Annotated in this window: 223 protein-coding genes, 4 tRNA genes, 1 other RNA gene and 2 pseudogenes (2 of these 230 cut by a window edge); 109 read left to right on the top strand and 121 right to left on the bottom strand. The window is 68.4% G+C overall.

The features are described 5' to 3' along the window. Window positions 1-1126 carry the 3' end of a transglycosylase domain-containing protein gene (locus AB0E69_RS13800; RefSeq protein WP_360143988.1) on the top strand. Its footprint begins 1259 nt before the window's first position, so the window shows 1126 of its 2385 coding nt (coding positions 1260-2385); its start codon lies off the left edge, out of view; its stop codon occupies window positions 1124-1126. A gap of 39 nt (window positions 1127-1165) precedes the next feature. On the opposite strand, the gene AB0E69_RS13795 is transcribed toward AB0E69_RS13800, so the two are convergent. Then, the gene (locus AB0E69_RS13795; protein WP_360143985.1) at window positions 1166-1633 is read right to left on the bottom strand and encodes a GatB/YqeY domain-containing protein; all 468 of its coding nucleotides are present in this window, start codon (window positions 1631-1633) and stop codon (window positions 1166-1168) included. 26 nt (window positions 1634-1659) lie between these two features. Between AB0E69_RS13795 and AB0E69_RS13790 the strand changes: the two genes are divergently transcribed. From AB0E69_RS13790 to AB0E69_RS13745, 10 genes are all read left to right on the top strand, one after another. Continuing rightward, window positions 1660-2604 (top strand): metallophosphoesterase, encoded by a 945-nt coding sequence (locus AB0E69_RS13790; protein ID WP_360143982.1) that lies wholly within the window; start codon window positions 1660-1662, stop codon window positions 2602-2604. Between the two features lie 23 nt (window positions 2605-2627). Then, window positions 2628-2704 (top strand) — tRNA-Pro (locus tag AB0E69_RS13785). A gap of 49 nt (window positions 2705-2753) precedes the next feature. After that, entirely contained in the window at window positions 2754-3383 is a 630-nt protein-coding gene (lipB, locus tag AB0E69_RS13780) for a lipoyl(octanoyl) transferase LipB (protein WP_360143979.1), read from the top strand. 9 nt (window positions 3384-3392) lie between these two features. After that, window positions 3393-3878, top strand: coding sequence for a hypothetical protein (locus AB0E69_RS13775; protein ID WP_360143976.1), 486 nt, complete (start codon window positions 3393-3395; stop codon window positions 3876-3878). Beyond that, the gene (locus tag AB0E69_RS13770; RefSeq protein WP_360143974.1) at window positions 3871-4569 is read left to right on the top strand and encodes a carbohydrate-binding family 9-like protein; all 699 of its coding nucleotides are present in this window, start codon (window positions 3871-3873) and stop codon (window positions 4567-4569) included. Before AB0E69_RS13775 ends, AB0E69_RS13770 begins: the two co-directional genes overlap by 8 nt. Window positions 4570-4612: 43 nt before the next feature. Next, on the top strand, window positions 4613-5545 hold the full coding sequence (locus tag AB0E69_RS13765; RefSeq protein ID WP_360143971.1) for a hypothetical protein: 933 nt from the start codon (window positions 4613-4615) through the stop codon (window positions 5543-5545). A gap of 112 nt (window positions 5546-5657) precedes the next feature. Further along, complete coding sequence (locus tag AB0E69_RS13760; protein ID WP_360143968.1) at window positions 5658-6416, top strand: CoA transferase subunit A; 759 nt, start codon at window positions 5658-5660, stop codon at window positions 6414-6416. A 2-nt stretch (window positions 6417-6418) separates the two neighbouring features. After that, a complete protein-coding gene (locus tag AB0E69_RS13755) occupies window positions 6419-7048 on the top strand; it encodes a CoA transferase subunit B (RefSeq protein ID WP_360143965.1) in 630 nt (209 codons plus the stop codon). Window positions 7049-7118: 70 nt separating this feature from the next. After that, window positions 7119-7316 carry a hypothetical protein gene (locus AB0E69_RS13750; RefSeq protein WP_360143962.1) on the top strand — a complete coding sequence of 66 codons (198 nt, stop codon included), beginning with the start codon at window positions 7119-7121 and terminating at the stop codon, window positions 7314-7316. Window positions 7317-7419: 103 nt separating this feature from the next. Next, window positions 7420-8316 carry a carbohydrate kinase family protein gene (locus AB0E69_RS13745; protein WP_360143959.1) on the top strand — a complete coding sequence of 299 codons (897 nt, stop codon included), beginning with the start codon at window positions 7420-7422 and terminating at the stop codon, window positions 8314-8316. A 112-nt stretch (window positions 8317-8428) separates the two neighbouring features. Here AB0E69_RS13745 and AB0E69_RS13740 read toward each other — a convergent pair whose 3' ends face one another. Both AB0E69_RS13740 and AB0E69_RS13735 read right to left on the bottom strand, forming a co-directional pair. Continuing rightward, window positions 8429-8944, bottom strand: a complete 516-nt coding sequence (locus tag AB0E69_RS13740) for a hypothetical protein (RefSeq protein WP_360143956.1) — start codon at window positions 8942-8944, stop codon at window positions 8429-8431. A 64-nt stretch (window positions 8945-9008) separates the two neighbouring features. Continuing rightward, on the bottom strand, window positions 9009-9716 hold the full coding sequence (locus tag AB0E69_RS13735) for an NUDIX domain-containing protein (RefSeq protein WP_360143953.1): 708 nt from the start codon (window positions 9714-9716) through the stop codon (window positions 9009-9011). Between the two features lie 81 nt (window positions 9717-9797). Between AB0E69_RS13735 and AB0E69_RS13730 the strand changes: the two genes are divergently transcribed. Both AB0E69_RS13730 and AB0E69_RS13725 read left to right on the top strand, forming a co-directional pair. Then, window positions 9798-10796, top strand: coding sequence for an SPFH domain-containing protein (locus tag AB0E69_RS13730; RefSeq protein ID WP_360143950.1), 999 nt, complete (start codon window positions 9798-9800; stop codon window positions 10794-10796). A 103-nt stretch (window positions 10797-10899) separates the two neighbouring features. Further along, the gene (locus AB0E69_RS13725; protein ID WP_360143947.1) at window positions 10900-11775 is read left to right on the top strand and encodes a hypothetical protein; all 876 of its coding nucleotides are present in this window, start codon (window positions 10900-10902) and stop codon (window positions 11773-11775) included. A 1-nt stretch (window position 11776) separates the two neighbouring features. On the opposite strand, the gene AB0E69_RS13720 is transcribed toward AB0E69_RS13725, so the two are convergent. The 15 genes from AB0E69_RS13720 to AB0E69_RS13650 form a co-directional block, all read right to left on the bottom strand. After that, complete coding sequence (locus tag AB0E69_RS13720; RefSeq protein ID WP_360143944.1) at window positions 11777-12682, bottom strand: hypothetical protein; 906 nt, start codon at window positions 12680-12682, stop codon at window positions 11777-11779. A gap of 76 nt (window positions 12683-12758) precedes the next feature. Then, window positions 12759-13895, bottom strand: coding sequence for a glycosyltransferase (locus tag AB0E69_RS13715; RefSeq protein ID WP_360143941.1), 1137 nt, complete (start codon window positions 13893-13895; stop codon window positions 12759-12761). 12 nt (window positions 13896-13907) lie between these two features. Then, complete coding sequence (locus tag AB0E69_RS13710) at window positions 13908-16526, bottom strand: glycosyltransferase (protein ID WP_360143938.1); 2619 nt, start codon at window positions 16524-16526, stop codon at window positions 13908-13910. Further along, window positions 16523-17824, bottom strand: coding sequence for a nucleotide sugar dehydrogenase (locus AB0E69_RS13705; RefSeq protein WP_360143935.1), 1302 nt, complete (start codon window positions 17822-17824; stop codon window positions 16523-16525). Before AB0E69_RS13705 ends, AB0E69_RS13710 begins: the two co-directional genes overlap by 4 nt. A 25-nt stretch (window positions 17825-17849) precedes the next feature. Beyond that, window positions 17850-19052: an acyltransferase gene (locus AB0E69_RS13700; protein WP_360143933.1), complete on the bottom strand. Its 1203-nt coding sequence runs from the start codon at window positions 19050-19052 to the stop codon at window positions 17850-17852. 4 nt (window positions 19053-19056) lie between these two features. Beyond that, window positions 19057-20118, bottom strand: a complete 1062-nt coding sequence (gene wecB / locus AB0E69_RS13695) for a UDP-N-acetylglucosamine 2-epimerase (non-hydrolyzing) (protein WP_360143930.1) — start codon at window positions 20116-20118, stop codon at window positions 19057-19059. A 2-nt stretch (window positions 20119-20120) separates the two neighbouring features. Further along, window positions 20121-21122, bottom strand: a complete 1002-nt coding sequence (locus AB0E69_RS13690; RefSeq protein ID WP_360143927.1) for a Gfo/Idh/MocA family oxidoreductase — start codon at window positions 21120-21122, stop codon at window positions 20121-20123. A gap of 3 nt (window positions 21123-21125) precedes the next feature. Then, window positions 21126-22217, bottom strand: coding sequence for a DegT/DnrJ/EryC1/StrS family aminotransferase (locus AB0E69_RS13685; protein ID WP_360145913.1), 1092 nt, complete (start codon window positions 22215-22217; stop codon window positions 21126-21128). Next, window positions 22214-22849 (bottom strand): acyltransferase, encoded by a 636-nt coding sequence (locus tag AB0E69_RS13680; RefSeq protein WP_360145910.1) that lies wholly within the window; start codon window positions 22847-22849, stop codon window positions 22214-22216. The genes AB0E69_RS13685 and AB0E69_RS13680 overlap by 4 nt, the downstream gene beginning before the upstream one ends. After that, complete coding sequence (locus AB0E69_RS13675) at window positions 22822-24015, bottom strand: hypothetical protein (protein WP_360143924.1); 1194 nt, start codon at window positions 24013-24015, stop codon at window positions 22822-22824. The genes AB0E69_RS13680 and AB0E69_RS13675 overlap by 28 nt, the downstream gene beginning before the upstream one ends. Then, window positions 24008-24793 carry a hypothetical protein gene (locus AB0E69_RS13670; RefSeq protein ID WP_360143921.1) on the bottom strand — a complete coding sequence of 262 codons (786 nt, stop codon included), beginning with the start codon at window positions 24791-24793 and terminating at the stop codon, window positions 24008-24010. Before AB0E69_RS13670 ends, AB0E69_RS13675 begins: the two co-directional genes overlap by 8 nt. Then, a complete protein-coding gene (locus AB0E69_RS13665; protein WP_360143918.1) occupies window positions 24790-26112 on the bottom strand; it encodes a glycosyltransferase in 1323 nt (440 codons plus the stop codon). Before AB0E69_RS13665 ends, AB0E69_RS13670 begins: the two co-directional genes overlap by 4 nt. Beyond that, window positions 26109-27200: a glycosyltransferase gene (locus AB0E69_RS13660; RefSeq protein ID WP_360143915.1), complete on the bottom strand. Its 1092-nt coding sequence runs from the start codon at window positions 27198-27200 to the stop codon at window positions 26109-26111. The genes AB0E69_RS13665 and AB0E69_RS13660 overlap by 4 nt, the downstream gene beginning before the upstream one ends. A gap of 3 nt (window positions 27201-27203) precedes the next feature. Beyond that, window positions 27204-28022 carry an ABC transporter ATP-binding protein gene (locus tag AB0E69_RS13655; RefSeq protein ID WP_360143912.1) on the bottom strand — a complete coding sequence of 273 codons (819 nt, stop codon included), beginning with the start codon at window positions 28020-28022 and terminating at the stop codon, window positions 27204-27206. Next, entirely contained in the window at window positions 28009-28875 is an 867-nt protein-coding gene (locus AB0E69_RS13650) for an ABC transporter permease (protein ID WP_360143909.1), read from the bottom strand. The genes AB0E69_RS13655 and AB0E69_RS13650 overlap by 14 nt, the downstream gene beginning before the upstream one ends. A 1177-nt stretch (window positions 28876-30052) precedes the next feature. Here AB0E69_RS13650 and AB0E69_RS13645 point away from each other — a divergent pair. After that, on the top strand, window positions 30053-31042 hold the full coding sequence (locus AB0E69_RS13645; RefSeq protein WP_360143906.1) for a helix-turn-helix domain-containing protein: 990 nt from the start codon (window positions 30053-30055) through the stop codon (window positions 31040-31042). 39 nt (window positions 31043-31081) lie between these two features. Here AB0E69_RS13645 and AB0E69_RS13640 read toward each other — a convergent pair whose 3' ends face one another. The 3 genes from AB0E69_RS13640 to AB0E69_RS13630 form a co-directional block, all read right to left on the bottom strand. Then, window positions 31082-32188: a hypothetical protein gene (locus AB0E69_RS13640; RefSeq protein WP_360143903.1), complete on the bottom strand. Its 1107-nt coding sequence runs from the start codon at window positions 32186-32188 to the stop codon at window positions 31082-31084. Window positions 32189-32289: 101 nt separating this feature from the next. Continuing rightward, the gene (locus AB0E69_RS13635) at window positions 32290-33393 is read right to left on the bottom strand and encodes an aspartate-semialdehyde dehydrogenase (RefSeq protein WP_360143900.1); all 1104 of its coding nucleotides are present in this window, start codon (window positions 33391-33393) and stop codon (window positions 32290-32292) included. Then, window positions 33390-34658: an aspartate kinase gene (locus AB0E69_RS13630; RefSeq protein ID WP_360143897.1), complete on the bottom strand. Its 1269-nt coding sequence runs from the start codon at window positions 34656-34658 to the stop codon at window positions 33390-33392. Before AB0E69_RS13630 ends, AB0E69_RS13635 begins: the two co-directional genes overlap by 4 nt. Window positions 34659-34815: 157 nt before the next feature. Between AB0E69_RS13630 and AB0E69_RS13625 the strand changes: the two genes are divergently transcribed. Together AB0E69_RS13625 and AB0E69_RS13620 are read left to right on the top strand one after the other, a co-directional pair. Continuing rightward, complete coding sequence (locus tag AB0E69_RS13625; protein WP_360143894.1) at window positions 34816-35142, top strand: metalloregulator ArsR/SmtB family transcription factor; 327 nt, start codon at window positions 34816-34818, stop codon at window positions 35140-35142. A 60-nt stretch (window positions 35143-35202) separates the two neighbouring features. Continuing rightward, window positions 35203-35787, top strand: a complete 585-nt coding sequence (locus AB0E69_RS13620) for a dihydrofolate reductase family protein (protein ID WP_360143891.1) — start codon at window positions 35203-35205, stop codon at window positions 35785-35787. Here AB0E69_RS13620 and AB0E69_RS13615 read toward each other — a convergent pair. Beyond that, window positions 35676-36881, bottom strand: a complete 1206-nt coding sequence (locus AB0E69_RS13615; protein WP_360143889.1) for an MFS transporter — start codon at window positions 36879-36881, stop codon at window positions 35676-35678. The genes AB0E69_RS13620 and AB0E69_RS13615 overlap by 112 nt on opposite strands. An 81-nt stretch (window positions 36882-36962) precedes the next feature. On the opposite strand from AB0E69_RS13615, the gene dinB reads away from it, so the two are divergent. Then, on the top strand, window positions 36963-38168 hold the full coding sequence (dinB, locus tag AB0E69_RS13610; RefSeq protein ID WP_360143886.1) for a DNA polymerase IV: 1206 nt from the start codon (window positions 36963-36965) through the stop codon (window positions 38166-38168). Between the two features lie 16 nt (window positions 38169-38184). Here the strand turns inward: dinB and AB0E69_RS13605 are convergent, their stop codons facing one another. From AB0E69_RS13605 to AB0E69_RS13575, 7 genes and pseudogenes are all read right to left on the bottom strand, one after another. Beyond that, on the bottom strand, window positions 38185-38658 hold the full coding sequence (locus AB0E69_RS13605) for a GNAT family N-acetyltransferase (RefSeq protein ID WP_360143883.1): 474 nt from the start codon (window positions 38656-38658) through the stop codon (window positions 38185-38187). 10 nt (window positions 38659-38668) lie between these two features. Then, window positions 38669-40081: a serine/threonine-protein kinase gene (locus AB0E69_RS13600; protein WP_360143880.1), complete on the bottom strand. Its 1413-nt coding sequence runs from the start codon at window positions 40079-40081 to the stop codon at window positions 38669-38671. Window positions 40082-40102: 21 nt separating this feature from the next. After that, window positions 40103-40759, bottom strand: a complete 657-nt coding sequence (locus AB0E69_RS13595) for a hypothetical protein (protein WP_360143877.1) — start codon at window positions 40757-40759, stop codon at window positions 40103-40105. 69 nt (window positions 40760-40828) lie between these two features. Then, a complete protein-coding gene (locus tag AB0E69_RS13590; protein WP_360143874.1) occupies window positions 40829-41476 on the bottom strand; it encodes a DUF5063 domain-containing protein in 648 nt (215 codons plus the stop codon). Next, on the bottom strand, window positions 41469-42068 hold the full coding sequence (recR, locus tag AB0E69_RS13585) for a recombination mediator RecR (RefSeq protein WP_360143871.1): 600 nt from the start codon (window positions 42066-42068) through the stop codon (window positions 41469-41471). Before recR ends, AB0E69_RS13590 begins: the two co-directional genes overlap by 8 nt. Window position 42069: 1 nt before the next feature. Beyond that, on the bottom strand, window positions 42070-42579 hold the full coding sequence (locus AB0E69_RS13580; RefSeq protein WP_360143868.1) for a YbaB/EbfC family nucleoid-associated protein: 510 nt from the start codon (window positions 42577-42579) through the stop codon (window positions 42070-42072). 1891 nt (window positions 42580-44470) lie between these two features. Next, window positions 44471-46549 (bottom strand): annotated as a pseudogene (locus AB0E69_RS13575) (DNA polymerase III subunit gamma and tau); the annotation flags it as partial. A 67-nt stretch (window positions 46550-46616) separates the two neighbouring features. Between AB0E69_RS13575 and AB0E69_RS13570 the strand changes: the two are divergent. Continuing rightward, window positions 46617-47432 (top strand): nucleotidyltransferase domain-containing protein, encoded by an 816-nt coding sequence (locus AB0E69_RS13570; RefSeq protein WP_360143865.1) that lies wholly within the window; start codon window positions 46617-46619, stop codon window positions 47430-47432. 2 nt (window positions 47433-47434) lie between these two features. Here the strand turns inward: AB0E69_RS13570 and AB0E69_RS13565 are convergent, their stop codons facing one another. From AB0E69_RS13565 to AB0E69_RS13555, 3 genes are all read right to left on the bottom strand, one after another. Beyond that, complete coding sequence (locus AB0E69_RS13565) at window positions 47435-48526, bottom strand: helix-turn-helix transcriptional regulator (protein ID WP_360143862.1); 1092 nt, start codon at window positions 48524-48526, stop codon at window positions 47435-47437. 2 nt (window positions 48527-48528) lie between these two features. Further along, a complete protein-coding gene (locus AB0E69_RS13560) occupies window positions 48529-49011 on the bottom strand; it encodes a hypothetical protein (RefSeq protein ID WP_360143859.1) in 483 nt (160 codons plus the stop codon). A 930-nt stretch (window positions 49012-49941) separates the two neighbouring features. After that, window positions 49942-51564 carry a long-chain fatty acid--CoA ligase gene (locus AB0E69_RS13555; protein ID WP_360143856.1) on the bottom strand — a complete coding sequence of 541 codons (1623 nt, stop codon included), beginning with the start codon at window positions 51562-51564 and terminating at the stop codon, window positions 49942-49944. A gap of 165 nt (window positions 51565-51729) precedes the next feature. Here AB0E69_RS13555 and AB0E69_RS13550 point away from each other — a divergent pair, with 165 nt between their 5' ends. Genes AB0E69_RS13550 through AB0E69_RS13540 form a run of 3 tightly spaced genes read left to right on the top strand, consistent with a single transcriptional unit; the run spans window position 51730 to window position 53495 of the window. Continuing rightward, window positions 51730-52209, top strand: a complete 480-nt coding sequence (locus AB0E69_RS13550) for a MarR family transcriptional regulator (RefSeq protein WP_360143853.1) — start codon at window positions 51730-51732, stop codon at window positions 52207-52209. Window positions 52210-52211: 2 nt separating this feature from the next. Further along, window positions 52212-52610, top strand: coding sequence for an SRPBCC family protein (locus tag AB0E69_RS13545; RefSeq protein ID WP_360143850.1), 399 nt, complete (start codon window positions 52212-52214; stop codon window positions 52608-52610). A 33-nt stretch (window positions 52611-52643) separates the two neighbouring features. Then, complete coding sequence (locus tag AB0E69_RS13540; protein ID WP_360143847.1) at window positions 52644-53495, top strand: alpha/beta hydrolase; 852 nt, start codon at window positions 52644-52646, stop codon at window positions 53493-53495. On the opposite strand, the gene nadE is transcribed toward AB0E69_RS13540, so the two are convergent. Beyond that, complete coding sequence (gene nadE / locus AB0E69_RS13535; protein WP_360143844.1) at window positions 53488-54306, bottom strand: ammonia-dependent NAD(+) synthetase; 819 nt, start codon at window positions 54304-54306, stop codon at window positions 53488-53490. The genes AB0E69_RS13540 and nadE overlap by 8 nt on opposite strands. Before the next feature lie 63 nt (window positions 54307-54369). Next, window positions 54370-54466, bottom strand: an RNA gene (gene ffs, locus AB0E69_RS13530) — signal recognition particle sRNA small type. 75 nt (window positions 54467-54541) lie between these two features. Between ffs and AB0E69_RS13525 the strand changes: the two genes are divergently transcribed. Beyond that, a complete protein-coding gene (locus AB0E69_RS13525; RefSeq protein ID WP_360143841.1) occupies window positions 54542-55357 on the top strand; it encodes a TIGR03620 family F420-dependent LLM class oxidoreductase in 816 nt (271 codons plus the stop codon). Here the strand turns inward: AB0E69_RS13525 and AB0E69_RS13520 are convergent. Further along, the gene (locus tag AB0E69_RS13520; protein WP_360143838.1) at window positions 55334-55855 is read right to left on the bottom strand and encodes a GNAT family N-acetyltransferase; all 522 of its coding nucleotides are present in this window, start codon (window positions 55853-55855) and stop codon (window positions 55334-55336) included. The two genes, AB0E69_RS13525 and AB0E69_RS13520, sit on opposite strands and share 24 nt — an antisense overlap. Window positions 55856-55915: 60 nt before the next feature. Here AB0E69_RS13520 and AB0E69_RS13515 point away from each other — a divergent pair. After that, window positions 55916-56003: transfer RNA gene (locus AB0E69_RS13515), tRNA-Ser, on the top strand. A gap of 217 nt (window positions 56004-56220) precedes the next feature. Here AB0E69_RS13515 and AB0E69_RS13510 read toward each other — a convergent pair. The 4 genes from AB0E69_RS13510 to AB0E69_RS13495 form a co-directional block, all read right to left on the bottom strand. Next, window positions 56221-56778 (bottom strand): hypothetical protein, encoded by a 558-nt coding sequence (locus AB0E69_RS13510; RefSeq protein WP_360143835.1) that lies wholly within the window; start codon window positions 56776-56778, stop codon window positions 56221-56223. A 20-nt stretch (window positions 56779-56798) separates the two neighbouring features. Beyond that, complete coding sequence (locus AB0E69_RS13505; RefSeq protein WP_360143832.1) at window positions 56799-57728, bottom strand: hypothetical protein; 930 nt, start codon at window positions 57726-57728, stop codon at window positions 56799-56801. A gap of 242 nt (window positions 57729-57970) precedes the next feature. After that, the gene (locus tag AB0E69_RS13500; protein ID WP_360143829.1) at window positions 57971-59242 is read right to left on the bottom strand and encodes a hypothetical protein; all 1272 of its coding nucleotides are present in this window, start codon (window positions 59240-59242) and stop codon (window positions 57971-57973) included. A gap of 37 nt (window positions 59243-59279) precedes the next feature. Continuing rightward, on the bottom strand, window positions 59280-60152 hold the full coding sequence (locus tag AB0E69_RS13495; protein WP_360143826.1) for a class I SAM-dependent methyltransferase: 873 nt from the start codon (window positions 60150-60152) through the stop codon (window positions 59280-59282). A 106-nt stretch (window positions 60153-60258) separates the two neighbouring features. On the opposite strand from AB0E69_RS13495, the gene AB0E69_RS13490 reads away from it, so the two are divergent. Both AB0E69_RS13490 and AB0E69_RS13485 read left to right on the top strand, forming a co-directional pair. Continuing rightward, a complete protein-coding gene (locus AB0E69_RS13490) occupies window positions 60259-60999 on the top strand; it encodes a class I SAM-dependent methyltransferase (protein WP_360143823.1) in 741 nt (246 codons plus the stop codon). Window positions 61000-61011: 12 nt separating this feature from the next. Then, window positions 61012-61545 (top strand): TetR/AcrR family transcriptional regulator, encoded by a 534-nt coding sequence (locus AB0E69_RS13485; RefSeq protein WP_360143820.1) that lies wholly within the window; start codon window positions 61012-61014, stop codon window positions 61543-61545. A gap of 250 nt (window positions 61546-61795) precedes the next feature. Here AB0E69_RS13485 and AB0E69_RS13480 read toward each other — a convergent pair whose 3' ends face one another. The 4 genes from AB0E69_RS13480 to AB0E69_RS13465 all read right to left on the bottom strand — a co-directional run bounded on the left by AB0E69_RS13480 (window position 61796) and on the right by AB0E69_RS13465 (window position 66323). Next, window positions 61796-62722 carry a carbohydrate ABC transporter permease gene (locus tag AB0E69_RS13480; RefSeq protein WP_360143817.1) on the bottom strand — a complete coding sequence of 309 codons (927 nt, stop codon included), beginning with the start codon at window positions 62720-62722 and terminating at the stop codon, window positions 61796-61798. Further along, the gene (locus AB0E69_RS13475; RefSeq protein WP_360143814.1) at window positions 62715-63653 is read right to left on the bottom strand and encodes a sugar ABC transporter permease; all 939 of its coding nucleotides are present in this window, start codon (window positions 63651-63653) and stop codon (window positions 62715-62717) included. Before AB0E69_RS13475 ends, AB0E69_RS13480 begins: the two co-directional genes overlap by 8 nt. After that, a complete protein-coding gene (locus AB0E69_RS13470; protein ID WP_360143811.1) occupies window positions 63650-64924 on the bottom strand; it encodes an extracellular solute-binding protein in 1275 nt (424 codons plus the stop codon). The genes AB0E69_RS13475 and AB0E69_RS13470 overlap by 4 nt, the downstream gene beginning before the upstream one ends. A 316-nt stretch (window positions 64925-65240) precedes the next feature. Continuing rightward, window positions 65241-66323: a substrate-binding domain-containing protein gene (locus AB0E69_RS13465; RefSeq protein ID WP_360143808.1), complete on the bottom strand. Its 1083-nt coding sequence runs from the start codon at window positions 66321-66323 to the stop codon at window positions 65241-65243. A 74-nt stretch (window positions 66324-66397) separates the two neighbouring features. On the opposite strand from AB0E69_RS13465, the gene AB0E69_RS13460 reads away from it, so the two are divergent. Both AB0E69_RS13460 and AB0E69_RS13455 read left to right on the top strand, forming a co-directional pair. Further along, a complete protein-coding gene (locus AB0E69_RS13460; RefSeq protein ID WP_360143805.1) occupies window positions 66398-67015 on the top strand; it encodes a DUF624 domain-containing protein in 618 nt (205 codons plus the stop codon). A gap of 62 nt (window positions 67016-67077) precedes the next feature. Further along, window positions 67078-68571 carry a DHA2 family efflux MFS transporter permease subunit gene (locus tag AB0E69_RS13455; protein WP_360143802.1) on the top strand — a complete coding sequence of 498 codons (1494 nt, stop codon included), beginning with the start codon at window positions 67078-67080 and terminating at the stop codon, window positions 68569-68571. 7 nt (window positions 68572-68578) lie between these two features. On the opposite strand, the gene AB0E69_RS13450 is transcribed toward AB0E69_RS13455, so the two are convergent. Beyond that, the gene (locus tag AB0E69_RS13450) at window positions 68579-69010 is read right to left on the bottom strand and encodes a hypothetical protein (protein WP_360143799.1); all 432 of its coding nucleotides are present in this window, start codon (window positions 69008-69010) and stop codon (window positions 68579-68581) included. 128 nt (window positions 69011-69138) lie between these two features. Here AB0E69_RS13450 and AB0E69_RS13445 point away from each other — a divergent pair, with 128 nt between their 5' ends. Both AB0E69_RS13445 and AB0E69_RS13440 read left to right on the top strand, forming a co-directional pair. Beyond that, window positions 69139-71664: a Tex family protein gene (locus tag AB0E69_RS13445; RefSeq protein ID WP_360143796.1), complete on the top strand. Its 2526-nt coding sequence runs from the start codon at window positions 69139-69141 to the stop codon at window positions 71662-71664. A 59-nt stretch (window positions 71665-71723) separates the two neighbouring features. After that, on the top strand, window positions 71724-72263 hold the full coding sequence (locus AB0E69_RS13440) for a dihydrofolate reductase family protein (RefSeq protein WP_360143793.1): 540 nt from the start codon (window positions 71724-71726) through the stop codon (window positions 72261-72263). Between the two features lie 25 nt (window positions 72264-72288). On the opposite strand, the gene AB0E69_RS13435 is transcribed toward AB0E69_RS13440, so the two are convergent. The 4 genes from AB0E69_RS13435 to AB0E69_RS13420 all read right to left on the bottom strand — a co-directional run bounded on the left by AB0E69_RS13435 (window position 72289) and on the right by AB0E69_RS13420 (window position 75308). Beyond that, window positions 72289-73311 carry a hypothetical protein gene (locus AB0E69_RS13435; RefSeq protein WP_360143790.1) on the bottom strand — a complete coding sequence of 341 codons (1023 nt, stop codon included), beginning with the start codon at window positions 73309-73311 and terminating at the stop codon, window positions 72289-72291. 14 nt (window positions 73312-73325) lie between these two features. Then, complete coding sequence (locus tag AB0E69_RS13430) at window positions 73326-73835, bottom strand: SigE family RNA polymerase sigma factor (protein WP_360143787.1); 510 nt, start codon at window positions 73833-73835, stop codon at window positions 73326-73328. Window positions 73836-73904: 69 nt separating this feature from the next. Then, window positions 73905-74681, bottom strand: coding sequence for a GNAT family N-acetyltransferase (locus tag AB0E69_RS13425; protein WP_360143784.1), 777 nt, complete (start codon window positions 74679-74681; stop codon window positions 73905-73907). A gap of 147 nt (window positions 74682-74828) precedes the next feature. Then, complete coding sequence (locus AB0E69_RS13420) at window positions 74829-75308, bottom strand: helix-turn-helix transcriptional regulator (RefSeq protein WP_360143781.1); 480 nt, start codon at window positions 75306-75308, stop codon at window positions 74829-74831. Window positions 75309-75347: 39 nt separating this feature from the next. On the opposite strand from AB0E69_RS13420, the gene AB0E69_RS13415 reads away from it, so the two are divergent. From AB0E69_RS13415 to AB0E69_RS13405, 3 genes are all read left to right on the top strand, one after another. Beyond that, window positions 75348-76565: an MFS transporter gene (locus AB0E69_RS13415; protein WP_360143778.1), complete on the top strand. Its 1218-nt coding sequence runs from the start codon at window positions 75348-75350 to the stop codon at window positions 76563-76565. Between the two features lie 269 nt (window positions 76566-76834). After that, entirely contained in the window at window positions 76835-77017 is a 183-nt protein-coding gene (locus tag AB0E69_RS13410) for a hypothetical protein (RefSeq protein ID WP_360143775.1), read from the top strand. Beyond that, window positions 77014-77379, top strand: a complete 366-nt coding sequence (locus AB0E69_RS13405) for a hypothetical protein (protein WP_360143772.1) — start codon at window positions 77014-77016, stop codon at window positions 77377-77379. Before AB0E69_RS13410 ends, AB0E69_RS13405 begins: the two co-directional genes overlap by 4 nt. Before the next feature lie 204 nt (window positions 77380-77583). On the opposite strand, the gene AB0E69_RS13400 is transcribed toward AB0E69_RS13405, so the two are convergent. From AB0E69_RS13400 to AB0E69_RS13380, 5 genes are all read right to left on the bottom strand, one after another. After that, entirely contained in the window at window positions 77584-78336 is a 753-nt protein-coding gene (locus AB0E69_RS13400; RefSeq protein ID WP_360143769.1) for a hypothetical protein, read from the bottom strand. A 479-nt stretch (window positions 78337-78815) separates the two neighbouring features. Continuing rightward, window positions 78816-79610, bottom strand: coding sequence for a methyltransferase domain-containing protein (locus AB0E69_RS13395; protein ID WP_360143766.1), 795 nt, complete (start codon window positions 79608-79610; stop codon window positions 78816-78818). Between the two features lie 117 nt (window positions 79611-79727). Then, window positions 79728-80474, bottom strand: a complete 747-nt coding sequence (locus AB0E69_RS13390) for a phytanoyl-CoA dioxygenase family protein (RefSeq protein ID WP_360143763.1) — start codon at window positions 80472-80474, stop codon at window positions 79728-79730. A 41-nt stretch (window positions 80475-80515) separates the two neighbouring features. Beyond that, window positions 80516-81928 (bottom strand): alpha/beta hydrolase, encoded by a 1413-nt coding sequence (locus tag AB0E69_RS13385; protein ID WP_360143760.1) that lies wholly within the window; start codon window positions 81926-81928, stop codon window positions 80516-80518. A 79-nt stretch (window positions 81929-82007) separates the two neighbouring features. Beyond that, window positions 82008-82370, bottom strand: coding sequence for a nuclear transport factor 2 family protein (locus AB0E69_RS13380; RefSeq protein ID WP_360143757.1), 363 nt, complete (start codon window positions 82368-82370; stop codon window positions 82008-82010). A gap of 113 nt (window positions 82371-82483) precedes the next feature. On the opposite strand from AB0E69_RS13380, the gene AB0E69_RS13375 reads away from it, so the two are divergent. Both AB0E69_RS13375 and AB0E69_RS13370 read left to right on the top strand, forming a co-directional pair. After that, window positions 82484-83278, top strand: a complete 795-nt coding sequence (locus tag AB0E69_RS13375; RefSeq protein ID WP_360143754.1) for a helix-turn-helix transcriptional regulator — start codon at window positions 82484-82486, stop codon at window positions 83276-83278. Next, a complete protein-coding gene (locus AB0E69_RS13370; protein WP_360143751.1) occupies window positions 83275-83784 on the top strand; it encodes a DinB family protein in 510 nt (169 codons plus the stop codon). Before AB0E69_RS13375 ends, AB0E69_RS13370 begins: the two co-directional genes overlap by 4 nt. Before the next feature lie 42 nt (window positions 83785-83826). On the opposite strand, the gene AB0E69_RS13365 is transcribed toward AB0E69_RS13370, so the two are convergent. Together AB0E69_RS13365 and AB0E69_RS13360 are read right to left on the bottom strand one after the other, a co-directional pair. After that, window positions 83827-84912, bottom strand: a complete 1086-nt coding sequence (locus tag AB0E69_RS13365; protein WP_360143748.1) for a hypothetical protein — start codon at window positions 84910-84912, stop codon at window positions 83827-83829. After that, a complete protein-coding gene (locus tag AB0E69_RS13360; RefSeq protein WP_360143745.1) occupies window positions 84912-85427 on the bottom strand; it encodes a SigE family RNA polymerase sigma factor in 516 nt (171 codons plus the stop codon). The genes AB0E69_RS13365 and AB0E69_RS13360 overlap by 1 nt, the downstream gene beginning before the upstream one ends. 166 nt (window positions 85428-85593) lie before the next feature. Between AB0E69_RS13360 and AB0E69_RS13355 the strand changes: the two genes are divergently transcribed. After that, window positions 85594-86799, top strand: coding sequence for a hypothetical protein (locus tag AB0E69_RS13355; protein WP_360143742.1), 1206 nt, complete (start codon window positions 85594-85596; stop codon window positions 86797-86799). Between the two features lie 90 nt (window positions 86800-86889). Here AB0E69_RS13355 and AB0E69_RS13350 read toward each other — a convergent pair whose 3' ends face one another. The 6 genes from AB0E69_RS13350 to AB0E69_RS13325 form a co-directional block, all read right to left on the bottom strand. Beyond that, entirely contained in the window at window positions 86890-87834 is a 945-nt protein-coding gene (locus AB0E69_RS13350; protein ID WP_360143739.1) for a hypothetical protein, read from the bottom strand. A gap of 66 nt (window positions 87835-87900) precedes the next feature. Then, window positions 87901-88809: a hypothetical protein gene (locus AB0E69_RS13345; protein ID WP_360143736.1), complete on the bottom strand. Its 909-nt coding sequence runs from the start codon at window positions 88807-88809 to the stop codon at window positions 87901-87903. After that, window positions 88806-89348 carry a SigE family RNA polymerase sigma factor gene (locus AB0E69_RS13340; RefSeq protein WP_360143733.1) on the bottom strand — a complete coding sequence of 181 codons (543 nt, stop codon included), beginning with the start codon at window positions 89346-89348 and terminating at the stop codon, window positions 88806-88808. The genes AB0E69_RS13345 and AB0E69_RS13340 overlap by 4 nt, the downstream gene beginning before the upstream one ends. A gap of 26 nt (window positions 89349-89374) precedes the next feature. Next, window positions 89375-90715: a GGDEF domain-containing protein gene (locus AB0E69_RS13335; RefSeq protein ID WP_360143730.1), complete on the bottom strand. Its 1341-nt coding sequence runs from the start codon at window positions 90713-90715 to the stop codon at window positions 89375-89377. A 155-nt stretch (window positions 90716-90870) separates the two neighbouring features. Next, the gene (locus AB0E69_RS13330; RefSeq protein WP_360143727.1) at window positions 90871-92418 is read right to left on the bottom strand and encodes a helicase HerA-like domain-containing protein; all 1548 of its coding nucleotides are present in this window, start codon (window positions 92416-92418) and stop codon (window positions 90871-90873) included. Window positions 92419-92644: 226 nt separating this feature from the next. Next, window positions 92645-93349: a murein L,D-transpeptidase gene (locus tag AB0E69_RS13325; protein WP_360143724.1), complete on the bottom strand. Its 705-nt coding sequence runs from the start codon at window positions 93347-93349 to the stop codon at window positions 92645-92647. 161 nt (window positions 93350-93510) lie between these two features. On the opposite strand from AB0E69_RS13325, the gene AB0E69_RS13320 reads away from it, so the two are divergent. Together AB0E69_RS13320 and AB0E69_RS13315 are read left to right on the top strand one after the other, a co-directional pair. After that, on the top strand, window positions 93511-93804 hold the full coding sequence (locus tag AB0E69_RS13320; protein ID WP_360143721.1) for a type II toxin-antitoxin system VapB family antitoxin: 294 nt from the start codon (window positions 93511-93513) through the stop codon (window positions 93802-93804). A gap of 28 nt (window positions 93805-93832) precedes the next feature. Further along, a complete protein-coding gene (locus AB0E69_RS13315) occupies window positions 93833-94396 on the top strand; it encodes a LytR C-terminal domain-containing protein (protein ID WP_360143718.1) in 564 nt (187 codons plus the stop codon). Here AB0E69_RS13315 and AB0E69_RS13310 read toward each other — a convergent pair. After that, window positions 94393-95904 (bottom strand): potassium/proton antiporter, encoded by a 1512-nt coding sequence (locus AB0E69_RS13310; RefSeq protein WP_360143715.1) that lies wholly within the window; start codon window positions 95902-95904, stop codon window positions 94393-94395. The two genes, AB0E69_RS13315 and AB0E69_RS13310, sit on opposite strands and share 4 nt — an antisense overlap. A 44-nt stretch (window positions 95905-95948) precedes the next feature. Further along, window positions 95949-97046 (bottom strand): hypothetical protein, encoded by a 1098-nt coding sequence (locus AB0E69_RS13305; RefSeq protein WP_360143712.1) that lies wholly within the window; start codon window positions 97044-97046, stop codon window positions 95949-95951. A 198-nt stretch (window positions 97047-97244) separates the two neighbouring features. Here AB0E69_RS13305 and AB0E69_RS13300 point away from each other — a divergent pair, with 198 nt between their 5' ends. Continuing rightward, complete coding sequence (locus tag AB0E69_RS13300; RefSeq protein ID WP_360143710.1) at window positions 97245-97538, top strand: hypothetical protein; 294 nt, start codon at window positions 97245-97247, stop codon at window positions 97536-97538. A gap of 42 nt (window positions 97539-97580) precedes the next feature. Here the strand turns inward: AB0E69_RS13300 and AB0E69_RS13295 are convergent. The 4 genes from AB0E69_RS13295 to AB0E69_RS13280 form a co-directional block, all read right to left on the bottom strand. Beyond that, window positions 97581-97671, bottom strand: a tRNA-Ser gene (locus AB0E69_RS13295). 13 nt (window positions 97672-97684) lie between these two features. Beyond that, window positions 97685-98113 (bottom strand): nucleoside deaminase, encoded by a 429-nt coding sequence (locus AB0E69_RS13290; protein ID WP_360145907.1) that lies wholly within the window; start codon window positions 98111-98113, stop codon window positions 97685-97687. A 31-nt stretch (window positions 98114-98144) separates the two neighbouring features. After that, entirely contained in the window at window positions 98145-98642 is a 498-nt protein-coding gene (locus AB0E69_RS13285; protein ID WP_360143707.1) for a tRNA adenosine deaminase-associated protein, read from the bottom strand. A gap of 74 nt (window positions 98643-98716) precedes the next feature. Beyond that, complete coding sequence (locus AB0E69_RS13280) at window positions 98717-98908, bottom strand: hypothetical protein (RefSeq protein WP_360143704.1); 192 nt, start codon at window positions 98906-98908, stop codon at window positions 98717-98719. Between the two features lie 107 nt (window positions 98909-99015). On the opposite strand from AB0E69_RS13280, the gene upp reads away from it, so the two are divergent. Beyond that, window positions 99016-99657, top strand: coding sequence for a uracil phosphoribosyltransferase (gene upp, locus AB0E69_RS13275; RefSeq protein WP_360143701.1), 642 nt, complete (start codon window positions 99016-99018; stop codon window positions 99655-99657). 23 nt (window positions 99658-99680) lie between these two features. On the opposite strand, the gene AB0E69_RS13270 is transcribed toward upp, so the two are convergent. From AB0E69_RS13270 to AB0E69_RS13260, 3 genes are read right to left on the bottom strand one after another with little or no spacing between them, the layout of a single operon-like run. After that, window positions 99681-100352 (bottom strand): SGNH/GDSL hydrolase family protein, encoded by a 672-nt coding sequence (locus AB0E69_RS13270; protein ID WP_360143698.1) that lies wholly within the window; start codon window positions 100350-100352, stop codon window positions 99681-99683. 57 nt (window positions 100353-100409) lie between these two features. Continuing rightward, window positions 100410-101312, bottom strand: a complete 903-nt coding sequence (locus tag AB0E69_RS13265) for a 1,4-dihydroxy-2-naphthoyl-CoA synthase (RefSeq protein WP_360143695.1) — start codon at window positions 101310-101312, stop codon at window positions 100410-100412. A gap of 14 nt (window positions 101313-101326) precedes the next feature. Then, window positions 101327-102307, bottom strand: coding sequence for a LacI family DNA-binding transcriptional regulator (locus AB0E69_RS13260; protein ID WP_360143692.1), 981 nt, complete (start codon window positions 102305-102307; stop codon window positions 101327-101329). Between the two features lie 177 nt (window positions 102308-102484). Here AB0E69_RS13260 and AB0E69_RS13255 point away from each other — a divergent pair, with 177 nt between their 5' ends. Then, complete coding sequence (locus AB0E69_RS13255) at window positions 102485-104422, top strand: Xaa-Pro dipeptidyl-peptidase (RefSeq protein ID WP_360143689.1); 1938 nt, start codon at window positions 102485-102487, stop codon at window positions 104420-104422. A 447-nt stretch (window positions 104423-104869) separates the two neighbouring features. Here AB0E69_RS13255 and AB0E69_RS13250 read toward each other — a convergent pair whose 3' ends face one another. Then, entirely contained in the window at window positions 104870-105796 is a 927-nt protein-coding gene (locus AB0E69_RS13250; protein ID WP_360143686.1) for a helix-turn-helix domain-containing protein, read from the bottom strand. Between the two features lie 49 nt (window positions 105797-105845). Then, on the bottom strand, window positions 105846-106283 hold the full coding sequence (locus AB0E69_RS13245) for a DUF4240 domain-containing protein (protein WP_360143683.1): 438 nt from the start codon (window positions 106281-106283) through the stop codon (window positions 105846-105848). 87 nt (window positions 106284-106370) lie between these two features. Here AB0E69_RS13245 and AB0E69_RS13240 point away from each other — a divergent pair, with 87 nt between their 5' ends. Both AB0E69_RS13240 and AB0E69_RS13235 read left to right on the top strand, forming a co-directional pair. Further along, entirely contained in the window at window positions 106371-106700 is a 330-nt protein-coding gene (locus AB0E69_RS13240; protein ID WP_360143680.1) for a PadR family transcriptional regulator, read from the top strand. Beyond that, a complete protein-coding gene (locus tag AB0E69_RS13235; protein ID WP_360143677.1) occupies window positions 106697-107977 on the top strand; it encodes a hypothetical protein in 1281 nt (426 codons plus the stop codon). Before AB0E69_RS13240 ends, AB0E69_RS13235 begins: the two co-directional genes overlap by 4 nt. On the opposite strand, the gene AB0E69_RS13230 is transcribed toward AB0E69_RS13235, so the two are convergent. After that, window positions 107955-108977 (bottom strand): GNAT family N-acetyltransferase, encoded by a 1023-nt coding sequence (locus AB0E69_RS13230; RefSeq protein WP_360143674.1) that lies wholly within the window; start codon window positions 108975-108977, stop codon window positions 107955-107957. The two genes, AB0E69_RS13235 and AB0E69_RS13230, sit on opposite strands and share 23 nt — an antisense overlap. A gap of 54 nt (window positions 108978-109031) precedes the next feature. On the opposite strand from AB0E69_RS13230, the gene AB0E69_RS13225 reads away from it, so the two are divergent. After that, window positions 109032-109475, top strand: coding sequence for a MarR family transcriptional regulator (locus AB0E69_RS13225; protein WP_360143671.1), 444 nt, complete (start codon window positions 109032-109034; stop codon window positions 109473-109475). On the opposite strand, the gene AB0E69_RS13220 is transcribed toward AB0E69_RS13225, so the two are convergent. Genes AB0E69_RS13220 through AB0E69_RS13195 form a run of 6 tightly spaced genes read right to left on the bottom strand, consistent with a single transcriptional unit; the run spans window position 109464 to window position 114256 of the window. After that, window positions 109464-110183, bottom strand: coding sequence for a GNAT family N-acetyltransferase (locus tag AB0E69_RS13220; RefSeq protein WP_360143669.1), 720 nt, complete (start codon window positions 110181-110183; stop codon window positions 109464-109466). The genes AB0E69_RS13225 and AB0E69_RS13220 overlap by 12 nt on opposite strands. A gap of 36 nt (window positions 110184-110219) precedes the next feature. Next, complete coding sequence (locus tag AB0E69_RS13215) at window positions 110220-111206, bottom strand: adenylate/guanylate cyclase domain-containing protein (protein WP_360143666.1); 987 nt, start codon at window positions 111204-111206, stop codon at window positions 110220-110222. Next, complete coding sequence (locus AB0E69_RS13210) at window positions 111196-111594, bottom strand: cyclic nucleotide-binding domain-containing protein (protein WP_360143663.1); 399 nt, start codon at window positions 111592-111594, stop codon at window positions 111196-111198. Before AB0E69_RS13210 ends, AB0E69_RS13215 begins: the two co-directional genes overlap by 11 nt. Window positions 111595-111630: 36 nt before the next feature. After that, on the bottom strand, window positions 111631-113022 hold the full coding sequence (locus AB0E69_RS13205; protein WP_360143660.1) for an FAD-dependent monooxygenase: 1392 nt from the start codon (window positions 113020-113022) through the stop codon (window positions 111631-111633). After that, window positions 113019-113654: a VC0807 family protein gene (locus AB0E69_RS13200; RefSeq protein ID WP_360143657.1), complete on the bottom strand. Its 636-nt coding sequence runs from the start codon at window positions 113652-113654 to the stop codon at window positions 113019-113021. Before AB0E69_RS13200 ends, AB0E69_RS13205 begins: the two co-directional genes overlap by 4 nt. A gap of 5 nt (window positions 113655-113659) precedes the next feature. Further along, on the bottom strand, window positions 113660-114256 hold the full coding sequence (locus AB0E69_RS13195; protein ID WP_360143654.1) for a helix-turn-helix domain-containing protein: 597 nt from the start codon (window positions 114254-114256) through the stop codon (window positions 113660-113662). A 172-nt stretch (window positions 114257-114428) separates the two neighbouring features. Between AB0E69_RS13195 and AB0E69_RS13190 the strand changes: the two genes are divergently transcribed. Continuing rightward, on the top strand, window positions 114429-115955 hold the full coding sequence (locus AB0E69_RS13190; protein WP_360143651.1) for a DUF4185 domain-containing protein: 1527 nt from the start codon (window positions 114429-114431) through the stop codon (window positions 115953-115955). 52 nt (window positions 115956-116007) lie between these two features. Here AB0E69_RS13190 and AB0E69_RS13185 read toward each other — a convergent pair whose 3' ends face one another. The 11 genes and pseudogenes from AB0E69_RS13185 to AB0E69_RS13135 all read right to left on the bottom strand — a co-directional run bounded on the left by AB0E69_RS13185 (window position 116008) and on the right by AB0E69_RS13135 (window position 126693). Beyond that, window positions 116008-117351: a threonine/serine exporter family protein gene (locus AB0E69_RS13185; protein ID WP_360143648.1), complete on the bottom strand. Its 1344-nt coding sequence runs from the start codon at window positions 117349-117351 to the stop codon at window positions 116008-116010. Continuing rightward, a complete protein-coding gene (locus AB0E69_RS13180; RefSeq protein ID WP_360143645.1) occupies window positions 117341-118318 on the bottom strand; it encodes a sugar-binding transcriptional regulator in 978 nt (325 codons plus the stop codon). The genes AB0E69_RS13185 and AB0E69_RS13180 overlap by 11 nt, the downstream gene beginning before the upstream one ends. 27 nt (window positions 118319-118345) lie before the next feature. Beyond that, window positions 118346-119560 carry a DUF4038 domain-containing protein gene (locus AB0E69_RS13175; RefSeq protein ID WP_360145904.1) on the bottom strand — a complete coding sequence of 405 codons (1215 nt, stop codon included), beginning with the start codon at window positions 119558-119560 and terminating at the stop codon, window positions 118346-118348. A 78-nt stretch (window positions 119561-119638) separates the two neighbouring features. Then, window positions 119639-119890, bottom strand: a pseudogene (locus AB0E69_RS13170) (DUF5060 domain-containing protein); the annotation flags it as partial. Further along, window positions 119887-120843, bottom strand: a complete 957-nt coding sequence (locus AB0E69_RS13165) for a transketolase C-terminal domain-containing protein (protein WP_360143642.1) — start codon at window positions 120841-120843, stop codon at window positions 119887-119889. The pseudogene AB0E69_RS13170 and the gene AB0E69_RS13165, both read right to left, overlap by 4 nt. Next, window positions 120840-121730, bottom strand: coding sequence for a transketolase (locus tag AB0E69_RS13160; protein WP_360143639.1), 891 nt, complete (start codon window positions 121728-121730; stop codon window positions 120840-120842). The genes AB0E69_RS13165 and AB0E69_RS13160 overlap by 4 nt, the downstream gene beginning before the upstream one ends. Next, window positions 121727-122722: a sugar phosphate isomerase/epimerase family protein gene (locus AB0E69_RS13155; protein ID WP_360143636.1), complete on the bottom strand. Its 996-nt coding sequence runs from the start codon at window positions 122720-122722 to the stop codon at window positions 121727-121729. Before AB0E69_RS13155 ends, AB0E69_RS13160 begins: the two co-directional genes overlap by 4 nt. A gap of 9 nt (window positions 122723-122731) precedes the next feature. Beyond that, the gene (locus AB0E69_RS13150) at window positions 122732-123622 is read right to left on the bottom strand and encodes a carbohydrate ABC transporter permease (protein WP_360143633.1); all 891 of its coding nucleotides are present in this window, start codon (window positions 123620-123622) and stop codon (window positions 122732-122734) included. Next, window positions 123619-124518, bottom strand: coding sequence for a sugar ABC transporter permease (locus tag AB0E69_RS13145; protein WP_360143630.1), 900 nt, complete (start codon window positions 124516-124518; stop codon window positions 123619-123621). The genes AB0E69_RS13150 and AB0E69_RS13145 overlap by 4 nt, the downstream gene beginning before the upstream one ends. 3 nt (window positions 124519-124521) lie before the next feature. Beyond that, on the bottom strand, window positions 124522-125733 hold the full coding sequence (locus AB0E69_RS13140) for an extracellular solute-binding protein (RefSeq protein WP_360143627.1): 1212 nt from the start codon (window positions 125731-125733) through the stop codon (window positions 124522-124524). Between the two features lie 72 nt (window positions 125734-125805). Next, window positions 125806-126693 (bottom strand): nucleoside hydrolase, encoded by an 888-nt coding sequence (locus AB0E69_RS13135; RefSeq protein ID WP_360143624.1) that lies wholly within the window; start codon window positions 126691-126693, stop codon window positions 125806-125808. 94 nt (window positions 126694-126787) lie between these two features. Here AB0E69_RS13135 and AB0E69_RS13130 point away from each other — a divergent pair, with 94 nt between their 5' ends. Beyond that, window positions 126788-128212, top strand: coding sequence for an FGGY family carbohydrate kinase (locus AB0E69_RS13130; protein ID WP_360143621.1), 1425 nt, complete (start codon window positions 126788-126790; stop codon window positions 128210-128212). On the opposite strand, the gene AB0E69_RS13125 is transcribed toward AB0E69_RS13130, so the two are convergent. Then, the gene (locus AB0E69_RS13125) at window positions 128199-129050 is read right to left on the bottom strand and encodes a hypothetical protein (protein ID WP_360143618.1); all 852 of its coding nucleotides are present in this window, start codon (window positions 129048-129050) and stop codon (window positions 128199-128201) included. The two genes, AB0E69_RS13130 and AB0E69_RS13125, sit on opposite strands and share 14 nt — an antisense overlap. A gap of 238 nt (window positions 129051-129288) precedes the next feature. Here AB0E69_RS13125 and AB0E69_RS13120 point away from each other — a divergent pair, with 238 nt between their 5' ends. The 6 genes from AB0E69_RS13120 to AB0E69_RS13095 all read left to right on the top strand — a co-directional run bounded on the left by AB0E69_RS13120 (window position 129289) and on the right by AB0E69_RS13095 (window position 135483). Further along, a complete protein-coding gene (locus AB0E69_RS13120) occupies window positions 129289-130017 on the top strand; it encodes a cupin domain-containing protein (protein WP_360143615.1) in 729 nt (242 codons plus the stop codon). Between the two features lie 11 nt (window positions 130018-130028). Beyond that, window positions 130029-131189 carry a Gfo/Idh/MocA family oxidoreductase gene (locus AB0E69_RS13115; RefSeq protein ID WP_360143612.1) on the top strand — a complete coding sequence of 387 codons (1161 nt, stop codon included), beginning with the start codon at window positions 130029-130031 and terminating at the stop codon, window positions 131187-131189. Continuing rightward, window positions 131189-132337, top strand: a complete 1149-nt coding sequence (locus AB0E69_RS13110) for a dihydrodipicolinate synthase family protein (protein ID WP_360143609.1) — start codon at window positions 131189-131191, stop codon at window positions 132335-132337. The genes AB0E69_RS13115 and AB0E69_RS13110 overlap by 1 nt, the downstream gene beginning before the upstream one ends. Beyond that, window positions 132334-133149: a sugar phosphate isomerase/epimerase family protein gene (locus AB0E69_RS13105; RefSeq protein WP_360143606.1), complete on the top strand. Its 816-nt coding sequence runs from the start codon at window positions 132334-132336 to the stop codon at window positions 133147-133149. The genes AB0E69_RS13110 and AB0E69_RS13105 overlap by 4 nt, the downstream gene beginning before the upstream one ends. Before the next feature lie 16 nt (window positions 133150-133165). Beyond that, on the top strand, window positions 133166-133921 hold the full coding sequence (locus AB0E69_RS13100; RefSeq protein ID WP_360143603.1) for a sugar phosphate isomerase/epimerase: 756 nt from the start codon (window positions 133166-133168) through the stop codon (window positions 133919-133921). Between the two features lie 125 nt (window positions 133922-134046). Further along, window positions 134047-135483, top strand: a complete 1437-nt coding sequence (locus AB0E69_RS13095) for a diguanylate cyclase (protein WP_360143600.1) — start codon at window positions 134047-134049, stop codon at window positions 135481-135483. A 3-nt stretch (window positions 135484-135486) separates the two neighbouring features. Here the strand turns inward: AB0E69_RS13095 and AB0E69_RS13090 are convergent, their stop codons facing one another. Continuing rightward, window positions 135487-138492, bottom strand: a complete 3006-nt coding sequence (locus AB0E69_RS13090; protein WP_360143597.1) for an ATP-binding protein — start codon at window positions 138490-138492, stop codon at window positions 135487-135489. A gap of 92 nt (window positions 138493-138584) precedes the next feature. Here AB0E69_RS13090 and AB0E69_RS13085 point away from each other — a divergent pair, with 92 nt between their 5' ends. Both AB0E69_RS13085 and AB0E69_RS13080 read left to right on the top strand, forming a co-directional pair. After that, window positions 138585-139292, top strand: a complete 708-nt coding sequence (locus AB0E69_RS13085; RefSeq protein WP_360143594.1) for a phosphotransferase — start codon at window positions 138585-138587, stop codon at window positions 139290-139292. Beyond that, window positions 139280-140365 (top strand): hypothetical protein, encoded by a 1086-nt coding sequence (locus AB0E69_RS13080; protein ID WP_360143591.1) that lies wholly within the window; start codon window positions 139280-139282, stop codon window positions 140363-140365. The genes AB0E69_RS13085 and AB0E69_RS13080 overlap by 13 nt, the downstream gene beginning before the upstream one ends. On the opposite strand, the gene AB0E69_RS13075 is transcribed toward AB0E69_RS13080, so the two are convergent. Both AB0E69_RS13075 and AB0E69_RS13070 read right to left on the bottom strand, forming a co-directional pair. Next, entirely contained in the window at window positions 140346-140828 is a 483-nt protein-coding gene (locus tag AB0E69_RS13075; RefSeq protein WP_360143588.1) for a GNAT family N-acetyltransferase, read from the bottom strand. The two genes, AB0E69_RS13080 and AB0E69_RS13075, sit on opposite strands and share 20 nt — an antisense overlap. A 41-nt stretch (window positions 140829-140869) precedes the next feature. Beyond that, window positions 140870-141631, bottom strand: a complete 762-nt coding sequence (locus AB0E69_RS13070; protein ID WP_360143585.1) for an SDR family oxidoreductase — start codon at window positions 141629-141631, stop codon at window positions 140870-140872. An 86-nt stretch (window positions 141632-141717) separates the two neighbouring features. On the opposite strand from AB0E69_RS13070, the gene AB0E69_RS13065 reads away from it, so the two are divergent. The 13 genes from AB0E69_RS13065 to AB0E69_RS13005 all read left to right on the top strand — a co-directional run bounded on the left by AB0E69_RS13065 (window position 141718) and on the right by AB0E69_RS13005 (window position 153712). Then, window positions 141718-142569, top strand: a complete 852-nt coding sequence (locus AB0E69_RS13065; protein ID WP_360143582.1) for a helix-turn-helix transcriptional regulator — start codon at window positions 141718-141720, stop codon at window positions 142567-142569. Window positions 142570-142657: 88 nt separating this feature from the next. After that, entirely contained in the window at window positions 142658-143533 is an 876-nt protein-coding gene (locus AB0E69_RS13060) for an aldo/keto reductase (protein WP_360143579.1), read from the top strand. A gap of 349 nt (window positions 143534-143882) precedes the next feature. Beyond that, window positions 143883-145118, top strand: coding sequence for a M48 family metalloprotease (locus tag AB0E69_RS13055; protein ID WP_360143576.1), 1236 nt, complete (start codon window positions 143883-143885; stop codon window positions 145116-145118). 7 nt (window positions 145119-145125) lie between these two features. Beyond that, window positions 145126-146511, top strand: a complete 1386-nt coding sequence (locus AB0E69_RS13050) for a type IV secretory system conjugative DNA transfer family protein (RefSeq protein WP_360143573.1) — start codon at window positions 145126-145128, stop codon at window positions 146509-146511. Beyond that, complete coding sequence (locus AB0E69_RS13045; RefSeq protein WP_360143570.1) at window positions 146508-146885, top strand: hypothetical protein; 378 nt, start codon at window positions 146508-146510, stop codon at window positions 146883-146885. Before AB0E69_RS13050 ends, AB0E69_RS13045 begins: the two co-directional genes overlap by 4 nt. Beyond that, window positions 146882-147367: a hypothetical protein gene (locus tag AB0E69_RS13040; protein WP_360143567.1), complete on the top strand. Its 486-nt coding sequence runs from the start codon at window positions 146882-146884 to the stop codon at window positions 147365-147367. The genes AB0E69_RS13045 and AB0E69_RS13040 overlap by 4 nt, the downstream gene beginning before the upstream one ends. Further along, the gene (locus AB0E69_RS13035) at window positions 147364-149280 is read left to right on the top strand and encodes a hypothetical protein (protein WP_360143564.1); all 1917 of its coding nucleotides are present in this window, start codon (window positions 147364-147366) and stop codon (window positions 149278-149280) included. The genes AB0E69_RS13040 and AB0E69_RS13035 overlap by 4 nt, the downstream gene beginning before the upstream one ends. Before the next feature lie 2 nt (window positions 149281-149282). Further along, the gene (locus tag AB0E69_RS13030) at window positions 149283-149702 is read left to right on the top strand and encodes a hypothetical protein (protein WP_360143561.1); all 420 of its coding nucleotides are present in this window, start codon (window positions 149283-149285) and stop codon (window positions 149700-149702) included. Window positions 149703-149728: 26 nt separating this feature from the next. After that, on the top strand, window positions 149729-150700 hold the full coding sequence (locus tag AB0E69_RS13025) for a hypothetical protein (RefSeq protein ID WP_360143558.1): 972 nt from the start codon (window positions 149729-149731) through the stop codon (window positions 150698-150700). After that, window positions 150697-151377: a hypothetical protein gene (locus AB0E69_RS13020; RefSeq protein ID WP_360143555.1), complete on the top strand. Its 681-nt coding sequence runs from the start codon at window positions 150697-150699 to the stop codon at window positions 151375-151377. Before AB0E69_RS13025 ends, AB0E69_RS13020 begins: the two co-directional genes overlap by 4 nt. Before the next feature lie 13 nt (window positions 151378-151390). Beyond that, window positions 151391-151885 carry a hypothetical protein gene (locus AB0E69_RS13015; RefSeq protein ID WP_360143552.1) on the top strand — a complete coding sequence of 165 codons (495 nt, stop codon included), beginning with the start codon at window positions 151391-151393 and terminating at the stop codon, window positions 151883-151885. Window positions 151886-151988: 103 nt separating this feature from the next. Then, the gene (locus AB0E69_RS13010) at window positions 151989-153113 is read left to right on the top strand and encodes an LLM class flavin-dependent oxidoreductase (protein ID WP_360143549.1); all 1125 of its coding nucleotides are present in this window, start codon (window positions 151989-151991) and stop codon (window positions 153111-153113) included. Continuing rightward, window positions 153110-153712, top strand: a complete 603-nt coding sequence (locus tag AB0E69_RS13005) for an FMN reductase (protein ID WP_360143546.1) — start codon at window positions 153110-153112, stop codon at window positions 153710-153712. The genes AB0E69_RS13010 and AB0E69_RS13005 overlap by 4 nt, the downstream gene beginning before the upstream one ends. On the opposite strand, the gene AB0E69_RS13000 is transcribed toward AB0E69_RS13005, so the two are convergent. Further along, the gene (locus AB0E69_RS13000; RefSeq protein ID WP_360143543.1) at window positions 153709-154476 is read right to left on the bottom strand and encodes a TetR/AcrR family transcriptional regulator; all 768 of its coding nucleotides are present in this window, start codon (window positions 154474-154476) and stop codon (window positions 153709-153711) included. The genes AB0E69_RS13005 and AB0E69_RS13000 overlap by 4 nt on opposite strands. 95 nt (window positions 154477-154571) lie before the next feature. On the opposite strand from AB0E69_RS13000, the gene AB0E69_RS12995 reads away from it, so the two are divergent. From AB0E69_RS12995 to AB0E69_RS12985, 3 genes are read left to right on the top strand one after another with little or no spacing between them, the layout of a single operon-like run. Beyond that, complete coding sequence (locus AB0E69_RS12995) at window positions 154572-155522, top strand: ATP-binding cassette domain-containing protein (RefSeq protein ID WP_360143540.1); 951 nt, start codon at window positions 154572-154574, stop codon at window positions 155520-155522. After that, entirely contained in the window at window positions 155519-156310 is a 792-nt protein-coding gene (locus tag AB0E69_RS12990) for an ABC transporter permease (protein ID WP_360143537.1), read from the top strand. The genes AB0E69_RS12995 and AB0E69_RS12990 overlap by 4 nt, the downstream gene beginning before the upstream one ends. A gap of 17 nt (window positions 156311-156327) precedes the next feature. After that, on the top strand, window positions 156328-157209 hold the full coding sequence (locus AB0E69_RS12985) for an FkbM family methyltransferase (RefSeq protein ID WP_360143534.1): 882 nt from the start codon (window positions 156328-156330) through the stop codon (window positions 157207-157209). Here AB0E69_RS12985 and AB0E69_RS12980 read toward each other — a convergent pair. Continuing rightward, window positions 157199-157966, bottom strand: a complete 768-nt coding sequence (locus tag AB0E69_RS12980) for an SDR family NAD(P)-dependent oxidoreductase (RefSeq protein ID WP_360143531.1) — start codon at window positions 157964-157966, stop codon at window positions 157199-157201. The two genes, AB0E69_RS12985 and AB0E69_RS12980, sit on opposite strands and share 11 nt — an antisense overlap. A 95-nt stretch (window positions 157967-158061) precedes the next feature. Between AB0E69_RS12980 and AB0E69_RS12975 the strand changes: the two genes are divergently transcribed. Continuing rightward, complete coding sequence (locus AB0E69_RS12975) at window positions 158062-158601, top strand: GNAT family N-acetyltransferase (RefSeq protein WP_360143528.1); 540 nt, start codon at window positions 158062-158064, stop codon at window positions 158599-158601. A gap of 5 nt (window positions 158602-158606) precedes the next feature. On the opposite strand, the gene AB0E69_RS12970 is transcribed toward AB0E69_RS12975, so the two are convergent. Genes AB0E69_RS12970 through AB0E69_RS12945 form a run of 6 tightly spaced genes read right to left on the bottom strand, consistent with a single transcriptional unit; the run spans window position 158607 to window position 165349 of the window. Next, on the bottom strand, window positions 158607-159422 hold the full coding sequence (locus AB0E69_RS12970; protein ID WP_360143525.1) for a bifunctional allantoicase/(S)-ureidoglycine aminohydrolase: 816 nt from the start codon (window positions 159420-159422) through the stop codon (window positions 158607-158609). Beyond that, window positions 159419-160753, bottom strand: a complete 1335-nt coding sequence (gene allB, locus AB0E69_RS12965) for an allantoinase AllB (RefSeq protein WP_360143522.1) — start codon at window positions 160751-160753, stop codon at window positions 159419-159421. The genes AB0E69_RS12970 and allB overlap by 4 nt, the downstream gene beginning before the upstream one ends. 22 nt (window positions 160754-160775) lie before the next feature. After that, window positions 160776-161858, bottom strand: a complete 1083-nt coding sequence (locus AB0E69_RS12960) for a glycerate kinase (RefSeq protein WP_360143519.1) — start codon at window positions 161856-161858, stop codon at window positions 160776-160778. After that, entirely contained in the window at window positions 161858-163633 is a 1776-nt protein-coding gene (gene gcl / locus AB0E69_RS12955; protein WP_360143516.1) for a glyoxylate carboligase, read from the bottom strand. The genes AB0E69_RS12960 and gcl overlap by 1 nt, the downstream gene beginning before the upstream one ends. Then, window positions 163633-164517, bottom strand: a complete 885-nt coding sequence (locus AB0E69_RS12950) for a 2-hydroxy-3-oxopropionate reductase (RefSeq protein ID WP_360143513.1) — start codon at window positions 164515-164517, stop codon at window positions 163633-163635. Before AB0E69_RS12950 ends, gcl begins: the two co-directional genes overlap by 1 nt. 19 nt (window positions 164518-164536) lie before the next feature. Further along, the gene (locus AB0E69_RS12945) at window positions 164537-165349 is read right to left on the bottom strand and encodes a TIM barrel protein (RefSeq protein WP_360143510.1); all 813 of its coding nucleotides are present in this window, start codon (window positions 165347-165349) and stop codon (window positions 164537-164539) included. A 187-nt stretch (window positions 165350-165536) separates the two neighbouring features. Between AB0E69_RS12945 and AB0E69_RS12940 the strand changes: the two genes are divergently transcribed. The 6 genes from AB0E69_RS12940 (at window position 165537) to guaD (ending at window position 175074) form a co-directional block, all read left to right on the top strand. Beyond that, a complete protein-coding gene (locus AB0E69_RS12940; protein WP_360143507.1) occupies window positions 165537-167069 on the top strand; it encodes a helix-turn-helix domain-containing protein in 1533 nt (510 codons plus the stop codon). Window positions 167070-167191: 122 nt separating this feature from the next. After that, window positions 167192-169105 (top strand): 2-oxo-4-hydroxy-4-carboxy-5-ureidoimidazoline decarboxylase, encoded by a 1914-nt coding sequence (uraD, locus tag AB0E69_RS12935; RefSeq protein ID WP_360143504.1) that lies wholly within the window; start codon window positions 167192-167194, stop codon window positions 169103-169105. Continuing rightward, the gene (locus AB0E69_RS12930) at window positions 169102-170583 is read left to right on the top strand and encodes an FAD binding domain-containing protein (protein ID WP_360143501.1); all 1482 of its coding nucleotides are present in this window, start codon (window positions 169102-169104) and stop codon (window positions 170581-170583) included. The genes uraD (AB0E69_RS12935) and AB0E69_RS12930 overlap by 4 nt, the downstream gene beginning before the upstream one ends. After that, window positions 170580-172919 carry a xanthine dehydrogenase molybdopterin binding subunit gene (gene xdhB / locus AB0E69_RS12925; RefSeq protein ID WP_360143498.1) on the top strand — a complete coding sequence of 780 codons (2340 nt, stop codon included), beginning with the start codon at window positions 170580-170582 and terminating at the stop codon, window positions 172917-172919. The genes AB0E69_RS12930 and xdhB overlap by 4 nt, the downstream gene beginning before the upstream one ends. Beyond that, window positions 172907-173800 carry a xanthine dehydrogenase accessory protein XdhC gene (gene xdhC, locus AB0E69_RS12920; protein ID WP_360143495.1) on the top strand — a complete coding sequence of 298 codons (894 nt, stop codon included), beginning with the start codon at window positions 172907-172909 and terminating at the stop codon, window positions 173798-173800. The genes xdhB and xdhC overlap by 13 nt, the downstream gene beginning before the upstream one ends. Beyond that, window positions 173797-175074, top strand: coding sequence for a guanine deaminase (gene guaD / locus AB0E69_RS12915; RefSeq protein WP_360143492.1), 1278 nt, complete (start codon window positions 173797-173799; stop codon window positions 175072-175074). Before xdhC ends, guaD begins: the two co-directional genes overlap by 4 nt. Window positions 175075-175093: 19 nt before the next feature. On the opposite strand, the gene AB0E69_RS12910 is transcribed toward guaD, so the two are convergent. Further along, window positions 175094-175660, bottom strand: coding sequence for a TetR/AcrR family transcriptional regulator (locus AB0E69_RS12910; RefSeq protein ID WP_360143489.1), 567 nt, complete (start codon window positions 175658-175660; stop codon window positions 175094-175096). Window positions 175661-175803: 143 nt separating this feature from the next. On the opposite strand from AB0E69_RS12910, the gene AB0E69_RS12905 reads away from it, so the two are divergent. After that, a complete protein-coding gene (locus AB0E69_RS12905; protein ID WP_360143486.1) occupies window positions 175804-177273 on the top strand; it encodes a DHA2 family efflux MFS transporter permease subunit in 1470 nt (489 codons plus the stop codon). A 724-nt stretch (window positions 177274-177997) separates the two neighbouring features. Here AB0E69_RS12905 and AB0E69_RS12900 read toward each other — a convergent pair. The 7 genes from AB0E69_RS12900 to AB0E69_RS12870 all read right to left on the bottom strand — a co-directional run bounded on the left by AB0E69_RS12900 (window position 177998) and on the right by AB0E69_RS12870 (window position 183093). After that, window positions 177998-179341, bottom strand: coding sequence for an 8-oxoguanine deaminase (locus AB0E69_RS12900; RefSeq protein WP_360143483.1), 1344 nt, complete (start codon window positions 179339-179341; stop codon window positions 177998-178000). Between the two features lie 2 nt (window positions 179342-179343). Continuing rightward, window positions 179344-180237: a factor-independent urate hydroxylase gene (pucL, locus tag AB0E69_RS12895; protein WP_360143481.1), complete on the bottom strand. Its 894-nt coding sequence runs from the start codon at window positions 180235-180237 to the stop codon at window positions 179344-179346. Window positions 180238-180242: 5 nt separating this feature from the next. Continuing rightward, complete coding sequence (gene uraH / locus AB0E69_RS12890) at window positions 180243-180560, bottom strand: hydroxyisourate hydrolase (protein WP_360143479.1); 318 nt, start codon at window positions 180558-180560, stop codon at window positions 180243-180245. Further along, window positions 180557-181051 carry a 2-oxo-4-hydroxy-4-carboxy-5-ureidoimidazoline decarboxylase gene (uraD, locus tag AB0E69_RS12885; protein ID WP_360143477.1) on the bottom strand — a complete coding sequence of 165 codons (495 nt, stop codon included), beginning with the start codon at window positions 181049-181051 and terminating at the stop codon, window positions 180557-180559. Before uraD (AB0E69_RS12885) ends, uraH begins: the two co-directional genes overlap by 4 nt. An 87-nt stretch (window positions 181052-181138) precedes the next feature. After that, a complete protein-coding gene (locus AB0E69_RS12880) occupies window positions 181139-181648 on the bottom strand; it encodes a helix-turn-helix domain-containing protein (RefSeq protein ID WP_360143474.1) in 510 nt (169 codons plus the stop codon). Continuing rightward, complete coding sequence (locus AB0E69_RS12875) at window positions 181641-181880, bottom strand: thiamine-binding protein (RefSeq protein WP_360143471.1); 240 nt, start codon at window positions 181878-181880, stop codon at window positions 181641-181643. The genes AB0E69_RS12880 and AB0E69_RS12875 overlap by 8 nt, the downstream gene beginning before the upstream one ends. 10 nt (window positions 181881-181890) lie before the next feature. Further along, window positions 181891-183093, bottom strand: a complete 1203-nt coding sequence (locus tag AB0E69_RS12870) for an aldolase (protein ID WP_360143468.1) — start codon at window positions 183091-183093, stop codon at window positions 181891-181893. A gap of 115 nt (window positions 183094-183208) precedes the next feature. Between AB0E69_RS12870 and AB0E69_RS12865 the strand changes: the two genes are divergently transcribed. After that, window positions 183209-183970 (top strand): IclR family transcriptional regulator, encoded by a 762-nt coding sequence (locus AB0E69_RS12865; RefSeq protein WP_360143465.1) that lies wholly within the window; start codon window positions 183209-183211, stop codon window positions 183968-183970. A 907-nt stretch (window positions 183971-184877) separates the two neighbouring features. Here the strand turns inward: AB0E69_RS12865 and AB0E69_RS12860 are convergent. Next, window positions 184878-185456, bottom strand: a complete 579-nt coding sequence (locus AB0E69_RS12860; protein WP_360143462.1) for a GNAT family N-acetyltransferase — start codon at window positions 185454-185456, stop codon at window positions 184878-184880. A 64-nt stretch (window positions 185457-185520) separates the two neighbouring features. Continuing rightward, window positions 185521-186525 carry a glucose-6-phosphate dehydrogenase (coenzyme-F420) gene (fgd, locus tag AB0E69_RS12855; protein ID WP_360143459.1) on the bottom strand — a complete coding sequence of 335 codons (1005 nt, stop codon included), beginning with the start codon at window positions 186523-186525 and terminating at the stop codon, window positions 185521-185523. A 118-nt stretch (window positions 186526-186643) separates the two neighbouring features. On the opposite strand from fgd, the gene AB0E69_RS12850 reads away from it, so the two are divergent. The 3 genes from AB0E69_RS12850 (at window position 186644) to AB0E69_RS12840 (ending at window position 188646) form a co-directional block, all read left to right on the top strand. Beyond that, window positions 186644-186967, top strand: coding sequence for a hypothetical protein (locus AB0E69_RS12850; protein ID WP_360143456.1), 324 nt, complete (start codon window positions 186644-186646; stop codon window positions 186965-186967). A gap of 202 nt (window positions 186968-187169) precedes the next feature. Continuing rightward, window positions 187170-188114 (top strand): carbon-nitrogen hydrolase family protein, encoded by a 945-nt coding sequence (locus AB0E69_RS12845; RefSeq protein ID WP_360143453.1) that lies wholly within the window; start codon window positions 187170-187172, stop codon window positions 188112-188114. A 37-nt stretch (window positions 188115-188151) separates the two neighbouring features. Continuing rightward, a complete protein-coding gene (locus AB0E69_RS12840; RefSeq protein WP_360143450.1) occupies window positions 188152-188646 on the top strand; it encodes a methylated-DNA--[protein]-cysteine S-methyltransferase in 495 nt (164 codons plus the stop codon). Here the strand turns inward: AB0E69_RS12840 and AB0E69_RS12835 are convergent, their stop codons facing one another. Beyond that, on the bottom strand, window positions 188647-189093 hold the full coding sequence (locus AB0E69_RS12835) for a hypothetical protein (protein ID WP_360143447.1): 447 nt from the start codon (window positions 189091-189093) through the stop codon (window positions 188647-188649). Window positions 189094-189112: 19 nt separating this feature from the next. Beyond that, complete coding sequence (locus AB0E69_RS12830; RefSeq protein WP_360143444.1) at window positions 189113-189955, bottom strand: DUF72 domain-containing protein; 843 nt, start codon at window positions 189953-189955, stop codon at window positions 189113-189115. A 19-nt stretch (window positions 189956-189974) separates the two neighbouring features. Between AB0E69_RS12830 and AB0E69_RS12825 the strand changes: the two genes are divergently transcribed. From AB0E69_RS12825 to AB0E69_RS12815, 3 genes are read left to right on the top strand one after another with little or no spacing between them, the layout of a single operon-like run. Continuing rightward, the gene (locus tag AB0E69_RS12825) at window positions 189975-190913 is read left to right on the top strand and encodes a phosphotransferase (protein WP_360143441.1); all 939 of its coding nucleotides are present in this window, start codon (window positions 189975-189977) and stop codon (window positions 190911-190913) included. A gap of 22 nt (window positions 190914-190935) precedes the next feature. Continuing rightward, the gene (locus AB0E69_RS12820) at window positions 190936-192237 is read left to right on the top strand and encodes a glutamine synthetase family protein (RefSeq protein ID WP_360143438.1); all 1302 of its coding nucleotides are present in this window, start codon (window positions 190936-190938) and stop codon (window positions 192235-192237) included. A gap of 46 nt (window positions 192238-192283) precedes the next feature. Next, a complete protein-coding gene (locus AB0E69_RS12815) occupies window positions 192284-192658 on the top strand; it encodes a hypothetical protein (protein ID WP_360143435.1) in 375 nt (124 codons plus the stop codon). On the opposite strand, the gene AB0E69_RS12810 is transcribed toward AB0E69_RS12815, so the two are convergent. Beyond that, window positions 192655-192978: a hypothetical protein gene (locus AB0E69_RS12810; RefSeq protein WP_360143432.1), complete on the bottom strand. Its 324-nt coding sequence runs from the start codon at window positions 192976-192978 to the stop codon at window positions 192655-192657. The two genes, AB0E69_RS12815 and AB0E69_RS12810, sit on opposite strands and share 4 nt — an antisense overlap. A 165-nt stretch (window positions 192979-193143) precedes the next feature. On the opposite strand from AB0E69_RS12810, the gene AB0E69_RS12805 reads away from it, so the two are divergent. Continuing rightward, the gene (locus tag AB0E69_RS12805; protein ID WP_360143429.1) at window positions 193144-193896 is read left to right on the top strand and encodes a DinB family protein; all 753 of its coding nucleotides are present in this window, start codon (window positions 193144-193146) and stop codon (window positions 193894-193896) included. Window positions 193897-193993: 97 nt separating this feature from the next. Here the strand turns inward: AB0E69_RS12805 and AB0E69_RS12800 are convergent, their stop codons facing one another. Continuing rightward, window positions 193994-194182 carry a hypothetical protein gene (locus AB0E69_RS12800; protein ID WP_360143426.1) on the bottom strand — a complete coding sequence of 63 codons (189 nt, stop codon included), beginning with the start codon at window positions 194180-194182 and terminating at the stop codon, window positions 193994-193996. A gap of 317 nt (window positions 194183-194499) precedes the next feature. Here AB0E69_RS12800 and AB0E69_RS12795 point away from each other — a divergent pair, with 317 nt between their 5' ends. From AB0E69_RS12795 to AB0E69_RS12770, 6 genes are all read left to right on the top strand, one after another. After that, on the top strand, window positions 194500-197409 hold the full coding sequence (locus AB0E69_RS12795; RefSeq protein ID WP_360143423.1) for an AAA family ATPase: 2910 nt from the start codon (window positions 194500-194502) through the stop codon (window positions 197407-197409). A gap of 25 nt (window positions 197410-197434) precedes the next feature. Beyond that, entirely contained in the window at window positions 197435-199957 is a 2523-nt protein-coding gene (locus tag AB0E69_RS12790) for a caspase family protein (protein ID WP_360143420.1), read from the top strand. A 57-nt stretch (window positions 199958-200014) separates the two neighbouring features. After that, a complete protein-coding gene (locus tag AB0E69_RS12785) occupies window positions 200015-200260 on the top strand; it encodes a hypothetical protein (protein ID WP_360143417.1) in 246 nt (81 codons plus the stop codon). 167 nt (window positions 200261-200427) lie between these two features. Continuing rightward, window positions 200428-201447, top strand: a complete 1020-nt coding sequence (locus AB0E69_RS12780; protein WP_360143414.1) for a hypothetical protein — start codon at window positions 200428-200430, stop codon at window positions 201445-201447. Between the two features lie 53 nt (window positions 201448-201500). Beyond that, the gene (locus tag AB0E69_RS12775) at window positions 201501-203951 is read left to right on the top strand and encodes a CHAT domain-containing protein (RefSeq protein WP_360143411.1); all 2451 of its coding nucleotides are present in this window, start codon (window positions 201501-201503) and stop codon (window positions 203949-203951) included. A gap of 64 nt (window positions 203952-204015) precedes the next feature. After that, entirely contained in the window at window positions 204016-206913 is a 2898-nt protein-coding gene (locus tag AB0E69_RS12770) for a CHAT domain-containing protein (RefSeq protein ID WP_360143408.1), read from the top strand. A 255-nt stretch (window positions 206914-207168) separates the two neighbouring features. Here the strand turns inward: AB0E69_RS12770 and AB0E69_RS12765 are convergent, their stop codons facing one another. Then, entirely contained in the window at window positions 207169-207603 is a 435-nt protein-coding gene (locus AB0E69_RS12765; RefSeq protein ID WP_360143405.1) for a VOC family protein, read from the bottom strand. Between the two features lie 94 nt (window positions 207604-207697). Here AB0E69_RS12765 and smpB point away from each other — a divergent pair, with 94 nt between their 5' ends. Together smpB and AB0E69_RS12755 are read left to right on the top strand one after the other, a co-directional pair. Continuing rightward, window positions 207698-208177: an SsrA-binding protein SmpB gene (smpB, locus tag AB0E69_RS12760; protein WP_360143402.1), complete on the top strand. Its 480-nt coding sequence runs from the start codon at window positions 207698-207700 to the stop codon at window positions 208175-208177. Window positions 208178-208281: 104 nt separating this feature from the next. Next, a complete protein-coding gene (locus tag AB0E69_RS12755; protein WP_360143399.1) occupies window positions 208282-208641 on the top strand; it encodes a YciI family protein in 360 nt (119 codons plus the stop codon). 1267 nt (window positions 208642-209908) lie between these two features. On the opposite strand, the gene pip is transcribed toward AB0E69_RS12755, so the two are convergent. Further along, on the bottom strand, window positions 209909-210844 hold the full coding sequence (gene pip, locus AB0E69_RS12750) for a prolyl aminopeptidase (protein WP_360143396.1): 936 nt from the start codon (window positions 210842-210844) through the stop codon (window positions 209909-209911). Window positions 210845-211510: 666 nt separating this feature from the next. On the opposite strand from pip, the gene AB0E69_RS12745 reads away from it, so the two are divergent. Then, the gene (locus tag AB0E69_RS12745; RefSeq protein WP_360143393.1) at window positions 211511-211654 is read left to right on the top strand and encodes a hypothetical protein; all 144 of its coding nucleotides are present in this window, start codon (window positions 211511-211513) and stop codon (window positions 211652-211654) included. A 555-nt stretch (window positions 211655-212209) separates the two neighbouring features. Here the strand turns inward: AB0E69_RS12745 and AB0E69_RS12740 are convergent. Continuing rightward, window positions 212210-212836 (bottom strand): GNAT family N-acetyltransferase, encoded by a 627-nt coding sequence (locus AB0E69_RS12740; protein WP_360143390.1) that lies wholly within the window; start codon window positions 212834-212836, stop codon window positions 212210-212212. Continuing rightward, a complete protein-coding gene (locus tag AB0E69_RS12735) occupies window positions 212833-213621 on the bottom strand; it encodes a GntR family transcriptional regulator (protein WP_360143387.1) in 789 nt (262 codons plus the stop codon). Before AB0E69_RS12735 ends, AB0E69_RS12740 begins: the two co-directional genes overlap by 4 nt. A gap of 127 nt (window positions 213622-213748) precedes the next feature. On the opposite strand from AB0E69_RS12735, the gene AB0E69_RS12730 reads away from it, so the two are divergent. Genes AB0E69_RS12730 through AB0E69_RS12685 form a run of 10 tightly spaced genes read left to right on the top strand, consistent with a single transcriptional unit; the run spans window position 213749 to window position 220210 of the window. After that, window positions 213749-214162 carry a hypothetical protein gene (locus AB0E69_RS12730; RefSeq protein WP_360143384.1) on the top strand — a complete coding sequence of 138 codons (414 nt, stop codon included), beginning with the start codon at window positions 213749-213751 and terminating at the stop codon, window positions 214160-214162. Between the two features lie 14 nt (window positions 214163-214176). Then, window positions 214177-214557 carry a hypothetical protein gene (locus tag AB0E69_RS12725; protein WP_360143382.1) on the top strand — a complete coding sequence of 127 codons (381 nt, stop codon included), beginning with the start codon at window positions 214177-214179 and terminating at the stop codon, window positions 214555-214557. Further along, the gene (locus AB0E69_RS12720; RefSeq protein WP_360143379.1) at window positions 214557-214826 is read left to right on the top strand and encodes a hypothetical protein; all 270 of its coding nucleotides are present in this window, start codon (window positions 214557-214559) and stop codon (window positions 214824-214826) included. Before AB0E69_RS12725 ends, AB0E69_RS12720 begins: the two co-directional genes overlap by 1 nt. A gap of 5 nt (window positions 214827-214831) precedes the next feature. Continuing rightward, window positions 214832-215107, top strand: a complete 276-nt coding sequence (locus AB0E69_RS12715) for a hypothetical protein (RefSeq protein WP_360143377.1) — start codon at window positions 214832-214834, stop codon at window positions 215105-215107. 7 nt (window positions 215108-215114) lie between these two features. Beyond that, window positions 215115-216527: an FtsK/SpoIIIE domain-containing protein gene (locus tag AB0E69_RS12710; RefSeq protein WP_360143374.1), complete on the top strand. Its 1413-nt coding sequence runs from the start codon at window positions 215115-215117 to the stop codon at window positions 216525-216527. Continuing rightward, on the top strand, window positions 216524-216907 hold the full coding sequence (locus AB0E69_RS12705; protein WP_360143371.1) for a WhiB family transcriptional regulator: 384 nt from the start codon (window positions 216524-216526) through the stop codon (window positions 216905-216907). The genes AB0E69_RS12710 and AB0E69_RS12705 overlap by 4 nt, the downstream gene beginning before the upstream one ends. Continuing rightward, complete coding sequence (locus AB0E69_RS12700) at window positions 216904-217104, top strand: hypothetical protein (protein ID WP_360143368.1); 201 nt, start codon at window positions 216904-216906, stop codon at window positions 217102-217104. Before AB0E69_RS12705 ends, AB0E69_RS12700 begins: the two co-directional genes overlap by 4 nt. Then, window positions 217101-218654, top strand: coding sequence for a replication initiator (locus tag AB0E69_RS12695; protein ID WP_360143365.1), 1554 nt, complete (start codon window positions 217101-217103; stop codon window positions 218652-218654). Before AB0E69_RS12700 ends, AB0E69_RS12695 begins: the two co-directional genes overlap by 4 nt. 18 nt (window positions 218655-218672) lie before the next feature. After that, entirely contained in the window at window positions 218673-218849 is a 177-nt protein-coding gene (locus tag AB0E69_RS12690) for a helix-turn-helix domain-containing protein (protein WP_360143363.1), read from the top strand. Beyond that, complete coding sequence (locus AB0E69_RS12685; RefSeq protein ID WP_360143361.1) at window positions 218849-220210, top strand: site-specific integrase; 1362 nt, start codon at window positions 218849-218851, stop codon at window positions 220208-220210. The genes AB0E69_RS12690 and AB0E69_RS12685 overlap by 1 nt, the downstream gene beginning before the upstream one ends. Window positions 220211-220295: 85 nt before the next feature. On the opposite strand, the gene AB0E69_RS12680 is transcribed toward AB0E69_RS12685, so the two are convergent. Next, window positions 220296-220368, bottom strand: a tRNA-Arg gene (locus AB0E69_RS12680). 81 nt (window positions 220369-220449) lie between these two features. Here AB0E69_RS12680 and AB0E69_RS12675 point away from each other — a divergent pair. The 5 genes from AB0E69_RS12675 to AB0E69_RS12655 form a co-directional block, all read left to right on the top strand. After that, window positions 220450-221004: a hypothetical protein gene (locus tag AB0E69_RS12675; RefSeq protein ID WP_360143359.1), complete on the top strand. Its 555-nt coding sequence runs from the start codon at window positions 220450-220452 to the stop codon at window positions 221002-221004. Between the two features lie 939 nt (window positions 221005-221943). Then, window positions 221944-222339 (top strand): hypothetical protein, encoded by a 396-nt coding sequence (locus AB0E69_RS12670; protein ID WP_360143357.1) that lies wholly within the window; start codon window positions 221944-221946, stop codon window positions 222337-222339. Beyond that, entirely contained in the window at window positions 222336-223748 is a 1413-nt protein-coding gene (locus AB0E69_RS12665) for a hypothetical protein (protein ID WP_360143355.1), read from the top strand. Before AB0E69_RS12670 ends, AB0E69_RS12665 begins: the two co-directional genes overlap by 4 nt. A 324-nt stretch (window positions 223749-224072) precedes the next feature. Beyond that, the gene (locus AB0E69_RS12660) at window positions 224073-225959 is read left to right on the top strand and encodes a phosphoenolpyruvate carboxykinase (GTP) (RefSeq protein WP_360143353.1); all 1887 of its coding nucleotides are present in this window, start codon (window positions 224073-224075) and stop codon (window positions 225957-225959) included. Between the two features lie 117 nt (window positions 225960-226076). Beyond that, a protein-coding gene (locus AB0E69_RS12655) for a PPOX class F420-dependent oxidoreductase (protein ID WP_360143351.1) crosses the window boundary here: on the top strand, window positions 226077-226298 show its 5' portion. 195 nt of this gene lie beyond the right edge of the window; the window shows 222 of its 417 coding nt (coding positions 1-222); it begins with the start codon at window positions 226077-226079; the stop codon falls past the right edge of the window.

Below are 226298 nucleotides of genomic sequence, written 5' to 3'. Positions count from 1 at the left end.
GAAGGGTATCCCGCTCACCTACAAGATCAACTCGCCGAGCCCGTTGCCGCTGGGCGGGACGAAGTTCCAGACCTGCAACGGCACGGTGAAGACCCCGGACGACTACACGCCGAAGAACTCGACGACGAACGTGCCGGACCCGACCATGATCCAGGCGGCGCAGAAGTCCACCAACACCTACTTCCTGCAGCTCTCGCAGCGGACGGGCCTGTGCTCGATCGCCAGGATCTCGGCGGCCCTGGGCATGTACAACGCCCAGTCGCTCGGCCCGCTCCAGCAGGTGCCGTCGATGACACTGGGCGTCGACAACGTGACCCCGCTGCAGCTGGCGAACGCGTACGCCGCCTTCGCCGCGCGGGGCATGTACTGCACGCCGTGGGTCATCACCTCGGTGAAGAACGCGGCCGGCAAGTCGATCAGCACGCCGGGCGCGGACTGCAAGCAAGCGCTGGCCCCGGAGGTCGCGGACGGCGTGAACGCCGTACTGCACCAGGTGATGGAGACGGGCGGTACCGGTCAGCACCTGAAGTTCGGCAACAGCGACCTGGCCGGCAAGACCGGAACGATCAACGAGGCCAAGGCCGTCTGGTACTCCGGCTACTCGACCAAGCTCGCGGCCGCGTCGGTGGTCGCGGATGCCTCGCTGCCCTACAAGCCGCTGCACAACCAGACCCTGAACGGCGAGCACATCGACGACCCGACCGGTTCCGGTACTGCCGGCCCGATCTGGGAGACCGCGCTCCAGGGCGCGCTGCAGGGCTACCCGACCACGCACTTCGTCGCGCCCTCCGACAAGGTCCAGCGCGGTGACGTGAAGGGCCTGCCGTTCGTGAACGGGATGAACCCGGACGACGCCGCCAACAAGCTGAAGCAGGCCGGGTTCGAGACCGCGATCGCGCCCGGCACGGTCAACTCCGAGGAGACCGCCGGCACCGTCGCCTACACCGACCCGCGCCAGCGCGACGGCGCGCCGGAGGGCTCGCTGGTGACGATCTACATCTCCAACGGCAGCAAGAAGGGCGGCCAGCCCACAACGCCGCAGAACACGACGAAACCCCCGGGCCATGGCGGCAACACCTGCCCGCCCTGGAATCCCAAGTACCCGAACTGCGGGCCGAACCGCTAAAGAAAAGGGGCCTCGACCGAGGCCCCTTTTCTCTTGCGGTCAGGCGCCGAGCTGGCGCTTCACCTCGGCGGAGACGACGCCGCCGTCTGCCTTGCCCTTGACCTTGGGCTGGAGGGCGCCCATGACCTTGCCGATGCCGCGCGGGCCGAGCTCGGCGGCGCCGGTCGCGGCGATGGCCTCGGTGACCAGGGCCTTGATCTCGTCCTCGGTGAGTTGCTCGGGGAGGTACTCCGCGAGGATGTCCGCCTCGGCCTGTTCCTTGTCGGCGAGCTCGGCGCGGCCGGCGTCGCGGTAGGCGACGACGGACTCCCGGCGCTTCTTCGCTTCCGAGCTCAGGACGTCGACGATCTCCGGGTCGCTGAGCTCCCGGGCCTCCTTGCCGGCCACCTCCGCCTTGGTGATCGCGGTGAGCGCCATCCGCAGGGTCGACTTGCGGATCTCGTCGCGCGCCTTGAGGGCGGCGGTCATGTCGTCGTGCAGGCGCTGCTTCATTCCGGAGTTGGACATGACCATGATTGTGGCAGGCTGGAGAAATGAGCTTGCGCAGCATCGCCACCACCACGCTGAAGACCACTGCGGTCGTCGGTGCCATCGGCGCGGCCTGCGTCGCCTACGCGGCCGGTATCGAGGTGCGCTGGTACACGCTGCGCAGGGTGACCGTGCCGGTGCTCCCGGAGGGTACGGCGCCGCTCCGCGTGCTGCACCTGTCCGACCTGCACCTTTGGCCGACGCAGGAGAAGAAGATCCGCTGGGTCAACGACCTGGCCGCGCTCGAGCCGGACCTGGTCGTCAACACCGGCGACAACCTCTCCCACGAGGACTCGGTCCGCCCGCTGCTCCGTGCGTACGGCGATCTGCTCGACGTACCCGGCGTGTTCGTCTTCGGCTCCAACGACTACTGGAAGCCGCATTTCAAGAACCCGGGGAAGTACCTGCTGCCCGCGCACAAGCAGCGGCACAAGCCGCACGGCCCGGACCTCCCGTTCGAGGAGATGCGCAAGGCGTTCACCGGCGCCGGCTGGACCGACCTGAACAACGCGAAGGCGACGCTCAAGGTCAACGGCCTGCGGCTGGACTTCGCCGGCACCGACGACCCGCACATCAAGCGCGACCGGTACGACGAGGTTGCCGGTGAGATCGACCCGATGGCCGACCTGTCGATCGGCGTCACGCATGCGCCGTACCAGCGCGTGCTGAACGGTTTCGTCGGCGACGGCTACCCACTCGTGCTGGCCGGCCACACCCATGGCGGTCAGCTCGCGGTCCCGGTGTACGGCGCTCTGGTGACGAACTGCGACCTCGACACATCCCGGGTGAAGGGCCTGTCCACGTGGGGCCACAACGGCCGCCAAGCCGCTCTCCACGTGTCCGCCGGCCTCGGTACGTCCCCGTACGCCCCGGTCCGTTTCGCCTGCCGTCCGGAGGCGACGCTGCTCACGCTGGTGCCCCGGCTAAACCCGATTTCGTCCGGGCGCTGAGCCCATGTAAGCTAACGGCGATTCGGGCTGTGGCGCAGCTTGGTAGCGCGCTTCGTTCGGGACGAAGAGGTCGCAGGTTCAAATCCTGTCAGCCCGACCACCCATGAGGGCGGTGACTCCGGTCACCGCCCTCGTGCTTTGCTGGACGCGTGCAACGCGTTGATCTGGGTGAGGTCGAGTACGAGGTCGCGGCGAAGGACATGCGCGGCTGGGTCGAGGAGCGGGTCGAGGGGAAGGCCGAGGACCGGCTGTTCTTCCTGAGCCATCCGCCGGTGATCACCTACGGGCCCCGGACGGTGCTGGACGACCTGCCGGCGGAGACGGCCGGGATCCCGACGGTCGCGGTCGATCGGGGCGGGTTCGCGACCTATCACGGGCCTGGGCAGCTGGTGGGGTATCTGGTCATCGACCTGAAGCAGCGCGGGCCGGTGGACGTCGTCCGCTGGGTGGAGAACGGACTGATCGCTGCGCTCGGCACGCTCGGGTTCCCCCTGGTACGGCGGGACACGCCGAAGGGTGCCAGCAGCCTGGTCGGGGTATGGACCGCGGACGGGCGGAAGCTGTGCTCGATCGGGATGCGGATCCGGCGCGGCGTCACCAGTCACGGGTTCTCGGTGAACGTCGACCCGGAGATGGGGATCTTTCACACGTTCACGAGTTGCGGCCTGCATGACGTGACGATGGTGTCGCTGCGGGAGCTCGCCGCGGAGTACGGCGTACCTGCTCCGACCGACGCGCAGGTGCGGGACGCGATCGCGAAGTCGCTGGGAGCCCGATAGCCTGCGGCAATGAGTCAGGGTCAGGACGACGATCGGATGCCGGACGATCTGGAGGCCGTCCTGGAGGCCGCCGACGAGGAAGAGGCCGCGGAGCGCCCGGGGCGGTACGACGCCCCGCCGTTGCCGCCGCTGCTGATCCTCGCCGTGGTCGGCCTGCTCTGCGGGTTCGCCGCCGTCGCGCTGGTCTGGCTGAGTGAGCGCAGCTGCGACCGGTTCCGCGACACCACGAACTGCGGCGCGCTCGGCCTTCCGTTGCTGGTGGTCATCATCGTGGTCACGATCGTCCTCGGCGCGCTCGCGCTGGGCCGGCTCGCGATGCCGCACCCGAAGCTGGTCCCGTTCCTCGGGATCGCGTTCATGGCCGCGGTCGTGCTCGCCTTCCTGACCGGTCACCTGGACTCGCCCTGGATCCTGGCCGTGGTCCCGGCGCTGACCGCCCTCACCTTCCTGCTCGCCAACCTCGTCGCCCGACTGCTGGAGCGTGCCGATGCCTGACCTGCCCGTCTACGAGTGCCCGCGAACCGCCACCGCCCCGAACCTCGACGGCACCCTGACCGACCCGGCCTGGGCGGCGGCGCCCTGGACGAGCGACTTCGTCCCGATCGCCGACGGCCCCACGCCGCGGTTCCGGACCCGGGCGAAGCTGATGTACGACGACGAGTACCTCTACCTCGGCGCGCTGCTCGAGGAGCCGCACGTCTGGGCCACGATGACCGAGCACAACAGCAAGCTGTTCCACGAGAACAACTTCGAGCTGTTCCTCGACCCGGACGGCGACGGGCAGAACTACTACGAGTTCGAGATCAACCCGCTCGGCACGATCTGGGAGCTGACCCTGCCCAAGCCGTACGTCGACGGCGGCGTACCGGTCGACCCGACCAACCTGCCCGGCCTGCGGACCGCGATCCACGTCGACGGCACGGTCAACGACCCGGCCGACACGGACACCGGCTGGTCGGTGGAGCTCGCCGTACCGTGGGCCGACCTGGCCGCCTACAACGAGGACCGGGCGGCCCCGCCCGCGCCGGGTGACGAGTGGCGGATGAACCTGATGCGGTGCGAGTGGCCGCACGAGGTGGTCGACGGCGCCTACGTCAAGGGCGAGGAGATCGAGTTCTGGGTCTGGTCGCCGCAGTACGTCGAGGACATGCACCGTCCGGACCGCTGGGGCGTCCTGCGTTTCTGACCCGGTGATCCAGCTGTAACAGTCGCGAGCAACAATGAGGCACGTGAACTTGGGGGGATCGGACGACCTGCACAGCCTGGAGGCTGAGCAGGTCGTGCGTGCGATCGAGCGGGCGTGCGAGAGCGACCTGCGGACCGCATTGCGGCTCGTCGCGCGCTACTCGGCGTACTGGTGGTCTCGCGGGCTCCAGGACGAGGCTGCGGCGGCGGCTGAGCGCGTGCTGAGCATGCTCGGCCGGACCGTTCCCGTCGGGCTCGACGAGGAGTACCTGCTCGCGGTCATCCACGGTGCCGCGTCGGCGGAGCAGGAGCAGGTCGAGCTGGCCCAGCAGATCGTGCTGACCACCACCGGCCCGTTCCGGTACTCCGTGACCGTCCTGCTTTGGTCACTCGTCTTCGGCCCCTTCGAACCAGCCGAGGTGGTCGAGGAGGTGCTCGAGCGGAACGAGGCCGGTGACGCGTGGACACGGGCAGCCGTTGAGCTGTGCCGTGGCTACCCCGGGCTCACGTCAGCTGCACCGGCCGACGCGGCAGACGCCCTACGTACGGCGCTGGGCCGCTTCCGGATGCTGGAGGACCGCTGGGGCATGTTCCTGGCCGTCACGGCGCTCCGGTACGTAGTGGACGAGCCGCTGGACCTCACGACCGAGGCGCTCGAGTTGGCCGAGGAGCTGTGCCTGGCGGAGGAGACAGGGATCCTCCTGTGCGAGCGGGGCGACCAGTACCGCGCGCTGGGCAAGCTGGAGGACGCTCACAACGACTACCTGCAGGCCCTGTCCATCGGCGAGGCCGCTGAGCTCCCTGAGACGGTAGCGGCCGCTCGGATCGGTCTGGCGCGCACCGCACGCGGCTCTGGCAAGCACTCCACGGCCCGGCTGCACCTGTCCGTCGTACTGGCGCTCCCTGACCTCGAGGACGCCCACTTCGAGGCACTGCACGAGCTGTCGGCGCTGAACGCCTCCGAAGCGAGCGCGTAGGACGGGACCACACCACGCTGTGGTCCCGCCCACATCGCGAGACACCGATCGGCTGGTTAGAGTCGGGAGCGACCTGGCTTCCGGCCTGATCAACTCTGCAACGGAGCAGCTGATGGACAAGACGTACGCGTCGCCGCAGGATGCGGTGGCGGACATCGAGGACGGTGCGAGCCTCGCCGTCGGGGGCTTCGGGTTGTGCGGCAACCCGATGCAGCTGATCAGCGCGCTGCACGACAAGGGCGTCACCGGCCTCCGCGTGGTGTCGAACAACTGCGGCGTCGACGACTGGGGTCTGGGCATCCTTCTCGCCGACAGGCGGATCGCCAAGATGACCTCGTCGTACGTCGGGGAGAACAAGGAGTTCGCCCGGCAGTTCCTGTCCGGTGAGCTCGAGGTCGAGCTGACCCCGCAGGGCACGCTGGCCGAGAAGCTGCGGGCCGGCGGCTGCGGGATCGCCGCCTTCTACACCCTGGCCGGCGTCGGGACCCAGGTCGCGGACGGCGGGCTGCCGCAGAAGTACAACCCGGACGGCTCGGTCGCGAAGGCGTCCGCGGCCAAGGAGACCCGGGAGATCGGCGGCACGACGTACGTGCTGGAGGAGTCGATCACCACCGACTTCGGGCTGGTACACGCGCTCAAGGGCGACACCCACGGCAACCTGGTCTTCGACCGGAGCGCCCGGAACTTCAACCCGCTCGCGGCGATGGCCGGCCGGGTCACGATCGCCACCGTCGAGGAGCTGGTCCAGCCGGGCGAGCTGGACCCGGACTCGATCCACCTGCCCGGCGTGTACGTCCAGCGGGTCGTTGCTGTTGGCAAGGATATTGAGAAGCGGATCGAGAAGCGCACCGTCCAGCCGAAGGAGGCCTGAGCATGCCACTCACCCGTGAGCAGATGGCCGCCCGGGCCGCCGCCGAGCTCGAGGACGGCCAGTACGTGAACCTCGGGATCGGCCTGCCGACGATGGTGCCGAACTACATCCCGGACGGCGTCACGGTGGTCCTGCAGTCCGAGAACGGGATCCTCGGCGTCGGGCCGTACCCGGTCGAGGGCGCGGAGGACCCGGACCTGATCAACGCCGGCAAGGAGACCGTCACCACTTTGCCGGGGGCATCGTTCTTCGACTCGTCGCTGTCTTTCGGGATGATCCGCGGCGGGGCGATCGACGCGGCCATCCTGGGCGCGATGCAGGTCTCGGCCAAGGGCGACCTGTCCAACTGGATGATCCCCGGCAAGATGGTCAAGGGCATGGGCGGGGCGATGGACCTCGTGCACGGTGCCAAGAAGGTGATCGTGCTGATGGAGCACGTCGCCAAGGACGGCTCGCACAAGATCCTCGAGGAGTGCGACCTGCCGTACACCGGGCGCGGGGTGGTCGACCGGATCATCACCGATCTCGCCGTCCTCGACGTGACCGAGGACGGGCTGCGGCTGGTCGAACTGGCCGACGGAGTCACGTTCGACCAGTTGCAGGCGAAGACCGGGGCTTTGATCAAACAGTAGTCATCGCCGGGCGTGAACATCATCAGATCTGTGGACGCGCCGGACCGGTCGGTCCGGCGACGCTCGGATCATGGTGGATTACGCCGCGCACGCGATGCGCAATCAGGCCGGGCACTGCTGCCCGAGGGTGGTCACGGACGGGCCGTACGCCGAGTCCAAGGAGTACTGCCTCAGCGTGCCGGACGACGAACGTCGTCTCCGGCAGCGCCCGCCGCCGGAGCGCGGGGGGAAGCTGGTGGTCGACGAAGTGCGCGCTGAGAGCGCGTAGGACCTGACCGGCGTCCGCCGTACCGACGGGGTTGCCGGCAAGTCCTCGTTCAGCTCCCGGAGGACATCTGTATTACCTGCCGAAAGTCGGGTATACGGGACGGGTGGAGCTGGATGTGCTGGTGGTGGGCGGAGTAGGCATCGACACGATCGCGCGGGTGCCGGGCCTGCCGTTGCCCTCGGGCGCGGAGACGATCCCGGTGCCGCCGGTCGAGTCGTACCTCGGCCACACCGGGCACGGCGTCGCGCTCGGCTGCCACCTGCTCGGCCTGCGCGCCGGCCTGGTCGACGTGATCGGGACCGATCCGGAGGGGGACCGCATCCGGCGGACGTACGGCGAGCTCGGGCTGCCGCTGCGCGTCGTACGGCACCCCAGCGGCACCCGGCGGTCGGTCAACCTGGTCGCGCCGGACGGCAGCCGCCTCTCGCTGTACGACGCCCGCCACCCGCCCGGGCTGCGCGTCGACCCGGACCTCTGGCGGACGAACCTGCGACAGACCGAACATGTGCACGTTTCGATCATGGACTTCGCCCGGCACGCGCTCGGTGATGCGATCGCGGCCGATCGTTCGATCTCCACCGATCTGCACGACTGGGACGGCCGGAACGACTACCACAAGGACTTCGCGACGGCCTCCGACATCGTCTTCGTCTCCACCAGCGCGCTCCCGCCGGACGCCGTCGACTGGATCTTCGCGAACGGCCGCGCCGACGTGGTCGTCGCGATGGCCGGCGCCGACGGCAGCTACCTCCACGTCCGCAACCAGCCCGCCCGCCACATCCCCGCGATCACCTTCCCCGACCGCCCGGTAGTAGACACCAACGGCGCCGGCGACGCCTACGTAGCCGCCTTCCTGGCCCGCTACCTGGACGGCGTCAACTGGTACGACGCCGCCCTAGCCGGCACCATCGCCGGCGCCTGGTCCTGCACCTCCCCCGGCACCCACACAAACCTCATCACCGCCGAACAACTAGCCCTCCAAACCCGCAAGCACCTGTGACCGCGGGGTGCGAACACCAGGGCGTGTAGACTCGTGTACAGCTCGGGGCAGTAGCCCTTGGGAAGTGAACCCGGCAGTCATCCGGACGGTTGGCGAGCCGGGTTTCGCGCGTCTAGACCCGGATGAGAGTTGAGTACGACGCCACCAGGTTGCGCCACTCGCCGCCTTTGACCCATGACCAGGCCACGGCGTCCGGGACCCAGAGCAGCGGGTCATCGTGAGCGGCGAGCAACTGGTACTGCAAGCTCTCTGAGCACCCGTGCATGCGCGCCGCGTGGAACAGAACCTGCTTGTCGAACGTCGTCGTACTCTCGTCCCGCTCAACAACCAACCGCTCGGCCGATCCCGCGATGTCACCCACCACGGCGTCCAGGCACGCCTTGCGGCCCGCAGCATCGTTCCTGTCCGCCTGGTAGAGGCGAACACCGAGGCCGAACTCGGTGATCACCCCGAGAATCTTCCGCCGCCTCGCCGGAGACTCCTTGGTGAAATGGATCCGCCGCTCACGAGGCATCAGCAGACTGGCCATTGTTCGCCGGTGAGCGTTGACCTCCGATGCGTCGCAGGTCGTCGCCGCCATGAGCAGGCCTCTGGCCTTGCTCTCGTCGACGAACACATGCGCAGGCATGGGGAGCACTGTAGAGGTCTTCCCCGACAGGCCCAATTCTCATCCACACAAGGTGTTCCGGAGGTCAGGTGCGGGTCATTGGGGGGTGGAGGGTGGTGGCGGTGCCGCGGTGGAAGAGTTGGGCGGGGCGGCCGCCGTCGCGGGTGGTGGTTTGGCCGGTGGGGGTGACGAAGTTGGTGGTCTTGGTGACTTTTCGGTGGAAGTTGCGGGGGTCGAGGGGGGTGCCCCAGACGGCCTCGTAGACGCCGCGGAGCTCGGAGATGGTGAAGGCGTCGGGGCAGAAGGCTGTTGCGAGGGGTGAGTACTCGAGTTTGGCGCGGGCTCGCTCGACGGCGTCGGTGAGGATGCGGTGGTGGTCGAAGGCGAGCCGCGCGGGATCGGCCAGCACGTCGCTCACCTCGACCCAGCTCGCGGCGGCGGCGTCCGAGCCGGCGACCGGTGCGGGGAGGTCGGGGACGAGCGCCAAGTAGGCCACGCTGACCACTCGTCCGCGCGGGTCGCGGTCGGGAGCGCCGTACGTCGCCACCTGCTCGAGATGGATCCGCCCGCCCTGCTCGCCGGGTAGACGCTCGCCGGTCAAGCCGGTTTCCTCGGCGAGTTCGCGGCGGGCGGTTGTCTCGAGGTCCTCGCCTGGGCGGACGAAGCCGCCCGGGAGCGCCCAGCGGTGCTGGTACGGCGGGATGCCGCGGCGGATCAGCAGCACCTCGAAGCGGCCGTCGCGAACGGTCAGGATGACCAAATCGGTCGCCAGGCCAACCGGCTCGTAGTCCATGCGACCGATTCTAATCGTCACCTTGACGAGAAGTCTGCATCGGGCTTATCGTCAAAGTGACGACAAAGAGGAGAGTACGAGATGGCAGACATCACCCGGTTCCGGTTCATCAGTCACCTGCGGGCGAATCCGACGACCCACGTACGGCACCTGCGCAACGGCAAGGTCGCGCACGACGGCGCGGGCCAGGCGTTCTGGTTCCGGGCGCTGAACTCGTCGCTGAGCGAGATCCCGGTCGACGACCGCGAGCAGCCGCTGCTGTTCCACGGGCGGACGCAGGACTTCCAGGACGTGGCTGTGCAGGCGACCGTGACGTACCGCGTGACGGATCCGGCGCTGGCGTCCAGCCGGCTGGACTTCGGGATCGACCCGGACACCGGGTTGTGGCGCTCGACGCCGCTGGAGCAGCTAGGTGGATTACTGACCGAGCTGGCTCAGCAGACCGCACTGGATCTGCTCGCTCGGATGACGCTGACGGAGGCGCTGTCCGAGGGCATGACGGCTCTGCGGCAGGCGGTCGGCACCGGCCTGCGCGAGGACCAGCGGCTGACCGGGCTCGGTATCGGGGTCGAGGACGTGCGAGTGGTCGCGGTCCGGGCCGAGCGGGACGTCGAGAAGGCGCTGCAGACTCCCACCCGCGAGATGGTGCAGCAGGCCGCGGACAAGGCGACGTACGAACGTCGCGCGATTGCGGTCGAACGTGAACGTTCGATCGCGGAGAACGAACTGCAGAACCAGATCGAGCTCGCCCGCCGCGAGGAGCAGCTGGTCAACCAGCGCGGCCAGAACGAACGCCGCCGCGCGACCGAGGCCGCCGCGGCGGGATCGATCGAAACCCAGGCCGCGGCCGCCCGTCAACGCTCTCTGGCCGAAGCAGAGGCCGACGCCAAGCGCGTCATCGGCGCCGCGGAAGCCGTCACCGAGAAGGCGCTCCTGGAGGCCTACGCCGACCTGGACCAGGGCATGATCCTGGCCTTGGCCATCAAGCAAGGTGCCCTGCCGGAGATCGGCACCCTCAACCTGACCCCAGACTTGCTGACCCCGCTCCTCACCAAGCTCACCTCAGGAGACCCAGCATGACCCGCCGCCGAGCGGCGAAGGTGCCGAACAGGAGAAGGGCCGCACGGCGCAAGGTAAGCGGGTGCCGGGTGCGGTGCGGTGGGTGGACGGCGAGGGTACTCCCGTGAGTCTTCCGCCGCGGGCGGTGATCGTGCACCGGGCTACCGAGTTGACCGAGCTCGTCGCGCGGCACGGGACGCGGCAGCAGGCAGGGTTCTTCCTGGCGGGGCGAGGGCGGGATCTCGCCGAGCTGGACGAGCGGCACCAGGCACAGCAGGAGGCGTTGGCGACGGTGTCGGCGGCCATCCCGCTGGACTGGCGTCGAGCCGTTGCCGAGCGCAACGATCTCGATCGATTCGGTTTCGGGCCGGAGGACGTGGTGATTGCCGTCGGCCAGGACGGGCTGGTGGCCAACGTGGCGAAGTACCTCGACGGGCAGCGGGTGATCGGGATCAATCCCGAGCCGGCGCGCAACCCCGGCGTACTCGTCCCGCACGAGCCCGACGCGATCGCCGACCTGCTCACCGCCCAGACCGTCACCGAGCGGACGATGGTTGCCGCGAGCACCGATGACGGCCAGCACCTGATCGCTCTGAACGAGGTGTACGTCGGCCACCACTCGCACCAGTCGGCGCGCTACAAGCTGAGCACACCCGACGGCCTTCCCGAGCGGCAGTCCTCGTCCGGGATCCTGGTCGGCACGGGCACCGGCTCGACCGGTTGGTGCCGGTCGGCGTGGCAGGAGCGGCGGAGCCCGCTCGCACTCCCCTCGCCCACCGACCCGATGCTCTGCTGGTTCGTCCGTGAGGCCTGGCCGTCACCCGCGACCGGCACCAGCCTCACCGAGGGCCTGCTCAAGTCTCCCGACACCCTCACCGTCACCGCCGAGTCCGACCTGGTCATCTTCGGTGACGGCATGGAGTCCGACACCATCACCCTCACCTGGGGGCAACGAGCAGAGCTCGGGATCTCCCCGGTGAAGTTGCACCTGGTCGTCTGAGTCAGCCGCCGTTCAACGGGTCGTACGCCGGCGCGAACCGGAAGTACGGCCAGACGCTGAAGTCCATCGGCACCTTGCCCAGGCTCTTGATCACGGTCTTCGCGCCGGCCGCGTGACCGACGGCGTACAGGTAACCCGTGTGCGTGTCGTCGTCGATCCCGAGCAGGATCGAGCCCGTCCGGCCGCACGGCGCCGCGATCAGCCGCTCGAAGATCTGCCAGCTCGACGTACGCACCGGCGTCAGCACCGGCTTCAGCGGCACGCTGGTCGGGATCTTGACCGTGTACAGCTGCCCGGACCGGTTGTTCGCCAGGAACAGGTCGTACGTCGGCGTCGCCGCGATCAGCGCGAACGACTTGATCGAGCTCATCCCGGTGACGTATCCGGTGTTCCGGATCCCCCGGCCGACATCGGTCCAGCGCCCGAACTTCCCGTACATGTCCTGGTCGTACAGCATCGTCCGGGTCGGCTTGCTGGTCGCGGACGCCTTGTACTGCGACTGAATCAGGAACCGCCCGCCCCAGCCGTTGCCGATCCGGGTGAACGTGGGCTTGCCGATCATCTTGCCGGTCGAGTCGACAGTGACCGTGCTCTGCATCAAGTAGCCGGAGCCCCACACCACCTTGCCCGTACGAGTCGTCCGGCCGGAACCGGCCGGCGTCGCTGTGAACGTGGTCGGCTGACCGACGTCGTACGGCGGCGTGTAGATGTTCGGCGTCTTGATCGGGGCGCTCACGCTCGGCGGCGCGGTCGCGGAGATGACCCGGCTCTCCTGTCCCCACTCCTGGGTCAAGGAGCCGAGCCCGAGCGCACAGGCGGCGGTCACCGCGGACTGTGAGCTCGGCGCGGCCTGCGCCGGCAGGAGCGCCGTACCCAGGCTCAGTGCCAGTCCCACTGCAGCGGCCATCCGTCGCTTCATGGTCCCCGGTCCCCTCTGTCGGCTTCACAGATCTTGATACCAGCCGGGTACCGAAAGTTGCGGGTTAGCCGGCCAGCTCAGCGTAGGCGGCGAGCAGGGTGGCTGAGTCCGTCTCCCAGTTCAGCTCGGCGGCTGCGGTGCGGACGCCGTCCGTGTAGGTCGAGTAGTTTTCGATCAGGTCGCGGACCGCGGCGGCGAGGGACTTGGGGTTGCCGGGCTCGTAGAGAGTGCCGAGTTTGTGGCTGGTGACGACGGCGTGGAGCTCGGGGAGGTCCGCAGCAACGACAGGGACGCCGGCGCGGACGGCGTGGAAGAGTTTGTTGGGGAGCGCCAGGCGGTGGTTCTCGCAGGTGTTGGTGAGGGTCACCAGCGAGATGCCGTACCGGCGGAGGGTGTCGTCGACCTCGTCGATCGAGCGTTCGGGGACGGTTTCAACCGGGCCGAGGTCCAGGCGGTAGTTCGGGTCTACCGAGCCCATCAACACGGTCCGGAAGGGAGCCAACTGACGAGCAGCGGCGACCACCGTCGAGAGGTCGCGCCCGGCGCCTATCCGCCCGGCGTACAGCAGACCCTCAGGACGATCGGGTGCGGCGGGGACCGAAGCGCGCGGGAAGGTGTTGCGGACAACGCGCACATCCGCCAGCCCACGAGACCGTAGGCGGTCCGCGATGCCGTCGGAGACTGTGATCACGAAGCGGGCCTTCGAAGCCAGCGTGACCTCGTACCGGCGACCACGAGCTCGCCACAGCGGCGTCGGCCGCCCCGGCAGCGCGCGGTCGAACCACAGCTCATGGGTGTCATACACCAACGCAGCCGACCACTTCTCTGCAAACGAGGCGGCCAGCTCGAGCGTGTTGAAGTCGTGCGCGTGCACGACATCGAACGGACCGGCCGCGGCCACCCGAGGCGCCGCGGCCGTCCGCCAGTGCTTCTCGGTGCGATTGCGGTGCTCGGGCAGCAACAACCAGCGTCCGAACCGCTGGACCAGCACCTTCGGCCCGCTGCGGCCGTGTCCCACCGCAAGTCCACCGGAGCGGAGACCCGATGAGCGGGAGACCGACTCCACCGTGACGCCCGGCCCGACCTCGAAGCCGTCCGGAACATCCCGGCCGATCACATGCAGCTCGTGACCGGCCGCGGCGAGCGCCGTCGCCTCCCGCAGGATCCGCGAGTCCCCGGCGATCGGGGACTGCGCGATCATCAGAATCCGCACTTACTCGCCGCGCCCCTCGAGCTCGTTGTTCAAGAAGGGCAGCAGTACGTCGACGGACGCCCGCCCGTCGTGCAGCTCGCGCACGTACGACGGTCCCGCGTCGGCGATCTTCCGCGCCGTGTCGCGCTCGGCGACCAACCGCTCGATCACCTCGGACAGGTCGTCCGGGGTCGCCTCCGCGATCGGCAGGTCGGTCGGCAGCAGGTCCCGGACCGGGTCCGCGATGTGTCCGACCGTGACGCGGCCGGCCGCCATCGCCTCGCAGGCGAAGACGCCGTACGAACCGAGCAGCAGCTGGTCGACCACGATGTCCGCGCTGCGCACCATCTCGGCGAGCTCCGCGTGCGGCACCCCCTGCACCCGCTGGTACTCGATCAGCCCCCGCGCGTCCAGATCGGTCAGCACCGGGTCGACGTACGCCGAGCCCTTGAGCGCGCTGGCCGACGGGGCGTGCAGCACCACCGGCACCTCCCGCTCCAGCACCGGCTGGCTCGACTGGAACTCCGCCGCGTCGACCGTCAGCGGCAGCCAGATCCCGTCCTCGACGAACTCGAGCAGGTCCGGCGTGGTGACGAAGACCGGACCCTCGTACCCCTCGAGGTGCCGGCGCATCAGGTCGTTCGCCGCCTGCAGCCGTGTGGTGAGCTCGTCGTCCGGGTTCCGGAACGGCGACCAGCGGTAGTTCGCCCGGTGCAGCGCAGGATCGCGGATCTCCGACCCGTGGAAGACCAGGCCGTGCTTGATCCCGGCCTGCTCCAGCATCGGTACGTCGGTCGTCCACATCTGCCCGCGCTGCTGCCCGAACATCGGCCGCCCGGCCTCGAACAGCACGTGGGTGACCTCGCGCAGCACGTACGCCGTGAGCTCCAGCTGCCACCGCAGGTCCGACCGGTACTGCCGGTAGGTCCCGGTGCGGTGCACCCGGAAGTCGAACGCGCCACTGCCCGTGGTCAGCGACTCGGCCTTGACGTCCGGTACCTCACGCTCGAGCGCCGTCGCCCACAGCCACGCCTGACCGGCGCTGTTGACCGGTCCGAGCAGCAGGTGCCGCCCGGTCCTGGCCGACCGGCCGCCCGGCGTGACGATCTCCAGCTGACGACCGGTCAGCTCGCCGTACAGCTCGCGCAGCTTGGTCGCCTGCCCGGCCCAGGACACCTCTTGCTGGTAGCCGGGGTCGGCCACCCGCTCGCGGTAGTTGTCCAGGTCGCCGAGCACCATCCGCACCTTCGCGGCCAGGCTGTGCGCGTCCGCCGCGGTGAAGACCTCGCCGATCCGGGTCTTCTCGACGAACTCCTTCATGCTCGGCATGTCGCTGACCACCACCGGCAGCCCGGCGAAGGCGTACTCGAACAGCTTGTTCGGCAGCGCCATCTCGTGGCTCGGGTAGCGCAGGATCGGGATCAGGCCGACGTCCGCGGTCCGCAGGAACGCGACCACCTCGTCCGGCTTCACCGGGTCGAGGGTGTGGAACCGGTCCTGCACCTCGAGCGCCACGGCCTGCGCCTGCAGCTCCCGGACCGCGTCCGTCGCCACACCGGGCACGCAGACAACCGCCAGGTGCACGTCCGGCAGGTCGACGAGCGCCTGGACCGCGGTCTGGATGCCACGCGCCCGGGTCACGCCGCCGCCGTACACCATCAGCGGTACGTCGGAGGCGAGGCCGAGCTCGCTGCGAATGTCGGACACCTCGACCGACACGTCAGCGGGGTTCGGCGTGTTCATCACCACGGTCGGCAGTTGCTTCAGCCCGTGCTCACGCTTCAGCCGACTGGCGATCGCCGGGCTGACGGTGATCACCCGGTCCGCGTCGCCGATGTACTCCGCCTCGTGGTTGGCCCACGCCGCGATCGAGCGCCGGGTGCGGGCGCCGTACCTGGACAGGCCGGCGACGTACTCGTGCGCGTCGTACACGACCTTGAGGTCCCGGCCGCGCAGCTTGGCCCGGCCGGCGGCGCGGGTCGCGACGCCGATCACGTGCATGTCGTGCGCGTGCACGACGTCCGGCTCGAGCCGGTCGATCAGGTCACCGAAGGCGATCTCCAGGTCCAGCGCCTCGGGGTGCAGCTTGCGCCACGGCGCCGGCCAGCCCAGCCGGTGGATGACGCCGTCGTACGCGCGCCAGCCGAACTTGAACGGGATGTCGGCCTTGTTGCCGACCCCCTTGCGCACCCAGGAGGCGCGCTTCGCGGCCTGCCAGCGGGCGCGGCGGAGCAGCCGGGTGGCGACGCCGGCCTTGAACTTGAGCGGATTGCCCTGACCGCCCTTGGCGCGCGCGATCGCGTGCCCGGAGTCGGCCTTGAGTTCCTTGAGCTCGGCCTGGATCCGCTGACTGCGGGCCACGTAGGTCGAGCGGTACTTGTACCCCACCAGCGGCGGCCGCCAGTCGCGGCGTGCCGTCCGGCTTCGTTTCCGTTCCTCACGCAGTGCGAAGGGCACCGCCACCCGGACGATCAGCGCACCGTCGAGCATTTCTCTCGACGGCAGGCCGCTGGCCGAGACCCCGAGCACAGTGACCTCTGCTCCGGTCTCGGCCAGTGCTGCGGCCTCTTTGCGGACCCTACTGTCGTTGGTGACGTCGTTGGCGACCATCATCACGACCCGCAGGTCGGCATTTGTCACTGGCTGACCGACCTTCCGATCACGATCCGCCGGACACCCGCCCAGCGAGCCGGGTCGGTCCGGTCACGACCGTCGACGAGCACCTGCACACCCGGCAGCTCCGCCGGGGTCAGCTGGGCGTACTCCGCGTGGTCGGCCTGCAGCACGGCCGCGTCCACCGGCGAGCCCAGCGCGTACGGCGTGAAGCCGAGCCCCTGGAGCTCCTCGTCGGTGTACATCGGGTCGTGCACGAAGACCTCCGCGCCGCGAGACTTCAGCGCCTCCACGGCCGGGAACACCCCGGAGAACGCGGTCTCCTTGACCCCACCACGGTACGACGCCCCGAGCACGACCACCTTCGCGCCCTTGAGGTCGCCGTACGCGCCCTCGAGCAGACCGATGGTGTAGTCCGGCATGCCGGCGTTGGCCTCGCGGGCCGCGCGGACGACGGTGGCGCCCGGGTCGGTGTACAGGTACAGCCGCGGGTAGACCGGGATGCAGTGCCCGCCGACCGCGATACCGGGCCGGTGGATGTGGCTGTACGGCTGCGAGTTCGACGCCTCGATGACGGCGTGCACGTCGATGCCGTTCTGGCCGGCGAACCGGGCGAACTGGTTCGCCAGGCCGATGTTCACGTCGCGGTAGGTGGTCTCCGCCAGCTTCGCCAGCTCGGCCGCCTCGGCCGACCCCAGGTCCCAGACGCCGTTCGCGCGGGCCAGGTCCGGGCGCTCGTCGAAGTCCAGCACGGCCTCGTAGAACGCGGTGGCGCGCTTGGCGCCCTCCTCGGACAGGCCGCCGACCAGCTTCGGGTACTTGCGCAGGTCCGCGAAGACGCGGCCGGTGAGCACCCGCTCCGGCGAGAACACCAGGTGGAAGTCGGTGCCCTCGGTCAGGCCGGAGATCTCCTCCAGCATCGGCTTCCACCGGTTGCGGGTGGTGCCGACCGGCAGGGTGGTCTCGTAGCTGACCAGCGTGCCCGGGCTGAGGTGCTCGGCCAGCGAGCGGGTCGCGCTCTCCATCCAGCCGAACTCAGGCTGCCCGGTGTTCTGGTCCACGAACAGCGGCACGACGACGACCACGGCGTCGCTGCCGGGGATGGCGTCCGCGTAGTCCGTGGTCGCCCGCAGGCGGCCGTCGGCCACGGTCTCGGACAGCAGCTCCTGCAGGTGGGCCTCACCCGGGAACGGCTCCTGACCGGCGTTCACCAGCTCGACGAGCTTCTCGTTGACGTCGACACCGACGACCTGATGACCCTTGGCCGCGAACTGGACCGCCAACGGCAGGCCGATCTTGCCTAAGGCAACAACACTGACACGCACAGGAACTCCACTAGGTAGTGATTCTTCATCGGGGGCCTCGGAGCTTCCGTTCCAGCGGGTGCTCGACGAACTTGTAGAGCAGCCACGAGGCGAAGATCGAGATGACCAGGACGCCGGCGTACCAGGTCAGGTTGGACCAGCCGATCGGGCCGGCGATGCCGTGGTACTCCTTGATCGCGTACAGGATGGTCGCGTGGACCAGGTAGAACGCGTACGACCACTGGCCCAGCGCGACCAGCGGCTTGCTGCGCAGTACCGACCGGCCACCGCGGACGTCGCGGGCCGCGACCGCCAGGATCAGGAAGCCGTACAGCAGCGTGAGGATCTCCTTCTGGCACAGGCCCATGGTGACCGCGCCCGGGAAGTTCGCGGGGTGCGAACCGGAGTACCAGAGCACGTACAGGCCGCCGCCGGTGACCAGGAACGCGAACCAGACCGGGATCCGCGGCTTCCAGCCGGACCGCAGCGCGATCGCCAGGCCGATCCCGAACAGGAACGCGACCGAGTGCAGCACCGGTTGCGGCAGCACGGGTACGTCGGCCTTGTAGTGGAACAGCGCCAGCCGGTACGCACCGCCGAGCACGATCACCGACACGCAGAGGATCAGGCCGCCGGCCGTCTTCAGCCGCTGCGTGGCCCGCCAGACGAACGGGAAGTACGCGTAGAAGAACGCCTCGACCGACAGCGTCCAGCCCGCCGGGTTACCGCCGTACAGGATGGTCGGGTTGTTCGACCAGCCGTGCAGCAGCAACGCCGAGAGCACCAGCACGGTGATCGAGATCGGCTTGATCCAGGACATCCCGGCCGGCGGGTCGACCCGGTAGAAGACGAAGAACGCCGCCACCAGGGTGAGGAAGTACAGCGGGAAGATCCGGGCGAACCGGCGCCGGTAGAAGGTCCGGATCTTGGTGCCCGGCTGGGCCGACCAGGTGAGCACGAAGCCGGAGAGCACGAAGAAGAACGTGACGCCGGAGGTGCCGTACTTCAGGAAGTCGAAGATCGGCAGCGGCGCCAGGTTCGTCATGTGGTGGCAGAACACGAAGAAGGCCGCCCACCAACGCAGACCGGTGAGCGACTCGACTCGTGGCAACCTCTTGCTGGGGGAGCTCGGCGGTGCGCCGGACTCCCCCGGGAAGGCACTGACCGGCGCGCCGGGCGGCGGGGTCGCCGCATCAGCCGCCGGGGCGTCCGGCGACTGCGTCTGGTTCTCTTCGGCGGCCTTCGTCATGTGGTTACTCCGCAAGTGTGGCGACGACACGCTCAGCAGCGTGGCCGTCACCATAGGGCATTGGGCGGTCCCCCGTGGGAGCAGGCCGGGCGGCCAACTCCGGCAGCTTACTCACGTCGGATGTCAGCACGTTCCAGCCGGCCTCCAGCGTCTCCACCCACTCGGTCTCGGTGCGCAGCGTCGTGCACACCCGCCCGAGCAGGAAGGCCTCCTTCTGCAGGCCCCCGGAGTCGGTCACCACACCGGCCGAGCCGAGCACGGCCGCGACCATCTCCGGGTAGGCCAGCGGCTCCCGGACGTGCAGCGAACCGTCCGGGCGCTCCAGCTTGATGCCGTGCTCCGCGCACTTCGCGACCAGCCGCGGGTGCGCCAGCAGCAGCACCGGCTGCCCGGTGTTGTCCAGGCCGTCGACGATCGCGGCCAGCCGCTCCGGGTCGTCGGTGTTCTCGGCCCGGTGGATGGTGGAGACGACGTACTCACCGCGGGCGAAGGGCAGGTCCAGCGGCTTGTCCTGCACCGCGTCGCGGACCCGGAAGCATACGTCGGTCATCACGTCGCCGACCAGGCGCGACTTGTCCGTCAGGCCCTCGTTCGCCAGGTGGTCCATGGCCACCTGGGTCGGCGCGAGCAGCAGGTCCGCCGCGTGGTCGGTGAGCACCCGGTTGTGCTCCTCCGGCATCAGCCGGTTGAAGGAGCGCAGACCGGCCTCCAGGTGCGCCACCGGTAGGTGCATCTTCACCGCCGACAGCGCACCGGCCAGCGTCGAGTTGGTGTCGCCGTACACCAGCACCCAGTCCGGCTTGTGCTCGTCCAGTACGGCGTCCATCGCGGCCAGCATCGCGCCGGTCTGGACCCCGTGGCTGCCGGACCCGACGCCCAGGTGAACGTCCGGGTCCGGGATGCGCAGGTCGGCGAAGAACACGTCGGACATGTTCTTGTCGTAGTGCTGGCCGGTGTGCACGATCACGTGCTGGTGCCCGTGCTCCTGCGCGGCGGCAAACGCTTCCGCCACCGGCGCCAGCTTCACGAACTGCGGCCGGGCGCCGACGACACTCAGAACCTTCATGACTACGCGGACTCCCCGGCGATCGTGATCGTGCGGTCCTCGGCAGCCGACTGGATGACGGCCTCGGCCACCTTGACGGTGGTCAGACCCTGCTGCAGCGTGACGATGTCCGCCTCCTTGCCGAGCACCGCGTCGCGGAAGGCCTCGTGCTCGGTGCGCAGCGGCTCCGGCTTGCTGATCGCGTACCGGATCATGTCACCCTCGCTGACACCGCGGAAGTGCGCGACGTCGTCCCAGGCGGTGGCCACGGTGCCGTTGGCGTGGAAGGACAGGTCGGCCGTCAGGGTGTCGGCGATGAACGCGCCCTTCTCACCGGTGACGACGGTGAGCCGCTCCTTCATCGGGGACAGCCAGTTGACCAGGTGGCTGGTGACGGTGCCGTTGGCCAGCTTGCCGGTGACCGCGATCAGGTCCTCGTACTGCCGGCCGGACTTGTGCGCGCTCTGCGCGGCCACGGTCGCGAACGGCGACTGGGTCACCCACGCGGTCAGGTCGATGTCGTGGGTGGCCAGGTCGAGCACCACGCCGACGTCGGCGATCCGGGCCGGGAACGGGCCCTGACGGCGGGTGGTGATCTGGTAGATCTCGCCCAGCTCGCCGTTCTCCAGCCGCACCCGGAGCGCCTGCAGCGACGGGTTGTACCGCTCGATGTGACCGACCGCGCCGACCACACCGGCCGCCTCGAACGCCTTGGCGATCTCGGTGGCCTCGGCCGACGAACCGGCCAGCGGCTTCTCGATCATCGCGTGCACACCGGCCTCGGCCAGCGCCTTGGCGATCTCCGCGTGGTACTGGGTCGGCACCGCGACCATGCAGTAGTCGATGCCTTCGGCAATCAACTGCTCGATGTTCTCGTGCACCGGGCGACCGCCGGCGACGCCGAACTTGTCACCACCCGGGTCGGCGACGGCGACCAGGTCGACGCCGTCGAGGGAGGCCAGCACGCGCGCGTGGTGGCGGCCCATCATGCCGAGGCCGATCAGGCCTGCCTTCAGGTTTGCCATGGTTCACGCACCAGCCTTCGCCACGGTGTTCACCGCGGCCACGATCCGGTTCAGGTCGTCCTCGGACAGCGAGGGGTGGACCGGCAGCGAGAGCACCTCGGCCGCGGCCTTCTCGGTCTCCGGCAGGTCCAGCTCGCGCTGGAACGACGGGAGCCGGTGGTTCGGGATCGGGTAGTACACGCCGCAGCCGACGCCGTACTCCGTGCGCAGCGCGTTCGCGAAGCCGTCGCGGTCCTCGGTCACCCGGATCGTGTACTGGTGGTACACGTGGCTCGCCTCGGCGGCCACCGCCGGGACGGCGACACCGGTCAGGTTCGCGTCCAGGAAGGCCGCGTTCTCCTGCCGCTGCTTGGTCCAGCCGCCGACCTTGGTCAGCTGCACGCGGCCGATGGCGGCGTGCAGGTCGGTCATCCGGTTGTTCAGGCCGACGACCTCGTTCTCGTACTGCTTGAGCATGCCCTGGTTGCGGAACAGCCGCATCCGGCGCTCGAGGTCGGCGTTCGCGACCGAGTTCATACCGCCCTCACCGGACGTCATGTTCTTGGTCGGGTACAGGCTGAACATCGCGAACTCGCCGAAGGTGCCGACCGGCGCGCCGTTCCAGGTCGCGCCGTGCGCCTGCGCGGCGTCCTCGAAGATCTTGATGCCGTGCTTGTCGGCGATCGCCTGCAGGGCGGTCATGTTGGCCGGGTGACCGAACAGGTGCACCGGCATGACGGCCTTGGTCTTCTCGGTGATCGCGGCCTCGACCGCGGCCGGGTCCAGGCAGAAGTACGTCGGCTCGATGTCGACGAAGACCGGGGTCGCGCCGGTCAGCGCGACGCTGTTCGCGGTCGCGGCGAAGGTGAAGGACGGGACGATGACCTCGTCACCCGGACCGACCCCCGCGGCCAGCAGGCCGAGGTGCAGGCCCGACGTCCCGGAGTTGGTCGCGACGCACGCCCGGCCGGAGACCAGCGCTGCGCCGAACTCCTGCTCGAACGCCGCCACCTCGGGGCCCTGGGCCAGCATGCCGGACTGCATCACCCGGTCGACGGCCTCGCGCTCCTCCTTCCCGATGATCGGCTTCGCGGCCGGAATCGGCTGCACCATCAGTTCTCCTCCTGAGTTTCTTCGGCCGGCCGCAGCCGTCCGTCGGTTTCGATGTACATCTCGCCCGTGTTCGGGCACTTCCACTCGCCGTTCCCGACGTCGAGCAACGGGACCCCGGCCTTGCCGACCCACCTGATCCGGCGGGCCGGAACCCCGACGACCAGCGCGAAGTCTGGCACGTCCTTGGTGACCACCGCACCCGCGGCGACGGTGGCCCAGCGACCGATGGTCACCGGCGCCACGCAGACGCTGCGCGCACCGAGCGAGCAGCCCTCCTTCAGGGTCACCCCGACCATTTCCCAGTCGTGCCCGCTCTTCGGCGACCCGTCCGGGTTCACCGCGCGCGGGAAGTAGTCGTTGGTGAGCACCACGGCGGGACCGATGAAGACACCGTCCTCGAGCGTCGCGGGCTCGTACACCAGCGCGTAGTTCTGGACCTTGCAGTTGTCACCCATCGTCACGCCGGTACCGACGTAGGCGCCGCGGCCGATGATGCAGTTCTTGCCGAGAACCGCGTTCTCACGGATCTGGGCCAGGTGCCAGACCGACGAGCCGTCGCCGATCTGGGCGCTGTCGTCGACGTCGGCGGACGGCGCGATGCGGGACGTCACAAGATCTCCTTCGAAATAAGCCAGTTCCTCAGTACTTCGGCCGACCGGCGTCCGTCGTGCAACGCGGCGACGAACCCGGGGCCCTGCGCCGCCTGCTCGGCGGCTGCGTCACGATCAGCGATCAAACCGAGGACGGCGTCACCCAGCGTGCCGGGGTCCGCCTCCACGATCGGTACCTCTCGCCTAGTCAGACTACGCACCCGGTGGCGCACGCCGTCACCGACGTACGAAACCACGATCCGCCCGGCGGCCAGCGCTTCCGCGGCGGCCACGCCGTACAGCCCGATCCGGAGTTGGTCGACAACGATGTCGGCGTCGCCGATCACGCTCGCCATCCGCTCGTGCGGTACGCCGGTGATCCGCCGGTACTCGATCCGGCCGCTCGCGTTCAGCCCGGTCAGCACGGCGTCGATGTCCGCGGTGCCCTTGAGCGCCGCGTTCGACGGTACGTGCGCGACGACCGGCTTCTCGTGCGAGAACAGCGACCGCGCGGCTGCTGCCCACGGTGCCGGATCGATCGCGACCGGGAGCCACTGCGCGTCCGGCACGTCTTCCAGCAGGTCGACCGTGGAGACGAAGACCGGCAGCTGCAGCGACTCGACCAGTTCGGCGTGCCGGCGGGCCTGCTTCTCCAGCCGGTCGGTCAGCTCGTCACCGGGGGTGAACGGCGACCACGGCTCGCGCTTCGCGTGCCGGCTGGGCAGGCGGATGTCGGAGCCGTGGAACAGCAGGGCGACGTTGATGCCCTGGTCACGCAGGTCGTTGATGTCGGCCTCGGCGTCCGGGTAGCCGCGGGCGCCGAGGACCGGCCGCAGCGACTCCACCAGGACGTGGGAGTAGCTCTTCAGGATGTGCTCGCGCTGGGCGCGCTGCCAGCGCGGCTGACCGAACCAGGCCAGCGGTACGCCGTAGTCGTTCCGGAACTGGAACTGTCCCTTGCGGTGCAGCGCGAACGAGTCGGCAGACACCCCGTCGATCGTCCTGGCCGCCCGTGCCCAGGCGTGGCCCTGACCGGCGGAGTTGGTCGGGCCGACCAGCACCCGCACCGGGGTGGTCGCTGCCGGCGGGAACGCCGGCAGCTGCGCGTACGAGTACCGCAAGCCGCGCAGGCGCCGCCGGACCGCTCCCGCGGTCCGGGCCAACGGCGCCGGCAGGTGCTCGCGCATCGTCACGGCCGTCTTGTCACCCATGTACCTTCATCATGTCCAGCTCGCGGCGCGCGGCGGGCAGGCCGAGCACGACCGGCGTGCTCGCCCGGCGCTGGCCCAGGTTCCAGCCGGCCCAGATCGCGCCGGCGTCCAGCGCCACCACGACGTCGGCCTGCTCGATCGTGGCCAGCACGTCGCGCCGGGACAGCACCCGGTTCCAGTAGTTCTTGCCGAGGTCGCTGGTCGCCCGATGACCACGCAGGAACTTCACCGGCGCCGAGGTCTTGATTGCCTTTGGCAACATCTTTCCGGCCACCTTGCGGGCCTTCCGGGCCCGCCACTCGACGGCCTTGACGACCCGCTTGGCACCGGTCGGCCGCGGCTTCGCAGCAGGCTTGGCTGCAGCGGCCGGCTGGCCTGCAGGCGCGGCTGCGGCGTCGGCTGCTGCTCCGGGATCGGCTGCGGTGTCGGCTTCCGCTGCCGGCCCGGCGTCCGCGACCTGTGCGGCAGCCGGAGCTCCGGTGGCGTCGTCGGCAACGACGGTCTCCGGCTCGGCGACGGCTTCCGGCGCGATAACGGCGTCCGGCGCCTCGTCGGTCGGCTCGCCGACCGGCTCCTCCGCCGGCTCGGGCTCCGGCGCGGCCGGCATCCGGCCCGGGCCGATCAGCGTGAAGGTGTTGACCTTGTCGGCCACCCACGCGGACGGCGCGACCCAGCCGACCACGTCGATGGTGATGTCCGGGTCGCCGAGGTCCTCGCGGACCTGGTCGAAGTACGTCGGCGGGAGCTTCCGCGTCGACAGCAGGACGACGTTGCTCATGCCGCCACCGCCTTCACCGACGCGGCCAGCGACTCGATCCGCGGGTCCAGCTGCAGGTCCCGCCGGTACGACGCGCCGAACTCGCGGGCCTTCGCCCGGATCCCCTCATCGGCCGTACGGGCCCCGTGCGCCGCCTCGATCAGCGCCGCCGCGATCGCCTCCGGCGTGACCTCGGCGACCGGGAACCAGAGCGGATGCCCACGCAGTACGTCGGACGCCGCGTTCTCCGGGTCGTGCACCGAGACGACCGGCAGACCGGTGGCCAGGTACTCGAACACCTTGCCGCTCGTCACGTACCGGCCCTTGCCCAGCATCAGCAGCTGGGCGTCGAACTCGTCGTACGCCTTGGCGATCTCGGCCTTGCCGACCGGGCCCTCGTAGCTGACGCCGGCCTCGGCCGCGCTGTTGATCGTCGCGAGCATGTCCGCCCGCGGCTGCGCGTAGTACCCGAGGTAGCCGTAGATCTTGGCGCGGGCGCCCTCGAGCTCCGGCGACTGCTCCTTGGCCAGCTTCCAGCCCTCGACGAACTCCTTGAGCGGCACCTTCGGCGAGACGGTGCCGACGTACCCGAAGACGAGCGGGCGGTCGGTGACCGCGCCGCGGTTCTGGGTGTCCGGCACCAGGTCGGGGTCGAAGCCGTTGGCGACGGTGTGCATCTTGCCGGCCTGGGCCGGGTAGAGCTTCTCGTGCCAGTCCTTGATCGGGTCGTTCACGAACCAGACCTCGCGGGCCGACTCGACCAGCTTCTTCTCCCAGCGCGCGGCCCGGCTGTTCGGCTCGTGCAGCCGGTCACCGGTGAAGACATCCAGCAGCCAGGCGTCGCGGTAGTCCATCACGTACGGCACCTGGAACTTCTTGTGCAGGTGGTACGCCGCGGTGAACGCGACGTGCGGGTTCGCGGTGGCGACCGTCAGGTCGACCTTGTGCGCCTTGTGGATCCGCTCCGCGGCCTTCTCGATCACCGAGCGCCAGGGACCGTAGCCGGTCTCCGGGAACGGGATCTGGTCCTGCTTGGTGCGCCACTTGGCCCAGACCTTCGGGTTGGCCGCCCGCCGCTTGGACCAGCGGCGCAGGTCGGCCTCCAGGATCGGCCACTCGAACGGGACCCGGACGACCTCGATCGACGGGTCGATCCGCTCCTCCAGCGTCAGGTCGGCACCGGTGAACCGGTGGAAGGTCTCGCGGTCGGCCGTCAGCACGGTCACCTTCCAGCCGAGCGCGGCGAACCGGTTGGCCGTGGCCAGGGCCCGGTAGACGCCGCCTCCTCGGCAGGGCGGGTAGCCCCAGGCGACGTACAGCATGTGTGGGCGGTCGGTCATCCACTTCCTCTTAACAGATCGAGAATCGCGTCGGCCAGTTCGTCGTACGGTGTCGCAGGCAGATGGCCATCCGCCCACTGCAGCGCGTGGTCGCGCAGCTTCTCCAGCTCACCGGGATCCGCGGACCAGCGCCGCAGCGTCTCGGCCGCCTCCGCCACCGAGTCCACCAGGACTCCGCCACCGGACTCCTCGATCACCTTCGACTGCCGGGGCAGCCGGGTGGACAGCACGGGAAGACCGCTGGCGAGGTACTCGTAGATCTTGGACGGCATCGCTTCCACGAACGCCGGTGTCGGCTGCAGCATCGCCAGGCTGGCCCAGGCGCCCTTGGTGAGCTGCCAGGACTCGGCCGGTGGCTGCCGCCCGTGCAGGCGGACCCGGCCGCTCAGGTCGGGCCGCTCGATCCGGGCTTCCAGTGCGTCCCGGTCCGACGGTGCGACCGGGCCGACGAGGTCGAGAGACCAGTCCGGCGCCGCGGCGACGGTCTCGACCATGTCGAACAGTCCCCGGCTGGCCCGGAGGTCACCGACGTACACGGCGCGGGGCGCCCCGGACGGCGGCACCGGGGCCAGGAACGGGAGGTAGGGCAGGTTCTGCACGACCAGGCGGCGCTTGGCCTGGTGCGGTGCCAGGTGCGAGTCGGCGACGACGGTGAGGTCGGCACCGGCGGCCAGCTTGGAGGCGGACCGGACGATCATCCGGGCCGGCAGCCCGGCCGGGCCCTTGGCCCAGGCGCGGTCGGCCAGCAGCCGGGTGTAGTCCTCGTGGACGTCGGCGACCATCTTGCGTCGCCGCAGGGTGGTGACGAGGCGGGTGACCGGGATCATGTCCGGGTCGACCGTCATCACCACCTTGGCGTTGGTCCGCCACGGCAGCACGACGGTCCGGGCCAGCCGCTGGACCATGTTGCCGCGGGGGCCGGCGTGCACTACCGCACCCGACGGGCCACCGTCGGCGTCACCGAGACCCCACAGCTCGACACTGAGGTCGCGGTGCTGCAGCGCCGCGGTGATCTTGTGCAGGCGCGCATCGGCCACGTCGTGACCGGTCGTGATGATCCCCACGTCCGGCGCCGTGCTGCGTGACATCGGTCAGAGGTCCTCGAGTGAGACAGCTTCTGCTTCGCCGACCTGCAGGAACTTCGTGTAGGCCGTGATCACTTCGTTGGGCTCGCCACGCATCATCAGCTTGCCCTTGTGCAGCCAGATGCAGTCGTTGCACATCTCCCGGACGCTGCTCATCGCGTGGCTGACCAGGAACATCGTCCGGCTGTTGGTGACCAGCTCGGACATCTTCGCCGCGGCCTTGGTCTTGAACGACGCATCACCGGCGGACAGCGCCTCGTCGATCAGCAGGATGTCCGGGTCCATGTGCACCGCGACCGAGAACGCGAGCCGGCTGAACATGCCGGACGAGTACGTCCGCATCGGCATCTCCATGAAGTCGCCGAGCTCGGCGAAGTCCGCGATCTCCTCGTACCGCGCCTCGATCTCCTTGCGGCTGAGTCCGGCCGCCAGACCACCGAGGACAACGTTCTCCTTGCCGGACAGCGCGGCGTTGAAGCCGACGCCCAGCGACAGCAGGGTGGAGACCCGGCCGTGCACCTCGATCCGGCCCGAGGTCGGCGGCAGGATGCCGGCCACCGCGCGCATCAGCGTCGACTTGCCGGCGCCGTTCGCACCGATGATGCCGATCGTGGTGCCGTGGTTGACGTCGAAGGACACGTTCTGGACGGCCTTGACCTCGCGGATCGCGCGCTCGCCGCGGCCGAACCGGACGATCGCGCTCTTGAACGTCGGCACCCGCTCGAACGTGGTCCGGTAGGTGATGGAGACGTCCTGCACCTTGACGGCCGGTACGTCCGACGGGCTCTTCTGCATCGGCTTCTTCTCGGTGTCAGAGACGGACAACGAACTCACGCTCCCTCGACATGAAGAACAACGAGCCGATCACGAAGGCCAGGACGGCCCAGAACGCGCCGCCGATCCACATCTCGATGTTCGGGATCTTGCCCTTGACCAGCAGGTCGGTCCAGCCGCCGATCAGCGGGTAGAGCGGGTTGTACTGGATGAAGCCCTTGAACTTCGCCGGCGCGAACTCGGCGAACCACAGCACCGGGGACATGTACAGCCAGATCCGGGTGAAGTACGGCAGGAAGCTCGTGGTGTCGCGGAAGTACACCTGCAGGGCGGCGAAGATCATCCCCATCCCGGCCGCGAAGACCGTGAGCATGACCAGGAATGCCGGCGCCAGCAGCATCTGCCAGCGCAGCGACAGCCCCATCAGCAGGTGGATCGCGAGGTAGACGACCAGTGTCGGCAGGAACCGGAAGAACGCCGTCCGGACCGCCGACAACGGCAACAGCATCCGGGGGAACGACTGGTTCATCAGTAGCTTGCCGCCACCGACCACGCTGGCCGCTCCGGCCGTCATCGCACCGGAGAAGTAGTAGAAGACGAACAGGCCGCCGCACATGTGGGCGAACCGCATGCCTGCGTCCACCTTCGAGCCACCGCCGCCGATGATGTCCACCAGCAGGTAGTAGACCGCCGCCAGCAGCAATGGGTTCAGAACGAGCCACACCTGGCCGAAGAAGGTGTTCGTGTTGGCCGCCCGGATGTTCGTCCGGGACATCTCCGCCGCGAACTCCCGCCGCTGCCACAACGCCTTGAAGTAGGGGCGCATGGCCGGCAGGCCGACCTTGTGGGGTTCGTACACGTGCACCGACGGGTTGAACTCCTCGTCGACGCTAGTCGCGTTCATTCAGGCAATGCCTCTCTCTGCCGGAAATTGGATCCACCGTGACGGGGCCACGCAGACCGGGAAGCAGAGTAGCGGATCGGCTTCCATGCCGACGACACAGTGGTCCTCCTTAGTGAGCAACGACGTACGGACGGCAACCAAACGCCGTACGACATCGCGTCCGCAACACCAGGGTCGTCCCTCGCCGATCGTTATCCGGAATATACATTTGACAGCCAGCCGCGGCCAAAACGCCTTCCAGAAGGTCAAATCGGGGTCAAATCAACGGTACGACGCCGACGCCCGGGCGAAGGTTGACGTGACGTCGCCCACCCGCGGCGTGACCAGTGTTGTCGAGGTTATCGGTGGGACCCCAGAAGATGCCTGGTGGCCGGGGCGAGCCGGGCGGTCGGCACGACACGCAACATCGTGGCACCGCTCGCCGTGGACAGCCTCACCATCCACGGATCACCAACCGGCACCCTCCGGGGCCTCACCACACCCGATCCGGCGACGCGTCCGCTTCGGGCGGAGACGGACGTCACTCGCAACAGACCGGCCGGCACGATGACCAGGGCGGCGGTCATCGCACCTCGAGTCCGTCCCCAGAGATGCTGCGTACGCCGGCAGGTGCGCGCAGCAGGTGTGGGGACGGACCGGTGAGGGCGTCCGGGGCCGGAAGGACCCGGACGCCCTCGGAGACCGGAGGGGGACAGCGCACCACGGCATCCCTGCAAAGATGCCCGGGGGCTGGGGACGGCAGCACCGGTACGAGCGGCGGCGGCACACGGCGGGACCGGTCGCATCGGGCTCTCCTCCTCATCGGCCTCACGATGGAGATGCACAGTTTGTACACCCTCCAGCACAGCCGGTGATGGCACGGAAGTGCGAGGGCACCGATGCGCCGGGATCGAGACCCAACCGAAACGGGCCCCGCTGACGAGACAGCGAACAGAGGCCAGAATTGGAACAGCAGCCCGGCGGCGCTCAGGTGGTCCGTCGCCGGGCTGCTGGACCTCAATTCTCGCTCACAACTGCGCGGAAATGGTGGCCAGATGGTGACACGGCACAAGAATGCTGACAGGACAACAAATATCGCTGCGTGCATACACGTCGCCACGGACAGTGCGATCGGCACTCGCCTACCCTGGAGGGGCGGTCGCGGTCGGTGACAGCAGTGGGAAGGGAGGGGCGAGCGGTGAGCACATCGGACACGGAGCGTGCCGGTCATCTCAAGGTGCTCGGGCTCAACGACGACGAGATCAACGTCTACCAGCACCTGCTGCGGACCGGACCCTCGTCCATCACCGAGCTGGACGCGGCGGTGCCACACCGCACGGCCGGGATCGACACCACGCTCAGCGGCCTGGTGCAGGCGGGTCTGGCCCGCCGGTCCGGCTCGGACCACTCCCGGTACCTCCCGGTGCCCCCGGACGCGGGCCTGGAGGCCCTCACGCTGCGCCGCGAGTCGGAGCTGAAGCAGGCCAGCATCGATGTCCTGAACGCGTACGACGAGTTCCGCCGGACCGTGCACAACGAGTCCACCACGCACCTGATCGAGGTCGTCACCGGCAGCGCGATCGTCGAGCGGATCCACCAGATCAAGGGCGGCGCGCAGCGCGAGATCCTGGCCATCGACTCCCCGCCGTACTACATCGGCGGCCCGAACCAGGAGGAGATCGACCACCTGAAGCGTGGCGTCGCCTACCGGGTCGTGTACTCACCGGAGTCCGTCGAGGTGCCGGGGTACCTGACCGAGAACATCCTGCCCTGCGTCGAGGCCGGCGAGCAGGCCCGCGTGCTGCCCGACGTACCGGCGAAGCTGACCATCATCGACGGGTCGATCGCCTACGTCTCGATGTCGGTCCGCGACACCGAGGTGAACCGCTCGCTGCTGATCATCCGGCCGAGCAGCCTGCTGACCGCGCTGATCGGCATGTTCGAGCTCTGCTGGCGCAACGCCCTTCCGTTGCACGCATCCGTGGGGACCGAGGACGATCGCCTGGAGCCGATCGAGCGCCGGCTGCTGGCCCTGCTGGCGACCGGTGCCGCGGACGACACCATCGCCCGGACGCTGGGGATCAGCCGCCGGACCTTCTTCCGCTACCTCGAGCGCCTGATGAACCGCACCGGCGCCAGCACGCGTTTCCAGCTCGCGCTGCACGCGGCCCGCGAGAACTGGCTGTAGGTCGTCGTCCACGAGCGAGCTCGTGGACGACGAATTCCGCTACCGGTAAAGGGCTGTGGACGGTACGACGTGGTCGCCGTCGGTCCGGCCGCCAGCAACCCAGACGCCGCCACCCGGGGCCGCGCTGAATGTAGAGCGGACCTCGGTGAAGAAGACCCGGATGGCCGGCTTCGGCAGTTCGGACCAGCCGCTACCGGTCCACCTGAACAGTCCGTCCCGGCCGCCGCCGTACCAGGCCTGCGTCTTCAGCAGCACTGAGCCGCCGACGTCGTACAACTGCGACCCCCAGCCACCTGTCGGTACGGCGAGCCGCGTCCAGGCGGACCCGTCCCAGTGGGCGAGGTAGCCGCGTTCGCCCTCCCGGCCGGTGATCCAGACGTCGTTCGGCGCCAACGCCACCACAGCGTCTGGATACACGTAGGAGCCTGCTGAGACCGGCATCGTGTGGTCGACCCACCCGTCGCCGTTCCACTGCGCTACGAGGGTCCTGTTGGCTGCTGTGCGCGTTCCGACCACCCAGGTGCTGGCTGCACCCGCCACGTCCAGGTCGAGAAGCTCGTAGCCCAGGTTGGTCTGTGGTGGGTTCGGTACGACCTGCCACTGGCCACTGACCCACCTCATGATGCGGTACTGCAGCGGTCCGGCACCGTAGATCGACTCCGTTGCCGTAGTGCTCCACGCCGTACCACGGGCGTCACTGACCAGGTTGCCTGTGCTCACGTAGAGCTGGTCCGATGGCGGGGGTGGCACCGGCAGCACCGTCCAGGCAGAGCCGTCCCAGTGCATGTTGGCCGACCCTGTCCCGATCCAGATGTCGTCGGCCGCCGTACCTGCGATGTCACCGCCGACAGCTGGTGCAGGCACCACCCGCCAGCGACTGCCGTCCCATCGGCCGACCACGGGCTGTACGCCGGCCCGGCCGATCGACCAGGCATCGGTGGCTGAGGCGGCGTAGATGCCCTCGACCCGCTGCTCGAGCGTCGGCTCGTCGCGGTGCGGGAAGTCGTAAACCGTCCATGCACCCGCGGCTCGGGCGCTCGCTGCCAGTGCTCGGCTTGTCGTCACTCGGCCGGCGACTAGCGGCGCCGCCGCCAGCGTCGCGAGGCCGGTCAGAACCGTCCGCCGGCTCGTTCTCGGTGTTGTCATTCGCACTCCTCACTCGGGGAGAAATCGATCTCTCTCCCCGAGCAACGGAGTCACCCGGCACCGAGTTCAAGCTTCGACGACGGTTGAATGGCCTCGCGGGCTCAGGCCTTGGCGACCGCGAATTCCTTGGCGACGACCTCGGCGATCTGGGCGGTGTTGAGGGCCGCACCCTTGCGCAGGTTGTCGCCACAGACGAAGAGCTCGAGCGCGTTCGGGTCGTCGAGCGACTTGCGGATCCGGCCGACCCAGGTCGGGTCGGTGCCGACGACGTCGGCCGGCGTCGGGAACTCGCCCTCCGCCGGGTTGTCGAAGAGCAGCACGCCCGGGGCATCCCGCAGTACCTCGCGAGCGCCGTCGGCGTCGACCTCCTGGACGAACCGTGCGTGCACCGACAACGAGTGCGTGGTGACGACCGGGACCCGCACACAGGTCGCGGAGACCTTCAGGTCGGGCAGGCCGAGGATCTTGCGCGACTCGTTGCGCACCTTGAGCTCCTCGGACGACCAGCCGCCGTCCTTGAGCGAGCCGGCCCACGGTACGACGTTCAGCGCCAGCGGGGCCGCGAACGGGCCGAGGTCGTTGCCGACGACCCGCCGTACATCGCCCGGCGAGCTGCCGAGCTCGCGGTTGCCGGAGACCTTGGCGAGCTGGTCGTACAGCGCGTCGATCCCGGCCTGCCCGGCGCCGGACGCGGCCTGGTACGACGCCACCACCAGCTGCTCGAGCTCGTACCGGTGGTGCAGCGCGCCCATCGCCACGATCATCGACAGCGTCGTGCAGTTCGGGTTGGAGATGATGCCCTTCGGTCGGTTCCGAGCCGCCTCGGCGTTCACTTCGGGCACCACCAGCGGCACGTCCGGGTCCATCCGGAACGCGCCGGAGTTGTCCACCACGACGGCACCCTTGGCGGCCGCGACCGGCGCCCAGTGCGCGGACACCTCGTCCGGTACGTCGAACATCGCGACGTCGATCCCGTCGAAGGCGGCCTCGCTGATCGCGACGACCTCGACCTCCTCGCCACGGACCTTGAGCTTCTTCCCCGCGGAGCGCTCGGAGGCGATCAGCCGGATCTCTCCCCAGACGTTCTCCCGGGTCGAGAGCAGGGTCAGCATCACCGACCCGACGGCACCGGTCGCACCGACCACCGCCAGGGAAGGGAGACCGGTCCGGTCGATCGTGTTCTCCACAGCGCTCACAGGGGTCACCGTCCAGTTCCTCCGTACACGACGGCCTGGGTGTGCTCGTCGTCCAGATCGAATGCGGTGTGCGCCGCGGTCACGGCAGCATCCACCAGGTTTTCGTCCACCACGACCGAGATCCGGATCTCGGACGTGGAGATCATCTCGATGTTCACGCCGGCGTCGGCCAGCGCGGAGAAGAACTTCGCGGAAACGCCCGGGTGCGAGCGCATCCCGACACCGACCACCGAGACCTTACCGATCTGGTCGTCGTACAGCAGCTGCTCGTAGCCGACCTCGTCCTTCATCCGGGCCAGCGCGGACATCGCGCGGGCGCCGTCGGCGCGGGGCAGCGTGAACGAAATGTCGGTGCGGTTGGTCGCCACCGCCGACACGTTCTGCACGATCATGTCGATGTTGGTCTCGGCACCGGCGACGGTCTCGAAGATCCGGGCCGCTTCACCCGGCTTGTCGGGTACGCCGACGACGGTGATCTTGGCCTCACCGCGATCGTGGGCCACACCGGAGATGATCGCCTGTTCCATTTGATCCAGTTCCTTCGCATCGACGACCCAGGTGCCTTCCTTCTGCGAGAAGGAGGAACGCACATGGACCCTGACGTTGTAGCGCCGCGCGTACTCGACGCAGCGCAGGTGCAGCACCTTCGCGCCGCAGGCGGCCATCTCGAGCATCTCCTCGTAGGAGATCTTCGGGACGTGCCGCGCGGCCGGCACGATCCGCGGGTCCGCGGTGAAGATGCCGTCCACGTCGGTGTAGATCTCGCAGTAGTCCGCGTCCATCGCGGCGGCCAGCGCGACCGCGGTGGTGTCGGAGGCGCCGCGGCCCATCGTGGTGATGTCCTTGGTGTCCTGGGCGACGCCCTGGAACCCGGCCACGATCGCGATGTGGCCCTCGGCCAGCGCCTCCTCGATCCGGCCCGGCGTGATGTCGATGATCCGCGCGTTGCCGTGCGCCGAGGTGGTGATCACGCCGGCCTGCGAGCCGGTGAAGCTGCGCGCCTCGTAGCCCAGGTTGGCGATCGCCATCGCCAGCAGCGCGGCGGAGATCCGCTCGCCCGAGGTGAGGAGCATGTCCAGCTCCCGCGGTGGCGGCAGCGGCGAGACCTGCTGGGCCAGGTCCATCAGTTCGTCGGTGGTGTCGCCCATGGCGGAGATGACCACCACCACGTCGTTCCCGGCCTTCTTGGTTGCGACGATCCGTTGGGCCACACGCTTGATGCCATCGGCGTCGGCGACCGAAGAACCGCCGTACTTGTGCACGACGCGTCCCACAGCTGTGTCTCCTCAAACCACTGGTTGCGGTACGCCGTGCGGCGTTGCACCAGGCGTAGTCTCGCGGGTCATTCTAGCCGTGACCTTCCCGTTGCCTACCGGCTGACCAGCACCTGGGCCACTTGTTCGTATAAGTCATCACTGAAATACTGGCTCCGTGCACGCGTTCGACATCCTCGGCGACCCGGTCCGGCGGCGGATCCTGGAGCTGCTCGCCGACGGCCGGCTGCCGGCCGGTTCGATCGCCTCGACGATCGGCGCGGAGTTCGGGATCAGCCAGCCGGCGGTGTCGCAGCACCTGCGCGTCCTGCGCGAGAACGGGTTCGCGACCGTGACCGTCGACGGCACCCGGCGGCTGTACGCCGTCGATCCCGGGCCGCTGCGCGAGATCGACACCTGGCTGGACCGGTACCGGAAGTTCTGGGTCAACCGGCTGGACGCGCTGGAGACCGAGCTCCGGCGCGGCCGAAGTGCGAACTCCTGAAACATTCGGTGCGGTTCGGGCATCTGGGTTGGTAGAGGATCACCCCCAGAGGAGCTGCGGATGCGCAACATCGTCGCCAGGCTGTGCATGTCGGAGGACGGCATCGTGGAGCGGCCGGAGCAGTGGCTGACCGACCCTCGCCAGGCTCTCGGCCAGGCGGTCCACGGGGCAAGCACGGTGTTGCTCGGCCGGCAGACGTTCGAGCGGTACGGCGGTGCGCTCGACCTCGCCGACGTACGGAAGCTGGTGATCGGGTCGCGGCCCGTCATCGCCCGTCCGGGCACGGAGATGCTGCAGGGCGACACGCGCCGGGTGCTGGGCGCGCTGAAGGACGTGCCGGGTGAGGACCTGCACGTGTTCGGCAGCTTGACGCTGGTCCGGTGGCTGCTGCGCTGGCGGCTGATCGACGAGATGTCGCTACTGATCCACCCGGTCGCGGCCGGCCGCGGCACCCTGCTGGACCGCCGCCCGCTCCGGCTGATCTCGATGTGCGCGCGAGAGGACGGCGTACTCGAAGCGAACTACCGCGTGCACTACGCGGCGACCTCTTCGACGGCGCTGATTTCGACCGGCCGGTGGGGTGGCACTCGGAGCAGGAAGACCGTAGCGAGCGCTGCCAGGGCAGTCGTGAGGACCCAGGCGTAGCGAACGCCGAAGGCCTCGACCAGAGCACCGGCAACGGCCGCACCGACTGCGGAGCCGACCATGCCACCGCTCTGCATCCAGCCGAAGATCTCGGCGTGTACGGACGTGGGCGTCAGGGCGCCGACGCGTTCGTAGAGGGCTGCGACCGTCGGTGCGATCAAGCAGCCGGCCGCGAACATGGCCACTGCCAGCGCGACCACCGAGCCGGTGACGAAGATGCAGACGGCGACCAGGACGGTGAACACCAGCATCCGCCGCCAGACGGCAGACGTACGGCGACCGGGCAGCGCGCCGCCGACGATGCCTCCGGTCACACTGCCAACGGCTGCGACCGTTTCCAATACGCCGGCGATGAGGCGGTTGCCGTGCTCGTCGGCAACGGCCACCATCCCAAGCGACAACGACGCGAAGCCCATGACGAGGCAGGCCCACGCGATGAGCATCGCCGTACGGTGCCGGTGCAGCAGGAGCTGCTTCGCGGTCGGTCGAGGGCCACTGGCTTCGTTGTGCGGGACTGGCGGTTGCTGGTTGACGCCGAACCACCAGACCGATGCGGCGGCTGCCACAGCGCACGCCAGCAGGCCGATCCGTGGGCTGGCGAAGCTGACCATCAGCGCACCGGCCAGGGGACCTACCAGGAAGAGCAGCTCCTGCGCGGTCGCGTCGAGCGAGTAGACGGCTCGCAACTGCCTGCCCTGGACGACTCGCGGCCAGTTGGCGCGCAGGGCCTGAGTGACCGGCGCGACGAACATGCCGGTGAGCGCTGCGGCTAGCGGCAGGACCCGAAACCAGCTGTTGGGGAGCAGCGCTGTTATTGCCATGCAGAGTCCCCAGGCCATACCGGTGCCGATGACTACGTTGCGCGCGCCACGGCGGTCCGCCATGCGGGACCAGACCACGCTCGCTACCGCCGTACCGATCGAGTAGCCACCGGCGACCACGCCGGCCCAGCCGAAGTTGCCGGCCGCGTCCTTCGCGAGGAACGAGAGCGGGACCATCGTGGCCAGCACCGGCAGCCTGGCGACAAGAGCCGAGGCGAGCAGCGCCACCACGCCGCGGGTCTTCCAGAGCTCGCGGTACGACGTCAGGTCCATAGCCTGCATTCTGTCCTGACATATCGGCTCACCGCGTCGGGAATTCTCCCTATCTGCATTGTCGGTGGGATATGCGAACATATGTTCGTGTCGGTCCCGGCGGGTGGTGCGAACATCCTGCATGCCGATCTGGACGCGTTCTACGCGTCGGTCGAGCAGCGGGACGACCCACGCCTGCGCGGGCGGCCGGTGATCGTCGGCGCGGGGGTGGTGCTCGCCTGCAGCTACGAGGCGAAGGCGTACGGCGTGCGGACGGCGATGAACGGGCGGCAGGCGCTCCAGCGGTGCCCGGGGGCGATCGTGGTGGATCCGCGAATGTCGGCGTACTCCGAGGCGAGCAAGGCGGTGTTCAAGGTGTTCGAGGACACCACGCCGCTGGTCGAGGGGCTGTCGATCGACGAGGCCTTTCTCGATGTCGGTGGGCTGCGGAAGATCCGCGGGACGCCGGTGGAGATCGCGCGCCGGCTCCGGGCCGAGGTGATGTCGCGGGTCGGGCTGCCGATCACGGTCGGGGTGGCGCGGACGAAGTTCCTGGCCAAGGTGGCGAGCGGAGTCGCGAAGCCGAACGGTCTGCTCGAGGTCTTGCCCGAGGGGGAGCTCGACTTCCTGCATCCGTTGGATGTCTCGCGATTGTGGGGCGTCGGCGACGTGACCGCGGAGAAGCTGCGGAGCCGCGGGCTGACCAAGGTCGGCGACGTGGCTCAGTTGCCGGAGGCCGCGCTGATCGCGATACTTGGGCGGGCGTCCGGGCGGCATCTGCATGCGCTGGCGCACAACCGCGACCCGCGGCCGATCGAGGTCGGCCGGCGTCGGCGGTCGATCGGGTCGCAGCGGGCGCTGGGCCGGTCGCCGAAGTCACCGGCGACGCTGGACGCCGTGCTGGCCGGGCTGGTGGACCGCGTGAGTCGGCGGATGCGGTCGGCGGGGCGGTCGGGGCGGACCGTGACGTTGCGGCTGCGGTTCGACGACTTCAGCCGGGCGACCCGGTCACACACGTTGCCTCAGGCAACTGACCAGACGCGGGCGATTCTGGTGACCGCACGCGCCTTGCTCCGAACCGCCCAGCCGCTCATCACGACCCAGGGCCTCACGATGATCGGCATCTCCGTCGGCAACTTGGAGAACGAGGCTGCCTTGCAATTGGCATTGCCGTTCGACAAAGCCGCGAACAACGAGCTCGACTCGGCGCTGGACCAGGTGAAGGACAAGTTCGGCACCAACGCAATCACCCGTGGTGTCCTGCTGGGCAAAGACCAGGGCTGGACGATGCCGATGCTGCCGGACTGAGCTCTGCTGCGGCCAATTAGAGCAAGAGTTCCAGGGTGAGTTCGTCGTGCAGCGGGATGCCGTACGCGCCGGTCTCGGGGATGGTGGGCTTCAGCGTGCGCGAGTGATCCACCGCCCCGGGGCTGACCGCAACGATGCGCATCCCGCGACGCTGGTAGAAGCGGAGGGCGTCCAGGTTGTCGTTGGTGGTGATGAGCCACAACCGCCGGCAGCCTGCTGCACGCGCCAGGTCCGCCGCAGCTGACAGCAGTTCACTGCCGACGCCGAGCTGCGGGATCGGCGCGTCGAGCGTGACGACCTCCAACTCGTCACCTTCGATGGTGTACGTGAGGAGGCCGACGATCCGGCCGTCCTCCTCGGCAACCAGCGCCGGCAGAGCGGTCGCGTCGTACGCCGTCCCGTGCGCGACGGCGATGTGTCCGCCCCACGCCTCGGTGAGGATTGCGCTGATCGCCGTACTGTCCGCGGCGGTGGCTGGTCGGACGTTCATGGACGGGACGTTAGTACGAGTTGTCGTGGAGGTACCCGGCGTACCAGTTGAGGGCGGCGCGGAGCTCGTCGACCTGACGAACGCGGCTGTTGCCTGTGGCGCCATGGCCGATCGGGTAGAGCCGGCGTCCACCGTGATGGCTGCGGCGCGATACCGGCAGGGCGGACTGGTACTGCGGAGTCAGCCAGGCGATCAGCCACGGTCTCCTGGCCGTTCCGCCGACTCTCAGTCGCGTGACGCCTGCCCAGGGGATGGTGGCGGAGCGGTAGCCGCGTTCGACTGTCACGCCGTCGGGTGACAGGTGCAGGACGACCTTGCGCCGGCAGACGAGGATCCAGTAGCGGATCGCGACGTACAGGAAGTAGAGCGCGATCAGGGCGGAGAGGCCGGACCAGACCGGGTGCAAGGCCTTGAGGTCCGGGTCGCGCGGGACGAAGCCGAAGGACAGGAAACTCGCGAGGACGGCGATGACGACCGGCCGGGCTCTACTGGTCCTGAACGCGGCACCAGTCGGTCCAGCAGGCTGCGGCAGGTGGAGCGTGTGGAGGGTTTGCGGCGGATGGACGATCGGGTCAGGTGGCGGGAGGAGCTTGGTCGGCGCGGGCATCGGTGGCGGCATGAAGGCTGTGTTTGCACCTTGACCGAGCAGGCGAAGTACGTCGGCGGGCGTCGGGCGCTGAGCCGGGTCGCGCGCCAGACACCGGCGTACGACGTCGTCGAGCGGACCGGGCAACAGCGGGATCTCGGGTCGCTCAATCCTGTGCAGGAGCGACACCGGCGGACCGGAGGCGAACGGACCACGACCGGACGCGGCGAACACCAACACCGCACCAAGCGCGAACACATCGCTGGGTGGCCCGAGCGGCGCGCCGGTGATCTGCTCGGGCGACAGGTAGCCCGGCGTACCGATCACCAAGCCGGTTGCCGTCAGGCTCGAGTCCTCCAGCGCGCGGGCGATGCCGAAGTCGATGACGCGCGGCCCGTTGTCGGTCAGCACGATGTTGGACGGCTTGAGATCGCGATGGATCAGACCGCTCGCGTGAATCGCCATCAACGCCTCGGACAACCCCGCCGCCAACGCCTGCACCGCAGCCGGCGCCAACGGACCAGACTGCTCAACCGCCTTCTGCAGCGTCGGTCCAGGCAGGTACTCCGTCGCCAGCCACGGCCGCGCCGCATCCGGATCGGCATCAACAACCGCGGCGGTAAACGCCCCGCTCACCTTCCGCGCCGCAGCGATCTCCCGAGCGAACCGTGCGCGGAACGCGTCGTCTCCGGCCAGTTCGTCGCGCACCACCTTCACCGCGACCAACCGTCCACCCGGTGACCGCGCCAGGTAGACCGCACCCATCGCGCCACGACCGAGCCGGCCCTGGATCGCGAACGACCCGACCATCACCGGATCCTGCGGGTGCGTTGTCATCGGGCGTCACGCTAACGCGGTTCAGGACCGCGGGTAACCGATCTCGGCGATCCCTTCGGCGAGATCGGCCAGCCGGCGCCGCGGGTTCAGCGAGGTGACGACGTACTCCGTCAACGGCATCAATGCGTACACGTGCCGGATCGGCTCGAGGTCGAGCGCGACCTCGTAGTAGTCCTCGGCGAACGTCAGGTACGCCTCCGGCCGGCCGTCGGCGACGAGCTCGAACAGCCAGTCCGCACCGTCTTCGCCATCGCCTTCGACCGGACCACACTGCCAGGCGGTGTCACCGGTCGTCCGCCAGAAGCACACCGTCGCCCGCGGCGCCCCGAGCGGATCCCAGAACGCCTTGTCGTCGCGCGCTCCGTGGAACACCTCCGGCACGCGGTCCAGGAGGCCAGGCCACGGCTTCATGTCATTCCCGTACGGCGACATCGGCGACTCGTGGTCGAACCCGTACGCGAACACGCCGTCCGGCGAGAACACCATCGAGTACTCGTTTCCCGACCCGTCCCGCATCAGCGCGGCCTCTTCGGTGTCCGACCATCGCCCGTCGAACGAGAAGTACCGCAGCTGGTCCTCGTTGTCGTCGAGCACGAGATCGAGCACCGCCAGCGCCCGACTGACCCGCAACACGACGGCGGGATCAGGCATCCGCCGAAGCACCTCACGAACTGGCATCCAGCCATTCAACCGGCCGCCCGGGGCACCGTAGGTGTTGGGGACCCCGCGTGAGCAAGTTGTGGATAACTACCGGCGCTGCTGGACCGCTTCCTCGGCGACCTCGACGAGCTCGCGATCGGTGGCCTCGGTCTCGGCGTCGTGGGCCGGCTCGAGGCGATCGTGCGCGATCAGCGACTGGATGGCCCGCAGTACGGCGCTCGCTGCGGCACCCCACGTGGAGACGTAGGAGAACTGCCACCACCACAGCGCCTCGAGGACCCGGCCGTCCTCGTAGTGCGCGAGGCCGTGCACGAGGTCGGTCGCGATCGCGGTGAGGTCGTCGGAGAGCCGGTTGACGGTGATCTCCGGCGGAGCGGCGTACGGGTCGAAGACCTCGGCGTACTCGTCCAGGCCCTCGAACAGCACCGCCAGCCGGTCCCGCATCGCGTCGAGGTCCGGGTCCGGCCCGGCGTCGCTCTCGAACCGCTCCTCCGGGACGAAGTCCTCGAACGCCCCGAGCCGGCCGCCGGCCAGCAGCAGCTGACTGACCTCGAGCAGCAGGTACGGCAGCGAGGCGAGGCCCTCGTCGACCCCGTCCTCGTCCGGCTGCGCGGCGATGTCGCGCACCGAGATCAGGAAGCTCCGGACCTGGTCGGCGATCTGCTCGGCGAACTCGGTCAGGTCCTCGTTGTCGGTGGCCAAAGCCCGTTCCGCAATATCTGTTGGTTCAGTCATCGATCGATCGTCGCCCTTCAAACGCCCGTCCGAGAGTGACCTCGTCGGCGTACTCGAGGTCACCGCCTACTGGAAGTCCACTAGCCAAACGGGTGACGCGCAACCCCATGGGCCGCAGCAGGCGGCTCAGGTAGGTGGCCGTCGCCTCACCCTCCAGGTTCGGGTCGGTGGCCAGGATGATCTCCATCACTTCGCCGCTGGCCAGCCGTTGCATCAGTTCCTTGATCCGGAGCTCGTCCGGCCCGATCCCCTCGATCGGCGAGATCGCCCCGCCGAGCACGTGGTACCGGCCGCGGAACTCGCGGGTGCGCTCGATCGCGACCACGTCCTTGGCCTCTTCGACCACACAGATCAGGCTCAGGTCCCGGCGCGGGTCGCGGCAGATCCGGCACTGCGGCTCCTCCGCGACGTTGCCGCAGATCTCGCAGAACTTGACCTTCTCCTTGACCTGCACGAGCACGTGCGCAAGCCGCCGTACGTCGGTCTCGTCGGCCGCGAGCAGGTGGAACGCGATCCGCTGCGCGGACTTCGGCCCCACTCCGGGCAACCGCCCCAGCTCGTCGATGAGATCCTGAACGGCACCCTCGTACACGTCAGCCCGGGTTCTGACCGGCGTCGCCGGCCCCGCTCCCGGGGTTCACAAACCCGACGTTGCCGCTGGTCCCGCTGGTGCCGCTGGTGCCGCTGGTCCCGCTCGTCCCGCTGGTGCCCTGGCCCGGCTCGTCACCGGACTCCACGGCCGGTGGCGCACTGGGCAGGCCGAAGCCGGTGGGGGCACCACCAAAGCCAGAGCCGCCACCGTCGCCACCGAACGCACCACCAAGCCCGCCGGCGAGCGGACCCATCGCCGCAGCCGCGGCCTGCTTCGCGTTCTCCGAGGCGTCCCGGACCGCGGCGACCACCAGGTCAGCCAGCGTCTCCGTGTCGTCCGGGTCGACCGCTTCCTTCTTGATGTCGAGGCTGAGCAGCTCGCCCGTGCCGGACACCAGCGCCGTCACCAGACCGCCGCCCGCCGACCCCTCGATCTCCTGGGCCTCCAGGTCGGCTTGCGCCTCCATCAACTGACTCTGCATCGCCTGCGCCTGCGCGAGCAGATTGGACATGTCGAAGCCCCCAGCACCGCCACCGTCGAACACTGCGATCTCCCGTCCAACCCGCTCTCTCGAGCCGCCTAAAGCCGGAGCCTCAACCCTAGCCGGTCCCCCCGACAACCCCACCCCCACCCAGAAACCGACCTGTCTCCCCAAATTATCCACACCCCTGTGGACAACCCAACCCACACCCCTGTGAATCCTGTGGATCCCACCCACCCCCATCCCCACCCCCTGTGCAAAAACAACCCCACACCAACGGGATGCAGGGCCTGCCTGAGTCTCACCAAGGTGCCACCTGGCCCGCGCCGAGACGCCGCCTGAGGTCTCACACAGGCGGCGCGCGGGCCGCGCCGCGGCGCAGTCTGGAGTCCCACCGAGGTACGCGCGGGTGCCGCCGGAGGTCTCACCAAGGCGAGCCCCGGGCCGCGCCGAGGCGCGGCCCGGGGCTGTCTGAGGTGTTGCCGAGGTGCTATGTGGGTGGTGCCGAGGTTGCGCCGAGACGCTGCCTGGGTTCTTGCCGAGGTGGTCCTTGAGTCTCGCCAAGGTGCTGTGGGTCTTGCCGAGGTGCCGTGCGGCTGCCACCGGGGTGCCGCCTGGGGTTCTTGCCGAGGTGCCGCGCGGGTGCGGCCGGGGGTCAGTTGGGTTCTTCGGTGATGATCTGAGCGCCGAGGGTCTCCATCAGCAGATCGGTGTGCGACCGCGAGTCCTCCTCCAGCAGCACGTCATCCTCACCGATCGAATCAGCTTCTTCCTCCGGCGTCAGCGGCTTCTCCGCCGGCACCTGAGCCGCCTCGGCCCGCCGAGCCTGCTCAGCCGCAACCGCAGCCTCCGCCGCCCGCCGCTTACTAGCCGCCTGCTCCCGCCGATCCACCCCACCCTGAGCCGGCGCCTGACCCGGCCCCTGACCTGGAGCCGGAGCCTGCTGACGCCCCGACTCCCAAGGATCCACATCAGGCGGCACGTCGTACTCCGACTCCGGCGGCTCCTCCACAACCACCGCCGCCCCACCCGCAGCCGCCCTCAAACCACCCCGCCGACCACCCGCGCCGGCCGAGCCGCCCGGACCACGCGAACCGTCCGCGCCACCCGCACCACCCGGACCGCCCACGCCACGCGAACCAGCCAATCCATCCGCGGCACCCGAACCAGCCGCAGCAGAGCCACTCGAGCCACCCGCCCCGGAGCTGGCCGCACCTGCTGAGCCACCCGACCCACCGTCGCCGATTCCGCCCACTCCACCACCCTGGTTCGCCGGATCTCCGACCCCAGCAGAAGTCACCGAACCCCCAGGACCACCAGGTCCACCCGCACCGGGGCCACCCGGCCCACCCGCACCAGAGCCACCCAGCCCACCGGCACCAGTCCCGCCCAGTCCACCCGGGTTCGCCGGATCCCCGACCTCGGCGGAAGCCGCCGAACCCCCAGGACCACCCGGACCACCAGCACCCGAGCCACCAGCGCCAGTCCCGCCAAGTCCACCACCCGGGTTCGCTGCATCCGCAACCCCAGCAGAAGCCGCCGAACCACCAGCGCCACCGACACCCGGCGCACGGTCGGCAACTGCGCCCCCGGCCCCGCCGGCTCCAGACCTACCGCCAGCAGGTCCGCCTGCCGAGCCCGCACCGCCTCCCGGCGTCCCGTCCGGAGACCCGGGTCCACCGAACTGCCCGCCACCAGCCTGAGGTGCAGGCGGTCCCGGCCGGTGAGCCGGAGATCCTCCGGCCCCCGGATCCGTCGACGGATCCACCACCGCCTCGACCCGCCGGTTCACACCAATGGTGTCGATCATCGCCTGCCGCAAAATCTCGTCACTACCGGACCGCGCAAAACTCTCCCGAGCTCCAGCGTTCACCAGCCCAAGCGTCAGCGTCTGGTCGTCGATCGCGATCACCTGAGCGTTCTGGCTCAGCATGATCCAAGCAAACCGCCGCTTGCTCTTCACAGCCTCCAAAACCTCAGGCCACAACCGCCGAATATCAGCCAGCCCGACCGACCCACCACTTGGCGCCCCCGCAGCCGCACCAGACGGCACACCAGACGGCACACCAGCACCGCCACCAGCCCGCACATTGCCGGCCTGAGCACCTGGGGCGTCCGCACCAGGTGGCACACCGCCGCCACCCGACCCACCGGCCTGAGCATCGACGCCACCTGCAGCGCCTCCAGCACCGGCCGACGCACCACCGGCATCACCCGCCGCCGGCTCGTCACCCCAAGCACCCGTACGCCCAGCACTCACGCCACCCGCGCCAGACACCGACCCGCCTGCCGCGGCACCAGCCGCAGCACCAGTCGCCCGCTCCCGCCCGGCAGCAGACCCATCGGCCGCCCCAGACCCCGCAGCAGCGCCAGATCTGCTGGCTGTCCCAGACCCGCCAGCCACGCCGTCCCGTCCGACCCCGACCCCGGTCCCGCCGGAACCGTCGCCCTGCGCAGACCCACCCGCCGCTTGACCCGGCTCACCAGCAGACCCACCAGGCGCCTGCGCAGAGCCAGACTCACCAGCCCCATGCGCGGAAGCAGATCCACCACGCGCGTCAGCGGAACCACCAGCTACCTGCTCGCCGCCCGCTGCACCACCAGAACCACCTGCACGACCACCAGCGTCCGCCGTACCCGCAGCACCGCCCGAACCACCCGCATGACTGCCGGCGTCCGCGACACCCGCGCCAGCCCCACCCGGCGGCTCACCGCCTCCAGCGAGCGACGCAGTACCACCACCACTGGAGGCAGCAGCGCGAGCCGCAGCTCGGCTGGAGCCGGCATCCGGTGCAGCTGCGGGAGCGACCTCCGCAGTACCAACCTGCCCGCCAATCGTCAGCCGGCGCTCCATGCGGTCCAGGCGCGCCTGGATGCCGTTGGTGGAGTCGTCGGCGCCGGGGAGCAGCACCTTCGCGCAGATCAGCTCGAGCTGCAGCCGTGGAGCCGTCGCACCACGCATCTCCAACAGCCCGGCCGCCACGATGTCTGCAGCCCGAGTGAGCTCAGCCGACCCGATACCAGCCGCCTGCGTCTGCAGCCGCTCGCCCTGGTCCTCAGCGGCCTCGATCAGCCCGGACGCAACCGCGTTAGGCACCGCAGACAGCACCACCAGATCCCGCAACCGCCGCAGCAGATCCTCCGCGAACCGCTTCGGGTCCTGCCCGGTCTCGATGACCTTCTCAACCGTCTCGAACACCGCAGCGCTGTCATGCGCCGCGAACCCGTCCACACAGGCATCCAGCAGCGAGTCCGGCGTGAACCCGAGCAGCGCAACCGCCAGCTCGTACGTCACCCCATCCGGCCCCGCCCCACCGATCAGCTGGTCCAACACACTCAGCGAGTCACGCACCGAACCAGCGCCGGCCCGCACCACCAGCGGCAGCGCGGCCGACTCGATCGACACGCCCTCGGCCTGGCAGAGCTTCGCCATGTAGTCGCCCAGCACCTTCGGCGGCACCAGGCGGAACGGGTAGTGGTGCGTCCGGGACCGGATCGTCCCGATCACCTTGTCCGGCTCGGTGGTGGCGAAGATGAACTTGAGGTGCGGCGGCGGCTCCTCGACCAGCTTCAGCAGGGCGTTGAAGCCCTGCGTGGTCACCATGTGCGCCTCGTCGATGATGTAGATCTTGTATCGGCTCTCGACCGGCGCGAAGAACGCCCGCTCGCGCAGGTCCCGGGCGTCGTCCACACCACCGTGCGACGCCGCGTCGATCTCGATCACGTCGATGCTGCCCGGCCCGCCGCGGGCCAGGTCGGTGCACGACTTGCACACCCCGCACGGCTCGGCGATCGGGCCCTTCTCACAGTTGATCGCGCGGGCCAGGATGCGCGCGCTGGTCGTCTTGCCGCACCCCCGCGGTCCCGAGAACAGGTACGCGTGATTGACCCGGTTGTTGCTCAGCGCGTTTCGCAGCGGAGCGGTGACATGGTCCTGCCCGATCACCTCCGCGAAGGTCTCCGGGCGGTACCGGCGATACAAGGCAAGGGGTGCTTCCACGCCGCCACCCTAGCGCTGCCCCCAGACATTTCCCGTCCCTGGCCGAGCGACGGCTTAGAGTGCTCGGGTGTCGGCCGAGGACGAACGGCAGCAACGCGTGATCGCACGAGCCCGCGACCTGCTGCCCACGGACGAGCGGGTACTCGCGGTCTACCTGATCGGCAGCTACGGGACCGGCCAGGCGGACCGGTTCAGCGACGTCGACGTACATCTGGTGGTGACGGACGACAGCGCGGACTGGTTCACGGCGCACTGGGACGACGTACTGCGAAAGCTCACCGGCCCGACCGTCCTCGCCGACGCGGTCCCCGGCCTGATCGGCGGACTCGGGATCACCGCCGACTGGCTGCACGTGGACCTGATCGCGCACCCACTCGCATCCTTCGACCGCTTCCAGTACGACGGCGTACGGGTGCTCTTCGACCGCGACGGCACGCTCTTCCCCGACGGCGACATCCCGCCCGCGGGCGGCCGGTCTGGCGAACCGTACTGGCCCACTCGGACGGTCAACCTCTTCTACTACTTCATCGGCAACCTGGTCACGGTCCTCGGTCGAGACGAACGCATCGTCGCCAACCAAGGCGTCGGCGCGGTCCGCGACCAGCTGATCGACCTGATGCTCGCCGAACGCGGAGTACGCCGCACCAGCGGAGCCAAACGCCTCAACGCTCTCCTTTCCCCCGAACAACGCACCACCCTCGAAGCAATCCCGCCAGTCGACGCCACCCCGGCCACGATCATCGCCGCCAACCGCTACATCTCCCACCAGTTCCTCACCCGAGCCACCACCCTCGCCAAACTCACGAACACCCCGTGGCCAACCCCCTTCGTCGAGGCGACCCTCACTCACCTGCAGACCCACTTCAGCACCGACTTCCGCTGAGTTCAGTCCACCTTCGACGCGGTCTCGACGGAGAGCTTGGGCAGGAAGATGATCCGGGCGTTGGAGACCTTCAGCTTTCGGGCCATGTCGTACGTCAGGGTCAGCTTGCGAGCCGCGGCACCCAGCGCTTCGGGACCGTCCTTCGATGCACGCGTTGACCTCACTGCGAGCTCCCGCTTCCGCATCGCCACGTCGAGCGCCGACGGCGCCTCCGATCCACGGACTGCGGCGCCGACCGTGGCCGGGCCCTCCAGCTCACCACCGTCGGGATTACCCAGCGCGCGGGCCAGCTCCTCGATCCGGTCGCGGGCCCGGCTCAGCTCGACGCCGGTATCGGCCCGGTGTCTGCCCGCCGGCCGCTGCGCGAACGTCGGCCGCTCCTCGGTGTTCCACGTGCTGAGGGCGCTGTCGTTCTCGATGCGTTGTTCGCTGGCGTCGACCAGTGCTCTGGAGATCTGCCAGGTCTCCAGAGCATCGGCAGTGGTGTCCTCGAGGTCCCGGAGGCTCGCGAGCAGGGCGCCCGCCGTACTGCGATCGCCGGCCTCGCGGGCGAGCCGGTCGCGGACCTGGCGAAGCTCCGTCTGCTCCCGCTGAGTGGCTCCGAGCACGCCGGCGAAGTGGTAGAGCCGAGCGACGCTGGGCAACCGGGCTCCGGTGAACCATTCGCCCAGCGTGCTCTTCCCGATGCCGGTCTTGGTCTGGAGCTCTCGCAACGTGTGCCGCTGGTGCCGGTTGCTGAAGTCCCGGAGGTGTTCGCCGAACCCCGCTGCGGTGGTGATGTGCCGCAACGATCCGCCGATCCTGCGGTTCAGGTTGCTCGCCTCGGTCTTGGCCGCGGCGATCCACAGCTGCTCCCAGAGCTTCAGGTTCTGCGGGCCGGTCACCCCGCAGGCAGCTAGGTAGGCGCGGGCGACCAGCCAGCTCGGGAGCTGGTCACCCTTGGCGGCACGCACCAGGTGCGCATGGCTGTACGGCGTACGGTCGGCCAGCTCGCGGTACGTGAGGCCGGACCGTCTCCGGGCCTGCCGAAGCCGGTAAGCGAACTCCGCGACCGGACCGACCGACGGGTCGATCTCGCGTTCCCTGCGGGGCATGGTCAGACCTTCTCCGGCGTCGTGGCGGGTGGTTCGGTGGCCGAACCGTCGAACTGCTCGCCGGGCTGGGCCGCCGCGGCGATCTGCGGCCGAAGTCCCCCGAGGACCTCGGCTACGGCTCCGGACTCGTACCCGGGACTAGGCCCGGGCCTGCGTCCGGCGCCCGGTTCGAGTCCGGCGCTGGACTCGCGCTCGCGTCCTGCTCCGGTCCCATCGGGTACGGCGTCGGGCTCGGGTGCCTTGGGCGTGACCACGCCGGCCAGCGCCAGCACGCGGGCGCCGATGCGGTCGGCGAGGATGACGACGCCGGTGATGAAGGTCCCGCCGACCAGGACCCCGGCGCCGGCGTTCAGGACGAAGACCGCGAACGCCAGCACGACCACGAAGCCGGAGCCCCAGATCGCGATCCGCGCCGCCGCGCCGGTCTGCTTCGCCGGACGTGGACCCGACCGGCCACGCTGGGGGATTTTGGGTACGTCGAACAACCGAGTGCTCCTTTCGAGGAGGCGATCGACCACCAGAGGTGTGACTGGTCCCTCCCCGGGAGGGCGAGAGCCGGACCAGTTGCGAATGGACTTCAGCAGGAGCTGCGCAGGCACCGCGGTTGGAGTCCGGCTGGTACCTCTGCGCGCACCTTCTACTGGCGGCCGAGCCTACTTCTGCACGCTGCGCTCAGCGCAAGCCGAGTTGGCACCGGATCGGACAAGCGATTGGTCCAACCGACGAAAAGCCGGGTCCTCTGCTCCAACAGAAGACCCGGCGGGTCCCTCGGCGGCTGCCATTCGCGGTGGTCGATCGCCTCGGGAGTTTTCGAAGGGCTCAGCGGGGACCCCACCCCGCGAGCGACGGTGTTTAGTTGACATCGTCCCCGCCTGAGCGGTCAAAGTCCTGGGTCACGCTGTCCGGTAGACCCGTCCGCGCACCCCGGACGGAGTCGGACACGATCGCCGCCAAAACCCCCGGTCAGGCCGAGGATCGACGACCACCCGAGGTACCAACGCCCGCACCAAACCGAGGATGCCCTTAGCACCAAACTTACGCGGAACGATCGGCGAGGGATCCCGCTCGCCGGTTCGGACCGGCACTCTCGTTGTCATACCGTTATGTCTGCCTACGGTTCCGTACCGTAGCGGGCGGTTTCTGTTGCCTCAGGCAACTAAGTCTCTTGACGTCGTGACTCTCCGTTGGTGAACCCTACGTACCAACGGAGACGCTGGTCGGGCCAGCGCGTTAAGACTCTGGAAAGCCCGCCGATCGGGCCGTAACTCGAACCGCCACGCCTGGTAGCAGATCGCGATTTCGGCTAGGTCCGCATCAGGTCCGAGCCGGGTCCTCGCCGGTAGCTCCCACCAGTCGATAGTTGCCACCGGCATGCAGTTCGCGGGCCAACAGCAACCAATCTCCGGTCATGCGACTTACTCCAGGTGGTAGTTGGCGAAGCGCGTGCGCAGGTCCTTCTTAGAGAACTTCCCTACCGAAGTCTTCGGAACCTCGTCGATGAACTCGACCGCATCGGGAAGCCACCACTTCGCGACCAAGGGAGTGAGGTACTCGAGGATCTCTTCGCCAGTCGCGGTGGAGCCCTCTTGGAGGACGATGCAGGCGAGGGGACGCTCGTCCCACTTCGGATGCGGAACGCCGATCACCGCGGCTTCTTTCACCGCCGGGTGCGCCATCAGCAGGTTCTCCAGCTCGACCGAGCTGATCCACTCGCCGCCGGACTTCACCAGGTCCTTCGTGCGGTCGACGATCCGGACCGAGCCGTACTGGTCGATCGCCGCCACGTCTCCCGTCTTCATCCAGCCGTCTTCGGTGTTCAGCTGGACCCCGGCATCCGGACGGTAGTACTCCGCCGCGATCCACGGCCCGCGGACCTGGAGCTCGCCGGTCGCCTCGTCGTCCCACGGCAGCGGCGTGATCGACCCCGGCTCGACGATCCGAACCTCGACCCCAGGCAGCGGCAGCCCGGCCCGCGCCCGCAAATGCGCTTGCTCCTCCTCGGGAAGATCCTTGTTTCGCTCCGGAACGTGCGCCGCGGTCGCCACCGGGCTCGTCTCCGTCATCCCCCACGCCTGCAGAATCGGCCGCCCAAGCTTCGCCCGGAACGCCTCCGAGAGCGCCAGCGGTACGGCGGATCCGCCACACGGGATTCGTCGCAGCTTCGGCAGCTCCACCCCCTCCAGCAACGGCAGCAACCCCTGCCAGATCGTCGGTACGCCGGCCGACAGCGTGACCTCCTGCTCCTGCAAGAGCTTGAGAATCCCCTGCGGCGTCATGTCCGGCCCCGGGAACACCAGCGACGCACCAGCCATCGGCGCCGCGTGCGCGAGACCCCACGCGTTCGCATGGAACATCGGGACCACCGGCATCACGGTGTCCGTCTCGTCCAGCCCGATCCCCGCGTTGGTCAACACGCCGATCGAGTGCAGCCACGTAGACCGATGGGAGTAGACGACCCCCTTCGGATTCCCCGTCGTACCGCTCGTGTAGCACATTGCAGCGGCCTGGTTCTCGTTCTCGACGTGGAAGTCGACGGGCTCCGCCGCGGCCAACAGCTCCTCGTAGTCGAGGAACCGCGGGTCGTCCGGAAGCTCCGCCGGCGTCCCGGGTGGCAGGTCGTCCATCACCACGACGTGGCGCAGCAGCGGCAATCGGTCGAGCAGTGGCAGGAAGAGCTTCAGCAGCGACTTGTCGACGAAGACGACCTCGTCCTCGGCGTGGTTCGCGATGTACACGATCTGGTCGGGGAAGAGTCTGATGTTGAGCGTGTGCAGGACCCGGCCGGTGCAGGGAGCGGCGAAGTACAGCTCGAGGTGGCGCCCGGAGTTCCACGCGAAGGTGGCGACGCGGCCGTCCGTACTGATCCCGAGCGTGTCCAGGACCCCGCCCAGGCGTCTGGTGCGCTCGGCCCACTCGCCGTACGTCAGCTTCATCGGCGCCGGACCGCCGGTGTAGACGGTCTTGTCCGGGTAGAACTGCTCGGCGCGGCGGAAGATCGTGTCCAGGGACAGCTGGTAGTTCTGCATCAGACCCTTCATGCACACACTGTGCCAGCCGCGATGTCCCCTTGACCATGACCTTGACCGGACTTTTCCGGCACTCTTCCGGAACCCGGGCGCCCAGGGCAACAGCCGATCGGCAGCAACCACAAACCTCCGGCGCAGGTAGATGACATGACATACGTGTCGTGTAATATGTCGGTCATGAAGGACGTCGAAGAGCTGCGGTACCTCGTGCTGGCGATCCAGCGCGAGGGCAGTCGCCTGCTCGCCGCCGAGCTGCGCCCGCTCGGCGTTACGCCTTCCCAGGCAGAGGTTCTGCGGGTCCTGCGCGACCACGGACCGCTAACTCTCAACGCCCTCGGCGGCCTGCTCGTCTGCGAGACCGGCAACAGCCCGAGCCGTCTCGTCGACCGCCTGGTCGCCCAGGGACTGGTGAAGCGCGGAGTCGACAAGGTCGACCGGCGCTACCTCGCGCTCAGCCTGACCACACAGGGCCGAGCGCTGCACCGCCGCATCGTCACCGCGGAGAACAGGGTGCACCGCACCCTGCACGGTCTCGTCGACGCCGAGGCACTGGGCGAGACCGTCAGCACGCTGCGCACCATCGCCGACGCATTTCCCTCCGGGGCAGCACTGGCCCGCCGGCGGGACCCCGAGTACGCCCACGCCCAGGAGAGGTAGTCATGGAACAGGCCACCGAAACCATCAACGCCGGTCCCGCGGCAATCCGACAGGTCCTACTGGACGCCCACGCGCTCCCAGAGTGGAACGAGGCGTTCCAGGCCATCGACGGACCGCACACCGCCGACCTGGGCTCGCAGTACGCGCTGCGCGTCCGCCCAGGCTTCGCCGGCGAGCTGCACTACACCGTGGTCGAGCCCGACCGGATCCAGATCATCTGGCAGGTGCCCGGGTTCCGCGAGGTCGGCACGTGGACCATCTCTCCGGACAGCCAGGTCACGCACACGTTCGAGCAGTCCGGTCCGCTGGCGACCGTCCTGCGCCCGGCGTACCGCAACATCGCCACCATCCGCCTGGCCCGCCTCGCCAACCGCCTGCGCCAGCTAGCCCACGCAGCCTGAGCGCTGGACCTGCACGGTCGTAGTCTCCGGGCCATGCGCATGGAGATCCGTGGCACCGGCTTGTACGTCGACCAGCGCGGCCCGGAGGACGCACCGGCCTTGCTGTTCATCCACGGCGGCCCGGGCGCCGGGTCGTACGACTTCATGGCGTTCCAGGGCGACCAGCTGGCCCGCAGGTTCCGGCTGATCGGTGTCGACCAGCGTGGGGTCCAGCGGTCCGATCCGCTGACCGGTCCGGTCGACGAAACCGACCTGGTCGCCGACTACGAGGCAGTGCGCGAGGCGCTCGGCATCACGAGCTGGTCCATCCTCGGCCACTCGTACGGCGGCCGCATCGCGCTGCGGTACGCCGTCTCCCACCCGGACACCGTGACCAAGGTGGTCTTCGAGAACCCCGCCTGGGACATGGTGCTCGCCACCGACACCCTGCTCGCGGCCGCACTGCCGCTGCTGCCTGGGGTAGAGGTTCCAGAGCACTCCGGTCCGGCGACGAAGGCCATGTGGGACGAGCGGATCGCCGTCCTCGGGCAGCTGGGTGAGCGCCGCACGGACATCTACCTCGGCCCCAACTCGCGAGGCCTCCAGCTCCCTGCCGACACGGAGATCGCTGACGAGTTCCACGCCCGGTCCGGTCAGTTCAGTGAGCAGATCACCCGGAGCCCGCAGTTCGGTGACCTGGTGCTGCCACTGCTCGCCCAGCTCACGCAGCCGGCGCTGCTGATCAAGGGCGAGTACGACCCGGCCACCAGCCAGGATGAGATCGCCCGGTTCCAGTCCGACGTACCGGACGGCACCTACTACTACGCGACCGGAGCTGGTCATTTCGTACATGCCGAGCAGCCAGACCGCTACACCGAGCTGGTCACCGGCTTCCTGCTCAGCTGAAGGCCAGCGGTACTGCGCGCTTGTGAGCGGTCCGGTGGTGCGTGGCGATGATCGTGGCCGCCACCTTGTCGTCCACGTCGTGGCCCTCGAGGAACGCGTCGATCTCGTCGTATGTCACGCCCAGCACGGCCTCGTCGGGTACGCCGGGGTTGTTGGTCTCCAGGTCCGCCGTCGGGATCTTGCCGGTGATCTCGTCGGCCGCACCGAGCCGGGAGCCGATCGCACGCACCCTGCGCTTCGAGAGACCGGACAGCGGGGTGAGGTCGCACGCACCGTCGCCGTACTTGGTGTAGAAACCCATCACGGCCTCGGCCGCGTGGTCCGTGCCGACGACCAGACCGCCACGCGCGCCGGCGACGATGTACTGCGCGATCATCCGCTGGCGGGCCTTCACGTTGCCCACGTGGAAGTCCTCGCGGTCACCGAGCCCAGCGTGCCGCACTGACTCGACCATGGCGTCGGTAGCCGGCTTGATGTCGACCACCAGCGTCTCGTCCGGCTTGATGAACTCCAGCGAGCGCTGCGCGTCCGCCTCGTCGGCCTGCACGCCGTACGGCAGCCGCATCGCGATGAACGTGGCCTGACCGCCCTCGGAGCGCACCCGCTCCACCGCGAGCTGACAGAGCCGTCCGGCCGTCGCAGAGTCGACGCCGCCGCTGATGCCCAGCACGTACGACGTCGCCGCGGTCCGCCGGAGGATGCCGGCCAGGAACTCGACCCGCTGCTCGACCTCCGCGTCCACGTCGAACGACGTGGGCACACCGAGCTCGGCAATGATCAGTTCCTGCAGGTAGCGGCTCTCGAGGTTCATCGGGCTCCCTCCCGGCGGTGGTCACAGCTGCACCAGCCTAGGCGGTGGGCGGAAGGGCCCGGACATGAGGATTCCCCGCGCACCCGGAAGAGCTCACTTACCCTTGCTGCCTTCCGGCCCTGGGGGGTTTGGGCGAGATACCGCCACGCGGGGAACCAGCCATGAGTGTACGGGATCGGCGTACCTCGACCGAAATCCACCTTGAGCGAGCCGGGGCGGCTGGCAAGCTAGGGGTGTGACGGATCATCGGTTCGGCCCGTTCGGAATCACCACCGGGCTCGACAGCAGCGCTGACTCGCTAGCGGCGGCGCAGGCCGCGGAGGAGCTCGGCTACCAGGCCATCTGGCTGTCCGGCGGACCACTGCCCGGTCTGCAGACCATCACTGACCTGGTGGGGGCGACCAAGACGATCAAGTTCATCAGCGGCATCTTGTCTGTGACGACGTACCCCGCTGCAGACGTCAGCGCGACGTATGCCGCACTGGAGGCGTCTGCACCGGGCCGGTTCACCGTTGGCCTCGGTGGAGCGCACGGACCCAAGCCGTTCGCCACGCTCAACGCGTACCTCGACGAGCTCGACGTACCGCTGGACCGGCGAGTACTAGCCGCACTAGGCCCGCAGATGCTGACGCTGGCTCGAGACCGCTCCGCCGGCGCCTACCCCTTCCTGGTCAGTGCGGCCTACTGCGCCGAGGCCCGCCAACTGCTGGGTCCAGACAAGCTCCTGGCCGTCAGCCACCTGGTAGTAGTCGAGTCAGACGCCGACCGGGCCCGAGCTATCGCCCGCGACACCATCAGCTTCTTCACCCAGATCCCCGGCTACAACGCCTCTCTGAAACGCCAGGGCTTTACCGACGACGACCAGGCTGCCCTCCCCGACCACATGATCGACGCCCTGGCCGCCTGGGGCACCCCGGCCGACATCAAGGCCAAGCTGACCGACCACCTGACGGCTGGCGCCGACCACGTAGCCATCAACGTGATCACCGGCGTCACCGGCCCGCAGCCGGTCGAGCAGTGGGAGGCTCTAGCTCCGGCCCTGCTCACGTAGCGGCTTCTCGTAGAGCCGGGCGGTGGTCTCGAGCTTGTCGTACCGGTAGGCGCGCTCCTCGCCAGTCGCCGCGAACCCCTGCCGCAGCCAGAACTTGGTAGCGATGTGGGCATTGGTGTCCACCACAGCCAGGCGCAGCTTCTCGATCTCAGGCCACGCAGCGACGTGCTGCTCGACCAGCCGGTACGTCGCTCTACCGTGCCCCAGCCCCTGGTGGTTCCAGCGCACCTGGAGGAGTCCGATGAACGCGGTCCGCTCGTCCGGGTACCCACGGAGCAGGTCGACCACGGCCAGCAGCCGGCCTGCAGTGAACGCCCCCAGGACCACCTTCGCCTGCTCCGGCAGCCCCTCCGGCCGCATCATCAACAGACTCTGCGCATCCGCCGCCCCCGGCGGATACCCGGTGACCCGCTCCGCATACCCCGGATCAGCCTCGATCAGCTCCTGCACCGCCCCGACATCCCCCGCCTCGACCGGCCGCAGCACCAGCTCATCCACACCCCCGACCCTAAACCCCGATTTCCAGAACCCCCGCCCCGTCCCGTATCCTCTCCGCTTGGAGGATTCGCCTAGAGGCCTAGGGCGCACGCTTGGAAAGCGTGTTGGGGGCAACCCCTCACGAGTTCGAATCTCGTATCCTCCGCCACTCCCCCGAGTGAAGAAATCGCAGGCCAGAGCACGATTTCAGCTCCCGGTGATGGACATGAGAAGAGGGCCCGTCGCTTCCGCGACCGGCCCTCTCATCGTTCAGCGTCGCAACGGGGGTCTCAACGATCCCTCAAACGGGATCCAGCGGACGCTCCGTCGTGCTTGCTCCATGGCCAACCCACAGGCCGTCGGCCGGAGCGTACCGGCTGTCTGTCTCAGCCAACTGCCTTGCCTTTGCCCGCCCACCGTGGGTTGAGATCCGGTGCCGAAGCGTGCACTTGATCCGTTTGGTCGCGATCAGTTAGGGCCATGAGTCGATCGAAGAGCCAGGCGAGCCGAACAAACCGAGCGATCGCCAGCAATACGGCGAACTCAAGGATCACGAGACCTAGGCGCCGGCTAGCGACGGCGTGGACCAGAAGCCCAGCGATGGATAGCAGCGCAGCCACGACCGTACCGACGAAGACTGCCCGCCAGTTGCGGCGCAGCTGAACCGAGTTGGCGCGCTTCGCAGCTACGGCTCTCTGCCCGCTTGCACCCATATAGACGGAGATTGCCACGGCACCCAAGCCCCCAATGATCGCGACGAGGCCCGCAACGCCGCCGTACACCGCTGAGGCGAGGTCAGGCTCATAAAGCCTCAACGTCACCCATCGATACGATGCCCAGCCGAACCGCACGTGCGCCGCTGTCACGACAGCAGCGAACCCCAAGTCGACCACCGGCCGCTCAGAAATCCACCCCGTCACCGACGCAGCAATACTCCCCGCCACTCCACCATCCTTGCTCTCTGTCACCCCAGATCGGCGATGAGCCGGAGATCGGACTCATACTCGTCCGCTGCGTTCAGGATGGCACGCGCTGCCCCCGCGATCCGGATCGACTTGCCTTCTTCATCGATCGCCGGAACTCGACGCTTCGCGGTGATGTGATGCTCGACGAGCTCCGCCAGCTGCGCCTTCCCCTCGACGTCCGTGTCGCCAAAGATCAGTCCAGCCCGCGCAACGTCTGCACTTCCCGGGACGACGTCCGACAGTTCATTGAGATCGTTCAACAAGGCAATTCGATCCTCATGCCTGGATTTGCCACGCGGCACAGATATGCGGAGCTGAACACGGACATCCCCGTAGTCCTCACTCAGTTTCCGAAGCGCATTCGCGAGACGCCCGGTCTTACCGGCCAATGCCGCAGCCTTGGACTGCCCAAGCCGTATTTCGAGCGTCGTAATCCCGGTTGCACGCTTCAGTTTCTCAATCGCGGCCTGCACCAAGACGGGCCGAACAACGAGCAGTGCGCTACTGAACGGCTTCATGCCGTTCAGCCAGTTCTGAAGAGCCTTGTGGCTCGGCGATGCGGGTGCGCCTTGAATCATTCCCACTAAATTTCCATATCCGAGAAAACACGCGACGCTCGTATCTAAATAGCCCTCATTGGCTTGCTGTTCAATGTCTTCGAACTGTTCGGTTTCAAAGTTGACACGACTCAACCATTCGCCTGGATCTTTGACCCGATGGACTAGCAAATGATATTGGTCATCGAGTGGGTAGGTCTGGCCAATGATCTGACGATCACTCTCCATGGTTCGCTCAGCGAGCGATGCGCCTGCGACGCCCGAAAGGAAGCCTTCCCAATTAGCTTGCTCGAACCGCACTTGCTCGCCAGATTCCTCCACCACGACCTCATAGAAACCGACAGTACGTTCCTTCATTACCTGCTTGGCCACAAGCCCCCCTCAGTTGAACACCTCAACGCACGATGCTTGAACAGTTGGTGAACTGTGCGCATCCCCTCCGTATCGAACCAGAGCAACTCCGAGTAGCCCAGATCCCAGCTAGTCACGTTTCCGTCAAGCTAGTTGACGCTAGGTGACACCAGGTCAGCGGCTTTCGCAGGCGGTTCCCGGTTCGGAGGCCGCCCTTCTGTCCGTTGTCGGGGCCGTCGCCGGGACACAATCTGGGGCTTGGGTTAGGAGGACCAGGTGGTGGCGATGCGGGTTGCCAGGGCGGGGGCTGGGGACGGCGGGGTGTAGTGGCCGTTGGTGATTTTGCCGAGGGGTTTTATGTCTAGGGAGTCGGGGTCGGGGGAGGTGTAGAGGTTGAGGGGGGTGAGGGTTTTGGTGGCGGCGTGGGCGGCGGTCAGGTCTTGGTTGGTGATGGTTTCGGCCAGGACCAGGTTGCTGAACGAGTCGCCTACCTGGACTTTGACTACGCCTGCGTTGTCGGCGAGGGCGCTGTGGACTCGGTAGGCGGTGCTGTCGTCGGAGGTCCAGCCCTCGAAGACCCAGTTGCCCTCTCGGCCGACGTACTTGGAGCGGTGGCGGACCAGGTCGACGCGGAGGGCTGGGCCGGAGCCCAGTTGTTTGACGACGGCGACGTACGCAGCGCCGGTTCGTACGGTGATCTGGTGGGGGCCAACGGTGGCCAGGTCCAGCCGGGCGACGCCGGGGATCTTGTCGAGAGTTGCGGTCAGCCGGCGGACAGCGGGGGTGAAGGCGGTCGCGAACTCCGCGGCTGGGGCTCGGGCCGGGCCCCAGCCGAGCTCCAGCTTGCCGAAGCCCGACGGCAGGTGAGCCAGGAGCGCGTCCAGCGAGATATCACGAGCAGCGAAGTACACGCCGGCCTGCTTGTTGGAGGCGTCGATCCAGCCGGTCAGGCCCGGGTACCGCTTCTGGAGATCGGCGAACTGCTGCGCACCGGGCCGGTCCAGCCGGAAGCCGAGGCTGGGGCTGTCGGTCCATTCGATGACGACCGAGCGGTCCACGGATTCGACGCGGTGGGTACGGCGGCCGTCCTCGGTCGGTGACACCTGGTCGAAGCCAAGGGCGACCGCTGCCGCGTCAACGGCCGGCGTAGTGATGACCAGGCCGGACGAGCCGTACGTCGACTTGAGCGCGCGGCCGTCCTGACGGAGCCAAAGGGTTCGGTCGAGGTCCTGGTCTACCTTGCTGGTTGGTGCCGGGTAGATGCGCGCCCGGAAGGCGTCGACGGCCAGCTCGACAGCGTCGTAGTACCCCTTGACGTGGCCACCCAACTCCCGCTTGAGCTTGTCGACCAGCGAGCGCACCTGGTCGTCCGGCAGCCGTTGGGTCAGCGTCAGCACGTACTTGCCGTCGACCAGCGACGCCTTCTCGACGCCGTCAAGCGACCCCAGCCACTCCAGTGGCGCCTGCCGGCTGCAGCCGCTCAGCAGGACCACGCCGGCGGCCAGAGTCACGAAGGCACGACGACTGACAACCATGCCGGCGATTGTCCCGAGCAAGCGGGTCAGCGCCAGTTCAGTCCTGGCGTACGGCGATGACTCGCATCGACCCGCTCGTCACCCGGATGCGCCGCTCGCGCAACAGACGCGACCGCTCCACCGGTGGCACGATGCGGGACACCGGTTGCAGCAGCTCCCGCACCCGCGACGCCACGAACGGCAGCGCGTAGTACTGATACGCACTGTCCACCGCACTCACCGAGAACCCGGATCGCTTCAGCAGTTCGGTAATCGTCCCCGGGCTGTAGTAGCTGACGTGTTCGGGGATCTTGTACGAGACCCACCGCTTGCCGGACGCCTTCGACAGCAGGCTCTCCACGTTCGGCGTCACCATCACGATCAGGCCGCCCGGGCGGAGCAGTTTTGCTGCCTGCTCAAGGAACTCGCCGGGTGCCGTGATGTGCTCGATGAGGTGCGAGCCAAAGATGACGTCGTACTGCTCGTCCTGGATCTCCGGTACCTCGTCCAGCAGGCCACAGAAGACGCGGTTCGGGAGGCGCTCGGAGGCCCACTTCACCGCAGCGGGTGACAGGTCGATGCCGTAGGCGTCGTAGCCGGCGTCCACCGCGCAGCGCAGGAAGTAGCCGTAACCGCAGCCGACCTCCAGGACCTTGCCGGTCGGCACGAACTCCTTGATCCGGCGCACGTCCTCGCGGAACGTCGAGAGGTACTCCGACTCCTGGCTCTCGTACTCCGAGTAGCCGGAACCCTCGCCGTCGAAGTACGCCTCCGTCTCGTAGAGAGCCCTGAGCGTCTCCGGCGAAGGTGTCGGCATCAGCTGCACCAGACCGCACCCTGGGCAGTCCGCGATGCCGTAGCCGTCCTTCTCGAAGCGTCGCCGGAACGGTCCGGGCGACGAACACAGAATGCATACCGACTCGTCACGCATGGCAAGTAGTCCCCCACTCGGTGAGACCCGCGAATGTAATTGACAAAGGAGTCACCGGGCAATGATTTCAGTGGAACCCGAGACATCGAGGTGGTCAGATTGCCCGATGAACAGCAATCGGGCGGTCTGGGAACAAGCATCGACCAAGCACATCCGCGAGTACGACGACCTGCTGGCCCAGGCCCGCGGTAACGGGTTGCTGTTCCCCAGGGAGCTCCAGCTGCTCGAGCCCGTACTCAGGACGCGGCCCACAGTAGTGCATTTCCAGAGCGGACACGGGCTGGACGATGTAGGGCTCATCAAGGCCGGCGCCAAACGAGTAGTGGGCGTCGATTACAGCTCAGTGGCAGCAGGGGCCGCGCAGCGGCGAGCGGTCGAGCTAGGGGTCAGCTGTCGGTACGTCGTAGCCGAGGTGCCCGGCGTACCGCTGCGGGACGGCTGTGCGGACCTTGTATACACGGGCAAAGGCGCACTGATCTGGATGCGCGACATCGACGTATGGGCGCTCGACGCCAAGCGGGTACTGCGGCCAGGTGGTTCGCTGTTCGTCTACGAGAGCCACCCAGCTGTCCCGTTGTGGACCTGGGACGCCGACGAGCCACGGATCCGCCCCGACCGCAGCTACTTCGCCCGCACGCATATCAACGACACCTTCCCGGCCAACGGCGCCCAGGAGTGGCAGTGGACCCTCGGCCAGATCGTCACGGCGATCGTCAACGCGGGCCTGGAGCTCCAGGTGCTCGAGGAGTACGCCGAACCCTTCTGGCGGCCCGAGGACGACACCAACGCCGCAGCCTGGTCCGGCCGGTTGCCGAACGCCTACGCACTTCTGGCGCAACGACCGTAGACAATGGCACCCGTGGGACTGGCAGACCGGCTCGTCGAGACCGGGGTCGAACTCCTCGAGGAGGACGGCCTCGGCAACCTCACCCTGCGCGCGATCGCCCGCCGCGCCGGCGTCTCCCACGGCGCACCCAGGCGGTACTTCGCCACCCACAACGCCCTGCTGGCAGCAATTGCCGCGACTGGCCTGGCCGACCTCAACAACCGGCTCGAGCCGACCGCGGAAGAGCCGGAGGACCTGCTGATCGAGGCGGCCGAGCGCTACCTGCAGTTCGCCGAGGACCGTCCGGAGATGTTCACCCTGCTCTTCCGCCACGACCTGCTGGCCGGTGCCGGAGGCAACCTGCGCGCGACCTCGCTCCCGCTCTTCCAGACGTTCGTCGACGCCATCGCCCGGCAGCACCCTGAAGACGCCCAGCTCAGAGCCACCGCTCTCTGGACCAACATCCACGGCCTGGCCACGCTCCGCGCCACGAACGCGCTGAGCCTCCTGGGTACGACGGACCTCACGCCCGTCATCCACCACGTCGTACGGGCGCACCTCGGCTAGCTCCCGCATCGAGGGTCAGCGCCGCGACCGGTACCCAGCGTTATCGGATGATCGCAAAACGCGCAATGATCACAGGAAGCAGCGAAAAAACCTCACGAACGCTGTAACGGTCAGCGCACTGTGCCGATAAACGGGTGAGCGACCCAGCGGGGGGCCGAGTGGGGAGCTCCGGTGCTTCTTCGGGACCACCGTTTGTGGAGGGGGCCTCGCAGGTGCTCACCCGGGGCGGGGTGAGCACCTGTTCGAGGATCTAGCCCTTGATCCCGACGTTCGCCATTCCTTCGACGAACCGTTTCTGCGCGAAGACGAACAATACGATCATCGGCAGCGTCGCCAGGGCGGTGCCAGCCATCAGGTAGGGCCATTGGATCTCGGCCGGGTTCTGGGAGAAGATCGCCAGCCCCAGCTGCAGCGGCCGCATCGAGTCCGACGTGGTGATCATCAGCGGCCAGAGGAACCCGTTCCAGGCCGCCTCGATCTGGAACACCGCGATCGTGATCAGGGCCGGCTTGATCAGCGGCGTCATGATCCGCAGGAAGATCCCGAACTCGCTCAGCCCGTCCACCCGGGCCGCCTGGGCCAGCTCTTCCGGCAGCGACACGTAGAACTGCCGGGCCAGGAACGTGAACAGCGGCGCCGCGCCGAGCGGGATGATCAGGCCCCACCACGAGTTCAACCAGCCGATGCCGCCGTGGCCGACGATGTTGTTGCCGCCGAACAGCGGGATCGACTTCACGATCATGAACAGCGGCACCAGGATGATCTGGAACGGCACCAGCAGCAGCACGATGAAGTAGTTCAGCAGCGTCTTGCCGCCCCGGATCGGCGCCTTGGCCAGCGCGTACCCGGCCATTGTGCAGACCACGAGCGTGAACGCGGTCTCGCCGACCGCGATGAACAGGCTGTTCCGGAAGTACCGCAGGAACGGAGCGGTGTTCATCGCCTCGACGAAGTTGTGCCAGCGCAGCTCCCCCGGCAGCCAGGAGAACTGCTGCACCTCGAGGTCGCTCTTGAACGATGTCAGCAGCATCCACAGGAACGGCGTGATCATCAGCAGCGCGCCGATGATCAGTACGACGTACAGGATGATCCGGCCCGGCCGGAGCGCCGACGGCCGGCCGCTCGACGCCGTACCCGACGACGCCGTACCGGCCGAAGGCAACGCAGCGCTAGTCATTGGTGTCCGCCTTCTGCAGGAAGCGCCCGACCCCGATGAAGACCGCGATGACGATCATCATGATCACGGTCTCGGCGGACGCGTAGCCGAGTTTCAGGTCCTGGAACGCGTTCTGGTAGATGTCCAGCACCAGGACGCGGGTATCACTGCCGGGTCCACCGCGGGTCATCACGTAGACCAGGTCGAAGACCTGGAAGGTGCCGACGATCGACGTGATCAACACGAAGAACTGCACCGGGCCGAGCGCCGGCCAGGTGACATTGACGAACCGTTGCCAGCGGCTCGCGCCGTCCAGGTCGGCCGACTCGAGCAGGTCGCGGGAGACGCCCTGCAGCGCGGCCAGGTAGATGATGATCTTGGTACCGAGGCCCTGCCAGATCCCGACCACCATCAGCGACGGCAGCGCGGTCGCCGGGTCGGCCAGCCAGCGGTTGGGCGCGAACCCGAACAGGCCGAGGAAGCCGTTCGCCAGGCCGGAGCCCGGGTTGTAGATCCACAGCCAGATGGTGGCGATGGCCACCGTCGCGGTCACCGTCGGGATGTAGAACGCGGTCCGGAAGAAGCCGAGGCCGTGGATCTTCTGGTTCAGCCCGACCGCGACCGCGAGGGCGATCGCCATCGAGATCGGGATCACCACGATCGCGTACAGAACCGTGTGCCACAGCGAGGCCAGGAAGTCGACGTCGCGGAACAGCTCGGAGTAGTTGCCGAGGCCGACCCAGGACCAGGTGTCACCGAAGCTGTAGTTGGTCAGGCTGAGGACCAGGACCGCGACTACCGGGATGACGATGAAGATGCCGGAGTGCAGCAGCGCCGGTGCGAGCAAGGCCCACCCGGTGCGCTTCTGGCTCTTGAGCAGCGTGCCGGTGTCCTTGGCCGTCGCGACCTTGCGCGTGGTGTCCAGTGCTGGACGTTCAAGAGTTGTGCTCATCGGGACTGTCCTGCCAGGTTGTGCAGCACCTTGGCGGGATCCTTCTGACCGAGGACCGCCTGGGTGAGCTGGATGTCGAAGTTGCCGCGCATCTCGAGCCAGTTGGACGGCACCTCGTTCTCGTTCGCGGCGTACTGCAGGCCGTTCGCGGTGAAGTGGCTCAACGGGTTCGACTGCGCCTGCGGCGAGTTGCCGGCGTCCTTGTAGGCCGGGATCTTCTTGTTCAGCTTGGCGATCGCGTCGAGGGTCGGCTTGTTGACCATGGTCTGGATGAAGGTCCAGGCCGCGTCCTTGTGGTGGCTCCGGGACCCGATCGAGGCCAGGTCACCCCCGACGTACTCGATCTCCTTGCCGCTGTTGAAGCGGAAGAACTTCAGGTCGTCGCAGTTCTTCTTGCCGATGCCCTTGTCCGAGCAGTCGATCGCGCCGTTGACGATGCCCATCGCGGCCTCACCAGTCAACACCAGTGGCTGCTGGGCCGCGTTGGTCTGCCCGTACGGCTGGACGTGGTTGATCATCGACTTGATCCACAGCAACGTGTCCAGGCCGGCCTTGTTGTCGAAGTTCGGTTCGCCGCCGACGTACAGCGGCGTACCGGTCGAGGCCAGGAAGGTGGTGAACGACTGCCGGAAGCCGGTGGCCGACGCGAGGTCGAAACCGCTCCGGGTGATATTGCCGTTCTTGTCCCGCTTGGTCAGCTTCTCGGCCGCGACCTTGATCTCGGCCAGCGACGTCGGTGGCTTGTCCGGGTCGAGACCGGCCTCGACGAACGCGCTCTTGCGGAGCGCGACCGCGCGGGCGTCGGCGAGCAGCGGGTACGCGTACAGCTTCTGGTTGTACGTGACCGCCGGAATCAGCGCCGGGGTGCTCTTCTGCTTGATGAAGTCCGGCGTCACGCCGTACTTGCCCAGGTCCTCGAAGATGTTCTTGGAGGCGAACGGCTGGACCCAGCCGACACCGGTCACCATGACGTCGTACGGGATCCCGGCGGCGATCGAGGTGGCCAGCTTCTCGTTCAGGTTGTTGTACGTCGCGAAGTCCGGCTCGACCTTCATCTTCGGATAGGTCTGGTGGAACTCGTCGACGACGTGCTGGAACGCGTCCCGGCCCTTGGTACTGGGCGGGAACGACGGGATCAGCACCCGCAGCGTCCCGGTCGCCTCGGCCGGCGGCACGCCGTCCGTGCTCTTGTCGATCACCCCGTTGCCACAGCTGCTGACCACAACGCCGATCGCTGCGGCCAGCAGAGTCAGTCCCACACCACGTCTCACAGGGGTACTCCTTCGCTGACTGTTCAGCCGGGGTCAACGACCCCACCCAAGTGCAGCGAAGGTATGGGAAAGGGCTTTCCTCGTCAATACCTCATAGCTCGAATGATCACATTCGATCAGGATCGGAACCGAAGCAATCAAAGTTCCGACCGACGGATCGCCAGGGCCGGGTCAGGACCGGGTCAGGACCAGGTTCGGGGCGGGTTCGGGGCCGGGTTCAGAGCCGGGCTGGGGCCGAGTTCCGGCCGGAGCCGGGTTCAGGGCCGGGTTCAGGGCCGGGTTCGGACCGGAGCCGGGTTCGGAGCCGGGGCTGGGTTCAGAGCCGGGTTCGGGCCGGCTCGAGGGCGCGGTCCGCGGTGCCGCAGGAGGTGCGGATGCTCAGGGTCGGGAGGAGGCTGAGGTGCTGGGTCGGCGCGTGCGGTGCCTGCAGCCGGCGGAGGAGAAGATCGCACGCGGTCTCGCCAAGCGCGCGGCGGTCGGGGCGAATCGCGGTCAGCGGTACGACGGCCAGCGCGGCGGTCACGTCGTTGTACGCGATCACGGCAAGGTCCTCGGGGACCCGCATCCCGCGGTCCAGGGCGCGTTCGACCAGGCGGGCGCCGTGCTCGTCGGAGTGGACCAGGACGGCCTTGAGCCTGAACGAGCGACACTCGTCGAGGAACGCGTCCAGCTGGGCGATGCCACCGGGGTCGTCGCCGCGCATCGGCAGCTCGGTACCGGACAGGTACACGTCGACGTCCAGAGCCTTGGCCGCCGACTCGACGCCGCTGCGCAGCCAGTACGCCGTCACCGTCGGCGCCAGGCTGATCGCGATCCGTCGATGACCGAGCGATACGAAATGCCGCAAAGCGATCATCGCGCCGAACATATGATCAGTGCGAACATAATCGATCTCGCGCTCGACGTGCGGGAACGAGAACGCCCGCTCCATCAGCACGACCGGTACGTCGATCTCGTCCAGCCGGTTGTCGAGCCGGCCCGCGTCGCCGTCGCCGAGCGCCGTGCTGATCAGCAGGCCGGCCACGCCGATCCCGAGGACCTTGTCGATCCGCTCCCGCTCGGTGGCCACGTCGTACCCGGAGACGCCGAGCACGAGACGGGCTCCGTACCGGTCGGCCATCGCCTCGGCGCCGCGGATCACGTCGGAGTAGTACGTCGCCGCACTCGGTACGACGATGCCGATCGTGAGCCCGCTGCCCGGACCGTCGGAGCCGACCGGGCTGGTCCCGAGCGCGCCGCCGTGCACGCGACGGAGCAGGCCGGCCGAATCCAGTTCCGCCAGGTCCCGGCGTACTGTGATCGCGGAGACGCCGAGCTCGGCGACCAGGTCGGCCACCCGGAGCCGGCCGTGCCGGCGCAGGCTCCGCAAGATCAGCTCGTGGCGCTCTGGTGCAAGCATGCATATCCCCTGGTTGAGTGATTGTTTGTGATCATACGATCAAGACCGGTCCGTACGGAACGAGGAGGCGATCGGTGCAGAACGCCGGCCGGACGAACGCGGTGCTGTCGAAGTTGTCGGTGGTCGGTGACCTGTTGCTGCTGCAACTGGTCTTCCTGGTGCTCGGGTTCGGCATCGTCACGCTGTTCCCCGCGGCCTTCGCGATGCAGCGGGTGCTGCCGGACGCGATCAGCCAGGAGCGGCCGAGGCTGATGGGGCGCTTCTTCGGCGAGTTCCGCTGGGCGATGAAGCGGTTCTGGCTGTCCGGGTTCGCGCTGTACGTCGGGTCGGTGATGCTGGCGTTCGGTCTCTCGTTCTGGGCGTTCGCGAGCGGTCCGGCGCGGATCTTCGCGCTGGTGGTGCTGATTCCGCTGACCGGGATGATTCTAGGGCTCTACCTGAGTGGGCTCGCTGTTTTTCCACAGGCACCCGAGGACGCCAGTATGAAGACGGTGTTCCGGTCCGCGAACCTGTTCCTGCTCCGCAAGCCGCTGCCGGTCGCGGGCGGGGTCGTCGTACTGCTCACCTGGTTCGCGCTGGCGTCGCAGGTGCCGACGCTGCTCGTTGTCGGGTCCGGCCTGGTGCCCGCGCTGACGGCGTACGCACTGGGTCGAGAGCCTCGGAAAAAAACTTCTGAGGACGTGTCAATCTGAGGTCCTCCAGTTCGACGTAGAGGTGTAAGGCCACTACGACGAACTTCAAGGAGAACCCCGAAATGCACGCGACGACCGACTCCCAGGCGACGACGCCGGCCGCTGCGCCGGGCGGTCGCTCGCGCTGGCTGGCTCTCTACACCCTCTGCGCCGGCATGCTGATGATCGTGCTCGACGTCACCGTGGTGAACGTGGCCCTCCCGGCCATCCAGGACGACCTCGGCTTCACCAGCTCCTCACTGGCGTGGGTTGTGAACGCCTACCTGATCGCCTTCGGCGGTCTGCTCCTGCTGGCCGGCCGCCTCGGCGACCTGCTCGGCCGGCGGAACATCTTCACCGCCGGACTGATCGTTTTCACCGCCGCCTCCGTGCTGTGCGGGCTCGCTCGATCACAAGAGGTTCTGGTGATCGCGCGATTCATCCAGGGTGTCGGCGGCGCACTGACCTCCGCGGTGATCCTGGGCATGATCGTGACGCTGTTCCCCGAGCCGCGGGAGCAGGCGAAGGCGATCGGTATGTTCGCGTTCGTCGCGTCCGCCGGTGGTTCGATCGGTCTGCTCGCCGGTGGCGTGCTGACGCAGGCGATCAGCTGGCACTGGATCTTCTTCGTGAACCTGCCGATCGGTGTCCTGACCGCGCTGCTGTCGGTGAAGGTGATCGAGAAGGACAAGGGCCTGGGCATCGGGCGGGGTACCGACGTACCTGGTGCGGTGCTGATCACCGCCGCGCTGATGGTCGGCGTGTACACGATCGTCAAGCCGGCCGCTGAGCTGGGCTGGACCGCAGGGCAGACGGTGGCGCTGGCTGTGGTGACCCTGGTGCTGCTGGCCGGGTTCATCGTCCGCGAGGCGACCGCCGCCAACCCGCTGGTGCCGCTGCGCATCTTCCGCTCCCGCACGCTGACCGGTGCGAACCTGATCCAGGCACTGTGCAGCTCCGGGATGTTCGGCATCTTCTTCCTCGGGTCGCTGTACCTGCAGCGGGTGCTCGGGTACGACGCCCTGGAGATCGGGCTGGCGTTCCTGCCGACCACCGCGGTGATGGGGCTGCTGTCGATGAAGTACTCCGACAAGCTGGTGATGCGGTTCGGCCCGCGCCGCCCGCTGATCGTCGGACTGGTGCTGATCGCCGTCGGACTGGCGCTGTTCACGCAGGCTCCGGTCGGTGGCAACTACGTCGTCCACGTCCTGCCGGTGCTGGTGCTGCTGGGGCTGGGCGGTGGCATCTGCTTCCCGGCGATCATGGGCCTGTCGATGGCAGACGTGAAGCCGGAGGACGCGGGCCTGGCGTCCGGCCTGATCGGCACCATGGGCGAGGTCGGCGCCGCCCTGGGCCTGGCCGTCCTGGCCACCCTCTCCGCCACCCGCACCGCCTCCGTAAGCGCCACCAAGCCGGCGCTGGAGGCCCTGACCTCCGGCTACCACCTGTCCTTCGCCATCGCAGCAGTGATCGTCGCCGCCGCGGTAGCTATCGCCCTCACCGTGATGCGCCCCGCAAAGGCCACCGCAGAGGTCGAGCCCACCGAGGACGACACCGTCGCCCTCGAGGCCGCCTAACCCCGCTTCACCGAACTCCCCGCGGCCCAGGTGGTCGCGGGGAATTCGTCGTACCAGCGGAGTTGGGATTGCGTCTGCGGCGGAGGGCGGCGGTGAGGGCGAGGACGACGAGTGTCGCCGCGGCTGCGGTGGCGAGGCTGGGGAGGGGATGCAGGACGTTCGTCAGGACGCCGAAGAGCATGGCGGTCAGGATGACGAACATGAAGCAGTTGCCGGCCAGTGGGTGAGCGTTCAGGCGGTTCAGGAACGACTTGTAGCGCGTGGGCGCGATGCCCGCCGGCAGGATGAAGAGGGTGAAGGACGCGGCCAGCGCTATATCGCCCATGGAGCGGGTGCTCGCAGCCTTGGCGATCCAGACCACCGGCAGCAAGACCTGGACCGCGCGCACCGCGCGTGGTGACGGCGCGGCGTGCTCGACGTACTTCGAGAACTGCCCCATTGGTTCTCCCCCCCGAGGCGATGATCGTACGGGAGTTGTCCACAGGGTGGGTGGTGTGGTTTTTGGGGTGGGGGTGGGATGGGGAAGGATGTGGGGCCTGAAGGTTTGGACGTAGAGGGGAAGTACACGTGGTGCTGCAGTCGATCGAGCGGCGGATTGCGGATGAGCTGGAGGTTGGGGAGGGCCAGGTGCGGGCGGCGGTGGGGCTGCTCGACGAAGGGTCCACCGTTCCGTTCATCGCGCGGTACCGCAAAGAGGTCACCGGCGAGCTCGACGACGCGCAGCTGCGGACGCTCGAGGAGCGGCTGCGGTACCTGCGGGAGCTCGAGGAGCGCCGGCAGACCGTGCTGGACTCGATCGAGAGCCAGGGCAAACTGGACGATGCGCTGAAGGAGCAGATCCTCGCCGCGGACACCAAGTCGCGGCTCGAGGACATCTACCTGCCGTTCAAGCCGAAGCGCCGGACCAAGGCGATGATCGCCCGGGAGAACGGGCTCGAGCCGCTCGCGGACGGCCTGATGGCGGACCCGGACGTCGAGCCGTTCGCCGCGGCCGCGGTGTTCGTGAACGCCGAGGTCCCCGACCCGCAGGCCGCGCTCGACGGTGCCCGGGCGATCCTGGTCGAGCGGTTCGCCGAGGACGCGGACCTGATCGGCGAGCTGCGCGAGCGGCTCTGGTCGCAGGGCCGGCTGGCGTCGACGGTGCGCGAGGGCAAGGAGACCGACGGCGCGAAGTTCTCGGACTACTTCGACTTCGACGAGCCGTTCACGAAGATGCCGTCGCACCGGATCCTCGCGCTGTTCCGGGGCGAGAAGGAAGACGTACTCACGGTCTCCGTCGAGCCGCTGCCCGCGGGCGTCGAGGTCGACGGCCCGACGGAGTACGAGACCACCATCGCCCGCAAGGTCGGCATCGAGAATCAGGGCCGCCCGGCCGACAAGTGGCTGGTCGAGACGGTCCGCTGGGCCTGGCGGACGAAGATCCTGGTGCACCTCGGCATCGACCTGCGGATGCGGCTGCGGCAGATCGCCGAGGACGAAGCGATCCGGGTGTTCGCGGCCAACCTGCGCGACCTGCTGCTGGCCGCCCCGGCCGGCACCCGCGCGACCATGGGCCTCGACCCGGGCTTCCGGACCGGCGTGAAGGTCGCCGTCGTGGACGCGACCGGCAAGGTGGTCAACACCGGCGTCATCTACCCGCACGTCCCGCAGAACCAGTGGGACAAGTCGATCGCGACCCTGGCCCAGCTGGCCGCCGCGCACAACGTCGAGCTCATTGCCATCGGCAACGGTACGGCGTCGCGCGAGACCGACAAGCTGGCCGCAGAGCTGATCGCCAAGCACCCGGAGCTCAAGCTCACCAAGGCCGTGGTCAGCGAGGCGGGCGCCTCGGTGTACTCCGCCTCGGCGTTCGCGTCCCAGGAGCTGCCCGGTATGGACGTCTCGCTGCGCGGCGCGGTCTCGATCGCGCGCCGGCTGCAGGACCCGCTGGCCGAGCTGGTGAAGATCGACCCGAAGTCGATCGGCGTCGGGCAGTACCAGCACGACCTCCCGGAGAACTCGCTGTCCCGCTCGCTCGACGCGGTCGTCGAGGACTGTGTGAACGCGGTCGGCGTCGACCTGAACACGGCGTCCGCGCCGCTGCTCACCCGGGTCTCCGGCATCACGCCGGGGTTGGCCGACAACATCGTCCAGCACCGCGACGTGAACGGCCCGTTCAAGAGTCGTACGGCGTTGAAGGAGGTCGCGCGGCTCGGGCCGAAGGCGTTCGAGCAGGCGGCCGGGTTCCTCCGGATCCCCGACGGTGACGACCCGCTGGACGCGTCGAGTGTGCACCCGGAGGCCTACCCCGTCGTACGGCGGATCCTCGACGCGACCGGGTCCGACGTGAAGGCGCTGATCGGGTCGTCGGAGCTGAAGCGGCTGAAGGCGGCGGACTTCGTCGACGACATGTTCGGCCTGCCGACCGTGACGGACATCCTGGCCGAACTGGAGAAGCCGGGGCGGGACCCGCGGCCGGCGTTCAAGACCGCGGTGTTCGCCGACGGGGTGGACAAGATCGCGGACCTGAAGCCGGGGATGCGGTTGGAGGGACAGGTCACGAACGTTGCCGCGTTCGGAGCGTTCATCGACATCGGTGTGCACCAGGACGGGCTCGCGCACGTGTCGGCGCTGTCGAAGAACTTCGTCAAGGACCCGCGCGAGGTGGTCAAGCCGGGCGACATCGTGATGGTGAAGGTGCTCGAGGTCGACATCCCGCGGCAGCGGATCTCGCTGACGCTGCGGCTGGACGACGAGGTCGGCGGCGGGTCACGCGCCGGCGGCGGCCAGGGCAACCGGGGAGCCGGCGGCGGAGGTCAGGGCCAGGGACGCGGCGGCCAAGGAGGCCAGGGCCGTCAGGGCGGTCGCGGTGGTCAGGGCGGCGAGGGTGGCCGCGGGCCTGGTGGCCAAGGCGGACGCGGACCCGGCGGCCAAGGACGTGGGCCGGGCGGCGCAGGCGGTCGCGGCGGTCAAGGTGGTCAGGGCGGCCGTGGTGGCCAGGGCGGTCAAGGCGGTCAGGGTGGGCGCGGCAGTCAGGGTGGCGGCAAGGAGACTCCGATGGACGAGACCTCCCTCGCCGACGCGTTCCGTAAGGCCGGGTTCACGGTCCGCTGATGTCGAGCGGTGCCGATCGGGTCCGACGTACCGGCTGAAACCTGCGAGAGGACAGTTCGATGCGCGACCTGATCGTCACCCAGAACATCACTGTCGACAGCGTCATCGAGGCCGGCGACTGGTTCGGCCCCGCGGACGGCGGGCCCGAAGTACTCGAAGCGCTCCGCGACCAGATGGAACGCGCCGATGCGTTCCTCACCGGCCGCGTCACCTTCGAGCAGCTGCGCGGCTTCTGGCCGGAGCAAACCGACGACGAGAGCGGCGTCTCGGCATACCTCAACCAGGTCCATAAGTACGTCGTGAGCTCCACCCTGCACGACCCGCAGTGGGAGCCCACGACGATCTTGCGCACTCTGGACGACGTACGCCGCCTCAAAACCACCCCGGGCCAGGACATCGTCTGCACCGGCAGCATCACTCTGACGCACGAGCTCATCGCCGCAAACCTGGTAGACGAGTACCGCCTCTTCACCTACCCCACAGTCGCCGGCCCCGGCCAACACCTCTTCCAGGATGGCGTCCCCCGCCCTCTCACCCTCACTACCTGCCGCCAATTCCCCAGCGGCGTAGTCCTCCTCACCTACCGCCCCACCACCTGACGAGACCGCGCCGCTCGAGTAGCTGTCAGGGGTGGCCCGGGATGACTTTGAGGATGTGGCCGTTCTTGTCGTAGGCGGTGAGGGTGTAGGGCGCGGACGTGTGGGGCTTGGGTTCGAGCCAGCTGACTGTGTACCAGCCGTCGTGGACCGCGAAGTCGTGGAGCGACTTGCTGCCGTTGGGATGGATGCGGATCTTCGCGACGTTGGAGTCGGTTCGGCCGGCACCGCCGTACAGGGTTGCGCGGGAGTTACTGCCGGTAGACGGGTTCGCGATGATGTACTCCGCGAAGCCCGGACCGAACGGCTCCCGGTGGTAGACCGCCGCTGGCCAGAGGCCCGGCCCGCTGCCGTCGGGTGTGCCGTTGACGTTCGGGTCGGCCGTGGGCACCAGCTCGCAGAATGCGACGTGACGGCCCGACGGCGACAGCGCGACCAGGCTGGTCTTCCGGCCGGGTGCCGTGTCGGACGCTACGACCCGCCAGTTGGTCAGGTCGCTCCAGACCTGCACCGAGCAGTTCCGCAGCTGGTCGGCCTCCTTGGTGGGCATCGGGTCGCGCCGAGCGGCGGCCTGCAGCGCAGCGGGCGGCCGGTCACCACCGGGGATCGTGCACATCGAGCTGTCCGCGGTATCGCCGCGCCGGAGGTCGCGCATGACCGTCAGTGTGGGCCGGTAGGGATACCCGCGCTGCAGTGGCGACTTGTACTTCGGGAACCGCACCGTACAGAGCCGCATCGCCTGGGCGAACGAGAGCTTCACATCGAGAGCAGCTTCGCCGCGCGGCAGACCCGGTACGCCGGTGAAGTCCGCTACCGCAGTCACCGCAGTGCCACGAACCGGCGGTGCTGCGTGATCAGGTACGGCGCCGACGTTCGGCAGCATGCTCGCCGCGATCGCCACCACCGCAACCCCGGCCACCCCACCACCCGCCGACAGCAGCATCCGGCGACGGCGGTTGCGCCGGCCGCGGGCGACCAGTGCGTGTGCGTCGATCGGACCCAGCGGGTCCGTGCCGGCCAGGCGGCTGAGCTCGGCGCCGATCTCCTCCATGTCGTTCTTCTCCTTCACCGGGCCGGGCCGATCGGCCGGACCTGATCGCTGGCGTTGCGGAGAGTGTCGAGACCACGCGAGGCCTGGCTGCGGACCGTCCCTTCGGAGCAGCCGAGGATCTGGGCGGTCTGCTCGACCGACAGGTCCTCGTAGTACCGCAGTACGACGCAGGCGCGTTGGCGGGCCGGGAGCAGGTCGAGGGCGGCGAGGACCTCGTCGCGCTCGGCATGGGTCTCGGCGTGGTCGCCCAGCCGGACCTGGTCGGCCGGTAGCTCAGCGGTCGGCACTTCCCGGCGCCAGGGGCGCCGGCCGCTGTCCACAGCCTGGTTGACCACGATCCGCCGGGCGTAGGCGAGCGGGTTGCCCCCGCGATCCACCTTCGCCCAGTGCCGGTAGAGCTTCAGCAACGCGTCCTGCACGATGTCGTCGGCCCGGTACCAGTCACCGCAGACCAGGAACGCGGTACGCCGCAACGCAGCACCCGCTACCTCGACGAACTCGATGTACTCCTGGTCCCGGTCCACGATCACTCTCCTCTGTCCCCTTCGATACGAAAGGGGACCGGCCCGGCGTTGCATCCGCCGGGCATCAGGTCAGCGAAGGTCGGCGAGGTGTCCACCCGGGTCGCCAAGGTGAGCAGCAGTCGCTCGTGGGGCGAAGCCGAGACGGCGGTAGATGCGATCGGCGCCGTCGTCGCCAGGCGTCAACCACGCGAGCGTCGCACCGGCGCGCTCGAAGGCCGTCGAGGTCCCGTACGCCGTGGCGATCGCGCCGAGACCGCGCCGGCGATGGGTGTGGATCGTGCCCACCCCAGCGACCTCGGTGACGCCGTCAGCAACCGCAGTCCACGCGGCAGTCGCAGCCGGTACGCCGTCCACTCGGATCAGCACTGCGCCGCCGTCGGCCGGGTCCGGCCGGTAGCTGAAGCCGGTGGTGTCCATCTCATACGCATCGGCGGAAACCGCGTTCGCCAGCTGCTGCTGCTCGTCCGACTCCACCACCTCGACCGTCACACCGGCGGGCAGACTCGGAACCTGCAGGTCCACGGGCTCGACGACCAGCAGCGGCGGCCGCGATACAAGAGTCATCCCAGCCGTGACCAGTGCCTCGACCAGCCCGGGCGAAGCCTCCTCCACCAGCTCCGCACTCAGCCACCGCCCCGCCGCGGCGAACTCCTGACGGATCGTCTCCACGGCAGCGGGTACGGCAGCCGTGTCGAACGGCTCGCCTGGCGCGGCCGCGACCATCCCCGACAGGAACCAGTCGTCCTTCTCGTGCAACAGACCCACCAACGGGCCGGCGACGACCTTCCGCCGCGACCTCGTCAGCCCCGCCAGCTGCGCCCGCGCGATCCGCGCCCCGATGTTCATGTCGCGGACCCTACGACCGCCCACCCAACCCCCTCGACTGCTTTTCGCCCAACCAGGACAGCCCGGCAGACCCGGCGAACCCGTCGGACCCGTCGGACCCGTCGGACCCGTCAGACCCGCCCGACCCGGCAGACCCGGACAGCCCGCCTACCCGCCCGACCCGGCGGACCCGGCGGGTCCGGCGGGTCCGGCGGGTCCGGACAGCCTGGCCAGTTCCAGTAGGTCCAGTAGCCGGCTCAGGTCGGCTGGAGAGGGAACCCGGCCCAAAAGCGCACCCAATGCATCAACGGTCGCCACCAACTGCCGCCGAGTCGCCGTCCGCGACCGCTCACCGGCCAACTCCGCGATCACTCGACCAACCCGATCATCAGCGTTCACTACCGAAGCACCAGCCAGCGCCGAAGCGCCGACCGTCGGCGGCTCGACCGATTCCTCCGCCGCGAGCCGGACCTCGAGCTCAGCGCCCAACGCAGCCGCCAACCGATCCAGCGCCGCGACGGTCGGGTTGCCGCGGCCGTTCTCCAGGTTCGCGATGTACGGCACCGACAATCCCGCCTCGACCGCCACCGACGCGATCGTTCGACCAGACGCCTTCCGACGCTCCCGGAGTACCTCTCCCAGCTCCATCTGGTTATTCTGTCAGAACACTCTATCCTGTGGGGAAACATGAGAGATTTCCGGCGCGTCTGGCTCAGCGGCGCCGTCTCGGGCGTCGGGTCCTGGCTGCTGATCGTCGCACTACCGGTCCACGTCTTCGCCATCACCGGCTCGACGGTCGCCACTGGCCTGACCCTGGCCCTGGAGGCACTGCCCCCGCTGCTACTCGGCCCGTGGGCAGGCGCCTTGCTGGACCGATGGAATCTGACCAAAGCCATGTGGATCGCCGACCTGATCAGTGCAGCCGCCGTGGCGCTAATCCTGTTCGCCGACCACCTGGCGCTGATCCTGTCCGCCGACCACCTGGCCCTGATCTACGTCGCGATCCTGCTCGAGAACGCCGCGAGCACGGTCTTCCGTCCCGCGGCCCGCGCCCTCGTCCCCGCGATCGTTGGCACCGGCAACGAACTGGCGAGAGCGAACGCTCTCACCGCCGGCACCGGCAGCGCGATCCGCCTGGTCGCGCCGCCGCTCGGCGCGCTCCTGCTCGCCGGACCTGGGATCGAGTTCGTTCTGATCGCCGACATCCTGAGCTACCTGCTCTCGGCAGTGATCATCGCGACCATTCGAACCCATCCGCTCCGCGATCGCACAAACAAGCCACACCCGATCAAAGGCATGCAAACGATCAGAGCCCACCGAGGACTCCGCGGCATCCTCCTCGGCCAGACCGCCTTTCTCACCGCCAACGCCGGCCTGACCGCCCTCCTCGTCCCGTTCACCGTCGACCGCCTGCACGCCGAGGGGTATGTCGTCGGCTACCTGATCGCCGGCCTCGGCGCGGGCTACCTGATCGGTGCCGCACTGAGCACCCACGCCGCCCGCGCACTCCACACCCGCGAACTCCTCGTCGCCACCCAGTTCGCCACGGCCGCGGCGTACTTCGCGCTCTTCAACGCACCCAATGTCCCGATCGCGATCGCCACCGCCGGGCTGATCGGCGTACCAGGCAGCATCCTGCTGATCACCGCCGAGACGGCGATCCAGCGTGCCACCCCCGCGGCCGTCCTCGCCGGCGTCGGCGCACTCTTCTTCGCTGCCGACTCACTGGCCCTGTTGGTCGGCGCTCTCGCCGCCCCGGCGGTGACCTTGCTGGTCGATCTCCCGCTCACGCTCAACCTGCTCGCGGCCTTGGCAGTGGTTGCAGCCGCCGCCACTCTGATCGTCGTACCGCGGCATCCGGCGGCCTTTCTGCCGATGCGTGACCGACCGGCCGCAAAGGGTTAGTCGGATGTCATAGATTTCGGCCTGGTTCGAAAAGCCGAATCGTTATTGGCAAATCCCTGCAAACACCATTGACAGGGCTTTCCAGGCCCCTCCGAGGACCTCGCGGAGACCGCCCTGACCTGCACTTTCGAAGGATTCCCTACTGAGCGTTAGGTGTCTGTAAAGGTCCCTTCCAAACTGTTCCGGATGGCCCCGCGGGTGCGGTGTTCTTTACTCAGCACCGGACAAAGCCGTTCGGGGCACCGACCGAGACTGCCGAAGGAACCGCGATGACCGAGACGCTCGAAACCCCCGCAACGCACCACCGGGTGCGGGTCTGGTTCGGAGCGCACCCGATCGCGGACCACACCGCCACAGCGGACCAGGCAGTGCAGTACGAGGAAGCCATGCGCCGCCGCTTCGCCTCCCTCCGGGTGACGAGCGAGCCGGTGTTGGTGGACGCCGAGCGATGACCACCCGGCCGACGCTGCTCGGGTACGTACGGGCCGACGCGCTGAGCTGCGCGGAGGAGCTGGCCGCGGCGACGGATTCCCTCGCCCGGTTCGCCAGCGTCGAGGGATTCACCCTCGGCACCGTCTACACCGAGCGCGACGCGGCCGAGAGCGCGGCCTTCCACGCACTGCTCGAAGAGGTGAAGCGGTCCGACGTCCGGGCGGTCGTCGTCCCGACGCTGAACCACCTCAGCTCGGTCGGTACCCCGGCGGCCCTGAGCCGGCTGGAGCTTCACCAGGCCCAAGCAGTACCAACACAGGCATTAGCAACACAGGCATTAGCAACACAGGCATTAGCAACACAGGCAGTACCAACTCCATAGACAAGCGGAGCTGACGTCTTGACCCCTGCATCGGCGTCGGTTCCGCTCTCCACCTCCACAGCTGCACCGGGGATGCCCGGGCGGTAGTGGACCAACCAAGGCCCCACCGGCTGCTACCGGTGGGGCCTTGTCGTTCACCCACGAAGCTCAGGCCGCGAAGCTCAGCCAAGCATCCTCAGCCCACCAAGCTCAGGCCAACGAAGCTCAGGCCACGATCTTGTAGCCGTACCGCTTCATCACCGTGGCCACCGAGGTATCGAAGACCCCAGTCGCCTTGAGCTTGAAGTGCAGCTGCACCTCCCGGATCACCCGCTGGAAGTGCAGGTGCCACGGTACGCCGGCCGGCGGCACAGTCTCCGCCTTCGTGATCGCGCCGACCCGCGGATGCGCGGCCCAGGCGATCACCCGGGCCCGGTCCGCACCCCAGACCCCGACCATCGCGTCATGGGTCCGCGCATACGCCATCGCGGCCAGCGAGATCGTCGAGTCCGGTACCGGCTGCTTCGGCGGGTGTGCCTTCAGGTACAGCTCCCAGGTCATCCCGTAGAAGCCGGGTGGCCCGTCGTCGGCTCCCCGGTTGGCCAGCCCGTTCCGCTTCCGGTGGTACTCCACGACCTGCAGCGCCGCGCCCCGGGACAGGTCCTTGTCGCCGACCGCGATCGCGTGCACGTGGAACGGCCAGTTGCCCTGCGCCGGCGTCCGCAGCCAGGCCGCGAACCCGACCTGCCGCATCGCCTTGACCACAGCGACCCGCTGAGCGGCGCTCTTGGTCCGGACGTCGATGTCGACCGCACCACCGCCGTCGTGCGTGCCGGCCGAGGCCTCGACCCCACCTTTGTTGTATGACCCCTGCAGAATCGCGAACTTGGACTTGTACAGCTTCTCCGCGGCCTCGACCATCGCCTCGGTCCGCCGATTCACGGTGACGCCCCGCCACGCAATCCTTGCCTCAGGCATCGGCGTCCTCGGGTATCCCGGCCAGGATCAGCTCCGCGTCCTCGGCGGCGCCGAGCGCCTCCAGCTGGTCCAGGTCGGCCTCGGACAACTCTTCGTCGAACATTTCAGGCATTGCGATTCCTCCCCCTTGACGTCCGCGCGCGTCCCCGGGCGCGCGGCACATCGCCGTCCAGCGTAGGTCGCTGCCGGGTCAGGGTCTACGTCCGTTCGGGCAGTCAAGGTTTGAGGAACGTGAAGTTTTCCGGACACCCGCGCGCCGGAGTGTGTGAGTCCGGAGCGGGTGGGGTACCTGTAAGTGGTCCCGCGGTTCGGTCAGTGCCATTCGGGCATGGGTGGTGTTCACCGAGCCGCGAGTTCTCCCACTGAGGGGCGGGAGAACGACCGGCCCGGCGGGTGCGTCTCTCCCAGGATGCACCCGCCGAGACCGAAATCTCGGCCCGCCTCGAAATCTTGGCCCGCCTCCGAAAGCTTGGCCGGCCTCAGAGCGCCGACGCGACGAACAGATACCGGTTCAGGCTGAAGAAGTAGCTGTCGCCGAGGCCGCGCAGGTCGTCGGCCCAGGCGCGGGCCTCGTGCTCGGCCACTCCGGCATGCCCCGGGACGAACGCTGACACGATGTCGATCAGCCCGGCACTGTACGTGTGGTCGTCGTACCCCGCGTTGAGGATCGGCACCACGGACTGGTGCGTGACCGTGAAACCGGACTTGACCAGTACGTCGGCCAGCGTCCGGGGCAGATGCGGATCGACCAGGTGGTCCTCGAACGCGGTCAGTACCCGTCCCATCCGTTCGTCGTCGCTCGACCGCCACACCACCGAGCCCCAGTCGGTGTCCAGCAGTACGACGCGACCGGCCGGGCGGAGCACCCGCCGTACCTCGTCCAAGGCGCCCGCGACGTCGTCGACGTACTCGAAGACCTGGGTGGACACGACCACGTCGAAGCTCTCTGCCGGGTGTGGGATCCACGCGGCCGAGGCGAGCTCGAGCTCAACCCCAGGCCCGGCGTCGGCCCGGGTCCCGGCGATCGCCAGCATGCTCTCGCTGATGTCGATCCCGCAGATCCGCCCCGACGGCCCAACCTCCTCGGCCATCTCGGCCGCCAGCAACCCCGGCCCAACTCCCACATCGAGCACCCGGTCGCCCGCCCGCAAGGCGAGCGCGGTCCGGACCACGCGCCGCTGCTCGATCACGTCCGGCGTCGTGTACACCAACTCGATCTGCCGCGACACCTCAGGATCGAACCGCAACCCGTCCACCTCGACCTCTCCGCCCATGCCCAACATCATGGTCCTCCGAAGCCCCGCCGGGGAGGGCATTCGACGACCTGCCCCGAGATGCCCCGCTATGGTCGCCGGGTCATCGAGCTGCCCCAGATGTTTCTCCGCATGCCCTCAGTGGGCTTTCCAGATGAAGCGGCTGCGCATCATGCGTGGGGTGGATGCGGCGTTCGGGGCGATCGAGTGCAGGGTCCAGGGGTGGGTGAAGTAGACGTCGCCGGCCTGGCCGGTGAGCTCCAGGACCCGGACCGGGAGCCCGTCGATCTCGGACTCTTGCAGTGGGTCGAGTGAGCGGTCGGGTGAGGTGAGTTCGCGGAGCCAGGCGTGTGAGCGGAGGACGCCGTCGCGGACGGTCGTGAAGTCGCGTTCGTCGGTGGTCGTCAGGTAGCGGGCGATCACGTGGTGCGATCCGGCGACCTGCGGCGTACCGCCGCCGCCCGGCGCGAGGTCGTCCAGCAGGGACCAGATCTTGACAGCGGGCAGGTCGTCGACCGGGAGATCGAAGCCGACGTCGACGTGCCACTGGCGGTGGGGCACCGACCAGGGCACGCCCTCGGGCATCGTGACCAGGACCTGCCCCTGGTGGGGCGGCTGGATCCAGGCGCCGAGCAGGCCGTCGAGGGCCGATCGGACCACCGGGCTGAGGATCGCGTGCGCCACGCGGTGGGTCTTGGTGGTCTTCAGTCCGGTCGGCCTGGTCGGTGTCCAGGTCGTCGGGTCGTCGCGGGACATGCCGTGCCTGGTGGAGAGCTCTTGCCACAGCACGTCCCGCATCCGCTCGGCGTCCGCGGCGGAGAACGCGGCCGGGAGCTTCACGATCCCGTCCCGCTCGAAGGTCTGGAGCTGCTCGGCGGTCAGCATTCGTCCATGCTCCGTCCGACCGCCGAGCGACGGCCACCGAATTAACAGTTCTCGGTCGGCATCTTGCCGGTGAGCAAGTAGTCCGTGATTCGGTCCCGGGCGCACTGGGAGTTGAAGTACGCCGTGTGGCCGTAGGTGTCTGCGGTCAGCAGATGACTGTTGTCGATCTGGTGGGCCAGGCTGCGGGCGCCGGGCAGCGGGGTCGACGGGTCGTGGATGGTTGACGTGATCAGGATCGGGGCAGCCCCATGGACCGGGGTCCTGCCCCACGGGTTGCTCGGTGGGATCGGCCAGCCGGAGCAGGCGGCCGTGATCGTCCAGGCCTCGACCGCGGCGCCGACGCGCGGTGCGACGGCCTTGGCCAGGGCGAGCCGGGCGCGAGCGTCGGCGTACCCCTTGAGCTCACCGGGGAGGTCCATGCAGGACACCGCAGCGTACGCCGTCTCCGGGTTGCCGATGTAGCTGAGGTTCGCGAAATCGGTCCCGTCACCCTTCGCCGCCTTCGCCAGTGCGGTCGCCAGGGCGGTCCAGTTGTCGCTGACCATCCGCGTCAGCGGGAGGTACGTCGGCAGCGCCATCCGCATCACGTCGCCGGTCACCGGCCGCGGTCCGCTCAGCGGGTGCTTGTCCGCCTTCCGCACGGTCGCATCCCAGACCTTGCCGACGTCCTGACCGTGCAGCGCGCACGCCTCGTCCTTGTCGCACCACGCCGCGAACTGGTGGAAGCCGTACTCCATCGTCCTTGCCTCATCGAGCATGAACTTCACCGGACCCTGCGCGTGGTCGACGATCCCGTCCACCACCATCCGCCCGACCCGCTTCGGGAACTGCTGCGCGTAGATCGTGCCGAGGTACGACCCGTAGGACAGCCCGATGTAGTTGAACTTCTGCTCGCCCAGCGCACCGCGGATCGCGTCCATGTCCCGCGCGACCGTCGTGGTGTCGAGGTTGCGCATCAGGTCACCGTGCTGCTTCAGGCACTGCTGCCCGGTCGCACGGCTCGACGCCACCATCGCGTCGTACTGCGCCTTGTTCTTCGGGAATGCGGGTACGCCGGGACGCAGCACCGGCCCGCAGTCGAGCTGGCTGCTGCTCCCGGTACCACGCGGGTCGAAGCTGATCAGGTCGTACTTGTCCCGGAACTGCGGGAAGACGAAGTCGGCCAGTCCGGCCGCGAAGATCGCACCGCCGGCGCCGCCCGGTCCGCCCGGGTTGAAGAACAGCGCCCCGAGCTTGTGCGCCTGGTCGCGGGCCGGGACCTTCGCGACGAAGACCTGCGTGGTCCGGCCGGACGGCTTCGAGTAGTCGAGCGGCACGGTCAGCTTCGCGCATTGCTCGACCGCGCCTGGTTTGCATGCTTCCCAGTCCAACCCTGCGGCGGCCGCCGTACCCGCGGGAACGGCGGCTGCCAGCAGGGCTCCTGTCACGGATGCCGCTGTCAATGATTTCCACATGCCGGCCAACCTAGGCGGTCGGCGTCGCACCCGGCATCCGTCGAAGGACGACGCAGAATCAGCCGGAAGGTGGACGCGCTCAGTGCTCCGGGGCGAAGTCGTGGAACCCGATCAGCTGCCGGATCTTGCCGTCGTCGGTGAGTACGACGATGTCGGTCCCGCCAGCGACCGGCTCCTGGCCCTCGGCCTTCAGGTGCCAGGACCAGCGCAGGTACCCGTGGTGCTCGTCGATCGCACCGATCCGGAAGAAGGACAGCCCGGGGAACATGTGCTGCGCGGCGCCGACCAGTTTGTTCAGCTCGTCGTGCCCGTTCGCTTCGAAGCTCGGGTCGACGAACGTTGCCCCTTCGGCCCAGGATCCGGCGATCAGCTCGGCCCGGCGGGCGCTGTCGGCCTCGTTCCACATCGCGAAGTACTGGTCGGCGAGAGTCGTTGCGTTCATGGTGCTTCCTCCAGAGTCGGTTCGGATGACCAGAACCTTGCCGCCGGTGGTGGCGAACGGTCGATGACGTCGGAGGTAATGGCGCTGTCTACGCGAGCGGTTACGGTCGGACCATGGCAGCCACGATCGACGAAACGTTCCAGCGCCCGGTGGGCGAGCTCCTGCGCGGCTGGCGGGAGCGCCGCCGGCTCAGCCAGCTCGAGCTGGCGAACCGGGTCGAGGTGTCCACCCGGCACGTGAGCTTCGTGGAGACCGGCCGGTCGAAGCCGAGCCGCGAGATGGTGCTGCGGCTCGCCGAGCATCTCGACGTACCGCTGCGGGACCGGAACCAGCTGCTGCTGGCCGGTGGGTTCGCGCCGATCTACACCGAGTCGTCGCTGCACTCACCGGCGATGCTGGCGGTCCGGACCACCCTGCGCCGGCTGCTGAAGGCCCACGAGCCGTACCCCGCGCTCGTGGTCGACCGCTGGTGGAACATCGTCGAGGCGAACCACGGTGCGCGATTGTTCACCGATGATCTCGACGAAAAGTTGCTGCAGGCACCCATCAACGTACTCCGGCTGAGCCTGCACCCGGACGGGCTGGCCGGCCGGATCGACAACATCGCCGAGGTCCGCGCCGCCGCCTTGGCCAGCCTGCAACGACAGATCACCGCCACCGCCGACCCCGAACTACAGGACCTGTACGACGAGCTCCGCGAGTACGCCGTCAACGACAAACCGCTGCAGCCGGGGCCGACCGACGTCGTCATCCCGTTCAACCTCACCCACAACGGGTACCAGTTGTCCCTACTCACCATGATCGCCACCTTCGGCACCCCGCTGGACATCACGGTGTCCGAACTGATGATCGAGTCCTTCTACCCCGCCGACGACAAGACGGCGGAGTACCTCCGGGAGCTGGGATGAACGATCGACCATCACTCGCCGAGTCCGACACGACCGCGCTTCATCTGTGGTGGCTCGATCATTACCGATCGATCATCGAAGGGAAGTTGCGCGGGCTCAGTGACGCTGACCTGCGGAGCAGTCGGTTGCCGTCAGGGTGGTCGCCGCTCGAGCTGCTGAAGCACCTGGTGTTCATGGAGCAGCGATGGCTGCTTTGGGGGTTCGGCGGTCAGGCGGTCGAGCATCCGTGGGGAGACTCGGGCGACGATCCGGACGGCCCCTGGAAAGTCGGCGCGGACGAGACGCTCGACGACCTGCTCGGCCAGTTGCACGAGCGCGGCGAGGTCACCCGGCAGCTGGTGGGCGGCGCGCATCCATCGACGTTCGCCGCCGCGGGTGGCCGCTTCGGTCCCGACGAGCGACCCACCTTGAACTGGATCCTCTTCAATGTCCTGCAGGAGTACGCCCGCCACGCGGGCCACCTGGACGTGGCGCGCGAACTGGCAGATGGAGCCACCGGCGAGTAGGCCTTGCAGGAAGGGAGACCTGCTCGCCGGTGGCTGGGAGCCCTACCGGTTTGAGGAGGGGTGACCGGTGGGGAACGTGGTCGGGATGCTCGGCGTCGGGAGCGTCGGCTTCGTGGTCGGGAAGGTCGGCGTCGCCGTCGGGATCGTCGGCAAGGTCGGCTCGGTCACGTGCGGCCGCGCGCTCGGGTCGATCGTGACCTTCACGCCGCCGGTGACCTTGACGGTCGGGACCGCGGGCTTCGGCAGCGACGGCTCGGTCGTCGGCACGTTCGGCAGCGTGGGCTTTCCGGGCAGGGTCGGCTGCGGTGCGGACGGGTGCGTCGTCGGTACGCCGTGCACACAGTCCGCCGGCAGGGTCGGCAGGGTCGGCTTCGGCAGCGGCTTGCCCGGGACCGTCGGTACGGCCGTCGGCTTCGGCAGCGACGGTTTGGTCGTCGGCACCTTCGGGAGCGTCGGCAGGCTCGGCTTCGTCGTCGGCACCTTGGGCAGGGTCGGCAACGTCGGCTTCGTCGTCGGTACCGTCGGCAGGCTCGGCTTGCCGGTCGGTAGCGAAGGCTTGCCCGTCGGCAGCGTCGGCTTGGTCGGTAGCGAAGGCTTACCGGTCGGCATGGTGGGCAGCGTCGGCTTGGCCGGCAGCGAAGGCTTGCCGGTCGGCAGGGTCGGCTTACCAGGCAACGAGGGCCGGGTGGTCGGCAAGGACGGCTTGTTCACCGGGACCGACGGCAGCGTCGATTTGCCGGGAAGGCTCGGCTTGGTCGTCGGGACCGACGGCACGCTGTTCGGGTCGATCGTCTTGTTCACAACGATCTTCGGCAGCTTCGGCTTGCCCGTCGGCACAGCCGGCAGGCAGGTCGGGTCCACCGACGGCACCTGCGCTGCGCTCGGCAGCACCACCGGGACCGATGGTTTCCCACCGCCCGCCAGCAGGTTCTTCACCGGAAGGGTAGGACCCCCGACCGCGGCGGACACCGTCGCAACGGTGCCGGCGAGCGCGGTCACGCCCGCCGCGGCCAGTCCACGGCGGAGCCAGGTCAGGCGCTTGCCACGCTTCATCAGGGCCGCGGTGTCCGGCTGCCACGGCTCCATCTCGTACGTGAGAGCGTCGCGTACGCGCTTCTCGTCACTCATCAGTTTCCTCCAACTACGCTGTCGATCAGGTCGGGTGCCAGACGCAACTTGGCCAGCGCCCGGGAGGCCGTGCTCTTCACGGTCCCGGCCGCCATGCCGAGAAGTTCGGCGGTCTCGGCCTCGGAGAGATCCTGCGAGTAACGCAGCGCGACCACGGCTCTCTCCCGGACGGTGAGACCTTCGAGTGCCGAGAGCACGGCCTCTCTGGTCTGCACCTCCCCGGCGAAGTCCGCTACCGCTCGCTGGTCCCAATCGTTCTGCACCGGGTCACTGGGTACTTCGTTGTTCCAGCGCCGGCGGGCCTGGGTGAGGAACCGGTTGACCAGCACCCGCCGGACGTACCGCAACGGGTCGCCCTCCAGCCGGTGCCACTTGGGGTAAGACCGCATCAACGCTTGCTGCACCAGGTCCTCGGCGTTGTGCCGATCGCCGCACAGCATCTCCGCGAAGCGGAGCAAGGGTGTCGACTGCGCCACTACGAAGTGCTCGAAGTCGGCGTCCGCGGTCCGGGTCATCGATTCTCCTCTGCCTCTGTCACACCGGTCCAAACCCGCTGAGTGACCGATCGGGTTCTGTCCCGTCATCAATTGCTTAGGAGAAATTTATTGACGGGCTAGCCAGGGGCGATGTTCATGAGTCACATTGAGGAGGAGCACGCACCTTCACCGCCCCGGAGGTCTCATGCGTACCACCCGTCGTGTCCAGCTCGCCGCCTGTCTGGCGGCGACGGCCGCGATCTTTACCGCGACCTTGCCCAGCGCCGCATCCACACCCGATCCGCTCGCCATCACCCAGGTCGCCGGTGGCTCGACCAACATCGCCAACATCACCGTCGCCAACGGCCGCTACACCCTGGGCCCCGCCCCAGCCGCCATCGGCTCATCGGAGATCAAGCAACGCTCCGGCCTCGCCGAGCTCACGCCGGTCCACTTCGCCGACCCCACTTCAGCCGTGATCGTTGGCTACACCGCTGGTACGCCGGACGGCTCGTCGGCGGAGGTCGACGTACGTGCATTCCTCAACGACCGCTGGTCGGAATGGACCGCAGCCAAGGCCGGTACGCCGGTCGCGCTGGCCGCGGCCGGCAACCAGGTGCAGGTCCGGATCATCGTCAGCGCCCCGCCGACCGGCGCGAAGCCGTGGGTCGGTGACGTGACCGTTCAGCCGACTGACAAGGTGGCGGCGAACCGGATGACTATCCAGGCCGCGCCGTTGAAGTCGCACGTGTTCGCCACCCGCGAAGGCCTGGTCGGCGGTACGACGGCCAACGGCCACGTGATCGCCAGCCGCGACCACTTCGTCGCCCTCCCCTCCCGCCGCGGCCTGGCCGGCAACGGCTCCGGCACTTACTCGGTCAAGGTCTGTACGGCGTCCCGCTGCGCGTTCGAGCCGGTCTGGGACGTCGGCCCGTGGAACACCAAGGACGACTACTGGAACCCGAGCGCGACCCGCGAGATGTGGAAGGACCTGCCGCAGGGCAAGCCCGAGGCGCAGGCGGCGTATCAGGACGGCTACAACGGCGGCAAGGATCAGTTCGGACGGACGGTCGCGAACCCGGCCGGGATCGACCTGGCCGACGGCGTCTTCTGGGACGCGCTCGCCCTGCCCGACAACAGCTTCGTCGACGTCACCTACCTGTGGACCGGCGACGGCGGCCGCGGCACGGTCGCGATCTCGTCCGGGTACCTCAACATCCGCAGCTCGGCCAGCTCGTCCGGCGCCGTCGTCGGCATGGCCGGAAAGTCCGCCCAGGTCAGCGTCGAGTGCCAGACCACCGGCCAGTCGGTCAGCGGCTCCCAGGGCACCAGCAACATCTGGCTCCGCGTCAACGCCGGCATGTACGTCGCCAAGGCCTGGATCTCCGCCGGAACGTTCGGCACCTGCTGAACCCCAGGCCCATCACAATCCTGCCGGCCGCGGCGCCGCACGCGTGGCAGTGCATCGGTCGGCGGATTGTGATGGCCTGTGGATCCGCTCTCAGCAGCCGTGGCTCATCTGGGCGCAGGTGTCCTCGCCCCAGACCAGCAGGAAGTCGCGAAAGGCGTGGCCGTTCGCGCCGTACAGCGTGACCTTGATCAGCGTGGTGGGGGCGGGGTCGCCGTCCTTCACCGGCGCCGGAGCCCGGTGCTGCATGATCCAGTACTTGCCCTGCACGACCGCATTCGTGGTCCGTCCGTCCGGGAAGGCGTACGAGATCTTGCTGACACCGGCAGGAACCCGGCCGGCCGACCAGTAGTACTCGTACAGCTTGCCGTTGATCGGGATGACGTTGTTCGCGACGGTGAAGGCGGCCGCGTCGCCAGGCGCGACCCCGGTGACCGCGTCCGGCCGCCGGATCGAGCCTCCGTCACCGCCGCGTGCGTAGGCGGTGTCGCACCCGGCCCAGTACTTGCTGTCGGCAAGGATCAGGACAGTGCCGGGCGCGCCGTCGACGCGGGCAACCGGCTTCGCGCCGCGACCCGGCTTGGCGACGTCGAGGTCCTTCAGCCAGGACTTGCAGGCCGCGACCGGGTCCGCCGGCGGCGGCTGCACGGTCGGCGTCGGGGCAGCGCACTTGCCGGACCGGGTCGGCGGCATCGGCGTCTGCGTGACCGGCTCGCACGGGGTCTGCCGCGGCGTCTCGGGCGGCGGCGCAACGCTCGGGACACGTGAGGTCGGCGGCGCTTGCGACGGCGACGGCGTGTTCGCCGGCGGCCGGCCGGGGGTCGGCGGCGCCTGCGACGGCGGCTCGGCGGCGGTGTCGGTCGGTGTCGGCGCGGGTGTCTGTGATGCCGGCCAACCACCCGCCGCCGCGGTGTCGGTCGACGAGTCCCGGCTGCGGGCCAGCGCCGTACCCGCGACCGCGACGCCGGCCACCGCTGCGATCGCGACCCCGCTGACCAGGATCGCCGTGAACCGCCGTTTCCGGCCCTGTTCGATCATTCGTGCCCTCCACACTTCGACGTTGTCGGACGGAAGGACGCGGCCTGGGGCGCAAAGGTTCTGGACTCAGCAGCCGTGGCTGACCTGGGCACAGGTCTGGGTGCCGGGGACCAGCCGGAAGTCGTTGACGAGGGCACCCGACGAGGACAGCAGCCGGACCCGGACCCGGGCGCCGCCCTCGGCCTTGACGGACAGGTGCCGCAGCAGCCAGAAGCCGTCCTGGATCACCGCGTCCTCGGTCGCGCCGTCGGGAAACGTGTAGCGGATCGTGGCAACCCCGGCGGGGACCATCCCGCCGGCCCAGTAGTACGCCCGCATCCCGGCAGTGCCGACGATCGCGTCGCCGGCCACCGCGAAGGCATCCGTGTCCTGCGGGCTCGGACGCTTGAGCCGCTCGGGCCGCCGGGCCGCGACCGCCGGCGGAACCGTGTTGTCGCAGACGGTCCAGTACCGGCTGTCCGCGATCAGGGCCGTCGTCCCGGACCCGTCGCTGAGCTGTGCCCGTCGGGTCGCCGTCGGCCCAGGCGCGGGACCTCCACCGTCGACGACGGTTGCGACACACGCCGGGACCGTCAACTGTGCTCGGGGAGGATTCGACGTCTGACTTGGCGGCGCGGCTGTCTGGTTCGGGGCGGGCGTCTGGTTCGGCGTTGGGGGCGTCGGCCGGTGTGGCGGCGTCTGGCTGGTAGGCGACTGCTGCTCGGACGGGGTTGGCGGCTCGGGGGTCGACCGGTGCGGCACGGTCTGAGCGGGTTGCGGCGGCTCGCCGACCGACCGTCCGCCGGCCAGGAACCCGCCGGCCGCGATCCCGGCGACCAGCACCGCCGCTGCGCCGGCCGTGGTCAGGTTGCGGACCTTGCGGCGCCGCCGCGCGCCGGCGATCACCAGCGCCGGATCGAGCGGCGCGATGTCGCCGGACGGCGCCAGCGCGTCCCGGAGGTTGTCCTCCGGCGTACGACTGCCTGTCTCGTTCATGCGCGCTCTCCTACGAAACTGCCGCTCAGCTCGGGGGCCGCCCGGAGCTTGGCCAGCGCTCGCGCGTTCGCGCTCTTCACCGTGCCGACCGCCACCCCGAGTACGGCCGCGGCCTGCTGCTCGGTGAGGTCCTCGACGTACCGCAGTACGACGACCGCCCGCTCGCGCCGGGTCAGTGCCGACAGCGCGGCGCCGACCGCGATCCGGCGTTCGACCGCCCCCGACGGATCGGCCGTGAACAGCCGCGACCGGTCCGCCTCGGGTACGTCGTGCAGATCGATGGGGTCGCCGCTGGGACGCTCCCGCCACAATCGCCGCCGTACCCAGGACAGGTGCTGGTTGACGACCGCCTGCCGCACGTACGCAAAGGGGTCGGCCATCTCGATCCGGTCCCAGCGTAGGTATGCCTTCTCCAGGGCGGTCTGCACCAGGTCCTCGGCCAGGCCGGCGTCGCCGCACAGCATCCGGGCGAAGTGCACCAGCCGGGCGGACCGGGCCAGCACGAAAGCCGTGAAGTCGTCGTCACGACTCGATGCCACCGCCCGGCCTCCTCCTGGTCGCCCTCTCAGGCAACAGGACGCCGCACCGAAGTCAAAGGTTCTGTCGCGTCGTGGATCTTTTCCGAGCCGTTCAGCTGGGGCATCGTGACCGTGTCCGCGGCCAACCGGACCCGGTTGCGCCCGGCGGCCTTGGCGGCATACATCGCCCGGTCGGCGCGGAGCAGCAGGTCGTCGACCGTTGCACCGTCGCCCGGGTGGACGGCGACCCCGATGCTCACGGTCAGGCGGAAGGTGTCCGGGTCGAGGTCCGGGTCGTCGAGAACACCGGCGCACATCGCGGCCAGCGGGCTGTTGGCCACCGCGTTCCGCAGCCGGTCCGCGGTGACGGTGGCTTCGTCCAGCCCGGTGTCCGGGAGTGCGATCACGAACTCCTCGCCACCGAACCGGCCGATCACGTCCTTCGCCCGGATCGCGCTGCGCAGGATCGTCGCGACCGCGCGGAGCGCCTCGTCGCCGACCAGGTGGCCGTGCCGGTCGTTGACCTGTTTGAAGTGGTCGATGTCGATCAGCAGCACCGCCATCGGCTCGCGCTGGGTGCGCGCGTGCCGGAGCATCTCCTCGGTCCGCCGCCGCCACCAGTCGACCCGGGTCAGGCTCGTCTTCGGGTCGGTCTGCGCCTCCGACTCGAGTTGGCCGAGCAACAGGGCCCGCTGCGCGGTCAGCGTGATCGGGATCGCCACGAACGCGAACCACGGGCTGATCAGGCAGGCCGCCGCGAGCAGGCAGCCCAGGGTCGCCGCGGTCGCGTCGGTGCAGAGGTCGTCGAGCCCGCCGACCGCCTCGCGCCGGCTGCTGCCCGGGATGATCAGGGAGATGGCCAGGCCACACAGCACGGTGTCGGTCGCGACGTACGCCGCGGCGCCGGCCACCATCGAAATGGCCAGGCCGAGGCCGCTGTCGCCGGTCACGCCGCGGATCGCGACGAAGACCGCGTGTCCGGCGCCGACCGCGAGGACGTGCACCGCGGTCGAGAAGGCCCAGCGGTACGGGATGCACTTGCCGGCCCGGATCCGCCACCAGATCCGCAGCAGCACCGCGACCAGGATCGCCAGCGCCGGGTGCAGGATCACCGCGGCGGCGATCATCCAGGCCGGGGCCAGGTCCTTGTGCAGCGCGCCGCCGTTGCGCCGGCGGCTCTCCACCCGGCGGGCACCCTCGACCGAGACCAGCGCGGAGACGGTCAGGGCGAGCACCACGTCCAGCCCCCGCCAGCCCGGCCCGTCGGCGTACGCGTGCACGGCGTACCCGATCGCGGCCAGGTCGACGAGCACGACAACGGCGAACGCCGGGACCGTCAGGGTCCACAGCGCCCAAGCCCGAACCGCTCGCCTACTCTGCGCAACCATCACCTCACACGGTACGACGTGTGAGCGTCAGGTCCCAATTCGTGACGGCGCGCTGTGGATAACCAGTTGGAAACGAATCCCGAATCCTTCGAAATTCAGTCGTTTGATCAACAATCAAACGGAGGATTTCCCTTGCCGGGCAGCGAATTCCAGCCCTACCGGCGTTTCCGCGCGGCCCCGAAGAGTCCGCGCACGATCTCTCGCCCGGCCGACCGCGCGAACTGCTTGAACGCCGACGAACCGATGACCTGCTCGACCATCGACTTCTCCGGCCTGGCAGCTCGCTGTCGCGGTTCGTGCTGTTCCTGCTGCTGGGCCTTGGCCTGCTCCTCGGCCTGCGCCTGCTCGGCCCCGGCCTGCACCTTCGCCGCGAGGATCTCGTACGCCGACTCGCGGTCGAGCGTCTGGTTGTACTTCGCGTTGTTCGCCGAGGCCTGCACGGCGGCCGTCAGCTGGTCCGCGGACGCCGGCGCCATCAGCGACAGCGGCGCGCGCAGCCGGGTCCACGCGACCGGAGTAGGCGCTCCCTTCTCGTTCATCACCGTGACGATCGCCTCGCCGATCCCGAGCTGCGTCAGCACCTCAGCGAGGTCGTACGACGAGCTCGGGAACGTCGACACCGTCGCCTTGAGCGCCTTCGCGTCGTTCGGCGTGTGCGCCCGGAGCTGGTGCTGCACGCGGGAGCCCAGCTGCGCCAGGACGTCGTCCGGCACGTCCTTCGGCGTCTGGGTCACGAAGAACACACCGACACCCTTGGACCGGATCAGCCGGACCGTCTGCGCGATCGAGTCCAGGAACGCCTTCGACGCGTCGTTGAACAGAAGGTGCGCCTCGTCGAAGAAGAACACCAGTTTCGGCTTGTCCGCGTCGCCAACCTCGGGCAGGTCGTGGAACAGGTCGGCCAGCAGCCACATCAGGAAGGTCGAGAACAGCGCCGGCCGGTCCTGCAGGTTCGGCAGCTCGAGCAGCGAGATGACGCCCTTGCCGTCGCGCTGCTGCATCAGATCCGCGGTGTCGAACTCCGGCTCGCCGAAGAAGGCCTCCGCACCCTGGTCGGCGAACCCGATCAGCGCCCGCAGGATCACCCCCGCGGTCGCGGCGGACAGGCCGCCGAGCTCCTTGAGGTCGCCCTTGCCCTCTTCGGAGGTGAGGTGCTGGATGACCGCGCGCAGGTCCTTGAGGTCGAGCAGGGTCAGGCCGGCCTTGTCGGCGTAGTGGAAGATCAGGCCGAGCGAGGACTCCTGGACGTCGTTCAGGCTGAGCACCTTGGACAGCAGGACCGGGCCGAACGAGGTGATCGTGGCGCGGACCGGGATCCCGGTGCCCTGCCCACCGAGCGCGTAGAACTCGGTCGGGAAGCCGGTCGCGGTCCACTCCTGACCGATCGTCTTGGTCCGCGCCAGCAGCTTGTCGTTGCTCTGCCCCGGCTGCGAGATCCCGGACAGGTCGCCCTTGATGTCGGCCGCGAACACCGCGACGCCGGCCGCGGACAGCTGCTCGGCCATCAGCTGCAGGGTCTTGGTCTTGCCGGTACCGGTGGCACCGGCGACCAGGCCGTGCCGGTTCATCATCCCGAGCGGAATCCGGACCGCCGCCTCCGGTTTCGGCTCGCCGTCGACCAGCAGCGCACCCAGCTCGAGCGCCGGCCCGTCGAACGCGTACCCCTGCTTGACCGTCTCCACGACGTCGGCATTCTCGGCCATGTCAGCGTGCCTTTCCCCGGTTTGGACGAAGTACCCCGGGGTGATGCTAGGGCATGTCCGGCGGTTCCGCGCCGTAGCGAGCAGGTGCGCGGTGCGGTGCATCGCCGCGCGGGGGCGAAGGGTTAGATGCGGAGCATCTTGCCCTTTGCACCCGTGCGGCGAGGTGCCGTGCCGCGTGCCGCGCAGTAGGCGGGGAACCGCCGGACATGCCCTTGGTCCTCTGGAGTCACGGCATGACCACTACACGCGTTGCGCCGGCGGCGAAGGACCAGATCGTGGCCGACATGGCGGCGGAGACCCGGATGCAGCCGTGCGAGGCCTTGTAGTTCGTGCCGAGCAGCCAGTCGGCGTGGATCTGCCGGCCGTTCGACTTGTACGTCGGGATCTGGTGGAAGCCGACGCCGCAGGGCGCGAACCGGACGAAGTTGTTCAGGTACAGGCTGGCCCCGTCGGTGTTCTTCCGGACCCGGGCCGGTCGGCCGCACTTGGAGCCGCTGACGTAGCTGCCGGCCTTCAGGAACCGCGGGTTGTCGATGATCCCGCCCTGCCGGACGACCGTGCCGCGGGCGTCGACCAGCCACACCCAGTTCTGCGTCTGGCTGATCACGATCCGGCGGCCGGTGCCGGAGCGGTGCGGTACGGCGCGGATGTCGCAGCGTTTCGCGGTCGCGGCCATCAGGCGGGCGTACGTCGTACTGTTCAGCGCGCCGGTCTGGCTCAGGACGTTGGCGGACTGGAACCGGACCGTGGCCGCCTGGGTCATGGCGCCGGCCTGACCGTCGACCGGGCCGGCGATGCAGCCGAGCCGGTTCAGGCGGGTCTGCGCGGCTTTGGTCTGCGACACCGTGATCGCGTCCGCGCGTACCGTCGTACCGAAGGCAACAAGACCGAGCACGGTCGCCGCCAGGCCGAGTTTGGGCAGAATTCGCATGCGGTTCACCCCCCTTACGTATGGGCGCGCCGCACGCACCCACAGCTCCCTATCCAGCTAGGACGCCAGGACGGGCCGAAAGGTTGAGTCCTCGTACCGGTCTGTTCCAGTGACATTCATGACCTCCTCTTTGGACCTTTTACCCCGCTAGACTTCGGTGGGTGATCTTCAAGCGCGTCGGGGACGATCGGCCGTACCCGGACCACGGGCTCCAGCCGAAGGACTGGTCGTCGCTGCCTCCGCGGCAGGTGCGGCTGGACGAGCTGGTCACGACCAAGGGCACTTTGGACCTGGGCGCGCTGCTGGACGAGGACTCGACCTTCTACGGCGACCTGTTCGCGCACGTCGTCGAGTGGAAGGGCGACATGTACCTCGAGGACGGCCTGCACCGCGCGCTGCGTGCCGCGTTGCAGCAGCGTCAGGTCCTGCACGCCAGGGTCCTGGTCGTGGACTGACCATGCTTGTTCACTGGGGGTGGGGCAAGTGACCGCGATTCATCCGCAGCCGAGGCCGCACTCGCGGATCCACTGGCGGACGCCGATCACGATGGTGATCCTGCTGGGGATCCTGGCCGGTGGTGGCTGGTGGGGCTGGAAGTCGCTGATCAGCAGCAGCGCCGAGCAGACCTGCGTCGAGCAGCAGCTGCCGAACAACCGTCTGGTCCCGAAGCAGGTCGTGCTGAACGTCTACAACGGCGGCGCGCGGGCCGGTTCGGCGCAGCGGGTGGCGGACGCGCTGAAGAAGCGCGGCTTCAACATCGGCAAGGTCGCCAACGAGCCGAAGGGCAACAAGGTCGACGTCGCCGAGCTCCGTGGCGCCACGGCCAACGCCCCCGAGATCACCCTGGTGGCCGGTCAGCTCAACCAGAAGGCCGTCCCGGTCCCGGACAGCCGCACCGACCACACGGTCGACCTGGTCATCGGCGCCGGCTTCGGCTCGGTGAAACTCAAGGGCCTCCCCTCGGTCCAGGTCCCACCGGGCACCAAGGTCTGCCTCCCGGTCGTCCACTCCACCCAACCGATCCCCTCCGGCCAGAACCCGAACTAGTTCTGTTCGCGGCCCCGTTCACCGAACCAGCCGGCCAGGCGGCCGGCTCGGGAGACGGCGCGGAGGCGGCGTTCGGTTTGGTCGCGGAGGGGGCTGGGGGCGACGACGAGGAGTGAGTCGGCGGCGCGGAGAACCGTACGGCGGTCCGGGACGAAGGCTCGGTCGTCGCGGATGATCAGCGAGACCGAGACGCCAGGCGGTAGCCGCAGTTCGGCGATCTCGACGCCGGCCAGGCGGGACTCGCTGGGGACGTGGACCTGGAGCATGTCGGCGCCCAGGGACTCCAGCGGGGCGACGTCGATGTCGACCTCGACCGTCGCGTTCTCGTCGAGGACCTTCAGCCGGCGCGCCAGCCAAGGCAGCGACGGGCCCTGAAGGAGCGTGAAGAGGAAGACCAGGACGAAGACCACATCGAAGACCCGGTCCGCCTGAGGGACCCCGGCCGCCAGCGGGATCGTCGCCAGCACGATCGGCACCGCCCCGCGCAACCCCGCCCAGGCGATGAAGGTCTGCTCGCTCCAAGGCAACCGGAACGGCGCCGCCGACAGAGCCACCGCCGCGAACCGCCCCACGACGGTCACCGCGATCCCGATCACCAGCGCGATCAGCGCGTCGTCCCACCCGATCCGCCCCGGCGATGCGAGCAACCCGAGCATGATGAACAGCCCGATCTGCGCCAGCCAGGCGATCCCGTCCACGAACGACCGCGTCGCTATCCGGTGCGGCAACTCCGCCCGCCCGAGCACCAGCGACGTCACGTACACCGCCGCGAAGCCGGAGACGTGGAGCAGGACGGACCCACCGGCGTACGAGATGATCGCCAGCGACAGCACCGCGAGCGGGTAAAGCCCGGCCGACCCGAGCGCGACCCGTCGGAGCGCGCCCACGCTTGCCCAACCGATCACGAAGCCGAACAAGGCACCAACGACAAGCTCGTAGGCCACTAGGCCCGCGAAGCGCAGGATGCCCTCGTCACCGATCCCGCCTGAACTCACGAGGGTGACTAGCAAAACGGTCGGGGCATCGTTCAGACCGGATTCGGCTTCGAGCGCGCCGCGGAGACGAGGTCGAACGGCCACACGACGCAGTACCGAGAACACAGCCGCCGCGTCGGTCGGGGACGTCACGGCTCCCAGCAGTACGGCGAGCTGCCAGTCGAAGCCGAGCAGGTAATGCGCCACGCAGGCGACCACCGTCGTACTCATCGCGACTCCGACAGTTGCCAGCACGACCCCCAGCGGCAGGACCGGACGTACTTCGTGCCACCGGGTCGTCAACCCGCCCTCGGTCAGGATGATCACCAACGCCCCGAACCCCAGCGCATGCGCCACCTGCGCGTCCGAGAAATGAATGTGCCCGGGCCCCGACTCGCCGAGCACGAGCCCGATCCCGAGGTAGATCAGCAGCGACGGCAACCCGAATCGTCCGGTCAACCGGACGGCAACGATAGTGACCAACAGGACACCGGCCCCCACTAGCAGAACCCGGTCGAGCACCTCAACGTCCATGGGGTCCTCTTCTGCGTCGGGTTCGGCGCCGGTAGGACAGCAGCCTACAAGTCGAGGTCCCCGAGTCCGGTGAATACAGCCCCCGACAAACAGTCGGCGAGACGATAGACCGCTGGCTTATCGAAACCCTGTGGTTCGGGTTTCAACTGGTATGGGAGAGGACTGAACGCGTGCCCGTCGGCCTCGTACTGGGCGCGCTGCTCCTCCGTAGGTGGCCGGAACTTTCCCTGGCGCCGCGTAGGCATTGGGTCGTGCACGCTGATCACCCCCAACTCCCACAGGAGGTGAAGGGATCCGTAGGTCTCACCGCTTACCCCGTACTCCTCCCACCGCTGGCTCTGGGTGAGCGGGACACCGTTCACCATCCAGTCCTCATGCTGACCGCCGTACCGCTGATACGCGTGAAAAACGGTCAGCAACATCACAATCTCGCGTGGTCGTAGCACCAAGTGCCAGCCGTTGGTGAAGAACGAATCTGGCAGGACGATGGTCTCGTCCTGTGGGCCGGGTGGGGCGTAATCCTCGCCAGAGCCGTCTTCGGCCAGCAACACGAACCCTTCGATCGTCCGCTGCCCACCAGCGCTCCCCAGCCGGACGAGCCCTGCGGTCTCGAGGGCCTCCAGATCCCGCCACATTCGCTCGCGCCGGGCCCGTGCCGTACCGCGCCCGCGACCGCAGAGAACCGACCACGGGACCTCACCCCGGTATTGGCCGGAGGCCGTGCGCCGACCGTTCTCGAAGGCCCGGGACTCTTGCGCGTTGAGGGTGTACAGCACAGAGAGGTAGGTGTTCAAGCTGGAACCCCCCTTGTGAGCCACCAAGCGACCGAGTGGCCGTCGGGTCCTCAGGTCGTAGGCGAACTGCTCAACCCGGTCCCATCCGGGCGGCCAGGGATTACCGCCCAGGCTCGGCGGAAGGGGCCGAGGCGGATCGATGTGAATGCCGGTTGCTCGCAACCGTACGTCGGGTATCTCACGGAACTTCCTGTACTCATCCAGCGCGTCCAGGATGGCCGGCTGGCTTTCGTCCAGCTCGCGCTGGCGGCGAGCCCGAATCTCCTGAGCTCGCCGATCGGCTTCGCGCGCATACACCGCCTGCTTCTGCAGCCGAGTCTCGGCATCAACCCGAAGACGTCTCGACACGCTTCCTCCATCGACAATTTCCCTCGATGTAGCGGGCCATGACGTGGCGGGACACCGATAGTCGATATTTAACACGATGCTAGATGTGTCCCGCTACCTCGAGTCGGACGCTCCGGCATCTCACGTCATAGGCAAGTTTGTCGCCAGCTCGATCCAGGTCGACAGTTGCTCACGGAGCGACGAACGAGGGAGAGAGCAGTGGGCTGGACGGGAGACGTGTGCCGAACCATCGGCAAGGCGATCGAGGAAGAGAAGCGGACTCCACGGCTGATCGCGATCATCTGCGCAATCACCGCCTGCCTTGCGCTGCTGGTCATTGTCTGGGCTATCGCGCGGTCGATCGCCGGCCCAAACCCTTACCCCACGCAGACGAAAACCCTGACGCATCACACGGCATCAGGGTCTTCGGCCTGGCTCCGTCCCGAAGAACGGTTGGCGGTGGCGGAGGGAACCGTCGCAGGCTCCTCCCAAATCCCACAGCACTTGATATGAGGTTGAATGATCCCACACTGCGTGCGGGATCATTCAACCTCATGGCGGTGGCGGAGGGATTTGAACCCTCGGACGGGGGTTGCCCGTCACGCGCTTTCGAGGCGCGCTCCTTCGGCCGCTCGGACACGCCACCGCCGAGGACACTATCAAGGTCTGTGGCTGAGGAAGAAATCGCGCAGCCGCGCACCCGCCTCGTCGGCCATCACACCGCCCACGACCTCGGGCCGGTGGTTCAGCCGGCGGTCCCGGACGACGTCCCACAACGAGCCAACCGCGCCGGCCTTCTCGTCGTACGCCGCGAAGACCAGCCGCTCCAGCCGGGACAGCACGATCGCCCCGGCGCACATCGTGCACGGCTCCAGCGTGACGACCAGCGTGCACCCGGTCAGCCGCCACTCGCCGACGTACCGGGCCGCCGCACGGATCGCGACCACCTCGGCGTGCGCCGTCGGGTCCCCGGTCGTCTCGCGCTCGTTGTGCCCGCGCCCGATCACCTCGCCGGACTCGTCCACCACCACGGCCCCGATCGGTACGTCGGGCAGCGCCTTCTCGCCCTCCGCCAGCGCGAGGGTCATCAGCCGCGACCACTCGCGCCGCAGCACCGGGCTAGCCAATGGCTTCGATCGCCTCGTGGAACTGGTTGCCGAAGCCGAGGGCGTCCGCGACCTCCTCGAGCATCTCCTCCGGGTACAGGTCGACGTCGTCGCACAGCGCACCCAGGTCCATCGCGCTCATCCCGAGGTCGGCGATGATCGCCAGGTCCCCGGCCGGCACCTGCTCGTCGTCGTCATCGGCGAGCGGGATGTCCAGCTCGTCGACGATCTGCCGGGCCAGCGGCCACTCGGTCGCGGCGGTGACGTCGGAGATCAGCAGCCGGGCCCGGCCGCCGAGCACCCGGACCAGGACGAAGAAGTCCTCGTCGACCGAGATCATCCCCAGGACGCCGGCCTCACCGGGGTACCGCAGCAGCGCGGACACGAGCGAGGACAGGTCCGGCTCGCCGCGCAGCACCAGCGGGGTCACGGTCCAGACCCCGTCCTCGGTGTAAGCGGCGACCGCGAAGTCGAGGTCGGTGGTCAACGGCCCTGCCATGGCATCGGACACCGGAACATCGTCCCAGACCCAAGGCTGCCAAGCGATCTCGGAGGGATATCAGATACGCCAACACCGGTCAACAGTCAGTGATGGTACGTCGCTCTCCGCATTGCCTCGCGCAACCGGCGGACCCGGGCCCGCCGCGGCGCGATCCGGTCGCGCAACGCCTTCGCCTCGTCCAGCTCGCGGAGGAACTCGGCGCGCCGGCGCAGCCGGTCGAGATCCCGGCGGGGGACCACCAGCCGCGGCTTCGGCTCAACGGACTTCTCGGTCATCGGCGGACTCCCTGCGGGGCGAGTTCAGGGCAGATTCCAATGCACTTTTGATTCTTCCAGGCGGCGACGTTTCCGGTGGCGAATCGCCGACGGTAGCGTTCGGGCTTATGCAGATCCTCGTCGTGGACCACCCGCTCGTCGCTCACAAGCTCACCGCGCTGCGGGACGAGAACACGGACTCACCCACGTTCCGCCGGTTGACCGAGGAGCTGGTCACGCTGCTCGCCTACGAGGCGACCCGCGACGTCCGCACCGGTCCGGTCACCGTCCAGACGCCCGTTGCCGAGGCGGAGGGCGTCAAGCTGACCACCCCGAAGCCGCTGGTCGTGCCGATCCTGCGGGCGGGCCTGGGCATGCTCGAGGGCATGTCGCGATTGCTGCCGACGGCGGAGGTCGGCTTCCTCGGCATGATCCGCAACGAGGAGACGCTGACGGCGTCGACATACGCCGAGCGTCTGCCGGAGGACCTGTCCGGCCGCCAGTGCTACGTGCTGGACCCGATGCTGGCCACTGGTGGCACGCTCGCCGCCGCCATCCAGTTCTTGGTGGACCGCGGCGCCGACCACATCACCGCCATCTGCCTACTTGCCGCTCCTGAAGGCGTGGAGCGGGTGGAACGCGAGCTGACGCACCTCGACGTCCCCTGCAACCTGGTGATCGCCGGCATGGACTCCCACCTGAACGACAAGGGCTACATCGTGCCCGGGTTGGGCGATGCAGGAGACCGGCTGTACGGCGTCGCTCAGTAAAGAAGACGGAGCTGGCTCGGAGGTTAGTTGAGCTTGGCCTCGGCCAGGTCGGCGAGTGCGGCGTAGCCGGTGTCGGACGGGTGGGCGTCGCCGTCACGGCACAGGAGCGTATACGTGCACAACGCCGTACCGCCTCCGGCGTCGAAGACCGGCATCGGGTCCACGAACTGCGCGCGGGCAGCGGCCAGCCTGGCGATCGCCGCCGGCGCACCGTCGACGATGCACTGCACGTTGCCGTTGCAGGAGGCAACGAAGTCGTTGGCGTCGTTGCCCCACAACGACACGGTGACCAGGTCCACCCGCCCGCGGTGCGCCCGCAGGAACTCGGTCGCCGCGTCGAGCTGCGGCGCGGAGAACGTGTCGTGCAGAGGGAATCCGGCGGCGCTCCACGGACACGATCCGGAGGCGAAACTTGCGGTCGTCTCTCCCGGGCAGCCGTAGTTCACCAGCTCAGGAAGCCGGCCGGCGTGCCGCAGCCGCGCTGCGAGCAGGTCGGCGTACCCCGTCCGGAAAGCGCTCGGCGGCTGTCCGACCTTCACCCGCTGGAAGCCGTACGCCAGCGAATCGCCCAGCGCGAGGTGGTACCGAAGCGCCGGAGCCGCGGACGCCGGCACAGCTGTCACCGTCGCCAGCACCCCAGCCAGCACAGCAGCCAGTACAGCGACCGATGCCTCGACCCACCGTGATCGTGCCATCGTTGCCCCCTCACCCGTTCCGCCTATGGTCGGGGAACGAGGCAGGTCCGGCAAGGGCTAGAACGCGTACGGGAACTGGGACCAGTCGGCTGGGCGCTTCTCCAGGAACGAGTCGCGGCCCTCGGCGGCTTCGTCGGTGCCGTAGGCGAGGCGGGTCGCTTCGCCGGCGAAGATCTGCTGGCCGACCAGGCCGTCGTCGATCAGGTTGAAGGAGTACTTCAGCATCCGCTGCGCGGTCGGGGACTTCGCGCAGATCCGCTTGCCCCAGTCCAGCGCGACCTTCTCCAGCTCGGCGTGCGGGACGACCCGGTTCACCATGCCCATCCGGTACGCGTCCTCGGCGGAGTACTCCTCGGCCAGGAAGAAGATCTCGCGCGCGAACTTCTGCCCGACCTGCCGGGCCAGGTACGCCGACCCGTAGCCGCCGTCGAACGACGCGACATCCGCGTCGGTCTGCTTGAACCGCGCATGCTCCGCCGAGGCCAGCGTCAGGTCCGCGACGACGTGCAGGCTGTGGCCGCCACCCGCGGCCCAACCCGGGACGACGCAGATGACGACCTTCGACATGAAACGGATCAGCCGTTGTACTTCGAGGATGTGCAGCCGGCCCGACTTCGCCGGGTCGATCGACTCCGCGGTCGTGCCCTCGGCGTACCGGTAACCGTCCTTGCCGCGGATCCGCTGGTCGCCGCCGGAGCAGAACGCCCAGCCGCCGTCCTTCGGCGAGGGCCCGTTCCCGGTCAGCAGCACGCAGCCGACGTCGGTCGACATCCGCGCGTGGTCGAGCACCCGGTACAGCTCGTCGACCGTGTGCGGACGGAACGCGTTGCGCACCTCCGGCCGGTTGAACGCGATCCGCACCACACCGGCGTCGACCGCACGGTGGTAGGTGATGTCGGTCAGGTCGAAGCCGTCGACCGGCTTCCAGGCCGACTCGTCGAAGATCTCGGAAACGGTCACCTGTGGAGCATATTTCAGCCGCGGGCGGTGCTGTCCCGCAGGACGACCTCGGCCTTGAACGTCTCGGTGGTCGCGTCGCCGCCCTGGATCGCGAGCTCCAGCGCCCGGCGGCCCATCTGCTCCAACGGCAGCCGCACGGTGGTCAGACCCGGCCACACATCCCGCAGGGTGGCGATGTCGTCGAAGCCGGCCACCCCCAGCTGCCCGGGTATGTCGACGCCGCGCACGCGCAGCGCGGAGATCGCGCCGACGGCCATCACGTCATTCACCGCGAAGATGCAGTCGATGTCGGCGTGCCGGTCGATCAGCTGCAAGGCCGCGGCGTGACCACCGTCGCGGGTGAATTCGCCGGTCTCGATCGCGACCGGCCGCAAACCCGTCTCGGCCAGGCCGGCCACGAACCCGTCGCGCCGATCCCGTGCGGTCGCGAGACTCTCCGGGCCACCGAGGACGGCGAACTTGCGCCAGCCGAGCCCGACCAGCTCGCGGGCCAGATCGGCCGCACCGGCCCGGTTGTCCGGCTCGACGGTGTGCGCGGGCATGCCGGACTGGCTCACCAGCGCGAGACCGGCCCCGGAGTTGAGGAAGCTCTCGACCTCGGCCGCCGTACGCCGCAGGCTCTCGGCGTCGGTGCGCCGGCTGCCGATCATCACCGCGGCTCGCGCTCGCTGCGCGCGCAAAGATGACAGGTAAGCAATCTCACGGTCGGCGTCACGGAACGTGCTGGCCATCATCACCAGCAGGTTGCGTTCGTCCGCGGCGCGCATCACCCCGTTCGCAATCGCGGCGAAGTACGGGTCCTCGATGTCGTGCACCAGGATGCCGACCACGTTGGTGGAGGACTTGGCGAGGGCCTGCGCCTGCGCGTTCGGCGTGTATCCGAGCTCGTCCGCGGCGGCTTTCACCCGCTCCTGCAGTTCCGGGCGGGGTACGCGGTCCCCGCCGTTCAGCACGCGGGAGGCGGTCGCGACCGACACACCCGCACGCTGTGCCACGTCCAGCAATGTCACCGGTGCTCGCAGATTCACTGGCCTACCCTTTCGTGCGCTCCCCCGGGGCGGTGGCGGTCACCATATCGGACCTGTCCATCATCACGCTGAGTGGCGGGCAAGTCGCTGCCAATCTCGGTAGAACCTGGCTTTGCGGCCCGGGAGTGACTAGCCTTCCGAGCCATGACGTCCGTCCGCGCCAGGGTGACGATCCTGGTCTCGTCCGCCGTGCTGAGTCTCGGGTCTGTGACCGTCAGCGGTGCCGCCGTGGCTGCCCCGGTCCCGGACGGATCCGGCGCGCCCGGCCCGGCCGTCACCAGTGTGCCGCAGCACGTCGACCAGCGGACGAAGAGCACCCAGCCGGTGTACGACTACGCCGCCGCGATCCGCGAGTCGGTGTACGTCGACACCACGATGGACACCGACTCCGACGGCAAGAACGACGTGATCGCGGTCGACATCGTCCGGCCGAGCGAGACCGCGCTGACCGGCGTGAAGATCCCGGTGATCATGGACGCCTCGCCGTACTACACCTGCTGCGGACGCGGGAACGAGAGCGAGAAGAAGACGTACGACGCCGACGGCGTGATCCGGAAGATGCCGTTGTTCTACGACAACTACTTCGTACCGCGCGGGTACGCGATGGTCGGCGTTGACATCGTCGGCACCGGCCGGTCGACCGGCTGCGGTGACGTCGGTGGCCCCAACGAGATCCAGTCCGTTGTCGACGTCATCGACTGGTTGAACGGGCGCAACACCGCACACACTGCCGACGGGCAGAAGGTGTCGGCGTCGTGGACGACGGGCGCGGTCGGGATGATCGGCAAGTCGTACGACGGGACGCTCGCCAACGGCGTCGCGGCGACCGGCGTGAAGGGCCTGAAGACGATCGTGCCGATCTCGGCGATCTCCTCCTGGTACGACTACACGCGGTCGGGCGGAGTGCCGTACTCCGACGACTACATGCCCTGGCTGGGCGCGTACGTCGGTCATGACAGCCCGGCGTGTGACGACGTACGTGGGGACCTCGGGGACAACGACGACGACGAGACCGGGAACTACACGTCGTTCTGGGCGGCCCGGGACTATTTGAAGAACGCGTCGAAGGTGAAAGCTTCGGTCTTCATGACGCACGGGCTGAGCGACTACAACGTGCAGACGAACCACTTCTCGCAGTGGTGGTCGGCGCTGTCGCGGAACAAGGTGCCCCGGAAGCTGTGGCTCGGGCTCGAGGACCATGTGGATCCGTTCGAGTTCCGGCGGGACGAGTGGGTCGACGAGCTGCACCAGTGGTTCGACTACTGGCTGCAGGGCCTGCAGAACGGGGTGATGAAGGACCCGATGGTCTCGGTGGAGACCTCGCCGGACGTGTGGCGGAACTACCAGACCTGGCCGGCCGTGAACCGGCCGCTGCCGGTGCCGCTGGCCGCCGGGAAGTTGGGGGCCCTGGGCAAGGGTTCGGTCACGGTGACGGACGACCCGGACCTGACCGAGGACGACATCGTCGCGGATCCGTCGGAGGTGATCGCGGGGCGGCAGATGTTCCTCTCCGCACCACTGCCGGCGCCGGTCCGGATCAGCGGTACGGCGTCGGTGACGCTGAAGGTGAAGTCGGACTCGGCCACCACCCCGATCACCGCGCGGCTGATCGAGTACGGCGATGCGGAGCGGTACTCCGGGATCCGGCGTACCGACGACAGCACCTGTGAAGGCTCGAGCACCGACTACGACGACAGCTGCTACTTCACGGTCGAGAAGCTCACGACCGAGTCCGACCACGGCATCGTCAGCCGCGGCTGGATCGACGCCGCCCACTCGAAGTCGCTGTCGAACCCGACCCCGCTGACGCCGGGCAAGTGGACGACGGTCAACGTCCCGCTCCGGGCCCAGGACGAGGTCATCCCGAAGGGCCGCATCCTCGGCCTCGCAGTCACCCTCTCCGACACCGAGTGGACCTCCCCCAACGACACCGGCGCCACCATCGACATCGACCTGACCGCCAGCAAACTCAACCTCCCGGTCACCTCAGGCCACCTGACGGCCCCCACGGCCCCCCAATCCATCCAGGTCAAGATCACCACCCCCACCCAACGCCCCAACCTCCACGACCCCAAGAACTAAAGGGTTTGCTGGGTAGCTGAGGTCGCCCCACGCGCCCACTACGCGCGGCTCCTTCGTCGCCGTGCTACGCAGGCGCTCCCACCCACCCCGCGCTGAGCGCGCGGAACCTGCGGGCTGCCGCCCGCGACCTGAGCGCTGCCGCGCTCGAGTGAAAGCGGGTGGTCACGCCGAGCCGAATTCACTTGCGGGGCTGCTCGTCGCCGGGCGGAGTGGTGCTCGCGTCCGCCTGTCATCCGTCCGAGCTGCGCCTGCCTGACGTGGAGCGACGGCGCTCACCACCCTCGCCACCCCGACCCCACGTGCCCCCGTCCGCAACCCCACCCTTGTCGTCACCGGACTCCACGTGCCTCGCGCTTGCAGCTCATCCTTGTCGTCGCTCGGGTCAGGATGCCTGGTCGTGCGGAGGCCGCCCCTTGTCATCGCACCTCGGGTATCAGTCCTTCGGGACTACTTGCCTTCGGCTACGAAGTGCATGGGGTCGCCGAAGCCTAGGTCGGTGATGCCGGCGGTGTAGAAGGCGCCGATCAGGAGTGAGCGGCGGTGGGCGGCGAAGGTCAGGACGTGGGCGATCATGCCGCCGTAGGTGAAGACCCGCGGCGGCTCGCAGGTCGTGTCCACGAAGCTGTCGTCGAAGCGGCCGTCGGTGTTCAGTTGGTGGACCAGGGCAACGAACCGGGAGCCGGCGTCCGCGTGCCGCGTGCGCAGGTCGGGGATCGGGGTGGTGACCGACGTACCGCAATCAGGGACCTGGAAGGGGCGGTCCTCCACCGAGGCCAGCCACATCTCCTCCTGCCAGACCAAGCGGTCCAGCAGGTAGCGGATCGAGATGTCGTCGTCGATGCCCTCGACCGACAGCTCGATGGGCCGGTCCAGCGTTGCCGCGTCCAACCGGGCGCCGCGTTCGATCATCTCGCCGGTGAGCCACACGTGATGCTCGACCATGCGTACCAGTACGTCCATTCCTCTGACCTTTCGACGGGCCGGCAGTCTGAGGCCGGCCGGGGGCTGGAAGTGCACTCCGCTGGGCGCCGCGAGGAAGAAGACCCGCGACGGCTCCCGCCGCCACTCCCGCGGCGACATCCCATAAGCGCGGACGAACGCGCGCGTGAACGCCTCGTGCGAGCCGTAGCCCGCCTCCACCGCCACGTCGAGGACGGCGATCTCCTCGGCCAGCAAGCGGTACGCCGCCCGCTCCAGCAGCACCCGCCGCCGGAACGCGAACGGCGACTCGCCTGCTACCGCACCGATCACCCGATCGAAATGGAAACGCGACAGGTGCACCCGCCCGGCGAGCTCGGCACCGTTCACCGTCTCGCCCGGGCCGGCCATCCCGGCCGCCACCACCCCGACAAACTCCTCGAACACGTCCGCCATGCCCACCACTCTCCCGCGCCGCCCCCCGATCGCACTTGATCGAAATTGCTCAACCGTTCAGGTGCGGCCATCCGTCAGCATTCGAGAACGACTCGTACGAGTACTCCGTACCGCGGTCCCACTCCTCCCCGGTCAACTCACGGAACGCCTCGTCCGGCACGGTCAGCAACGACTCGGCCCACACGTCGTCCTCGGCGTACGGCGTGAACGCGACCCGATCCCGCAGTACCGACTCGTAGACCTTCCGCCCCGCCGCAACGACCGCGGCCCGCGTGTACAGGAAGGCGTCCCCCGACATCTCCTTGCCGTACTCCTCCCGATCAAGCTGGTACAGCAACCGCGACAGCTGCTCGGCGAAGCCGGTGACGAGTTCGACCGGTCCGCGCGACAACCGATCGACCAGCGCCTGCGCCAGCTCTTCCCCCTCCTCGTCCGCACCCTCCGGACGGCACTCCTCGATCAGCTGCCAGAACTCGTTCTCATCCATGCCCGACAGCATGCCGTATCAGGCTGCCTACTGGAGTACTCCGCATTGTGTAGTACTCTTCTCACCAGAACACCAGAGGAGGGTTTGATGGATACCAGTCAGCTGCTCAAGGGTGTCCTCGATCTGGCGGTGCTCGCAGTACTGCGAGACGCGGACGGCTACGGGTACGACGTACTCCGCCGGCTCCGCGCGGCCGGGCTCGAGGACGTCGCGGACGCATCGGTGTACGGGACACTGCGCCGCCTGTTCGCGGCCGGCGCGCTGACGACGTACGTCCAGCCGAGCGAGGAAGGCCCGCACCGGAAGTACTACGGGCTGAATCCGGTCGGCCGTGACCTCCTCAAGCGGTCCACTCAGACCTGGAATCACTTCGCCGACACGATGTCGGTCCTACTGCTGGAGAAGGAGGCCGCGTGAACAGCACTCTGACCGGAGCGGTCGCGATCTACCTGGCCCAGGTCCGGGCCGAGCTCAGCGACCTCCCGCCGGGTGAGCTGGAGGACGTGCTCGAGGACGTCGGCAGTCACCTCACCGAGGTGGCCGGCGAGCTCGGCGAGGACCCCTCGCTCACGGCTCTGCAGGAGCGCCTCGGCACCCCGCGGCAGTATGCCGACGAGCTGCGTTCCGCGGCCGGCTACCCGCCCCGCCCCACCCCGGTCAATGCGGACAACCTGGACGCCGGCCGGAAGGCCCTGCGCTGGGGCCTGATCGCCGCCACCGTCGGACCGTTCTTCATCCTCATCGGCCTGCTCGCCTGGAACCGGGAGCAAACCTCGTTCTTCGGCCTGCTCGGCATCGCGGTGGTGTTCGTCGCCGCCTTGATCGGCGTCCAGTCTCTGCGCGGCCAGGATCCGCGGATCGTTCTCGACACCCCGCGCGGCGCCCGCGGCGCAGCCGGTATCCGCGGCTGGATCGAGCAGATCCCGCCGAACATCCGGCAGGACCTGGTCGCGATCGGCCAGCCGGTCTGGTGGGTGGTGCGCGGTGTGATCGGCGCCGGCGGGTTCTTCGCGCTGTTCGGCTCCGCACCGGTCGCGGTGGTCGCGTCGATCGCCGGCGCCGCGGTGTCGATCTGGATCGGCCGCAAGACCCAGCGGGACCGCCGCTGGCTCTGGTACGTCGTACCGCTCAACGTGGTCGCCGCGATCGCCGTACCGGCCGTCCTCGCCGCCGCGTACGTCGGCGCGGCGCCGGACCTGTTCGCGAACTACAACGGCTACCGCGGCAGCTCGAACTATCAGCCGTCCCAGGACGGCCTGTTCCTGAACGGGAACCGGATCGACAACATCTACCCGTTCGATGCCCAGGGCAAGCAGGTCGACGTCCGGCTGTACGACCAGAGCGGGAACCCGATCGAGCTCAACCTGCAGGACTGCGCGGCGAACTACGGCCAGCCGTCGGGGCAGACAGTCAGCAACCTGTTCCCGCAGGCCGTCGTGGTGCCGGACGAGAACGGCGCCACCGACGAGACGAACTGCAAGGACAGCACCAAGGCGCCGTTCGTCCCACCGCCGGCCCCGGCCACCCGGATCACACCGACCCCCACGCCGGAGCCGTCGGGAAAGCCGAGCGCCACGCCGCCCTCGGCCACGGCGTCGATCGTCCCGCCGGCGTCGGTCCCGCCGACCGCCCGGCCGTCCGGGCCACCGACGCCGCGCTCCGGCGCGACCCTCACCGTCGAGCCGACCCGCTGAGCTCCTTCGTCAACCGCACAGCACCGGCCGGTGCTGGATCGTCGGACAGCACGAAGCCGGCCTTCTCGTAGAAACGGATGTTCCGCTCGCTGCGCTCTCCCGTGAAGAGTGCGGCGGTCGGAACCCCCGCGGGCGTCTGACTCTCGGCGTACTCCAGCAACCGCCGCCCGAGTCCCGTGCCACGCTGATCCGGCGCCACCATCAACCGCCCGATCTCCCAGGCCTCCCCATCCCGCCGGGCCCGGACCGAACCAACCAAACGACCGCGTGACCGAATGATCCACGTCGACCACTCGGTCAGCCCGGCGCGCACCTGATCTGCGGTCTCCGTCAGCGCCGGCAGATCGAGCCGCTCGTTCGCGATCGCCTCGTCGACCCAGCTGCACCGCTGCAACACCACCAACTCGTCCACGTCGTCGGCGGTCGCGGCGACGATCGACTCGGCCCGATACAGCGGCCGCAGTACGTCGGCCACCTGCACAAGCTCCCGTACGGCGTCCCGCACGCGCTCGTCCAGCGCGTCCGACTCAACCACCGCACCGTCCCGGATCGCGTCCGGGATCCGCAGGAAGATGTCGTTGCCGGTCGACAGCATCCGGAGCGACGCAGCCACGCTCCGCGCCATCTGCACGCCGCGCGTCCCCGCCGATGTGTTGCCGTACCCAACAAAGACGCACGGCTTCCACGCCCACTCGCTGTCCAGGTAGTCGAACGCGTTCTTCAGCGTCGCCGGCATCGAGAAGTTGTACTCACTCGTCACGAACACGAACGCGTCCGCCGCCGCGACCTGGCGGCTCCACGCGCGACTGTGCTCGTGCTGGTAGACGCCGGTGGACGGGTGCTCCGGCTCGTCCAGGAACGGCAGGTTCACCTCGGCCAGATCGGCCACCTCTAGCTCGACATCCTCGCCCGCGGCCGCGCGGACGAACCAGTCGCCGATCGCCGGACCGAGCCGTCCCGGCCGGGTGCTGGCGATCACGACAAGAATTTTCTTTGACATGTCAAAGAGCGTAGCTCGCTTCTTTGACATGTCAAAGAGAGGTACGATCGGGGCGTGACGGAATGGTTGACGGCCGACGAGGAGCGCTCGTGGCGGGCGGTCCGGCGGCTGCTGACCGTCGTACCGTCGCGGCTTGCGCGCGACCTCAACCAACTCGGGCTGTCGATGGCCGACTACGAGGTGCTCAGCACGCTGTCGGAGAAGCCGGACCGGCGGTGGGGGCTGAAGGACTTCGCGGAGAAGATGCAGTGGTCGCGGAGCCGGTTGTCACACCACGCGGCGCGGATGGAGGCGCGCGGTCTGATCGACCGGGAGCCGGATCCCGACGACGCGCGCGGGTCGATCTACCACCTGACCGACCACGGCTTCGACGTACTCGCGGAGGCGGCGCCGGGGCATTTGGACTCGGTACGGCGCCGGCTCGTCGACCACCTGACGCCGGAAGAGCTCGCGGTCCTCGAGCGGGTGGCGACCCGGATCGCCGACCTACCCGACTGACGCAGCAGCCACCGAACGGTAGGTGTAGCCGAGGCGGCGGTAGACCGCGATCGCGGCATCGTTGGTGCGGTCAACCATCAACGCGGCCTGCCCGTGCTGCTTCACCAGCTCGGCGGTGACGAAACCGCACACCTGCCGCGACAATCCCTTGCCTCGGGCAACTGGTTTGGTGGCGACGCCGGCCAGGAACCCGACCTCCGGAGCACTCCACGCATCGGCCGCGATACTCAGCAACTCGCCGTCCGCACCGGTCAGCGCGGCCCACCGCCGTACTGCGGGATGCCCCGGCCAGGCGTACGACGCCGGCGACGCCTCTACGAGCAACTCCTCGACCCCGGCGTCCCCGTCCATCCAGGTGGCGCTCGTGGTCACCTCTGGAACCTCCGCCGTGTCCATCCACCCGAACGCGGCCGCGAACTCCACCCCCGGCACCCGCTCCGCCAGCTCGCGCACCAGTTGCTCGTCACCGAACGGCCGGTACGACGGACCCACCTCACCCAACACGTCCCGCACCAACCCAGCCGCGTGATCAATCGGTCCGGCCACCGACAGCCGATCACGCTTCGAGAGATTCGGCGCCGCAACGGCAATCGCCTCGCCGGCGGTCCACGCCCGCACACCCGGCCCGAATCCTTGCGCGGCCCAGACGATCAATCGATCGCCCCCGCTCACCCGGATCAACTCAGCCGTGGTCCCGATCGCGCGCACACGCCCAACCGTATGTCAGCGGGGGGCGGCCGCCGCTTAGTGGGGATCGGCTCGTTGGACGGCGTACGGGGAGAGGTGGCGGTAGCCGCGGACCGAGACCCGGCGGAGGCGGTGGAGGTCGTAGTCGGGGTGGCCGTCGAGGGCGGCGGCCAGCTCGCGGTCGGCGAGGACCCGGCCGGGTTTGCACTCGGTGGTGAGGCGGGCGGCGAGGTTGACGACTTCGCCGTACACGTCGCCGAGGCGGATCAGAATCGTGCCGTACGCGAGCCCGATCCGGAGCTCGGGCAGGTCCTCGGCGGCGCTCATCGCGTCCTGCAGGGCGAGCGCGATGGCAGCGCCCTGCGCGGCGGTGTCCGCGACGAACAGGACCTCGTCGCCGATCGACTTGATCACCCGGCCGCCGTTCAGTGCGACCACATCCGCGGCGGTGCCCTCGAAGCGTTCGATCAGCTGGCCGAGCTCGCTGTCGGTCAGCCGCCGCGTCATCCGCGTGTAGCTGACGATGTCGGCGAACCCGACCGCCCGCACCCCGCGCGCCATCTCGCTCGACCCGGCCACCGACCGCCCGGCCGCCGCGGCCAGGTGCCGGCGCCAGACGTACGTCTGCAACCGCTCCATCGCCGGCAGCAGCAACCCGGCGACCTCGATCGCCTCGTCGGCCGCCAGCTTCGACCCGCCGAGGAACTCCAGGAACATCGCCGACTGCCACGACGCCAGCCGCGACTGCGTCTGCCCGAGCTTGCGCGCCAGCGACGACTCGACCTCCGGCTGGATGAACCCGTCGTCCTCGAGCGCCGCGACCAGCCGCAGCGCCTCGACGTCGTCGTCGGTGAACGCGATCTCGTCGTCCGGCACGGTCGCGAACCCGAGCGCGTGCCACATCCGCTCGGCGCGCGCGATCGAGATCCCGGCGCGCTCGGACACCTCGATCCGGGTGAACTTGCGCTCCCCGCCGAGCAGCGTCCGCTCGAAATCCGCGGCGAGCGCCGTCAGATCCGGCACCGCCTCCCGGTCAGCGGCCACCGCGGCGCTCGGCGATGGTGGCGTCGATGGCGTCCCGGAAGGCCGGCAGCCGGGTGGTCAGCTCCTCGAACTTCTCCCGGGTGAAGTGCAGCAGCTGCAGCCGCGACTTCGCCGTCACGGTTGCCGTCCGCAACTGGTTCTTCCGGACCCCGACCTCGCCGGCGATGTCACCCGGACCGAGCTCGGCGATCTCGGTGCCTTTCTCCCGGACCGCCGCCGTCCCGCTCAGGATCAGGTACGCCGCGTCCGGCGCCGTCTGCTCGAGGATCAGCGACCAGCCGGCCGGGACCGAGACCTCCTCGCCGGCCCGGAAGATGTCCCTGATGTCCTTACCGGACAGGTCCGCGAACAGCGGCAGGTCCCGCGGTGACGTCCTACCCAGTGCCACGTCGCTCCTCCGAGCCCGCCGGGGCCAGCCCGGCGATCAGCCGATGTTTCCAGTCAGTAACTCTAACGGCTCGCTCCCGCCGGGGTCACCCGGTCCGGCGAAATGCCCTGGAACGGCCGGTGGAACCGCCGCCGGATCATCCGTTGCCCACTGCACGTACCCGTCGGGGCGCAGCAGCACTCGCCCGCCGTCGACCTCGACCAGCAGGTACCGTCCGGACCGCAGGTGCTCGGCGATCGTCGTTCCGTCGGGCAAGTCCAGGTCCGGCATTCGTTGCCCTACCAACGGGTGGTCGCCTGGGGCGTACGCGAGCCCCAGACCCGACACCACGCCGGCCAACCGCCGGTTCGCCTCCGGTACGCCGAGCAGGTCGACGAAGGTCTCCCGCAGACAGGCGACGTCGTCGTCCGGCACCATCAGCACGCCTTGGGCCCGTGTGTTCGCGAGCACCGCGGCGCCGGCCGGGTGCCGCTCGTCGTGATAGCTGTCCAGCAGCGCCTCGTCACCGTCGCCGCGGACTACGGCGCCCAGTTTCCAGCCGAGGTTGAACGCGTCCTGCAGTCCGAGGTTCATCCCCTGGCCACCGGTCGGGGAGTGAATGTGCGCGGCATCTCCGGCAACGAACACCCGCCCGACCCGGTACTGCGCCGCCAGCCGGGCCGCGTCAGTGAAGCGCGAGCCGTAGCGGAGCTCACGCAGTACGACGCCGTCGCCGTACCAACCTTTAAGCGCCGCGGCGACCTCGGCATGCGCGACCGGCTGGTTCTTGGGCAGGTGCTGCTGGTCTGGGCCGGTGAAGAGCACCCGGTGTACGCCGTCCTCGAGCGGGACCATCGTGAGGACCCTGCCGTCCTGCGGCACGAGCGACGGCAGCTGCCAATCTGGATCGATCCCGGCCACGACCACGTCGGCGACGACCGCGCTGAAGCGTCCGTCGCGGCCGGGGAACTCGATCCCGGTCAGCTTCCGCACCGCACTGTGCGCGCCGTCGCAGCCGACGACCCAGTCCGCGCGGATCGTCGTACCGTCCGCAAACACCGCCTCGTCTTCGTGGAGCGCCGTCAGCTCGAGACCACGGCGTACGACGACGCCGTGGCGAGCCAGGTGATCCTCGAGGTACTGCTCCAGGCGGAGTTGGGGAATCCCTAGCTGGTAAGGGAATCTGGTGTCCCAGGCGCTGTAGTCGAGCGGGACCGGCAGCCCGGCGAAGTGACCACCGGGGAGCTCGCGGGCTTGGCCGCGCAGCGGGTCGAGGAGCCCTCGGGAGTGCAGGATCTCGACCGATCGGGGCTGCAAGGACAGGGCCTTCGACTGGCCGGACCGCTCGGCGGCGCGATCCACGATCGTCACGTCCGCGCCGGCGAGCGTGAGCTCCGAGGCCAGGAGGAGTCCGGTCGGGCCGGCGCCGACCACGAGGACGTCGGTCATGCCAGCAGGTCGTTCTTGCGCGAGTAGATCATCATGAAGCCGTAGAGCAGGACGAACACGACGATCCACTGGACGGTGGTCACGCCGGGGACGGCGTCGAGCGGCAGGGCATACGCGATCACCACTCGGACGACCGCGTCGAACACCAGGCCGACGCCCCAGACGATCGTGATCAGCCGGATGCCGTGCCGGAAGGGTGGCTCCTTGTCCCAGCGGCCGGCCCAGACCTCGCCGCCACCCTTGCCACGTTTCGCTTCTGCGATGCCCCGACCGATGGCCAGCAGCAACGGCTTGCCGAGGGCAACGGTTGCCAGCAGCCAGCCGCCGCAGAGCGCGGTGATCACGCCGTCCTTGGCGAGCAGCATCCGGGGGCTGTGCATGGCGAGCGACGCGATCGTGCCGACCGCGAGCGCGACGATCATGAAGACCGCCATCCAGTCGACCTTGCGACCGCGGAGCAGCGAGTACGCCGTCCGTAGGACGGGGATCACCGAACCGGCCAGGGTGGCACCGACGACGCCAACTCCGGACTGACGCAGACCGTAGAAGATCAGCAGGGGAAGGACAAGGTCGATCAGGGCCGGGGCCAGGACGGCACCCCAGCGGGCTTTCGGCTTGAGGTCATTCGTCATGGTGGTCACCGCTGCACCCTTGTCGCTCGATGGAAGATCTCGGTCAGTTCCTCCGCGCAGTGCGCGGCGTCGGCACCGGCGACCAGCCGGCCGGCCGCGGCGTCGATGGCCGCGCGGAGGGTGACGGCCATCAGCACGGTGTCGAACTTGCGGAAGACGCCGGTGCGCTGGCCGTGGTCGAACAACGCGACCAGCCGGGCGAGTGCGCCATCAGCCTCCTCGGCCGGCACCGGCGCACCGCCGGACACGATCTGCTGCACGGCGCGGACATGGTCGGGCTGGGCGGCGATGAACTCGAGGTTGGATCGGATGTACGCGGCCAGCTTCTCGTCGGCGCCGTTCGCCGCCTCGATCGCCGGGCGCATCACCTCGGCCGCGTCAGTCGTGACGCGACGTAGTACCTCGGCGAGGAGCTCGTCCTTGGTCTTGAAGTGGTAGGAGATCAGCCGCTTGCTGCTGAGCCCGGCGGCCGCGCAGATCGCGTCGTATGAGGTCGCGGCGTACCCGCGCTCGGCCAGCACCGCGATAGTCGCCGCGACGATCTGGTCGCGGCGGGCCGCCGTACTCCCGGCGCGGTCCGATGCCTGCTGAGTTATCCGCATGAGTAAAAGTTACACATTTGGATAACTTGCCGTCAAGCCCAGCCCGGGACGGTGTCCGTCACCTGGAGGCGGCCAAATCCGCCCCCGCCACCCGGTTGACCCCCGCCAACTCCCGCCGTACGTTGGCTCGGAAATCGATTTCTACCTCCAGCCCGCCCAAGGAGAAGCCCGGATGCGGAAACGATGGCTGCTCGTCCTCCCTGCTCTGCTCGGCACCGCCGTGCTGCCCACCGGCCCTTCGGTCCCGGCGCAAGCCCAAGCCGTACCGTCACCCGTCGACCGGGTCGCGAAGCTCACCGGGCCGGGGTCCATCAACGACACCGAGGCGCGGTTCGCCCTGAAGGCGACCGATCTCGGCATCCTGTGGGACAACGGGTCCGGCGAGATCCTGACCGCGTTCGGCGACAGCTACGGCAGCGGCTGGACCGGGCCCGGTGGCGGCGCCGGCGACCAGGCAACGATCGACTGGCGCTGCAACCTGTTGCTGCGCAGCAAGGACCACAACCTGGCCGACGGTATGACGCTCGATTCGGCCGCCGAGGATCGCCCGGGGCATGCCAAGGAGTTCCTGCCCTGCAAGAAGGTCGACCGCGACGAGCACACGGTGATCCCGACCGCGGGGATCTCGGTGGGCAGGCGCCAGTACGTGCAATACATGTCGGTCAACTACTGGGGTCCGGCCGGGAGCTGGTTCACCAACTACTCCGGTTTCGCGTACTCCGACGACAACGGCGAGACCTGGACCAAGGACGCGGGCGCCCGCTGGCAGAACACCAAGGCCTGGGACGACAACTTCCAGATGACCGCCCTGGCCCGCCGCGGTGGATACGTCTACATGGTCGGTACGCCGAACGGCCGGTTCGGCAACGCGCATCTGGCTCGCGTCCCCGAGCAGCAGGTCCTGCAGAAGAAGGCCTGGCGGTACTGGGACGGCCGGACCTGGTCGCCGCAGGAATCAGCCGCCGTACCGATCGCGGTCGGCCCGGTCGGCGAGGTCTCGATCCAATGGAACGCGTACACCGGCAAGTGGCTGATGATGTACCTCGACGAGCACCGCGCCTCGATCGTCCTCCGCTCCGCCAAGGACCTCACCGGACCGTGGAGCGGCGAACAGGTCGTTGTCAAAGGCACCGAGTACCCGGGTCTCTACGGGTCCTTCATGCACCCGTGGTCGCAGGGCCCGGACCTCTACTTCACGATGGCGCAGTGGGACCCGTACAACGTGTTCCTGATGCACACCAAGCTCACCGAGGACGGCCAGGCGACCAACCTGGTCACGGACCCCGCCTTCGAGGCGCAGACCAGTGGTACGCCGCAAGCTCCGTGGCAGCTGAGCGGGACCGGCGGGATCGATCGATCGAACCTCGGTCACACGGGCACGAACAACGCGTTCGTCCGTGATTCCATCGGCACGCATCAACTCCAGCAGACCGTCGCCGTTCGGCCCAACCACCGCTACAAGCTCTCTGCCTGGGTCCGGACCGCGGACAACAACTCCGAGACGATGCTCGGCGTCCGCACCCTGCGCGGCCGGACGATCGCGCAGCAGACCGGCGGCGCGCATCCGCAGTACACGCAGGTCACTCTCGAGTTCAACTCCGGCAAGGAGTCACTGATCCAGCTGTACGCCGGCTTCTTCGGCCACGGCCAGGACGTGTGGCTGCAACTCGACGACGTGGTGCTGGAAGAGGTCCGATGAAACGGCAGGGCGGGTAGCGCGTCAGGCGGTACGGCGTTAGGTGGTACGGCGTTCACGCCGTCCGGCGGCGTCGGCGCGGTCGGGGCGAGCGGCGTCGTACCGGCCGGCGCGGGCCAACGAGGCGGGGACCGGCCAGCCGGTCCTCCAGGCGTCTCGCCTCGCGGCGGATGGGCTGGGCGACGTACTCGCCGAGAAGAACGCCCGAGGCGAGCGCGACACCGATCGCGACCGCCGTGGCCAGGCTGACGATGCCGATCAGTTGGCCGAGGCCCATCAGCTCATAGAGGCCCTTGTAGATCGTCAGGCCGGGCAAGAGCGGGATCGTGCCCGACACGACCACGACCAGCGGAGGTACGCCGGAGCGGCGGCCCAGAGCGTAGCCGCCGACGCCCACCACGAAGGCCGCTGCGGCCGTCGACCAGGCCGGACCGAACGAAGCCCGGCTCATCAATGTGAACGCCAGCGAACCGAGCGCACCGAGTATCGCGACCGGCAACAGCGCTCGCAGTGGTGCGTACGACGCGTACGCGAACGCGACCGCCATCAGTGCACCGGACCCGACCATCACCGGCAGGTTCGCCAGCTGGATCGTCTGTGCCTCGATCCCGACGTGCAGGCCGAACTTCAACCCGAGCGCGAGGCCTAGCGACACCCCGGCGATGATCCCGCCGGTCAGCAGCATGGCTTCGAGCAAGCGGGCGGCCGCGGTCACGTAGTACCCGGTGATCGCGTCCTGGACGGCGCCGGTGAGCGCGATCCCGGCCAGCAGCATGATGATGCCGGCGGCAACGACCAGGGATGGTTTCACCGGCGCGCCGGTCGCGTACAGGATCAGCGCGACCGCGGACGCCACGAACGCACCCGCCACCTGCTGGTAGAACGCGGGCAGCCGCTGACTGTTGAACCATCGATTGATCAAATCGATCACCATCGCGGTCACGACGGCGATCAACGTGATCAACCAACCACCACCGAGCAGCAACGTCGCCCCACCGGCCATCACGCCCCACGCCACGACCGCACTCCACCGCGGGTACGGCGGTCCCGCGGACGTGAACCGGGCCAGCTCGCGCGACGCCTCCTCGCGGGTCACCTCACCACGGGCGTACCGCCGTACCAACTGATCGACGTCGGTCAGACGGGAGAAGTCCTGCGACCGGTACCGGACCAGCCGGATGTGCGTCTCCGGCGCGACGTCCGGCGCGGCCTGGTACGAGACCGCCATCGAGGTGAACGTGATGTCGACCTCGCAGCCACGCAGCCCGCCGGCCGCGGTCACCCCCAGGATCGTCGCGGTCGCATCCGCCGTCCCCGCACCGCTGGACAGCAGCACCTCCCCGACCCGCAACGCCAGGTCGATGGTCGCGTAAACCTCCCGCTGCTCGTCAGGCTGCATCGACGAGCTTTTGAGCCATGGCTAGGTCGGTGATCAGGATGTTTACCCAGCCGCCGAGCATGGCGGCGCGGATCGCGGAGAACTTCCGCTCGCCGCCGGCGACGCCGATCCGGCGCGGGACCGCGAGTAGTTCCTTCGCGGTCACCCCGATGACCCGCTGGTCGAACGTCGATCGCACCAACTTTCCCTCTTCGTCGAAGAACCGGAAACAGACGTCCCCGACGGCACCGAGCCGGCGCAGCTCGTCCTGGTCGGCCTCGGCGACCGCGTTCCCGCTGCGCTGCAGCAGCGGCGAGGGCTCGAGGCTGCCGATCCCGACCAGGGCGTCGGTGAGCTGCCCCCACGTGCCCAGAACGTCCCGAACCGACACGTCGTTCATCATCGCGCGCCGTACGGCGGGCGTCCCGACCAGCCCAGGAGCGGGCAGGTAGACCGGCATCCCACCGGTCAGCTCGGCGAACCGCGCGGTCAGCCGCGTCGCCTGCATCTGCACCGCGGCGTCACCGAGCCCGCCGACGATCTGGACCACCTTGTCGACCACCGGCACGCTCTTCCGCGGCATCCGGTCGACCGCGCTGATCAGCGTCTCGCTCCAGGACGAGATCCCGATCACGTGCCCGCCGGTCAGCGTCATGTCGATGTACGCCGCCGCGCCCGAGCCGAGCGCGGGCAGCACCTCGTCGCCGACGCCCGCGGTGTCGACGACGACCGCGTCCCGCAGCCCGTACTTGCCCTGCAGCTCGTCCTCGAGGTCGCTGTGCACCCCGCTCGGCATGGTGACCACGGTGTGCACGATGCCGACCTCGATGGCCTGCTTGAGCATCCGCGACACCCGCGCCTGGGACAGGTTGAGCTCAGCGGCGATCTGCGGCTGCCGGATGCCCTTCTCGTGGTACATCCGCGCCACCTTCGCCAGCAGCCGCAGCTCGTCCAGACCCGGCTGGCGCACACTACGTTCGCGGTTCATGCCGACCCCTTCCCCGACCTCCCCGGACTATATGCAGAGGTAGACCCGGGGTGCGCCACCAGGATCGGGCAACGGGGCCTGCGGCGTGTCCCGGGTGCCGGTCGCGACGACCGAACCGTCCCGCGGATCGACGATCGCGTAGGTCAACGGAACGGTGTCGTCGAACACCATCACCGGGCCACCGTTCTCCCGGTAGACGATCAGCATGCCGCCCTTGCCGGTGAGGGCGCGGCCGCTGATCACCCGGGTCCAGTCCGGCCGCATGTCGGTGGTCGGGAGGCCGCTGAGGATCTTCCCGAGGAGTCCGACGTACGTCGATCCCTCGAATCCGACCGCTTCGCGCCAGCCGGCGCCCGGCGCGAGGAAGAACTCGGAGTGGCCGGGCTCGTCGGGGTGGAGCCGCCACTGCCACAGGCTGCCGGCTCCGTAGACGACACCCATCGTGCCGCCGGCGCACAGGTTGCTCCAGGCCTCGTGGCCCTGCCACCAACCCTCAGCGACTCCGGTCCGGCCGGTGTGTTCGTAGGTCGGCTCGCCGTTGGCTACTGCCTTCACCGGCTCGTTGCGCCACATGTCGGCGACTCGCTCGGGCACGTGTTCGCCGGTGTGACCGGTCTGGCACCACTGGAAGTCGAGCCAATCGGCGCCCTGGTGGGCTTTGGCCTGGATGTGCGGGCGGTAGTGGATACCGGTCGGCTGGGCGTAGCAGTCGGCGGCGTGTACTTCGATTCCTCCGGCCTCGGTCTGCGGCTCGTCGCCGGAGCCGTCGCCACCGACCAGGTAGATGGCGGGGCGCGCGCCGTACCTGGCGACGAGGTAGCGGCAGTAGGCGGCGTACTCGTCCGGCGGTACGACGGTGCCGGCGACGTCGAGGCCCTTCCAGCCGAAGCCCTGGAAGACCGGCTGGAGAACCGGAACCAGGCCGTGCTCGACCAGGATCTGCAGGAGGTTGTCGAGGTACTGGAAGTACTCGACGTTCAGCTGCCGCAGATGCCCGTCCGGCAAATCTTCGAACGCACGCGCGAAACCCTCGTCCTGCGTGCGGTCCCGCGGCCCCTCCGCGCGCATATCCGGCTGCACAGTCATCAGCAGGACGGCGTTGAAACCTTTCGACTGCCGATCGGCCGCATACTCGCGCACCTGCTCCGGAGTAGCCCGCCAAGGCAACGCCCAAGCAGTGTCAGCCACCAGAATCGCCGACGTCCCATCCGCATGCACCAGACTCCGCCCACCAGCAGACATCCGCCAAAACCCATGCCGATACAACGGATTCTCCCCCTCACCCGCCCCCACCTGAAACGATCCACCCACCCACGACCACCGCCCAGCCTCAGGCGCAGCAAACCGAACGCGGTAGGTCGTGCCCCCGTCCCAGAAGGTTGGCCGTCGAAGCCGCCGCCCACTCTCATGCTCAAACTCAACCCACGCAGCCGCCGGCTCCGCGTCCCACGAGCCCCCGGGCTCCCCACCCGACCCGGGACGCTTGCCCTCGGCACGTCCGTCTTTCGGGCCGGTGGCCGACGTGTCTGATCCCGGGATCGTGAACTCGAGTTCCCGCCAGGCTGCGGTCACAGGAGGCGCCGGGCTGCGTCTGCGATCCCGTCCGCAGACAACCCGTAGCGGTCGAGTAAGTAGGCGGCTGAGCCGGTGGGGGCGAACTCGGGGAAGCCGAGGATTTCCACGCGGGTCGGATGGTGGCGGACGACTGTCTCGGCCACCGCCCCGCCAAGCCCACCACCAACTACCGCTTCTTCTGCGGTGACGATTCCGGCCGTCTCCCGCGCGGCCGCGATCACGGCTTCCGTGTCGAGCGGCTGCACCGTCGGCATCGAGACCACCCGGGCCGAGATCCCTTCCTCGGCCAGCCGTTCGGCCGCGGCGACTGCGCGCCACAGCACAGTCCCGTTGCTGATCAGCGTCACGTCGTCCCCGTCCCGGACCGTGACCGCCTTCCCGAGCCGGAACTCGTAGCCGTCCGGGTAGATCTTCGGCACGCTCATCCGGCTGACCCGGATGAACACCGGCCCCTCGGACCCGGCTGCCCACCGCAGCGCCGCGGCCGTCTCGACCGGGTCGGCCGGCACGATGATCGTCATCCCGGCGATCGCCCGCAACCAGGCGATGTCCTCGACCGAGTGGTGCGTCGGCCCGAGTTCGCCGTAGGCGACGCCGGGGCTCATCCCGCAGAGCTTCACGTTGGTGTTCGAGTAGGCGACGTCCGCCTTGATCTGCTCCAGCGCCCGTCCGGTGAGGAAGCACGACGCCGCCGACACGAACGGGATCCGGCCGCCGTTGGCCAGCCCGGACGCGACCCCGACCATGTCCTGCTCCGCGATCCCGACGTTGATCAGCCGGTCCGGGAACGCCTTCCGGAAGCTGTTCAGCTTGCTCGACCCGACCGAGTCGTTGACCACGCCAACGATCCGGTGGTCGGCCTCCGCGAGCTCGGCCAGCGTCTCGACATACGCGTCTCGGCAGTCGTACCGCGGCTGGTCGGCGATCGAACGGGTCTCGATGACTGTCATGCCAGCTCCTTCAGCGCCTGCTCGAACTCGGCCACGTCCGGCACCCGGTGGTGCCAGGCAACGTTGTTGCTCATGAACGAGATCGGGTGGCCCTTGTGCGTGTGCGCGATCACGAACGTCGGTTTGCCCGGCCGGAACGGTACGGCGGACAGCACATCGAGCAGCTCGCCGTGATCGTGCCCGTTCACCTCGACTACCGCGAACCCGAACGCGGTCGCCTTGTCCGGCAACGGGTCCAGGTCGTTGGTCTCCTTGGTGGTGGCGCCCTGCTGCAGCCGGTTCCGGTCGACGATCACGGTCAGCCGGTCCAGCTGGTACTGCGAGGCCGCCATCATCGCCTCCCAGTTCGACCCCTCCTGCAGCTCGCCGTCGCCGACCAGCACATAGGTACGGCGCAACGAGACGTCGAGCTTGGCCGACAACGCGTGCCCGACCGCGACCGGCAGCCCGTGCCCGAGCGGGCCGGTGTTGGCCTCGACCCCGGCGACCTTGTTCCGGTTCGGGTGGCCGTTGAGCGCGGACAGCGGCTTGAGGAACGTCGCGAGCTCCTCGACCGGCAGGAACCCGAACGCGGCGAGCGTGGTGTAGAGCGCACCGGCCACGTGGCCCTTGCTCAGGATGAAACGATCCCGCTCAGGGTCGTCGACGGTCGCGGGCGAGATGTCGAGCACCGCGCCGTACAGCGTGGCCAGGATGTCGATCGCGGAGAAGTCGCCACCGATGTGGCCGGCGCCGGCGTGGTGGACCAGCTTGAGGTCCTGGATCCGGATCTGCCGCGCCGCCTCGGCGATGTGGACGATCTGCTCGGCGCGACTGCTGTGCGCCGGCAGCCGGCCGAGCACCGGCATCGTCGTGTTCGTGACGGTCAGCGTCATGCGATCACTCATGCCAGCTCGGCCATCGACGTCAGCAACACCTTCTGGACCAGCTTCTGCGCGGCCAGCGCGTCGTGCGACCGCTGCGCGGCGGCGAGGGCATCGTCGTCCAGTACGTCGAGCGCGTGGTGGACCGCTTTCAGGAAACGGATCGCCTGCTTGGCTGCCTCGACGCTGTCCTCGCGGAACGGGAACTGGTCGAGCTGCCAGACGCCGTCCCAGTTGTTCTTCCGCAGCGTGTGGAAGAATTCGAACGTTTCAACCAGGTGCACGGAGCCGACGACCATGTCGTCGTCCCAGCCGCGCAGGTTGTCGTTGACGTCGATCGCGAACAACCGGTCGTAGTCGATCGCGAGCTGGGCGGCGTCCGCCGGCGTCTCCTGGCCGTACAGCGAATGGCCGAAGTCGAGCAGGATACCGAGGTTGGGCAGGCCGATCTTCTCGATCCCGAGCAGCGTCCGGGCCACGTTCGGGAAGATGATCTTCACCCGTGGCTCGCGTGGCTTGTACTCGATCACGAAGTTGATGTCCGGGTGCGCCGAGACCAGTTCGGTGAGGCCGTCCAGGGCCAGCTTCCAGATGTCGTGGTAGTCGACCTGGAACGGGTAGTCCCAGCCGTCCTGGCCCGGCCAGAGCTTCACGTACGAGCAGCCGAGGTCCTTCGCCAGTTCGGTTGCCTGGTGCAACAGCTCCATCGCCTGCCGGCGGACGGCCGGGTCCGGGTTGGTGAACGAGCCCTTGACGAAGTCCCGGGTGTAGATCTCCGGAGTGATCGCGATCGCCTTCAGGTTGTTACGTTTCAGCGCGTCCTTCACCTCGTCGAGCGTCCCGTCGTACCCCGCGAACGGCCAGTTCAGGTCGACGACGGAGAGGTCGCCGACCGCACCGGCGCGGTCGATCTGCTCGAGCAGGCCGACCGGGTCGCCGTACCCGTCGGTGGCGTAGCGGTCCTTGTAGGTCGCGAAGTGCCAGATACCCGCGCCGAAGACCGGCATGTCAGTCATAGGTGGTTCCTAACCCTTGAGGGAGCCGGCGGTCAGGCCGCCGACGATCCAGCGCTGGAGGAGGGTGTACGCGATCAGGATCGGCACGACGGCGATCAGGATGCCTGCCGCCAGGCCGGTGTTGTTGTTGGCGAACTGGCCCTGGAAGTTGAGCAGCCCGACCGGGATCGTCTTGTGCGCGTCGGAGTTCAGCAGGATCAGCGCGAACAGGAACTCGTTCCAGGTCGCGACCGCGTCCAGGATCGCGACCGTGACGAGCGCCGGCACCGACAGCGGCAGGATCATCGTGAAGAACACCCGCCAGTCGCCGGCGCCGTCCACCGTGGCCGCCTCGATGATCTCGTCCGGGATCTGCCGGAAGAACGACTGCAGTACCAGCACCTCGAACGGGATGCCGAACGCGAGGTACGGTCCGATCAGCCCGAAGATGCTGTCGGTGGCGCCGGCCGAGCGCATCATGATGAAGACCGGCACGATCGTGATGTAGATCGGGATCGTCAGCCCGAGGAACACCGTGAACATCACCGTCCGGCGGAACCGCATCCGCAGCTTGGCCAGCGCGAACCCGAGCATCGCCGACAGCAGCACGCCGAGCGGCACCTTGAGCACCGCCAGGATCGCGCTGTTGCGGTACGTGGTGGCGAAGTTGCCGATGTCCCAGGCGTCCTTGAAGTTGCTCCAGGTCAGCTGGTCCGGCCAGGACAGCGGGCCGTTGCCGATGAAGTCGGCCAGCGGGCGGATGGCGGTGATCACGAGCAGCGCCAGGGGTGAGATCCAGAAGATCGCGATGACGGCGAGGACGAGCGTCATCACCAGACCTCGACGCCCCTTCGGGCCAGGACTGGCGGGCTGGACGGTGTCGACGTGCAGGTCTACTGGGGCTTGGGCCGTGAGCGTCATGACGCCTCCTTCGTCTGCGAGCGGACGTAGGGGATGCCCACCGCGATCGCGACCAGCGTGATCACGACGGCGATCGCCGTACCGTAGCCGGCTTGGTAGTACTGGAAGACGTTGAAGTACATCCACGTTCCCATCACCTGCGTCGAGGTACCAGGACCGCCGTACGTCATCGCGTAGATCAGGTCGAAGACCTTGAACGAGTCGATCAGCGACAACGCGAGCACGATGTAGTGCGCGGGCCGCAGGCTCGGCATCGTCACGTGCCAGAACTGCTGCCACTTGGTCGCGCCGTCGACCGTCGCCGCCTCGTACAGCTCGTTGGGGATGCCCTGCAGCGCGGCCAGGTAGAGCAGCATCGGGAAACCGGTACGCAACCAGATGGCGGGCACCATCACCGCCCACAGCGCGGTCGAGTCCTGCCCGAGCCACGCCTGCGCCAGCCCGTCGAGCCCGATCGCCCGCAGCAGCGAGTTGATCGCGCCGTACTGCGGGTTGTAGAGCCACCCCCAGATGCTCGCGATCGAGACCAGCGGCAGGACGGCCGGCGTGTAGAAGATCAGCCGCAGGACCGGCTTCCCGTGCACCTTGCCGTTGAGCGCGATCGCCAGGGCCAGCCCGATGACCGTCGGTACGGCGATCGTGACCACGGTCCAGATCAGGTTGTTCTTCACCGCCGTGACCACGACCGGATCGTGCGGCAACTTGAAGTAGTTGCTCAATCCAACGAACTTGTAGGTGGCACTCAGGCCGTCCCAGTTGGTCAGGCTGAAGAACAGCGACGACACCGCCGGGTACACCAGGAACCCGACGTAGACGACCAGGGCAGGCAGGGCGAACAGCCACGGTGACCAGCGGCCACCACGCTTCGGTTTGAGGACAGCGACGGTTGTTGCCATCGGCTAGCTCTTCGCCCAGGCCGAGACGATCTCCTGCATCTTCTTCGCCGCCGCGTCCGGCTTGACCGAGCCCTGCAGCAGGTTGCTCTGCACGCTGAAGTACTGGTCGGCCTGCTTCTTCGGGAACGCCTGGTCCTGGATCGTGTAGAACGGGTGATCGCCGGCCTTCGTCGCCCACTCCGCCGACAGCGGCAGCGCCTTCGGGTCCGGCTCGGCGCCCTTCACCGTCGAGGCGGTGATCTGGAGTGCCTTCTGGGTCTCCGGCTTGGCCAGGAAGTCCAGCAGTTCGGCTGCCTTGTCTGCGTTGCCGGTCTTGGCGTTGATCATGTAGCCCTCGACGAAGCCCGAGTGCCGGACGGGCGTCTGGTCGGTCGGCAGCTCGAAGTTCCCGAACGCCGCCGGGCTCTTCTTCGCCGCCAGGATGGCGGCAGCTTCCGTCCACGGGCCGACGATGGTGTACGCCGTCTTGCCCTGCACGTACCACGGCTCGACGTCAGCCGGGTCCAGCCCCAGCGCGCCCTGAGGGAGCCACTTCTTGTCCTGCCACTTCTTGAAGAGCGTGAACGCCTCGACCACCTCTGGCCGGTCCCAGTTCTCGGCGCCGGTCAGCAACTTGTCGTGCAACTCGGGGCCGGCGGTGTGCTCGAGCAGGTACTCGAACAGCCGCATGATGTCCCAGCCGTACTTCCCGCCGAGCCCGCACGGGGTGACACCGACAGCCACCAGCTTGTCGTTCACCTGCTCCAGCTCGGCGTAGCTCTTGGGCGGTGCGCTGACCCCGGCCTTGGCGAACAGCGACTTGTTGTACCAGGCCCCCAATCCGAGGGACAGCAGTGGCAGCCCGGCCTTCAGGCCGTCGAACGTCATGCCCTCGACCGCCTGCTTGTTGACGGAGCTGTCCCAGCCGTACTTGTCGTAGTACTTGCTCAGGTCGAGGGCCTGCTTGGCCTTCGCGAACGGCGCGCCGATCTGGCCGCCCCAGATCCGCCAGATGTCCGGGCCCTTGCCGCCGAGCAGCTGGGTGCGCAGCTTGTCCGGGTACACCGCGGCCCCCGAACCGGGCAGGCTCTCGACGGTCGTCGTCGTACCGGCCTGGGCATCGAACTTCTTCAGCTGCGCCTTCAGCAGACCGATGGTCTCGTCACCTTCGTAGGTGAACAGGCGCAGGTTGTTCGTCGCCGCCTGGGTTGCGCCCGCCGCCCGTCGACGTACCACCGCCGGTGCACGCGGATAGACCGGCGCCGAGCGCGGCGGCGGAGGTGAAACCGAGGAATCCTCTGCGGGTGATCATGAAGTGCTCCTTTGCCGGCCGAAGCGGCGGATCTTGGCGAACATGTCCTCGAGCAGGAACCGGACGTCGACCTGCTCGCAGACGTGGATCGGGTTGTCGGTGCCGGGCAGGTACCAGCCGTCGACACCGAAGCGCGGCGCCGGACGGACCCGGAAGTTGCCGCTGTGCGGGTAGAGCATCAGCGAGATCGCCGGGGAGTCGCCGAGGGAGCGGGACTCGATCGGCTCGCCGTGGTACGTCGCGTTCCACGCGACCAGCTGGTCGATCAGGTACCGGCCGAGCGGGCCGGCGTCGCCGATCTTCTCCTCGAGCTCGGCGTAGCTGACCGAGACCTTGGTGTAGACGTCGCTCGGGACCTGCCACACCGTCAGGCCGGAGCCGAAGACGACGTTGGCGGCGTGGATGTCGTTCGAAAGGTTGAACTCCAGCCGGTGGTCGGCCGCGTAGCCGTTGTACCCGCGGCCGCCGATCCAGATCACGATCACGTCCCGGTGCACGATGTCCGGGTCCAGCAGGATCGCCGACGCCATGTCGGTGATCGGGCCGAGGAAGGAGACGAACAGCGGGTCGTCCTTCGAGGCCAGCTTCGACTCCTGGATGATCAACTGCGCGCCGGGCGAGTCCAGCGGGGTCTGCTCGTCCGGGATGCCGGTCGGGGCGCCGTTCGCGACGGTCACCTGGCCGGTTTGGCCGAGAAGGTTGAGCAGCAGGTCGATCTCCTCCCGCGACTCCTCCATGCTGCGGTCGGAGCGGTGGGTGCCGAAGTGCGCGGGGATCAGGCCGCGTACGTCGAAGGTCGGCGACAGCAGCCCGTGCACGATCGCGAACTGGTCGTCGGCCTCGTTCTTGGCGTCGGTGTCGATGATCACCCTGCGTCTACTCACTGGCTATCCTCTTGAATAGATATTCAGTAGTGCATAACCTGTCGCCCTGAGTGTCACCACGGAGCTAGAGTCACGTCAAGGGTTCAGTTGAAAGTTGGAGGGCGACGCGATGCTCGTACTGGCGATCGACCAGGGCACGACGAACTCCAAAGCAGCCCTGGTCCGAGCCGACGGAACCGTCATCGCCACCGGCTCCGCACCGGTCGGAATCTCCACCCCGCGCCCAGGTTGGGTCGAGCAGGACGCCGAGGCCCTCTGGGAAAGCGTGCTACAGGCAATCACCAACTGCCTCGCAGCAACGCCCGCGGCCGGCGCCACCTCCACCGGCTCCGTCGGCTCCGCGCCGGACATCGTCGGCGTCGCACTGTCCACCCAACGCGAATCCGTCGTCGGTTGGAACCACATCGGGAGAGCCATCGGACCGGTCCTCGGCTGGCAGGACATTCGTACAGCTGATTGGTGCACCCAACTACCCGCCTCCGTCGACGATTTGGTCCGCCAACGAACCGGCTTGCGGGTGGATCCAATGTTCTCGGCTCCCAAGATGCATTGGCTCGGGGCCGACCGCGTTGGCACCGTCGACTCCTGGCTCATCCACCGCCTGACTGGTTGCCAAGAGCACCTGACCGACGCCGGCAACGCCTCCCGCACCCTGCTGTACGACGTACGAAAGCTCGAATGGTCCGCGGAACTCCTGGAAGCCTTCGAGATCCCCCGGACCGCACTACCCGAGGTGCGACCCTCCAACGCCGGGTTCGGGGTGACCAAAGGCGTACCGGGTCTGCGGGACGGGATCCCGATCGTCGCCACGCTCGCCGACTCGCACGCAGCGCTCTACGGCCAGGGCTGCACCCGCCCCGGCATGGTGAAGGCGACGTACGGCACCGGCTCCTCGGTGATGACCCCGGTCGACGGCTTCCTGGAGTCCGGCTGCACCCTCGCCTGGCTGACCGACAGGCCGGTCTACGCGATCGAGGGCAACATCGTCTCGTCCGGCGCCGCGCTCGCCTGGACCGCGGACCTGCTCGGCCTGCCGAATGTCGGCGCGTTGACCGAACTCGCCGCGACCGTCCCGTCCGCGGACGGCGTCGTACTCGTCCCCGCCTTCGCCGGCCTCGGCGCCCCGCACTGGAATCGCGACGCTCGCGCCACGCTCACCGGCATGTCCACGTCCACCACCCGCGCCCACATCGCCCGCGCCGCCGTCGACGCGGTGGCGCACCAGATCTGCGACATCACCGACACGATCCCCGGCGAGCTGACCACGCTCCGCGCGGACGGCGGCGCCACCGTCTCCGACCTGCTCATGCAGACTCAGGCCGACCTCCTCGACCGTACCGTCGAGGCGGCCAGGGTCGCCGAGATCTCCGCTCTCGGTGCGGCCGAGCTCGCCTGGACCACGCTCGGCGAGACCACGGATTGGGCTGCGCGGCGGGCGTTCCGCCGGTTCGAGCCCGATCCGGGCGCGGCGCGCGAGTCCCGCCGTACCGAATGGGCCGCGGCGGTCAGGCGAGCCTGATACGGAAGATGGCCACGCGAGCGTTGTGGTCGTCGACGTTCATCGGTACGACGCTGGTGCCGAGCAGGTCGAGCTGGACCGAACCGTCACCGGGCAGCCAGTCGATGCGGTCGATACCGGTCGAAACCACCTTGCCCTCGTTGGGCTGTCCGGTCGCCTGGTCGTAGGTGGGGTTGTTGGTGTCGGCGGTCCAGATGACCAAGTGCCCCTTGTCGTGGTGCGCCATCACGCGCTCGCGGTGCGTCTTCTTGTGCAGGTCCCACTCGTCGCGCAGGCTCGGGTCGTTGTCACCGTTGTAGGCGCCGTGCAGGTAGTGCGTGTTGATCAGCACGAACTTGAGCCCCGGCACCTGCCCGTGCTCGACCACGACCTCGTTGATCCACCGCGGCGGTGAAACGTTCGCAATCCCACCGTGCACGAAGGTCTTCTGCGAGTTGATCACGTGCCACGGCGTCGGCACCGAGATCGGCACCCGGTAACTGCTCGCGTCGGCGAGAAACGCATTGTCGTACGCCTCCCCGAACGCCTGGGAAATCATCGCCGGCTCCCCGGTGTCCCCCTCGCTGATCTCCTGCCACCCCACAAACGGCCGATTCCCCGGATCCCCCGCCCGCACGGCTTGGATGGCCCCCTGCCGAGCCCCGAGGTTCTTCCGCCCGATATTCGCGGTGATCACCGGCAGCCGGACCCACGCACCAGCCTGCGCCTCCGCGCTTCGCTGTGCAGCTGTCGCCGCCGACGCCGATCCGGCCCCGACGACCGTTCCCGCCGCACCGGCCCCGGCCAGCAGGCCTCCACCCAGGAGCAGCGCCTGCCGTCGACTGATCCTCTGCGTCACTGCTGCCTCCACGAGAACATGGCCGGTGCGGCCGGGCGGGTGTCCTGTCGATCGCTTACGACGTACCCCACCGCATCCGGGTTCCTGCCGTGTGACCAGCAGATGACCGCCAGGTGTGACTGGGGGTAGTTGGCCGGGTGTGGTCGGAGATCGCTTTCCATTGCTGGTTGACTGGGGGTGACAGCCCCCTTATCGTTGCGGTCACGAGCGTTGGAAAGCCCTTTCCAAGGGAGGTTGGATGGCGGCGACGGAGGCTGGACCGGCAGCACCGCTGCCGGGCGGGATCGGCATCTCGAAACTGACCGTGTACGACGCCGCGGCCCCGGACGGCCTGGTCGGTGGCTCGCCGCACGTCCACCTCGCCTGCTCCGAGGGGTACTACGTGACCGCCGGCACCGGCTCCGTCCAGACCCTCACCCCGAAGGCCTATACCGAGACCCCGCTGCGGCCCGGCACGGTGGTCTGGTTCGACCCCGGCACGATCCACCGCGCGGTCAACGGCGGCGGCCTGCAGATCCTCGCCCTGATGTCGAACTCCGGTCTCCCCGAGGCCGGCGACGCCGTCATGACGTTCCCACCCGAGCACCTGACCGACCGCGCGACGTACCTCGACGCCTCCGCCCTCACCGGCGATGACGTGACGGCGGCAGCGCTCGCCCGGCGCGACCTCGCGCTCGAGGGGTACGCCGTACTCCGCGACCGCTACGAGGCCGAAGGCCCGTCCGCCCTCGACGACTTCTACGCCGCCGCAGTCGGGATCGTGCGGCCGCAGATCGCGGCCTGGCGTGCGCGCTGGGAACAGGGTGCCCGTCGGCTGGCCGACGAGACCGGTGCCGCCCTTGACGCCCTCGAGGCAGGTACGGCGCCTCACCTGGCGACGGCTGAGCTGCACGAAATCCCCGCCCCGATCGAGACCGGCCGGCACGGTATGTGCGGCCGCCTCGACATCTACGAACGACCAGCGTGAGAGGCAAGAACGTGAACGAGCGACGCATCGGCATCGTGATGAACGGCGTCACCGGCCGGATGGGGCTGCGCCAGCACCTGGAGCGGTCCATCGTGGCGATCCGCGAGCAGGGTGGCGTGCAGGCCGCGGACGGCACGATGATCATCCCGGACCCCATCCTGGTCGGCCGGAACGAGCTCAAGCTGCGCCGGATTGCCGAGGAGTACGGCCTGACCCGCTGGACCACCGACCTGGCCGGCGCGCTCGCCGAGCCGGACGTGGAGATCTACTTCGACTCGCAGCTCACCCAGTTGCGGGAGAAGGGCGTCCGCGCCGCGGTCGAGGCGGGCAAGGCGATCTACTGCGAGAAGCCGATCGCCGAGGACCTCGAGTCCGCGGTCGACCTCGCCCGGCTGGTGCTCGACTCCGGGCTGAAGAACGGCGTCGTGATGGACAAGCTGTCGCTCCCCGGTCTGCGCAAGCTGAAGCGGCTTGTCGACGGCGGGTTCTTCGGGCGGATCCTCTCGGTCCGCGGCGACTTCGGGTACTGGGTGTTCGAGGGCGACTGGCAGGAAGCGCAGCGCCCGTCGTGGAACTACAAGGCCGAGGAGGGCGGCGGCATCATCCTCGACATGTTCTGCCACTGGCGGTACGTGCTCGACCAGATCTTCGGCGCGGTCAAGTCGGTGTACTGCCAGGGTGCGACGCACATCCCGACCCGGGTCGACGAGCAGGGCAACCCGTACGCCGCCACCGCCGACGACGCGGCGTACGGCGTGTTCGAACTCGAGGGCGGGATCGTCGCCCAGCTGAACTCGTCGTGGGCGACCCGGGTCTTCCGGGACGAGCTGGTCGAGTTCCACGTCGACGGGACCGAGGGTTCGGCTGTTGCCGGGTTGCGGAACTGCCGCGTGCAGCATCGCTCGGTCACTCCCAAGCCGGTGTGGAATCCCGACATCCCCGTCACGGAGAAGTTCCGCGACCAGTGGGCGACGGTCCCCGACAACGAAACCTTCGACAACGGTTTCAAGGTCCAGTGGGAGATGTTCCTCCACCACGTGGTCGACAACGCCCCCTTCAGCTGGGACTTCACCGAGGCCGCCAAGGGCGTGCAGCTGGCGGAACTCGGCCTGAAATCCTGGCACGAAGGCCGCAAGCTCGAAGTCCCCGACCTGGACCTGAAGGCGAAGTGATGGAGCTCCGTCTTCCTGCTCAGGGGCGGCTTGAAACCTACCAATTGGTGGGGGAACCGGTTGCTCATGGCACCTACTCGCCGGCGGCAGCTCGGGTGGCCTTTGCGGCGGCTCATGTGGTGGCGGATCCGTTGGGAGACAACTCGCCGGGGGCCTCGGCTGTCATCGATTGGGAGCACACGCTTGCGTTCCGGCACCACCTCTGGTCGCTCGGGTTGTCGGTGGCTGAGGCCATGGATACGGCTCAGCGCGGGATGGGGCTGGACTGGGCGGCTACCCAGGAGTTGATTCTGCGGTCGGCCGCCGAGGCGCCTGACGGGCGGATCGCGGTGGGTGCGGGGACGGATCAGCTTGCTGCCGGCAATCACTCACTGGAGGCCGTCGTCGAGGCCTACGAAGAGCAGTTCGCGGTAGCGGAAGCCGCCGGCGCCCAGCCGATCATGATGGCCAGTCGCGCGCTCTGTGCCGCCGCGCAGTCCCCCGACGACTACCGCAAGGTCTACGACCGCATCCTCACCCAGTCCACCCGGCCGGTCATCCTGCACTGGCTCGGCCCCATGTTCGACCCTGCCCTGGAAGGCTACTGGGGCAGCGACTCGTTCGACTCTGCCGTCGCATTTGTCGTCGCCCTGATCAACGACCACGTGGACAAGGTCGACGGTATCAAGATCTCGTTGCTCGACGCATCCAAAGAAATTGCTCTCCGCAACCAACTCCCGGACGGCGTCCGGCTCTACACGGGTGACGACTTCAACTACCCCGAGCTGATTCTCGGCGACGGCAGCGAGCACAGCGACGCACTCCTCGGGATCTTCGCGGCGATCGCCCCGGCCGCAGCCGCCGCACTGAAGGCCCTGGACGAGGGCGACACCGCCGAGTACGAGCGCGTGTTCGCGCCGACCGTCCCGCTGGCCCGGCAGATCTTCTCGGCGCCGACCTACTACTACAAGACCGGGATCGCCTTCCTGGCTTGGCTCAACGGCCATCAGCCCGGCTTCACCATGGTTGGCGGCCTGCAAACCGGCCGCGCCCTGCCTCACCTCGCTGAAACGTTCCGACTGGCCGACCAAGCCGGCGTACTCACCGACCCCGCGCTCGCCGTCGACCGCTTCCGCCAGCTGCTTCGCGTGAGCGGGGTCGACGCATGAATCGTTACAGCCTGAACCAGGCGACCACGAAGTACTGGCCGCTCGAGGACGTCGTGGCGGCCAGCGCCGACGCCGAGCTCGAGTGGATCGGCCTCTGGCGCGAGCCGATCCAGGAGTACGGCGTCGATCAGACCGCCAAACTGGTTGCCGATGCCGGCCTCAAGGTCTCCTCCCTCTGCCGCAGCGGCTTCTTCACCGCGACCGACCCAACCGAACGCCAGGCCAGGCTCGACGACAACCGCCGAGCGATCGACGACGCCGCAACCATCGGTACGTCGGTTCTGATCCTCGTCAGCGGCGGCCTGCCACCCGGTTCACGCGACCTCGACGGCGCCCGCGCCATGGTCCGCGACGGCCTCGCCGAGCTCGCGCCGTACGCCTCCGAAAGAGGTGTGAAGCTGGCGGTCGAGGCCCTCCACCCCATGTTCTGCTCGGACCGTTGCGTGGTCTCGTCGCTCGGCGGCGCGCTCGACCTCGCCGAGCAGTTCCCGGCCGACCAGGTCGGGGTGGTCGTCGACGCCTACCACCTGTGGTGGGACGCCGACGTCTACCAGCAGATCGAGCGCGCCGGCGAGCGGATCCTCTCCTACCAGGTGAGCGACTGGGTCGTCCCGCTCCCCGCGGACACCCTGCTCGGCCGCGGCATGATGGGCGACGGTTCGATCGAGCTGCGCCGGCTGCGAGCGGCCTGTGACGCGGCCGGGTACGACGGACCCGTCGAGGTCGAGATCTTCAACCAGAAGCTGTGGGACGCGCCGGGTCAGGAGGTCTTCGACCTGGCGCTGGCGCGGTACCAGGAACACGTCATCTAAAAGGAGCTGTGTCTGTATGACTGACCGGACCATTCCCGCCGACGGCATCGGCATGCACCTCTACACCATGCGCGAGGTGTTGGCCGAGGACTACCCCGGGACGCTGCGGCGGCTCGCCGGGATCGGGTACCGCACGGTGGGGGTGAGCGGGCGGTTCGACCACAGTGCCGAGGAGATCCGCGGCTTCGCCGACGACGCCGGCCTGAAGATCGTGCTCGAGCACGTCGGGTACGCGCGGATGAGCGACAACTGGGCCGGCGCGCTGGCCGACGTACGGACGCTCGGCGCACAGTGGGCCGTCGTACCGTCGATCCCTTCCGAGCAGCACTCGTTGGAAGGTTTCAAGGCCGCAGCGGCCGCGTTCACCGAGGCCGGCAAGGCCGCGCGGGACGCCGGGCTGAAGCTGCTGTTCCACAACCACGGCCGCGACTTCGACAGCATCGACGGCCAGGTGCTCTACGACATCCTGCTGGACGTCGACCCGGAGTTGCTCGGCTTCGAGCTGGACCTGTACTGGGCGGTGGACGGCGGCCACGACCCGGCGAAGCTGTTCCAGGACCACCCGGGCCGGTTCCCGGCGCTGCACGTCAAGGACATGGCCGAGGACGGCTCGTGGGAGGACGTCGGCGCGGGCAAGCTCGACTTCGGCGCGATGTTCCGGCACGCCGAGTCGGGCGGCGTGGAGCAGTACCTGGTCGAGCACGACAAGCCGGCCGACGCGTGGAAGTCGGCCGAGCGCAGCTACCAGGGACTGACCGAGCTCCGCTACTGAGGCGGCTCTGAGCCGGTTCTGAGCCGGTACCGGGCCGGCTTTGGGAACTGTGAGAACGAGCGCTTAACCGGGTCAATTCTGTTCGCAACCGCTCACCCCGGGTGAGATCGACCTATTCTCGACACGTGCCCAACGAGCCAACGGTCCGTTTGACCGCCGTCCGACGCCTGTACGAGGTCAGTGCGCGGATGGGGGCGGGGCGCAGCCTGGCCGAGACGCTGCAGGCCGTCGTCGACGGTGTCGTCGACGGCCTCGGGTTCGGCATCGCGGTGCTGAACCTGCGGCTCCCGGACGGCAAGTTCGAGGTGTTCGCGGTGGCCGGCTCGCCCGAGGCACGCGAGGCGCTGCTCGGCACGGTCAGCGCGGCGGACATCTTCGACGCAGAGTTCGCGATCGCCGACGCCTGGGGCAAGCTCCGGTTCGTGCCGCACGAGCGGCTGCCGGAGGGAGACGTGGTCGGCTGGGTGCCCGACGTACCGATCTCTGATGCTCCCGAGGCGTGGCATCCGCTGGACGCGTTGTTCGCGCCGCTGTACTCGTCGGACGGCGAGCTCGTGGGGATGCTCGCGGTCGACCTGCCCGAGGACCAGCGGCGGCCGGGGCCGATCCACCGGGAGCTGCTGGAGATCTTCGCGACCCAGGCCGGGTTGGCGATCGACAAGGCCCGGCTGACCGACCAGTTGGTGGCCGAGAAGACCCGGCTGGAGGCCAGCGAGGCGACGTTCCGGCTGGTCTTCGAGCGCGCCGGCAACGGGATGGCCACGATCGCCTTCGACGGGCCGGACCGCGGCCGGATCGTCCGGGTCAACGACGCCTTCTGCCGGATCACGGGGTACGACGCCGACCAGCTGCTCGGCGCGCGACTCGTCAGCTTCCTGCGCGACGAGGAGTCCGACCAGACTCGGCGGGAGCTCGAAGAGGTTGCTGCCGGCAACAACGCGTACCGGTTCGAGCGGGTGTTCACCCAGCCGAACGGGAACGAGATCTGGCTCGACGGTACGGCGGCCGTGGTCGAGCAGGGGCCCGGTCAGCCGCGGCTGCTGCTGATCCAGATTGACGACGCTACCGCGCGGAAGGACGCCGAGCGCGAGCTGCAGCACCACGCGGCGCACGACGAGCTGACCGGTCTGCCGAACCGGCGGCTGCTGCAGCACCGGTTCGCCTCAGTGCTGGAGCGGACGCGGGCGTCCGGCCGAACCGGCGCGCTCCTGTTCTGCGACCTGAATCATTTCAAGCTGGTCAACGACGGCTACGGCCACGAGGCCGGCGACCGCGCGCTGCGCGAGATCGCGAACCGCCTGGACGCGGCCGTCCGCCACGGCGACACCGTGGCCCGCCTCGGCGGCGACGAGTTCGCCGTACTCGCCGAGGACATCGCCGACGACGCCCTCAAGACCCTCATCTCCCGCCTCGAAGCCGCCGTCAGCCGCCCCCTCCCCAACATCACCGTCCAGGTCACCGCCAGCATCGGCACCGTCCCGATCACCCCCGCCTCCACGTCCCTGGACGCCCTCCTGCACGCAGCAGACCAGGCCATGTACGCGGTGAAGCACCGGCGGTGAGGGTCAATCGGCACCGGTACGGACAAAGATTCCGAGCTTCTCGGCTTCTTCTACCGAGAAGGCCAGGAACGCACGCCACGCCTCGTTGACATTCTCTGCCGGATCGAAATGAGGACTCTTCAGCAAGTCCAGGAGTAGATCGGCAGCCACCTGGCGGTCGGCGTCCGCGATGGACACCACGAGTTCGAGCAGCTTGAGTTTCTGCTGCGCCGGTGCCGGCAACTCATCGCGGACGCGGTCGGCGATCTGGCAGACCCGCCGCAAGGCTTCGATAGCACCACGATCCTGGGACCCCAGCCACCCGCAGCCACAGGCAAGTCCGACGTTCTGCATCACGAACCCCGCCCACGAGACGGCCGGCGGCCGGTCGTCGAGGCTCAGCCCCACCTTGTCGGTCTCCTCCAACAGACCGCTCCAGTTGCCTTGCATGGCCAGAGCTTCCATCAAGAACCTCCGCAGCTCGTGGCGGAGCTCGATCGGGACGTGGTCGACCTCGAGAGCTTGGCGACAGACCTTCTCCGCGGCCACCACCTCGTCCGCGGCAAGGAGGGAGTTTGCTGCCCGGAGCGCGTGGAAGGCCTGCGTCGGCGCGGCGGTCGGTACTGCGGCCAGTACTGCATCGAACGCCGCACGCAGACCACCTGCTCGTTGGACGACGGACTCTTCGAAAGCGATCGCATCGAGACCGAGGCAGGCACAGACCGTCATCGCGGCCGCGTGCCACTCTCCGGCCTCGGGATCGTCCTGAGCAGCTGCCTCGCGGAGGATCTGATGCACCGCGGCCAGGGCATCCTCGAGCAGCCGGAAGTACTCGTCGGCTTCCCCGGCGGACGGTCGGCTCGCCAAACCGTTGAGGGCAAGTTGCAGCGAAGCCTGCTCACGCACGAAGTTGTTGGGCTGCGGATCCCTGGCGAGCATGCTCATTTCCGCGCGCAGCAACGCCGCGGCGCGCGCACGGTCCGCCTTCTCCAGGTGCACCTTCGCCAGATTCCCCAAGAGCAGCGCGGACCAGTTGTCGGCCACGTCCAGCTCGAGCAGATAGTTCGCCAGCACGTTGGCGTGCACCTCGATGACCGCAAGGCGCCCGTACTCACCCCGGTCGATGGCGCCGGTGAGCCAACGCTCGAGATGGAACGAAAGCCGGCGGAGCGAGGTGTGCTTCGCCGGACTCTCCACTATCCGGGAGCGGACGATGTCTTGGAGCACCCGGTTGGTCGATACGCACACCGTCGCGAAGGGCAGGTCTGGTTTCGACGGCGGTAGTGGGCGATCGAGGCGGACCAGAGAAGCAGTCGAGAGCAACCGCAGCAGCTCCGGCACCGGAACGTCATCGCCGTGCGGGATGACCGGGCTGAGTTCGGACGAAGGGATCGACTCCGGCTCGAGATGAGCCGCGGCGAGTAGCAAACTCAGCGGGACTCGGGTCTCTGCCAGGAAGGCAAGCGGAAGCAGAGCACCGAGGGCAACACTCGACAGGTCCTCAGCAGCAGCCGTGCGCACACTGCGGATGGCGAGGTCGAAGGCTGCTACCAAGGTCCGCGGATAGCCTGCCGGAACCGAGACGGCATCGTCGAGGGAGCGAATCTTCAGTTCTTCCAGGTACCAGGAAACCTCGCTGGGGCCGATCGAACAGCTGTTGATGTAACCGGCCGCAAGTTCCAGAGCCAAGGGCCAGCTGCCCAACTCGGTCGCCAGCCTGCCGAGGGCCTGGTTCCACTCTGCTGCCTCGCCGACGTCCAGGCGGACCCTCAGCAGATCTGTCGCCTGATCATCGGTCATCGCCTCGACCCGGACCGCGCTGATCGATTTCCAGGGAACTCCGCTGTTGATCGACGTGGCCAGTACGTCGCCGTTCCCGAGCTGAGGTGTCCATCGGTGGATGAGCTCGGGCCCTCCCACGTTGTCGACGACCAGGAGCCAGCGCCCGATCCGGGTCGTCAACGTACGTCTGACCAGTTCGGGCAGCTCTGCGTTCGACGTCTCAGCCAATTGACCAGTGTCGAGGCCGAGAGACGAACCGACCGTCCGGAACGTGTTGGCCATGGTCGCTTCATCTGTCGCGTCCAGCCAGATGACAAGGTCGTAGTCGTTGAGGTGCTCGCCTGCGTAGCCCGCGGCGAGACTGGACTTTCCGATACCCGACAATCCGAGCAACACGCAGCGCTGCACCCGGTCGCCGGGTGGCAGATCGGGACGCAGCGCTTGTTCGACCTCGGACAACACATCCGGCCTCGCCACGTCTGGAAGCGAAGCCATCGGCCCCGCAACCACACTCCAGTCCCGGTGCAGCATCAGCTGCTGAAGCGTCTGGTTGTCCAGCGCGAGTGCCCTGACGAACTCGTCCGCCGTCCAGTTCGCTGCAGCTGGATCGGCGGCCCTCCTGTGCACCTCGGACAGGAGGTAGCCGAGGAGGACGCCGGAGGAGTGGTCGCCTGCCCCCAGCGAGCGCCGGGCCCGGGCGAGCTGAACGCTGCGCTGCACTTGCTGACGAACCTCGCCCGGGGCGCGGGTATCGATGACGATCTCGGCTTGCAGGAGCGCATGCAGGTCGGCGGCCGAGAGCTCGGCGACGTCGGACTTGCGGCTGGGCGCGTTCTTGAACAGATCGAGCAGGGCCTGCTTGGCGGTTTCGGGACTGCCAGATCCGAGGATGCTTCGAAGCTGCACGAGCGTGTCCGACGGACGGCAGTTCACGAGCAACTGGTACTTGTCGGCGGTCACCCGCCTGACCAGGCTCGTCAGCACCTCCCAGGCGTCGGTCGCCGGGTAGGGGTTCCGATGATTCCTCGTCTTCACCTGGGCAGCGAGCAGAATGCGTCCCTCAGCGGTGACCAGGTCGAAGTCGACGGCGTCGGACTCCTCTTCCCACGGCGGGGCGCCCTCGATCCGGCAGGCGTGGAAGTTCGGGGTCGACGGCGGGTCGAGCATCGCTTCAATCGTGCGCAGGTACTGGTACTCGAACCCTCGCGCTGCCGTGCGTCCCCCGTCGAGCCGCTCACTACCTGCCACCCCAGTCTCCTTCTCCCTGCGGACGGCAAGCCTATGTTCGGCCACAGACAATTCCCGTGCGGGTGCGTGTCTGACGCTCGTAGGCTGCCCGCGTGGACGAGAAGCTGCTGGGCGGGTTTATCAACGGCGTGGTGCGGCGGGAGGATGAGGTACGGCGTACTGCTGGTGAGCGGGCCGGGTTCGTCCATGAGCTGTTGGGTGTGTTGGTCGACTGGCCGGGATCGCCGACGTACCTGGGGTTGGATGAGGACGGGCGGGAGCGGTTGAGTTTCATCGACGGCTACGTGCCGTGGGATCGGCCCTGGAAGGCCGCGATCACTACACCTGAGGCGCTTCGGTCGGTTGGGCGGTTGGTTCGCGAGTTCCATGACCTGACTGCCGGCACCGCTCTGGCCGGCGACGAGGAGGTCGTTTGCCACAACGACCTCTCGCCCAAGAACACTGTTTACACACCAGACGGCACCAGGGCCATCGCCTTCATCGACTGGGACATTGCTGCGCCTGGACCGCGGATCCACGACATCGCCTTTATCTGCTGGCAGTACGCGACTGACACATCGCATTGGCAGGCCTTGCTGAGCGGCTACGGCTCGACTGACCTGACGGCCCTCGTCCCTACCGTTCTCTGGTGGCAAACGAGGGCTGCCGACGGCATCGAAGCGCGCGCGGCCGACGGAGATACGACCATGCAGCACCTCGTCGACCTCGACGTCCCTGCCGACATCCGCCGCTCTCGCGCCTGGGTGGAAGTACACGCCGACGAACTGCAACGTCTCCTGGGGGGAAGATGCGCACGCTGATGACCGGCCCGGCCTGGGTGGCCTACGGGCAGATCTACGTGGAGAGCACGCTCGACGACAGCTCCAGTCTCGAGGACTGTTTCGCGGGTCAACAGAACGGCCTGTGCGGGGCGGCGGTCCCCGGGAAGTTGTTCCTGATCACCGGGCTGCACACCGGTCACGTCGGCTTCACCGTCGAGCTGTACGACGAGCAGCCGCCGCTCGACGACACCTGGGAGGAGATCGTCGAGGCGTCGTACCACCCGCTCGGCAACGCCGCACTGGTCACCTGGGCCAGCGACGGAGGCTTCTGGGAGCTTGACCTCGACCCCTTCGACTACCGGCTCAGGTACTGCGCTCAGGGTATGGACGCCGGCCACCAGGGCGCCCCACCGATGGACGACCAGCCACTGATCGACCACTACCTCCTGCAGCTCTGGCCGGCACCACCAGCGCCAGACCAGGTGCTCAAGCAGACGAGCGCCCAGGCGGCGTACTGGCACCGCTCCGTCCGCGAGATGCCACCGCAGCCGTCCCCGGCCGAGCGCGCAGCCGCCGAGCAGGAGCGGCAGCGGCTCAACGCCCTCGCCCAAGAGGCTGCGCGAAAGGAAGCACTCCTGCAGACCTGGGGTGGCCGGCTGCCGAGTGAGCGTGTTCTGGCCACCTGGCACACGCAGGAGCTCGCACAGCTCGACCGAGACCTGGTGGACGAGCTAGACGCCGCCGACGCCGACCTGCTGTACACGGTCGCCCGCTGGTCGGCCCGCCGAGCCTGCGCCGCCGCAGGCCTCGACCAAACGCCGTGGGTCGCCGCGGCTCTGGACCTGATGGACCGCGGTGGCGACTACGTTGCTGTCATCAATCCGCCGGCCGGCCTGCGACCCGGGGGCAGCTTCGTCACCAGCACCGACTGGGATCCTGAGCTGAGTCCCACGCTCCAAGCCATGCAGGTCCTCAACTCGACCTACTGGAACGACCCGCTGCACGCGGCAACAGCCACCCTGTGGTTGGCAATCGGCGCTGCAGGCAACGACTCGGTGGTGATCGCCGAGCTCCGCCTGGCCTTTCCACAGCTCACGAACCGAGCTTTGTGAGCGCGTCGTCGGTCAGTCGGTACACGGTCCACTCGTCCTGCGGACGCGCGCCCAGCGACTTGTAGAAGTCGATCGCGGAGGTGTTCCAGTCGAGGACTGACCATTCGAGGCGTTCGTAGTTATTGGCGACGCATTCCTGCGCCAGTGTGGTCAGCAGTGCCTTGCCCAGACCGGTGCCGCGGGCGGTGGGGCTGACGAAGAGGTCCTCCAGGTAGATGCCGTGGACGCCGCGCCAGGTGGAGAAGCTGAGGAACCAGATCGCGCAGCCGACGATCTCGCCCTCGTGCTCCGCCACGTGGCAGAAGACCGCGGGCGCCGGGCCGAACAACGCGGTCGAGAGTTGCTCGGTGGTCAGCCGGCACTCGTCCCGGGCGCGTTCGTACTCGGCCAGGCCCTCCACCAGGCTCACGATGGCGGGGACGTCCTCCGGGCGGGCGCGGCGTACGCGTTCGTCGGTCTGCATGGGGACATCTTGCCCGCCAACCGACCTACTAGGTGCCCGGATCACGCGGCCAAGCCGCCGTCGACCTGCAGCACAGTGCCGGTCACGTACGACGACCGGTCGCTCAGCAGCCAGGCGGCAGCCTCGGCCACTTCTGCGGGTCGCGCCGCCCGCCGGAGCGGGGTCTGTCCGGTGATGAAGTCGATGATGCCCGGCGTGGCAGCGTCCCAGTCATGCAGCATCTCGGTCAGCGTCGCACCGGGAGCGATCGCGTTCACCCGGATGCCCTCCGGACCGTACGTCTTCGCGGCCGACTCGGTGAGACTGTTCCCGGCCCGCTTCAACGCGCCGTACGCCGGGAGCGCCGGGTTGCCGCGGAGGCTGCCGACGCTGGAGGTGTTCACGATGCTGCCCTGTCCGGGCCCGGTGCGGATCGCGGCGACCTCGGCGGCCATCGCGACCCACAGCCCCCGCAGGTTCACCGCGTACAGCTGGTCGAGCGACTCGGTCGTGAGCTCCTCTATCGAACCGGGCGGCTGGCCCGTGGCGCCGTTGTTGAAGGCGCCGTCCAGCCGTCCGTACTCCGCTACCGTCGCGGCGACCGCGCTGCGGACCGCCTCCGGGTCGGCGAGGTCGCAGCCGACGTACGCCGCCGTACCGCCGGCGGTCTCGATCTCCTTCGTGACGTCTGCGAGCTGAGCCTCGGTCCGCGCGGCGAGCATCACCTGCGCACCTTCCGCGGCGAACAGCCGTGCGGCGGCGGCGCCGATGCCGCGCCCGGCGCCGGTGACGAGGATGACTTTCCCGGTGAGCAATGTGTTCATGTGCTCCACCCTGTGGACCGGCTAGCGGCCTAACCAGACACCAGGTGTACCTGGATACCGTCCGGCGGAGGGGCAGACTGGAGGACATGGACAAGGCAGAGCTGGCGGCGTTCCTCCGCAGCCGGCGGGAGCGCATCACTCCTGCGCAGGCCGGCCTGCCGGCCGGGCGCCGCCGCCGTACGCCGGGCCTCCGCCGGGAGGAGGTCGCGCAGCTCGGCTACATCTCGACCGAGTACTACACCCGCCTCGAACAGGCGCGAGCGCCGCATCCGTCGAGCGAAGTCCTCGCCGGAATCGCCCGGGCGCTGCGGCTGTCGGATGCCGAGCGCAACTACCTGCACCAGCTCGCCGAGGTGCCGCTCGCTCCGCCCGGCCCGTCGCGGGTCGTTCGGCAGAGCATCCTCGACCTGATCGACCGCCTGCCGACGACGGTCGCGATGGTGCTGTCGGCGACGTACGAGGTCATCGCGTGGAACCCGCTCGCAGCGGCGCTGCTGGAGGACTTCTCGCAGCGCTCCCGGCAGGACCGGAACCTGTTGCGGCGCGTGTTCCTGGGGCCGCGCAGCGCCGACGGCAAGGTCTTCGGAGCGTCCGGGGACAAGGAGTTCGCCGTCCATGCCACCAACTACCTGCGCGCGACCGCCGCGCGGTACCCGGACGACCCCGAGGTGCGGGAGCTGATCGGCGACCTGCTGGCCGGGAGTCCGCGGTTCGCCGAGTTGTGGGCGGCGCACGACGTCGCCGCCGAACCCACGTTGTGCAAGACGTTCGACCACCCGCTGGTCGGGTCGATCACGGTGAACTGCGACGCGCTCGCGATCCCGGACCGCGACCAGCAACTGATCCTCTACACCGCGACCCCGGGCTCTCCGTCGGAGGAGGCGCTGCGCCTGCTCGCGGTCATCGGCACCCAGGAGCTCAGCCCAGCGGCGGAGTGAGCAGCCCTGCGCATTCAGTCCTCGGACTGCTGAGTCTGTGCGGATATTCCTGTTGGAATAGTTGACGATCGCGCGGGAACTTGGACGCATGGCAACTGACACGAAGACCACTCGCCGGATCGGTAACGTCGAGGTGTCCGCGATCGGGCTCGGCGGGATGCCGATGTCGATCGAGGGACGACCCGACGAGGCGCGCTCGATCGCCACGATCCACGCCGCGCTCGACGCCGGGATCACGCTCATCGACACCGCCGACGCGTACCACCTGACCGCGACCGACGTCGGGCACAACGAATCGCTGATCGCCACGGCGCTGTCGTCGTACGGCGGCGACACCTCGCAGGTCCTGGTCGCCACCAAGGGCGGCCACCTGCGGCCGGGCGACGGCAGCTGGACCGTGGACGGGTCACCGGCATACCTGAAGCAGGCCGTGGAGGGTTCGCTGAAGCGGCTCGGGGTCGAGGCGATCGGGCTGTACCAGTTCCACCGGCCGGACCCGAAGACGCCGTACGCCGACTCGGTCGGCGCGATCCGGGACCTGCTGGACGCCGGGAAGATCCGGATGGCCGGCATCTCGAACGCGAACCCGGACCAGATCCGGGAGGCGCAGGAGATCCTCGGCGGCCGGCTGGTGTCGGTGCAGAACCAGTTCTCACCCGCCTTCCGGTCCAGCGAGCCCGAGCTCGAGCTGTGCGACTCGTTGGGGATCGCCTTCCTGCCGTGGTCGCCGCTCGGCGGCATCTCCAACTCCGAGGCGCTCGGCGATCGGCACCCGGTTTTCCACAGCCTCGCCACCGAGCTGGGCGTCTCGCCGCAGCGCCTGACGCTGGCGTGGATGCTGGCGAAGTCGCCGTACGTCATCCCGATCCCGGGCTCGAGCCGTCCGGAGACGATCCGCGACTCGTACGCCGCGGTCGAGCTCAGCCTCACCCCGGAGCAGGTGGCCACGCTCGACGCGGCCTGACGCTGGCCTGACCGCGGCCCAATTGCAACAAGTGGCAACTTGTCCACAGATTGCTTGACGACGCTCCGCGTCACCCGCTGCGACCGATAGGTTTGTTTGTAGTGCCACTCCGTGACCGCGGGGTGGCACTCAGCAGGCAATGAGGCGGCCGACTCGGGAGGCGTGTGTGGGGATCTGTGTTCGCTGTGGCAATCAGCGCGATCCAGCGGGGCAAACCTGCCCGCATTGCGGGCTGACCAGTGGGGCTGCCACCCCATCGGTCGCCCACGCACCATCGGTCGCGACTGCGCCGCCGGTAGCCGCTGCGCCTCCTGTCGCCGCTACGTTTCATGAGCAGGCGGGGCCGCCGGTGGCGTGGCAGCCGGCGTCGACCGCTGGTGCCGGACTCCAGGCACCGCCGGAGTCGACCAGGGCCAAGCTCGGCAGGCTGTTCGCCCGGCCGCCCGGGTATCACAGCTTCTTCTCCTGGGTGATCACCGGCATGCTGCGCAACCCACGTGGCCTGATCGGCGCGCTGATCGCCAGCTGGTTCAACCTGCCCGTCGCGATCATGCTCGGCGGAATCGGCATGGTCTCCGGCGGCGCGCTCGGGTACGTCGGCGGTGCGCTCGGCGGCAACCACACCGCGACTTCCTGGGTCCGCGACCTGCCGATCCTGGACACCCTGTTCGGCAGCGCCTTCCTGCAGGGCGGCGGCATCCTGGGTCTGCTGCTGGGGGCCGTGCTGGGCGCAATCGGTGGCTTCGTCGCCGGGTTGGTGCTGCCCTGGCTCGTGATGGGTGCGGTGAGCCCGGCGGACGGGATCGGTCGCTTCTTCGCCCAGCTCGTCGTCGCGTTCCTCTGCGGCTTCCTCTACACGGTCTACTCCATCGCCACCGAACACTGGTGGATCCGGATCGTCGACGGTGGCCGGCGGCCGTCGCGCCGCGAGCGCGAACTGATCGGACCGATCCTGGCGGACTGCGCGCAGCGGATGGGCCTGACCTCGCTGCCCACGCTGGTGATGGTCGACGACCGTGTCGCCAACGCAGCGGCGTACAGCCGGCACATCATCATCAACCGCGGCTTCCTGGACATGTTCGAGTACGAGGCGGAGCCGCTGGCCGGAGTGATCTGCCACGAGCTGACGCACTGGCGCAACGCGGACTCCGTCTCCAGCTACTTCATCCGCGGCGTCGCCTTGCAGCTCTACATCGCCTACAACGTCTGCACGTTCCTGCTGCGCTGGACGCGGGGGATCCTGACCTTCCTCGTCTGGTTCATCACCTGGCCGATCCTGTTCGCGATCCGGTACTTCGTGATGCCGCTGCAGATGGCAGGCGTCCAGGCCGCGGAGTACCAGGCCGACCAGGGCGCGGTGTTCGCGGGCCAGCGGGACGGGATCCGCAAGGTGCTCGCGAAGCTCCGGGAGAGCTTCGACGGCGCCCGGAACGGATGGGACATGTCGATCCTGACCTCGCACCCGCCGAACGAGCTCCGGCTCGAGATGATCGAGGAGCCCGGCGGCCAGTACCCGTTGCCGGACGCCGACCGGCCGGACGTGCCAACGCCGGTGATCATCACCAGCTCGCTGGTGCGGGACTGATCGCCGGATGAGCGAGGCATGGCCGCAGATCCCGCCGTTCGGTGTCGAGCCGCGCCGGCAGGTCTTCCTCGGCTGGGACGCACGCGGCGGCTACAAACGCTGCTGGAGCGCGCCGGAGGACTCGGTCGGCATCGTCGGCCCACCGCGGTACGGGAAGACCTCCGGGCTGATCGTGCCGTCGGTGCTGTGGTGGGAGGGCCCGCTCGTCTGTACGTCGACGCGCGGCGACATCCTCGCGTTCACGGGCGATCGCCGACGCGCGCTGGCTGCGCCGTACGGCGGATCCGTCAAGGTCTACGACCCGTTCGGCAGCGAGTATCCCGAGCTGTCGATGAAGTGGTCACCGTTGGCGGACTGTGAGGATCCGTCGGTCTGCTATCGGCGGGTGTCCGCGATGACCGCGGTCGCCGGTCAAGGGGTGCAGGACGGGGATCACTGGCGAGGCGGTGCGGCGGCGATTCTGCGCGCGTACTTCCATGCCGCAGCGCTCGAGGGTCTACCGGTCTCCGTCGTACGGCGTTGGCTCACGGCGCAGGAGACCCGCGATCCCACGGCGATCCTGCGGTTGTCGTCCAGCCCGGGCGCGATGTGGGCCGACGACCTGGACGCAGTCAAGCTGCTCGGTGATCGCGAGCGCGGCAGCTTCTACTCTGTCGCACGGAACACGCTCGAGGCGACGTCCGAGCCGACCGTGCTGGCGTCGTGCTCGTCCAACGAGCTGGACATCGACGAGTTCCTGGACAGCCGGTCGTCGCTGTTCATCATCGGACCGTCCCACCAACAGCAGGCGATCGCGCCGCTGATGGCTGGCTTGGTCGACAGCATCGCCCAGCGTGCTTCGGAGCTCGCCGCCAAGCGCGGCGGCCGGCTCGACCCGCCGCTCATGCTGGCGCTGGACGAGGTCGCCAACATCGCGCCACTGCAGAGCCTGCCGTCCCTGGTCAGCGAGGGCGGCGGTCGCGGCATCGTCACGCTGTGGGCCACGCAGAGCCTCGCGCAACTCCGCGACCGGTACGGCGTCGAGAAGCAGGCGGCAATCCTGGCCGCGACGACCGCCAAGCTGATCTTCGGCGGCATGTCGAACGGCGAAGACCTGCACAACATCTCCTCCTGGGCCGGCGAAGAACGCCAAACCATGACGAGCACTCAGCTCGGCCCGCAAGGCATCGCCTCCCCCGCCACTACCGGCGCGGTAGGAGTAGGCGCCGCGATCGCCAGCCAGGGCCACACCATCAGCAGCATGTTCCGCCCCGCCCTCCCGATCAACGCCATCCAGATGCTGCCCCCCTTCCACGCCTGGCTCTTCTGGCGCAGTGAACCCCCCTTCCAGGTAGAAGCCCGCCCCGCCGGCGCCATCCAAGAATTCACCCACCTCAAAGGCTTCACCCCATGACCTACGAGTACCTAGCAGAAATCTTCGAACCCGCCGGCGAGTCAGCCGAGGCCCTCCAGGCAGATCCCCAACGCTTCGCCAACTACTGGGTCCAGCACCTGAGCCCAGCCAAGGGCGACCTCCACGAGGAGACCCGGGTCTACCGCCTACTACCCAGTCCCGAGCACCTCGTCGAGCAAGTCTTCGGCCGCAACAACGAATGGATTCCCACGGAGACCATTAGAGACATCGAGGTCGGCGGCCCACACGACCTCCCCGACCTCGAACCCATCGACGCCGCGACCGCCGAACGCCTGATCCAGGAGACCCGAGGCATCTCCGGGGCCACTGACTTGAGCATCGAATTGACCCGCACGAAGGGATCTGACACATGAGCGACGACTACGAGTACCTCGCCAGGGTTTCCAAGGCCGGGAAGGAATCCGTGGACCGCCCGAGCGGTCTGTGGCGGCGGCGCGGCGACGAGCTCGAGTACTGGTCGATCGTCGACAGGTCGTGGCATCCGCGGGGTGACGTCTATGTCCCGCATCCGGATCTGCTGGTGCCGATCTCTGCCGAGCAGGCTCAGGTTCTGATGGGGGATCGTCAGCGGTTCGCCAGGTACTGGGTCGAGCGGCTGAGGCCGGTGCAGGGGGACCTGGGCGAAGACACCCTGGTGTACCGGCAACTCCTGAGTCCTGAGGGCGACGTCGACGAGGGCTTCGGCCGCGACAACACCTGGGTCGAAACCCAGACCATCAGAGACTTCCAGGCCGCCGGCCCGCACGACCACCCCGACCTCGAACCCATCGCCCACGAAACCGCCGAACGGCTGATCCAGGAGACCCGCGGAATCACCGGAGCCACCGAGCTGTGAGTCCTGGACTTTGGCGGGGCAAGGGACACGAGGATCAGCTGCGTCTCGATGCCAATGCGAACAAGGCGGTCGAGGACGCCCACCAACTCGCTGTCGATCGCCGCGCGCACCTCGACGAGGCACTGGAGGAGGCTCGGCGGGCGACCGCGCGGTACAACAGCAACCTCGAAGGCCTCGAGTACTCGCTGAAGAGTCTCAACTCGTTCCGGAGCAAGGTCGCCCGGCGCCAAGCCATGATCACCGCGCACGCGGCGGCGTACTCCACCAACGATCTCAACCGCTACACCGTGACGTTTCCGCGGGAGCAGTACACCGACGGTGTGCTCGCGTGCTACGAGAACCTGCGGGCGCAAGGTTTTGTGAAGGTCAAGGACCGGAACAGCTGGGACACGCCGGACTACCGCGGTATCAACTCGACCTGGGCGATCGTCGGGCCGGACGGACTCGCGACGCATCTGTTCGAGGTGCAGTTCCACACGCCGGAGAGTTTTGAGGTCAAGGACAAGCACAACCACTTGTTGTACGAGCTGGACCGTGCCGACAAGTCCGCGAACAGGGACCGCAAGCTCGCGATCCGCCACCTGCAGGCCGAGCGGTACGGCGACCTGGAGTCGCCTCCCGGGCATGAGCGGATCCGTACGCCGGAGCCCGCCGAAACCCTCGATCCGGTAAGCCAGGAGAGCATCGACCGAGTCCTGGAAGAAGAGGAAGAACTCCACCGCCAAAAAGCCGCCGAGACCCAAGCAGCCGCAAACCAAGAACCCGAACGCGAACCCGAAGACCCCGAAAACAAGCGCCCAGACCCCGACGCCGACGCGGACGCGGATGAGGACGCTGATGAGGAGGTCGCTGCGGACGCCGACGCTAACGCTCACGCCGAGGCGGATGCGGACGCCGACGCTAACGCTCACGCCGACGCGGACGCGGACGCCGACGCGGACGCGGACGCCGACGCCGACGCCGACCCTGACGCTGAGGCTGACGCTGATGCCGACGCTGATGCCGACGCCGACGCGGACGCTGAGGCTGAGGCGGACGCGGACGCTGAGGCTGAGGCCGACGCCGACGCGGACGCGGACGCTGAGGCTGAGGCCGACGCGGACGCTGAGGCTGACGCGGACGCTGAGGCTGACGCGGACGCTGAGGCTGACGCGGACGCTGAGGCTGACGCGGACGCTGAGGCTGACGCGGACGCTGAGGCTGGCGCGGACGCCGATGCCGACGCAGATGCGGATGCTGAGGCCGATGCGGATGCTGAGGCTGAGGCTGAGGCTGACGCTGAGGCTGACGCTGACGCGGACGCCGATGCCGACGCCGACGCCGACGCCGATGCTGAGGCCGATGCGGATGCCGACGCTGAGGCTGACGCGGATGCGGACGCGGATGCCGACGCCGATGCTGACGCCGACGCGGATGCGGACGCGGATGCGGACGCGGATGCGGATGCGGACGCGGATGCGGACGCGGATGCGGACGCCGACGCCGACGCCGACGCGGACGCCGACGCGGATGAGGAGATCGATGCTGATGCGGACGCGGACGTTGACGCTGACGCTGACGCTGAGGCCAACGCTGAGGCAGACGCAGACGCAGACCCGGACGCTGATGCGGATGCGGATGCGGACGCTGAGGCGGATGCCGACGCCGAGCCCGAGCCCGAGGCGGACGTCGATGCCGAGGCCGACTCGGATGTGGAGTCTGGGGCTGATGCTGAGGTTGGTGCTGAGGCCGACGCGGAGGGTGAGGCGGACGCGGAGGTTGAGGGTGGTGGGAGTTATGAGGAGCAGGCTGCTGTTGATGATGAGCGGGTGGCGGGGGCTATGGGGAGTGAAGAGGGTGGGGGTTATGAGGAGGCTGGAGGTTACGAGGGTGATTACGAGAGTTCGGCTGATGACGATCTGGGGAGGGAGTGAGGATGGCTGCGCCGCCGTGGGTTTGGGATGGGTTGGGTGAGGAGGTTCGGGGGCAGGCCTGGGACGGGTTGGCCGGGTGGGTGGAGTGGCTCGAGGAGGCTTATGCGCCTTGGGTTCTGCTGCCTGCCTGCTGGCCTGTGCACGAGGGGTTGCGGACCGAGCTGACGATGTTCTGGTACTGGCATCGGTGGGTCATGTCGTCCGCTGTGAATCCGATCGACGGTGTCCGCTGGCACAACGAGCTGCGACGCTCCGCGAGTGCCTGGAAGGAGCTGTCCACCTGCCGGCACGAGCCGCCTGTTGCCCACCACAACCAAATCCTGGCGGCCCGGAAAGCCAAGCGCGACGACTACCTCTCCCAGGTACGCGGTCCGGCAGTCCACGACGAAGTACGCAGTACCCCAGCAGCACCAACCGACTGAGTACACCGCCCCAAGGAGATCTGACGGTGCAGACCATGCAGCCCGCTCGACCTGCCAGTCCATTTGTCGAGCCGTGGAAGGCTTCGCCGCGGACGACCCTGATCACCGCGCTGGTGATCGGAGTGATCGTCGTCATCAGCGCCGCGAGTTTCGTGGTGCAACGGCTGTGGTTCACGCCGGACTCCGTCGTCAGCGGGTACTTCGCCGCGCTGGCCGATCGCGACGCGCAGCAGGCACAGACGTACGGCGGTGCCGACGTGCCGGCCGGATTGATCAGCTCGGACAAGTACGTCCCGCCGAGCAAGGTCACGATCGACAAGATCGACGGTAAGAGCGACGACCGGACCGCCAAGGTCAGCTTCCTCATCGGGGACAACAAGCTGAGCGGCGAGGTCAAACTACAGCGCAAGAGCGAGCTGACCTGGGGACTGTTCCGCGGATGGGAGCTCACCGGCGACCGGCCGGCGATCGACATCACCACCACGGCCCCCGTCGCCGTACAGGTCAACGGCCAGACGGTGAACGCCGAAGAGGGCGACGCGTCCCGGCACCTCGAGGTCTTCCCGGGCAGGTACGTCGTAGGCCTGGCGGACAACCCCCTGATCGAGAGCGACCCCGTCACCATCGACGCGGGTTTCGGTGACAGCACCGCCGAGCTGACCCCGCGAATCAAGGCGGACGCCAAGGCCGAGGTCGACGCGCAGGTCAAGGCGTACCTGAAGGGCTGCCTGACCGCCGCGACCAAGCCGGACAGCAAGTGCCCGTTCTCGATCAACTACGACGTCACCCGCCCGGCCTGGCGGATCGACAAGTACCCCGCGATGGAGCTCCGCCTCGCCGACGACGGCAACGTGGTCGCCGAGTCCACCACCGACGGCCAAGCGACGCTCACCGGCCTCGGGTACGGCGGTACTCCAGTCAACGAGCCGTCCTCGTTCACGCTGGCCGGCACGGTCACCGTCGAGCAGGGCGCGATCAAGTTCACGCCGCAATCATGAGCCGACCAGGGATCAGCTCCCGCAAGCTCGCGGGGCTCGCGTTCGCCGCCAACCTCGTCCTGTGCGGACTGATCGGCACCAGCCTGCTCCTGCTGCGCACTCCGGACGACCACGCCACCGCGGCCCCACCGAAGCCAACGAGCGCACCGACCACCCCCGCGCAGACCACACCACAGACACCGTCCACAACCCCCAGCGACTCCAAGCCCTCCAACACTCCGCCGAGCTCAACGCCTCCACAGCAGAACGCGTCCAAGGACGTGTCCGGCCCCGGCGGCATCACCACCAAGATCCCCGCCACCTGGCCGGCCAAGGTCCGCTCGACCGGAACGGACGCCCAGGCAACCAACCCGACCCAACCCACGAGCTTCCTCCGGTACGGCGGTTCGCCCGCTCCCGGCCAGCCGCTGATCGACCTCATGCGCACCACCGAGCGCAGCTTCAGCACGAAGTACCCCGGCTACCAACTCATCGGCCTCACGCCCGGCACCTGGCGTACGCACGAATCGGTCAGCTGGACGTTCGAATTCGACACCGCCGATGGCCGCAAGCACGTCGAGTCCGTGTACTGGCGGGCCGGCAGCACCGACTACGTCCTGTATGCCTCGTCCCTGCTCACGAACTGGCCGGCCATGAAGGCCATCTACACAACCGCCTACAACAGCACCAACCCCTGAGGACGTGACCCCCATGGACCCGGAAGTCGACCGCCTGTACCGGGAGCTGCAGGCACGCCCGGACGACAATGAGCTCCGCACCCGCCTGGCCTGGGCCATCCGGCGGATGACCGAGGCCTCGCTCGCCGTCACGACCAGCCAGGTCCGGCTGATCGCGAGCGATCGCCAACGTCAGCTCGCGCGCCAGGCGATCGCGCAGATCGTCGAGCTCGCGCCGTGGGACAGCGAGCTCCACGCCTTCACGACCGGCCTGTCCGCCGAGGTCGAGCAGGCTGATCGCTGGGTCTGGCAGAACCGTCCGGCGGCGCTCGCCCTGGCGATCTGCGTCGTACTCACCGGCCTCGGCCTGGCGGTGACCGGCGGCCTCACCGGCGACGTCACACTGCTCGTAACTGCAGCGGTCATCAGCAGCGCCGCGCTGGCCGGCATCGTGCTCGCCTTCCGCCGGCAGAGCTGGCAGGTCACCGCCCGCTCAGCCCAATCCGTGATCGAGTACTCCGGCATCTAGCAACCCGACGTACCTGGACACCCGTTCCGGTCCATGCCACAACGCCGGGCATAACCAGGCTCCGATGGTGGTTTAATAGTTAACTACCTACTGAGGAGGACGGATGCAGTTCGGGGTGTTCAGCGTCGGTGACGTCACCGAGGACCCGACCACGGGCAGAACCGTGAGCGAGGGCGAGCGGATCAAGGCGATGGTGCGGATCGCGACCAAGGCCGAAGAGGTCGGGCTGGACGTGTTCGCACAGGGTGAGCACCACAACCCGCCGTTCGTCCCGTCGTCGCCAACCACGCAGCTGGGGTTCGTGGCCGCGCAGACGTCCAAGATCATCCTGTCCACCGCGACTACGTTGATCACCACCAACGACCCGGTGAAGATCGCCGAGGACTACGCGATGCTGCAGCACCTGGCCGACGGCCGGGTCGACCTGATGATGGGCCGCGGCAACACCGGCCCGGTCTACCCGTGGTTCGGCGAGGACATCCGCAACGGCATCGCGCTCGCGGTCGAGAAGTACGCCCTGCTGCGCCGGCTCTGGCGCGAGGACGTCGTCGACTGGGAGGGCAAGTTCCGGACGCCGCTCCAGGGCTTCACCGCGACCCCGCGGCCGCTCGACGGCGTACCGCCGTTCGTCTGGCACGGCTCGATCCGGTCCCCCGAGATCGCCGAGCAGGCGGCGTACTACGGCGACGGCTTCTTCCACAACAACATCTTCTGGCCGCTCACCCACACCCAGCGGATGATCCAGCTCTACCGCAGCCGGTTCGAGCACTACGGCCACGGCGCCGCGGACCAGGCGATCGTCGGTGTCGGCGGGCAGGTCTTCATGCGGAAGAACTCGCAGGACGCGATCCGCGAGTTCCGTCCGTACTTCGACAACGCGCCGGTCTACGGCCACGGCCCTTCGCTCGAGGACTTCAGCCGCGAGACGCCGCTGACCGTCGGCAGCCCGCAAGAGGTGATCGAGCGGACCCTGAGCTTCCGCGAGTACTTCGGTGACTACCAGCGGCAGCTGTTCCTGATCGACCACGCCGGCCTGCCGCTGAAAACCGTGCTCGAGCAGCTCGACATCCTCGGCGAGGAGGTCGTTCCGGTGCTCCGCAAGGAGTTCGCGGCCCTCAAGCCGGCCCACGTGCCGGACGCGCCGACGCATGCTTCACTGAAGGTCGCCGCCGAGCGTGCCCGCGACCTGGAGACGATCAAGGAACCGGCTGAGGAGTCGACCCGATGAACGACAAGGTGATCGCCGTCGTGACGGCCGGGCTGACGACGCCGTCGTCGTCCCGGCTGCTCGCCGACCAGCTGGCCACCGCGGTCCAGGACGAGCTGTCCGGCCGCGGGCTCGGCTCGCGGGTCGAGCTGATCGAGGTCCGCGACCACGCCCGCGACCTGACCAACAACCTGCTCACCGGCTTCCCGACCGCCGAGCTGCAGAAGGTCTTGGACACGGTCACCGCCGCCGACGCCCTGGTCGTGGTGAGCCCGACGTTCAGCGCGTCGTACTCCGGCCTGTTCAAGATGTTCTTCGACGTCCTCGACGACCAGGCGCTGGCCGGCAAGCCGGTCCTGCTCGGCGCGACCGGTGGCACCGAGCGGCACTCGCTGGTCCTCGACTTCGCGCTGCGCCCGTTGTTCGCCTACCTGAAGGCGCTCCCGGTCGCGACCGGTGTGTACGCCGCCTCGACCGATTGGGGACCGGGCGCCGCCAAGCTCCACTCCCGAATCGCGCAGGCAGCGAGCGAGATCGGCGCCGCCCTGCAGCACGAGACACCGACGAAGGCGGATCCGTTCGACAACCCGACCCCGTTCGAGGATCTGCTGAACGGTTAGGCCGTGTCGATCAGCGGGGCGATTCCGTCCAGGATGCGGCCCAGGCCGAACGTCAGGGCGTGCGACGGGTCGATGATCGACTGGAAGTGCTCGCCGACCGCGGTGCCGACCCGGCCCGCGGTCGGGAACTGCTGAGCGCTACCGGCCATCACGGTCGCGAGCGTCGGCGCGATCTGCCGCCACCACTCCTCGTCGCTCAGTCCTGAGTCCCGTTGCAGCCGGACCTGCTCAGCTCCGGCGCGCGCGGTGCCTTGGACATGAGTCAGGACCAGCGCGAGGGCCGAGTCCATCTCGACGTCGGTCAGCCCGAGACCGTCGAGCGGCCGCAGCTCGGCCTCGTACTTCAGCGTGATGTTCGGCCCCAGCGCCGTTCGCATCGTCGGCACCTCGTGGATCCACGGATGCGCGGTCAGCACGTCCCAGTTGCGGTGCGCGATGAACTCGAGCGCCCCCCGCCAGCCGCCCGGTTGCCGGGCCGGCTCGTCGACGTCGGCGTACAGGTCGCCGTACACCCGGTCGAACATCAGGTCGGTCAGCTCGCCCTTGCCCGGGACGTGCGTGTAGAGCGACATGGTCCCGGCCTTGAGCCGCTCGGCGACGGTTCGCATCGAGAGCGCTTCGAGTCCGGAGACGTCGGCCAGCTCGACGGCCGCGTCGACGATCGCGCGCACGGTCAGCCCGGAGCGGCCAGGCTTGCTGTGGCTCCCCCAGAGCAGCGCCAGACTGCGCGCCGGGTCCGGCGCAGCCGCCTTCCTTCCCGCCAACGGAACCTTCTTCCACACCTTGTCGTTGTCCGCATCGTACCTGAGCCGTACAATGTACGGTACAGTCTACGACTCAACGACGGAAAGGTGGGTCAGTGACGGAGCGAGTGATCGAGGCCGCCGGCGTACGGAAGAACTACCAGGGCGGTGCCGAGGGTGCGGGGCTGAACGGCTTCGACCTGGAGGTCACGGCCGGCACGGTGACGGGTCTGCTCGGCCCGAACGGTGCCGGCAAGACGACAGCGGTGCGGATCCTCTCCACCCTGCTGGAGTTGGATTCCGGGACGGCGACGATCGCGGGGTACGACGTCCGCCGGCAAGGAGCCGAGGTACGGCGGCGGATCGGCCTGGTCGGGCAGTACGCCGCCGTCGACGAAGTACTCACCGGGCGGCAGAACCTGGTGATGTTCGGGCGGTTGAACCATTTGGGCCGGGCGACGGCGGTCCGGCGGGCGGACGAGCTGTTGGAACGCTTCAGCCTCACCGAGGCGGCCGGACAGGCGGTCAGCAAGTACTCCGGCGGCATGCGCCGACGGCTGGACCTCGCCGCTAGTTTGATCGTTTCACCGCGGGTGCTGTTCGTGGACGAGCCGACGACCGGCCTGGACCCGGCTGGGCGGATCGAGGTGTGGAGCGCCATCCGCCAGTTGGTCGACGGCGGGACGACGGTGCTGCTGACCACGCAGTACCTCGAGGAGGCGGATCAGTTGGCGAACCGGATCTCGATGCTCAAGGACGGGAAGGTGGTCGCCGAGGGGACGCCGGACGCGTTGAAGACGCAACTTGGCTCGGATTGGCTCGACCTGGTGCTCACCGATCCCGCCGACGTACCGCGGGTGGTCGAGCTGGCGAAACCGCTGGCGGACGGGGAGCTCCGCGTCACCGACGGACGGATCAGCGTGCCGGTGAAGGACCGCACCCGGGCGCTGGTGGTGATGGCCAACTCGTTGCATGAGGCAAATATCGAGCCGGCGGACATCACCTTGCGCAGACCGACGCTGGACGAGGTCTTCCTGCACCTGACCGGATCGGGGGTGGCGGCGTGAACAGCCTCGGATGGGCGCTCGCGGACAGCTGGACGATCGCGCGCCGGACGATCGCGCACTGGCGGATGCAGCCCGGGCTGATCGTGTTCACCTGGTTCTTCCCGGTGCTGATGCTGCTGATGTTCGGCGAGCTGCTCGGCGGCGCGATGGAATCGTCAGCCGATTCGTACTACGAGCTCCTCGTGCCCGGCATCTTCGCACTGGCGATGCTGTTCGGGCTCGAGGGCACGATGACCGCAGTCACCACGGATGTCTCGAAGGGCGTGACGGACCGGTTCCGCTCGCTGCCGATGAGCTCGGCGGCGGTGGTGCTCGGGCGGTGCATCGCGGACATGCTCGATTCGCTGGTCACCCTGACCGTGCTGGTCGCGACCGGGCTGCTGCTCGGCTGGCGCTGGCACGAGGGCCTGCCCTCGGCGTTGGCTGCCTTCGGCCTGCTGCTCCTGCTGAGGTTCGCACTGCTCTGGGTCGGAATCTTCATCGGTCTGACCGTGAAGAACGCGCAGAGCGTGACAATGGTCCAGGTGCTGGTCTGGCCGATCGGCTTCCTGTCCAGCTCGTTCGTCGCGACGTCCACGATGCCGGCCTGGCTCGGCACCATCGCGCAGTGGAATCCCTTGTCCGCAACGGCAACCGCGTCCCGCGAGCTCTTCGGCAACCCCGATCCCTCGGCCACCGCCACCTGGATCGGCACCCACGCCGAAACCGCCGCGATCCTCGCCCCGATCCTCCTGATCGCGGTCTTCCTTCCCCTCTCCGCCCACCGGTACCGCACACTCTCGCGCTAGCTGGGTAACGGGAGGGCATGGACCTCCATGACGGAAAGGCCCGGCGAGCGGCCTGGCGCCTGGTGCACGCAATCGAGCGCCTACTAGGTCCGCCTGCCGCCCGCCGGGCCGCCCACGCCATCTGCGCGTCGGAAGACGTTCACCGGGTCGCGCTCCGCGTCTCTCCTCGCGTCGCCGGAGAAAACCCACGGCTGACGAAGATCCCGCTGGCGTGGGCGACGACGGTCGACGTACGGCGCCAAGGCCTGAAGCTCCGACTCGACCTGCGGGACAACCTGCAGGCGATCCTGTACTACGCCGGCCGCTACGAGCCCGCGGTACATCAGTTCCTGCGCGCCGAGCTGCGGCCGGGCGACGTCGTCCTCGACGTCGGTGCGAACATCGGCGTGCATGCCCTGGCCGCCGCGCAACGGCTGAAGCAGCTCGGCGGTGGGCGGGCGATCGCGTTCGAGCCGGCCGCCGACAGCGTCGAGAAGCTGCAGGCAGCCGCCAAGCGGAACCACCTCGAGGTGGAGATCGTGCCGGCGGCGCTCGGCGAGCGAGCGGAGTACGCCGGACTGCACGCGGACAACAGGTACGACATCAAGGATGCCGGCGTGCGCTCGTTGTACGGCGACGGCGAAACGGTTCAGCAGGTCGAGGTGATCCGGCTCGATGAATGGGCCCAGGATCTCGACCGGTTGGACATCGTGAAGCTCGACATCGAAGGCAGCGAGCTCGCCGCGCTCTCCGGCGCCGCCCGGACGATTGAAAGGTTGCAACCGCGCGCCCTGCTGGTCGAAGACAAGCGGAGCGAGTCGAGCGCGCGGCTGCACGCCTTACTGCACGAGCTGAACTACCGGCCGACCGGCGAGGTCCTGGACCACAACGCGGTCTTCCGGCCGGTCGTCACGGGGTGAGCTGACCGCCGTTGACCTCGATAATCTGCCCGGTGACGTACGAGGACATCCGGTCCGAGGCGAGGTAGAGGATGGTGCCGACACACTCGTGCGGCGTACCGGTGCGGCCCATCGGGATGCCGGCGACCATGGTCTGCATCTGCGCGTCGCCGGTGTGCCGCTCGTGGAACGGGGTCTTGATCACGCCGGGGGCGATCGCGTTCACCCGGATGCCGTCCGGCGCGAGCTCCTTCGCCAGACCGCGGGTGAACGTGCTGACCGCACCCTTGCTGGTCGCGTAGATGACCGACCCGCCCGCACCACCGGTCCGGCCGGCGATCGAGGTGACGTTGATGATCGATCCACCACCCTGGCCCTTGAACACCGGCACGATCCGCCGGCTGAGCGCGAACACCGAGGTCAGGTTCACGTCCATGATCCGGTGGAACTCGTCGTCGGGTACGTCGGCCACCGCGGACCGGCTGACCAGATCACCGGCGTTGTTGACCAGTACGTCGATCCGCCCGTGCCGCGCGAGGACCTCGTCGATGAACGCGTCCGCCGCCTTCGGATCGGCGAGGTCCGCCTGGTGCAGGGACGCCGTACCGCCGGCCGTCTGCACCGCCCCCACGGTGTGCTTCGCACCCTCCTCGTTGCGGTGGTAGTGCAGCGCGACCGTCGCCCCGGTCTCGGCGAAACCGACCGCCGCCGCGGCCCCGATCCCACTACTCGCCCCCGTCACCACAACGACCTGATCCGTGAAGTCCAGATATCCCATGCCCCCATCCTGCCCGACTCACCACGGCAGCGACCTCACACTGTGCGGCTCCTCGCTCAGGGTTACCGATGATCGGGGCGGGGTAGATTCGATGGATGGGATACGTGCTCGGGCAGCTGGGGCTCCGGCGGTGGCGTACGGCCGACGCATTGCGACTCGCCGCGGCGCACCGGGATCCCGACATGGAGACGCGGAACGGCATCGTCGACCGGGCCTCGGCGGTGGACTGGATCGGCCGGGTCGCGGACCTCGACAACGGGCACGTGTACGCCGTCGCGGACGCCGACGACCACCCCATCGGCTGCGTGGCGGTGACGAACATCGACCGGCACCGGGTCGGCTGGACGTGGTACTGGACGCTCGCCGAGGTCCGCGGACAGGGCGTCGCCCGGGACGCGCTGCGGGCGCTGGCCGGTTGGGCCCATCACGATGCGGGCCTCTACCGGCTCGAGCTCGGGCATCGGCTGAACAACGTCGCGTCCTGCGCGGTCGCCGGGTCAGCCGGCTTCCTCTACGAGGGCACCGAGCGGCAGCGGCTGATGTACGACGGCGCCCGGCACGACGTCGAGCGCCACGCGCGCCTCGCCTGCGATCCCCTCACTCCGCCAGACCGAGCGGTCTCCATCTCAGCCTGACGACCTCACAGCATGAGCTTGGGGTGCCGGTTGACGTCTTTGTAGAGCAGGTACCGGAAGCGGCCGGGACCGCCCGCGTAGCAGGCCTGCGGGCAGAACGCGCGCAGCCAGAGGAAGTCGCCCTCCTGCACCTCGACCCAGTCCTTGTTCAGCAGGTAGACGGCCTTGCCTTCGAGGATGTAGATCCCGTGCTCCATCACGTGCGTCTCCGGGAACGGGATCACCCCGCCCGGCTCGAACGTGACGATGTTGACGTGCATGTCGTGCCGGACGTCGTCCGGGTCGACGAACCGTTGGGTCTTCCAACGACCGTCGGTATCCGGCATCTCGCGGCCCTCGACGTCGTTCTCGTTGGTGACCAGGGCATCGGGTACGTCGATACCGTCGACGCGCTCGTACGCCTTGCGGACCAGGTGGAACGTGGCGTTCGCGGCACTCGTGTTGCGGACGGTCCAGTCGCCGCCAGGCGGCAGGTACGCGTACCCGCCGGGCGTCAGGTCGTGCTTGTCACCCGCGACCGTCAGCGTGAGGTTGCCGTCGACAACGAACAGCACGACCTCGGCGGCCGGGTCGGTCTCCGGCCTGTCGCTGCCGCCACCCGGCGCGACCTCGACGATGTACTGCGCGAACGTCTCCGCGAAGCCGGACAGCGGCCGGGCGAGCACCCACAGCCTGGTGTCGTCCCAGAACGGGAGCCGGCTGGTGACGATGTCGCGCATCGTGCCGCGGGGCAGGACGGCGTACGACTCGGTGAAGACCGCGCGGTCGGTGGTGAGGTCGGTCTGCGGCGGCAGGCCGCCCTTCGGAGCGTAGTAGCTCATCGTCGTTCTCCTCGGGTGAGCAGGCGGCCGCGGGGGTCGGCGTCGGTGTCGACGGGTACGCCGCGGAGCCAGGTGCCGCGGACGACCCCGTCGAGGGTGCGTCCGTCGTACGGCGTGATCGCGTTCTTGTGCTGGAGTTTCGTCGCGTCGACGACGAAGGTTTCGTCGGGGGCGAGCACGCAGAGGTCGGCGTCGTACCCGACCTCGATGCGGCCCTTGGTGCGCAGACCGGTCTGGGCGGCCGGGGCGGACGCCATCCAGCGGGTGACGTCGGCGAGGGTGAAGCCGCGGCGGCGAGCCTCGGTCCAGACCGCGGAGAGGCCGAGCTGGAGGGAGGCGATGCCGCCCCAGGCGGTGCCGAAGTCGCCGGTGTCGAGGTGCTTGAGGTCGATCGTCGACGGCGAGTGGTCGGACACGACGAGATCGATGATGCCGTCGCGGAGGCCGTCCCAGAGTTCGTCGCGGTTGGCGGCCTCGCGGATCGGCGGGCAGCACTTGTACTGCGTGGCGCCGTCGGGGATCTCCTCGGCGGTGAAGGTCAGGTAGTGCGGGCAGGTCTCGGCGGTGATCCGAACGCCGTCGGCTTTCGCGTCGGCGATCAGCGGGAGGACGTCGGCGGAGGAGACGTGCAGGATGTGGACGCGGCAGTTGGTGCGTTGGGCCAGCTCGATGACGTCGGCAACGGCTTTGTTCTCCGCCGCGCGCGGGCGGGAACGCAGGAAGCCCTGGTAGCTGGTGCCGTTGGCCGCGTCGATGTGGTGGGCGTCCTCGGCGTGCACGATCAGGAGCCCGTCGAAGGTGGCGATCTCCTTCATCGCCGCCTCGAGCTCGGCGGGGTCGAGGGGTGGGAACTCATCGACGCCGGAGTGCAGGAGGAAGCATTTGAAGCCGAAGCCGCCGGCTTCGTGGAGCGGGCGGAGGTCCGCGACGTTGCCCGGGATCGCGCCGCCCCAGAAGCCGACATCGACGTACGCCTGGGTCTCGGCGGTCTTCCGCTTGAGCCTCAGGGCCGGTACGTCGCAGGTCGGCGGGATGCTGTTGAGCGGCATGTCGACGATCGTCGTGACACCGCCGGCGGCCGCCGCTTTGGTGGCGGAGGTGAAGCCTTCCCACTCGGTGCGACCGGGGTCGTTGACGTGCACGTGGCTGTCGACGAGACCAGGCAGAAGTACCTCGTCGGCTCCGAGGGTGATCGTATCGGTCGCGGCGAGGTCGGCGTCGTACGGCGCGATCGCGACGATCCGGCCGTCGCGCACGCCAACTGCGCCCGCCTGCACACCCGCTACCGTGACGACCTGCCGACTCCGAATCACGAGGTCCAGCACGCTCATGCCATACCCCTCTCGGTTCCTGTCATCGTAGGTGCTCTTTCGCGATCCGCTCCCCAACCGCCTGCAGCAGGGGAATCGGCTCTGCAATACATCTCTGCAGGTCAGGCTGCAGCTCGTTGAGTGAGTAAGCCGCCCGCACCCCGGCGGCTGTCAGCTGCTCTGGCAGCAACCGGTTGATTCCACAGACTGCCACCAGAGGCACCCCGGACGCTCGCGCCGCAGCAGCTACCCCCGCAACCGCCTTGCCGTGCAGAGTCTGCTCGTCCAGGGCGCCTTCCCCGGTGATCACCAGATCTGCGCCGGACAGCTGCTCACGGAATCGGACCATGTCCAGGACCAAGTCGATGCCGGGCCTCAGTTCGGCTTTCAGCAAGGCGAGGGCAGCAAAACCCACACCTCCAGCGGCACCCGCGCCCGGAGTGTCCCGCAGGTCTTGTCCTGTCTGCTCGGCGACCTGCTCGGCCCACGCGGTAAGCCGCCGGTCGAGCTCGGCCACCTGCTCGGCGGTGGCGCCTTTCTGCGGACCGTACACAGCTGCCGCACCACGTGGTCCGGTCAGTGGGTTGTCTACATCGCACGCAACAATGACGCGCACACCTGCCAACTGCTCGCCCACCTGCACCAGCGATTGCTCCGACGGTTCAATGCCGTAGGCCCCGCCCGCCAGAGCCTGTACGAGCCCGGTGCCTCCGTCGGTTGACGCACTGCCGCCGATGGCTAGGATCACGCGGGTGCAGCCCGCGTCGAGAGCGGCGGCCATCACCTGACCCATCCCGTAGGACGTTGCCGCCATGGGTTCTGGAACGCCGCCAGGCAGTCGCACCAAGCCGCAAACGTCCGCGAGCTCGACCACCGCAATGTCGCCCAACCGCGCGTAACCGGTGGAGACAGGCCGCCCGGTGGGGCCGGACGCGACCACAGGCACCAGTTGATAGCCAGCGGCAACGGCAGCCGCCAGCGTCCCGTCGCCTCCGTCCGCCACCGGGACGGAGGCGACCGTCGCCGCGGAGTGGACTCGCCCCACCCCGGCGGCGACCGCGGCTGCTACCTCCGCGCTCGTCAGGCTTCCTTTGAACTTGTCGGAGGCAACAACCACGCGCACCATCAGTCGAGCAGCGCCAACGCGGTCGGCGCGTCCTCCGGCGTACCGGCGACGTCCTCGAACTCGACGATGTTGTCGATCTCCAGGCCCATTGAAACGTTCGTGATGCGTTCCAGGATGATCTCGACGACGATCGGGACCTGGTGCTCGACCATGAGCTTCTTGGCCTGCTCGAGCGCCGGCAGGATGCCGTCCGGCTCGAAGACCCGGAGCGCCTTGCAGCCAAGACCTTCCGCGACCTTCACGTGGTCGACGCCGTACCCGTTGAGCTCGGGGCTGTTGATGTTCTCGAACGACAGCTGCACGCAGAAGTCCATGTCGAAGTTCCGCTGCGCCTGCCGGATCAGGCCGAGGTAGGAGTTGTTCACCACGACGTGGATGTACGGGATGTTGAACTGCGCCCCGACCGCCAGCTCCTCGATCAGGAACTGGAAGTCGTAGTCGCCGGACAGCGCCACCACCGTGCTCTCCGGATCCGCCACCGCGACACCCAGCGTCGCCGGCACGGTCCAGCCCAGCGGCCCTGCCTGCCCCGCGTTGATCCAGTGCCGCGGCCGGTACACGTGCAGCATCTGCGCGGCCTGGATCTGCGACAGCCCGATCGTGCTGACGTAGCGGACGTCCGGCCCGAACGCGCGGTTCATCTCCTCGTAGACCCGCTGCGGCTTGATCGGCGTGTTGTCGAAGTGCGTCTTGCGCTGCAGCGTCGTACGGCGCTCGCGGCACTCCGCGGCCCACGCCGTACGGTCGGCCAGCCGGCCCTCGGCCGCCCACTCGCGCGCGACCTCGACGAAGACCTCGAGCGCGGCGCCCGCGTCCGACACGACCCCGTAGTCCGGCGCGAACACGCGCCCGATCTGGGTCGGCTCGATGTCGACGTGGATGAACTTCCGCCCGGACCGGTACACGTCCAGTCCACCGGTGTGCCGGTTCGCCCACCGGTTCCCGATGCCGAGCACCAGGTCGGACGCCAGGATGGTCGCGTTTCCGTACCGGTGCGACGTCTGCAGCCCGACCATCCCGGCACTCAACGGATGGTCGTCGGCGATCGCGCCCCAACCCATCAAGGTCGGAACCACGGGGATCCCGGTGAGCTCCGCGAACTCGACCAGCAGCTCGGCCGCGTCCGCGTTGATGATGCCGCCACCCGCCACGATCAACGGCTGCGCCGACGCGTTCAGCATCGACAGCACCTTCTCCGCCTGCGCCCGGGTCGCGGCCGGCCGCGCGACCGGCAGCGGTTCGTACGTTTCAATGTCGAACTCGATCTGCGCCAGCTGCACGTCCAGCGGCAGGTCGACGAGCACCGGACCGGGCCGGCCCTCGCGCATCACCTGGAACGCCTTTTGAAAGGTTCCAGGGACCTGAGCCGCCTCCATGACCGTGACCGCCCACTTCGCGACCGGCTTGGCGATCGCGGAGATGTCGACGGCCTGGAAGTCCTCCTTGTGCAGCTTCGCGACCGGCGCCTGCCCGGTGATGCACAGGATCGGGATCGAGTCGGCGGCGGCGGAGTACAGCCCGGTGATCATGTCGGTCCCGGCCGGTCCCGACGTACCGATGCAGATGCCGATGTTGCCGGCGCGCGCCCGGGTGTAGCCCTCGGCCATGTGCGACGCGGCCTCGACGTGCCGGGCGAGCACGTGCTTGATGCCGCCGTGGTCGCGCATCGCGCTGTAGAACGGGTTGATCGCGGCGCCGGGCAGACCGAAGGCCTGCGTCGAGCCTTCCTTCTCCAGGATCAGGACCGCGGCGTCGACTGCACGCATCCGGGCCATCAGCTGAGCTCCTTGCCGGACAGCCGCTCCACGCCGCGCAGTAGGGACGAGTGGTCGAGCCCACCGTCACCGTTCGCCCGCGCCGACGCGACCAGCTGCGCGACCAGGGCACCGAGCGGTACGACGACACCCGCCTCGCGGGCCGCGGCCGTCACGATGCCCATGTCCTTGTGGTGCAGGTCGATCCGGAACCCGGGCTGGAAGGAGCGCGACAGCATGTTCTCCTTCTTCTGGTTCAGTACGGCGGACCCCGCAAGACCACCGCCCAGTACGTCGAGGGCCGCCTTCGTGTCCACGCCGTACGCCTCCAGGAAGACAACTGCCTCGGCGACGGCCTGGATGTTCGCGGCAACGATCAGCTGGTTGGCGGCCTTGACCGTCTGGCCGGACCCGCTCGGGCCGACGTGCACGACGGTCTTGCCGACGACGTCGAAGAGCGGCTTGGCAGCGGCGAAGTCGTCCGCCTCACCGCCGACCATGATCGACAGCGCGGCGTTCTTCGCGCCCGCCTCACCACCGGAGACCGGTGCGTCCAGCAGGCGGAAGCCGAGCGCCCGTCCCTGCTCGGCGAGCTGCTGTGTGACGTCGGGCCGGATGCTGGAGAAGTCGATGATCAGCGTGCCGGTCTCGGCCTGCTGGAAGACGCCGTCCTCACCCTCGAGCACGTCCTGGACGTCGGGCGAGTCGGGCACCATCACGCAGATCACGTCGGCGCCCTTGACCGCGTCGCCGATCGAGGTGGCGGCCCGGCCACCGGCCGCGACGAGCTCCTTGGCCCGCTCCGGGCTCCGGTCCAGGCCGACGACCGTGTGGCCGGCGTTGGCGAGGTGGACGGCCATCGGGTTCCCCATGATCCCGAGGCCGATGAAAGCGATGTTGGTCATGTGAAGGCTCCTAAAACGATCAGCGGCGCTCGAACGGCAGCCAGCCGAAGCTCGCGTCCGAAGTAGTGGAAGGCTTGTACTCGAGGCCGACCCAGCCGGTGTAGCCGTTCGCCTCGAGCGCGGTGAGCTGGTGGTCGAGGGGGAGGGTGCCGGTGCCGGGCTCGTTCCGCCCAGGCGCGTCGGCGATCTGCACGTGCGCGACCCGGTCCGTGTGGTCGGCGATCACCCGCTCGACGTCGTCGCCGTTGACCGCGAGGTGGTACAGGTCGGCGAGCAGCCCGACGTTCGGTACGTCGTACGCGCTCTGGACGCGGTCGATCACGGCGAGCGCGTCGGCGCCCGTCCTCAGCGGGTACCGATCGGCGCCACTGACCGGCTCGACCAGCACGGTCGCCCCGATCCGGGCGGCAGCACGAGCGGCCAACACGAGGTTCTCTACCGCGATCTCATCCTGTTCCGCCGGGGTGGCGCCGTCGACGCGGTTGCCGTACAGCGCGTTGAAGCCCTGCAGGCCGAGCCGCTCGCCGATTCCGACGGTGACCTCGACGTTGTCGCGGAACTCGCCGACGCGCTTGGGCCACGACACCAGCCCGCGGTCGCCGCCCGGCATGTCACCGGCGAAGAAGTTCAGCCCGGTGAGCTGGACGCCGGCGTCGGTGACCGCGTTGACGAACGCGTCCACCTGACGCTCCGGCGGCACCGCCTCGACGAACGGCCACCAGAACTCGACCGCGCTGAACCCGGCCCGCCGGGCGGCCGCCGGCCGCTCCAGCAGCGGCAACTCGGTAAAGAGCAACGAGCAGTTCACCGTGTGGCGCAACTGGTGGCTCATCTCGACCCCATTTCCGTATTGCGGAAGTAGAATTCTGTTCTGCGAAATGACCATAGAGCGGCCGCGCCGAGAGCGTCAAGCACCCGGCCAAGCTCCGGGCCGCCTTCACGGCACCAGGCCCAGGTGCTGTCTCACGTGCGGGCGCGCGTTGTACGTTCCTCTAAGACCACTCGGGAGGAGGTATGTCGTGCTGCTGTCGGAGTTGCTCGACGCGCCTGAGCTCGGGCTGCGGTTGGTGTACTCGGCGGGCGGAGCCTTGGACCGGCCGATCGGGCGGCTGGTGACGACCGACCTCCTCGAGCCGGGCCGGTACCTGAACGGCGGCGAGGTCGTGCTGACCGGGCTGGTCTGGCACCGGCGGCCGACCGACAGCGAGGTCTTCGTGGCCTCAATGGCCGCGCGCGGCGCGACCACGATCCTGGCCGGGAAGGCGCAGCTGGGCGACGTACCCGCGGACCTGCTCGACGCCTGCCGGCGGCACGGGGTGACGTTGGTCGAGGTGCCGATCGAGATCGCGTTCGCCGACGTGACGGAGTACGTCGCCGCCGCGGGATCGGCCGAGACCGGTGCGCGGTTGTCCGCGAGCCTGGTCCGGCAGCGACAGCTGTTGTCGTCGATCGCGGCCGGGCGGAGTCTCGACGAGCTGGCGGCCCGGATCTCGGCCGAGATCGGGCACGACTGCCGCGTGCTCACCCCGACCGGGCGGCACGTCGTCCCGGGTCCGGGTGAGCTCAACGCCGAGATCCTGGACGCGATCACCCGGCGGTTCCTCACGGCCGATCGGACGCCGGCGGTGGCGGACGTCGGCGGGACGGCGTACAGCCTGTTCCCGGTCGGATCCGGGCTGGGCAACCGGCTGACCGCGTGGGTGCTGGTGATCGACGGCGACCACACGACCTGGTCCCACGATCACGTCGAGGCCGTGCATGAATTGTGCGCAATCGCAGCGCTGGACAGGGCTCGCCGGGACGAAGGCCGGCGCGCGCTGCGGCCGCTGGTGGCGGATGCGTTGGCGCTCGTCGAGTCCGGCGCACCGCTCGCCGACGTCGCTGCCCGGCTTCGCCAGGCCGGCTCACACGCCGATCGGCCGATGGTCGTGGCCGTCGGTGAGCTGCGGGACGACGGGCCGAGCGAGGTGGCGCTGAGCGTGTTCGAGGACGTGGCGCTGACGGTCGGGCCGGCCGTGGTGGCGCCGGGGCGGGACGGCGTACTCGTCGGGTTTCTGCCGTTCGTACCGGGGCTGCCTGAGCAGTTGCGGCGGGCGTTCGGGAGGCTGGCGCCTGGGTTGCAGCGGGCGCGGCTGGCGGTGGGGATCAGCGGCGAGACGTCGGCCGATGCGTTGGCCGGTGCGCTGGAGGAAGCGCGGTTCGCGCAGCGGGCGGCGAGCGCGGGGCGGGCGCCGGTCTCGGTGGTCACGTCGGACGAGGTCGCGTCGCACGTGCTGCTGCTCGCAACACTGCCCGACGACGTACGGCGTACGTACACCCAGCGCGTCCTCGGTCCGGTCCTCGAGCAGGACCGCCGTACCCACGCCGACCTGCTCACCACCCTGCAGGCGTTCCTCGCCTGCTCGTGCTCGTGGACCCGTACGGCGGAGCTCCTGCACCTGCACGTGAACACCGTTCGCTACCGGATCGAACGCGTTGAGCAACTGACCGGACGCGACCTGTCGCGACTCGAGGACCGGGTGGACGTGTTTCTGGCGCTCAAATCGCTCTGATTGTGTGATCGTACAAATCGGGGCGTTCTCCGGCTGTTCATCTTCAGAGGTTCATCGGGTGCCGTAGTGGCCGCGCGCGATCGATGCTGGCGTGCAGGCCAACCCCTGAGGAGCGTGTCCCGATGCCTGAGAGCCGCCGAAGCAACCGCCATCCCGTCGACCAGGTGCTGCCGCCGGGCAAGCTCGCGGTGTACGGCGCCCAGCACGTGCTGGCGTTCTACGCCGGCGCGGTGATCGTCCCGATCCTGCTGGCCGGCTCGATCGGCCTGACCACCGAGCAGCTCATCCACCTGATCAACGCCGACCTCTTCACCTGCGGTATCGCCTCGATCATCCAGTCCGTCGGGTTCTGGAAGGTCGGCGTCCGGCTGCCGCTGCTGCAGGGCGTGACGTTCACCGCGGTGTCACCGATGATCGCGATCGGGCTGGCCGCGGGCGGTGGTACCGACGGCCTGCTGGTGATCTACGGCGCCGTACTGGTCGCGGGCCTGGCCACCTTCTTCATCGCACCGTTCTTCAGCAAGCTGATCCGGTTCTTCCCGCCGGTTGTGACCGGCTCGGTGATCACGATCATCGGCCTGGCACTGCTGCCCGTCGCGGCCGGGGACGCAGTCGGCGGCGCGGGGCCGACGGCCGCTCCGACGAGCGGGAAGAACATGGCCTACGCGCTCGGCACGCTCGCGCTGATCGTCCTGATCCAGCGCGTCTTCAAGGGGTTCATGGCAACCATCGCCGTACTGGTCGGCCTGGTCGTCGGGACGCTGGTGGCCTGGGCGTTCGGGGACGCGCACTTCGGCGCGGTCAGCGACGCGGGCTGGGTCGGCGTGACGCAGCCGTTCTACTTCGGCTGGCCGAAGTTCTCGGTGGCGGCGATCATCTCGATGGTCGTGGTCATGCTGATCACCGCGGTGGAGACGACTGGTGACGTCTTCGCGACCGGTGAGATCGTCGAGAAGCGGATCGGCAAGGAGGACATCGCCCGCGCACTCCGCGCCGACGGCCTGGCCACCACGATCGGCGGCATCTTCAACTCGTTCCCGTACACCTGCTTCGCCGAGAACGTCGGCCTGGTTCGGCTGACCCGGATCCGCAGCCGCTGGGTGGTCGCGGCGGCCGGCTCGATCATGATCCTGCTCGGGCTGCTGCCGAAGGCGGGCGCGATCGTGGCCGGCATTCCGCACCCGGTGCTGGGTGGCGCGGCGCTGGCGATGTTCGCGACCGTGGCCGTGGTCGGCTTCCAGACGCTGGCGAAGGTGGACTTCCACGACCACCGGAACGTGGTGATCGTCGCGACCAGCGTCGGGCTGGCGATGTACGTGACCGCGCAGCCGCAGGTCGCGCAGGCCGTACCGGACTGGGCCGAGATCATCTTCGGCAGCGGCATCACGCTCGGCAGCCTGACCGCGATCGGCCTGAACATCCTGTTCCACCACGTCGGCAAGGACTTCGGTCCGGCGGTCGCCGGGCTCCCGGGCGACTCGGTCCGGCTGGACCAGGTGAACAGGATGAGCCGCGACGAGTTCGTCGAGACGTTCGGCAGCCTGTTCCAGGGACCGCGCTGGGCGGTCGAGCGGGCCTGGGACATGCGGCCGTACGCCGACACGCACGCGCTGCGGCGGTCCTTCCAGGAGGCGCTGTTCTCGGGTTCGCGGGACGAGCAGCGGGAGCTGATCTCGGCTTATCCACAGCTTGGTTCACAGTTTGTGGCCGACGGGCTGAGCGGTGCGGCGTCGTTGCGGGACCAGTCCGACAAGGGTCTGACGTTCCTCGGCGAGCCGGAGCGGGACGAGCTGGACGCGATCACGTCGGCCTACCTGGACCGGTTCGGGTTCCCGCTGGTGATCTCGGTCCGCGACGCCCCGTCGTACGAGCGGATCGTCGAGCAGGGCCGCGAACGCCTGGGCAACTGCGAGAACCAGGAGCACGCCGCCGCGCTGCTCGAGATCGCGAAGATCGCCGGCTACCGCTTCGACGACTTCGTCTCCGACGCCAACCCGATCCACAGCGCCCGAACTCGTTGGAGCACCAACCGATGACTACCGCTTTGAAGACACCCGCGGTCACCGTGAACGGGGAGGTCACCGCGATCGGTGCCATCCCCGTCCACACCACGGTCCTGGACTGGCTCCGCGACCGCGGGCTGACCGGCGCCAAGGAAGGTTGTGCCGAGGGCGAGTGCGGCGCGTGCTCGGTGATGGTCGCCCGCCCCGGCATCGACACTCCCACCGAGTGGACCGCGGTCAACGCTTGCCTGCTGCCGATCGCTTCTCTGGACGGCCAGGAGCTGATCACCTCCGAGGGCTTGGGGACTCCCGCCGCCCTCCACCCGGTCCAGCAGGAAATGGCCGTCCGCGGCGGCTCCCAGTGCGGCTACTGCACCCCCGGCTTCATCTGCAGCATGGCCGCCGAGTACTACCGCCCGACCCGCACCTGCGGAGAAGGCGCCGCCTGCTCGGCATCCAACCCAACAGACGGCACCGCCGGCGGGGCTGATCATGAGCATGGGGCCAATGGCTTCGATCTGCATTCGCTCAGCGGGAACCTGTGCCGCTGCACGGGCTATCGGCCGATCAAGGACGCTGCCTACGCCCTTGGTGCCCCCACTGAGCACGACGCGCTCGCCGTCCGCAGCACCACCCCACCCCCGGCTCCGGTGGCCACCGGCATCGTCTCCGGCGACGCCGAGTTCATCCGGCCCGCCACGCTCGCCGCTGCTCTTGCGGTGCTGAGTGAGCGGAACGACGCACAGGTAGTTGCCGGTTCGACCGACCTCGGTGTGCAGGTGAACATCTTCGGTTCCCGCCCGCCGCTGACCATCGCGATCGACCGGCTGGAAGAGCTGCGGTCGTTCAGCTTCGGGCCCAGCGAGGTCCGCCTGGGCGCGGCGCTGACCCTGACCGAGATCGAACGTCGACTGGCCGGCCGTGTACCGCTCCTCGCCCAGCTCTTCCCGCAGTTCGCATCCCGCCTGATCCGGAACGGCGCCACGATCGGTGGCAACCTGGGCACCGGCTCACCCATCGGCGACGCCCCACCCGCCCTCCTCGCGCTCAACGCCTCCCTCGTCCTCGAATCCACCCGGGGCGAGCGAACCATCCCGCTGGCCGACTACTTCACCGGCTACCGCGAAACCGTCAAAGCCGCCGACGAGCTGATCATCACGATCGTCATCCCGTTGCCGCTAGCAACCATGACCGCCTTCCACAAGATCGCCAAGCGCCGCTTCGACGACATCTCCAGCGTCGCGATCGGCTACGCGCTGGACGTGCAGGACGGCGTCGTCCAGCGCGCAGCCATCGGCCTGGGCGGTGTCGCCGCCACCCCGCTCCGAGCGCTGGACACCGAAGCGGCTCTGATCGGTCAGCCCTGGACCGAGGAGACGGTCCGGCGGGCGGCCGCGGTGATGGCGGGCGAGGGTACGCCGATGGACGACCACCGCGCGAGTTCGTCGTATCGCTCCGCGATGCTCGGCCAGTCGCTGCTCCGCTTCTACGTCCAGGAGGTTGGCGCATGAGCTCGTTGTCAGAGCGGCCCGCGCAGGCAGTGGTCGGCGTACCGATGCCGCACGAGAGCGCGGCGCTGCACGTGACCGGAGCCGCGCTCTATACGGACGACCTGGTGATGCGCACCCGCGACGTACTCCACGCGTGGCCCGTCCAGTCCCCGCACGCCCATGCCCGGATCACGGCGCTGCGAGTGAAGCCGGCGTACGACGTACCCGGGGTGGTACGCGTGCTGACGGCGGACGACGTACCTGGGGTCAACGACGCCGGCGTGAAGCATGACGAGCCGCTGTTCCCCAGCGAGGTGATGTTCAACGGGCACGCGATCTGCTGGGTGCTCGGGGAGACACTCGAGGCGGCTCGACTCGGGGCGTTGGCCATCGAGGTCGAGTACGAGCCGCTGCCGTCGTTGGTGACCGTCCGCGAAGCCCTTGCGGCTGAAAGCTTTCAGGGCATCGGGCGGCATCTCGAACGCGGCGACGTCGACGCCGCGCTGGCGAGTGCGGACCACGTGTTCAGCGGCCAGTTCGAGTTCGCCGGGCAGGAGCACTTCTACCTGGAGACGCACGCGGCGCTGGCGCAGGTCGACGAGTACGGGCAGATCTTCGTGCAGTCGAGCACGCAGCATCCCTCGGAGACGCAGGAAATCGTCGCGCACGTACTCGGGCTGGCCAGTCACTCTGTAACGGTTCAATGCCTGCGGATGGGCGGCGGCTTCGGCGGCAAAGAGATGCAGCCGCACGGATTCGCCGCGATCGCCGCGCTGGGCGCGACGCTGACTGGGCGACCGGTGCGGTTGCGCCTGAACCGGACGCAGGACCTGACGATGTCGGGCAAGCGGCACGGGTTCCACTCGTCGTGGACCGTTGGCTTCTCGGCCGACGGCCGGTTGGTTGCGCTGGACGCGACGCTGACCGCGGACGGTGGCTGGAGCCTGGATCTGTCCGAGCCGGTGCTCGCGCGGGCGATGTGCCACATCGACAACGCGTACGCGATCCCGCACGTGCGGGTGGACGGGCAGATCGCCAAGACGAACAAGACGTCGCAGACCGCGTTCCGCGGGTTCGGCGGGCCGCAAGGGATGTTGGTGATCGAGGACATCCTCGGGCGATGCGCGCCGCTGCTCGGGTACGACGGGATGGAGCTCCGCCGGCGGAACTTCTACCAGCCGGGCGACTCGACGCCGTACGGGCAGCCGGTGCGGCACGCGGACCGGCTGGAATCGTGCTGGCGCGAGGTGATCGTCGCTGGGGATGTCGCGGACCGGGTCGCCGAGGTGAATGCTTTCAACGCCGCGCACGAGCACGTCAAGCGTGGTTTGGCGATGACGCCGGTGAAGTTCGGGATCTCGTTCAACCTGACCGCGTTCAACCAGGCGGGTGCGCTGGTGCACGTCTACAAGGACGGGTCGGTGCTGATCAACCACGGCGGCACCGAGATGGGTCAAGGCCTGCACACCAAGATGTTGCAGGTCGCGGCGACCACGCTGGGGGTGCCGCTGTCGCGGGTGCGCCTGGCGCCGACGCGCACTGACAAGGTGCCGAACACCTCGGCGACCGCGGCTTCGTCCGGCGCTGATTTGAACGGCGCGGCGATCAAGAATGCGTGCGAACAGATCCGGGAGCGGCTGGCGCACGTCGCCGGCGGACGGCTCGGCATCAGCCCGTCGGACGTGCGGTTCGTCGACGGCATCGTCCGCGGGCTGTCGGGTGCCGGCGTACCGTGGAACGAACTCGTTCGCACGGCCTACATGCAGCGCGTGCAACTGTGGGCCGCCGGCTTCTACCGCACCGAGGGCCTGCACTGGGACGCCAACGCGATGCGCGGCGAGCCCTTCAAGTACTTCGCGTACGGCGGCGCAGCGTCCGAGGTGGAAGTCGACGGCTTCACCGGTGCCTACACGCTCCGCCGGGTTGACATCGTCCACGACGTCGGCGACAGCCTCAGCCCCCTGATTGACATCGGCCAGATCGAGGGCGGCTTCGTCCAGGGCGCCGGCTGGCTGACCCTGGAAGACCTCCGCTGGGACGACTCGACCACCGACCGCCGAGGCCGCCTTTCCACCCAGGCAGCCAGCACGTACAAACTCCCCAGCTTCTCCGAGATGCCACCCGTCTTCAACGTCAGCCTGCTCGAAAAGGCCCACGAAGACGGCGCCGTCTACGGCTCCAAAGCAGTAGGCGAACCCCCACTGATGCTTGCCTTCTCGGTCCGCGAGGCATTGCGCGCGGCCGCGGCTGCTTTCGGCCCGCCGCGAACGAGCGTCGACCTGCCCTCGCCGGCCACCCCTGAAGCCGTCTACTGGGCGGTCGAACGTGCACGGGGAGGCATCTCGTGGAGTGGGTGAAGGCTGTTCAGCAGCTCCGCGCGGGGCGGAGGCCTGGTGTGTTGGTGACTGTGCTTTCCGTGCGGGGGCATGCTCCGCGGGAAGCCGGCGCGAAGATGGTTGTTGCTAGTGACAACGTTTGGTCGACGGTGGGCGGCGGGAATCTGGAGGCGCTCGCGGTTGAGCGGTCCCGGGAGATGATCGCGGACGGGGTCACGGCTCCCGAGGTGTTGACGGCTGCCTTGTCGGACAAGGCGCCGTACCAGCATGGAGTTCAGTGTTGTGGTGGTGAGGTGAAGTTGTTGCTGGAGCCATTGCCGGTGGTGCCGTCGGTCGCGATCTTCGGGGTCGGGCATGTGGGGCTCGAGCTGGCGCGGATCCTCGCGCGGCATGACATCGAGCTGCATCTGGTCGACTCGCGGCCCGATCAGCTGACGGCTGATCGGCTGGCTGTGCTGGACGATGCGATCGCGCAGGTCCACGTACACAACGTGCCGGTCCTCCCCGAGCTCGTCGTCGGCGAGCTTCCCCCGGGTACGCACGCCGTGATCATGACCCACGACCACGCCGAAGACGCCGCCCTCTGCGACGCCGCCATCCGCAACGATCAGCTGGCCACCATCGGCCTGATCGGTTCGAGCGCCAAGTGGACCCGGTTCCAGCGCAAACTCACCGAAGACGGCAACCCGGCCGACGCGATCGCCCGCATCACCACCCCGATCGGCCTCCCCGACCTCCCCGGCAAGGAACCAGCCGTCATCGCCGTGAGCGTCGCCGCCTGGCTCCTCCAGCAATTCCACGCCGAGCGGGCTGCCGCGTCGGCTCAGACTGCCGGGCGGCAAACCGTTCCGGCTCGATCTGCCGGGCAGACTGCGCCGGCTCAGCGTGAGGCAAAGGCATGACGATCTTCCGTGGCACCTTCATCGACACACCGGAGAACCCGTTCACCGGCGGCAGCCTGCGCGTCGACACCGACGCCGGGCTGCTCGTCACCGACGGCGTGATTGTTGCCCGGGGCCCATTCCTGGAGATCCGCACGGCCCACCCCGCCGAGCAGATCGTCGACCTGACCGGTGGCGTCGTACTCCCCGGCTTCGTCGACACCCACGTGCACTTCCCGCAGATCCGCGCCGTCGGCGGCCTCGGCCTTCCGCTCCTCGAGTGGCTCGACCGCTACGCCCTGCCGGAAGAGGCCCGCATGGCCGACGTCGAGTACGCAACGAGCGTCGCCAACGAGTTCGTCCGCGGCCTCGCCGCCGCCGGTACGACGTCAGCGCTCGTCTTCGGCGCCCACTACACCGACGCCGTCGACGCCCTGTTCACCGCCGCCTCCAAGGTCGGACTGCGGATCACCAGCGGACTCGTCCTCAGCGACCGCCTCCTCCGCCCAGAGCTCCTCACCACCCCGGTCCGCGCGTACGCCGAATCGCTCGCCCTCGCCAACCGCTGGCACAACGTCGGTCGCAACCGGTACGCCGTCACCCCGCGCTTCTCCCTCTCCTGCACGGACGACCTGCTAGCCACCTGCCGCGAGCTGATGGACGCAGTACCCGGCGCACTCTTCACTTCCCACGTGAACGAGAACGAGGCCGAGATCGCCACCGTCGCGGACCTGTTCGGCGGCAGCGACTACGTGACGACGTACGACCGGCACGGCCTGGTGGACCGCCGTACCGTGTTGGCCCACAACGTCCACCCGACTGACGTCGAGCTCAAGCTTCTCGGCGTCAGCGGCGCCACCGTCGCGCACTGCCCGACCAGCAACGCAGCGCTCGGCAGCGGCCTCTTCCCACTCCACCGCCACCTCCAGTACGGCGTACGCGTAGCCCTGGGCTCCGACGTCGGCGCCGGCACCGGCTTCTCCCTCCTCAAAGAGGGCCTCCAGGCCTACTTCTGCCAGCAACTCCTGGCAGACCAGGGGCGCCCACTGACCGCGGCCCACCTCCTCTACCTGGCGACGACCGCGGGCGCCGAGGCCCTCGACCTCCCGCAGGTAGGACACCTCAGCGTCGGTCAGCGCTTCGACGCCCAACTCCTGCGCCCCGCCGACGGCTCCCCGCTCTCGGTAGCCATCACTCACGCCGACGACACCGAAGAAGCCCTCGCCCGGATCTTCACCCTCGGCACACCCGCCGACGTCCAAGCAGTCTGGATCGACGGCGAGCTCCTCAACTGACGGCTGGACCGGGCTGAGGTCACAGCAATCGGTCGACCAGCCCGTCGACGTACTCCGGCGTGAGCGGGCCCAAGCGGAACAAAACGCGGATATACATCGGAGCCATCACATGATCCAGCACGCCGAGCGCATCGGGTCCGTGCTCGCCGCGTTCGCGGGCGCGATCGAGCATGGACTGCAGTTGCCTGCCGCGTTCGGCGAGGAGGTCGTCCAGCGCCTGTAGGCCCTGCTCACCGTTGGTCGACAGAGCGACGGCCAGGCGTAGCAACGCCAGGCCGTCGGGTCCGGTGATCTCGCGGGCCACGCTGGCCGCGTACGCGCGCAGGTCGCCCGCCAGACTCCCGGTGTCGGGCATCGGCGACCGCGCGTTGAGGCGGGTGAGCGCCACGTCGGTCAGCAGCGTTTCCAGGCTGCCCCACCGACGGTAGATGCTGCTGTCGGCCACGCCCGCGCGGGCTGCGACGTCGCCGACGGTGAACTTGCCGTACCCGCGCTCGCTGATCAGGTCGGTGACGGCCTGGTGCACCGCCGCGCCGACGCGGGCGCCGCGCCCGCCGGGTCGCCGGGCTCGTTGCCTCTCGTCCATATCCCTAGCTTAACGCAGGCGAGACTTGCGTTTGTGGTGGAGCCTGCTTACAGTCATCTAACGCAGTCACCAACTGCTTTAGCGCTTACGGCTGACCACGTCGGCCGTGGAGAGGGCGCGACTACCGATTGAGAGGAATCCCCATGGCTGCATCGCCTGCCGCCGTAGGCAGTCGGCCGAACCGGGCCGTGCTGCTGACGGTGACCTGCCTGGGCCAATTCATGGTGCTGCTCGACAACACGATCGTTGGAGCCGCGCTGCCCGATATGCAACGCCGGCTGCACACTCAGCTGACCGGTCTGCAGTGGATCGTCGACGCGTACGTGCTGCTGGTCGCCATGTTGCTGCTGGCCGGCGGCGTTTTCGCCGACCGGTTCGGTCGCAAGCGGGTGTATCTGGCCGGTGCGGTGGTGTTCACCGCGGCATCGGTGCTGTGCAGCCTCGCGCCCTCGGCCGGATGGTTGATTGCCGGCCGGGTACTGCAGGGCATCGGAGCCTCGGCGTTGAGCCCTGCCTCGCTGGCCCTGCTCGCCGCCGCTTACCCCGTTCCTCAGGAACGAATCAAGGCGATCGGGCTGTGGGCCGGATTCAGCGGACTCGGTCTGGTCGCCGGCCCTGTGGCCGGCGGCGTGCTGACAGATGCCTTCGGCTGGCCCGCCATCTTCCTGGTCAATCTGCCCATCGGCGTGATCCTGCTGCTGGTCGGCCTGCGCCACCTTGGCGAGTCCCGCAATCCGAACGCACCCAGGATCGACATCCCGGGGACGGCGCTGTCCGTTCTGGCGGTCGGGGCACTGACGTACGGGCTGATCGAGGGTGGCGCTCGCGGCTGGACCTCCCCGGTCATCCTGGGAAGCTTCGCCGCCGCGGCGATCCTGCTCGCCGGCTTCATCGCCGTCGAAGCGCGTCGGTCCGCACCGATGCTGCCGCTGCGGCTGTTCCGGGAGCGGTTGTTCACCGTGTCCAACACCGCCATGGTCGTGGTGGGGTTCGCGCTGATGGGTTCGTCGTTCTTCTTCTCCCAGTTCTTCGTGTACGTGCAGGGCAGCTCGATCCTGCGCGCCGGCCTGCAGACCCTCCCCACTTCCCTTGCCTTGGTGATGGTCAGCCCGTCCGCGGGCCGGCTCGCCGCGCGGTACGGGTTCCGAATCGTGGTCACCATCGGCCTGGCCCTGGCCGGAGGGGGACTGCTGGCGCTGGGCATGGTGCACGCCGACACCGGTTACGGCAACGTGTGGTGGCGGCTGGGAGTCGTCGGCATCGGCTTCGCCTTGACCATGTCCCCACTGACAGGCGCCGCCATCCAAGCGGTCAGCCCGCAAGAAGGCGGCCTCGCCGCCGGCATCAGCAGCACCACCCGGCAGATCGGCGCCGTACTCGGCGTGGCGCTCCTTGGAGCCATAGTCCGCACCCACCAATCCGCCGGCGCCTCCTTCGAATCCGGCCTCAACAACGCCTTCACCACCGCCGGCACCGTCACCTTGGCCACCGCCGCATTCACCGCCCTATGGCTAGCAAGATCCAAACCCGCGACCGCCTCGCCGACGCCACACTCCCCCACCGATCCAGACGCGACCACCCCGTCGACCGAAGCACCCGCAAACACCCACTGACCGCACCACCAACGTTGCCCGGGAGACGTCCCGCCGGGTGATCCCCCGGGCGGGTTGGTGGGGCAACTGGCGGCCGTGGTCCAGTTGGCGGGCGTGGTCCAGCTGGCGGGTTGGTGGGCCAGAGGCCACAGCTGCTGGTCAGAGTCGCACGCGGAGCTCAGCGAGCCGACCCGGCCGGACCTACGCGCTCACCGGCCCGACCGCCGGGTCAGGAGCGCTCCGTCGCCGCACGCCAGACAGACCACGGCGTAGACGATGTCCGGCCGGCACCGGCCGCACAGCCGCGTGACCACGACCCCAGCCGAACCCCCGGCCAGAAGCGGTCCACTGCCGCACGCCAGACAAGCCACGGCGCAGACGGCGTGCAGCCGGCGAAGCCGCACAGCCGCGTGACCACGACCCAGCCAGACCGCCGGCCAGAAGCGGTCCGTCGCCGCACGCCAGACAGGCCATCGCGTAGGCGCGGTGTACGGCTGGCGTTGGCTGCGCAGCCGCGTGACCAGGACCCCCGGCCGGTCTTGCCCGCGGTTGACCTCCAGTCGGTCTGGAATTCTTCGGCGCAGCCGTGCAGCGGCGACCTTCCCGGCGGGAACACTGCCGCAGACTGGCAGCCGGGGCGATGCCGGTTAGTCCGGCCGCGTGACGCGCTGGCCGCGACCAGATTCCGCGGATAGCGCCCCCGACACATGTGCCCCGCACCTCCAGCTGGGGGTGGGGAGTTGGGTTATGCGGTGAGGTGGCGTTGTACCGCGGCGGTGCGGGTGGCGAGGGTGGGTTCGTCGACGGTGAGGAGTGTGTCGTTTTCGACGATCGGGCGACCGTTGACGAGGAGGAGGGTGAGGGGTGGTGGGGTACTGAGGACCAGGGCGGCGACGGGGTCGGGGATGCCGGCGTGGGCGAGGGTGTTGAGGTTCCAGACGGCGAGGTCGGCCAGCTTGCCTGGTTCCAGGGAGCCGATTTCGTTGGACCTGCCCAGGATCTCGGCTCCGTCGAGAGTGGCCATCTCCAACACCGCGCGGACGGTCAGGGCCTGGGGACCGTTGCGGGCGCGCGCGAAGAGCAGCGCGTGGCGAAGCTCTTCGATCAGGCTGCCCGACTCGTTGCTCGCGGTGCCGTCCACGCCCAGGCCGACGGGCGCTCCGGCGGCACGAAGATCCGCCGTACGCGCGATGCCTGCGCCGAGGCGCGCGTTCGAACTGGGGCAATGAGCGACGCCGGTGCGGGTACGGCCGAGCTGCTTGATCTCCTCGTCGTCGAAGTGGATGCCGTGCGCGAACCACACGTCATCACCGGTCCAACCGAGATCGGCGGCGTATTCGAGCGGCGTGCAGTCGTACGTCTCCCGGCACCACTCGCTCTCGTCCGTCGTCTCGGCGAGGTGCGTGTGCAGACGGACACCTTTGAAACGTGCCAATTCGGCAGACTCCCGCATCAGCTCACCACTCACGCTGAACGGCGAACACGGCGCGACCACGAGCTGCAGCATCGACCCGGGCGTTGAATCGTGCCAACGGTCGATCGCGGCCTCGGTCGCGGCCAGGATCTCGTCGCGGTCCTCGACCACCGAGTCGGGCGGCAACCCGCCGTCCTTCTGACCGCGATCCATCGACCCACGGGCCGGGTGGAAGCGCAGCCCGACCTCGGCCGCGGCCGTGATCTCGGCGGCGAGCAGGTCACCGCCACCGCGTGGGAAGACGTAGTGATGGTCGGATGCCGTAGTGCAGCCGGTTCGCGCGAGTTGGGCGAGCGACGCCTGCGCGGCGACGTACACGGACTCCTCGGTGATCCGCGACCAGATCGGGTACAGCGTCGTCAGCCAGCCGAACAACGTTGCGTCGACAGCGAGGCCGCGCGTCACCCATTGGTAGAAGTGCTGGTGCGTGTTGACGAAGCCCGGCGTGACCAGGCAACCGCGCCCGTCGACGATTCGAGCTCCGTCGTACGCCGGCGCCGAACCCGAGCCGACAGCAACGATCCGGTTGCCCTCGACAACCACATGTCCGGCGAACTCGCGGCGCGCCGGATCGAGGGTCGCCACGTAGGCACCCTCGATCACGATCACGGACATGGTCAGCAGAAACCGGGGACCGCGTGCCACGCGCTCCCGGCGTCGCTCGCGTCGTCCCGGACCACGGTCGCCTCGATCAGCCCGTACGGCCGGTCCGCGGCGACGAAAACCTCACCAGGGTTTTCGACACCGAACGGCGACAGGTCGACCAGGAAGTGGTGCTTGTTCGGCGCCGAGAACTTGATCTCGGCAACTTCCGGGTGCTCGCGCAGTACCGCTTCGCCCATTCCGTACAGCGTCTGCTGCAGCGCCAGGCTGTGGATCGCCGCGAACTGCTCGAGCAGCAACCGCTTGATCCCGTCGTACGACTTGTCCCAGTCGACCTCGGTGTGGTCGTACCGCCAGCGGGCGACCAGCGACGTTGCCAGGATCCGGTCGTTCGTCTCCTGCAGCGTCGTGTACTTGTCCTTGAGGAAGCCGTGGAACTCCGAGCCGGTCGACTTCAGGACGACGAGGTCGCTGATACCAGAAACGACGTACGCCTTCCGGTCCGCGCCGCGGCCCTCGACGTTGACGACCGTGTTCCGTACGCCGGTGCCGGCGCGGACGAAGGCGTGGTCGTGGTCCTCGATCCGCTCCCAGGCGTACTCCTCGACCTCCACGCGAGCGCCTTCGGCGGCCGGCGACGCCTCCAGGAAATGCGCGCCGAGAGTCAGCGCGTAGTCCTCGATCGCGCCAACACCCTTCTCCTTCGCGAACGCGAACGCGGTGTTCTTCTGCGTGTCGGTCGGGAGCACGTCGCTCTGGTCGCCGGTGGTGTGCGCGGCCTCGAAGTGGCCGCGGAGCGACGTTGATACGTTCAAATCGCGGATCTGGTGGCGGGGCGTGTCGCGGTAGACGCGGACGACGCGGTTCTCGGCTTTGCCGTACTGGTTGGCTCCCAGGCGGATTGCCATCGGGATCAGCTCCCTCGGTAGGTGGAAAACGCGAACGGGCTGAGCAGCAACGGGACGTGGTAATGCCGCTCGTCGGCGACCGTGAAGGTCACGGAGACCTCGGGAAAGAAGGTGTCCTGGCCGGTGGACTCGGCGTACGCCACGACGTCGAACGAGAGCCGGTACGTGCCGTGCTCGAGCGTGGGCGCAAGCTCGGCGATCCGTCCGTCGTGGTCCGTCGTACCGTCGGCGATTTGCTGGGCGCCTTGGTAGAGCCGGACGTTGACGCCTTCGGCGGGGCGGCCGAGGGCGGTGTCGAGGACATGGGTCGAGAGGCTGCTCATGCGGTCACCAGCTTTGCCAGACGGAGGAGCGCGATCTTGCGGAGCTCTTCATGGACGACGATCGCCTCGGTCCGGTCGTCGTGCGTCAGGCGCTGCTGCAGGCTGCTCAGCATCTCCTGGGCCGACAGACCGGTGGCGCAGATCAGGAACACCCGATTGAAACGTTCCTCGTACCGGCGGTTGCCTTGGGCAAGCTCTTCGCGGACCTGGGGGTCGTCGCCGACGCCGGACTGTTCCTTGCGGGACCAGGCCGCCTCGGTGCTCGCTCCTTGGGCTTGGTCGCCGATCCGCGGGTGCGCCTGCAGGGCTCGATCGACCTCGTTGTCGTCGAGCTCCCGCACGGCCTGGTCCGCGACCGCGGTCAGTGCGGTCAGGTCGCCGTACGGCCGCTTGGCGAGGACGCCGTCCACCCAGCGCGGCACATCACAGCAGGCCGCCAACGCCGGCCGCAGCCGGTCGGCCGGCGCGGAGTTGAACTCCACCAGATCCACGCGTCACCTTCTCGAATCCCGAAACCAACTTTCCGTATGACGAGAGCGTGGCACTCGACGCGGCCCGCCGTCAACAGTTTGTTGAATTTAGCGAGTCCGGTTGAGGTAGTTGTAGACGGTAAAGCGAGTAACCCCGAGCGCCTCCGCCACAATCTCCGCCGACTTCCGATACTCGAACGCCCCCCGCTGCTCGAGCAACAGCACCGCTTGCTGCTTCCCCGTCCTCGACAACTCATTCAACGGCCCCCCAAGCTCCTCCGCCACCGCCGCCAACAACCCCTGCACACCTGCGCCGGGGGTGCCGGCGGTCCCGCTGGTCCCGGGGGCACCAGGGCTCGTGGCGCTGGACGGGGCGTCACCCGGGCTCGTCTCGGCGCGATCGGTGCCGGCCGGGTTGGCCGTGCCAGGCGCGGCAGGCGCGTTCTCGGCAGACTTCGGCAGGCGTACTGCGACGACCGCCTCGCCTTCCCAGGTCAGCGGGACGTCGTCGGGGCGAGCGTCGGCGGGTTCGACGAGCTCGGCGTGCAGCCGGTCGACTAGCGGGGCGATCGCCTCGACGAGCGGATGTTGGCTGGGTTTTGTGGGTTGGTTAGGCATCTCGGCGGACCTGGAGGGTTACCTGGGTTGCGCCGCCTGCGAAGGCTGCGTCGAGCACCTTTGGTAGCGCGGGTAGTAGCAGCTCCTGTTCGCCGCGCACCATCGTGCCGAGTGGGCCGAACTCGCAGTCGAGTCCGGCCTCTTGGGCGGCCCGGAGCGCCTCGGTGGCGTGGGCGGGTGGGGCCCCGTCGACCTCGAAGGGCTCGGTGGTGAACTCCGCAACCAGTCGCATGGTTTCGACTCTACGGAATCGGTCGCCGCGCCAGCTTCGCGAGCACCGCCGTGTCGACCCCGATCAGCTTGTCGACCTCGTCCGCATCGATCGCCCCGCACTCGAGCCCACGCAGTACGAACGCCGCGAGAGCAGCCGCCGTCGCCGGCTCGTCGAGGTACCCGGACTCGCCCTGACCGAGGTACGCCCGCAGCCGGGTCGCGGCCTGGTCGAACCCCTCCCGGAAGAACAGGTACGTCGCCGCGTAGCGAGTCGGGAGCTGCGCGGGGTGCATGTCCCACCCCTGATAGATGCCGCGGGCAAGCGATCGCCGTACCAGCCGGAAGTGCAACTGCCACGCCGCGTGCACCGCATCACCAACCGGAAGAACGTTGGTTGACCCATCAGATACGAACACACCGGTCCCGGCCGCGGCCAGCTGCATCACGTCCTTGGCATGATCCGCCACCGGATGCTCCATGCTCTGGTGGGCCGCCGCGACGCCCAGCGAGGCCGAGTAGTCATAGGTCCCGTAATGCAGCCCAGTCACCCGCCGCCCGCCCGCCTGGATCATCCGCGCGATCAACGCAGTACCGTCCGCGCCCAGGATCGCTTGAGGCGTTTCAACTTGGATCTCGAACTTCAGCTCCGGCGTGCCATAGGTCCGCTCCAGCGTCTCCAGCACGAGTACGAACGTTTCAACCTGCTCGACCGACGTCACCTTCGGCAAGGTGACGACGAACCCGTCCGTCACGCCGCCTTCCTTCACGAACAGGTCGAGCGTCCGGACGGCACGTCGCCTGGTGGGCGCTTCCAGGCACTTGATGCGCAGCCCGTAGTGCGGCGACCGCTTGCCGACCCGCGCGGCGGCGACGACCGCGGCGTCCTCTTCCTCATCGGGCCGGTTGCCGTAACCGTCTTCGAAGTCGATGCGGAGGTCTTCGATCGGTTCGCGCTCGAGCTTGGCCCGCATCCGGTCGTAGACGTCCCCGGCGAGGTCATCCGGCATACGGAGTACTTCGGCGAGCTGCTCCGCCGTACCGTGCGCGTCGAGCGCGTCCCGCGCCTGCGCACCCCAGGCCTCGACCGTGCGTGCGTCGTACCGATCGGCCGGCACGTACACCGTATGGACCGGCTGCCGCACCCAGCGATCCCCCGGGTAGTCGGCCGCGAGCGCCGCGTCGGCCCCCGCCAGCCGCCGGTCCAGCTCACCGAGCAGATCCTCCAGACCCATACCGCCTCCTAGGTTTCCGTATTGCGGAGACTATTATCTACTCTGCGGAAGATCAACGCTCTGAGTGTTCCGTCATCTGGCGCTAAACTTCCGTCATTCGGAAAGGATGGCCTTCATGGCGGAGACGAACGGCAAGCCCCGTACCGGCAGTGTGCAGTCCATCGAGCGGGCGTTCGGCCTGCTCGAGACGATGGCCGACGCCGGCGGCATGATGGGCCTGTCCCAGCTGGCCGCCGCGTCCGGCCTGCCGCTGCCGACGATCCACCGCCTGGTTCGCACCCTGGTCGACCTCGGCTACCTGCGTCAAGAACCGTCGCGCCAGTACGTCCTCGGCCCCAAACTGATCCGCCTCGGCGAGAGTTCGTCGCGGATGCTGAGCGTCTTCGCCCGCCCGCACCTGGCCCGCCTGGTCGACGAGCTCGGCGAATCCGCCAACATGGCGATGCTCGACGGCGACCAGATCGTGTACCTCGCCCAGGTCCCGTCCCGGCACTCGATGCGCATGTTCACCGAGGTCGGCCGGCGCGTCCTCCCGCACTGCACTGCGGTAGGCAAAGCGATCCTCGCGAACCTCCCCGAACAGGACGTCCGCGACCTCCTCCACCGCACCGGCATGCCCCAACACACCGACAACACCATCACCACCCCCGACGCCTTCACCACCCAACTCCACCAAGCAGCCGAAACCGGCTACGCCACCGACGAAGGCGAACAAGAGGTCGGCGTCCGCTGCGTAGCCGTCCCCGTCCCCAACACCCCGACACCTTTGGCCATCTCCATCTCCGGCCCCGCCGGCCGCATGACCGAGTCGCTCGTCACGCAGGCAGTCCCACTCCTGACGTCAGCAGCCAAGGCGTTGTCGGAAGACCTGCGGTAGGCGACCGTTCTGGCCGACCGGCGATTTCAGGTAAGAAAAATGCCGCCTGGTGGCTTTTAGTTTCCGGAGATCGCGCGACCTCGATGTGGTGCACATCGGGCAATGACGGCATGAGGCATGAGGCATGACCGCTCGACTTGCAGAGGCGCGGACCAGGTGGTCCCGCACGAGCCCGAACCACGGTTGTCGAGCACCCGGCCCGGACCCGGGGTGGTCGCACACAGACTCGGACCGCACCACACACGCCGACGGAACCACAGGCCACGTCACCCGGCGACGGCTGAGGTAGCGCGCCGGCCCGGGTAGTCGCCTGCGAGCGGCAGCTCCCAACACCCGGGCGCCAGCCCGGAACTCCCGGGCGGCAGCTCGAAAGGCCGGGTGGGTGGGAGTGTGTGAAGCGGGCGCTGTGAGGAGCGAAGCGAATGGCGACCGCGTAGGACGTGGGGACGTCTTTCACCCGCGGGCGCCAGCTCGTCAACCAGGCAGTCCCGCTGCGGACGTCAGCAGCCAAGGCCCTGTCGGAAGACCAGCGATAAGGGTGAACGCCGCGGCCCTCGCGCTGAGGCCGGGACCGTTCTGGCCCACCGCCGATTGCTGGTAACAAAAGTGTGGCCTGGTGGCATTTAGTTTCCGGAAATCGCGCGACCGCGACGGCCAGGTGGCCGGCATGACCCGAATCAAGGTGGTCGCGCGCCGGCCCGGACCGCAAACGCACCGCCGGCGGAACCACGGTTCACGTCACCAGGCGACGGCTGAGGTAGCGCGCTGGCACCGGGTAGTCACCGCGAGCGGCAGCTCGCAACAGCCGGGCGGTAGCGCGGAAGAGATGGGTGGGTGGGAGCGCGCGGAGTGGGCGCGGCGAGGAGCGGAGCGACGAATGGCGACCGCGTAGCACGCGTGGGGCTGTTTACTCGGGTGAGTAGGTTCGCCACCGTTCAGTAAGTTCATACCCCAAGGACCGGTTGGCTTGGAGGCTGGCTTCGTTGGTGGCGGCTCCGCCGGAGGCGTACTTCGTGATGCCCAGGTCGAGGAATGCGAGGATGGACGCCGCCTTGACCGCCTGGCCGACGCCCCGGCGGCGGTACGTGGCGAGGACTGAGGTGAAGCGGGTATCCCCCATGCCTTCGTGGTTCCGGATGACGGTCGCGCCGACCAACCGCGAGCCGTCAAAGGCGCCGAAGACGCGGTGCTCCGGCCACAACGCCTGGGTCTTCTCCAGTGAGCCGACCGCGCGGTGGGTGGCCGGCGTGTCCGGGTAGTCGGCTTCGTTCGCGGTCTCGAGGGCGTGCAGGAGTGCGGCCGACTCGCGCCCGAGCTCGCGGATCACCAGTCCGGCTGCGGTCACCCGCCGTACCGCGGACTCGAGCAGCTCCCGGTCGGGGTCGGACAGGCGGACGGCCCACGACTCGGCGATGACGCGGTAGCCGGCTGCTTCGAGCTCGGCGCACCGCGGGTCGTCGTCGCGGACTATCTGGTAGTCGGGCACCCGCTGATTGTCAGGCGCCCGACTCCCGGACTCAAGAGAGTTTGCTCAGACCGAAGCGCGAGTCTCAGGACAGTTTGCGCAGAAGCGGCAGTACGTCGGACGTGAACTGGGTGAGGAAACGCTCCTGGTCCTGCCCAGGACCGTGTACGACGAAGTGGTTGAACCCGGCGTCCAGGTACGGCTGCAGCTGCCGCACGACCTCCTCCGGATCCGACGCCACGATCCACCGCTTCGCGACCTGATCGATCGGCAGCTCGTCCGCCAGCCGCTCCATCTCGGTCGCCGAGGTGACGCTGTGCTTCTGCTCCGGCGTCAGCGACAGCGGCGCCCAGAATCGCGTGTTCTCCAGCGCGAGCGCGGGATCGCGGTCGTACGACACCTTCACCTCGAGCATCCGGTCGATGTCCTCGAAGCTCTTGCCCGCCTTCTCCGCACCCTCGCGCACGGCCGGGATCAGCTTCTCCGTATAGAGATCCATCCCCTTGCCCGACGTCGCGATGAACCCATCCCCAGCCCGACCGGCGTACTTGGCGACCAGCGGCCCACCCGCAGCCACATAAACCTTCAACGGCGTCGACGGCCGGTCGTAGATGAACGCATTGACCGTCTTGTAGAACGGCCCCTCCGAGCTCACCCCGTCCTTCGTCCACAGGTCCCGGATCAGCTGCACAGCCTCCCGCAGCCGCGCGAACCGCTCCTTGAACTCCGGCCACTCCATCCCCGACACGGCGATCTCGTTCAGCGCCTCGCCGGTCCCGACGCCGAGCATCACGCGCCCCGGGTACAGCTCCCCGAGCGTCGCGAAGGCCTGCGCGATCACGGCCGGGTTGTACCGGAACGTCGGCGTGAGCACCGACGTACCCAGCATCACGCGCGACGTCCGCTCACCGACCGCCGCCAGCCAGGCGAGCGCGAACGGCGCGTGGCCGCCCTCGTGCCGCCAGGGCAGGAAGTGGTCCGACACGGTCACACTGTCGAGCCCGAGCTCCTCCGCCCGGACCGAGTACTCCACCAGCTCCCGCGGCCCGAACTGCTCCGCCGACGCCTTGTACCCGACTCGAATGCTCACCCTCTGCTCCCAACCTCGTCTACCCCGTACTCCGGAACCAACCACGTCCGCGTCCGACTTTATGCCGCGCTGACTTTATGCCGCGCTGAGACGCTACAGGTCGCTACGATCCTCAGCTGTGTACGCCAACGACGCACGAGTGCTCGGCCTGATCGGTACGACGTTCCGCTCGGTCCAGCTGCCCACGATCCGCGTGACGGTCCCGGCCGCCCTGGCCGAGCGGGCGGTCGACGCCTGGCGGCGGGAGGAGGCGAACGCCGTACCGCAGCCGGAGGACGCGGCGTACCGGCTGCATCGGCACCGCGCCGGGACGCTCGCGCTGATCGGCCTGACGATCACCGAACGCGGACAGCTGGACGCCGACGGGAACACGGTCGTCGACCTCGACCCGGAGCTGGTCGGCGTCGCGATGGACGCGGCGGACCACGTACTGCGCCGCTGACCTCGGCGCGTCCTGGTTGACTCCGGGACCGAGGCGCGGAGAGGATGTGGGTCCCGGCGCGGCCCGCGCCTCACCTTCGTCGATCGGCCCCGGCCCGGTCACAGTGAGAAGGCAAAGGGACTTCCTGTCTCGGGCCGCTCGTCCTGGTCACCGGCCTCGGACGGGTCGCCGGGGGATCTCGTGCGAGTGCCTGGAAGGCCAGATGACAGCGCACAGGAACTTCAAGCAGCGGGTCCGTGCCCGCGCCGCCAAGACCGGCGAGTCCTACACGGCTGCCCTCCGGCACTTCCGTCCGACTCCTCGAGGAGATTCAGACATGCCGGAACCGTTGCGTATCGCCGTCGCCCAGTCGACGGTCCACGAAGACCCCACCAACCCCACCCTGCTCCGCGAGAGCGGCGCCGAGGTCCGTTCCCTGATGCGGGAGGCGGCCGCAGCCGGCGCCCGTCTGGTCCACTTCACCGAGGGCGCGATCTGCTTCCCGAGCAAGGTCGTGATGTCGTCGCTCGGCCCCGACGAGATCGGTCCCTCGGACTGGACCAAGGCCGACTGGGCCGTGCTCCAGGACGAGCTCGACCAGATCACGAAGCTCTCGGGGCAGCTCGGGCTATGGACCGTCATCCCGTCGGTGCACCAACTGCCGGATGCGCGTCCGCACAACAGCGCGTACGTCGTCTCCGACAAGGGTCAGGTGGTGGCTCGGTACGACGACCGGGCGCTCTCGACCACGAAGGTGACCTGGATGTACACCCCCGGCACCGCGCCGGTGACCTTTGAGCTGGACGGGTACCGGTTCGGGCTCGCGCTCGGGCTCGACATGCTGTTTCCGGAGCTGTTCACCGAGTACGACCGGCTCGGTGTCGACGCCGTGCTCGTCTCGTACGCGAGCACCCACGGGCCGAACGCGCACATCGCGGTGCAGGCGAGCGGGACTGCCGCGAACAACACCTGCTGGATCAGTTTGGCGGTCACCGCGAACCCGGAGACGGGTCTGGTGGCCGGGGTGACGAACCCGCGCGGCGAGTGGGTCGCGCAGGCGCCGGCGGACGGGCGGCCGGCGATCGCGGTCGCCGAACTGCAGCTGGACGAGTGGACCAGCGTGGGCCGTGCGTTCCGGCGGCGGACGCGGGAGCGGATCGGGTCGTAAGGCCTCACAGATCCGGGTGCTGACACGTTTCATCAGCATGAACAGGCACGCGATTGTCAGCACCCGGATCGGTGAGCTCACAGTGGTCGCTTCGGGCGACGCCCTGGTCGGGATCTACTTCCCGCACCACTGGGTGAAGCCGGGACCGCTGGGTGAGCGGGTCGAGGCGTCCGACCCGCTCATCGCGGCGGTCGTCGAGCAGCTGTCGTCGTACCTCGATGGCTCGCTGCAACGTTTCAGCCTGCCGGTCGTGCTGCACGGGGACTCGTTCCAGCAGCAGGTCTGGGCGGTGCTCGCGGAGATCCCGTACGGCGAGACCACGACGTACGGCGAGATCGCCGCGCGGCTCGGCATGGGGCCGTCCGCGGCGCAGGCGGTCGGCAAGGCGGTCGGGCAGAACCCGGTCTCGATCGTCGTCCCGTGCCACCGGGTGGTCGGGAAGAACGGATCGCTGACCGGGTACGCCGGTGGATTGAAACGAAAGCAATTCCTGCTGGAGCTGGAGGAGCCGGTGGGCGCTCGGTTGTTCTGACTACAACGATCCGACCTGTTCGGCATACCAGTCGAGCTCGACGAGATGCTCGGCGATCTGGCGGAGGGTCCAGTTCGGGCTGCGGTCCTTGTCCCACTCCGCCGGGTCGACGGCGGCGTACCGCAGTACGAAGGTGCGCCCGAGCCGGCGCAGCCGCTGCTCGGCCTCGCGGACGTCCTCCTCGGTGAACGGCGCGAGGTCGGCCGCGGTCGTGATCGAACTCGCATGCCACTCGTCCGGCTGCGTCGGTACGCCGGCGAGCAGCGCCTCGACCTCGGCGAGATGGTCGATCAGGTGGTCGGCGATCCGGCGGACCGCCTTGTGCGGGGTGTAGATACGGTCGTCGTCCGAGGTCCGCGGCTGTCCGTCCCAGGCCGGCCAGGTGACGACCAGCTTCAGCGACCGCTCGACGGCGGCGGCAACGAGTTCTCCCGGGTTCTCTGTCATGTGCGCGACGGTAAGCCCGTCACGCTTCGGCGCCGGCCGAAGTGACGCCGAGCCGCTTCGCGAGGCTCTCGGCGTTGAAGGGCGCGTGCACCTTCACGTCGTTGTCGAAATAGATGTAGGTGTCGGTCTTCCAGGCGCGGATCTTGCGAGCCCAACGCGCCAAGGCCTTGTCGTCGTACCCGCTCACGTAGAGCTCGTCGGCGCCGTGCAGCCGGGCGTAGGCGAAGTCGGCGGTCACGTCGCCGAACATCGGCCACTTGCCGGCCGTGTCCGCGCACACCACCGCGATCTCGTGCGCCCGTGCCAGCGCGATGAATTCCTTGGTTGCGAAGCTCGCGTGCCGTACTTCGATCGCGTACCGGATCGGCAGGTCGACCTTGCACTCGAGCAGCGCGCGACCTTCCATCCGCTCGTCGTGGGCCTTGGCCACCTCGGCGGCCTCGGCCGTCGTCCGCGGCAGCTGGTCGAAGAACGCGGCGCACCGGTCCGCGTCGTACTGGAAGTTCGGCGGCAGCTGCCAGAGCACCGGGCCAAACTTGTTGCCTAGCGCAAGCACTCCGGAGGCGAAGAAGTTGGCCAGCGGCGCCTCCACGTCGGCCAGCCGCTTCATGTGCGTGATGAACCGCGGGCCCTTCATCGAGAACACGAACCCGTCCGGCGTCTCGTCGTACCAGCGTTGGTACGACGTCGGTCGCTGGAGCGCGTAGAACGAGCCGTTGAGCTCGATCGAGTTGAGCCGGTTCGACGCGTACTCGAGCTCGGCGCGCTGCGGAAGACCGTCGGGGTAGTAGACCTTGCGCCAGGGCGGGTAGCGCCAGCCCGAGATGCCTACTCGGTACGGGCTGTCCGGCCAGCTGATCACACCATCGATTATTGCCTCTGTGCAGATTGACCGAGGTGCTTACCCCGATGCGGTGACTCCGTGGGACGACCCGGACTGGCGTACGGAGGCGCTGGACTGGCTGTCGCTGGAGCTGGGTCGGGCTGGGATCGAGGAGAGCGGACCGCGGCGGATCCGGCTGCGGCCGTGGTCGATCGTGCTCCGGCTCGAGGCGGAGCGGCCGGTCTGGTTCAAGGCTGCGTCGCCGGGGAGCGCCTTCGAAGCGGGACTGTCCGAGGCGTTGACGGAGTATGACTGCGTACTCACGCCGTACGCCGTCGACGCCACTCGCGGCTGGTTGCTTCTGCCGGACGGGGGCCCGCGTCTCCGGGACGTTCCGTCCGGCCCGGACGATTGGGCCGACATCCTGGGCCGGTACGCCGAGTTCCAGCGCAGTCTCGTCCCGTCGACGGCGACGTTGCTCGGCCTCGGAGTACCGGATGCGCGGCCGTCCGCGATGCCGGCGTACTTCGATCGGCTGGTCGGCGGCAGCCAGTGCCTCAGCCCAGATGACCGATCGCGACTGCGAACGTTTCAATCGACGCTGGCCGACTGGTGCGCGGAGCTCGACGCCATCGGCATCCCGGCCACCCTCGACCACGCGGACCTCCACGACGGGCAGATCCTCGTGCCTGAGCCCGGTCGCTACACGTTCTTCGACTGGGGCGATGCGAACGTTTCACACCCGTTCTGCAGCCTGCTCGTCGCGGTCGACCACATCGCCGAGCAGTACGGCGCGGACGTCGTACCGCGGATGCAGGACGCGTACCTCGAGCCGTGGACCGGCTACTCGCGGCGGGACCTGCTCCGCGCGGCCGAACTGGCCCGTCGGCTCAGTCACCTGACGCGCGCGAGCTCGTGGACCCGCCTCTTCCCGACGGCCGCGCGCCTCGGCGACCCAGAGCGCGCTGCGGCGTTGATACGTCTCATTTCGGCCTGAGCGTTGTGGTACGAAGGTTGACATGCCCATCGACGACCTGTTGGACAGTGGACTCCGGATGCTGATCACGTCGATGGTCGACAACGCCGGTCTGACCCGCGCGAAGACAGTCCCGGCGGCGCGTGTCCGTACGGCGGCGCGCGACGGCATCGGGCTGTCGCCGGTGTTCGCGCTGATGTGTACGGACGATGCGATCACCACCTCGCCGCTGGTCAACGGGCCGGTGGGCGACAACCGGCTGATGCCGGATCTCGACGCTGCGGCGCCGCTCGGGCCGGATCGGACTGTCTTCTGGGCGCCTGCGGATCAGCTGTCGCAGGACCATGAGCCGGTCGGAATCTGCCAGCGGTCGGCGCTCCGCCGGCAGGAGGCACGGGCGGTCGCGGCGGGGCTGGAGGTGAAGCTCGGGTTCGAACTGGAGTTCACCGTCTTCAGCGGATCGCGCGAGGAGCCGGCGGTCGCGACGCTCGGACCGGCGTACGGCGTACTCGCCACGCTCGAGCTTGAAACGTTCGCAGACGATGTACTGGCGGCGCTCGAGGTGGCCGGCGTACCTGCGGAGCAGTTCCATCCGGAGTACGCGCAGGGGCAGGTCGAGGTTGCGCTGCCGCCGGCGTCGCCGTTGCAGGCGGCGGACCAGTCGCAGCTCGCGCGGTTGGTGATTCATCGGGTGGCGCGGCAGCACGGGTTGATGGTGTCGTTCGCGCCGATCACGGTGGCGGGGTTCGTGGGCAACGGTGCGCATATTCATTTCTCGGCGACGGTCGACGGGGAGTCGTTCGACGGATTGTCCGAGCCCGCACGGCACTTGATGGCGGGGATCGTGCGCGAGTTGGACGGGCTGACCGGCGTACTGGCGCCGAGCGTGCTGTCCGCGGACCGGCGGAAGCCGAGCAGCTGGGCCGGCGCCTATGCCTGCTGGGGAGTCGAGAACCGCGAGGCTGCGGTGCGGTACGTGCCGGGCAGCGTCACCGGGCGGCCCGGGTCAGCCAACTGCGAGATCAAGATCGGTGATCCGAGCGGCAACGTGTACCTCTCGGCTGCCGCTGTGCTTGCCGCCGCGGTGAACGGGTTGGAGCATGAGCTGACGCTGTGGCCGGGGTACGACCGGGACCCGTCGACGTACCCCGAGCGTGAACAACCGCCCCGGCTGCCGCTGACGGTGGAGGACGCGCTGGTGGCGTTCGAGCGGTCCGCCGTACTGCGTTCGGCGCTGGGGGACGAGATCGTCGAGCCGTTCCTCGCCGTACGGCGGCACGACGCGGCGACGCTCGGGGTGCTGTCGCTGGAGGAGCGGGTGCGGGCGCTGAGATGGCGGTATTGATCGTTTCAAGATGATGTGGCCGCCTGGATCACCTACGGTGATCCTCATGGCGTTCGCTGCGAAGGGGAGCAAGGGCGAGTCGTTCCTTGCGGTGGTGGTCGGAGGCGGTACTGCGTTCGGCCTGATCGTGCTCACGTCCCGGGCCTGGAAGGCCTGCCACGTCGACGCCTCGGGCAGCGTCCCGAACGGCGTGGCCCTGCTCTTCATGGGCCTGCCGCTGGCGCTGATCGTCAATCTGGTCCTCTTCAACATCGTCTTCCGCTATGCCGGCAAGGCGTTCCTCTTCTCCCTCGTCGCCGCCGCACTCGCGATCGCCATCGCCGACCTGGCCCTCTTCTCCTGGCAAGGCACCCCCGCCGGCTCCCCCGGCACCTGCCCCGGCAACATCCCACCCTGGTGGCCCAAGAGCATCCCCACCTAGCAGTACTCCTCAACTACAACCATCCGCCCCCGGGCTCCGTCGTCGAACACCGCCAGCGTGAAGCCTCCGTAGCCACTGGGGTCGGTCAGGCGCAGGCGGACGCGCGCCACCAGGCTGTCCCGCTCTGAGGGCGGCACCTCCGTCATGTCGGAGAGATACACATGCAGGACGCGTACGGCGGGGTCCCGCATCTGGCGCTCCACCCGCCGCCAGCGGAACTCACCACGCCGCATCCGCCAGACGACTCCGTCCGCGGTCCTGCACTGCCGCTCTCGAATCGGCGACGGATAGAACACCTCCATCCCGTCGTCCCCGGTCATGCGCCGACCCCGGGCATCGCAGCCGTCACGAGCACACGGTCGGCGACGACGCTCACCGCTCCTCCCGAGTCGACGAGGTGTGCGCCATCACGCCAGTATTCCGGAAACTGTCGGGGTGGCGGGCTAGGTTGCGGTGTGGTGGTGGTGGCCGACTGAGGAGGACAGATGGTGGCGACGTTCGGGCCGGGGAGCGGGTTGGAAGGGGCGCAGTTCAAGGAGGTGAACCTGCGCGGCGCCCGGTTCGTCGAGGTGGATCTTTCCGGGACGGTGGTGCGCGGGTCCGAGCTGCAAGGCCTGGAGCTCGACTCGCCGTGGCTGTTCGACGGGAACAACACGATGGTGGTCAACGGCGTTGACGTGCTGCCGTACGTCGAGGCCGAGCTCAACCGACGGTTCCCGGGGCGCGAGCTGCAGTGGGCCACGGATCCGGAGGGTCTGCGCGCGGCGTGGGCTGCGTTGGAAGCAACCTGGGCGGCGACGATCGAGCGGGTCGCGGGGATGCCGGAGGGCACCGTCGATGTGTCGGTCGACGGCGAGTGGTCGTTCGCGGATACGTTGCGGCACTTGGTGATGGCGACGGACGCGTGGCTCGGGCGGGCGATCCTGGAGATCGAGCAGCCGTTCCATCCACTCGGCCTGATCTTCGAGGGCGGCGAGGGCGAGGTGGACCGTTCGCTGTTCGTCACCGAGCGCCCGGCGTACGCCGACGTCCTCGAGGCCCGCACCGACCGCAACGCAATGGTCCGCGACTACCTGGCCAAGGTCACGCAAGACGAGCTGGACGCACCCCGCAAGAACCCCTGGAACCCCAACCACGAGGAAACCACCCGCCACTGCCTCCACACCATCCTCGAAGAAGGCTGGGAACACCACCGCTTCGCAGTCCGCGACCTGGCAGTGATCGAGTCCCGCGGCTGACCTCGGCACAACCGCCGGACCCCACTCCAAGCGCGCCCGCGTAGAGCTCGGTTCGGCCTCCAGGTGGTCCGGGCCCCGCAGGTGGTCCTGGGGCGAGTCAGCGCGCGAGACCTCCGCGGCCGCGGGGCCCCTTACCCTTGTTGGCCTTGGCTTCCTCTTCCTCGTCGAGGTCGGCGCCGCGCCCGGAGGCATCCGCCAGCCGATTCAAGTCCCCCGCCGCAATCGCCGCGGCGATGTCCTCGCGAACGGACGCTTCCTTCTCCGCGTCGGACGGACCGGTGCTCATATAAACCTCCACTGCGCTGCCGATTGATAGATGCTGCAAGCAACCACAATCGTCACACCCACAAGGGTCATCATTTGGCCGGAGTGGTTCAGGGGTCCGCCGTGGTACCGGACTGGATCACGGGTCCGAAGTACCAGCCGCGCCATTTGTTGTACGCCGCCGACCACAGGACGAAGGCAGCGGGTGCGTGGTATAGGTGATACGTGGAGGATCCGCCCGGCTACGCACAGAGACAGATCGTGGCGTCGCCAGCACTTGACAGCACCGCCGCGGGGCCGAGGATCGTTGGTGGCGCCAAACGCTGGTGGGGGTGAGCTGTGCTGGGGGAAGCAGCGTTGGTCGGTCGAGGTGAGCAAAGCGAGCTGCTCAAGCGGCGACTGGCCGACGTGCGGGACGGTTTCGCGCGGACGGTGTTGATCGGTGGCGATGCCGGGGTCGGGAAGAGCCGGCTGGTGGGGACGTTCGCCGACTTTGCCCGCGGTACTGGAGCCCACGTCCTGGTCGGCGCCTGTGAGGAGCACTTCGGTGATCCGATGCCGTACCGGCCCTTGCTCGAGCTGTTGGAGAACTTCGGCCGCGAGCACGGCGCGGAGCGGGCGCGGGAGATCGCCGGACCGGCCTACCAGCGGCTGACCGACTTCTTCGAGCTGGGCGCCGACTCGATGAACAGCCCGTCGCAGTTCTTCCTCGCCGTACGCCGGATGCTCGACGACCTCGGCACCGACACCCCGGTCGTGCTGATCATCGAGGATCTGCACTGGGCGGACCCATCGACGCTCGATCTGGTCCGTCACCTCGGCCAGGCCCATCAGGACGACCGCCGGTTGATGCTCGTGGGCACGTACCGCAGCGAGATGAATCGCGACAACCCGTTGTGGAAGCTGCTGGCCGCGCCGACGTTCGTGCGCCGTTCCGAGAGCATCGAGCTCGCCCCGTTCACCCTGGAGGAGCTCAGAGACTTCCTTGCCGCCGTGAGCGGCGGCCGGGTCGACTCGGCGCTGGTCAAGCGCTGCTTCGAATGGTCCGACGGGATTGCCTTCTACGCGGAACAGCTCATCGCCACCAGCACCTTGGAGAGCCTGGAGCACATCCAGCTCCCCTCCGACATGGAGACGGTGGTGCTCACCCGGCTGACCGACGTTGGCCCCGAGGCACTCAAGGTACTGCGAGTGGCCGCTGTCGCCGGGCGCGCGCTGAGTCGCCGACTGCTGCGTACGGTCAGCGATCTCCCCGCGAACGTGCTGAACGATGCAGTGCAGGAGTGCTTCGACCAGCAGATGCTGGTCGACGGACACGATGAGGACGTGTACCGGTTCAAGCACGCGCTGCTCCGCGAGGCGGTGTACCAGCGGACCGTCCGCGGTACTCGGGTCGATCTCCACACGGCGATGGCGGAGGCGCTGGCGTCCGATCCGCGGCTGAGCCTGACCGAGGGCTCGGCGACCGCCGAACAGGCAAGCCATTGGTACCAGGCGGGCGACCATCCGAAAGCACTCGCCTTCGCCGTCCAAGCTGGGCAGCTCGCGGCCCGCACCCTGGCGTTCCCGTCCGCCGAGGTCCAGTTCGACCGGGCACTGCAGTTGTGGCGGCGGGTTGACGATCCGGAGGCGCTGGCCGGAGTCGGAATGGCCCAACTGCTGATCGACGCGGCCGAGGCCGCCCGCTGGTCGGGCCACGTCGATCGGGCCCTCGAGCACATCGGCAAAGCCATCGCAGACGTCACGGACGGCGCCGGGGCGGATCGGCTCGGGGAGCTGCACGAGCGGCTCGCCACGTACCTCGAAGAGGCCGGCAAGCGCAAGGAATCCGTGGTCGCGTTCCACGACGCCGCCCGGCTGCTGGCGCCGGAGCCACCTTCGGCGCTGAAGGCGCGCGTCCTCGCCGCGCTCGGCCTCGCTCAGTTGCGCGCCGGTCACTACGCGGTCGGCGGAGCACAGGCCGAAGAAGCCCTGCTGATGGCGCTCGAGGTCGGCGCGCGGGCCGAGGAGGGTCGGGCGCTGAACATCTCCGGGCTCGCGATGGGCATGCTGAACGAGCCGGAGGGCGAAGTCCGGCTGCGGCAAGCCCTCGACATCGCCGGGGAGGTTCATCACATCGAGGACCGCTTGCGGGCCTACAGCAACCTCGGGCTGATCCTGGAGCACGCCGGCCGGCTGCGGGACTCGGCAGAGCTGACGATGCAAGGGCTCGAGGAGGCGCGGCAACTCGATCTGACGAACACGCGGCAGGGCACGATCCTGGCCAACAACACCAGCGCCGCGCTGGTGCTGCTCGGCAAGTGGGACGATGCCGAGCGAATCATCACCGAGGTGTCGCTGGATCGGCCACCGGCCGAGAGCCTCTACCCGCTCCTCACGCGCGCCGAGATCAAGGTGGGCCGCGGCGAGTACGAGCAGGCACGCGACCTGCTCGCCTCGATCGCCGATGTCCAGCTCGGAGAGGATCCGCGGCTGCTGGGGCCGTTGCACGCAATCCGGGCCGAGCTGGCGATCGGCGACGGCGAGTTGCTCAAGGCCATCGAAGAGGTGAAGGACGGAGTGACGGCCGTCCGGGCCGGCGAGAACAGCATGGAGTTGTTGCGGCTGTGTGCGGTCGGCCTGCGCGCGGCGGCCGATCTTGCCGGCGGACGTGCCGGCAAGACGGACCAGACGGCGGCCATGAGCGCCGGTGACTGGCTGGCCCGCGAGGGGTGGGACGCCGACGCAGCGCCGGCAACCGACGAGCTGAAGCAGCTCGTGCAACTGTGCAAGGCAGAACGACAGCGCATCCAGCGCAAGGACACCGCCGCGTTGTGGAGCAAGGTGGCCACCGGTTGGACCAAGCTGGATCGGCCGTACCCAGCGGCGTACGCCCGATTCCGCGAGGCGGCCGCCCTGGTCGCGGCCGGCGACAAGAGCGCGGCACGGGGGATCGTCCGCGAGGTACACCAGGCGGCTGCTGTGCTACGCGCTGAACCGTTGCGCATCAAGGCCGTCGAGTTGGCGCAGAGGATCAGCCTCAACCTGGATCAGGCGCGACGAACCGAGCTGCCGTACGGGCTCACCCCAGCAGAGTTCGAGACCTGGCGCTTACTTGCCAAAGGCAAGCAAATGGCCGAGATCGCCGCCGAGCGTCACGTGACGCGGCGGACGGTCGAGACCCAGCTACGCGCCATCTACCGAAAACTGGGTGTGCACAACGCCACCCAGGCGGTGGTCCGGGCGCACCGGGACGGCCTGTTCGACTGAGCCGGACTGTCCGTCAGAGACGGGCATGACGCGAAAAGCTCTTCTCATCGGTGCCCAGACGAACAACCTGACCGGTGTGCTCAACGACGTCGAGGCGATGGCGGGTGCGCTCGAGCCTCGCGGCTTCGCGATCGAGCGTCTGGTGACGCCGCAGGCCACCCGGGCCGCGGTGCTCGACGCGTACGAGAAGCTGATCGTGGACGCCGGAGCGGACGACGCCGTCGTGATCTACTACAGCGGTCACGGTGGGCGCCTGCAGGCGCCGGACGACCGGGATCTGCAGTTCATCGTGCCGGACGACTACCACGACTCCGACGACGAAGACTTCCGCGGGATCACCGGCGTCGAGCTGTCTGTACTGCTCGCTCGGCTCACCACCCGGACGGCCAACGCCACCGTCATTCTCGACTGCTGCCACGCCGCGCACATGTCACGCCACCCTGGCCTCCGGGTCAGGTCGTTGCTGCGGCCGGTCATCTGGAAGCCGACGTACGAGGTCGTCAAGGAGCATCTGGACCGGCTCACGGCCGGCGGTCTCGACGTGGCGAAACGTCCAATGGTCGGCAACTCGCGCGCCGTACGAGTGGTCGCCTGCTCGCCATCGGAGTCGGCCTGGGAGAGCGCGAACCGGGACGGTGTACAGATGGGGCTGCTGACCGATGCCTTGTCCCGGGCTCTCCGCGGGGCCGAGGGGCTTCGGGTCAACTGGTCCACCCTGATCGACACGGTCCGCCGCGACGTACAGGATCTGGCGCCGACCCAACGGCCAGAGGCGGAAGGACCGTCCGAACGACAGCCGTTCGAGACCACCGACTCCAAGCCGCTGGGCACGCTGCCGGTCGCGATGCTCGGACCGGACCGGATCCAGCTGCTCGGCGCGCCGCTGCTGGGCGTCGAGGCGGGCGACGAGTTCGCCATCATGCCGGCCGCTGCCACCGGACCGGAGGACGGGCCGGCGATCGGGTCGGCGACGGTGGATCGAGTCCTGCCCACGGTGGCGCTGGCGGCGCTGCGGCTCCAGAAGCCCGACGAGAGCATGCCCCTGGACGCTCGCGCTCACCGCACTCGCGCCGCCGCTCCCGCCCTGCCGGTGCGGCTGCCTGAGGACCATCCGGTGACCGCGGACCTGGTCAAGGCGATGTCGATGCGGCCGCTGCTGCGACTCGCGGATCCGACCACGGACGGCCAGGTTCCGATCGAGGTTGCCCTCGACGCACAGGGCGAGCTGGTGGTACGCGACAACGGCGTACCGCTCCATCCGCCGTACCCGGCGACGACGCTCGGCATCAACTCCGTCATGGGCAACCTGCAGCGGATCGCGCAGGCCGACGCGCTACGCCGGCTGGCGGGAGATCGTGCCAGACCGCTGTCGCACGGTGTCGTGTTCGAGTGGGGCCGGGTACAGAACGACCAGGAAGAGCCGCTCCCCAGGACGGGTGCGTTGGTCTTCGCGTACCCGAAAGAACGCGTGTTCTTCCGGCTCCGGAACACCGGCGACCAGGCGATGTTCGTGTCGCTGATCGACATCGGCATCGCGTCCCGGATCTCCGTCCTCACCGCGACCGACCCCGGCGGTATCCGGCTCGCTCCGGGCGCCTCGTACACCTACGGCTGGAACGAGGACCTGCGGCGACTCACCGGGGTGACGATGACCTGGCCGGACGGTGTCGAGACGACGGACGCGCGGCCGGAGACGGTCCTTGCCCTGATCAGCGACGGACCGGTCGATGTCGGGCCGCTGCGGCAGCGGGGCGTTCGAACCGCCGCCGAGCCACGGTCGGAGGCATCCGAGCTCGAGCGGCTGCTGGTCCAGATCAGCACCGGGAGCACCCGCGAGGTCGGCGACGCTCCTGCTTCCTCGGTCCGCTACTCGGTTGAGCCGATCGATTTCATGGTGAGCCCGACCCCGCCGCCCACCGCGGAGCGGGCGAAGTTCCTGATCGACGACCGGCCGCAGCAACCGGTGCGTCTGCTCGCGACTCGCGGCTTGGCCCCGGCCAAGGTCGCTGTCCGGATCGCCGAGCTGTTCGTCCATCGCAACCGGGCGTTGGGCAGCGCCGACATCCGGCTGGACGCTGTGGTGCTGACCGGCGGGGCCGGCCAGCAGCCGGTTTATCGGGCACAGACCACACGGTTCAGCAACATCCGCGACGGCGAGCGGCTGCCGCTCGACAACCTGCTGATCTACCACGGGCCGGCCGCGGAGTTCCTCGACATTGCCGTGTGGGTCTCGCGCGACGCGACGGGCAGTCTCGCGCTCAGCGACCTGCTGGAAGAGAAGTTCAACAATCCCGCAGTGGGCGCCGCGGCCACGACGGTGGCCGGGCTCGCGATGAGCTCGCCGCACGCCGCCGCTGCGGTCGCCGCGGCCGGAGCCGGGGCCGTGCTGGTGAACACGGCCTACGACCTGCTGACCCGCGTCGTCGGTCAGAGCATCGGGCTCTACCGGACCTCCCTGCTCGCGCAGGAGCAGTTCGGAATTGGCCGCCACGTCCGGCATCCGCAGGATTTCTCCTTCACATTCTCGGTCGAGGCGGTGGCCGAATAAAGCCGCCCCGAACGTCCAACAACGCTCGCCTGCCGAGCATTATCGAAAGGTAACAGCATGACACCGGAAAGCAATCGGCTGACCAAGAAACTCGTCATTGGCGAGCAGCAGTGGGGCATCGCGGACGCGGACGCGGACGGCATCGCCCGACTCGTTCGCGACGCGATGACCGGACGTACGACGGTCGAGCTGCAGCTGTACGACCCGGCCGGTCACGCGGTCACGGTGTTCCTCAACGGGGCGGCCGCAGCCAGCGTGGTCATCGACCTGACCACCGGACCGAGGCCCAGCGAGATGTCCTGACCGCGCTCTGACCACGGGCCGGGTTTCCCTGGGAACCCGGCCCGTACGTATGCCGGGACGGCTATTTCCGCAGCCCGTACGTATTTCCCGGTATCTCTTTGCAAATCCTACTTCCGGCCATTTCTCGACCTCGACGATCGATCCAAGTCGAAACAGAGGAGTGCGTCGTGACCTATATCGAGGAACCGTCGGCCGCCGCGGACGATGTACGTCGGCTGGCCGGCGCGGGACAGCTCAAGGACCGGTTCTGGGACGCCTCCCGGGACGAGCAGCGCCGGCTACGCGCCGGCGCCGCCGAGATCGCGGGACCACTGGTGTACGAGCGGGTGACCCGGCCCGTCGAGCGTCGACGTCACCACTACGAGTGCGCCACCACTCTGCAGCGGATGCTGCCCGACTGCCTGGACCGCTTCCACGACGATGTGGACGCGGTCCTCGACGATCTGTTCGCCCACGCGAAGATACCGATCGCGAACCTCGAGGGCTGGATCACTTCGCGGCTGCGGCGCGCGACCATCGAGGGACATCGCCGCCGCCGTGGCGAACGTGGTGCTCCGCAGCGGCCGCGCGTACCGGCCTGGCTCGCCGAGGAGCTCGAGCACGACGCCTGGCTGATCGACCTGGCCAAGGCGACCCTGGAGTGGGTCGGCACCGACGCGACCGCCGGATCCCTGCTGTGGCCGCTGAACGCGTTCGCCGACCGCCGCGCCGCCTTCACCGGGAACCACACCGCCGGCGAGGCGGTGGTCGCCGGCGAGCTCGAGGTCGTACTGGCCGCCATGCGGAGGCGGCCCGCCTGGTACGCGAAGTACGTCGAGCGCCCGATCGGTCGCAAGCCCGCGCAGGTTTGGTATCCGCCGTACTCCGCGGCCAACGACAGCGCGGAGCCGACGCCGTTGGCTCTGGTGGATCCGCACGAGCGCGACGACGCGGTACTGCGCGAGATCGCGAGCGTCGCCATCGAGATCATCGGCACCCGCATCAACGGCGGCGAGGACGTTACGACGGCGGTCATCGACGTACTGGCCGCGATGTTCGGCAGCCTGGCCGACTCGGACGACCTGGAGAACGAGGAGGAGACCTCTCAGATCGCCGCCCTGATCGACGATCCGGTCAAGCTCAAGCGGATCGTGGCGACGGTCCTCGAGATTCTCGGCGACGGCGGGCTGGGGGACGTCACCTCGTAGCGCCTGCGGACCGTCCGTCAGAACAGTGAGGAGGCACATCGAGGAGGCAGGGCATGGACCAGGACGGGTCGGACCCCAGGGCTTGGGGACGGGCACAAGCAATCTTCCGCCTGATGGAACTGCAGAAGGCAGCGGCCGCCCGCGAGCTGGCCGACCCGCGCGCGGCGCTGGTCGAGGTGGACGAGTTGGCGGCGACGTTCGCGTCCGATTCGCAGGTGCAGACGCTGGTCAAGGCCACACACGCGATCCTGGGCATGACCATTGGCATCGGATACGCCGATGTGCCCGCACTGCGCCAGGTGTACCAGGAGATGGCCGACCTGATCGGTGACCAGGCCGATCCGACCATGGGAACGATGCCGGGTTTCCTTGACGCCCTGCAGTCACACCAGAGCGGCGACACCTCAACCTCGCTCGCTCTCCTCTCCGAGACGCTGAAGCAGTACGAGGCACTGCCGGACTCGAGCTTCCTGCGGCAGCAACTGGTGGAAGCAGGGCCTGCGTTCGAGCTGATGCGGTTGCTGCACGACTACGACCCGGACCGCGACAACGCCGAGCACACCCGGTTGCTCGCGGAGGTACGCAGCCTTGCGGCGAAGCCGGGCCTCACCGACGGCGAACGCGCATTGTTCCTGGCTGTCGCGGGTGGTGCGGCGTTGAAGCAGGGCGGCGAGCAGGATCGCGTGCGGATCGACGCCGGAATCGCCGACCTGCGTAAGGCGGTGACGCTGACCTCCGACGACCATCCGGAGCACGTTCTGGAGCTCGCCAGCCTCGCGCTGGCCGTCTACCGCCGTTCGGAGGTCACTGGATCACTCACGGATGTCGACGAGGCGATCGCGCTCCTGGAACGAGCCCGAGATCTGGCCGGGGGACCCGCGCATCCACACTGGAGCTACGTCAATTCCATGCTGGCCGAGCTGCCTCGGCGCCGAGCTGAGAACCTGTCGTCGAGTCCGCCGGCGTTCGACGCGCTCCGTGGCTATGCCTGGCAGGTGCTGCTACAGCCAGATCCAGGTAGTGCCCGCGCAGTCGCCCAGGAGGCGGCGGAGGAGGCCATCGCGGAGGCCGGCCGCGCCCTCGTCGGCGGCAACCCCTCGGAGGCGCTGCGTGTGCTGGACGCCGGACGAGGGCTGGCGTTGTTCGCGGCCACCGAGCTGCGTGATCCTTGCACCCGGCTGATCGACGCCGGCGCGGTCGAGCTGGCGAAAAGATGGCGGTCGGAGGAGCGGCCATCGGCCCGGCTGCGGGAAGAAGTCATCGAGGTACTGACGCGCGAAACCGACCTGCTCGATCCACCAACCTTCGTGGAGATCCAGGAAGCGCTGGGCCGACTCGGCGCTGACGCTCTGATCTATCTGGTGCCCGCCACTCCGCCGACGGCGGGCTGGGCCGTGATCGCTCCGGCTGAAGGTGCTCCGCGGTTTCTGTCGCTGCCCAACCTCGCGGTCAAAGGGAAACTGGAGCTCGAGCGCTATCTGGCCGCTGCGACCGAAAGAGATGTGGAACTTCCCCCTCCTCCCACCAGAGAGGTCGGCTCGGTCGCGTCGACCGAGTTCATGGAAAGCCTCGACTCCTTGTGCAGCTGGGCGTGGAAGGCTGCCATCGGACCGATCCTCAAGCCGTACCTCGACAACACCTCGGACCGGACACCGCGGCTGGTGATCATTCCGATGGGCGAACTGGCCCGGGTCCCGTGGCAGGCGGCTCGCCGGCCGGACGGCAAGTACCTGGTGCAACTCGCCGCCGTGTCACAGGCCGCCTCGGCCCGAATGCTGTGCGCCTCGGCCGCAGCAACGCCGGTGCAGCCGACAGCAGGTGGGCTGATGATTGCCGACCCGAAGACCGGCAGACCGGCATCGGACCTCCTGTCGGCGCGCCTCGAGGCGTATGCGATCCACCGGACTTTCTATCCCGGTGCGACCTATATCGGTCGACGGCCGGACGGCACGGTCAGCGGTTCAGGTGCGGGCACCCTCGAGGAGGTCCTCGCCTGGCTGCAGGCCGACGGCGCACACGCGGGGGCGATGGTCCACTTCGCGACCCACGGACTGATCACTTCCGATCCTGTCCGCGCTTCGTCTCGCTTGCTCCTGGCCGGCGGCGACCTCACCGCCGAGGAGCTGATCCGAGTCCTCGACACCGATCGGCATCCCCTCGGACTCGTGGTCCTCGCCGGGTGCCACACCGGCGAATCGATCTACGGCTACGACGAGGCATACAGCCTCGGCACCGTGTTTCTCGCAGCAGGCGCCCGGTCGGTGCTCTCGACCCAGTGGAGCATCCCGGATCAGGGCACTTCGCTGCTGATGTACATGTTCCACCACTTCCTGATCACCGGACACAGCTCACCGCGGGACGCGCTCCGCAAGGCGCAACTGTGGATGCTCGACGGCGCTCGCGAGGTACCTCGGGCCATGCCGGCGCCGCTGCGCCGGATGCTCGCGGACACCGACCCCACACAGATCGTGTCCTGGGCCGGCTTCGTCCACTGGGGACAGTGACCGACCGAAAGGTGACAGTGCCATGGATATCGGGCAACTCGTACGACGCGGACAAGAGCTGGGCATGAGCTACTGGCGTGCCGGACCAGGAACACCTGGTGCGCTGGGCTATCTGTCCGAGGCGATCTCGACATTCGGTGAGGCTCACAAGTTGCTGGGGCCTGAGGACCCGGTGCGTGGACACGTCGGCTGGCAACTCGGCTGGCTGCTCTGGGCTCGCTACAGCACGCACGGGGGCTCGCCGCAGGATCGGGAAACCGGCATCAAGGTGTTCGGCGAGGCGCTCAGCAGCCCAGGCATGCAGCCGGCGCAGACCACGATCGCGCACCTGGCCCTCGGCCAGCTGTACCTGACCCGCGCGGTGGAAGCGATGAACCCGATGGCGGCGCGCGGCGGCTTCCTGGGTGGGACGTCCGGGACGGCGAAGGCCGACGTGGACCTGGCGATCCGGTGTTTCCGCCAGGTTCTCGACGGCGCCGCGATCGCACCTGAGCTCACCACGACTGCCGAAACCCTCCTCACGATCGCAGAGGCGATCCGGCCCCTGCTCAGTGGTGATCTGGCCGGCGTCGACATCAGCAAGGTCATGGGTGTCATGACCTTGCTCCAAGACATGCAGCGCGGCGGCGGACCGTTCGCGCGACCAGGTGCCGCCGGAATGCCGTCGCCGTTCTCGTTTCCCATCGACCTGACCGACGTCGATCCGCTCGACTATCCCGTTCTCGACGCGCAGGGCTGGGCTCCAGAGACGCCAACGCCTCCGCCGCGTCGGCCTGCTCCGGTGCTGGTTGCGCCTGTGGCGCCTGACGCGGCCCGGCAGGCCGCGCGCAAGCAGTTGGCAGGTTTGTCGGAGCTCCCGTCGCGGCCGGCCTGGGAGCAGGCGTTGGCTCTTCTGCAGTTGGGGCCGGAGCAGATGCCGGTCGCAGGTTTGGATGCGTTCATCGGCGCGGCTGTGAACGCAGCTTACGCAGCTCACGCAGCCGACGCGGCCGGCGACGAGGCGGTCGAGGCTGGGCTCGATCACTTGCTGGCGGCAACCGGACTCTGTCTGCGAGAGCGGCGCGACGGCAGCGGATGGGGCGACGAGGACGCCGACACCAACCTGGCCGCCGCGGAGCAGCTTCTCACCGCAGCCAAGCTCATCCCGGCCGATCACCTCGCGGCCGCTGCTGTCGTCGACGCGCTCGGTGGCATGCTCGACGAGACGCGACCATTGGCCGGGCAGATCCTTGGTCAGTTCGAGGCATACGCGGCCGAGGTGTCGTTACGCCCGGCCTCGGTGGTCGCGCTGAGCGAACTGTGCCGCATGGCGGGCTCCGGTCGTAGCGGCGATCCAGAGCCTTTGGCGGCAGCGGTCAGCGCAGTACAGGAGGGTCATTTCGCGTACGCCGCCCTGTCGACCGCAGTACAGCAGGTTCGACTCGCGGCGGCGGTGCGCGCGCGCGATTCCGTCGCCGTCCGCACAGCGCTCGGATCAGCGCCGGAGGGGCTCGCCAAGCTGCTCGATGGGCTGATCCACCGGCCGGAGACGCTTCGCGCCACCGTCGACGAGCTCGCCCGTGGTGCTGTGCCGCCTCGCTCGGCCGCAGTGATTGGCGCGACCTATCTCGAATTGCATCCCGAACAGAGGGATCTCGACACCGCCATTCGCCTGCTGTCCAGTGCGGTCGAAGAGCTCGGCGACGCCTTCGCGGGTCTACGCACTCGCTCATGGTGGCGGCTGGCCACGGCGTACCGGCACCGCGGTCGGCGCGGAGACTCTGACCTGAGCCGCGACGCCGGGATGAACGCGTTGCGCGGCGGCGGTCAGGACAAGGAGAGCGCGGCTTGGTTCGCCGGGCAGATGCTGGCCGACGGGCACAGCGCGGAGGCGTTCACCGCTCTCGAGGTTGCCGCCACTGCGTCCGGTCGATCAGTTCAGCTCGCCGAGGACGTTCTCGACGTCGTACTCGGCATCGAACCGCAGGCCTTGCCACCCGTAGAGGTACCGACGCCGACAGAGGTTGCCGCTGCGGTACGGCGGGTCGAGGCCGCCGCGCTCATTTACCTGCATCCCACCGATGATGCGGGCCGCACCGTCGGTGTGTTGTGCTTGGATCCGGTCAGCGATCGCCTCGACATTCTCGGGAATGTTCCGGTGAACGGTCAGCTGCCGCTCGACGACCCCGGCTGGTCAGCGATCACGCGGCGGTGGAGTGGCGGTACCTTGCTCGTCGCTGCCAATGGCGAGCTCGGCCGGATCGCCGTGCCCGCAGTACGCACCAGCGCGGGTCATCACTTCGCCCAGGATGTCAGCGTCAGCTACGTGTCGTCCGGGGGCCGCGTGATCGACCTGGCCGATCGTCCGGCAATCCCGGTCACCGACGCGCCGCTGTTCGTGGTCAACCCACGGGGTGATCGCGATCTCGAGATGGCCGAGGTCATGGTTCTCCGGCGGCTGTTCTACCCGAGTTCGACGTGTGTGGGACGGGCAATCGAGCTGGTGGACGCGGCAGGGACGACAGCGGACGTCGTGGGTCGCCTGCGCGGCGCCTCGATGACGCATCTGGCGTGCGGGCTGCGACACGGCGAAGTACCAGGACTTCTCCTGGCCAATGGGGACGTGCTCGACGTACGCGATGACAACACGCAGGGTCAGGGGTTGGTGGTTCTGGCGGAGCCGAGTTCCGAAGGATTCGTAGCTGTCGCCGACGCGTTCCTCGACGCAGGGTTTTCCAGCGCCATCGGCTGGCAATGGGCCGTTCCGGCGCAATTCGCGGAGCTCGCCCTTTTCATGACTCACCTGATGCACGTCGACCACGGCCTCCCGCCGGCGGCGGCAGTGAACGCCGTACACCGGTGGATGCTCGACCCCGATCGTGTCTTGCCACCGCTGCTGACCGGCGCCCACGTCAAGACTGTCGAAACGGTCGACCTCACCCGTCCGGCGCTCTGGGCCGCGCTGGCCTGCCGCGGCCGCTGAGCGGGGCCGGTCATGTCCGATCACAACGAGCAGCTACGAAATCTGTGTCTGGAAGAGTTACGTCGCGCGGTCGACACGCGGCTTCGGGGCGGCGCTGACCCGGGAGAGTTGTCCGCCGAACTCAGCCAACGCCTGCGGCGCCTTCGCCGGATGCGTCACCAGGATCGCGCACACCAACCCACTCCGAGCAGCGACTCAGCTTGATCGGCTCCAGGCCGGCACTGCGACGGCCTGGAGATCCCGGATCGGTTCGCGTCAGTCGAGGCAGAATTCGTTGCCCTCGATGTCCAGCATCGTCAGGCAGGACTCGTTGACCCCGTCGGCGACCTGGAGGTACGCGCGCGTTGCGCCGAGGGGGATGAGGCGGGCGCATTCCGCCTCGAGCGCGGCGAGGCGTTCGTCGCCGACCAGGCCGGTTCCTACGCGTACGTCGAGGTGGACCCGGTTCTTCACGACCTTGCCTTCGGGGACGCGTTGGAAGAACAGGCGGGGGCCGACGCCGGTGGGGTCGACGCAGGCGTAGGCGGACCCCTGCTGCTCGGTTGGGAGGGACTGGTCGAAGTCGGTCCAGGACGCGAAGCCCGGGGGCGGCGGCGGTACGACGTACCCCAGCACCTCGCACCAGAACCGGGCCACCCGCTCCGGATCCGCACAGTCGAAGGTGACCTGAAACTGCCTGACCGATGCCATGGCCCCACCCTAAGGTCGCGCTCCGGTCCGCTCCAGGTCGTTTCCGGGCTGCTCCGGCGTATGGCGCGTTGGGCCCGCAAGGCAGAATCGGCGTGTGAAGAAGCCCGACGCACAACCCGTGGTCGCGCGGAACCGGAAGGCTGCGCACGACTATCACCTGGGCGAGTCCTGGGAGGCCGGGATCGTGCTGCAGGGTCCGGAGGTCAAGGCGCTGCGGGCCGGGCGGGCGTCGCTGGTCGGCGGGTTCGCCATGGTCGAGGAGCGGGAGATCTGGTTGCACGGGGTACACATCCCGCAGTACTCGCAGTCGCGCTGGTTCGAGGGCGGCGCCCGCCGCAAGCGGAAGCTGCTGCTGCACCGCGCCCAGATCGACAAGATCGAACGCAAGGTCAACGAGGGCGGCCTGACGCTCGTCCCGGTCGCGCTCTACTTCAAGGACGGCCGCGCGAAGGTGGAGATCGCCCTGGCCCGCGGCAAGAAGACCTGGGACAAACGCCATACCCTCGCCGAACGCGAGGCGACCCGCGAGATCGAGCGCGCGGTCAACCGCCGGTTGAAGGGCCGCCGGGACTGATCCGTTGGCGGAAACTGTTGCGGCAAGCCTGTCGGATTCGTCGGATGCCGTTCGTAGCGTAGGTGGAGGCGGACGGCGGGTCCGCTCGAGCCGAAGGAGCAAACATGCCCGAGTACCTCATCTACTTCAACCAGCAGTGGGTGGGTGACCACACCGATGAGTGGTTCCGAGGGCGCGGACCGCTCGCCAGGGCCGTGGTGGACGAGATGAAGGCGGCCGGCGTGTACGTGTTCGCCGGCGGGCTGGAGGAAGAGGACGGCCCGGTCTACAACGCCGACCCCACCAGCGGCGAGGTACTGGTCACGGACGGACCGTACGTCGAGACCAAGGAGTTCCTGGGCGGGTTCGCGCTGGTCGACGTACCCGACGACGAGACCGCCAAGCAATGGGCCGCCAAGGTCGCAGAAGGCTGCGGCTGGCCCCACGAGGTCCGCCGCTTCAAACCACAATTCCAATCCAAGTAACCGGTAGGTGGTCCGGGTGACCGGACCGCCCACCCCCGGACACGAGCAGCCAAACCACCGCCCCGCCCAGCCATAGCCACCACCTACCACAGTCTTCGGACGCCACGGTTGCACCCGCAAGCAGCACTCCCTCGGCGCGTTTCCAAACCTCATGCTCCCCGCGTCAGCAGAGCCGTTGGCAAGGAACCGTCCGGAAAAGCCGGGCCCAAGGGTTGGTCACTGCCAGAGGTCAGCACCTTCTCGACCGGAGGGATCTGCGGACAGGATGCTTTCGTGGAGCCCATCGACAACACGTCCACTTGGCATCCCCTCGTCGCTGTCATCGAACCGGATCTCGACCAACGACCATCCAGGAGCGCCCGCGGGTGCCTCGGGGTCGAAACCTTCGTCGACACGTGAAAGCACACTGAAGGCAGCTTCATACGCAGCCAACCTCATGGCTCGAGCAACATCCGCAGGATCCGCACCAGCCGCGACAGCACGCTGAGCGGCTGGTACCCCAGCGACGGTGTCGCCTGTCCAACCATCAATCCCCCGCCAGACTCCCCGCAGCACCAACCACCGCGCCTCCTGCGGAATGTCCTCTCGCACTTCAGACTCAGCCCAACCTTCAGGATCCCCCACGCCCAACTCGCGCATCCGCACAACAAGGTCATACTTCCGAGCCACCATGTCGGCATGGTTCCACGCACCAGGCACAACAGCCCCGGCGGGTACGGACGGGCAGTTGGGCCGCCCTTCTCCTTTGTCCCGGGACACACAAAGCCCAGGCAGCGGACCGACACGTCTGAGAGCAATCGCCGGTCTGGCGGAATGTCCACTGTTGTCCAGCAGCCTCCGTGGTCGCTGTTAGCGAGCCCGTTAGCAGGCGGCAGGAACGGCTACCGTTTTGCACATGACCGCTGATCCGCCCTGGCTAGTCGCCGTGGCCACTCTGTTTCTCGCGGCTGTCAGTTGGTGGCGACCGATCCGTGAGATCGAGGCTCCTTGGCCAGCGATGGTGGGCTTCTACGGCGGATTCTTCGGTGCCGCAATCGCGGGTGATGCCGGGCACTGGCTGCTGGCACAGCTTGGTCTCGCGGTGGCGGTAGTAGCAACTGCGTGGCTCGTAGCGCAGTGGTGGGTGGCCAGGCGACGCGGGAAGTTCGAAGACGGTTCCGCGAGACACCGCCGGTCAGGCCCTGGAGGCTCTGAGTTCTGAGGCGGAATCTCGCCCGCAGCTCCCCTTGCGTCTTCCCGTCTGCCGTTCAGCCCACGCGTAGCACGATCAGACCTTGGCGAAGCGGTCGGTTGCGGCCATGACAGCTTCTGCCGTTCCGGCGGCGTGCGTGCCGTGCTCGACGATCACCAGTTCGGATCCCTGCCAGGCGTGGTGCAGCACCCATGGTTTGCCGGTGAGTGCGCCGAGGTCGAGCTGCCCGTGCACGATGACGCCGGGGATGCCCTTCAGCACGTGCCCCCTGCGTGCCAACTCGTCGTCTGCCAACCAACAGCGGTTGCTGAAGTAGTGCGTGACGAGTCGGGCGAAGGCGAGTTGGAACCGGGGCTCCCACGGCTCGTGCTCAACGTCGCGGCCTGGCGGGACAGTGGCGATTGCATCCTCCCAAGCGCACCAGTCCTCTGCTGCTTTGCGGTGCACGGCGGGGTCGGGGTCCATGAGCAGGCGGTGATAGGCGGCCGAGACGTCCTCGCCCGGATCGGGTACGCCCGCGAGGAAGCGCTCGTACGCCTCGGGGGCCAGGCCGCCGAAGCCGCGGATCAGCCACTCGACCTCGCAGTGCCTGCCGGTGGCGACGGCGGTCACGATCATCTCCGAGACGCGCTCTGGGTGGCGCAGCGCGTAGGTCAGCGAGAGCACTGAACCCCAGGAAACGCCGAACAGCAGCCACTTGTCGATGCCCAGGTGCTCGCGCAGCTGCTCCATGTCGCGGATCAGGTGGTCGGTGGTGTTGGTGGACAGGTCGATCCCGGGCTCGCTGGCGTGAGGGGTGCTCCGGCCGCAGTTGCGTTGGTCAAACGAAACGATGCGGTAGACGGCGGGGTCGAACTGGCCGGGGGAACGTACGCCGCACCCCGAGCCAGGGCCACCGTGCACGTACAGCGCAGGCTTGCCATCCGGGTTGCCGCACGCCATCCAGTACACGCTGTGCCCGTCACCGACGTCGAGCATGCCGTGGTCGTAAGGCTCGACCTGAGGGTACATCCGCCCTCCCGACAGAAATGACAGCACTCATATGAATGCAATAGCCAGGGAGTCTCGCCGTTAGGACGGTGGTCCGCAACACTTCTCAGCCACAGGCCAGAACGTGATCGTCCACACCCGACCAAGCTCCGCAGACGTGGTCGCCGCCGTCGACCCAGAACGTGACGAGCCGGAGCCCTCAACCCTGGCATCGTGTTAGCAAGGCTGTTAGCAACCGGGAGCCCCGGACATGCAAAACCCCAGGTCATCTAGCTGGTGACCTGGGGTTTGTCTGCGCGCTCGGAGGGATTCGAACCCCCAACCTTCTGATCCGTAGGAGCCTGCACAGCCTAATGCTCGCGGATGCGATTCGCACATGCTCGCTGCCAGTAGTGCCAACGAACGCACCTTGGCAGGGGTCGTTGGGGTCGGACTGGGGTCAATGAACCGCGCGCGGTTTGGCTGGACCCTCGACCACGGAAGGCAATGGCTCGACCTCGTTGAGTGACATGACAACGAAAGTCTCGCAGGATTCCATAATTCTGCGGATCTGTCACCCCGAACTTGGGCGTGTCGCTTCAACGATTTGGACACGACCGTGCGATCTTCGACACAGGCCCCGGCAGCCGCTGGGGACTTTTTCATGGGTACGACGGGGAAGTCGCACCCCCAGCTAAGGAGGTGAACATGAAGGTCAACCCGTTCCATTCAATCCTCGCGAGCGTGCACCACAACAACAACAAGTGCACCGAAGGCAACAACATCGAGGACCGCAACAAGCGCTCGGGCACGGGCGGTAAGCCCCTCTGCCAGCACTGCCGCAACCTGTAGTACCTAGCTCAACGCAAGACGGGACCCGCACCTTTCAGAGTGCTAACGACACCCTGAACTGTGCGGGTCTCCGCTTGTCCGGACCGTAGTAGTTGCCTGGGTCAAACCCCAGCAACAACGCGGTTCTGACTGACGTATCGCGAACAGGGCGCAAAGGGTTACAGGTGACAACCTGTAACGGTGGCCCACGTCTTCCCGTCTGCCGTTCAGCCCACGCGTAGCGCGATCAGGAGACGCCAGAGGGGCCAAGATGGAGCGCCCCACCGGACGAACGATCTTGGCCCCTCTGGTGGCTCCTGATAGGTCCTGACTGGGCTGAGCGGCAGACGGGAAGACGCACCCCGAGCCCACTCCGAGATAGCCGGCCAAAATCGGCCCCCGTCATCCCGGAGTCGTGAGGCCCCCGCCGGAGGCAATGTCGTTTGCTCTCAGGAAAGACAACCGAGAGCGGGCGCGGCGGTGAACGGCCGGAGGCCGCATGCGCACGCCGCGCCGCGCGCCGAAGGCGCGCCTTGATCCATAAGAGCCAAATTCGGCAGTAGAGCGAGCGGCGGGTCAGACCACCGCTTGACCGAGGATCGGCCAGAGTGCGCGCTCGAACGGTTCGAATCGGCCGCGCCGCGTCGGCAGGACTTGCGCGAGTTCGGCGATGGCCTGCGGTTGGTCCGCTTCTCGCCAGTTCGTTGCTGGCCGTTGGAACAGCGCGCCCGACGGGTAGTCGGCTAGGTCGAGGGTTCGGACCCACTTGAACCCGCGTTCTTCGTAGTACCGGTGCAAGCCGACGTTGTCGGTCCAGACGTCGATCCGGACCCAGTGGTTGCCAAGGTCTCCAGCGCGCTTGCACGCCCAGTCGATGACGTCGTCTCCGAGTCCGGCGTACTTCCGGCGAACGATCAGCCGGTGCAGGTACATGGACGGGTCGGCTTGCTCGTCCGGCGTCCAGAGCTGGGGGTCGGAAAACGAGTCGAGAGCGACAGTCGCGGCGGTCTGGCCGTCGTCGGTGCGGACCATCCAAGTCTCACCAGCTCTGATGCTGGACAGGATCCGGTCGGACTGCGCCTCCGGGTTCGGCCACGCGACCGCCCACTGATGAATGCCCTTCGTGGCCAGCCAGTCGCTCGCCTCCTGACGCATCGCGAGGATGACCGGCAGGTCGTCGATGTTGGCCTGTTCGATGATCACGAGGCGTATCCGTTCTCGCCGTGGTAGCCGCTGATGTCGCCGAGCTCGTAGACGAGTCGGTTGCGATCACCCGCGAAGATCGTCAGCGTCAGTCGGAGTGGCCGCGTATCGCTGTAGGTCGTGCGGACGTAGACGAGGACCGGCGTACCGATGCCAAGCCCGAGCTTCCGTGACTCGTCTGGCCTCGGCATCCGCGTGGTGACTTCGTCGATGTAGCCGATCTCAACGTGCCCTTTGGCTGCCATGGCGCGGATCGCTCCACCTGCAACGTCGTGCGGCGTGAGTAGGCCGCACTCCTGAGCTATGTCCATCGGGTAGTAGCTGTCCTGCAAGCTCGACGGGTCTCCGTCGACCTGGCGGACGAACGATCTGGAAACGAGGGAGTCGCCTTCGTCGACGCTGAGCCGTTCGGCCAGATCGGGCGATGCCGGGACGATCCGCATCTCGAAGTCGCGGTACGCCGACTTGTGTCCCTGGGCGGCCTGCTCGGCGTGGAAGGCGTCGACCTGGTCGCTCGACATCCGGTCGCGGCTCTCGGCCCAGCTCGCGTGGTAGGTCGTGATGACCTGCTCGCGGACGATGGTGCCGCGTCCCTGGGTGCTGCTGATCATGCCTTCGTTCTGGAGCTGGGCGAAGGCAAGGCGGACTGTGTTGCGCGAGACGCCGTACTGGTCCCGCATCTCGGCCTCGGTCGGCAGCCGGTCCCCTGCCTTGAGCTGGCCGCCGCGAATCTGCTCGCGAAGGTCGGCCGCGATCTGCCGATAGAGCGGGTCTGACTGCGCCATGTCCGTGCCTTCCGAAAGTTGTCCCAACAAATGGTCTCATCCCTCTTGACCTAGCACCAATCTGTACCTAAGGTCGGTGATGTACCAAAGGTTGGTACGAATCGAAGAGTGAAGGCGAGATCACATCATGGCGATGCCCCGCAAGCTCACGGTGGAGTTCGGCGCTGTCTTCCCGTACGGCGTGTTCGCGGTCTCCGAGGTAACTCAGGTCCGAGACTTCGACCGGTCGACGAAGGACCGGCCCGTGTACTCGGTCGACGAGGAGACCGGCCTCAACGTCTGGTCGGTCGATGTCCTGGACGGCGACCCGGAGGCTCGGAAGGCTGACCGCTCGCTGTCGGTCAAGATCCTGTCCCTGCAGCAGCCGGTTCTCCCCCCGCCGATGCCGGGTGTGCCGTTCACCCCGGTCGAGTTCGAGGGTCTGACCGCGACGCCGTACGTATCGGACTCGAACGGCCGTGCGCGCCTGGCTTGGTCGTTCCGGGCCAAGGGCGTCAAGGCTCCGAAGAACGCTCCGGGCCAGAACAAGTCTGCGGCCTGAGAGCGGTGACGACCATGTACGACGAACTCACCGCACGGATCTCGGTCGGAGTCCACCTTCGGCCGACCACCGGCCTCAAGGTGTCCAGCTTCCCCCACACCACCGGTGAGCCGTTCGTGTCGATGCAGATCGGCGACGGTGCCGGAGAGATCGCGGTAATGACTCACGAGCTGTCCGACCTGGATCGCCTTGGCAACCTGGTGGCAGAGGCTCGGCAGTCGCTCACGTCGATGCTCACCAACGGCACCGCTTGGGAACGGCACGATGACCCAACCGTCGAGGACAACCCGCTCGACGACGATGCGGACGACTTCCAGGACGACGAGGACGAAGACGACGACGACTCGTTCGACGCATCGGGTTCCCGGTTGCTGTACGCCGAGGGGTGGATCTGATGCCACTCTTCGCGACTCGGCGTGACTTGGACGTGTGGGCTGACTCGCTGGGGGTCGCCAACGATGACGAGGCGGTTGGCGTCCTTCAGCGGCTGCTCGGTCGGCTGCTCGACGGACAGGACCGGGTCCGGTCTACGGCCCGCGCCGTGTCTGGTGTTCCGAGCAAGGACCTGCAAGGCGAGCTGAGCAAGGCGCTGGGCCGGATTGATCTGTCGGTCATCGCGGTCGAGGACGCCTTGCGCGGCTTCCGGATCCACGAGAGGCGGTGACACCCATGGCTGTCACTCCGAAGGGGCGGCTCCTGGTCGCCTGGGCCAAGGCGCTCGGTGTCGACAACGACCTAGACGCGATCGTCGAACTGCACCGGTTGATGAACCAGCTCGACGACGCCAGATCTGTTCTGCAGAAGGCCAACCGGCTTCTCGTGAACGCACCGGATCCCGACGCGGCACGAGGCTGCGTCCTCGCGATGGGGTCCCTGGAACGGGCAGGCGCGGAACTGCTCACGGTCGAACGGCGATTCCACAAGCACGAACGAGGACGGGGCTGATGAGCGCATGGTTACCAAACTGGCTCAAGTACTGGGGCGGCTGGTTAAGACCCTCGCGTACCTGGTGTTCGCGCTGCTGCGCCGACCGGGCCTCACCGGTCCCCTCCTGGTCGCCGCCGTGGTGGCCGTGCAGGTGTCTCGGTGGGGCTGGCTCGTCCGCATCTCCGTCCTGGTCCTCGTTTTGGCCGGCGGATTTGCCTGGCGGCTCAAGCACCGCTCCTCGTTCAACCGGCTGGTCTGGATCCCGGCCGTGCAGTGGTACCGCCGCTGGATCCGCTACGGCCTGGCCTGGCGGTTCTGGATGGGGCGATGTGGCCTCGGGATCACTGACGAGACCACCGGCCGGGTGATGCGTCCCCGGATCGTGAAACTGCGCTACACCCCCAGCGTCGACCGGCTCCTTCTTCAGCTCCCGGTCGGGCTCACGAGCAAGGAACTCGACGACAAGAGGATCCACCTGGCGGAGTCGATGCGCGCTCTCGATGCCCGGGTCCGCAAGGACCGTCCTGGCCGGATCTGGCTCGACCTGGAGATGCGCAATCCCTTGCAGGCAACCATTCCCGCGATCCCGGTCACTGAGTCTCTTGATCCGGCGATCCTCGATGGGCTGGTCATCGGGTACGCCGACGACGGCACCCCCTGGCGGCTGCGGGTCCGTGGCTCTCACGTCTTCATCGCTGGCGCGACCGGCTCGGGCAAGGGCTCGATCATCTGGTCGACGCTGCGGGCACTCGCTCCGTTCATCCGTGCCGGACTGGTTGAGATCTGGGCCGTCGACCCCAAGGGCGGGATGGAACTGGAGTTCGGCAAAGACCTGTTCACCCGCTACGAACGCGACGACTACGAAGCCATGGTGGCGCTGCTCGAAGACGCCGCGAACGACATGGACGAGCGGTGCAGGCGGCTGCGCGGAACGACCCGGAAGTTCAACCCGACGACCGCGACACCGCTCGTGATGGTGGTCGTGGACGAGCTGGCGACCCTGACGGCGCTCCAACCTGACCGGCGTCTCCAGGGTCGTGCTGAGAACGCGCTCGGTCTGCTGCTGACCAAGGGCCGCGCTCCCGGCTTCCACGTCCTGGCCGCCGTGCAAGACGTCACCAAGCGAGTCTGTGAGTGGCGCGACCTGTTCCCCGACAAGATCGCGCTCCGGCTCGGCAAGGCCACTGAGGTCGACATGGTGCTCGGTGATGACGCCTGGGACAACGGCGCGCTCTGCGACTCGATCCCCCGATCCCTGCCCGGTATCGGCTACGTCCTCATGGAAGGCCAAGCCCACGCCGTCAGGGTCCGCGCCGCCTACGTCACCGACGACGAGATCCGCGTCATGGCCCGCGACTACCGGCCGCGCCGGGTCCTCCACTCAATCGATGCCCCCGGCAACACCACCGACAACCCCGAGACGGGAGAGGCAGCATGAAGGTCCGCGAGATCCCCGGCCAGCTCGAACTCGTCTTCGAGACCCCGACCCTGACCGTCGACCAGCGAGCCGAGATCGGCGCGTACACCGTCCCCGGCTGGCAGTCGATGGGCGAATGCCGCTCGGTCGCTGACGACTCCTGCTTTCCCGAGCCAGGTCAGGCCACCGCCGCCGCGCTCGACCGGTGCGGGTTCTGCCCGGTCCGCCGTTCCTGCCTCGCCTCCGCACTCGCCAACGATGAGGAGTTCGGCGTCTGGGGCGGCACGACCGAGATTCAGCGCGACGTAATCCGAACCGACATTGCTGCCGGTGTCCCGATCGTCGACGCCCTCGACCGGTCCACGCTGCTCCCGGAACTGCTGTGGAGGCAGGCGTCATGACCGTCCGCCTCCGCGTCTCCGGCGACCCCACAGAGATCGAGATCATGCTGAAGGTCCTCGCAGTGGTGTTCGACTTCACCGGCTCACACCGCATCTACCCCAACCATGGCTCCTCGGGTGTCCGCGTCTACCTCACGGCGCGGATCCCGTGGGCCGGTGACCGAGACCAGCCACGGCGGGGAGATGGTCCCCGATGATCTCCACCCTTGGCCAAGTCGCTCCCGACGTACTCCATGAGCTTGCCGTGCGCAACGGCGTCTGCGTTCGCCCGGTGCTCTCGCGGATGACTGACACCGCTACGGGTGAGCAATCCGTCGTACCGATCCCGTGCGGCTCCACACAGCACCGCCAGTGCCCACCGTGCGCTGACCGGGCTCGCAGGCTCCGCATGCAGCAGTGCCGCGAGGGATGGCACCGAGACGACGAGATCCCCCTCGACGACGCTGACGACCCGGTCGAGGACCTTCCCGCGGAATTGGCCGACGACCAGGGCGACGACGACGAAACCGCGCGTCGTGTCCGCTCGACCCGCCGCCGCCAGGATGCTCCGGACCTGCCCCGGGTGCCGATGGAGAACCGCACCGTTGGCACCACCTTCACCGGCTCGAACGGGCAGACCTACCGGCCGTCGATGTTCCTCACGCTGACCCTTCCGTCGTACGGCAAGGTCCGCCCTGACGGCACCCCGGCTGACCCGGACTCCTACGACTACCACCGGGCCGCGATGGACGCGCTGCACTTCCCCAAGATCGTGGACCGGTTCTGGCAGAACCTGCGCCGGTGTGCCGGGTACAAGGTCCAGTACTTCGCCACCGTCGAAGCACAACGCCGCCTCGCACCACACCTGCACGCCGCCGTCCGGGGCGTCATCCCACGCCAAACAGTCAAGGACGTTGCCGCCGCCACCTACCACCAACTGTGGTGGCCGCAATGCGAGCGCCCGGTGTACGTCGGTGACGAGCTGCCCCGCTGGGACGAGCTAGCCGGCCGATTTGTCGACCCGATCGACAGCGCACCCCTGCCCACCTGGGACGAGGCGCTTGACGCCATCGGTGACGACCCGGCCGCGACTCCCGCGCACGTGGTCAAGCTCGGGACCCAGCTCGACTATCAGGGCATCATCGGCACGGCTGACGACAAGGTCGGCCAGGCGATCGGCTACCTGACCAAGTACCTCGCGAAGTCCATCGCCGACACCTACGGCGACGACGACGAGATCACCACAGTGCAGGCGATCCACCTCGACCGGCTCCACCGCGAAGTCCGGTGGCTGCCCTGCTCTCCGACCTGCTCCAACTGGCTCCGGTACGCCGTCCAGCCACAGGGCGCGGAAGCTGGCATGCGGCCCGGCTGGTGCCCCTCCAAATGCCACGACCGGCATCACCTGGGGTTGGGTGGCCGCCGCGTCCTGGTATCGCGCCGGTGGACCGGCAAGACGCTGTCAGACCACAAAGCCGACCGCGCCGAAGTCGTCCGCCAAACCCTGGCCGCTGCCGGTGTCGACATGCACGACACCAACCGCTGCGCCGCGACCGAATCCCTCGAGGACGGCACACCCCGCTTCATCTGGGAACCCGTCGACCGAGCCAACGACGACGACCTGCCCACCTGGCACGGACTCATGACCAGAGGCATCAACGAACGCATCCGCTGGCGAACCGACTACGAGCAAGCCAAACGCGCCGGACCCGCCGTCGACGACACCAATTCGGCAACTGACCACGACCCCGCCACCTCGGCGGCATGACACGAGGGGATGAGCACGATGGAAGCTCTGTTGAGAGTGGAGGAAGCGGCCGAGCTGCTGAAGGTTTCGCGCTGGACTGTCTACCGGCTGATCAAGGAGAGGGAACTGCTCAGCGTCAAGGTCCGCAACGGTCGGCGAGTACCCGTCGAGTCGGTTCGGGACTACGTCCGATCGCTTATCGCGGACGCCGCCTGATGGGCACCGTGACCGCGCTTGCGTTTCCAGACGAGGACCCCAAGCGTGCGAACAAGTCCACGAAGGGCCGTCGCAACGTCAACGGTGAGGGCAACATCCGAGAGCGGTCAGACGGCCGCTGGGAGGGCCGGGCGTACGTCATCACCACGGACGGACGCGAGATCCGGCAGAGCGTCTACGGCAAGTCCTGGGACGACGTGCACACAAAGCTGACCAAGTTGCAGGCCGACACGATGTCCGGCAAGCGAGTCGCGTCCACGTCACAGACGGTTGGCGAGTACATGGCCTACTGGCTCGAAGAGCACGCGCGACACCGAGTTCGGGATACGACCTTCGCCAGCTACGAGTGGCTGGTCCGGATGTACCTGACTCCGCTGTTCGGCAAGAAGAAGCTGACAGGTCTTCGGCCGAACGACATTCGCCGGGGGTTCTTCCAGCTCAAGCAAACCTGCCAGTGCTGCGCCCAGGGCAAGGACCAAGCCCGCGAGGATCGAGCGGAGGTGCTGCGTACCAAGCGCGCACGTAAAGCATCCCGGAAGAACGCTCGGAAGATCGAGGGGGCTCGATGCTGCGCCAGGACCCCGAAGGAGTGTTGCCGGTCAGTGGTCTCCGATGGCACTGTCCGGTACCTACACCGACTTCTGCGGGCACTGATGCAGGACGCGGTCTCGGAGGATGAACTTCTCAGTGAGAACGTCGCCAAGAAGCTTCGGATGGATCACAAGTACCGTCCGAAGTTCGTGGCCTGGACTCCGGCTGAGGCTCAGCAATTCCTTTCGGCAGTTCGCGACGAACCGCTGTACGCCCTGTACGCGGTGGCGCTCTCCGTGGGCCTGCGGCGGGGTGAAGCACTCGGCCTCCGGTGGTCGGACGTTGACTTGGACAACGGGCTGATCAGAGTTCGTCACGGCTTGCACCGCGTGAACGGTGAACTGCAACTCGGTCCGGTCAAAACCGACGGGTCCGCACGCGTCATCCCGCTTCCAGCGCCGCTGCTCAAGGTTCTCCATGCTCACCGTCGTGCGCAGAGTTCGGACCGTGAGGAAGCTGGCCGGTCCTGGAAGGAGGGCGGCTTCGTGTTCACCACGAGCATCGGGACGCCGTTCGAGCCTCGGAACATCAACCGACACTTTGACAAGCTCTGCGCGGTGAGCGGCGTCCGGCGTATTCGCTTTCACGATCTCCGGCATTCCTGTGCCTCGCTGCTCTGGAGCCAAGGCGTCCCGCTGGAGCAGATTCAGGACATTCTCGGGCATGAGGACCCCCGTACGACGAAGACCATCTACGTCGACGTGGCGGAGGATCTTCAACGGGGAGCGGTGGACAAGCTCGGGTTCCTGTTCGAGCAGGACGGCGAGTGACGTTGGGGTCAGCCGTGGGGGTCAACCACCCTCAGAAAAGCGAGAACCCCGGGTCATCCACCTGGCTGACCTGGGGTTTTGCTTGCGCGCTCGGAGGGATTCGAACCCCCAACCTTCTGATCCGTAGTCAGATGCTCTATCCGTTGAGCTACGAGCGCTGGACAACGTCGAGTAACGATACATGGCGGGGGTGGGTGTAGGCCAATCGGCTCGGGGAGGGTGGCTCTAGCATCCGGGGCATGGGTATTGAGGACTTGCTGGGTGGGCGGGATCTGGGGGATGTGAAGAAGGCGGTCGGGTTCGTGATGGAGAACTCGGACGACTTCCAGAAGGTGCTGAACCTGGTTCGGGGGTTGCCGGACGACGCGATCGGGATCATCGGGAAGCTGCCGGAGCTGCTCAAGACGATCGGGTCGGGGTTGGCCGAGGCCGGGGAGCAGGCGGGGAAGGCGGCCGGGGCGCTGGTCGGTGACGACGGCGAGGGTGGCGCGCGGAAGGCGCTGGCCGGGAGCGCGAACACGATGAACGCCGCCAAGGACAAGCTGAAGGACGCGGCCGGGATGCTGGCCGGGCTGGCGGGTGAGCTGGACAAGATCCCGGGGATCGGTGACGCGGCAGCGAAGAAGCTGAACGACGGAAGCAGTCAGATCGGCGGCGTCGCGACCGAGCTCGAGAGCCTGGCCAGCAACCTGCAGGACCTCTCGGGGATCTTGGCAACGGTCGGCGATGCACTCAAGGGCCTCGGCACCAAACTCTCCGAGTCCGGCGGCTCCGTCAAAACCCTCCTGGACTGAGCGAGGCTGGTACGCCGAGGCCCGCAACACGACGTGGTACGCCGAACGCCGCGGCACGCCTGGTACGTCGCGGGTGCGGCACCCCGGCACATCGGGGTTTACAACACTCCGGTACGTCGCGGTGTGCAGCGCCCACCCAGGTACTCGCGGCGGCAGCACCCCCGGCTATGTCGCGAGCAGCGCCCGCCCAGGTACGTCAGGCGGGCAGCAGCCTCGGGTACGTCGTGCTGTGCAGCGCCGCCCAAGGTGCGACGAGGCGGGTGCTCCCGGATACGTCCGTGTGGTGCGGAGCTGGAGGCTTGGCACCGCGAGCAGGGTGGTCGTTCTGCCTGACGGCGGAACGGAACGGGCCTATGGCACGCGCCTCGCCGCAGGTCGCCTTGGTAATGCGGTCGGGTCACACGAGGCGGTCGCACGCGGGTGGCAGTCCGCAGACCGCGCGGCAGCGCGCAACCGAGTGTGGGAGCTGCTGCGTGGCACGGCGAGGACGAGCCGCGCGTGGCAAGCGCATGAGGACCGCGTAGCACTGCTAGGAACAAGCGGTGCGTAGCAGGTGCGTTGAGCGCGTACAGCACGGCTGGAAACGAGCGGTGCATAGCCGGCGGGCGTGGAGCGTGCGTAGTACGGCTGGTGATGGGCGGGTGCAGGGCAGGTGGGTGGGGTGGTGGTTGGAACTGGTGGGAGTGGGGGGTCGTCTAAGGGGCGCGTCTGATGGTTAGGGAGGACCTTTGCGTGGCTAGGGTCGGAGGTATGGCTGGGCGGGTTGGGCGGAGGGCGGCGATTGGGTGTGCGGTGGCTGCGGTGGTTGGGGGTGGGATCGGGTTTGCGGTGGGGGAGCCTGTGAGGCCGGCGGATGTGCTGCCGGCGCGGGTGTTGCCGGGGGATTTGTGCCGGCGGATCGGGGATGTTTCCAAGCTGTTGCCTAAGGCATCGAGTGCGGTGCCGTTGGTGCAGAGTGGGAGTACGTCGGCCACCTGTGAGGCGCGGAGCAATCGCGACCAGGTGCAGGCGTACACCGCGGCGACGCTGAAGGTCACGATCACGCCGTACGCGGGGCAGGAGGCGGGTGCGGGGAACGATCCGTTGACGCCGGAGCAGATCGCGCGGAAGACGTTCACCCGGTCGCCGCTCAACAATCTTGAAGGACGTCCGTACCCGACCAAGGCGATTCGCGCCGAGAGCGGTAAGGCGGGTGAGGCCTGGTCGGTGCGAGTACTCGTCCAGCGGGCCGACATCGTCGTCGGAGTGGAATACACGGCCAACCCGATCACCGGTGACGTTGCACAGGAAGCCGCGCTCGACGTGGCCGATCGAGCGATCTGGGAGAGCAAGTGAGTGCGCCGGAGATTCCCGGCTATCAGCTGGACCAGCAGCTGCTGGTCCATCCGCTGGCTGAGCTGTGGCACGGTCGCACCTTCACTGGGATGGAGATCGTTGCCCTGGTGCTGACCGCCGACGGCGCCAACGATCCGGCGGTCCTCGCGAGGCTGACCGAGGCCAGTCGCGACGCCGCGCTCGTACCGGGTCAGCACGAGACGCCGCTCTGGGCCGCCAACTTCAACTCCGCCCGCCCGTACGCGATCACGCAACTCGTCCCCGGCCAGACCGGCGCCGAGCGCGTGGTCGACCCGCTCGACGGCATCATCGGCAACGACGACGGCACCCTCCAGGCGGTCCGCGACCGCCTCAGCCAGTACGGCGCAACGCCGCCGACCCTCCCACCAGCCGACAGCACGTACGCCGCTCGTCCAGCCGACGGCCCGTACGCCGGCCCGCCGGCCGAGAGCACGTACGCCGCTCCCTCCGCCGGCAGCGAGTACGGCGCCTCGGCCGGGTTCCCGTCATACGCGGACTCCGGGACAGCCAGCAACGTAGCAGCCGGCGATCCAGCGACCGGACAGGCAACAACGGGCGGGGTAGCGGGCACCCACGGAGGCGCCGACCACGTACCAGCCGACCAGTCACGCGCTGGCCAACCGCACCAGCCGGGGCCGGGGGCAACGACTAGTGGGGCCATCGAGGAGTACAGCAAGAAGATTGGGTCTTGGATCTATGCCGTAGTCGCCGTAGTGGTCCTCATCGTCTTCACCATCGCCTACTCCGTCGGTGCCGCGGTCGGTAGTGCCGTGAAGGACGAGCCGGCCGCCGCCCCACCGCCGCAAGCCGTCAGCCCCAAGCCCTACCCATCCACCGTCCTGCTGCCGCCGGTCCCCCGCCCCACGACAGCCGCCTACAAACGACCAGACGGATCCAAGGGCATCTTCGGCGCCACCTACCCAGCCAACGCCGACGTCCAGGTCATCGCCAACGCCCAGCTTCCCTTCGCGTTCGGCTGGCCTCGCCCGCCGCAAGTCGCCTTCGACGGCGAGTCCTCGACGCTCATCCTCCGCCGCGTCCAGACCGGAGCCAACCTCAACGGCACCGTGCCCAACCTCTTCCACGCCCAGATCGCTCTCCACCCCTGCGCGAGCCTCAAGCAGTGTCTCGCCGACCGCTCGTCGTTCGACCAGCAGTGGACGAAGATCTACAAGGCCCCGGTCCCGGCCACCGCCAAGGACTCGACCACTTGGCTGACCGCGACCACCTCCACCCCGACCTCGACCGCGCCGTACGCGATCTCCATGACGCACGTGTTCCAGAGCGTCGGCCAGTGGTGGCTGGTCGGCACCCACGTCTTCGGCGCCACGAACGAGGCGGCCGACATCCAGCGCGTCGTCAACGACATCTGGCACCAGACCAGCTGACAACCGCAAAATCTCCGGAAACGGCCCGCGCATCGAGCGCGGGCCGTTCTCTTTTTCACAAGCTCCACCGGAAAGCGATTGTCGCGAAAACTTTGTGACCGGATTCACGTGGAGGGGGTTCTCAGACACCCGCCGGTTCGCGTACCGTTAGTACCACTTGCACACTGGTATGTATCCACTGGATCGACTGGTATGCGACAGATCACACCGCCAGCCAGCTGGATCGAACCACCGGAGACCCCGGTGGCCGGTCGCCGTACCCGCCTTTCAGCGTCGAGGGGCCGGTCGGCGCCGGGCCGACAGCCGAGAGGGAATGAGCCGCGCATGACGACTACCGCCGACCCGACCCATACCGAGACCGCCGCCCCAGACACCACCCGGAACCCCCTCCCTGCAGCCCTCGCGCCGTACGACCTCACCGACGCACCGACCCGGCACACCGCCCTACTGCGGTGGGTGGCCGAGGTCGCGGAGCTCACGCAGCCGGACCGGATCCACTGGGTGGACGGGTCGGACGCGGAGTACGCGAAGCTCACCGGTGAACTGGTTGCCGCCGGCACCATGGTCCGGCTGAACGACGAGAAGAAGCCGAACTCGTTCTGGGCCCGCACCGACCCGAGCGACGTCGCGCGGGTCGAGCAGCGCACGTTCATCTGCTCCAAGCACGAGAAGGACGCCGGTCCGACCAACAACTGGATGGACCCGGCGCAGATGAAGGCGCTGATGACCGAGCTGTACCGCGGCTCGATGCGCGGCCGGACGCTGTACGTCGTCCCGTTCTGCATGGGCCCGTTGACCGCAGAGCAGCCGATGTTCGGCGTCGAGATCACCGACTCGGCGTACGTCGTCGCCTCGATGCGGATCATGGCCCGCACGGGCGCCGAAGTACTGGCCAAGATGGGGACCGACGCGCAGTACGTCCCCTGCCTCCACTCCGTCGGCGCGCCGTTGCAGCCCGGGCAGAAGGACGTCCCGTGGCCGTGCAACGACGAGAAGTACATCGTCCAGTTCCCCGAGGAGCGGGCGATCTGGTCGTACGGCTCCGGGTACGGCGGCAACTCGCTGCTCGGCAAGAAGTGCTACTCGCTCCGGATCGCGTCCGCGATGGCGCGCGACGAGGGCTGGCTGGCCGAGCACATGCTGATCCTGAAACTGATCTCGCCGGAGAAGAAGGTGCACTACGTCGCGGCCGCGTTCCCGAGCGCCTGCGGCAAGACCAACCTGGCGATGCTCGACCCGACAATCGACGGCTGGGAGGTCGAGACGCTCGGCGACGACATCGCCTGGATGCGGTTCGGCAAGGACGGCCGGCTGTACGCCGTGAACCCGGAGTTCGGCCTGTTCGGCGTTGCCCCCGGCACCGGCTGGAAGACGAACCCGAACGCGATGCGCACCATCGAGAAGGGCAACTCGGTCTTCACCAACGTCGCGCTCACGGACGACGGCGACGTCTGGTGGGAGGGCTACTCGCCGACCCCGCCGAACCACCTGACCGACTGGAAGGGCCGCGAGTGGACGCCCGGCAACGGTGAGCTGTCCAGCCACCCGAACAGCCGGTTCTGCACGCCGATCAAGCAGTGCCCGATCATCGCCGACGAGTACGACGACCCGAACGGCGTACCGATCTCCGCGATCATCTTCGGCGGCCGGCGCGCGACGACGGTGCCGCTGGTGACCGAGTCGCGGGACTGGGCGCACGGGGTGTTCATGGGCGCGACGCTGTCGTCGGAGACCACGGCCGCGGCCGTCGGCCAGGTCGGCGTCGTACGCCGCGACCCGATGGCGATGCTGCCCTTCCTCGGGTACGACGCCGGGCAGTACTTCGACCACTGGCTGAGCGTCGGCAAGGAGCACGACGCGTCCGCGCTGCCGAAGATCTTCTACGTGAACTGGTTCCGCAAGGACGAGAACGGCAAGTTCGTCTGGCCGGGCTTCGGCGAGAACAGCCGGGTGCTGAAGTGGATCATCGACCGGATCGAGGGCCAGGCCGACGCGGTCGAGACCCCGATCGGCCGGGTCCCCACCGCCGGTTCGCTCGACGTCACCGGCCTCGACCTCGGCAGCCACGAGCTCGATGTCGCCCTCGCCGTCGACGCCGAGGAGTGGAAGGCCGAGATCCCGCTGATCGAGGAGTGGTTCAGCAAGCTCGGCGACACCGTCCCGACCGAGCTCAAGGTCGAGCTGGACAACCTCAAGGCCCGCCTGGCCTGACGACTTCGGGGCCGAGTCGGAAGCCGGCCCCGAACCACAGCGGCGCTCCGGTCTACCAGGCCGGGGCGCCGCTGCATTTGCCTCGTCAGAGTCGTCGGTGGGACGTACGTTGAGCGCATGCAAATTCCTGAGAGCGCTCGCGGTGTGCTCGAGTCCAGCGCGTTGGCGCATCTGGTGACAATCAATCCGGACGGCAGTCCGCAGGTGTCGGTGGTGTGGGTGGATGTGGACGGGGACGAGCTCGTCTCCGCGCACCTGCCGGAGAACCGGAAGGTGAAGAACATCCGGCGGGACGGGCGGGTGGTGCTCTCGCTCGAGAGCGGGCGCATCAACGAGAAC

The sequence above is a fragment of the Kribbella sp. NPDC026611 genome (assembly GCF_040638345.1).
Taxonomy (GTDB): Bacteria; Actinomycetota; Actinomycetes; order Propionibacteriales; family Kribbellaceae; genus Kribbella.
The sequence above is the reverse complement of the archived record's forward strand: the minus strand, read 5'-3'. Positions and strand labels throughout refer to the sequence as shown.

Bases quoted from the DNA above. Each gene is read 5' to 3' on its own strand.
- AB0E69_RS13740 (WP_360143956.1), bottom strand. From the start codon at position 8,944: ATGCCTGCGCATGTGTTCGTCGACGAGAGCAAGGCCAGAGGCCTGCTC.
- AB0E69_RS13480 (WP_360143817.1), bottom strand. From the start codon at position 62,722: ATGACTAGCGCTGCGTTGCCTTCGGCCGGTACGGCGTCGTCGGGTACG.
- AB0E69_RS12775 (WP_360143411.1), top strand. From the start codon at position 201,501: ATGGACCAGGACGGGTCGGACCCCAGGGCTTGGGGACGGGCACAAGCA.
- dinB (WP_360143886.1), top strand. From the start codon at position 36,963: ATGTTCGTGTCGGTCCCGGCGGGTGGTGCGAACATCCTGCATGCCGAT.
- AB0E69_RS13065 (WP_360143582.1), top strand. From the start codon at position 141,718: ATGGACAAGGCAGAGCTGGCGGCGTTCCTCCGCAGCCGGCGGGAGCGC.
- AB0E69_RS13640 (WP_360143903.1), bottom strand. From the start codon at position 32,188: ATGACAACACCGAGAACGAGCCGGCGGACGGTTCTGACCGGCCTCGCG.
- AB0E69_RS12910 (WP_360143489.1), bottom strand. From the start codon at position 175,660: ATGGACGAGAGGCAACGAGCCCGGCGACCCGGCGGGCGCGGCGCCCGC.
- AB0E69_RS13500 (WP_360143829.1), bottom strand. From the start codon at position 59,242: ATGGTTGTCAGTCGTCGTGCCTTCGTGACTCTGGCCGCCGGCGTGGTC.
- AB0E69_RS13325 (WP_360143724.1), bottom strand. From the start codon at position 93,349: ATGCGAATTCTGCCCAAACTCGGCCTGGCGGCGACCGTGCTCGGTCTT.
- AB0E69_RS12690 (WP_360143363.1), top strand. From the start codon at position 218,673: ATGGAAGCTCTGTTGAGAGTGGAGGAAGCGGCCGAGCTGCTGAAGGTT.
- AB0E69_RS13205 (WP_360143660.1), bottom strand. From the start codon at position 113,022: ATGACCGACGTCCTCGTGGTCGGCGCCGGCCCGACCGGACTCCTCCTG.
- AB0E69_RS12970 (WP_360143525.1), bottom strand. From the start codon at position 159,422: ATGAGCTACTACGCTCCGAAGGGCGGCCTGCCGCCGCAGACCGACCTC.
- AB0E69_RS13270 (WP_360143698.1), bottom strand. From the start codon at position 100,352: ATGGCACGATCACGGTGGGTCGAGGCATCGGTCGCTGTACTGGCTGCT.
- AB0E69_RS13330 (WP_360143727.1), bottom strand. From the start codon at position 92,418: ATGGCCGAGAATGCCGACGTCGTGGAGACGGTCAAGCAGGGGTACGCG.
- AB0E69_RS13410 (WP_360143775.1), top strand. From the start codon at position 76,835: ATGACCGAGACGCTCGAAACCCCCGCAACGCACCACCGGGTGCGGGTC.
- pucL (WP_360143481.1), bottom strand. From the start codon at position 180,237: ATGGCAATCCGCCTGGGAGCCAACCAGTACGGCAAAGCCGAGAACCGC.
- AB0E69_RS13440 (WP_360143793.1), top strand. From the start codon at position 71,724: ATGCGCGACCTGATCGTCACCCAGAACATCACTGTCGACAGCGTCATC.
- AB0E69_RS13360 (WP_360143745.1), bottom strand. From the start codon at position 85,427: ATGACCCGGACCGCGGACGCCGACTTCGAGCACTTCGTAGTGGCGCAG.
- AB0E69_RS12745 (WP_360143393.1), top strand. From the start codon at position 211,511: ATGAAGGTCAACCCGTTCCATTCAATCCTCGCGAGCGTGCACCACAAC.
- AB0E69_RS13245 (WP_360143683.1), bottom strand. From the start codon at position 106,283: ATGGATGAGAACGAGTTCTGGCAGCTGATCGAGGAGTGCCGTCCGGAG.
- AB0E69_RS13080 (WP_360143591.1), top strand. From the start codon at position 139,280: ATGCGCACGCTGATGACCGGCCCGGCCTGGGTGGCCTACGGGCAGATC.
- AB0E69_RS13425 (WP_360143784.1), bottom strand. From the start codon at position 74,681: ATGAACATCGGGGCGCGGATCGCGCGGGCGCAGCTGGCGGGGCTGACG.
- AB0E69_RS13380 (WP_360143757.1), bottom strand. From the start codon at position 82,370: ATGAACGCAACGACTCTCGCCGACCAGTACTTCGCGATGTGGAACGAG.
- AB0E69_RS13720 (WP_360143944.1), bottom strand. From the start codon at position 12,682: ATGGCCGCTGCAGTGGGACTGGCACTGAGCCTGGGTACGGCGCTCCTG.
- AB0E69_RS12705 (WP_360143371.1), top strand. From the start codon at position 216,524: ATGAAGGTCCGCGAGATCCCCGGCCAGCTCGAACTCGTCTTCGAGACC.
- AB0E69_RS12685 (WP_360143361.1), top strand. From the start codon at position 218,849: ATGGGCACCGTGACCGCGCTTGCGTTTCCAGACGAGGACCCCAAGCGT.
- AB0E69_RS12800 (WP_360143426.1), bottom strand. From the start codon at position 194,182: ATGAGCACCGGTCCGTCCGACGCGGAGAAGGAAGCGTCCGTTCGCGAG.
- AB0E69_RS13370 (WP_360143751.1), top strand. From the start codon at position 83,275: ATGAACGATCGACCATCACTCGCCGAGTCCGACACGACCGCGCTTCAT.
- AB0E69_RS13795 (WP_360143985.1), bottom strand. From the start codon at position 1,633: ATGTCCAACTCCGGAATGAAGCAGCGCCTGCACGACGACATGACCGCC.
- gcl (WP_360143516.1), bottom strand. From the start codon at position 163,633: ATGGCCCGGATGCGTGCAGTCGACGCCGCGGTCCTGATCCTGGAGAAG.
- AB0E69_RS12730 (WP_360143384.1), top strand. From the start codon at position 213,749: ATGGCGATGCCCCGCAAGCTCACGGTGGAGTTCGGCGCTGTCTTCCCG.
- AB0E69_RS13405 (WP_360143772.1), top strand. From the start codon at position 77,014: ATGACCACCCGGCCGACGCTGCTCGGGTACGTACGGGCCGACGCGCTG.
- AB0E69_RS13455 (WP_360143802.1), top strand. From the start codon at position 67,078: ATGCACGCGACGACCGACTCCCAGGCGACGACGCCGGCCGCTGCGCCG.
- AB0E69_RS12900 (WP_360143483.1), bottom strand. From the start codon at position 179,341: ATGTCCGTGATCGTGATCGAGGGTGCCTACGTGGCGACCCTCGATCCG.
- AB0E69_RS13020 (WP_360143555.1), top strand. From the start codon at position 150,697: ATGAGCCGACCAGGGATCAGCTCCCGCAAGCTCGCGGGGCTCGCGTTC.
- AB0E69_RS13450 (WP_360143799.1), bottom strand. From the start codon at position 69,010: ATGGGGCAGTTCTCGAAGTACGTCGAGCACGCCGCGCCGTCACCACGC.
- allB (WP_360143522.1), bottom strand. From the start codon at position 160,753: ATGAGCGTGCTGGACCTCGTGATTCGGAGTCGGCAGGTCGTCACGGTA.
- guaD (WP_360143492.1), top strand. From the start codon at position 173,797: ATGACGATCTTCCGTGGCACCTTCATCGACACACCGGAGAACCCGTTC.
- AB0E69_RS13375 (WP_360143754.1), top strand. From the start codon at position 82,484: ATGGCAGCCACGATCGACGAAACGTTCCAGCGCCCGGTGGGCGAGCTC.
- AB0E69_RS13190 (WP_360143651.1), top strand. From the start codon at position 114,429: ATGCGGAAACGATGGCTGCTCGTCCTCCCTGCTCTGCTCGGCACCGCC.
- AB0E69_RS13395 (WP_360143766.1), bottom strand. From the start codon at position 79,610: ATGGGCGGAGAGGTCGAGGTGGACGGGTTGCGGTTCGATCCTGAGGTG.
- AB0E69_RS13700 (WP_360143933.1), bottom strand. From the start codon at position 19,052: ATGACGAAGGCCGCCGAAGAGAACCAGACGCAGTCGCCGGACGCCCCG.
- AB0E69_RS12700 (WP_360143368.1), top strand. From the start codon at position 216,904: ATGACCGTCCGCCTCCGCGTCTCCGGCGACCCCACAGAGATCGAGATC.
- AB0E69_RS13350 (WP_360143739.1), bottom strand. From the start codon at position 87,834: ATGATCGAACAGGGCCGGAAACGGCGGTTCACGGCGATCCTGGTCAGC.
- AB0E69_RS13675 (WP_360143924.1), bottom strand. From the start codon at position 24,015: ATGGGTGACAAGACGGCCGTGACGATGCGCGAGCACCTGCCGGCGCCG.
- AB0E69_RS12985 (WP_360143534.1), top strand. From the start codon at position 156,328: ATGGACCTCCATGACGGAAAGGCCCGGCGAGCGGCCTGGCGCCTGGTG.
- AB0E69_RS13030 (WP_360143561.1), top strand. From the start codon at position 149,283: ATGGCTGCGCCGCCGTGGGTTTGGGATGGGTTGGGTGAGGAGGTTCGG.
- AB0E69_RS13060 (WP_360143579.1), top strand. From the start codon at position 142,658: ATGGCAACTGACACGAAGACCACTCGCCGGATCGGTAACGTCGAGGTG.
- AB0E69_RS13165 (WP_360143642.1), bottom strand. From the start codon at position 120,843: ATGACAGTCATCGAGACCCGTTCGATCGCCGACCAGCCGCGGTACGAC.
- AB0E69_RS13555 (WP_360143856.1), bottom strand. From the start codon at position 51,564: ATGAAGGGTCTGATGCAGAACTACCAGCTGTCCCTGGACACGATCTTC.
- AB0E69_RS13280 (WP_360143704.1), bottom strand. From the start codon at position 98,908: ATGACCGAGAAGTCCGTTGAGCCGAAGCCGCGGCTGGTGGTCCCCCGC.
- AB0E69_RS13200 (WP_360143657.1), bottom strand. From the start codon at position 113,654: ATGACGAATGACCTCAAGCCGAAAGCCCGCTGGGGTGCCGTCCTGGCC.
- AB0E69_RS13420 (WP_360143781.1), bottom strand. From the start codon at position 75,308: ATGGAGCTGGGAGAGGTACTCCGGGAGCGTCGGAAGGCGTCTGGTCGA.
- AB0E69_RS12785 (WP_360143417.1), top strand. From the start codon at position 200,015: ATGACACCGGAAAGCAATCGGCTGACCAAGAAACTCGTCATTGGCGAG.
- AB0E69_RS13590 (WP_360143874.1), bottom strand. From the start codon at position 41,476: ATGACTGAACCAACAGATATTGCGGAACGGGCTTTGGCCACCGACAAC.
- AB0E69_RS12870 (WP_360143468.1), bottom strand. From the start codon at position 183,093: ATGGGTCTGGAGGATCTGCTCGGTGAGCTGGACCGGCGGCTGGCGGGG.
- AB0E69_RS12660 (WP_360143353.1), top strand. From the start codon at position 224,073: ATGACGACTACCGCCGACCCGACCCATACCGAGACCGCCGCCCCAGAC.
- AB0E69_RS13040 (WP_360143567.1), top strand. From the start codon at position 146,882: ATGAGCGACGACTACGAGTACCTCGCCAGGGTTTCCAAGGCCGGGAAG.
- AB0E69_RS13775 (WP_360143976.1), top strand. From the start codon at position 3,393: ATGAGTCAGGGTCAGGACGACGATCGGATGCCGGACGATCTGGAGGCC.
- AB0E69_RS13750 (WP_360143962.1), top strand. From the start codon at position 7,119: ATGGTGGATTACGCCGCGCACGCGATGCGCAATCAGGCCGGGCACTGC.
- AB0E69_RS13255 (WP_360143689.1), top strand. From the start codon at position 102,485: ATGACGTCCGTCCGCGCCAGGGTGACGATCCTGGTCTCGTCCGCCGTG.
- AB0E69_RS13580 (WP_360143868.1), bottom strand. From the start codon at position 42,579: ATGTCCAATCTGCTCGCGCAGGCGCAGGCGATGCAGAGTCAGTTGATG.
- upp (WP_360143701.1), top strand. From the start codon at position 99,016: ATGCAGATCCTCGTCGTGGACCACCCGCTCGTCGCTCACAAGCTCACC.
- xdhB (WP_360143498.1), top strand. From the start codon at position 170,580: ATGAGCTCGTTGTCAGAGCGGCCCGCGCAGGCAGTGGTCGGCGTACCG.
- AB0E69_RS13335 (WP_360143730.1), bottom strand. From the start codon at position 90,715: ATGGTTGCGCAGAGTAGGCGAGCGGTTCGGGCTTGGGCGCTGTGGACC.
- AB0E69_RS13790 (WP_360143982.1), top strand. From the start codon at position 1,660: ATGAGCTTGCGCAGCATCGCCACCACCACGCTGAAGACCACTGCGGTC.
- AB0E69_RS13550 (WP_360143853.1), top strand. From the start codon at position 51,730: ATGAAGGACGTCGAAGAGCTGCGGTACCTCGTGCTGGCGATCCAGCGC.
- AB0E69_RS13650 (WP_360143909.1), bottom strand. From the start codon at position 28,875: ATGAACGCGACTAGCGTCGACGAGGAGTTCAACCCGTCGGTGCACGTG.
- AB0E69_RS12840 (WP_360143450.1), top strand. From the start codon at position 188,152: ATGAACAGGCACGCGATTGTCAGCACCCGGATCGGTGAGCTCACAGTG.
- AB0E69_RS13660 (WP_360143915.1), bottom strand. From the start codon at position 27,200: ATGTCACGCAGCACGGCGCCGGACGTGGGGATCATCACGACCGGTCAC.
- AB0E69_RS13175 (WP_360145904.1), bottom strand. From the start codon at position 119,560: ATGTCTGCTGGTGGGCGGAGTCTGGTGCATGCGGATGGGACGTCGGCG.
- AB0E69_RS13160 (WP_360143639.1), bottom strand. From the start codon at position 121,730: ATGAGTGATCGCATGACGCTGACCGTCACGAACACGACGATGCCGGTG.
- AB0E69_RS13345 (WP_360143736.1), bottom strand. From the start codon at position 88,809: ATGAACGAGACAGGCAGTCGTACGCCGGAGGACAACCTCCGGGACGCG.
- AB0E69_RS13595 (WP_360143877.1), bottom strand. From the start codon at position 40,759: ATGCCAGTTCGTGAGGTGCTTCGGCGGATGCCTGATCCCGCCGTCGTG.
- AB0E69_RS13490 (WP_360143823.1), top strand. From the start codon at position 60,259: ATGAACAGCAATCGGGCGGTCTGGGAACAAGCATCGACCAAGCACATC.
- AB0E69_RS13760 (WP_360143968.1), top strand. From the start codon at position 5,658: ATGGACAAGACGTACGCGTCGCCGCAGGATGCGGTGGCGGACATCGAG.
- AB0E69_RS12695 (WP_360143365.1), top strand. From the start codon at position 217,101: ATGATCTCCACCCTTGGCCAAGTCGCTCCCGACGTACTCCATGAGCTT.
- AB0E69_RS13545 (WP_360143850.1), top strand. From the start codon at position 52,212: ATGGAACAGGCCACCGAAACCATCAACGCCGGTCCCGCGGCAATCCGA.
- AB0E69_RS12765 (WP_360143405.1), bottom strand. From the start codon at position 207,603: ATGGCATCGGTCAGGCAGTTTCAGGTCACCTTCGACTGTGCGGATCCG.
- AB0E69_RS12930 (WP_360143501.1), top strand. From the start codon at position 169,102: ATGACTACCGCTTTGAAGACACCCGCGGTCACCGTGAACGGGGAGGTC.
- AB0E69_RS13770 (WP_360143974.1), top strand. From the start codon at position 3,871: ATGCCTGACCTGCCCGTCTACGAGTGCCCGCGAACCGCCACCGCCCCG.
- AB0E69_RS13400 (WP_360143769.1), bottom strand. From the start codon at position 78,336: ATGCCTGAGGCAAGGATTGCGTGGCGGGGCGTCACCGTGAATCGGCGG.
- AB0E69_RS13600 (WP_360143880.1), bottom strand. From the start codon at position 40,081: ATGACAACGCACCCGCAGGATCCGGTGATGGTCGGGTCGTTCGCGATC.
- AB0E69_RS13100 (WP_360143603.1), top strand. From the start codon at position 133,166: ATGACTGACCGGACCATTCCCGCCGACGGCATCGGCATGCACCTCTAC.
- AB0E69_RS12790 (WP_360143420.1), top strand. From the start codon at position 197,435: ATGACGCGAAAAGCTCTTCTCATCGGTGCCCAGACGAACAACCTGACC.
- AB0E69_RS13465 (WP_360143808.1), bottom strand. From the start codon at position 66,323: ATGCTTGCACCAGAGCGCCACGAGCTGATCTTGCGGAGCCTGCGCCGG.
- AB0E69_RS12710 (WP_360143374.1), top strand. From the start codon at position 215,115: ATGGTTACCAAACTGGCTCAAGTACTGGGGCGGCTGGTTAAGACCCTC.
- AB0E69_RS13620 (WP_360143891.1), top strand. From the start codon at position 35,203: ATGCGCAACATCGTCGCCAGGCTGTGCATGTCGGAGGACGGCATCGTG.
- AB0E69_RS13385 (WP_360143760.1), bottom strand. From the start codon at position 81,928: ATGTGGAAATCATTGACAGCGGCATCCGTGACAGGAGCCCTGCTGGCA.
- AB0E69_RS12980 (WP_360143531.1), bottom strand. From the start codon at position 157,966: ATGGGATATCTGGACTTCACGGATCAGGTCGTTGTGGTGACGGGGGCG.
- AB0E69_RS12905 (WP_360143486.1), top strand. From the start codon at position 175,804: ATGGCTGCATCGCCTGCCGCCGTAGGCAGTCGGCCGAACCGGGCCGTG.
- AB0E69_RS12820 (WP_360143438.1), top strand. From the start codon at position 190,936: ATGCCCATCGACGACCTGTTGGACAGTGGACTCCGGATGCTGATCACG.
- AB0E69_RS13415 (WP_360143778.1), top strand. From the start codon at position 75,348: ATGAGAGATTTCCGGCGCGTCTGGCTCAGCGGCGCCGTCTCGGGCGTC.
- uraD (WP_360143504.1), top strand. From the start codon at position 167,192: ATGCCTGAGAGCCGCCGAAGCAACCGCCATCCCGTCGACCAGGTGCTG.
- AB0E69_RS13230 (WP_360143674.1), bottom strand. From the start codon at position 108,977: ATGTCAAAGAAAATTCTTGTCGTGATCGCCAGCACCCGGCCGGGACGG.
- pip (WP_360143396.1), bottom strand. From the start codon at position 210,844: ATGTACCCTCAGGTCGAGCCTTACGACCACGGCATGCTCGACGTCGGT.
- AB0E69_RS13715 (WP_360143941.1), bottom strand. From the start codon at position 13,895: ATGATCGCGCAGTCCCCGATCGCCGGGGACTCGCGGATCCTGCGGGAG.
- AB0E69_RS13690 (WP_360143927.1), bottom strand. From the start codon at position 21,122: ATGGCAAACCTGAAGGCAGGCCTGATCGGCCTCGGCATGATGGGCCGC.
- AB0E69_RS12950 (WP_360143513.1), bottom strand. From the start codon at position 164,517: ATGACCAACATCGCTTTCATCGGCCTCGGGATCATGGGGAACCCGATG.
- AB0E69_RS13605 (WP_360143883.1), bottom strand. From the start codon at position 38,658: ATGAACGTCCGACCAGCCACCGCCGCGGACAGTACGGCGATCAGCGCA.
- AB0E69_RS13390 (WP_360143763.1), bottom strand. From the start codon at position 80,474: ATGCTGACCGCCGAGCAGCTCCAGACCTTCGAGCGGGACGGGATCGTG.
- AB0E69_RS12725 (WP_360143382.1), top strand. From the start codon at position 214,177: ATGTACGACGAACTCACCGCACGGATCTCGGTCGGAGTCCACCTTCGG.
- AB0E69_RS12880 (WP_360143474.1), bottom strand. From the start codon at position 181,648: ATGCCTAACCAACCCACAAAACCCAGCCAACATCCGCTCGTCGAGGCG.
- AB0E69_RS12815 (WP_360143435.1), top strand. From the start codon at position 192,284: ATGGCGTTCGCTGCGAAGGGGAGCAAGGGCGAGTCGTTCCTTGCGGTG.
- AB0E69_RS12755 (WP_360143399.1), top strand. From the start codon at position 208,282: ATGCCCGAGTACCTCATCTACTTCAACCAGCAGTGGGTGGGTGACCAC.
- AB0E69_RS13180 (WP_360143645.1), bottom strand. From the start codon at position 118,318: ATGAACCGCGAACGTAGTGTGCGCCAGCCGGGTCTGGACGAGCTGCGG.
- AB0E69_RS13665 (WP_360143918.1), bottom strand. From the start codon at position 26,112: ATGACCGACCGCCCACACATGCTGTACGTCGCCTGGGGCTACCCGCCC.
- AB0E69_RS13735 (WP_360143953.1), bottom strand. From the start codon at position 9,716: ATGGACTACGAGCCGGTTGGCCTGGCGACCGATTTGGTCATCCTGACC.
- AB0E69_RS12945 (WP_360143510.1), bottom strand. From the start codon at position 165,349: ATGAGCCACCAGTTGCGCCACACGGTGAACTGCTCGTTGCTCTTTACC.
- AB0E69_RS13670 (WP_360143921.1), bottom strand. From the start codon at position 24,793: ATGAGCAACGTCGTCCTGCTGTCGACGCGGAAGCTCCCGCCGACGTAC.
- AB0E69_RS13050 (WP_360143573.1), top strand. From the start codon at position 145,126: ATGAGCGAGGCATGGCCGCAGATCCCGCCGTTCGGTGTCGAGCCGCGC.
- AB0E69_RS12715 (WP_360143377.1), top strand. From the start codon at position 214,832: ATGGCTGTCACTCCGAAGGGGCGGCTCCTGGTCGCCTGGGCCAAGGCG.
- AB0E69_RS13015 (WP_360143552.1), top strand. From the start codon at position 151,391: ATGGACCCGGAAGTCGACCGCCTGTACCGGGAGCTGCAGGCACGCCCG.
- AB0E69_RS13045 (WP_360143570.1), top strand. From the start codon at position 146,508: ATGACCTACGAGTACCTAGCAGAAATCTTCGAACCCGCCGGCGAGTCA.
- AB0E69_RS13145 (WP_360143630.1), bottom strand. From the start codon at position 124,518: ATGGCAACAACCGTCGCTGTCCTCAAACCGAAGCGTGGTGGCCGCTGG.
- AB0E69_RS13185 (WP_360143648.1), bottom strand. From the start codon at position 117,351: ATGCAGCCTGACGAGCAGCGGGAGGTTTACGCGACCATCGACCTGGCG.
- AB0E69_RS13565 (WP_360143862.1), bottom strand. From the start codon at position 48,526: ATGCCCCGCAGGGAACGCGAGATCGACCCGTCGGTCGGTCCGGTCGCG.
- AB0E69_RS12720 (WP_360143379.1), top strand. From the start codon at position 214,557: ATGCCACTCTTCGCGACTCGGCGTGACTTGGACGTGTGGGCTGACTCG.
- AB0E69_RS13120 (WP_360143615.1), top strand. From the start codon at position 129,289: ATGGCGGCGACGGAGGCTGGACCGGCAGCACCGCTGCCGGGCGGGATC.
- AB0E69_RS13355 (WP_360143742.1), top strand. From the start codon at position 85,594: ATGCGTACCACCCGTCGTGTCCAGCTCGCCGCCTGTCTGGCGGCGACG.
- AB0E69_RS13615 (WP_360143889.1), bottom strand. From the start codon at position 36,881: ATGGACCTGACGTCGTACCGCGAGCTCTGGAAGACCCGCGGCGTGGTG.
- AB0E69_RS13155 (WP_360143636.1), bottom strand. From the start codon at position 122,722: ATGACTGACATGCCGGTCTTCGGCGCGGGTATCTGGCACTTCGCGACC.
- AB0E69_RS13310 (WP_360143715.1), bottom strand. From the start codon at position 95,904: ATGGACGTTGAGGTGCTCGACCGGGTTCTGCTAGTGGGGGCCGGTGTC.
- wecB (WP_360143930.1), bottom strand. From the start codon at position 20,118: ATGAAGGTTCTGAGTGTCGTCGGCGCCCGGCCGCAGTTCGTGAAGCTG.
- AB0E69_RS12845 (WP_360143453.1), top strand. From the start codon at position 187,170: ATGACAGCGCACAGGAACTTCAAGCAGCGGGTCCGTGCCCGCGCCGCC.
- AB0E69_RS13005 (WP_360143546.1), top strand. From the start codon at position 153,110: ATGAACGACAAGGTGATCGCCGTCGTGACGGCCGGGCTGACGACGCCG.
- AB0E69_RS12735 (WP_360143387.1), bottom strand. From the start codon at position 213,621: ATGGCGCAGTCAGACCCGCTCTATCGGCAGATCGCGGCCGACCTTCGC.
- AB0E69_RS12865 (WP_360143465.1), top strand. From the start codon at position 183,209: ATGGCGGAGACGAACGGCAAGCCCCGTACCGGCAGTGTGCAGTCCATC.
- AB0E69_RS12975 (WP_360143528.1), top strand. From the start codon at position 158,062: ATGGGATACGTGCTCGGGCAGCTGGGGCTCCGGCGGTGGCGTACGGCC.
- AB0E69_RS12960 (WP_360143519.1), bottom strand. From the start codon at position 161,858: ATGGTGCGCGTGGTTGTTGCCTCCGACAAGTTCAAAGGAAGCCTGACG.
- AB0E69_RS13110 (WP_360143609.1), top strand. From the start codon at position 131,189: ATGGAGCTCCGTCTTCCTGCTCAGGGGCGGCTTGAAACCTACCAATTG.
- AB0E69_RS13010 (WP_360143549.1), top strand. From the start codon at position 151,989: ATGCAGTTCGGGGTGTTCAGCGTCGGTGACGTCACCGAGGACCCGACC.
- AB0E69_RS13290 (WP_360145907.1), bottom strand. From the start codon at position 98,113: ATGACCCTCGCGCTGGCGGAGGGCGAGAAGGCGCTGCCCGACGTACCG.
- AB0E69_RS13195 (WP_360143654.1), bottom strand. From the start codon at position 114,256: ATGCGGATAACTCAGCAGGCATCGGACCGCGCCGGGAGTACGGCGGCC.
- AB0E69_RS13540 (WP_360143847.1), top strand. From the start codon at position 52,644: ATGCGCATGGAGATCCGTGGCACCGGCTTGTACGTCGACCAGCGCGGC.
- AB0E69_RS12675 (WP_360143359.1), top strand. From the start codon at position 220,450: ATGGGTATTGAGGACTTGCTGGGTGGGCGGGATCTGGGGGATGTGAAG.
- AB0E69_RS13240 (WP_360143680.1), top strand. From the start codon at position 106,371: ATGGATACCAGTCAGCTGCTCAAGGGTGTCCTCGATCTGGCGGTGCTC.
- AB0E69_RS13730 (WP_360143950.1), top strand. From the start codon at position 9,798: ATGGCAGACATCACCCGGTTCCGGTTCATCAGTCACCTGCGGGCGAAT.
- AB0E69_RS13495 (WP_360143826.1), bottom strand. From the start codon at position 60,152: ATGCGTGACGAGTCGGTATGCATTCTGTGTTCGTCGCCCGGACCGTTC.
- AB0E69_RS13150 (WP_360143633.1), bottom strand. From the start codon at position 123,622: ATGACGCTCACGGCCCAAGCCCCAGTAGACCTGCACGTCGACACCGTC.
- AB0E69_RS12810 (WP_360143432.1), bottom strand. From the start codon at position 192,978: ATGACCGGGGACGACGGGATGGAGGTGTTCTATCCGTCGCCGATTCGA.
- uraH (WP_360143479.1), bottom strand. From the start codon at position 180,560: ATGAGCAGCCTCTCGACCCATGTCCTCGACACCGCCCTCGGCCGCCCC.
- AB0E69_RS12875 (WP_360143471.1), bottom strand. From the start codon at position 181,880: ATGCGACTGGTTGCGGAGTTCACCACCGAGCCCTTCGAGGTCGACGGG.
- AB0E69_RS13435 (WP_360143790.1), bottom strand. From the start codon at position 73,311: ATGGAGGAGATCGGCGCCGAGCTCAGCCGCCTGGCCGGCACGGACCCG.
- AB0E69_RS13365 (WP_360143748.1), bottom strand. From the start codon at position 84,912: ATGAGTGACGAGAAGCGCGTACGCGACGCTCTCACGTACGAGATGGAG.
- AB0E69_RS13070 (WP_360143585.1), bottom strand. From the start codon at position 141,631: ATGAACACATTGCTCACCGGGAAAGTCATCCTCGTCACCGGCGCCGGG.
- AB0E69_RS13105 (WP_360143606.1), top strand. From the start codon at position 132,334: ATGAATCGTTACAGCCTGAACCAGGCGACCACGAAGTACTGGCCGCTC.
- AB0E69_RS13250 (WP_360143686.1), bottom strand. From the start codon at position 105,796: ATGGCGGACGTGTTCGAGGAGTTTGTCGGGGTGGTGGCGGCCGGGATG.
- AB0E69_RS13075 (WP_360143588.1), bottom strand. From the start codon at position 140,828: ATGCAGACCGACGAACGCGTACGCCGCGCCCGCCCGGAGGACGTCCCC.
- AB0E69_RS12805 (WP_360143429.1), top strand. From the start codon at position 193,144: ATGGTGGCGACGTTCGGGCCGGGGAGCGGGTTGGAAGGGGCGCAGTTC.
- AB0E69_RS12770 (WP_360143408.1), top strand. From the start codon at position 204,016: ATGAGCTACTGGCGTGCCGGACCAGGAACACCTGGTGCGCTGGGCTAT.
- AB0E69_RS12835 (WP_360143447.1), bottom strand. From the start codon at position 189,093: ATGACAGAGAACCCGGGAGAACTCGTTGCCGCCGCCGTCGAGCGGTCG.
- nadE (WP_360143844.1), bottom strand. From the start codon at position 54,306: ATGAACCTCGAGAGCCGCTACCTGCAGGAACTGATCATTGCCGAGCTC.
- AB0E69_RS13475 (WP_360143814.1), bottom strand. From the start codon at position 63,653: ATGAGCACAACTCTTGAACGTCCAGCACTGGACACCACGCGCAAGGTC.
- AB0E69_RS13755 (WP_360143965.1), top strand. From the start codon at position 6,419: ATGCCACTCACCCGTGAGCAGATGGCCGCCCGGGCCGCCGCCGAGCTC.